Here is a 230,686-nt window from a genome sequence, read left to right on the forward strand (position 1 = left end):
GCTCTGACGTTAGTAATCTACGGGTTGGTAATAATGTACTATTTAGTACTACAACTGATCTTGTTCTGAAAAGTGGAAATAGTCTTTACCTTCAAGGAAGCTCTCCTGAAATAGGCGGATTTGTGTCTTTTAGATCGGTTTTGTTAGATCGTCCGGTCGCAACACGGCCTCCGATGCCTTCAGACACTGGTTACGAATCCAGTGCGACTGGTTCAACTCACTCCCAAGTGCTCAATTTGAATTTAGTATCGAACTTCTTTACCTGGGAGCATGGCCAACCCCTTGAATTTCAAGGAGGGAACATTGAAATTAAAATCTATGACCACCATGTGAATGCTGGCACTACAGACGATCCCGTCCAGATTATACAATTCAACATGCTAGATGGTCAGTTTCCTGCACCGGATTTGGTGGTGGTGGGCACGTCCGGGATGGACTTGGTCGACAAAAGTGGAAAACAGTATACTCATCCCGTGATCCAAGCACCTCATTGGTGGGCATTTCATAAGGATGGAGTTTTCCGCACCAAAGACGGTGAACTCCGTGGTAAAGAACTTCGAGGGCGTTTATTTAAATATACATCGCCTGACCCCAATGGTGGAAGTGTGGCGAAAGTGCCAGACATTGATAAATTTGACATATATCATCAATGCATGCCAGGAGCGCATGCTTTAATTTATTCCGGTGACTTAGATAATTTTAAAGACGTTGTGATACAGCCCAAGGAAAAGCTTTACGAGGACAAAATGCTACGTATTGCCTACGGGCCAAATGAGACATTGGTGCCTGCACGTGCTACAGTTGATGACCAAAGTTGGAACCGCCCTTGGCATTTTGGTACTGATACAGTTCGTGCTTTGCAACCCCCTTATGGTGATGCTCGTCTAATTGCTGGCAAGTACAAGGTGGAACCTTCAGATTGGCGTCCTCATCGTTTTTGGAACGACCAAAATGAGTACATGGCTCATAACTTTTCTGGATACAATGCGGGTGGTGAACCTGGGTTTGACCGAGGAATATCTAATATGGCTCTGGTATCTACAGCGAACAATCAATCGCGCGGCCTGCCTGTGAATGTTACGGCTAAGCCTGAACGCACTCCAGATGCTCCTCATGGTACCAGCAATCCAAACTCAGGGCATCTTAAAATGCAGAGATATTACGATTTTGACGATTCGAATCCCGGGGGGCGGGTTGGACCCTTCATCAATAAAGTGGATGAGGGCAATTACGCCGTATATACAGAGAAGTTATCAACATGGACGCAAGCGATGAAATGGCGGTTCACGTACTTTAAAGGTGCGGATACAAATGCAGCTTATGCCAACTCGACAGGAAGCTATTTCAGTCCGAACCGTATGGTCTCTTCCCCCGTTGTGATGGGTTCACTTCCTTCTCGTCTTTGGGATGCCAATGGGGAGGGGGCATGGACGAATCTTTTGTTCCGGCCTTATGTCCCTGTTGATGCTGGGGAGTCAGGAAGTCTCGTAACGCCCGCTACCTCTCACCCTGGACAGGCATCTCCGCCTGATCATTACCTGCTGGATCTCTTCTGGATGCCCGTGGTAGAACCCTATGCCATCAGCGAGCCTTTATCCACAGCGGGCAAGATTAATCTAAATTATCAAATCATGCCGTTTACTCACATTCGTCGCGCTACCGCAGTGCATGCGGCGATGAAAGGCGAACTGATGGCAGCATTGCCCAATGCAAGTTATGAGATGTCGAAAGATGTTTCGAACAGTTGGAGTAGGGATGGCCAGACTGAACCTAGATTCCGTAGTGAGACAAACGGCAACCATTACTGGCACCGGGAGATCGTAATCGACCGCTTTTATCCTGAAACACAATTATGGTGGGAACAGGGCCTAGCGGAACGCGTGCAGGGGACTCTGCGCCAGTTCGAAGAGCGCTTTAACTTCGGGCGGGGTGAAATGCTGGGTGCCACCGGAAACACGACTGCTGATGCCAGCTTCAGAGGTGGGCTGTTCCGTACGACCTCCCAACTTTGTGAAATGCACCTCATCCCAGGCAAAGTAGATACAGGTGCAAATGTGACTGCTACAGAAATGAGCGGTACCAAATCAACCAGAGATAATGCGTTGAGTAAATTCTGGGGTAAACATGCAGCGACTGGAGACAACACGCGCGAAAGGCCCTACTCAAATCTTTACGCCAAGTTCACGACTCGGTCGAATACCTTCAAGGTCCATGTAAGGTCTCAGGCGATACGCAAAGCGTTGCGCTCTGTGGACCACGATAAGTTTGACCCGGATAAAGACTTGGTGAGCGGAGAATTCCGCGGGTCCTTCCTGCTGGAGCGCTACATTGATCAGGCGGATCTCTCGAATCCACAAAACAATGTGGATTATGCCGCTGCTTCAAACCCTTTCGCGCTAAAACCTCTGGAAAGCTACTATCGCTTCCGTGTTCTTGAATCGAAGCGCTTCGCCCCGTAACGCTAAATTTCTCAGACGACCATGATGAGTCCTCAACATTCTTTTGCCCCTGGGCGCAAAGCTTTCACGCTAGTGGAAGTGCTGGTTTCTATGACGGTCTTGCTCATCCTGCTGCTCATCAGCGCCCAGGTGATCGGGACTGTACAGAGCACATGGACCTCCTCCAATGCACGGGTTAGCCAATTCCGAGAGGCGCGAACGGCTTTTGACATCATCACCCGTAATCTCAGCCAAGCCACGCTGAATACTTATGTGGATTATGATGACAGCTATTTGAAGGACGGTGTCTCTAATGCAAACATCAGCACAAGAGCTCCCACTAAATATCTACGTAAATCGGATCTGCGCTTTATTTGCGGACCTTCCGTCGCGGCTGAAGGTTCGCCGATGGATGGGCTGCTGGCCCAGGCGGGTGGGCGCGCTTATTCACCCGGGCATGCAGTGTTCTTTCAAGCTCCGTTGGGTGTGTCCCATGATCCGGCTTATGTCGGACTGGACCGGCTGCTTTGCGGCAGGGGCTATTTTGTCCAATACACCTCGGATGAATTCTTCCGTCCAGATGTGCTGCCAGTTGGGGTGCCAAATTATCGTTATCGTTTGATGGAGTTTTCGCCTCCGGCGGAGAAAAATCTCATCTATGATGAAAACGACAAGTTGAAATGGTTTCAACAGGCTGGAGCGCCCATTCCAAATGAAGAGACACCTATTGAACGTGGCTTTACCCGGCCCATCGCGGACAATATTGTGGCGTTGATTATTTCTCCTCAGGTTGAGACTGCTGCTGCCCTTGCGGGCACGGCGGACGGTACGGCCGCTGCTACATATCAGTCTGTTTACAGCTATGACTCTGCCGGGGAACTGATCCCCTTGCCTGAAGATGATCGCCATCGCCTTCCGCCCTTGGTCAAAGTGGTGCTTGTGGCCATTGATGAGCGGACTGCGGACCGGCTCAGCCAGGAAGGCACCCCAGGTACACCCCCTTTTGGCAATGACATCGCTGACCTGATTGGTGGCGATGACAATGAAGTAGATGTAAACGAAACTGTGGAAGCGATCGCCGCTAAACTTCGGGAACGGCGCATCAATTACCGCATTTTTTCATCTACCGTGTCACTCCGTGGTGCCAAATGGAGTCGTTAGTTCACCCTATAGTTTTGTGCCATGAGAACTTCGTTTTCTAACCGCCGCTCAGCCGCAGCCTTCACTTTGGTGGAGATGCTCACCGTGGTGGGTATTATCTCCCTTTTAATTGCCTTAGTGACGCCCACTTTGCTGGATGTGGTGCGCTCCACCCGGCTCAGTTCTGCGGGGGATGCTCTGGTAAACCGGATTAGCCTTGCCCAGCAGAGTGCCGTCTCCATGAGTGCGGAAGTGGAAATGCGTTTTTATCGCTATGCAGACACCACGGCTGATCGTCCAGAAGACAGGTCCTTCTATGCATATCAAGTCGTGCAGACATTGCCCAACGGGCTAGAAAAACCCCTTTCAGACCCTTATTTTATGGAGTCTGGGGTGATCGTTTCTGCTCAGGAACAGCTTTCTCCTCTTCTCCAAACCACAGTGCCGCAGGCGGAAACTGTGAATGGGAATTACCTTTTTACACCCCCAGGAAGTGCCAGCGGTGGAGATGTGGAATATGCATCGCTGAGATTTTATCCAGATGGGGGCATGCGTGTGCTCACCGAGGCGGCAGTCGATAATCAGGATGCAGAAGAAGTGGCCAATGCATTCACTATTCCTGCATTTGATCTTAGCTTCCTCATCATTGTGGAATCCAGTGAGTCCCAGAAGACCGAGCCGCCAAAGAATTATTACTGCATTCAGATTGACTCGTACACAGGCAGAACCCGTGTTTACCGGCCATGATTTGTGTGCTGGCGTCACTTTCCGCGTGACACTTGTCTGAGTGCCGCTTAGATGGCACATGGGCGATATTCCTTCCCTTGCATTGAGTTTTGATGACGTATTGGTCCTGCCAGGACTGAGCCAGGTGCTGCCTGGTGAGGTAAATCTGGGCACGGTTTTCGGCAACAGCATCCAGCTGAACATTCCTGTGCTGTCTTCAGCCATGGATACCGTCACGGAGGCAGAACTGGCCATTGCGCTGGCTCGCGAAGGTGGCCTTGGGGTGATCCACAGAAACATCCCGATTGATTATCAGGCGGAGCAGGTGGCCAAGGTGAAGCGGTCTGAAAACACCGTTATTCAGAATCCCCACTGTGTGCGCCTGGAGACTACCCTGGGTGAGCTCCAGCGCCTCATGCATGAAAAAGGTGTCAGCGGTTTCCCTGTCGTAGATCCAGATGGCAAGCTCGTCGGCATGGTGACCAGCCGTGATATGTGGTATACCGAAGACGAAAACACCCCCGTCTCTGCCATCATGACCCCCCGTGAGCGTCTGGCTGTGGGCACCCCGCAGACCAGTTTTGATGAGGCCCTTAAAATCCTCTACACTCATCGCATTGAAAAACTCCCCTTGGTGGATTCCAATGGCAAGCTGGCTGGCCTCATCACCAAGCAGGATGTGGTGAAGCGCCAGATGTTTACCAGTGCCGCCAAAGATGCCAATGGCCAGCTCCGCGTGGGCGCTGCCGTAGGTGTGGGCGATGATTGTGCAGACCGTGGGGCAGCCCTCGTCGCCGCAGGCGCGGATGCTCTCTTCATTGATGCCGCTACCGGGCATACCACCCGTGTCGCCGATGTCATTGCCAAACTGCGCGCCCGTCTTGGCGGCAGCATCCCCATCGTGGCGGGGAATGTCGTCACACAGGATGGCGCTCTGCATTTGGTGGAGGCAGGAGCCTCGGCCATCAAGGTGGGCGTGGGTCCAGGTTCCATTTGCACCACCCGCATCATTTCCGGGGTCGGTATGGCCCAGTTTACGGCGGTTCAGGAGGTCGCGGAAGTCTGCCGCCCACGTGGCGTCACCGTCATTGCGGATGGCGGCATCCGTTATTCAGGAGACATTGTCAAAGCCCTCGCTGGCGGTGCCGATTGTGTCATGCTGGGTTCTCTTCTCGCTGGCACGGCAGAAAGCCCAGGCAATATGGTCAAATGGCAGGGACGCACCTTTAAAGAATACCGTGGCATGGGCAGCCTGAAAGCCATGCGCAAAGGGGCAGGGGACCGTTATGGCCAGAATAGCTCGGGCAAACTGGTGCCTGAGGGCGTCGAAGCCCGTGTTCCCTTCAAAGGCCCCCTTGCCGATGTCGTCTTCCAGCTTATGGGCGGCCTCCGTTCCGGTATGGGATACGTCGGGGCAGACAATCTCGACGAACTCCGCGCCAAGGCCCGATTCGTTCGCATCACCGCCGGCGGCCTCAAAGAAAGCCATCCCCACGATGTCGTCATTACTGAGGAACCCGTGAACTACGAGCCGTCTTAAGCCACTCCTTAATTGGGAAGTGACCGTCGCTTTCCCTCGCCTTCATTTCTTTCGTCTTACATTCCATGACCGACCACGAAGTTGCCGTACTCGATTACGGTTCCCAGTACAGCCAGCTCATCGTCCGCCGCGTCCGCGAGCTGGGCTTTGTCTCCCATCTTTATCCGCCGGCTGAGCTGTCTAACCTGAAGAACCCAGGGGCCATCATCCTTTCTGGCGGTCCTCGCAGCACTTCTGAGGTGGATGCCCCCGATGTGGATTTTGAAAAGCTTCTTGCCTTTGGTGTGCCGGTGCTCGGCGTCTGCTACGGCATGCAGCTTCTCAATATCAAACACGGAGGCACAGTGAAACCCGGTGTCACCCGTGAATACGGTCCGGCCAAGCTCGTCGTCACCAGCCATACCGATCTCTTCAAAGGCATCTCCCATGAGTCCCAGGTCTGGATGAGCCACAGCGATACCTGCGCAAACCTGGCCACCACCACCCAGGTCATCGCCACCAATGAAGACGCCGTGCCCGTCGCCCTGAAATGGAGCGACCGCTGCTGGGGGATCCAGTTTCACCCTGAGGTCACTCATTCTCATGAGGGCACCGCTATCCTCAAAAACTTTCTCACTGAAAGCGGAGCTACTCTGGCCAAATTCGACATCCTCGAATTCAAGGATCAGATGATCGCCCGGATCAAGGAAGAGGTCGGTAATCGTGAGGTCATCTGCGGTGTCTCCGGCGGTGTGGATAGCACCGTACTCGCCGTCCTGCTCGCTCGCGCCGGTGTGAAAGTGCGCTGCATCTTTATTGATACCGGGCTCATGCGCCTGAATGAATCCGCTGAGGTGAAAGTGCTGTTTGAGGAAGTCGGCGTGCCGATTGAGCAGATTGATGCCAGCGAAACCTTCCTCGGGGCCCTCAAAGGCATCACCGATCCCGAACAGAAACGCCGCATCATTGGCACCCTCTTTGTCGAAGAATTCTGGAAATTGGCCGACGACGTTGAGCTCCTCGCCCAAGGTACCCTCTATCCCGACGTCATCGAAAGCGCCACCAGCGGCTCCATCGCCAGCAAGATCAAGACTCACCACAACCGTGTGGACCGAATCATGGAGCTCAAAGCCCAGGGCAAAGTGCTTGAGCCCCTCGCGGAGCTCTTCAAGGACGAAGTCCGCGCCCTCGGTGCCAGCCTCGGCATTCCTCACCGCGCCCTCTGGCGTCACCCGTTCCCAGGCCCCGGTCTGGCCGTACGCATTCCAGGAGAGATCACCCCAGAGCGTATCCTCTCTACCCAGCAGGCAGATGCCATTTTCATCGCCGAGCTTCACCGCTCCGGCTGGTATCAGCACGTCTGGCAGGCCTACGCCGCCCTTCTGCCGGTGAAAACCGTCGGTGTTAAAGGCGATGAACGCAGCTACGAGCAGGCCATCTCCCTCCGCGCCGTCATCAGCGAGGACGCCATGACCGCCGACTGGGTTGAGCTGCCTTACGAGGTCCTGCGCAACACGTCTAACAAGATTTTAAACAGCGTCAAAGGCGTCAACCGCGTCCTTTACGACATCAGCACCAAGCCCCCCGCGAGCATCGAATGGGAATGATGCCCCCCGTTGGGGACATCTTCCGGACTCCCTGAAGGCACCTGAGGCCTTTGGGGACTTTCTCACTGGATCTTGAAACAGCTTTCGCTTCCGGATTCATCCGTGTAAAAGCTGCATGACCTCCTGACTGCGCAGCCTGTCATATCCATGTCTGCTGTCTCCATAGAGCAAGAAGCTGCCATTGCCGAAATGCGGCAAGTGGTGGCGGGTCTTGTTTATCTGGGGGTCGGAGCCCGCACTCAGGAATATGACACCGCCCTGCATTTTGTCGCATTCCGCCACAACCTCAGTGCGGATGAATTGCGCAGGCTGTTGCAGGGGTTTGCCACTCAGGCACTTGACGATCCGGCACTGAACCTCCGGGAAAAACTCAGTGCTTTGCGTGAGGCTGGACAGTTCATTGCCGCGCGTGATTTTGCTCTGGAGGCAGCCACACGCTTAGCCCTGGAGTTTCAGGATTCCTCTTCACGCCATGATGAGATGGAAATGCTGCTGGAGGCCGCAAAGGCCGCATACTCTCTGCACGACTTTGATCAGGCCCGTGCCCTGGCAGAAAAGGCCGCGTCTCTGGCCGATCAGGGAAAAAACTTCGCCCTATGGGCCAGTGCTCGGCATGAGGCAGGCCTCGCCATGTCGAGCATGGAGGGCGAAGAAGAAGCGGCCCTCTCCATCTATGAGGAACTGGTGACCCGAAGTATAGAGACACTGGGCGCAGAGCATCGTGATACTCTCGCCCGGCGCCATGCTCTGGCACTGGTTTTAAAAGACCAATACCAGATCGATGATGCAGTAAAGGAACACCGGGCGGTCGCGGCCATTCAGGAACGTGTGCTGGGCATGGAGCATCCAGATACCTTGAAAAGCAGAGTGAGCCTGGGCATCGCTTTGAAAGAGCAAGGCCAATACTCACTGGCAGAGCAAGAGCATAGGGCCATACTTGCCATCCAGGAGAAGGTTCTCGGTCCGGCGCACCCTGACACCCTGGCCAGCCGGTACAATCTAGCTGCTGCCTTGCAAGAACAAGGACGGCACATCACCGCACACGACGAGTATGAAACAATCCTAGCCTTGCGTCTGCAGGTGCTGGGAGAGGAGCACCCGGATACGTTAAACAGCCGGCTCCAATGGGTGCACCGGCTCAGGGACCAGGGCAGATACCTGGAGGCAGAGGCACAGATCCGTGTCATGCTGGCCACTTACGAGCGTGTGCTGGGCGCGGATCACCAGGAGACCTTAAACTATCGCTCCTTGCTTGCTCTACTGCTCGACGACCAAGGAAAGGATGAGGAAGCCAACAAGGAGCATCGGACGATCCTGGCCGCTAGGGAGCAGGAACTTGGTGCGGAGCATCCCACCGTTTTAAACAGCCGTAGCCGTCTGGCCTTTGCCCTTGTTGCGACCTCTCAACAGGAGGCGGCCGAGGAGGGCGAGGCTGAATTGCGGACAGTGCTGGCTGTTCAGGAACGTGTCCTCGGCCGGGAGCATGCGGAGACTGTGTTTAGCCGTTACAATCTCGGACTTGCCCTGCTATCCCGGCAAAAATACGCCGAGGCGGAGGCCGAACTCCGGGCCACGGTGGTTATTAAACAGCGGGTACAGGGTACCACGCATCCTGATACCCTGAACAGCAGGGCGCGCGTGGCCCTCGCCCTCGTGTGCCAGCAGAAGTTCGCAGAGGCTGAGGCCGAATATCGCGCCATATGGACCCTCCAGGAACGCTCGCAGGGTGCGGAGCATCCAGACACCCTGCATACCCGGTTGATGCTGGCTTTGATGCTCAAATGCCTGCTTCGGTACCAGGAATCTGAGGCAGAGTATGAGGCACTGTTGGGCATTTGGGAACGCCTGCTGGAGCCCGACCATCCAGATATCCTGAAAGGCCGCTACCAGCTGGCTCATCTTCTCGAAGATCAAGACAGGCATGCCGAGGCCGAGGCGGTCCACCGTGGGCTGCTCGCCAGCAGGGAGCGCACTCAGGGAACTGAGCATCCGGAGGTACTTCAGAGCTGCTTCGATCTGGCTTTAGTCTTAGAAAAACAGGGTCGGCTGGATGAAGCATTACTTTTCATGCGGCGCTCAGCGAACGGGCGTTCAGACTTCTTGGGAGCAGACCACCCGGACACCGTTTCAGCCGTCGGCGGCTGCCAGCATCTCCAGCGGAAGCTGGAATGGGAGCGAGAACAGGCCTCCGCGTTATAATCTTCGAATACGGGAGTGCGTAAGCTACACATTAGAGCTTATCCAGATCTTGCTCGGATTCCAAGCGGCTTGATTTGACGGAGTCCAGAACCTCTCAAAACTTCTTCATGTTGGCCTCCACGCCTTCCATGCTTTTTTGGCGGATTTCGCTTTGGCGTTGGATGCCACGGTCCAGCTCATCCATGAGCTGGTTGAAGCGGTCCACATCCGCCTGTTCTTGAAACATGTACTGTCCATTTTGAAGCGTCCAGCTTTTACGCTTGGCATGCAGATGATCAAGAATATCGCTCATAAGCTCCACGCTGCTGACTTCGATGTCCCAAGTTTCCCGGAACAGAGGCATGGATTTGGCCAAGCCCTGCTGGTATCCTCTCACCATTCCAGCTTTGGTTTTTTGATCAAAATCTGAGGATTCGATCTTTTGGGGAAAATTGACCATCAGAGCATCGGCCTTCGCTTTGTAATCCTGCACAATGGCACGAATTTGGACCAGCATGGTGGGTGTCTGCTTAAAATCCGCGTCGCTGACCACCCGGTCAGGAGCCAGCAGGGTGGAGATGCCAGCTTCCTCCAGCTCTTTTAGATAGCTGTTTTGCAGTGTGACCATGTCCGCGAAAAAGGACTGCATGAAGACACGCAGCTTTTCTGCCTCGTTGGTAGGAGGCGGGCCGACTGGAAACTGGACATCCACATGTTGAGGCAGCCCATTTTCATCCACCATGGAGGAAAGCAGCTTGCGGGCATCCTCCTTCATGCCTGCAGTAGCGGCTTCGACTTCAGCTCGAGTAGGTTCCGGTTTGGGCAGCAGGGGCCGGATGGTCTTGTTAAAGTAGCCGTTCACTCGTTGCTGGATACCCTGGGTCTTATCCTGCAAGACCTGTGTCATCTGAAGCATTTTCACACGGCTCTGTCCTGGGATCAGCAGCACTAGTAGAGTAAGGGGCAGCAAAAGCACTGAATAAGTGAGTCCGGCGCTGCGCCCAAAAGACCGGCGGATGAGAAGTGCCCCACTTCCTACCAGAAGTGCAAGAAGCAGCGCGGGAACTGCTGCGATGATGAAGGGACTCAGAGTGCCCGCTACAATATCTCCCCCTGCTGCCTCTGCGGGAGGGCGCATCATGTGCGCAGCGGCGGCCACCGCCAGTGCAAGAAGCGTGACCAGGAAAACCCATGGCCAAGTGCGGCCCCCTGATTTTGGAGCAACGGGTATGCCTGGGACCAGGGTGGACCGGGCACAGCCAGGGCAACTCACGGCTCTGCCTGCTGACTGGTCGGGGGCGCTCATGGGCTGGCCGCAATGGGTACAGTAAAAAGAAGGCATGGTGAGAGGGATTTGGTTAAGTGTAGCACTTATGGGGCCAGGGGCACCACTGCGTCAATGGTGGAATCCACTGCGCGATGCGTGCTGCTATAGCTTTCGTTTGTACCCGTCACAGCGGTTGTGCCAGCCAGCCAGCCAGCGCTGCTCTTTGCGTGCAGCAGGGGCGTTTTGCACCCGGCGGGAAAGGACAGCTTTCGCGGCATCGGCAAAAGCGGCAGGGGTAGGCTGCTTCATGCCTTCCAGCACTTGGAGCAAGCCCCAGCCCTGGCCATTGTAGCGCTCCGTGGGGGCGGTACCTTCACCCTTGAAATTCACATAATCAATAAGGCAGAAAGCGCCCTCAGGGGTGGCTAGAAGCATATCAAAATGGGCTTGCACCAGACTGGGTTTCTTTGAGCTGGCTTTCATCTTCGGCAGTGCACGCTGGAGCCGGGCGATGATGAATTCTGTCTGCAAGGCAACGGTTTTTGATAAAGTGGTGCGCAGTGCAGTCTGGCGCGGACCATTTTTATCCCCCTCAAAAGAAGCCTTGCTTCCCCAGGGGCAGGGTCCCTTTGCCCAAGCTGGCATTTTGACCCCTCGTGCCTCCATGAAGGAGACGAGTGGAGGGAAACTTTCCTCAAACGGTCCTTTCTTGCCTGTAGAATACCAGATAAAATGGCCGATTCCCAAGGATGCAAAATCTTCTCCAGTATTCCAGCTCGTCAGACCCGCCACTGTGCCTGCGCATTCGTTTTGCCAGATGCGCTGTCCCACACGCTGAAGTTGTGAAGGGCTGAGCTGAGGGCTGGCGCTGGGGGCAGATCCAGGCACGGTGCAGGCTGCAAGAAGCGAGCTGGACACCAAAAGTTTTAAAATTCCGCGTAAACTCATATTTTGGTTAGGTTAAATTTGTCTGGCAGTTCTGGAAGGCTGCTAAAATGATGGCTCCAGGGCACTGTTGAACATGCCATCTTATTTTATTAAGATTGATTCAGTGATTTTCCAAAATTAATCTCCACTCTCGACCCGCGACGCCCCATTCATGCCTTATTTGGCCTTCAACCTCAATGACGGAAACGAATTCGTCTTCGATATCCTCGAAGAGCGTCTCTCCATCGGCAGAGACGCAAAAAACGATATCGTCATTGATAATACCTACATCTCTGGCTTCCACGCGGAGTTCATCCGTCAGGCTGACGGTGGGTATGAGTTGATGGACTTGAAGTCCTCCAATGGCACTTTTCTGAATGGCAAACGCATTGAGCGCGCCCAGGTAAAGGGAGGGGACAAGATCCGCTTCGGACAGTTGGATTCAAGATTTCGCGAGCGTACGCCCAAGGGCACCGCTCCTTCGGCAGAGACCAAACCTCCCGCTGTGGGAAAAGGCCAGCCTGCCAGATCTGACGGACGACGTGGTGATACGGAATCTGTGCCCGTGCGCGAAAGCGCTGAGAAGCCCCTAACGAACCTGCTCGAGCCGACCAAAGCCCCGCTAGCACGTCCGGACATGGGCAGCAAGGGACCTTCTTTTGCTCCTCCGCAAAACACTCCGATCCAACGTCCGCAAGCACTCGATGCCGCTCTTCAAAAACAGGCAGAGGAACTACGTGAGGAAGTGGCCAAGCTGAAGCAGGAACGTGATCTGCTACGGCAGGAAAACGAAAAGGAATCCCTTCGCCGCAACGAAATGCGGGCTTTGGAAAAGCAGATTGAGGAACGCCAGAAAGCCGCCTCTGAAGCTGAGACAAAATTAAATTCTCTCAAAGCCACACTGGCGACATCCGAAGCGGACGTTTCTAAATGGGAGGCCAAAAGGCGCGAGACGGCCAATCTGGACAGCCAGCTAGAGTCCACCCGCAGCGAGCTGGTGAAGGTGCAGGAAGACGTGACCATGGCCCGCAAAAGCCTGCAATCCGTGCATGACGAGGCCGAAAAAGCGAGCGCCGCACGAAACTCTCTGCTCAAGGACAAAGACTTGGCCGTCGAGGAGCTGGCCATTCTGCGGAAGCAGATCAGCGAAGCAGGTGCCGCGTCTGTCGAGACTGCCCAACTCCAGGAAACCTCCCTCAAATCCGAAGCCGAAATCCAGTCGCTAACTGAGCAAATATCCGCTCGCACCAACGATCTGGGGCAACTTCAGCAAAAGGTCGAAGCTCTGCGCCAGGAAGAATCCCAGCTCAGTACCAAGGTCCAGTCGCTGACCAGTCAGCAGAGCGCCCTGGCCTCCATCGACGAGAAAGTCCGTACCAAGTCGGAAGAACTCAAAATCCTGGAGAGCCGCGCCGCAGATCTCACCAACAAACTGGATGACCTCGCCGCCACCGATACCCATCTGAGTAGCGCCACCGAATCGCTGAAAGCGGTCGAATCCCACAAATCTGAACTCACCGCTGCCATCTCCGCCATGGGCCAGGAGAGGGATAGCCTGACTCGGGATCTCCTGGCCGTGACGGAAAAGGGCAAGGCCCAGCACACACTCACGCTGGCTTTGACCACCCGCCGCCAGACTCTGGAAAAAGAGATCCATGAGGCAGAGGAACAAAAAAGTTCCCTCACCGCTGAGCTAGCGAAGGTGAGAGAAGACCTCAGCCGAGCAAAAACGGCACTGTCGGAGCACCAGCAAGAGGCTGAGGCCGCTGAAGCAAAAAGCCAGGAATTCACAACACGAGCGGCTGAGCAGGATAGGCAGCATGCAAGTGTGCAGAAAGACCTGGCTGCCCTCCAGAGCCAGATCAGCACTGCAAAAACGGAGCTGGAAAAAATCACCGCAGAAACGACGGCTCAAAAGCAGGCATGTGAAACCGCTGCCTCCGCAGAAAAATCACATCGTGCCCAGGCCAGCGAGCTTCAGGGGAAAATCACCACCCTTGAGGCCCTTTTGGCCACCCTTGTCGCGACCCAGACAGAGCGTCAGCACGGGGTTTCCACCGCTGAGCAAAAAGCCTCCGCCCTACAGACCCAGACCACGGAGGTGACCCGCCGACTAGCGACCTTGGAAACGGAACTGACCCAGAAACGCCAGGAACTGGCGACTCAGGAAGCGCGTCTCGGGGAGCTGACCCAGACAGAAAAAAAACTCGCGGAGGCTCAGTCCGCCCTGACCGCCGCCACTCAAAATCTGGAAAAAGCCCAGAGCGACACGGCCCATCTCAAGTCGGAGCAGGCCGATCTTGAAAAACGCCTTATCCCTCTCCGCACGGATGCCGCGAGTCTGCAAACCGAGCTGACCGCCAAACTCAAAGAGCTCTCCGAAAGCGAAGCCCGCGTGGCTGCCCTCACCCAGAAGGCCGCAGACTTGGAAGCCAAGACCAAGGATCTCACATCCACTCAAGAGCAATTGGCCAAAGCCCGCGCCGCCCTGGCTCAAACCATGGGTGAGCAGGAGAAAGTGACGGCCCTCCTTCTGCCTTTAACCGCCCAGCGGGAAGATCACGAAAAAGTCCTGCCTGGGCTCAAGTCAGAAATTGAGAGCTTGCGCGCTGAGCTGGGTAACCTCATGCGTGACAAGCAGACCACCGCTGCCGCTTTGGAAAAAAACCAGACCGACCGCAAAGCTGCCTTCGACCAGGTCGAAATCCTGCGTGCCGAATCCGCCAATCTGGAAAAACTGCTCAATGATAAACGCAGTAATCTGGAAGTCGAAACCCAGGCCAAACTCGCTGAAGCAAGTGCCGCCGAGACTCGCTTGCGTGAATTGCAGACGCAAATCACCGCTGCCGAAAAACGCACCGAAGGCCTCGCTGAAGCGGAGCAAAAGCTCACCCATGCCCTGGCAGGTCTGAAGGAGGCGGAGAAACAGCGCCTTATCGAAGAGAAGCAGCTCGCTGAACTCGCCGGGCAGCAAGAGTCCATGCGCAAGGACATTGCGAAATCTGAGGCCGAATCAAAGAATCTCACCGCGCAGATAGCAGACCTCGCCAAAAAAGCCAAGGTGGAAGAAGCCCGCGCAACAGAGACCGAAAGCCGCCTTCAAAAAGCCAGCGCTGCCGCGCAAGTCGCCGAGACCAAACGCATTGAGGCCGAAGCCGCCATTGCCAAAGCTCGGGACGAGGAGAAGGCCCTGCGCAAGCAAATCCCCACGCTGAATACAGAGCTGGCCGGTCTTCAGGCCATGCTTGTGAGCCTGACAAAGGAGCGGGAAGAGGCCTCCCAGTTCGTGACCCGTTTGAACGTCACCACAGAAAACTCCAACAAGAGGCTCTCCGAGGTTCAGCAGCAAATTTCCCAGCTCGAAGATGCGCATAAAGTCCGCGAAGAGCGCCTGATGAAAGCCCAGGAGGAAGTGGACAAAGAGGCCGCCCGTCTCAAAGCCGCTCAGGAAGCCTCCCGCGCCGCTGAGCAAACTCTCCAAGACCTGGAAAAAGAAGTCCGGGAATCCCGCCAAAGGACCGATGCCGCCCGCACCCAGGCCACCGGTTTGGAAACCGAGCTCAACACCCGCATGGACCGCGTGGAAAAATTAAAGCTCGAAGAAACCCGCCTCATCAAAGAGGTGGAGGCTCAAAAGCTGGAAGTCCAGGGTACCGGAGCCGTCCTGGCCGAGCTTCACGATAAAATCCGCCACGAAGAAAGCCGCCTGGGCGAATTCACAAATACGGGAGGCAAGATCATTACACTCGGAGCCGCCCTGGCTGGCCTAGAGGCCCGTCAGAATGAGGCCGGGAAATCCCTGCGCGATGCGGCTGAGCGGGAGCTCTCCCTCCAGGTCAAAATCAACGCACTCCAGGAATCACTCAACCGGGAAGCCGCCCGTGTCGAGCACGTCAAAAAAGAACGCGCCTCCGTAGAGGCGGATCTCGTCAGCTTCACGGAGCTTGCGGAAAAACAAGCCGCCTCCATCAGGGCCCAGGAGATCGAGCAGCGTCGGCAGCTTACCGACCTGGAAAGCCAGATCCGCGATCAAGCCGCCATGGTGGACCGCATCAAGACAGAGCTCAGCACCCTCAATGACCGCCGGGCCGAATTTGCCCAGGCTGAGGCCCAGCTCCACCATTGGAAAGAAATCGAAGCCCGTCTTCGCGGCCAGCTTCTGGAGCTGGAGGAAAAGCACGAAATCCTGCGCCGTGGCCTCCCCACCGAGGAATCTACCGTCGTCATGTTCGCCAATGACATCATCAAGCGCGTTGACCTCATTGATGCCCTCAGCTCCCGCTACGCCGGGCACAATGGGGGAGATGTCGTGGCCCAGCTCCGCACTCTGCGCCATTCCTTTGAGGACATCCTGCTTCAGCACGGCATCAGCGAGTTCGATATCGGCTCCGGCACAGAGGTGGATGTGGAACTGCGCAAACGCATCACCGTGGTCGAGTCCGTCCCTGGTAAAAATAAACCACGCGTGGTGGAAACCTGCCGTTCCGGGTTTATCTACTCCCGTGAGGAAGGCCATGAGCTCATCCTCCGCAAGGTGGAGGTCAAAACCTCCAGCCAGTAGTTTAAAGTTCTTGTTTCAGAACATGCAACCTGTCGCCCAGCAAATTTTCAGGACTATCGCCTTTTTGATGGTGGTCATGTCCCTGCCAATGCTTCTGGTCTCCCCAGGATTTGTGAGTGGGCTCACCCTGCTGGCCGGGGTGATGCTTTTTGGCGTCGCTCATCAAATTGGTCCTTCATCCGTTCTCAAAAGCGTCCGCGCCCCTAACCTCATTTGATTTTTCCACTCACCGATTATGGCAGAATACGTTGGCATTGATCTTGGCACCACGCTCTCGGGCCTGGCTTATTTGAAACCTGATGGCAATCCGGAGATCGTCCCCAATTCCGATGGCGAGCGCCTCACTCCCTCCGTTGTCTTTTTTGAAGGGCATGAGGATGTGAAACTCGTCGGCAGTCCCGCCCGCGACGGGGGAGATCCAGACCGCACCATCTTTCAGATCAAGCGCCACATGGACGATCCCGAGTACCTCGTCGAGATCGATGGCAAAAAATGGACCCCCGCTGAGATTTCCGCCCTTATCCTCTCCAAGCTGAAACGGGACTGCTCCAAGATCATCGGAGACATCGAAGAGGTGGTCATCACCGTCCCGGCTAACTTTAACGAACTCGCCCGCAAAAGCACCATCGCCGCTGCTGAGATGGCTGGCATGAAGGTCAAGCGCCTTGTCAATGAACCGACCGCCGCCGCTGTTTATTATGCCCACAATCAGGGCGTGCAGGGACGTATCCTCGTCTATGACCTTGGTGGGGGCACGCTGGATGTCACCATCCTGAATGTGGAAAAGGACACCATCCGCATCCTCACCAGCGAAGGCGCCCGCCACCTGGGCGGCAGCAATTTTGACGACATGCTCCTGGCCGCCTATGCAGAGCAATACACCAAGCAGACTGGCGCCCCGCTCTACAGTGACGAGCGCCACCGCCGCCGCGTCCTCCTGGCTACGGAAGACGCCAAGAAAATGCTCTCCAAACTCCAGCGTGTGAATGATACCGTCGCTAATGACAAAAACGACGGCCTCGCTCGCATTGACCTCACTCGCGAAACTTTTGAGAAACTCATCCGCCACATGCTCACCCGCACCGTCATGCTGGTGGAGCAGGCACTCGATTCTGCCAATCTCAAGGTTGCGGATATCGACCACGTCGTCCTCGTCGGTGGCTCCACCCGCATCCCCAAGGTGAAAACCGTACTGGAAAAGATGTTTTCCAAAACGCCCAAATCCTGTGGAAATGTGGATGAATGCGTCGCCCTCGGAGCCGCTCTTTTCGCCAAAAAATCCTCTCGCATCCAGGAAGTGTGCAACGCCAGCTACGGCACCGTCGCCATGGTTTACAATGCCAAGACCGGTGAGGAGAAGCTGATGAACTCCGTCGTCATTCCCAAAAACACCCCCATCCCATGTTCCCGCACCCAGGTTTACCAAACCAGTGAGGACAACGAGCGGGTCATCGAGGTGGACATCACCCAGGGGGAGGATGAAGACGCCAAGTTTGTGGACATCATAGGTCGCATCACCCTGGAGGTGCCACCAAACCGGCCCAAAGGCTGTGAGGTGGCCGTCACCTTCAGTTATGATGAAAACCAGCGTGTGCGCGCACTCGTTGTGGATAAGCAATCAGGCCGCAGCCGCGAAGTCGCCGTCAGCTATAAAGGTGCCGGCGTACTTTCCGATGAAGACCTCAAGCGTAAAAGCGCCCACCTGCGCACCATGCGCATCGAATAGCAGCCTTCTGGAATCGCCATCGTCACCCTCCGGCAGATCACCCACCCGCCCCTTTCATCCGCCATGTTTAAAAAGATCCTCCAATCGCTCTCCAAGTCCCAGGCTGCCAAACCGGCTGCTGCTGCTGCACCTGTGAGCAAGCCCGCCGAAACCGCCAAGCCTGCAGGGCCGGTGCCGAAGGCTGGCAAGGCCGCAGCTATCGCGACCCCAGCCGTGGCTAAGACGCCTGAGGAGCTGTGTGAAATCGGTCCCAAGATGCCCAAGGACCAGATTCATTCCCGGCTGAAGCTACTGTATCGCCGTTACAACCGCAGTGCTTCCAGCCTGGATCCAAAGATCCGGGGTGAAGCCGATTCCATGTTGGACGCCATCGTCCGCGTTCGCGAAAAACACTTCGGCGAAATCTAAGCACGCCCATACCCGCGCCCGCCAGGGCGTGGGGGTTTGCGCCCCGTAGCTGCGCCCGCCAGGGCGTTGGGCTTTGCGTCCCGTGGCTGCGCCCGCCAGGGCGTGGGGGTTTCGCCCCGTAGCTGCGCCCGCCAGGGCGTGGGGGGATTGCGTCTCGTAGCTGCGCCCGCCAGGGCGTGGGGGTCGGAGGCCTCGAAACCAAAGCCACCTCCCTCCACCCATAGGCGGCTAGGCCAACCCTCAGCTCACCGCGCGGTCCGTCTGGAAAATGCCCGCATTGGCCAGGAACATTTCCCAATCACGCACCTGGTAAGTATTGCGGATGAGCTGGGTCACCGGGATTTCACGCGGGGCCGCAGGGCGGCGCAGAAGCTTCAGGCCAGCTTCCTCAGGCAGCTTGCTACCCTTCTTGCTGTTCACCTTTTTATCAGCCAGCACACAGTTGTCCCACGTGCTTTTGCCCCCTCGGGACACCGGCACAATATGGTCGATGTTTCCTTCGTTAGGCTTCAGCTTGCGGCCAGTGTACTGGCACACGCCTCCGTCACGTTCCCAGATGGCCTTGGCGCAGAATTTCGGACGACGCTTCGGCACCCGGTCAAAGCGGGCCAGCACCAGCACCGTCGGCACCCGCACAGGACCGTGCACCGTGCCGATGGAGTTGTCCCCTTCGTTCACAGGTAGCTTCATCCAGTCCTCCCAGGTCACCGGCGTCATGTCATCATCGGCTGAAATCTTCAGCGCTGTGGCATTCCCCGCAGCCATCATGCTGAAGGCATCCGCAGGGGACTTCACTCCGATGGCCTGCCAGTTTCGATTGAGAACCAGGACCGTAGTTTTGTTCAACACATCATTCATGCTTTGTCTCCTTAAAAACGGGAATTGACGGCACGAAGGAACGGACGCGGTGTTCGTTCCTCTATGTTGGGCACTAATCGTGCCTCAACATCTGGCTTTGCCAAGTGGCAATTTTGTCAGCTTTCTGGTTACGCCTGAGGAGGAGTCCAGGTTAAAAGACCTTTTGATAAAGGATTCTCATCGTTGGGTCGGTCCACAGGGACATGCACCCTGCTATGCCGGTTAAAAGCCGACTGCTTCGCTGTCTAAGCTTTGGACCGCTGAATGAAAAATGGCCACCCTGACGGGAATCGAACCCGTATTATCCGATAGAAAGTCGGATGTCCTGAGCCGTTAGACGACAGGGTGTTTTGAAAAAGTGGGGCGATGCAGAGTGCATGTACAGTACTCCTCACTCTCCGAGTGAGGCATTCCGAAGTACCATAGACACCTTGGCCCATCGCTCCCGCAGTCTATGAAAGGGTCGGATACCCCGGTGCTGCCCCGGGCTTTTCTTGTTCCCAAAACAAGTGAGTACGCTGGCTCTCTCGTATCCGAATGAAAATGGACGCGTGCCCCAGACTCGCACTGGGTAACGCGGCTTTGCAGACCGCTGACTCGTCTCTTTGCCTTGCACGCGTAAAATTAAAGAAAGTTCCCTCAGCCGGACCTGCCCCGGCACCGTCTCCGTCACAGGGAGGAATGCTGCTGTTACACCATGAAGGGAATGAAATAAGAAAGGACATCCCCCGGTGAGATAGACACTCTACACGGCCGGTGTTTTTCTCAGGCGGCCACGGGGGAGGAAAGGAGTTTAGTCTCCGCCTTTCAGGAGGAAGCGATTGCTGATGACTTTGAATGACAGTCTGCCGCCTAGTGTCGGGCTTTGGTACTCCGTCTTGGGGCGGATGACCAAACCTTCACGTTCGTTTTGCGTTCCAGGGTAATATCCTTCAGCCAGCGCCAGGAGGGATTCCATGTCATGATCAAAAGAGAGGCCTTCCTCAATGACATCCACCATCGGAACTTTGATTTCGTTGAGAAAGGCAACAGCTTCATCATGGCCGAGAAAACAGCACGTCTGCTGGTCATAGACATTGAAGACCCGAAATTGAGGACAGTTCAGCCCCAGGCGGTTCTTCTGGATGCCGGGTCCCACCAGTTCTCCCTGAATCGCCAAGTGAGGATGAGCCTGGAGGGACTTTTCAAGATGGTAAGTCTCGGCGACCCTCCAATAAGTGTTGCTGCCCCGTTTGATACTCCAGTTTCGACCGCAGGCAGTAAACTCACCTGTGTCCTGATGGATGCCGAAGGTGGCCGATGTTCCATCGCATTTCAGGGTCATGACATAAGCCCGTCCAGCGAGCTCATCCAGAACACTCGGCACGCTCTGCACCCGCATTTCGTCTGTTTTCGGTACTCCTGGCAAAAAGGGCCCTGCGATATCTTCCATCTCAGGGAGGGGTGGTTCCCATTTCGTCACGCCCAGGATTTCTGTGACGTCTGTCCCAGTGACGAAAGGACGGATGAGCTCAGGAAACTGCTGAATTGGCAGCAGAAGCCCTTGAGACAGCATCCCTCGTAGGCGGACGGTTTTAAGCCGGAACGCGGCGGGCCGTTCAGTCGATTCAACATCCTTTTTGTTATGCCAAAGGAAGGTAAACCTTGGGTCGTCGGGCGGGATGGAGTCAATTTCCAGGAAAACGCCCAGATCACCGGCTCGCAATTCACCTTTTTTGATGACGCACTGCCAGCCCTGAATGCGGGCCAGTTCGATGGCGTCTGCATTCGGGATGGGTTCAATAGCGATGACAGATTGAATGGAGGCCAGTTTACGTTTCATAAGACAGTGCAGGGTTTGGAATAAATGGAAAGAGTGCGGCCTGCCGGTGCTGCCCCGGCGCGCTCTGTTTGGAAGACAGACATGCTGGCTGTTACATCAAGGCCGCGTGAAATAAGGTCGCTGGAGTTGGTAGCGCGCCAACCTGTGCGGAGCTTCAGTCCGCCGCTCATCTGTCTGAGCCATCCAGCGTGGAGTGATTAAAGTCCCTCTGCGTGGTGACGCTCCACGGTCTTCCGGTTATCAACCGGGTGCTCTGCTGTTGAGCTACAGAGGGTAAAAGTGAGGCAGGCACTCCAGCCTGCAAATTCTGGGAAAAGCACGTCAGGCCGCTGATCGTGCGTTTTGAGAAAAGAGCCCGCACCAGGATTTGCACCTGGAACCTCAGCCGTTAGAAGCGGCGCATGCAAGTCTGTTACACCTTGTGGGCATGGGTAAAGGGTGCGGCGTCACGGTAATGCTCCGTGCCGGTCAGGGAGCTCCTGGGTTACAGCCAGGTTCGTGTCTTTAACGAGCTACCGCCGCGTGAACTGGATGCAGGGACCGTAGTTGCACCGGCCGGGCCAGGCTTATGAGACCTGGCGGAGCACTGGCTCGCCCTGCGTTTGGAAAGGGTGGACTTGGACGGTAACGCTCCGTCACTTGCTGGGTGCAGCGCTATCCGCGAAAGCGGATGATCATTGTGGCGCGGAGCCGTGACTGCCCAGCCGCCGGAGCGGCAATCCAGCCGTGCAATCTTCTACACTACGAGCCCAGAGGCCATGGTGCGCGGGGAGGGACAGCCTACCCGGGCCTAGCTTCCCGGTGGCAATCCTGTGTCCTCGGGAGAGTGGCGGGTGCTCCTCTGCTGCGAGGCCCCGCGCTCCATGATGAATGGCACGGCGGGTGGGTACTGCCACCACATCACCAGGATTTGGAATCCTGTGCATGGCGCAGTCTGCCACCGCCGTTTCTTGATTTAGAATGGCCGCAGAAGTCCACTGTGAATGAACTTGTGCGGCCATTCATGCGTGACGTAAATGCGCATCGGCGCATTCTACGTCACGTATAAATAGAACGAACACCGCTGCCACGCACGGGATGGGGGTTAGCCCATCGCTGGCGTCGCACCCGCAGGGTATTTCACGGCGGATGTTTCGGTGTTTATGGCACACCTTCCGGAAAGCCTCTTCGTGATGTCAAAAAATGGGCGCGATTCTTCTATACTCTCGCATCTATGCTTAGGAATACTTACGCGCTTAAGGTTTGCCAAAAATGGCATTCATTAGGCAGAAAAGTTGCTGCTGCTAGGCCGCGTCGGCGCAGTCAGCAGCGACCCGAAAGGGGACCTTTTTCAGGACCTCGCTCCAGCGTCCTTGTGGAGGACGCTGGAGCCCTGCCTAGTGTCGGGACCCCGTCCCAATGACGGGGGCACGTATGTGTGGGTCTGTGTGGAAAAATTAGGGGTGAAACCTCCTGGGTTCGGGTTGGTTGAAATCTTGAAAACGAAAAAGCCCTGCTGCCTTTCAGAGGGCGAGCAGGGCTTGAAAATGCCTGGTTCTGTAAAAACCTGCGGTGATTATCCGCGCTGCTCGTTGACCTCCTCGGCTGGAATGCCCAGATCCTTCTCCTCATGGCCCAGGGCCGCAAAGTCTGCGCCGGGTCTGGCACAATAACTCCCCAACTGACACCCGGTGAGGGGCCAAAAGTTTGAAGAGGTTATAGATGTCCGTTTCATGGAAGGTCGTGATGAATGTGGAGAGATTCTGCCACACCTCGTGGAAGGCGTCAAATCTAAATAATAACTTTTTTTATCAAGCAAATGCCAGAAGTCACATTTCCCTCCTAGGCTTACCTATCCTTATGGAAATGCCTTTTCCAGAGCCTCAATATTGGTCTTCATGACACTGATGAAATCACCATTTTCAGGCACATTCCCACAGGGATCCACGACCACACTCTTCAGGCCGATGGCAGCCAGCTTTTCTACGCTTTGCGCAGTCGGTTCACCTTCCCAGATCATCCATTGTGCAGGATGCTTCGATAGAACATTCTGTAGCTCAGTCATCGCCTTTTCATCCGGAACGGTCTCCGGCTCCCATAGCACGGCTTCGAGATTCAAGTCGTACCGCCGTGCCATGTAATGATAGACCGGATGCGAAGCCACCAAAGGTGCCCTGGCGATTTTTTTACCCACGTCTAACAAACGTTGATCCAAAGACTCGAGTTCCTTCTTCAGTTCTTCAAAGTGCTTTTTGACACCCTCCTTCTCCTCCGCCGGAACCAGCCCTTCAAGGGCGGTGGAGACTTCCTTCGCCTGGAGAATAGCCTGCTGAAAATCCATCCAGGTGGTGAAGGCCGTGCCGCTATGGCTGTGCTCTCCCCCAGGACCATGACTGTGAGTCGTGGCATCTTTGATTTCGATGAAGTCCTTGGAAAAGGCGCTGGAGGTGTTGACGACTTTGTCATCAGGCAGCGTGGTGTTGTCCACCCATTTGGAATAGCTGGCCCCATTCATGAGAATGAGATCGGCGGCTTGATAACTGGCGATGCTGTCATCATCCGGGCTCCAGAAAGCAGGGTCTTCATCAGCCGGGGCCGGGAAGTGCACATCCACCGCACTGCCCCCCAGGCGCTGGGCGAAGTACTTCAGCGGATAGTTGGCCACATAGATCTGCGGCTTGCCTTTTTCTTCAGCACTCACTGCCGTGCTTTTATCAGAGGGCAGGCAACCGGAGAGCAAAACAAAGAGAGGGAGGGCAAGAATGGGTTTCAGAGTGAAGTGCATAAAATAGGATGGTGATTTGAATGAGGGATATACGGACTGGCAGCAGGGGGTTTACATTCTCTTCAATGTTGCCAGATCACTTCACGCTGGATCTCGGCCACAGTCGCACATCCTGTTAGGCCCATGGCTACCTCAAATTCCGCTTTTAGAATGTTCAGCACATGAGCCACCCCGACTGCTCCGGCGACCGAAAGACCAAAGATATACGGCCTGCCCACAAGCACAGCGCTGGCGCCCAGCGCGATCGCCTTGAGCACATCCGTGCCACGCCGGATGCCTCCGTCCACAAGCACCGGCACCCGTCCTGCAACGACGGCGGTAATCTGCGGCAGTACATCAATACTCGCAGGCACCGTATCTAAAATGCGTCCGCCATGGTTGGAAACAATGAGTCCGGCAAAGCCAAGTTGGATAGCCAGCTCTGCATCCTCAGGTGATAGGATGCCTTTGAGGATCACGGGTAGCCGTGTTTGTGACAGCAACCACTCAATGTCCTTCCAAGTAGGCGCATCATCCAGCAGAGCCCCAAAGGCCACCTTTTCACCTGCCAGACGTGGCCGGGTGTCAGGCTGTGCCATCCCTCGCAGATTCACCGCTTCTACTCCGGGCGGAAGGCGAAACTGTACCCGTTGCAGCCCGTTACGAATGCCATTTAAAGGCGCATCCACCGTCAGGACCAATGCTTGGTAGCCCGCCTCTTCGGCACGGCGCACAAGATCGCGGGTGAACTCGCGGTCCGGCTGCATGTATAGCTGGAACCACAGGCGCGTCTGGGCGGCAGCAGCGATGTCTTCGATCCTGACTGAGGCCCGTGTACTAACCACCACGCCTGCCTTCATCGCGGATGCACCGAGAACAGTGGCCAGTTCGCCATCCTTGTGGGCCATGCGTTGATAGGCGATGGGTGCCAGCATAATGGGGTACTCCAGCGTTTCCCCCAGCAGGGTAACCTGGGTGTTCCCCCCTTTCATATCCCGCAGCACTCTCGGCAGCAGTTTCAGGCGGTCATAAGCTTCGCGATTGTCCCTCAGTGTGACTTCATCGGCCGCACCACTTGTGAAGTAAGCCCATGCCTGCTCTCCTAAATGCTCCCGCGCCAGCGGCTCATAATCGGTCAGTGCGACAATCTCAGGCGGAATGCGGGGCAGCGAGGGCAGGGGATAAGACATGGTCAGGGAACGGCCTTGTGAAAACCGGGCTGTGTGGCCCTGGACGATGTCAAGCTGTTGAGGCAACCCGGCAAGTGGGATGTTCACCTCACTTTGCCCTGCCTTGGACGCCCCTAGTTATAAAAGACCCGCACCAGAAACTTCCGGCGCGGGTCCTTTTAATTTTTAGTCGGCGATCTATTCAGCCTTCTTCTTTTTGGCTTCGCCCTTTTTGCCCTTCCCTTTTCCTTTGCCTTTCGGGGTTGCGGCAGGTGCCACTTTTTCACCCGGCTTCGGCAGGGTTGCTTTCACGGTTTCCCACTCTGGACTCAGCGTCGCGGCACGGATGGTCAGGTTACGGAAGTCCACGGACTGCCCGCTGACGGTGAAGCCTGGACTCATCTTGTCGGTCTTGAAGAGAGCATCACTGCCCCAGGCGGTAAGGTCGCCCACCTTCCCCAGCATGGTATCTCCCACCATTTCCAGGCGCACTTTGTGCCAGGTGCCAGCGGTCAGTTCCGCAGGAAAACGGGCGAAGATGACGGACTTGTCTGGCCCCTCATGATCGTTGTCGTCCTTCTGGATGGTCACGCTTTTCGGCGTGATGTTGATGCGCGCCATGTGGTCTTTGACTGCGTTGATGGAAAGGCTCGTCGTGCGGGCACCTTCAAACTTAAATTCATATTCGATGATGAAATCATTCAATTTGTTAGGCAGGCGGGTGACCGCACCATGTTTGTCCGCCTCCAGCTCAGATCCCCGCATGACGCCGTCCTTGAGCTCCCACTGGCCTTTGGCCGCCTTCCATGGGGCGGCGGGTGCCGTGTCCAGCTTGCTTTCATAAATGACCTCACCGGGAATGGCGAGCAGGGGTTTGTCGGCAGCACTGGCTAGGGAGGCCAAGGCGAGAAAAAGAAGGGTTGTGACTTTCATGGGCCGCTGAAAACGTGAATCGGCACACCATATTGCTTTGATTTGCATCTCTTGCGCCCAAGGCCAGTCCGATGCAGCTTATCACGATGAGATATTTCGTCCGTATGCTGTCCTCTGCGGCTTTTCTGTTTTGCCTCGGTGCCTGCGCACCGGAGCGGGAACGTGCTGACCTGGTCTTCATTCAGAGCGCCGAACCCGAAACACTGGATCCCGTCCTGGCAACAGACCAAGTTTCCATGCGCATCGCCACTTCCCTGTTTGAAGGTCTCTGCCGCATCAATCAGCAGGGGCGCGCTGAGCCGGGGATGGCTGAACGCTGGGACATCTCCGAAGACCGCAAAACCTATACTTTCCACCTTCGTGCCGGGACCTTCTGGACGGACGGTATGCCTGTCATCGCCCAAAATTTTGTCGAGTCCTGGAGACGTGCCCTGGATCCTGCAACCGGGGCGGACTATGCCAGCTTGCTGCATGTGATACGTAACGCCAAAGCCTATTCGGAGGGCACGGAAAAAGACTTTTTCAAAGTGGGTGTCCGCGCTTCCGGTGAAAAAACACTCATTGTCGAACTGGAAAATCCCACCCCTTATTTCGTGGATCTCTCTTCTTTCGTTACCCTGGCCCCGGTGCCTCTCGCCACCATCAACAAGCATGGCACGAGCTGGATCAAGCCTGCAAACATTATTAACAACGGGGCCTATCTCTTGGAGGAATGGCTTCTCGATGACCGTATCCGCCTGCGAAAGAATCCTCGCTACTGGGATGCCGCCAATGTCAAAATGACGACTATCGAAGTCAAGCCGGTGCAGGATGCTAATACTGCGCTCAGCTACTTTCATACTGGCCAGTGTGATCTGATGATGGACAAAGGTATGGTCCCTCCCACGCTGACCCAAAAGCTGAAGCAGCAGCCCTGGTTTCACACCGGACCCTTTCTGGGCACTTGGTTCATCCGCACGAATGTCACCCGACCTCCCTTCAACGATCCGCGTGTGCGGCAGGCGTTTGCCTTGGCGGTGGATAAAAAGCGCATCGTGGAAAAGATCACTCAGCTTGGTGAGACCCCCGCCTGGGGCATCACCCCTCCGGGCACCGGGCAGGATTATCAGGCACCACCGGGTCTTGATCTGAATGTGGCAGAGGCCCGTCGCCTGCTCGCCGAAGCTGGCTTTCCAGATGGCAAAGGCTTCCCTCGGGTCGAGTATCTTTACATCCCGCTGCCGGTGGAGCGGAACATCGCCATCGAACTCCAGGCCATGTGGCAGGACACTTTGGGCGTGACGGTTAACCTGACCAAGCAAGAACAAAAGGTATGGCTGAAATCCATGCGCGAGCTGGATTACCACCTCTGCCGCTCCAGTTGGGTGGGTGATTACAATGATCCCAGCACCTTTCTGGACATGTTCACCACGGGCAATGGCAATAACCGAACCGGCTGGGCTAACAAAAAGTATGACGGACTGATTGCGGATGCGGCGAGGGAGCCTGACATCGCCAGACGGAACATGGTCTTCCAAGAGGCCGAGCAGACCTTGATCCGTGATGAGGCTGCGGTGATCCCGGTTTATTATTATGTGGGCGTGCAGTTCTACCATGGAGAGCGCTTGAAGGGAGTGCAGGCGAACCTCATAGATGACCATCCATTCCGCTGCATGAGCTGGTCCAGATGATGGCTGCCTAACAAAAAAGCCCTGCTGAGCGGAAAGCGTCAGCAGGGCCATGGTTCAGTGCAGATTAATTACTGGGGGCGGTTGCCGGTGCCGGAGGTAGCACTGCCGCTAGGGCCGCTGCCGCTGGCACTGCTGCCTGTGGCGCCGGTTGTTCCCGTGGTGCCGGTTGCAGGTGCGCCGGAGGTGCCCGCAGGATCCTTGATTTCGGTGCCTGTGCGGTTGGTGTCAGAACGGCTGCCACTGGAGCTGGCGTCCTTCGCGGCATCGCCATCTGTCGTGCTGCGATTGGCATCCGTGGCCTTCTGTTCTTCACGGTTTTTGTTGTTGCGGTTCGCATCGGTAGCATTCCGTTCTTCACGGTCCTTCCGGTTCCGCATCGCTTCGTCGCGGTTTCTCTGGACACCTGCTTTGGCGAATTCTTCACGGCTGATGCTGCCGTTGGAATCTGCGTCGAGTTTGGTGAACCAGTCCTTGTTGGCGCGGGTTCCCTTGTCCTTGGTGGATTCGTCATTGGCTTCACCGAGCTTGCCGCCAGGCTGTGGCTGGCCGGCGACGCCGGGGACGGTTTCTGTGGAGCCTTTCCCCTGAGCGGAAAGCATCATGGGGCTAAGGGTAATTCCGGCGATAACGATAGTTTTAACAAATGAATTTTTCATGTGAATATTACAATAGTGGTTAGGTGGTCCCTTCCTGGCATGGTTGTGGTTATACCGTGGGGACAGTCAAAGTTCGCAAGCCTCTGAAAAAGCGGATGTATTTGCCGAGTAAAAATGAATCGAGGCGTGAGGCCATGAGGCCTGGGCTGGGTTCAGACCGTTTGTTGATTGGCCAAAAGGGAACCATCTCCGCTCCTCCGTGCGAATGATTTTGAAACCGTGCTGCGGTGAGCTTGCCGCAGCCATTCCCATTCCACACCCCTTTTACAGCTATGAAACTTTCCTTCCCCGGCCAAACCTGTGCCCTCGCTCTGCTGGCGATGCCCCTTTCTGTCATCGCCCAAGACCGTGAACCAGAGACCAATAAGACAGACTCCAACCGCCCCCTGGCTGAGGGCGAGCGTGGGAATGATACTGCGCTCAAGGTGGGCATCAATCAGGCGATCACGGATCTCCTCCACAATCCAGAAGGTCTTTTTAAGCGTCTGGATACTGACAATAACAGTACTCTGAGCCTGGATGAGTTTAAACGGATGTCCTCCGTGGGTTCGCAAGGAACCGCCAGCAACACAGGCACGGTTGGCGTCACCGGGGCTGCGGGAGCGACAGGTACCACAGGCCAGACCACCGTCACTGGCATCGCTGGAGATCCCGCGACTGCTCCTGCCACCCCCAGTGCAACGGGCAGTTCCGGTAGTCCCAATACGCCCGGGGAAACCACCGCGCCGACCAATCCTACCAAACCCGCAACTCCGGCCAATCCCAACAATCCTTCCTCTCCCGATACCCCAAAACTGCCTGCCAGCCCTACCAACCCTGCCAATCAACTGCCTGAGGGTGCCCCGGTTCCAAAGAATTGAGTTAACACCCGGCAATCTTAAACTTTTCATCCTTATGTCTCCCATCGTTCTTATCCCTCCCACTCATGAGCAATCCATCTTCGCCTTTCACGTCGAAGAACCCCTGGTGCGCCGTTTTCTCGAATACTTGGAACAAAAAGGTCTCACCCCTTGGCGTCCACCCGCCCCCCTGGAAAAAACGGCTGAAGATGGTGCTGACATGATCCAGATCGAAGTCGAAACCAAATCCACCGAGGGCATGCTGCAGGACCTCATCAATGAGTTCCTCCATGAGGAAGAATAGCGGCAAGGCGAAAAATGCGTCATGGGGAAAGTTTTCATTTTTTCCCCATCTGGGGAAATTTCCCCCTAAATCATTGATAACCAATGTTTTAGGATGGGGATTTTCTTCCCCATGGAATCCCCACACGGGGACCCATGGGGAAATTTTGGGAAGATTCTTGAGCCTTGGGAAGCGCATCCCGACAATATCCACGAACCCCTCCCTACCGTGCAAGAGACTAGCATGCCGACTTGGGAGAAGTCGGCAATAATTTCCAATGGGTAGTCCCCTCGGTGTTGTAATAACAGACCGGCCTTCCTGGGACTGGCCGCATCTAAGTTCCAGGTCCAAACGGCATTAGTGACGTCGCCCCTCGGCTTGCGACCGCAACAAAGCTGGCACTTATTTTATGGAAAGGCACCCGTGACTCAGCAATGGATCGCTAAAATCTGGCGATGAAGATGGTAGCTAATCTCAGCCAGCAATTGAGACGACTGGATGAAAAGAAAACGCTGGAGAAACTGCCCGCCAGATTGCAGGAGTTTATAAAAAGAGAAATGAGCGCTCAATATTTTGTCAATTATTTGCACCCTTACCCCAATTTCCTCTGGCAGAGGCAATACCAGCGCTGTCATTCGCTGCAGGCAGTAATCCAATTGCGGGTTTTTGTAGGAAGAAATAGAGACTTAATGGAATTGCAGGATGAATGGCCGTCAACACGACCGGAAATGGGTGAAGGTGATACAAGAAGGAGATGGCATCATAGCGATACAAAGGATGTTGCTTTCCGATATAATCACCGTCTTTTCGAAGACTGGATAGCGCAAGGACAACTTAAAGGAGACACTAATGAAAATAATTAAAATTATCGTATCCATCTTTATATGTGGCATTACTTGCGCCTCTTGTCAGGACCGATCAGCACTCAAAATTACTCTGGAAGTTGCCGATGACGTGGGCATACCAGTTGATGTAGCGACTATTGAGACAGATTTGTTTGACCGGTGGCAACCGGGTGAGGGTTTTGGGAAAGACCTCTACAAGAAACTTCAAGCGATCACAGCCGACTCTGGATTGGCTGTTTTAGAAGCCGAATCCAGTCGCTGTGCGTTGGTCCTTCGCGCCAAAAAATCAGGTTATTATTGGGCAGGAGCGGAATTTAAAAGCATCAATACTAGCAAGGGGCAATGGCAGCCTTGGAATCCCACAATAAAGATGGAATTAAAGCGGGTATTAAATCCTATTCCACTCATTGCTAAAAAAGTCATCCGAAATTATGCTGATTATGTTCAGCTTCCTGGGACTGGAATAGACGTGGGATTTGATCTTGAACGGGGTGACTGGGTGACTCCACATGGAGCTGGAACCACGGCAGACATTTTATTTCGGATGGAGGGTAAAACTGAAGATGCTTTTGCTCTCTATGATACGCGACTACACATCACTTTTAGCCATCCACAGGACGGCTTGGTCCTCCACGAAACAAAACCCGTCAAGGGCAGTGGTCTGCGTCTACCTTACTTGGCCCCAGAAGCCGGATATGCGTCGGAGTGGCTTCAACGTAAGGCGCGTGTCCCAGGAGCTACAACGGGAGTTCTGGCCGGCATTCCCCAGGTCATTGATGAAGCAAAACCCACCGAGAATTATTTCCTCCGACTGCGCACGAAAGTGGATGGAGATGGAAAAGTCATCTCGGCTCATTACGCCAAGGTGCAAGGCGGGTTTTTGTGGTACCCCAGTGGCCTTGTGAAATTCCAATATTGCTTTAACCCAACAGCCAACGATCGTAATCTCGAATTCGACACCACTCGGAATCTTCTTCGGGTCCTGCCAGGCCAGGAAGTCAAAGATCCTTGATATAGAAAAGGAAACAGGGCAGGATTTCATGTCGCCTGCCCCCGTTTCCCACGAGTGCAAAACCAAGAAATGGAAAAACACCTATTCGAGAGGATCAACCGATGCCTAAAATATTTTATCTTATTACTCTAATTGCACTTGTCTTCACGTCACTTGCGCGAGGACAATCGGCGCAAGAATCAGATGAAGGCGCATTAGTGACCGCAGTGGAGCATTACCCTCTCTACACCAGCAATGAATCTGCCCAGCGTGAAAACGCTTCAGATACCCATGAAGTCGAAATTTTAGTTGTGTTCTTGCGTCATATTGATGGAGCAAAGTCCATGAAACTAAAGTCCGCGCCAGACTTGCAGCGTATCTTTAAAAAAGCCAGGCAGATGAGTGAGTCAGGTCAATCGCAGCCGTTCACTGGGCCTGGACGTTGGTATGTCTGCACCCAGAAGGGAGAGCATTTTCTTCTGTTCATTGATGATCATAAAATGTCGGCTCGTATCGTGCCTGCCAACGCTGTTTCAGAAAAAGTATTTCTGCCAAGGTGGATGATAGAAACCACAGAGGATAAAGAACTAATAGACTGGTGTGAGAGTGAGCTAAAAAAGTCAGCTTTCAAAGCGTAGCTTTGTGCGGAGTTTTCGTATCCGTCAAACATAGCACCATTGCGGGGACCTTGACAAGGTGGAGTGCTACAGTGAGGCCACGCAGTTCTTTGCCTGCGCTTGGTGTAGAGATTTTTGTTCGGCTGCCCAAGCTTTCGGGGAAACGGGGTCAGGGTGCAAATAATTGGCAGAATGGGCGGAGGCTTTAGATTGGGGTGATGGCTCGGAGCTTACGCATTCAATATCCCGGTGCTTATTACCATGTGATGGCGCGAGGTAACCGGAGGGAGGTCACCTTTCATGATGAGGATGACCGGCGCTTCTTCCTCCAGGCGCTCAGAAAAACGGGGTCAGGATGCAAATAATTGACTGAATGGGCGGAGGCTTTAGATTGAGAGCATGGCGCGGAGCTTACGCATTCAATATCCGGGGGCTTATTACCATGTGATGGCTCGGGGTAACCGTAGGGAGGTAATCTTTCTTTTCCCATCGAAATGAAAAACCTATTTTATTTCTCAACTTTCGTTGTTGGTGCTGCACAGTCGTTATTGGGATTCTATGTTAAAAGGCTCGTAATATACGGGATGGAAATACCTTTTGCCAATGCTCTAGACCTTAGTATCGACCAGACTAACTTGATGTTTCGATACAGTAAGAAAATAAAAGATGAATTTACCATTTTTGGATGGCTGGGCATTCTTATCTGACTGCTATCTGCAGGAGCTTATTTGTATTCACGTCATTACCCCGAGATTAGCAAAGAGTAATATCTGGCGATGAAGACAGTAGCCAACGTGAGCCAGCAATTGAGACGACTGGATGAAAAGAAACCCTGGATAAACTGCCCGCCAGAATGAAGGAGTTTATAAAGGAGAAATTAACGCTCAATATTTTGTCAATTATTTTCACCCTGACCTCGTTTTCCTGATTCTCAATGCCCGAGGTATCAATCAGGCAACTCATCAATCGGAATACATGTCTCGGGCCCGAGAACACTTGTTCATGAACGGGGTGCGCCCTGATGCTGCGGCCAGAGCGCAAATCCGAATTGAGGTTGGCCGCTTGTATTTTGATCTGCCTAAACGATAAATCTGCTATGCTTGAACTCGATTATCAGTCTGGAACTGCTTTCCTGAAACGGGTTTGGAACCTTGATGAAGCCGAGGTTCTGATTCGCTGCCCAATCTGTAAAGCCAAGGTTATCTTCGCACCCTCTTGGGAAACTGCCCACAAATACAAGGTGCATCCTGGAGCTTATTGCTCGGTGGATCGAAAGCACCTCACAGTGATGTTCGAACTCACTCCCCCCCCCCTGACCCCAGTTCCCCCCAGAAACGATACTAGCATTTTCGGAAACAATGAGGGGCTTCTTCCGGCTAAGCCAAGAGGCTATTATCGAGAATATGTAGTTCCGACTCCAGGAATTAACCACGCCGGGAAGCGAAGGATCGTTGAAGGGCTGGATGGCGAATTGTATTACAGCCACCAACATTATGCAGATTTTGTATTGCTCAATTAGTATGACTGAACCCAAGAAACATCATTTCATCTTCTGCATAACCCAGACCCCGCTAAGACACGAGTACTTCCAATAGGCGAAGACGTCCGCGGAAAGTCCGAATTAATTCAGCTAGTAACACACGCGCTTGATTTTCCTTACAGATCGCCCATTCCAAATTGGGATTCTTTCTCCGACGCGATGCGTGATTTGGCCTGGATCAAGACCCCAAAGATTCATATCCACCACTTCTCAATGCCCATGAGTGAAGCGCCTGGAGATCAACAAATTTATCTCGAAATCTTAAATGACGCAATCGTAGCAAGCCTCGAACACCGCTCTCCAGTGCTAACCGTTTCATTTAATCCTGAGCTCCGACAAAACATCGAAGCACTGCTAGGAGAGCATGTTAATGACCCCTCCTGACCCCGTTTTCGACGAGCTTCAAAAGATAGCTTCTGACATTGTTGAAGGTAATTTCACGCCAAATTCAACATTAACATGAAACGCCTATTTCGTATCCAAGTCAACGATGATGCTCCAAAGCTGGAAGTCAATCCAGTCGCCCTCTACTCCTCGGAATTTACAGCGCTCGACGGCTCACCGTAATCTCAACTTTCCCCTGACAAAGCATTTGCTGCGAGGCCGGATTCGATCTGCCCATGGCAGCAAATCTACGCAGTAGCTCCCGGCTGCTTTGCCCTCTCCGAGAGTGCTTGGAAAGAGTGTGAAGACATGTATTATGTTCTGAGCATGGGGAATGAGTTGCTTGCCGCAGGAGACTCGGAATTTTACTTTCGGATCATCAATCCTTTAGACTTTGCTCCGGCGTCAGATGATCCAAATCACTCTTTTGATTTAGACACTTTTAATTCACCGATCTTCCGCCTGAGAGATCGCGAATCGACTGATCTTTTTTGCCTGTCTGGAACGGAGGTTCCAGGTGATGAGTTCAAACACAATTACGAGCAATTCGGCTTTACCGGATTGAGCTTCGAAGAAGTTTGGAGCAGTGAATAATCGTTTTTGTGTGAGGCTTGTTGGTGTAGTTAGAAGCTAGCTGGATCGTGCCGCAATCAGTCGTTTCAAGCAGGATTTTAAATGTTTGCAAAGGGCCGCACACGATAGAAGTACAAACAGGACTTCTTGGGGCACCTCGCTTGCTCCGATCTTTAGGTGAATTAACTTCTGGTGGCATTCCAGACGACTGAATAGCATGAGTACAGAAATCATAGTGGCGTGGGAAAATTCACATGAAACGGCGTTCCCGACTTCAAAGAGCGTGTTTAATTTGGTTTGCGACAGCGTCGGAGAATCTGCAGACCGACTCGGACATCAAGAGGTTGGGAAGCTTTGCAAGTGGGCAAAGCAAGATGGAAATTTGTTGCTTGTAGATGCTACATCAGAGGCCAAGGCAGTTTTTAGAGATTTATTGAGAGAAGCGCTCAATGATGGGACGATCATCAAAGAAATACTCTCATGGCCGACGCCGCATTTTGATGCATCAACGCTCTTGCCGGAGAATAGAACACCTGAAGTGATTTCCTTTATCTGTAATGCTGCCGCAATCGGAACCTTGCGGCGTCTAACTTTTTATTTAGATCGTGTATAAACTTATTGGGACTTAAAATAGAATGGCCTGTGGTCCGGCCTGGATTAGTAATAGTCCAGAAACTCCGAGTTGGATACTGACAGGTTGGCCCCGAAGACTCTGGAAATATTGCCGTCGATTGGCTAGAAAGGCAGCTTTAAAATGATTGATCCTGATGCAGTTGAAGAAGCAGACATCGAACTATGCGCGTCTGGGTTCGATACTCTGCTCATGGAAGAAGGGCAGGAAGAGCTTCGCTCTTATCAAAAAATGCTCGTCGAAATGCGTGCCACAAAGTGTGCACAGGTCGTGAAGGACCTTTTAGACTGGATCGACACAACACCGGATGCATATGCACTCGATGTGGTCGGACAAGATAAGGGTCGTTACAACGATCTTTGGCGGAAATATGATGCAGCTTCATGTGAAGAGCTGGCCAAATCCATTCGCTGATCCTGGGGTGGGCTCTCCAATGTATTGAAAATTTATAGAATAGTTCGCGATCCCAATGCGTCCGGGGCAGCTAGCTCTTGATCGAAGGCGGTGACGACACAAAAATTGAAATATGGAATGGTTCTGCTTGGATAGATGGGCCATTTCTTTCTCGAATAATATTCGATATGAATTTGCTAGAAGAAACTGCCAGCCAGATTGTTTTAACATTTAATTTGTTATTTGGAGGTTATCGTCATTCAGGGATGGGCGATGTGGAGTTCAAGGCACGAATGTTGTATGAACGCCGCCGTGCTAATGGGATTCCATATTTGATTGAAGATCGTACAGAGGAAGAGGTGGTTGCAGTCATTGAAGCTGTGGATCGGGTGAACCAGCGATGGCCGGGTTCATTTATTCCAGTTCATCCCCCCAGACCGAGACCTGCGGACCGTAATCAGGTGATATGGATCATGGATTTTCGTGCCTTCTGGCCGGGGCGGCTCGACAATCCATTGCACCCTTCTTCTGGCGATATTACCCGAGTTGCGTTAGGGGGCGCATGGGAAACTGACGGTAAATGATAATCACATTGAGAATTCAGCCTCAACGCCGCGATCTGGATCACTCTCAATTTTCCACACCTTAGAGATTAACTACTTATGACACAAATCATCATTTTAATGGCGGCTCTATTTCTCATGATAGAGCCATGTCAATCATGGTCGATTGAACCTGTGAAAAATCCATATCAAGTTCGTTTTGGTACTTTGGAATTAACTTCCGATATCAAGCGTCGGTATGTATTCAAATATGGATCCATGGAAGAGGCGTTTGATTTAACAGATATCGTCGCCAGATCAGGACGAGATTTTCCTGGATTGCCAAATCTCAAGGAAATAGGGTTTAGGACAGAGGGGGGCGAAGTTTATAAATACGGAAACCTCTCCAAACAATTATACTTGGAAAAGTTCATCAAGGACAATCCCGGAGGAAATAATAAACCTAAATCATGGATTTTTTCAGGCCTTCTGGATGAAGACTTGGAAATCCGACTTGAAGGTCAAACCCCTGTGTGTCGTGTAGATATACAGAATGGTGGCGGAATAATTACCCTGTGGGAAAATTTGCCTAACCAGCCAGTGGTGCCTCAAAAAGCGAAATGAATATAAGGTGACAAGCCGTGGCAGGCAAGTGTCTGTGAACTGGGGTTCAAGCTTTCATGTCGCTTGACCCCATTTTCCCGTTTTCCCAATGGAAACTATTAATACATTTTTTGAAATTACAGACAAATCCTTGCATAATCATGGTTATGCGTGGGCCAGTGGATATGGACCTCTTGAGGAAAATTCCATGAAGTTTCTCCATCCATCTCAACTTGAGCGCAATCGAGAATACTGGAAAATCAACAACGAAGTGCCTGAAAACGGGGTCAGGGTGCAAATTATTGACAGAATGGGCGGAGCCTTTAGATTGGGGTTATGGCGCGGAGCTTACGCATTCAATATCCGGGGGCTTATTATCATGTGATGGCGCGAGGTAACCGGAGGGAGGTCATCTTTCATGATGAGGATGACCGGCGCTTCTTCCTCCAGGCGCTCAGTGAGGCCTGTGAAAGGACAGGCTGGCGGGTTCATGCGTGGGTGCTTTTGGGCAATCATTATCATCTGTTTGTCCAGACGCCGGAGGCCAATCTGGTAGCGGGCATGGCCTGGCTGCAGAATGCTTACACACGCCGTTACAACGTGCAGCACCGGGCCTGGGGCCGGGTGTTTGGTGACCGTTATAAGGCGGTGTTGGTGGAGGGGGACGACCGGTATCATTACCAGACGTTGATGGATTACATCCATCTCAATCCGGTGCGTGCGGGCCTGGTAAGGCCGAAGGCGGGCCAGAGCCTGCTGGACTATCCCTGGAGCAGCCTGGCGGGAGGTTACGCCCTGGTGCCTTCCCGCCGAGCCAAATGGCTGGCGGCGGAGGCTGGGCTGAAGGCGTTTGAACTGGATGATACGACGCGGGGCCGCCGCCGGATGGTGGAGCGGCTGGACCGGCGTGGGATGTCCGAGGCGATGAAAGCCTGCGGTGTCCCGGCGCTACCGGACGAGGTGGACGCCCGGTGCAGCCATCTGCGCCGGGGCTGGTATTGGGGGCAGCAGGCTTTCGGGGAAAAACTGCGTGAACTCGCCAGGAAGCTGGTCGCAACCCGGCCCCCGGTGTCCAGAGGCTACAAAAATCAACCCGCCGTGCGAATGCACTCGCTGGAACAGGCTCAGCAATGGCTGAAGGGAGGTCTGAAAGCCGCCGGGTTGAAGCCTGGAGATCTGGAGAGACTGAAAGGCTCCGACCCCAGGAAGCTGATGCTGGCGCACCTGCTGTGGAAAAAGACGACTGTGACGCAGCAGTGGATTGCAGAAAATCTGGCGATGAAGACTGCAGCCAACGTAAGCCAGCAATTGAGACGACTGGATGAAAAGAAAACCCTGGAGAAACTGCCAGCCAGATTACAGGAGTTTATCAAAGAGAAATGAGAACTCAATATTTTGTCAATTATTTGCACCCTGACCCCAGTTCCCCCGCAACCAGTTTGGCGATAACTCAGATTGGCTGGATGGTCTCGGGCCAAATCATCAAAACCATCCTGCGTCTAGCCCATACATCACTCGGCTCCAAGATGATTTAGCGGAATTTAACGACCTTGATCCAACCCCGGCAAATGTGGATGCGCTCAAGAACGAACTTCAAAAAATCGCAAAGAAGCTCACTGACGATGATTATCCTTGGCCATGATTAAAAAAATCTTTCTTATATCGCACACAATCGAAGCTGGGCATGTTGCTGCGACGCCTGATCCAGATATCTTTTTCAGGACTGTCATGCGTGATATTCCTGCTCTGGATGAGAATGCACCAATACCCTCATTCCAATTGCTTGATCCATCGAAAAGAGGGGATGGCTTTTTTAGCGTGAGCAACCAAGTTTTATTGTTCGATAAAGCCATTTATTTAAGTGATTTAGGGGTGCCTCTAGGATTAAGCGGAAATGTTCATCCCACAATCTTGAATGATACTAAGGAGGAAATTTTCTTTCTCAATGTAACAGCTACTTATAATTGCTTGAACCTAGCAGAGACGGTCTTTAAAAGTCCCAATGGAGAAGAAAAGGGAGTCGATCATGGAATGGGGATCAAAAAGTTAATTTTTTTTCCCAAGTTGATCGGCGATTCATATATCTTCCGTATCCCTCAAAGGAAGTCTGCAATTTTCATAGCAACCGATGAGTCAGGCACGCAGGAAGATTTTTACACGCTTTATAAAGTCTCAGGAATGAGGGGCCTGTCTTTCGCTGAAGTATGGAGCAGCGAGTGAGGGCCGTGGAAAACAGAGAGCAGCATATAATTGACCACGACTTGATGAAAGCGGCACCAGCAATAAGCAATACGGAGGGCATCGGCTCAACCAAAAAACTTTATCGCTGGCAGGAAAAAATGATCTACAATGAAGACGGCCAATGAGAACTCTACTTTACTTCCAAGGGTGGTGGCTAATCGCTGCAATCTTATCAACCAACATTGTCCTTGGCCAGTCAACGGTTGACCCGAATGATCAAACAGTCGAGCGCCTGATTGAACCGCTTTTTGACTCAAACTTTCAGATGAGGAAAGCTGATGAGGCGTTACGAGAACTCGCCTCTTTACCAGGCATTACGGAAACACTGTAGGCCAAGCTTAAACGTGAATTGGCAAACCAAAACGCAGAAAGCTATCGACTGCGGGCATTGATGCAGGCTTTAGCAGTAAGATCTGACTATACGCCAAGGTTGATGAGTGACATTTAAGCTCAAACAAAGTGGACTCTCCATACTGTCCACACAGGAGCTGATAGATCGCATTTTTTGCGGAAGGCTATTTGCGTATTTTTGGAAGCAACCCGAGCAGTCAAAATGAAGAAATCTTGATCTCGGCGCTATCTCCAGATCTAGACACGATCCCCAGCATGCAGGAGACCGCTGTTTACTCTCTGTAGAAGTCCGGGACAGCAAGAGCCAAAGTTGCCTTGGATGCCCTAGCAGCCCGCCTACAACCGAAGCCGAATAGCAAAAACCGTCTCTACGACCTCACGGTGGAGACTGCCAACTTACTCAGCAGACGAACCGAATTGCCTGTGCACTTGGCCATGCCGCAACCCACCGCGCAAGCAAAAGTACTAAAGAAGACCCATAAAATAAAACCACCGTCCAAATCAAGTGAGGGACCGGCATCCTTAGCGCCGTGGAGACTTACCGTTGTATTGATCTTCGCGACGATTGGGCTGCTGTGGTTGCTGCTAAAGGGGAGGAAGTAGATGTGGCAGGCAAATACGAAGATTGGTGTTGAAGTCAGCGACCACCTTAGCCTGCCTCCAAAAAGTTGAAGCGGTATGGAGAGTCTGCCTCATCCCGCCGGCATAACATTCCTCCGAGCAAATCCTCAAAATGGGACGCTGCTCGATTGGGCGCGACAGCGGGGGTATACTGGACCAGCATTTTAAACAATGATTCTCAAAGCTAAAGCAATTGAGCTCGATGGATTCGAGCTAGGAAAGATATACTTGAATCCTGATGATCAGGCGGAGTCGGCTTGTCCTGTATGCGGCTATCTAGTCCAATGGGATCGGCCACCGGTCGCGAACTCGGAGGGGGGCTGGCGTTCTCGTGGAACATCTGTCCATGCTGTAACACACAATATGGATTAGACGATGAGTTTAAAACGGAACACGGAGGCTTGGAAAAAGCTTGGCAGTCTCTCCGGGCGTCCTGGCTGAAGAGTGTTGGTCGAACGCCTGACGTTAAAAAGCAGCTTCAAAACATTGGAATAGAGATGAGCGGCTAAGGAATGAAAAATTTGCGGGTGAGATCTGTTTATGAAATATGCGACCACCCGTCTGTGTGCTGGTGACGGGCGAAACATCAACATGGTGATGAGTTTGATGCAGGGAGCGCCTCACCGGATTTTCGCGTCCGGAAGCTCGGACTTTACGCCTTCGTCGAGGGGCATTTTGTCAGTCCCTGGGGTTAGGCCGGTGGCGGACATGAGTTTGGAGAGTTCGGCCTGGAGTTCGGAGACTTTGCTGACGAACTCGGGTTTGCTGATGAGGTTTTTGGTTTCATCGGGATCGTCCTTCAGGTTGTACAGCTCGGCCAGGTGGCGGTCGGGGCTGCCATTGCCGTGGGGGTAATGGATGTACTTCCATTCATCGGTGCGGATGGCGCGGACGTTGGGGGTATAAGGGAACTGTTTTTCGTAGTTGTAGTGGTAGAACCAGCTTTTGCGCCAGTCGGCATCGCCCTCTCTGACAAGTTTGGTCCAGGATTGACCATGGATTTTGGGCAGGGCGGGTGCTCCGCAGAGATCCAGAATGCTGGGGGCCATGTCCACGGTGAGGACCTGTTGGGGGATCTTTTTGCCTTCTGTGCTAAGGCCTGGGAAGCGGGCGACGATGGGGATGCGGAGGCTGGCTTCGTGCCCGGTGCGCTTGTCCACCATGCCGTGCTCTCCCTCCAGGAGGCCGTTGTCTCCCATGAAGACGATGAGGGTGTTATCGAGTTGGCCGGTTTCCTCCAGGTAAGCGCGGAGGCGGCCCATGCTGTCATCCACGCTGAGGACGGTGCCCCAGTATCCATGAACCATGTTTTCGAAATCCTTGACGGCCTCGGGACGGTCATCGGGGAATTTTTTCCGCCATTCGAAGAGGGGGCCATAAATGCCGTGCCAGGTGTAGAGGCGCTCCTTGATCCACTGGGGTTTGTCATTGAGCTGAAAAGCAGTGGCGGGGTAGGGCACGCGGACGTCGTCAAAGGTATGTTCGTACTTAGGCTCGGGGGTATAAAAACTGTGGGGGGCCTTGTGCCCCAGGAACATGCACCAGGGCTTATCCGCACTTTGTTTCTTGAGCCAGTCGAGGGTCATGTCGGTGACGACGGTGGTGTAGTAACCTTTGACGACTTCCCGCTTTTGGCCGTGGAAGTTGAACTCGGTATCGAAGTATTTGCCCTGGCCTTTGTGGGTAACGAAATAATCGTATCCGGGGCGGGGTTCATCGTTCTCCTCACCCATGTGATATTTGCCGATGTAGGCAGTGGCGTAACCTGCCTTCTGCAATACCTGGGGGAAGCTTTCCATGGCAGCCGGGTATTCGGTGAAGTTGTTGGTCACGCCATGCGTGTGGGCATAGAGGCCGCTGAGGATGGAGGCGCGGCTGGGGGAGCAGAGGGAGGTGGTGCAAAAGGCATTCTGGAAAAGGACGCCTTCACCGGCCAAGCGGTCGATGTTTGGAGTCTTGACGTGCTTGGATCCGTAACAGCCGAGGGCATCCGGGCGGAGGTCATCGCAAAGTACGAACAAGACGTTAGGCCGGGTGGCGGCCTGGGATGCAACCGTCAGGAAAAGGGAAAGGAGAAAGAGGCAGGGTCGGAACATGAGAAGCAGGTAACGACCGCATGAGGGGAGCTTTGTCAAAAAGGATGCGGGATTCCTGGGTGGGGCAAAGGGCAACCTGTGACAGCAGGAGTTCGCGCGCGGTTCTGCTTCCGCATGAGCTTTGTTTTTTTCCTTCTAAACCCTCATAGGGTAGGCACTTTTTTGTGCCTGATTGTGCGAAAATGGATCTTCGGCATAATGGTGCGGCAGTCAGGAAAATAAATTATCTGATCATAACCTATGAGCCATTATCACCAACTCTATACGGCTGAAGACACTGCCGTGGTATTCATTGACCACCAACCGCAGATGACTTTTGGCGTCGCCAATATTGACCGGGCTACGCTGATCAACAATGTGACGCTACTGGCCAAGGTGGCGAAGGAATTCAATGTGCCAGCCGTGCTGACGGCGGTGGAGACGGAATCCTTTAGCGGCTACATTTGGCCTCAGTTGCTGGATGTGTTTCCTGGTCAGCCGATTGTGGAGCGTACCTCCATGAATTCTTGGGATGATGCGGGATTCCGCGCGGCCATTGAGGCCACTGGCAAGAAGAACATCCTCATGACCGGCCTATGGACAGAAGTGTGTGTGACCTGGCCGACGATCGAGATGATCGGTGCAGGGTATAATATCTATGTGGTGGAGGACTGCTGCGGGGCTACCTCGCCTGCGGCCCATGAGGCGGCGATGAGCCGGATGGTACAGGCGGGTGCCACGCGCGTGACGACGATCCCGGCTTTACTGGAGTGGCAGCGTGACTGGAAGAACCGTGATCATTATAACAACCTGATGGGCATCCTGAAAGAGCAGGGCGGTGCCTATGGTGTGGGCGTGGAGTATGCCTATACGATGGTGCACAAGGCAGCACAGTCTGCCCAGGTGCCGCAAGTGGTGACCGGTGGCCTGAAACACTAACAACCCTCTGGCAGCGCGTGGACCGCCCCTCGCGCTGCCGGATTCACCTGTGCCTATTCTTTTATGAGCATCCATGTCGCCATCACCCGCCGTGTCCGCCCTGGGAAGGAGGCGGAGTTCGAAGAAAGACTGAACCGCTTTGCGCAGCGCTCTCTGGCTGTAGAAGGTACACGCGGGGTGCAGATGCTGCATCCTGCCCCGGGATCTGATAATCCTGAGTATGGGATCATGCGCACCTTTGCCAGCCCGCAGGATCGCGATGCATTTTATACCTCGGACCTGTATCTGGACTGGGAAAAGGAGATCGCCCATCTGGCGGACGGAACGCCAAAATTTCGGGATTTGCATGGACTGGAAGCGTGGTTTCGCCAGCCGGATGTGCCACGGCCCCCGCGATGGAAGATGGCGCTGGCGACCTGGATCGGCGTTTATCCGACCAGCCTGATGCTGGGGCTTCTACTGGCCCCGCACCTGCATGCCATGCCGAAGCCTCTCTCCGCCCTGATCATCTCCGGCTGCATGGTGGTGTGCCTGACATGGCTGGTCATGCCGACCGTGACGAAGCTGATGCATGCCTGGCTGCATCCCCGTGCATGACGTTTTCCGCGATGACGTGGCGCTGATTTATAACCAACCTTTTTTACCTCACTTAAAGTTATGTCCCTCGATACGACGACCCCGGCTGACCTTATTCTGTATAACGGACGCATCACCACGCTGGACCCGGATTATCCGGAAGCGAGTAACATGGCCATCGGCGGAGGGCGGATTCTCGGGGTGGATGAAGGGGAGGAATATGCGGACATTTCTACGCCGCAGACGCGCCGTATCGACCTGAAGGGAAGGCGGGTGGTCCCTGGGCTGTATGATAGCCATCTGCACGTCATCCGGGGTGGCTTGAACTACAATCTGGAACTGCGTTGGGACGGGGTGACGTCTCTGTCTGATGCGCTGTCTTTGCTGAAGATCCAGGCAGATCGTACTCCCGCTCCGCAGTGGGTGAGAGTCGTCGGAGGATGGAGCGAGTTTCAATTTGCTGAGAAGCGCATGCCGACTCTGGAGGAGATCAACAAGGCGGCGCCGGACACGCCGGTTTTCATCCTGCATCTCTACTGTCATGCGATGCTGAATCGTGCGGCTTTGAAAGCAGTGGGGTATGACAATAATTCGCCCAATCCACCCGGAGGCGAAATCCAGCGGGACAAGAATGGAGATCCGACGGGGCTGCTCATCGCGCGGCCCAATGCGATGATTCTGTATGCGACTCTGGCGAAGGGGCCCAAGCTACCGATAGAGTATCAGTATAATTCAACACGCCATTTCATGCGGGAGTTGAACCGCCTCGGCCTAACCAGTGTGTGTGATGCAGGCGGTGGTTTTCAAAACTACCCGGATGACTATGAGGTGGTGGCGGAGCTGCACAAACGCGGTGAGCTGACGCTGCGGATTGCGTATAATTTGTTCACGCAAAACAAGGGGCAGGAGAAGGATGATTTCGCCCGCTGGATCGGTATGACCCAACCGGATTCGGGGGATGATTATTACCGGGTGAACGGGGCAGGGGAGATGCTGGTCTTTAGCGCTGCGGACTTTGAGGACTTCCTGGAACCGCGCCCTGACCTGCCGCCAACACTGGAGACAGAACTGAAGGAGGTGGTGTCGTTACTGGCGAAGAACCGCTGGCCTTTCCGTCTGCATGCGACGTATGAGGAAAGCATCACCCGTTTCCTGAATGTGTTTGAAGAGGTGAACCAGGAGGTGCCGCTAGAGGGCCTGCACTGGTTCTTTGACCATTGCGAGACGATCAGTGACAAGAACATCGAGCGGGTGAAGACACTGGGCGGAGGGATTGCCATCCAGCATCGCATGGCCTTTCAGGGGGAATACTTTGTGGACCGTTACGGTGCGGCTGCGGCGGAGCGGACACCCCCGGTGAGGCGCATGCTGGAAATGGGAGTGCCGGTGGGTGCGGGTACGGATGCCACGCGTGTGGCCAACTACAATCCCTGGAACTCCCTTTACTGGCTGGTCACGGGCAGGACAGTGGGCGGGCTCGGATTGTATCCTGAAAAGAACTGCCTGAGCCGTGAAGAGGCCTTGCGCCTTTATACCCAAGGAAGTGCCTGGTTCAGCCGAGATGAGGAAAAGAAGGGTGTTTTGAAGCCCGGGCAACTGGCGGATTTGATCGTGCTCAGTGGGGATTATTTCAGCGTGCCGGAGGAGGAGATTAAAGGACTTCACAGCGTGCTTACCCTCCTAGGTGGTCAGCCTGTGTGGGGGGAGGCGGAGTTTAAAGATCTCGCGCCGCCGGAATTGCCAGTGACGCCGGACTGGTCACCTGTGGCGAAGTTTGGCGGATATGGGGCACCTGGATTTATCCGCAGTGAACGTGCGATCTCTTTTGCCCCGTGGGCTGCGCCGAGAGTGATGCGACGCAGTGGGCCTGAGAGTGGGCCCAAGGTATTGGGGCAGCTATGGGGATCCGGCTGTGATTGCTTCGCTTTTTAAAAGGGACGCTGATCACATACCCAGGACGAGAATGCGGAAGGTGATGACCTTTGTGACGGGATACCCCCCAAAACAAAACCCCGCCTGGCTCACACCAGGGCGGGGTTTTCACAACGAACGGGAGATTCAGACTACTGTGGCGGCACGCGGAAAAGCTTGCCTGTGTAAGGGCACTTCACTTCCATACCGGTAGGAAGGCCGGTGACGTCCACGAGCTGATGCTTGGCAGCGTAAGGGCTGTTCACAAATCCGGCGCGTCCTGGGATGGCGGAGCCATAAGGGAGATCTGAGGCTGGAGCAGGAGCCGTCGCGGGTGCTGGTGTATCCTGAGCAGGAGCTGGCTCAAGCTTAGGCTCTGGAGCAGGTGTGATGGCCGCCACTTTGCTTGGAGTGGAGGATGGCACCGGGACCGTCACGGAAGTGCGCGGTTTTGGCTGGCTTTCAGTCGTCTGGACTTTGGGTGCAGGCGTGGAAGCAGCGACACGGGGTGTGCTGTCAATGCCACCAGGGACAATGAAAGGCTTCTGGGTATATGGGCAGACGACTTTGGAGCCAGCGCTCATCCCGCGAACGTCAACAAGGCGTCCTGGGCTGGTATAAGGAGTGCGGACGTAGCCAGGAAGATCGCTCACGGCACGGGCCACAGGCAGATTACTGTTATCGACTGGAGTTGGAGCTTGGCGTTTTGGAGCTTCCACAGGTGCTTTGTTCTGGGCCACCACGCGGGAGGTGGAGGACAACGGCGCACCTGAAGGCTTGCTAATATAATAGGAAATCAGGCCTTCGTTTTGAATCTGGTTCCAGGCTTCACGGGGAGGCATGGAGCAAGAGGCGAGAGCCACTGCGGTGATACCCATTAAGGGAAGACGGAGCCGGGGGAGCATCTGGGAGTGAAGCATGGCGTAAGTGCGTTTTTTTGAATTCGCTCGGTCATTTTAGGGTTTTTTTAAGATTACGCAACTGCAATGGTTAACCCAGACAGTAATAATCGCTTTAATTTCTGGCTTTATTTAGATTTTCCATAAGTTGGCAGTGATTCATTTTTATCCGATAAGATACACATGCACTGGAAACTCATCACTGTCGGGAAACCGGCACTCACCTGGGCACGGCTCGGAGCGGAGGATTATCTGCACCGGTTGAGGCGGGTAGCGAAGGTGGAGCACGTGGTCATTAAAGAGGGGCCTCGGGACCTCGTGGAAGGGCAGCTTTTACAGGCCAGTTCCGATAGCCTCCGCCTGATCCTGGATGAGCGTGGGAAGGCCTATCGCAGCTTGGAGCTGGCGCGTTGGATCGAACAAAAAGACCTTCACGGCACCAAGCGCGCCAGCCTTATCATTGGTGGTGCCGACGGGCACAGTGAATCCTTCCGCAAGCAGGCTGATGAATGCTGGACCTTATCCTCGTTTACTTTGCAGCATGAAATAGCTCTCGTTGTCCTGGCTGAGCAGCTCTATCGCGCGTATAGTATTCTTCGAAATGAACCCTATCACAGGGAGTGACATAAGCCCTTACTTTTTGCTGAAATGAGACTCAATTCACCCAGGATTCGCCTTGTTGAGAAGTTGACCTGCGCTTATATTTAAAAAAAACCGACTTTCAGCCTTTAGGCTTACTCAATGTCCTCATCCGTCCTCCGAAACGTGATTCACCCCAAGCATTCTCCCTCCTCTGCACTGAGGACTGGGATGGAAGATGCTGGGGAAGGCATCCGCCCCGCTGAGGACATGGAAGTGGTTCTGGGAGTGCTGATTGAAAACGCGCCTGTAGCCATGGCCATGTTTGACGACCAGATGCACTACATGCTGGCCAACCGCTCCTGGATAGAAGAGTTTTCACTTCAGGGCGTGCATCCATTGATCGGGCGGAGTCAGTACGATGTCTTTCCTGTCATGCATCCAGGATGGAGGCAGGTCTATGACCGTGCGCTCCAGGGGCACGTTGTCCGCAGTGAGCATGATGCCCTCTCGGGTCCGGATGGACGGCGGGTCGTTTACCGCTGGGAAGTCCGGCCGTGGCGGAGGAAGAAAGACGCCAGTGTGGGCGGTCTGATGGTGACTTGTGAAAAGTTCGGCAATGCCGCGGCCCTCCAGGCCCTGGTGCCGGAGGGGGAGCCACCTGTAGAATCCAAGGAAGAAAAGGCCCCTCATCTCCAACTGGTCAATACCAACCTGCCGATGGTCATGCTGGATGAAATGGGAATCGTGCAGCAGACGAATACCGCTGCTGCAGAGATGGGACTCTCCCGTGGTATCCAGGAAGGTGCCTCCGCATTTTGGGAAGTTTTTGCAGATCCTCGGGAAGCCTCACGCCTGCAATTGTCATGGGGTGGCGTTTTGGAAAAGCTGGCTGGTGAGGCGCGCTCCACGGGCTGGGTGATGGAAATGCCTGCCATGCAGCGCCAAATTTTTACGGATGCGGAGAAGGCACCCCCACAGCGCTGGTTGATCACGCATTGTGAGGGTGGTGAGGCCAAGCGCTATTTGGCGATGCTGCTGCCAGCCATGGCTGCACCGCCAGCGCCCCCGCGCGTGAATTTTACCGCCCCCCCGAATTTGCCCGCTATTGCCAATGCGGTGGCCAGTATATCCCAGCCGCAGGCGGAGAGTTCAAGCCAGGCTCTGGAAATGCGCCGCTTGCAGGATGAGCTGGCGCGGGCACGCCAGGAACTGCGCACCCTTCACGAGGCAGAGCGTGTTTTTACCCAGAGAGATTCCCGTGTGCGGCAGTATCTGGATGCCCTGCCTTGTGGTGTCCTGGTCCTGGATGACTTGGGCACACCGCTGTATCAAAATGAGCCGTTGACGAAACTGCTCGGTCGCCCTCTGCGCAGGGAGGAGACGGTGGAAAATTGGCTCAGTGCGGCCTGCCCTAACGACGAACATCGTACAGAGGTGACGTTGCTTTGGCGAGATGACGTCTGGCGTCGTCAGCTCACGCGCATCTTTTCCCTGGCCACGGCTGATGGTCTGCTGAAGGAGCTGGAGTTTCAGCCTTCGGGGCTGCCAGGAGGGGGGCTTCTTGTGTGCATCCAGGATGCCACGGAGCATTGCCGCCATGAGGAGCAGTTGCGTGCCACGGAGGCCAAATTCCGCACCTTGCTGCATGAGTGCCCTGTTCCTGTGGTCTTGATGGACAAAGCCGGATCCGTCTTTGAGGTCAATCATTTGGCGGAAATTTTGTTAGGCCATCCGAAGACCGAACTCCGCCGTTATCCTCTTGATGCCTGGCTGGATCCGCAGGATGCGCGTGCACGCCGCGAGACGGTGCGCCAGATGCAGGAAAGCGGAGAACGTAGTACCTCGCTTGAGGTTAAGGTACTTCAACCTGGGCGGGAGTCTGTGCCCGCTCTGCTTACCTTGGCGCAGGTTTTGGATTCCTCGGGAGAGCCCCACTGCACGGTACATTTCTTCCAGAAAAAGGAAGCCGTTAAGGCGGTCCCGTCCGGCATCGCTTCGGCCCCAGGGCCTGTGTCTGCCGGACTGTCTTCGAAGCGCATGGGGACATCCACAGAAAGACTGCTGCGCACCAATGTGAATGGAAGGATCAAAGAGATCTCTCCCCGTGGAATGGAATTGCTCGGCCTTACAGAAAGCGATGCGAAAGGCCGCGCACTGCATCTGCATTTCCGCCCTTCTGACCCCACGGGTTTTTACACGGAACTGACGAGACTGGCCCAGAGTTCAGACCCGGTTTCGACACTGGATTGCTTCACACGCGATGGAACGCGGCAGTCCTGTCATTTGCGAGTGGTTGCCTCAGGTGGTGGTGGTTTTGATTTCGACCTCTATGATGCGTCCATCGCTGGAATCCCCACGGAAAATTCCTTCGGCCCTGCTTTCACGGGCATGGACCCCAATTCGCAGCCGCTTTTTCAGACGTTGCTGACTTCGGCTTGGCCTGTCGCAGATCTTTCCCGGGAAAAATTGCTGCTGAGCGAAACGCATCACCGGATCAAGAACCACCTGCAGATTATTTCCAGCCTGCTCAATCTGGAATCGAATACCATCACGGACAGCACCGCCCGCACCGCTTTGCGCTCTAGCCAGAACCGTGTGCGCGCCATCGCTGAACTGCACCAGCACCTCTATCAGATCGCTCTGGGTACCGCAGAAAACTTCAGCGTCTTTGCCAGTGGGCTCGTCCAGCGCCTGCGTGATTGTTATGATATTTCTCCAGAGCGGGTGGCCGTAAGGTTGGATTTGGAGGAAGGGAACATTCAGCAAGAATGGCTGATGCCGCTGGCCCTCACGCTCAACGAAACGCTCTCAAACAGTTTTGAGCATGGCTTTCCTGGCGACCGATCGGGCGCGGTGAAAGTAAACCTTACTTTCGGCTCCCAAGGAGGCCGCTTGGTCGTATCTGATGACGGGGCAGGGTTTCCGCCCGATTTTTCGGCGGCGGCTTCTCCAGGTCTCGGTTTGAAAATATTGGCCGTGTTTGCCGAGCAGATGCGTGGTCAGCTCAATGTGGGAGCCAGCAATTCTGGTGGCACTGAAATTCAATTGCGATTTCCTATAGCATATGCTGATATTTAGAGTTAGCGTGGTATCGTTAATTCAAAATGAATGGTTCTGACCGCATCCGTATTCTAATCGTCGAGAACGAAGGGCTCGTCGGCTGTGACATGGCCGCGTGTCTGACCGGCCTCGGCTATCGCGTCGTTGGCACTTGTCCCACTGGCGAAGAGGCGCTGCGGTTATATGACGAGCTGAGGCCTGAGCTGGTACTCATGGATGTGCATCTGGACGGTGCCCTGGACGGGATCGAGACGACCAAACGCTTGCAGCAGAAAGGCGATGTCGCCGTGGTCTATGTGACTGCGTGTGCCGATCAGGAAACTGTACAGAGAGCCCGTGAGACCCAGCCCCATGGTTATCTTTTAAAGCCATTCAATCAGGATGAGCTGCGCCTGGCGGTGGAAGTGGCGGCCACACGGCATCTCAATGATCTCGCTCGCGTACGCCGTGAGCAGAGTTATTTCGAAGCCTTTCAAAGTCTGGCGGATGGTGTCATCGCCGCCGATTTGGCCGGGGTGATTGTGTTCATGAATCCGGCCGCAGCCCGGATCACAGGCTGGGAGCAGCAGCAAGTGGTCGGCAGATCACTGCATGAAGTTTTCCGCATCTATCATGCGAGCGGTGAACCTGCGGCTGTGGAATTGAGTTCAGCTACCCAGCCAGCCGCAGAGCGCACCGTCTGGCTGACCACTCTCAATGGCAACCGGGTGGCTGTGCAGGATCGCTCCACTCCGCTTCGTGATCAGGCGGGTCAATTGACCGGTGTGGTGATTCTTTTCCGCGGATTGTCTGTGACTGTATCGGAGGAGCCTCCATCCCCGTCCCCGGCGGAGCGCGCTGCCCAGGCACCTCTGGTGGATGTGGTTGAAAGCATCTCGGATCCCCTCATCGCTTTGGATAGCCGCTGGCAGCTCATCTATGCCAATGCCAGTGCGCAGAAGCTCTTTGAACGTGGGCCTGAAAAACTTTTGGGCGCAAATCTCTGGGACCTGTTGCCCACAGCCACGCGTGAATCTCATTATGAAGCGCTGGCCCATGCGCTGCTCCATCGGGAGTCAGTCACTCGAGAACTTTACTTTGAAGAAAAGCAGACCTGGCTGGAGGTTCGCGGTCATCCTTTTGCGGAGGGCCTGCTCGTCCTCATGCAGGACATCACCAGCCGACGTGAAGAGGCTGAGCGACGCAACCGCATGGACCGGCTCGAATCACTCGGCCTTTTGGCCCGAGGGTTTGCTCATGAATTTAATAACCTGCTGACCGTCCTGCTGGGGAATATTTCCCTGGCCGAGATGCGGCTGCGTAGCGCCGTGCAATTGCCTGAACTGCACACTGCCAAGCATGCCACTCTGCAGGCCCAGGGTTTGGTGCAGCAATTGCTGACCTTTGCGCGCGGAGGTGCCCCCATCAAACGGCCAACCCAGCTCGGGGATTTGGTGGAGCAGTTCTTTCTTCATCACAGCCGTGCCACGCGCATCGAATACCGGCTGGAGCTGGCCCCTCACTTGCCAAATCTGGCCGTGGATCCCGCGCAGATACGTCGTTTGTTAGGCAATCTCATCCGCAATGCCGAGCAGGCTCAGCCAGAAGGCGGCGTCATCACTGTCCGCTGCTTGGCTGCAGATCCTGGGGAAATGTTTCCTCATGACATGCTGAGCGACCTGCCCTCACTTCCCACAGGCGTGGTCATTGAAGTGAATGACCGAGGTGAAGGCATCTCCACAGAAAATCTGGCCCATATCTTTGAGCCTTATTTCAGCACACGAAAGGCGGAAAATGCCACCGGTCTGGGCCTAACCGTTTGTGAATCCATCGCCAAAGCACATGGCGGCTCCATCGCAGTGCGCAGTGAAGCGGCGAATGGTACCACCGTACGGTTTTACCTGCCCGTGGATGCTGAGGGTGAAGAAGTGGATGCCATGGGCATCAGCTCCGCCTTTGAAAGCGCCCCTCAATCCTCCGTGCCGCGCATTCTGGTACTTGAGGATGATCCATTGGTGCGCAGCCTGATTGTCCGCAATCTGAGCAGCCAAAATTACGAAATCGCCGAAAGCGCTGAAGGCAGTGAGACTGTGCGCCTTTATCAAGAGTCCCTTGTCGAAGGCCGCCCTTATGACCTCGTCATTCTGGACCTTTCCATTCCGAACGGAATGGGGGGCGTCCGTGCCATGGAGCGCCTGCGGCAGCTTGATCCTGAGGTGTTGGCCATCGTTTCCAGCGGTTATTCGGATGACCCCGTCATGGCCAAACCCGCCGCGTATGGCTTTGCTGCAGTGCTGCCGAAACCTTATGAACCTGCGGACATGATCCGCCTGGTGAAGACCGTTCTCGCTCAACGTACGGTGCGGAAATAAAAAAACGCCGTCTGTTTCCAGACGACGTCTCTACAAGAGAGGTTTCCCCAACAGTTATTTGGCTGCGAGCACGCGCTTGATATCAGCAGCCTGCTCACTGGTGGAGGCCTTCGTGTCTTTCCAAACGATCTTGCCGTCCTTGACCAGGAAGGCCTGCCGGCTGGCCAGGTTCATGGTGCCTTTGACAATGCGTTCCACCTTGAAGGCATCCACGATTTTACCTTCAGGATCGGCGATCAGGTCATAGGGAAGGGTAAAGTCATCTTTGAATTTTTTCTGCGCTTCCGGTTTGTCGAAGGACACTCCCAGCACCTGGACGCCTTCTTTGGTCAGGTCGGCAAATGCATCACGGAGAGAGCAGGCCTGCTTGGTGCAGCCGGGAGTGTTAGCTTTCGGGTAAAAGAAGACCACCGTTGGGCCTTTGGCATACACATCGGCAAAGTTCACGGTGGCTCCGTCCTGGTTGATCCCCGTGACCATAGGGGCGGGAAGGTCCACTTTTTCTCCCTCGCCTGCATAGGCGCTGGTGAATAGGCTGGCGGCAAGGGCTAGGATTGTCAGGGTGTGTTTCATGGGTTTGAATGGGGAAGGCTATCAGCCGGTTGCTGAAGACGCTCCATAAAACGCACGAGACCGCCCATTTATTCCCCAGACTCGCATGCTCTACGATGCCCATAATCACCTTCAAGATGAGCGCCTGGACCCCTGGCGGCCTCAGGTGATGGCAGAGCTCGCCACCTCCGGCCTCACGGAGGCCGTAGTCAATGGAACCTCCGAAGAGGATTGGCAGGCCGTTGCCTCCCTGGCCCGGCAGCATTCATGGGTGAGGCCCTCCTTCGGCCTGCATCCATGGTATGTGAGGGAGCGCAGCCATGCATGGAGTGAGCGTTTGGCAGACCTCCTGCGCCAGTTTCCACAGTCCGCTGTGGGGGAAATCGGCCTGGACCGCTGGATCGAAAACCCAGACGTCGAAGCTCAGCTTCACTGCTTTCGTACCCAGCTAGCCCTGGCTCGGGAAATGGACCGCCCCGTCACCATCCATTGCCTGCGCGCCTGGGGCATGCTGGAGGAGGAACTGCGCACGCAGCCGTTGCCCACTCGTGGATTTCTCCTGCATTCCTATGGTGGCCCTGTGGAAATGATTCCTGGGTTTGTGAAACACGGGGCCTATTTTTCACTTTCCCCCTACTTTGGGCATCCGCGTAAAGCCGCGCAATTGGAGACCTTCAAGTCGGTCCCCATTGACCGCCTCCTGGCTGAAACCGATGCACCGGACATGCGCCCGCCAGATTTTTTGAATGATCACCCCTTAGTCCAGGGTGATCAGTCTCTGAATCATCCCGCCAACCTTCGAGTCAGCTATGAGCTGCTGGCAAAGCTGCGAGGCATTCCGATGGAGGAGCTGGCCGATCAGATGGCCGAAAATTATCGCCGTCTTTTTATAGGCTGAGAGTGCCTGGACGGATTTGTAAATGAGTACCTGACCAGCTATCGGTAAATGAATTTCTTATCGAGGTGCCGTTTTTAAGTGTGAAGAAATAAGAGGTGCTTAATGTGCTCTTTTTATAAACCTGAACGCATTGTTCGGCACTCCACCAGTTTTGTATTTTTTTTACAACATTGAGACAGTGCAATACATTGCTTGTTGATCAACTCTCGGTTAGGATGAGCGAAATTGTATGCAAAAGGCTCCTGCTTTGATTTTCAGCGTTGTCCTGGCCCTCTCCGCCTTCGCTCAAGCCCAGACGGGTGTGCTGAGGGAGGTGTGGACAAACCTGGATGGCGGGGCCGTGGCCGATCTCACCCTTTCTCCAGATTATCCTGCGAATCCGGTGCTGCGTGTGGTGGATGCCACTTTCGCCAGCCCGGTCAATTGGTCAGACCGATACGGCCTCCGCATGCGGGCCTACTTGACCCCGGCAGTTTCAGGCAACTATACCTTTTGGGTAAGTGGAGATGATTATTGCGAGTTGTGGCTGAGTACCAATGACTCGGCTGCAAATAAAACTCGTATCGCTCATGTCCCTGGTTGGACTGACGCTAAACAGTGGACCAAATTTACAGAGCAGCGCTCCTCCCCGGTCTCGCTGGTGGCAGGTACACGCTATTACATTGAAGCCCTCATGAAGGAAGGCTCTGGCGGGGACGGCCTCGCAGTTGCCTGGGCCACATCGCCGAGTGCCACACCTCAAGTCATTCCCGGTGCGGTGCTCACCCCCGTGGAGGTTCCGGCAACTATCCCGGTGGGACTCATTGTTGAAGCTGGAAAAACCATTACTCAATACGCGCCTAACTACACGGTCGAACTCGTTGCACAGGCCCTGAATGTGGCGGATGCAAACATTGCCGCGACCGTGCAGTGGTCACAGGTTAGCGGTCCGGCGGCTACCCTTGCCACACCGGCGCTACCCACCACTCAGCTTACCGTTAGCCGTGCGGGTACGTATGTCTTTCGGGCCACCGCCACACACTCGGAGCTGACTGCAACGGATGATGTGACCGTGGTCATTGCCCCCCCGCTGGCACCCGATGCGGGCAAGGCGCTGGCAGAATACTGGTTCGGTGTGGATGGCAATACAGTGGCTTCTTTATCGCGTAGCCTGGATTACCCAAATTTCCCTCACGCCCACCGGTTGGTCACCACGCTGACCCAGACCCAAAACTTAGGCGAGCTTTATGGCCAGCGTGTGCGCGGTTTTATTCTTGTGCCCACGACCGGCAGTTACCGCTTTTACATGGCAGCCAATGAAAAGGCGGAGTTCTTACTGAGCACGGATGATTCCACCGCCAATCTGCAATCACGTGCGTCGGTGACCACGGCCGTGGGTGTTACCACTTTCTCCAATCACGCTTCTCAGGCTTCTCCCTTGATCTCCCTTGTTGCTGGCAGGAAGTATGCCTTTGAAATTCGCCACAAAGAAGAATGGAGCACCGATCACCTCACCCTCATGTGGCAGCAGCCCGGGCAGGACTTCCTGAGCGAGATCGTCGGAGAATATCTGGCCCCTCCTGCGGATTCCGCAGCCGTAGTCGCAGCGACGCAGGAGTTTGACCTCGCGCATGACTATATCCTCAATGCCGGGCGCGATGCCGTCCTGCACATGCCTCGGAATTCTATATCCTTCAGCGCCTATGAATCCCGCCGCAATTGGGGAGAGGATACCCCCGTCAGAGCCTGGTCTCAGGTCAGCGGTCCCAGTGGAGCTTTGTTTTCCGCTGCCTCTGCCGCGCAGACCCTTGTCACCTTACCCAAGGCAGGCATTTACGTGCTCCGTTACAGCGTCACCACACTGAATAACACCAGTACGGATGAAGTGACCGTGGAGGTGAAGGCACCCATCAATGCTCAGGTTGGCAGCCTCACTCGCCAGGTTTGGTGGGAGCGCAATTTTGCCAATCTGGATGCACTGCGCGCGGACCCTGCTTATCCGAATCATCCAGACATCGTAGATACCATCCCGGATCTCAAGCAGGCTAACAACTGGGCAGACCGTTATGCCACTCGTGTGAGCGGCATCCTGAATGTCCCAGCGGGCGGCAAGGATCCGGTGAACTACCTTTTTTATGTCGCCGGTGATGATGCGGTGGAATTTTCCATTAGCACAGATACTAGCCCTGCCAATTTGCGTAAAGTTTGTTACGCCACCACCGCCAGCGGACGTGAAGTATGGACGAACGAGGCCTCACAAACCTCCGCTCCCATCGCCTTGAAACCCGGTGGCCGTTATTATGTGGAGTTGCTGCATAAGGAAACTTGGAGCAGTGATTACTTTGCCGTTGCCTGGAGCCCGGAAAGTGACCGCAGACCGAAGGTGATTGAGGGCAGCTACCTGGAGCCCAGCCAGAAAGCCCCCGCCTTTGATCCCACGCTCACCTTTTATGCCCGCGCTGGAAAAGACCGCACCTTCTGGTGGCCCCATGACCGCACGCGTCTGGCCGGTTCCTGGGTCAAGGCCATCAGTTCAGACAAAACTCCCACGGTGCTTTGGAAGCAGGTCTCCGGGCCTAAGTCCACGTTGGTGGAGCCTTCCAGCCTAACCAGTGAAGTGATCTTCTCCGCTGCTGGTATTTACACTTATGAGCTCGCCGTTACAGAAGGCAGCTACACCCATCGGGATACAGTCATCATTACGGTGACCAAACCTCTGCTGGCCAATGCCGGGTCTCTGACACGCTCTGTCTGGCTGGACGTGGCCGGTGCCACCCTGGCGGACCTGCTGGCCTATGATCCCACACTTTCTTATCCGCACATTGAAGACCTGCTCCCAGGCGCGGAACCTCCAGCAAGCTGGGCGGACTATCACGGCACCCGCTTGAAGGGCAGCCTCGTTGTGCCAGTCGCCGGTGCCTATACCTTCTGGATCGCCTCGGATGATGCTTCAGAGATGAAATTCGATTTGAAGGACGGGCAGGGGCTTCGCCGCATCGCCTACCTGGACACTGCCGTAAACAACTCGCGAGACTGGGACCGCCGTGCCTCGCAAAAATCCGTGACGTTTAACCTCCTGGCCGGCGTGCTGTATCCTTTGGAAATCCTCCACAAGGAAAACAATTCGTCGGATTATTTGGCCGTGGCCATGGACGGCCCGGCGACCAATGGCCGCGAAGTCATCTCCCGAGGATTTTTGGTTCCTGAAAAGGCTGCTCCGGCTTTCAATCCCGAGATCACAGTCGCCCTGGGAACGGATCGCACCATCCTCTGGCCTCAGAACCAGCTTGCTCTGGCCGCACTGGTTTATGATTTGAAGCAAGGGCCGCAGCCGATCACCTATCAGTGGTCGTCGAAATCAGCGAAAGTGACTTTTGACAGCAAGACTGGCCCTGTGGCCATGGTGACGTTTGGTGGCCCAGGCGTTTATGAAATCAAGATGACCGCCAGCGATGGCGTCAGCACGGCCAGCGATATCATGTTGGTGACGGTCCAAAATCCGCTCACTGCCAAGTCAGGTGGTTTGCTGCGTGAAACATGGACTGGAGTTAGCGGTTACCAGCTTGTTAATCTGACCAATTCTGCAGCTTACAAGGGACCTCCTAGCTTCACGGACATCATTCCAAATCTGGAGACTCCCAGCAATTGGGGGGACAACTACGGCCAGCGCCTCACCGGTTTTCTTCAGGTGCCTGTGGAGGGAGATTATGTGTTCCTTCTGGCCAGTGATGAAGAGAGTGCCTTTTGGCTGAACCCGACGGGTCCTGCCGCTGCCGGTGCGCAGAAGATCTGCTCCACCCCTTATTCTACGGGCTGGCATAACTGGACACGCTATCCCTCGCAAAAATCCGCCGTCATCCATCTGGTTCCCGGCATCCGTTACTATGTCCAGGCCCTGCATAAGGAGAGCGGCAGTGACGATTACTTTGCGATGGCCTACCGCCTCTCAACGCAAACAGATGCTGAAGCCCAGATCATTCCCGGCACACTTTTGAGCCCGCCCGATGGTGTAACCGCATCCGCTTTTGATGGAGAAATGAACATTCGTGCAGGTGAAGACCAGACCAGTTTCTGGCCACGCAAGCGCTTTACTCTTCGTGGTTCCGCCGTGGATTATGTCCCCGGTCCGCAGGCGCTGGCCTACCGCTGGTCTGTTCTGAAAGGTCCAAAAGGCGCAGTCTTTGATTCCCCCACTGCCCTGACTACCGCTGTGGAACTGCCTGCGGCGGGCACCTATCAGTTGCAGCTTACGGCGACGGATGGTGTGAATACCCGCTCTGCCACCATGGGCATCATCATTTCGCCTCAACTGGCGGCTGGCACCGGTTCCATTTTGGCTGAAACCTTCAATGGCATCACGGGCGGGTGGGTCACGGATCTCGTGGCGTCTTCCAAATTCCCTAACAGCCCGGATTCACGCGTGCAGCTCTCCGGCACTGAAATCGTATCCAATAAAGGTGACAATTATGGGATGCTTCTGCGGGGCTACCTGCACCCCCCCGCCTCTGGCATCTATCGATTTAATCTCGCCTCCGATGACTGGAGTGAAGTCCATATCAGCCCAGACCGCACTCCTGAAAACAAGGAACTGGCGTGCTTTGTTCCAGCCGGGACTGATTACTATGAATGGCGCAAGTTCCCAGATTATCAGCTTTCCCGCCCCATCTCACTAGCCAAGGGGAAAAGCTATTATATCGAAATCCGATATAAAGAATCTGGCTGGCGTGATCATCTGGCCCTGGCATGGCTTCGCCCAGGAAATGCGGCTTTTGAGGTGATTGACGGCCCCTTCTTGTCTCCCTTCCAATTGGCAGACAAACAGCCTCCCACCATCACCCTTACGGGTGGTTCCAATGTGACTGTCAATGTCGGTTCCTCGTATGTGGACCCAGGCTTTAGCGCCCAGGACCTTGAAGATGGTAATCTGACTGGCTCAGTAACCACCCAAGGCACCGTGGATACCACCAAGCCGGGCACCTATGTCATTCGTTACGTCGTCACAGACTCCTCAGGTAACCAGTCCGTGGTTGCAACACGCCAGGTGACCGTGGCAGTTGCAGAAGGCACTGACCCTATTTATCCGCCGGATAGCAGCGGCAGTCATGCCACAACAGCTTGGTCTGCCCCAGCCACGGTTACGGACATCGAGGCCGCACGATTCCTGAAGCAGGCCACCTTTGGGCCTTCTGAGGCAGACATTGCCCGGGTGAAACAGCTTGGCTTTTCCAAATGGATTGATGAGCAACTGGCCCTGCCGGTCACTTCCCATCTCTCGCATATGGATCAAATGGCCCTGTTTGAAGGTGCCCAGGAAAAGTTGATCGAGCTAAGCCGCACGGCAAATACTTTGGGCCTGCCTGGCAAGGTGATGCCGATGACCAGCACCCCGCTGGAAACGGAGGACCGCTTGTATAGCTGGTGGACTCTTGCCGCTACCTCCCCTGACCAGTTGCGCCAGCGTGTGGCCCTGGCTCTGAGTGAAATTTTAGTGATCTCAGACCGCAACGGATCCCTGCGCAACTACCCTCGCGGGTGTACCAATTATTATGATCTGCTGGTGCGTAGCGTCGCTCCCGGAGTCACCTATCGGAAGTTGCTGGAGGATATCACCTTCAATCCCATGATGGGCACCTGGCTCACGATGGTGCGCAGCTCCAAAGCCCAGCCTGATGAAAACTATCCGCGTGAGATCATGCAGCTTTTCAGCATCGGTCTTGATCATCTGAATAAAGATGGAACGCTGAAGCGCAATGGCTCCGGCAATGCCATCCCGACCTATACCCAGGAAGAAATCTTGGAACTCTCACGGGCCTTTACAGGCTGGACCTTTAACAATTCCCGCAGTTTCACCTGGAGTGGAAATGCCACTGATGAAATCAATCCCATGATGTCTTTTGAAGACTATCATGACCGGGGTCAGAAAGTCATCGTGGGTGGTGCCACCATTCCAGCCGGACAGACCGCTGTAGAAGATGTCCGCAGTTGCCTGGACATCCTCGCCGCTCATCCCAATGTCGGCCCCTTCATCAGCAAGCGGCTTATTCAAAGGCTGGTCACCAGCAACCCTAGCCCGGCTTATATTTTCCGCGTCTCCAAGACCTGGGACAATAATGGCAAAGGCGTGCGTGGTGATATAGGTGCGGTGGTCAAGGCCATCCTGATGGACCGGGAGGCTCGTACCCTGGGCACCACCGCCAGCGCTGGCAAAATGAGCGAGCCAATGGTCCGCCTTGCCCGCATGCTTCGCGCCTTCCCCAAGCCTCCTAGCAGTAATCCGCCAGTGCTCGGACGTTACATCATGTGGAATGCCACGGATGAACTCGGCCAATGGCCTATGCAGGCCCCTACTGTCTTTAACTTCTTCAATCCCTCCTACTCCCCTCCAGGAGCCATCCTGGATGCTGGGATTGTCTCCCCCGAGTATGAGATCACCACAGAACTCACCGTCACAGACACTGCCAACTATTTCTATGAAGGCGTGACCAACGGGTTTTACACCAACCAGGGTGGTCGTGTAGGCCTGGACATCACCCCCTTGACCGCGCTCTGGAGCACGCCGGATGCTCTCTTGGCCAAATTGGAAACCCTTTTGTTAGGCCGGACGATGTCCGCTGGATTGCGGGATTCACTCGTGAGCCTTCATACGCTTCATGCTGCCAATTCCACCAATGGTGTGAAAGCCATGTTGCAGCTCATCACCGCTTCGCCGGAATTCGTTACCGAGCGCTGATTCTGCCTTCTTATACACCCTCTTTTTCGCGCCTCATGACACCGAATGAAATGCCCCGACTGCTCACCCGGCGAAATTTCCTGGGCTCCAGCGCATGTTCGGCCATGTCCACGACCTGCCTGCTGAATACCATCCTGACTCTGCGCCATATGAATGCGCAGGCGGCGGATGTGCTCGAGCCGGGGGCCCCGTATAAGGCCATCGTCTGCGTATTTTTATACGGTGGCAATGACTCGAATAACGTGCTCATGCCCCGTGAGACATCGGCCCACGCCAAGTATGCCGCCAGCCGCACGGTCCTTACCATTCCTCAGGCCAATATCCTCGCGCTGAATACCCTCAATGATAATGGACTGAATCTGGGTCTTCACCCGTCCATGACCGGTTGCCGGGATTTATACAATCAGGGAAAACTCGCCCTGCTTTCCAATGTTGGTACCCTCATCGCACCGGCCACGCTTCAGGACTATTACAACCACACTGCAGCTGTTCCGGAGAATCTTTTTTCCCACAGCGACCAGCAGGTACAGTGGCAGACCTCGGCCAGCACGATGAATGCTGCCTATACGCAAACCGGGTGGGGTGCTCGCATGGCTGAGGCACTGGTCGGCACTCAGGAGCGCACCTCCGTCTCCATGCTGGTTTCCCTCAGCGGCACCAATTTTTTCCAGGTGGGGAAAACGATGCTGCCTTTCCGTCCCGGTCCGGGTGGCACCCCTGTATTCCGCCTTGGACAGGGCAGCAGTTCCCAGGATGTGTCCCGTTATACCGCCTTCCGTAACATCCTCAGCAACGAGTATGCAAACCTGATGGAAGACGCTTTTGCCGACCTTTCCAGCAAGTCCATCATTGAGGCCGATACCATCAATGCCGCCCTTCAGGGAACATCGAATTTCCCCACCATCCCGGCGAATAATGACCTGGGTGAACAACTCCGCACCGTGGCCAAGATGATCCAGGCTCAGGGTCCGCTGGGCATCACACGCCAGATTTTCTTCGTCTCCACCGGCGGTTTTGACACACACGGTCCTCAGCTTGATGACCATGCAGGTTTGTTAGGCCGCGTTAGCGCCGCCATGAAAGGCTTCCAGGATGGACTTGAAAGCATCGGCATGGGAGACTCAGTGACCAGCTTCACCGCTTCGGATTTTAACCGCACCTACGATTCAAATGGTCGCGGCTCTGACCACGGCTGGGGCGGGCATCATCTTGTCATGGGCGGCGGGGTGAATGGTCAGAAAGTCTATGGCACTTATCCAGATCCTGACATCACTGTCGCGGGTAATCCCCTAGATACCGGTCGTGGTCGTTGGGTGCCCACCACCAGTGTGGATCAATACGCCGCCACCATGGCGAAATGGTTCGGCCTATCCGATTCCCAGATCCGGGAAGTATTCCCCAACATCATCAACTTTGATGCCAACGTCGGCTTCATGAAGGCGGCTTGAGGCTCTTCCGTTGATGTAGTGCTAATGAAACGTTTTCTCCGCCCCGCGGCCTTTGGCCTTCTGCTGGTGCTATCCGTATTGTTTGGGCTGATGTTGGGAAAAGGCAATGGCCTGTCAGGTCTGTGGGCGGATGTCCAAAGCCTGTTTCGCGAAAAACAGCCAAGCCTGGACCCCAATGACCCCGCCTTGAAAGCAGCCCTCCCGCAGCCGGATCCTGCAGCGGGTCTCCCGCCTGGACCTCTCAATGATTTGCTTGATCCCAGCCTGACTCCCGAGCAGCAGACCACCATCGTCGGGCAGATGCTTCTGGATTACTGGACCACCGTTCGTTCTCTGCCGAATGGCACCTGGCAGGAAATCTGTGACCAGCTCGCCGGAGCCAACGGGAAAAAGCTGGCGCTCGTCCCCAAGGAGCACCCGGCCCTACAGGACGAAGCCTTTCGCGCCTCCCCAGAATCGCCCGGCATTCGTCTCCATGTCCTTTCCAGCAGCGGCTGCGCTTTCCAGTTGATCTACGATGGCCCGGATGGCCAGCCCTATACCGACGATGATCTGGTGCGCAATTTCCCGCCGGACGTGAAATTCAAATAAGCGTCTTGTGCCGGATCGCAGTCACTTCTTACGCGTTTGGAACGTACGCGAATGCATCTGCGACGGCACCTTGACTGTGTAGCTTTTTGCATCCGTGCTGACAGTGCACTGGATGGGATGTCCCGTGCAGGCATCTCCGAGGTCCCCATGATTGGCGATCATGCTTTTGTCCTCCGTATTCTCACTGTCCTCACGCACGTTCTCGTGCATTTGATACATCGCCACGATTGAGGGCGTGGAAGTCAGCGCATCCATGGCGGATTTGCTTGTGCCCTTTTTGGGTCCGTTGTTCATGACGGAAACCGTCGGCTCCAGGCTCTGGATGAGCACCGGATTGTTACTGCTTTCCAGGCCATGATGATTCACCTGATACAGGTCCACCTTGCCTGCGAGATTAACCGGCGTGACCAGTTTCTCCTCCACATTCCAGGTCAGATCCCCACCGTCAAAAAAACGAAAATCGCCGAACTCCAGCAGTAGCACCACACTGTTGGCATTGTCACTCGGGTCCTCAGCCTTCGGTGGTACAGAGCCCGTCAGCGGATTGTGAGGCGCATCAGCAGGAGCGTTGATGAACTTTTGGTTCGCGCCCAGGCAGCGGAGTTTCAGCCTGGGGCTGTCAGTCGCCTGTTTCAGCGGCACCGCATCCCCCGCCGCCAGCGTTACCCGCTTCTCCACCTTCGCATTCAGGTAAGGGCGGCTTAGCAGGGTCCAGCGCATGTCCTGCGGCTTGCCATCCGGGCTTCTTTCCGGCACCCCCTTGTCATACAGCGTCCCGATGGGCATCAGTTCCGCCAGCTCAGAAAGCCCGCCAAAATGGTCTCCATGAAAGTGGGTGATGATCACGTGATCAATCCTCTTCAGCCCCGCTGTCTCCATCGCGATCTTCCGGATACGCTCTGGATCGCGCCCGCCCGGGTTACCCGTATCCACCAGTATCGATTCACCTTCCGGCGTGATGATCAATGTTGATCCGCCGCCTTCGGAGTCGATCCAGTAAATGTCCAGCGTCTTGGCCCGTGCATGCGCCCAGGTGATGGAAATGAACAGGCAGCAGAGGGCGAAAAAAACTTTCATGGTGAACTGCTTACCAAAGCCAGATCAACAGCGAAATGACAAGCCTAAAACTCCCTTGAGGATGCTTCCCTCCGCTGGTTTTGGTAACCTGTATTAACTTGGCAATGAACTGCGTCTGCTTACATGTCCTTTGGCTCCAACCAAACGCCCCAGTTCATGAATATCCAGCCACTCCACTTCAGCCGCCGCCAGTGTTTGAAAACGCTCAGTCACGTAAGTTTGTTAGGCCTGGGTTCGCGGCTTGGCTTTTCGGTGGAAAATAGCCCCGCAGCCCAGCACATCGCACTGTCATTGGGTGAAAGTCCTGACGTGGCTCCAGAGGTACCCTTGGTCCCCGGATTTCTCCGCTTCGGCTGGAAGTCTTTTGCCGTGGGCAATGTCGGCAGCGCACCCACCACGCTTCACGGCCTGGGTGAAGCGGCCCCCGCAGTGCCGGACAATGCCGAATGCCGCTTGCGCCTGACCAATGCAGTCGATGTCCGCAATGATTACGCCATTGAAGTCAGCACGCCAGATGGCGAAGTCATCGGCACGCTGCCAGTTCGTTTTGCCGCCTTGTATCAGGTGCAGGAGATGGTCCTCACTCCTGCTCAGGCCAGACAGGTATTGAAAAAAGGCGCCGTTTTAAAACTCGTGAATGGTCCCGCGCCCCTCTGGTTCTTCGCTCCTTCACCGGAGGCCTCACCGACGCCTGATGTGCTGCAACTCCCACACGTTCTCATCGCCCCGCCTGGAGATCCAATGACTGAGTTTGAGCATCGCCTGCGCGGACTCGTGATGCTCCAAGGGTTCGGCTGGCAGAGCGGTTGTGCTTCAGAAGGTCTTCTGGATCTGGCCGAAGCCCGCAAGGACGATGCCCTGCTCGCCCTCGTGGATCGTTACCTCTCCATGTATTTCACGGCCGACGGCGTGGCCTTCGAAAGCCCTCGCAGTCATCCGGTCAAAGACCGCGTCGGCGGCATTGAGGAACCTCTGCCCTGGGCCACCCTGGCACGTCGTCAGCCGGATCATCCCGCTTTGGAAATTGGCCGCAAATTCCTATCGTCAGACAAGATCAGCAAGCACAACGTCTCCCTGGGCCAATCCCTCACCACGGAGGGAAACTACACCGCCGCTTATCCCACCGCCGTGCTTTCACGCGTATTAAAAAGTGAGGAGCTCGCCACCATCGCCCTTCGTCAGCTCGAGGCCCGTCGCCTCACCAATATCCATGATGGTGATGTCTATCAGTCCGCCAGCATGGCTGGGGGCAAACATTTGCGAAACTGGTGCCGGGGCGTCTGCTGGTATTATCTCGGCCTCGTTCGCACCATCCAGGCCCTGGATGATGAGCGCGCCACTCAATCCTGGCTGCCGGAGATCAAACGCGTCGCCGCTTTCCTCCTCCATCATCAGCGCGAAGACGGCCTCTGGGGAAATTTCATTCACGATCCCCAGTCCGTCACGGATACCTCCGGCTCCGCAGGTCTCGCCACCGCTCTTGCCCGTGCCCATGCCTCAGGCTGGCTCAAGGACGATTCACATAAGGCTGCACAAAAGACGCTCGCTGGATTGGCGAAGCATCTCACCCCGGATGGCCTTCTCGGCGGGGCTGCCCAGAGCAACAAAGGCGGCACCGCTTTGCAGGAAGGCAGCTACCGCGTCATTTACCAGATGGGCATGGGACTCCAGGCCCAGCTCATCGCTGCATTAAAATAAAAAAGGCAGCGGAACCCATTTCCGCTGCCCTATCAGTCGTGGCTTCAGGCACCCTTGTTCAGCTCATCCAGCTGATCATTCAGCGTGCAGAAGTCATAGATGACCCCGATCAGGAATCCACCACCTGTAAGGAGATAAAGCAGCCCCGTTAGCCACTTGCCCTGGTAAAACCGGTGGATACCGAAGATGCCCAGGAAGGTCAGCAAGATCCAGGCGACAGAGTACTCATACGGCCCTTGGGCAAAGCGCGCATCCGCTTGGCGGTCCATCGAGGGGATGAGGAAAAGGTCCACAATCCATCCGATGAGGAACAGTCCCCCCGTCAAAAACCAGATCACTCCAGTGACGGGTTTGCCAAAGTAAAACCGGTGAGCACCTGTGAAGCCAAAGATCCAGAGGACGTAGCCAAGTGCCTTATTGTGAGTGGAGATGGGAGCGTTATTCATAGCGCCCCCATCATGAAGCCTGCGCAGCGATCATCCACTGTAATTTGCCAACAGATTTGGAACGCTATCAGTCTCAAAACTCCAGCGGAATTTTGAAGCCGTATGTTAGCCGATGTGCACCTGATAAGCCGCCGCATCCATCAGGGCAGCGGCATCATCGGCACTCGTCAGCTTCATTTTAAAAATCCAGCCTGCACCGTAGGGATCAGTATTGATCAGGCCCGGCTCCGCATTCAGGGCTTCATTCACCTCCACAATTTCACCGCTCACCGGCGCGTAAATATCACTCGCCGCTTTGACGGATTCCACCACGCACACCTGCTGGCCTGCGGTGACCGCGCCCAGTTTCGGCAGGTCCACAAAGACCACATCCGTCAGCTCTGCCTGCGCGTGATCCGTGATGCCCACAGGAGAAATCGCCTGCGTAGGGTCCACCCACTCATGCGAATCACGATAACGGAGCTGGTCGGGAATGGTGCTCATGGTGGGTGGTGTTGAAAGTGGGAAAAAAGAACGAATAGTTAGACCCAGCCCATCTGTGTCATTCGGCTATGGATCACTTCTTTGGATTCCAGCAGTTCAGCGATGGGGTCCCATTTGCCGCTCGTCAGCGCTTCATGAGCCGTGGAGGGAAGGGTCACACTGAAGCTGTCATCACCAAAGACGACCCGCTTGTTTTCCACATCCACCGTCACCTGGATCGCCGGATTCACTTCCACCGCAGCCGCCACTTTGGCGATGTCCTCAGCGGAGGCCATCACGCAGGGGATTCCCAGGGTGGTGCAGTTGCCAAAAAAGATTTCCGCAAAGCTTTGCGCAATCACCGCCCGGAAGCCGAAGCGATACAGTGCCTGCGGGGCGTGCTCACGGGAGCTGCCGCAGCCAAAGTTTGTGCCGGAAAGCAGAATAGAGGCGTTTTTAAAGCGCGGATCATCCAGCGGATGGCCTGTCAGATTGCCATCTTTGTCATAGCGCACGTCATAAAAGGCGAACTCACCCAGACCGTCAAAAGTGACGCACTTCATGAAGCGGGCAGGAATGATGCGGTCCGTATCGATGTCGGAACCTGGAACGTGGACGGCAGTGCCGGAAACTTGGGTGATCTTTGCGAGGGCCATGGTGGTCCTGAAAGTCATAGCATGGAACCGACCCGGCTCAAGCCCCAACCCGCGCCCGGTTAAACACCCACCCGATCCCCGCCCCGAACCCCAGCCCGTAGAAAAGTCCCCAGGACAATTTCCCATACAGGATCAACTGCGCCCGGTCCACTTTTCCCAGGTCCCCCGCCTTTGCCAGCGGCACCCAGTAGTCATACATCGCCGAATCTCCGGCGAAATAGCCCGCCGTATGCAGGGCAAAGAGAGCCATCGCCGCCGCCATCCATCCCCGCGTGCTGCCCAGCATCTTCATGCCCACCCAGGTGAAAACGAGGCACCCCGCTGCCGCCCCCACCCATTCCCCCACGCGTCCCTTCAGTCCAAACCACGCCACACACCACACGACCGCATACAGCAAAAAAGCAGGCAAAAACGCTTTGTAAAATCGCCCCATGCCCGGTGCCAGCGGACTCAGCAGCACTCCAGATAGCGCCAAAAACACCCCCGCAATCGCCGCATACATCCCCAGTTCGCCTCCAAAATCGCGAAACGCCCCCGCCGCAAACCCCCACACGGAAAACGCCGCCACACTCACGATCGCAAAACCGATCGCCCCGTGGAGCACATCAAAAACTAGAGGGCGGCTGGAGGGTATAGGCATCTACTTCCAACGCTAGGGTGCCACGGATGTTTGCAATCTTTCCTATGACCTCAAGGCCCGGCTTCCCTGCGTCATCTTCATGGCATGCAGGGTGGTGGAGTCCGAATCCTGCGGGCGTAGCCAGGCTTCGCTACAAACTTAGTTAGGCTCATGCAACGGTTTGCATGAATCTCGCGCCTTCCTCCAGAACTTGGCACGGGCCATGGCACCCCCAGTGCTTAAAAAGCTCTCATGCACCGGCTTCTGCTGGCTGCCATTCACCTCGTCTTAACATCCATCAAAACACGACTATGCCTGAAGTAACCCACCCCGCACACAAGGACGGCGACATCCTCGTCAACTATGAAGAGAAAGTCTTCGAAGACGTGAAGGCCAATCCGGGGGAAAAAGCCCTGGTCACCTTCCACGGTGTCGCCCATGAAGGCTCCATCGGCCTCGTCAATACCCTCGTCGCCACACGCCTCCTGCGTAAAGGTTACGAGACCTCCATCCTGCTCTATGGCCCGGGCGTCACCATGGGTTTCCAAAAAGGTTTCCCCACCTTGGGTGACGAGGCCTTCCCCGGTCACCTCCTGGTGAACAAGCGCCTTGCCCAGTTCATGGCTGAGGGTGGCAAGATCTACGCCTGCCGTTTCTCCACCCAGGCACTCTATGGACAGACGGAAAAGGCCTTCATCCCCGGCATCATCCCCATCAATCCTCTGGACGTTCTGGACATCAATCTCATCCACGGCCGCGCCGGTGCCGTGGTCATCCATTCCTGGAATCTCTAACCGCCCCTTATTTATGGCGACGATCCGAGCAGCCGCGGTGCAGATTGCACCGGACCTGACAAGTGCCGAAGGCACGGTGGACCGCATCTGCCGGGCAGTGGCTGATGCCGCCGCCAAGGGCGTGGAGATCGCCGTCTTCCCGGAGACCTTTGTCCCCTACTACCCCTACTTCAGTTTCGTGGAGCCGCCGGTCAGCGCCGGTCGCGAGCACCTGCGGCTCTACGAAAATGCGGTGGAGATCCCCGGCTGGATTCCTGAGGTATTCAGCCAGCAGGCGTTGAAGCACAGCATGGTCTTGGTGATCGGGGTGAACGAGCGCGAGCACGGTTCCCTCTACAATACCCAGCTCATCTTCGATGCCGATGGCACCCTGGCGCTGAAGCGGCGTAAAATCACACCTACCTATCACGAGCGCATGATCTGGGGTCAGGGGGATGGCTCAGGACTCAAAGTGGTGGAGACGGAGGTCGGGCGCGTCGGTGCCCTCGCCTGCTGGGAGCATTACAATCCGCTCGCCCGCTTCAGCCTCATGGCCCAGCACGAGCAGATTCACTGCGCCCAGTTTCCCGGCAGCATGGTCGGCCCCATTTTCCGGGACCAGATTGAGGTCACCATTAAACATCACGCCCTGGAGTCCGGCTGTTTTGTCGTCAACTCCACCGGCTGGCTTACCGATGAGCAGATCGTCTCCATCACGGGTGATCCGAAGATGCAGAAGGCCCTGCGCGGTGGCTGCTACACGGCCATTATTTCTCCCGAAGGTGTGCCACTATGTGAACCCATCACGGAGGGTGAAGGCATGGCCATTGCCGACCTCGACTTCGCCCTCATCACCAAACGCAAACGCATGATGGACAGCGTCGGCCATTACTCCCGGCCGGACATTTTCACCCTGCATCAAAACTTGGAGGCCAACCAGCAAACCTCATCCAACGGAGCCGCCATGGATTCCGAAATCATTTGGCCTAACACTCAATTCAACAACGCTCATGATCACTCTCGAGACCGCCTTGGTCAGCCGGAAGCAATGGCTGCTGTCTGAACTGCAATCCCTCGGCCTGCGCATGCTGGATGAGGCCTCATCTGCCTCCAGTCGGCGTGGCGGCGCAGGCCCCAGCGACCACAAGGCCGTGGCCGTCATGGGTACCACCATCATGGTGCCTGTGCATACCCGGCCCGCCCATCACTCACCTTTCACCGCCTCGGTTCCCGGCACAGATGGCCGGGCCATGCTATATCGGGATGGCGAGCCGGAATCCCCCATCGTCTTTCCGCGTCAGCCGCACTTTTATTCCATGTCCACGGCGGATGACATTCCGTATTGGAAGATCGCGCAGTTGCACTCTCACAACGTGCTGGCCACCACCGTTCTGCAGACCTGCATCCGTTATGGCAATAGCGCCACCAAATGCCAGTTCTGCGCCATTGGCGAATCTCTGAAAGGGGATCGCACCATTGCCCGCAAGACTCCTGAGCAGCTTGCCGAAGTCGCCGCCGCCGCGCAGCGTTATGATGGTATTGAGCAGGTCGTCCTCACCACCGGCACTCCGCCCACGGAAGACCGGGGCGCGGCTGTCCTCGTGGATGTCGCCCGCGCCATCAAGCTCCGCACGGGCCTGGCCATTCAGGCGCAGTGTGAGCCACCTGCTGATTTCATCTGGTTTAAGCATCTGCATGAAGCCGGCGTGGATTCCCTGGGCATGCACCTGGAGGCTTGGGATGAGGACGTCCGCGCTCGCATCATGCCGGGCAAGGCCCAGGTACCCGTGTCTTATTATCTCAAAGCCTTCAAGGCTGCCGTCGCCATCTTTGGCCGCGCCCAGGTCAGCACTTATCTTCTGGCTGGCCTTGGCGATACTCGCGAAGGTTTACTGGATGCCTGCCATCAGCTCATCCAGCTCGGGGTCTATCCCTTTGTTGTGCCCTTTGTGCCTATTGGCGGTACTCAGCTTGAAGGGCGGCAACCACCCTCGTCAGACTTCATGCGCTCCATCCTTCAGCCACTGGGGGATATGCTCACCACGGCGGGAATGACCTCCGATACTGTCAAGGCTGGCTGCGCCAAATGCGGTGCCTGCTCCTCCCTTTCCTCCTTCGAAAAACAATCCCCCTGCGCCGCCTGACCATGCCCGCCGTCCATTACATCGTTGAACTTCCCGATGGCGAAAAACGCCAATGCTACTCACCCTCCACCGTCATTCATGAGCACTTCAAATCCGGTGATGCCATGCCCATGAGCGAGTTCATCCAGCGCAGCCGCACTGCCTTGAATGCTGCCAGTGACCGTGTCCGTCAGCGTTTCGGTTTCGCCTGCTCCTCCGCCATGGATCAGCTTAGCGAAATCGAAAGCTGGGGCCGCTCTTATCCTGCCGATCAAACCGTCCGCATCCTTAAACTTTAGCATCTCTTCATGGAAACACATTATCCAGTCATCATCATTGGCGGCGGCCAGGCCGGACTCTCCATGAGTTTTTGCCTCAAGGAAAAAGGCATCGCCCATCTCGTCTTCGAAAAAAACCGTCTCGCGGAATCCTGGCGCAGTAAGCGCTGGGACTCCTTCTGCCTCGTCACGCCTAACTGGCAGTGTGCTCTCCCTGGTTTTGACTACGCCGGTGATGATCCCAAAGGCTTCATGGTTAAGGACCAGATCGTCGAATACATCGAGTCCTACGCTCGCTCCTTTGATCCGCCTTTGAAAGAGGGTGTCAATGTCTGGCGCATGCGCCGCAACAGCAGCGGCGTGTTTGAGATCACCACCGACATCGGTGATTTCACCGCAGATCAGGTGGTCGTCGCAACGGGCGGTTATCAGACCTCGCACCTGCCTCGCATGGCGGAACGCTTCCCCTCCAGCATCACGCAACTGCACTCCTCAAACTATAAAAATGCAGCAGCCCTTCCCCCTGGCGAAGTGCTTGTCGTCGGCACCGGCCAGTCCGGTTGCCAGATCGCCGAAGACCTGCACCTGGCAGGCCGACGCGTCCACCTCTGCGTCGGTGGTGCGCCGCGCACCGCTCGTCGCTATCGTGGCAAGGACGTCGTCGAATGGCTGGCCGACATGGGCTATTATGACATGCCCATCCATGAGCATCCCAAAAAGGACATGGTCCGCTCCAAGGCCAATCATTATGTTACGGGTCGGGATGGTGGCCGCGATATTGACCTCCGCCGCTTCGCCCTGGAAGGCATGCAGCTTTACGGCCGCCTGAAGGAGGTTACCGGCAGCACTCTCTCCTTTGCCGATGACCTGAAGCAGAACCTGGATCAGGCCGACAATGTGTCCGAAAGCATCAAGACAACGATAGATAAATTCATCGCCTCAAAAGGCATCGAGGCCCCTCAGGAAGATCGTTACATTCCTCTCTGGCAGCCTGAAGACCGGCCAGCCACGTTGGATTATTCTCAGTCTGGCATCACCAGCATCACCAGCATCATCTGGAGCATGGGCTACGGCACGGACTACCGCTGGATCGAAATTCCCATCTTCGATGGTAAAGGTTATCCCAACCATGATCGCGGTGTCACTAGTGTGCCCGGAGTCTATTTCATCGGCTTGCCCTGGCAATACACCTGGGGCAGCGGCCGCTTCTCCGGCGTCGCTCAAGATGCCCGTTTCCTCGCCAACTGCATCGAGTCGCGGCACGCCACTCCTAAGGTCGCCGCTGGCCAGATTTTAAACATGTGGGCACTCGGCTCATAGCTCTCTTGGCACGTCTTCTGCAACCCGTCATCCTCATCATGCTTTTTGAAACTTACCCTCCTTTCCGTCAGCGTGACTTCGTCTTTAAGATCGCCACCACCCCGAGCGAACTCGCTGGTTACTGGGCTTTGCGCAAAGCTGTATTTTGTGAGGAGCAACATGTCTTCCATGATGGCGATGACCGCGATGCACTCGATGAACACGGCATCCCCATCATCTGTGCCACTCTCGTGGCTGGTATGGTGGATGAGGTCATCGGCACCGTCCGCATTGATGAACGTGAGCCTCGTCTTTGGTATGGCAGCCGCCTCTGTGTGGATCGCGAATACCGCCGCCTCACTGAAATGAGCACCAGTGTCAGCGTCCGCAGCCACCAGCCTGTTTATCGCGGTTTCGGTGCCATCGGCGCAGGCCTCATCTACAAGGCCGTATCCACGGCCAACAAAATAGGCTGTGATAAATTTCTGGCCGATGTTCAGGAACAAAACGCCAGATTCTTCCAGCGCCTCCACTGGCAGCGCCTCGGCGAGCGCCAACTCCACGGACGTCTCCACGTCCACATGCAAGCCGAAATGGCCCACTACCCACCCGCCGCCATGGTCGCCTGATCGGCCATCATCAAAGTCGCAGTGCAAAGTAGCCCGCACAGTCCCTGTGCGGATAGCAGCATCGCAATCACATACCACGTCCCCCCATCCCTCACCCCTTTTTTCCAGGTTCCTCCCCAACGCCGCTAAAAACCGCGCATCGCCCCCCGCCTTAGAGTCACAAAGTAGCCCGCACAGTCCCCTGTGGGATAGCCACCTCGAATCTGATAACACGCTCCCCCTTACTCTCAACCTCCCTTCACCAGACCTCCCCACCCCCACATGCCTGCCCTCTCCCCGCTGCTGCAGGAACTCCGCGACCACCCCAACATCGCTGAAAAACTTCGGATCGCCGCCGCCTACAGCCCTGCCTTAGAGGTCGCAGGCGGCATCGAAATCGGTGACGACGCCGCAGCCATTCCCGATGGCGATGGTTTCCTCCTCTTCGCCGCCGAAGGCATGATGGAAGGTTTCATCGAGATGGACCCCTGGTTCGCCGGATACTGCGCCGTCATGGTGAATCTCAGCGACATCGCCGCCATGGGCGGAGCACCCGTCGCCATTGTTGATGTGCTGTGGGCGCATCCAGATTCGACGATGGCCACCGAGATTTGGTCCGGTATGCGCGCCGCTTCCACAGCTTACGGTGTGCCCATTGTCGGCGGCCACACCACCCGCTTCCCCATTGAGCGCACGCCCTTGCTTGCCGCCGCCGTCATGGGAAAAGCCACACGGTTGATCACCAGCTTTGATGCCCAGCCTGGGGATACCCTCCTCATGGCCGTGGACCTGCGCGGTGCTTATCGGGGCGAAGGCACCTTCTTTTGGAATGCCAGTGTGGGTTCTCCACCCGATCGCTTGCGCAGTGACCTCTTACTGCTCAAAGAACTCGCCGATGCCAGCCTCGTCACCTCGGGGAAAGACATCAGCAATGGCGGCCTTTTCGGTACCCTCGCCATGCTTTTGGCCACCTCCGGTTGTGGTGCTCAGGTGGACCTGGACTCCCTTCCCATGCCGCCGGATGTGGACTTGAAACGGTGGCTCCTTTCTTTCCCCAGTTATGGTTATGTCCTGACAGCCACGCCGGAAAAAGCCGACGACGTCATGACCCTGTTCTCGCATCACGGCATCACCTGCGCGGCCATCGGCAGCATCACCGGGACACACGCTTTGGAGATTTCTTCCCAGGACGGGCGGGAGGTGTTTGCGCAGATCGCACCGGCAGCGACGGCCCGTCCTTCCAGGAGCCAGTGATCAAAACATCACGCGGATGTTCCGGGATGCCCCGGTCATGCATGTGCATTTTCTGCACCAGCAAATCCACCGCCGCAGCCCCCACCCGGTCCAGATTCCCGTCAATGCCGGCCATCTTTTTCCTCTCGGCTTCCGTGCCAAAGAGATAGGCCACTCCAATATCCTTCGGCACCTTCAGTCTGAGCCGCCCCAGCAGTTCCAGAATGTCGATTTTATACACCAGCAGGGCGTCAGGTTCATGCTGTTCCATCCATTCACGGAATTCAGCCATATTCACCCCATCAGCTTCCGTCATCAGGGGCGGGCATTGTTCCTCAGGCGGGCGCTGCCACTGTTCATTCAGAGCTGCCGCCGACCATTGCCCCCCCACAATGGTATTGTTCCGCACGGGGGCGATCAACGCAGGCCGTCGGTACCCTAAAGAGCGCATTTTTTCAAAGGCCAGATTCACATTGAAAAAGCCATGCAATTGCACCCGGTCCACCGGTAATTGACGAAAGTAGGTGCTCAAACCAACCACACAAAAGTCCCCCACATCGAGGGTTGTGGGCTGGTCATCCCGTTCGGAAAATCCCAGGATGAGTCCCCGTATACCCCGCGTGATCAGCACCCGCCGCAGGTGTTCCGCATCCCCTTTGGCCGGGCCGAGGGAGAATACCTCAATCTGATACCCAAGCTGCTGCGCACGTCTTTGCAGTCCTTTTAGATACCAGAGGCAGACATCTTTTTTCTTCCAGGCTTCATCCGCCACATTCGTGATCAGGGCCAGCGTCTCTCCATGCGGATCCAGCTTCCGCCGTTTTTGGGTCATCAACGCCTGCACCAATGGATTCGGTGCATACCTCAGCTTAGCCGCGGCAGCTTTGACACGCTCGATAACCGGTGGTGAAATCCGCGGATCATCCCTCAGCGCCCGCGAAACCGTCGCCCCGGATACCCCGGCCGCCTTTGCCACATCTTGGAGGGTTACGGATCGGTCCATCTAGACCGTGCAAATACGCAGAAATCGTCCTTTTACAAGCCCTGGACGTATCTGGTTTGTCAAACTTGGTCATCGGCTTTAGTCTTCGATACCAGCATCTATTCGTTTTAAATCTCCGTGTCTTCCCCCTTCCAACTCAATCGCGAATATGAACCCAAAGGCGACCAGGCTCAGGCGATAGCCAAGCTGGTGAAGTCCGTCAGTGCTGGGAATAGACATCAAACCTTGTTAGGCGTCACTGGCTCGGGTAAGACTTATACGATGGCCAACATCATTGCCGATATCGGCAAACCGGCCCTCGTCTTCTCCCACAACAAGACGCTTGCCGCTCAGCTTTATTCAGAGTTTCGAAACTTCTTCCCCAACAACGCCGTCGAATATTTCGTCAGCTATTTCGATTATTATCAGCCCGAAGCCTACATCCCGCGCACCGATACCTACATCGAAAAAGACAGCAGCATCAATGACGAGATTGAGCGGTTGCGCCTCTCCACCATGGGGGCGCTGATCACTCGAAAGGACGTCGTTGTCATCGCCAGTGTGTCATGCATCTACGGCTTGGGTTCGCCCGAAGATTATGAAGGCATGATGGTGCCTATTCACGTCGGCCAGCAGATGACGCGCGAGACCTTCCTCACCAAGCTGGTGGACATGCTCTACGAGCGCAATGACATCCAGCTCAAGCGCGGCAGCTTCCGTGCCCGTGGGGATGTGGTGGAGGTCATCCCTGCCTACCTGGACAATGAGGCCATCCGCATTGAGTTCTTCGGGGATGAGATCGACCGCATCAGTGCAGTAGATCCGCTCACCGGCACGGTGACGCTGAAAATGAACAGCTACACCATCTTTCCTGCCAAACAGTTTGTTACGCCGGGTGATAAACTTAAAAAGGCCGTGGTCAAAATTCGCGAGGAAATGGAAGGCTGCGTGGCCGCATTTGAAAAGGAAGGCAAGCTCCTGGAAGCCCAGCGCCTGAAAATGCGCACCGAGCATGACATCGAAATGATGCAGGAGATGGGCTTTTGCCAGGGCATCGAAAACTACAGCCGCCACCTCACCGGTCGCGTGCCTGGAGCCACACCGGGAACACTGCTGGATTTCTTCCCGGATGACTTCCTCTGCCTCGTCGATGAAAGCCATGCCACCATCCCACAGATCGGCGGCATGTATGAGGGGGATCGTTCCCGCAAGACCACGCTTGTAGAGCATGGTTTCCGTCTACCCAGTGCACTAGATAACCGGCCCCTGAAGTTTCCTGAGTTCATGGATGCCGTGGGCCAGCTTGTCTATGTCAGTGCTACTCCTGCACGCTTTGAGATCGAAAACAGCGTTGTTGGAAATGCCACTTACATCCCGCATAAACGTGAACGCATCGGCCAGGAAGAAGGCACACCCGCTGCTTTGCCAGGCGTCGCGGTGAGAGTCAGTGGCAATGCGCAACCGGTGGAAAAGTTTGATGTCCTCACCAAGGGCAAGCCACTGGTGGTCGAGCAGATCATCCGCCCCACAGGCCTGCTGGATCCCATCATCACCATCAAGCCACTCAAAGGCCAGATTGACGAGACCATCGAACTCTGCCGCCAGCGCATCGAAAAGGGCGAGCGTGTCCTCGTCACCACCCTCACCAAACGCACCGCTGAAGACCTCACCGACTACCTGCGGAATCTGGACATGAAAGTCCGCTACTTGCACAGTGACATTGATGCCATTGAGCGTGTGGAAATCCTCCGCAGCTTGCGCAAAGGCGACTGCGATGTCCTTGTCGGCATCAACCTTCTGCGTGAGGGGCTGGACCTGCCGGAGGTCAGTCTTGTGTGCATCCTGGATGCCGATAAAGAAGGGTTCCTTCGCAGCGAGACCTCCCTCATCCAGACCGCCGGTCGCGCGGCCCGCCATGTGGCTGGGGAGGTCGTACTGTTTGCGGATATCGAGACCCAAAGCATCCGCTCACTTCTCAGTATCAGCGGCTACCGTCGTCAAGTGCAGCTGGACCATAACGAAAAGTATGGCATCACTCCACAAACCGTCCGCCGTGCCGTGCAGGAATCCCTGCAAACCTTGGGTAAAGCCAAGGAGATGGAAGAAAACGTCCTTCGCGAAGGGGGCGGTGCCGACTATGCCGTAACCGAAGTCATCCGCGAACTCGAAGGCGAAATGGCCGAAGCCGCAACCAAGCTGGAATTCGAACGCGCCGCCCTCCTGCGCGACCAGATCCGCGAACTAAAGAAACAAGCCGGCCTGAATGCCGATGACGGTGGCGTCCTGCCCAAGCCGAAAAAGGTCATGTATGGCAAACCCAAACGCGGAGCGAAGAAAGGCAAATGATGGCGCTGAGTACCTTCGCATGAAGATTGCTTGTCTTTAAAAGAGAAGTATTCTTATCCCATGGAGCCGCGTCCCGTCATCAACCTGGAGGAAACCATCGGTAAAACGGTGGGACGTCGCGTGGCACCAAAGAATGGAACAGGTTTGCAAGTGACACTCAACGAAGTACTAGCCAGCCAGCGTAGGGGTATCTGCCCCAAAGGTGTTTACCGTTTTAACTCACACGAGGAAGCTGATCAATGGATGTGGAAAATGATGAACCGCAAGAAGGCGACTTAGTCTCAAGGGCCCCTACCGAGAGTGATCTTGCCTCCATGTGCAGCAAGCTCAATGAGGCCAGTGCGCGATATGTAATTGTCGGGGGATTTGCGATCATTTATGCCGGATATGGGAGGACAACGGGGGACGTAGATTTGTTAATGGCCACGGATCTGGAGAATGAAGCAAGCATCTATCGAGTCCTTGAGTTCCTCCCTGACAAAGCCGTGCTCGAACTTGAACCCGGCGAAGTGGAAAAATACACGGTCGTTCGGGTCGCGGATGAGATCATTGTGGATCTAATGAAGTCGGCCTCGGGCATTGATTATGAGGAAGCATCCAAAGATGTGGTGATCCGCTACGTGCAGGGAGTACCTATCCCTTTTGCATCTCCTCGTCTGTTGTGGAGAATGAAAAAGAATACGCATCGCGAGAAGGACGCACCGGATTTGTTGTTTCTACGCACCCAATATCCTGAGGTTACTCAGGATTAAAAATACCTCAGACTGTGTAAAAGGGGGGCGAAATTTATAGCCCGCTGCCGTCGAGATAAGCCTTCAAGTCTAGACGAAATTCTTCCACACAGGCCTGGATGAGTCGTGTTTTTTCCGCAGAAGTGTAATCGTTGAAATTGTCGAGGGCGGGAACTTTTATCGTTTGTCCGCCGTACATCCTGGTCGAGAAGGCTAGCCGATTACCTGTTACGGCATCCATCAGAGAGATGTATGTATAATTTTCGACCACGGCATTATCGCCGATGTGCCAGATTCCCATGCCTTCCGCTGTCATGTAGGAAGGTGCGGCATAAGGATAGCCATAAATACCTGTAATCAGCAAAACCGCATCAGCTTGATATTTGGCCGCTAAATTCTTGGCCCAAGTCTTGTAGTCTGGATATTTTCCAAACATGGATTTTGGATTAGGCGGTGGTTGCTCCGAGGCGAAAACTGTTGTGGGAAAACGGGAGCTGATTTCCGCTTTTAGCATCTTCTGTACTTCGCTCCGCAGTTCGGGTGTTTCGATACTCGAGATCGCTGAATTGCCAAATGCCGTGAACCCAACTTTTTGCCGAGTCACTTTGTGACCTACATTGGTCGCGACGACTACCTTTTTAATATTCGCCTTCGCCTCTGGAGATATGGTGGTGCATTGGCAGAGCATGAGGCTGCACAGCATCAATAAAAACATCAGGGGTCTCATCGGCGTTTTCATAATCAAATATCCTTTTACCAGTCAAATTCCGGTGTCAAGTTAGGGCTATCCTAACAGAAAACTAAAATCATTGAGGGTGAGGCCTTGGGTGAAGCTTTCTTCGCCGAGGATGTCGTTGGCGAGGTCACCTTTTTGCTTTTGCAGGATGCGGATTTTTTCTTCGATACTGCCTTTGATGAGCAGGCGGTAGGCGAAGACGGTCTGCTTCTGGCCGATGCGGTGGGTGCGGTCGATGGCTTGGGCTTCGACGGCAGGATTCCACCAGGGATCATAGAGGACCACGTAGCTGGCGGCGGTGAGGTTGAGACCAAAGCCGCCGGCTTTAAGGCTGATGAGGAAAACGGCCGGTCCGTCGTGTTCCTGAAAGGCGGTGACCAGGGCACCTCGGTCTTCCGTGTCTCCTGTGAGAATGAAGGTGGTCCATCCTTGCTTGGTCGTTTCCTCCTGGATGATTTCGAGCATCTGCACGAACTGTGAAAAGACGAGCACCTTCTGTCCTTCTTCGATGATCGGTTCCAGTTGCTCCACCAGCGCCAGCAGCTTGGCGCTTTCCACCTGGGATTCTCCCTTGGCTTTTTTCTTGCCCTTGGAGGGTAGGGTTTCCTGGTCCAGGCCGACGAGGCGTGGATCGCAGCAGATCTGGCGCAGCCGCAGGAGGCTGGTCAGAATGTTGAAGCGGAATTTGTCAAGCTGACGGCTGGTTTCCACCTTCAGGAGCTGGGCGCGTGCGCGTTTGATTTCAGCCTGATACAGGGTGGCCTGAAGGCCTTCCATTTCGACAATGAGGTCTTCTTCCACACGGTCGGGCAGATCGGTGGCGACTTCTTTTTTCGTGCGGCGCAGGAGGAATGGTTTGGTCCGGGCGGCTAGGCGACGGCGGGCCAGGGGATCCTCGTTGGCGTCAAAAATCCGGTTAAAACTGGCACGGCTGCCGAGGATGCCGGGCATGGCAAAAGCGAAGATGGCCCAGAGGTCCAGCAGGCGGTTTTCGATGGGAGTGCCTGTAAGGGCCAGGCGATGACGGGCCTCCAGTGCACACGCAGCCTTGGCGCTTTGTGAGGTGGGATTCTTGATGGCCTGAGCCTCATCCAGAATGATGGCGCCCCACTTAACATCACGGAGTTTTTCTTCATGAATACGGAGCTGTGGGTAATGAATGACGAGGAGGTCCGTTTGACCATCCATTCCGGTTTTGCCTGCATTCGCACGGTTCCATACTTCAACCCGCAGATCCGGGCTGAAGCGGGCTGCCTCAGCGCGCCAGTTGTCCTGGACGGATTTCGGGCAGATAACGAGAATGGTTTCCTGCACTTTTTGTTCGGCACGCAGCCAGGCGATCCAGGTGATGGCCTGGAGGGTCTTGCCCAGGCCCATGTCATCCGCCAGCACTCCGCCGAAGCCATTGGTGGAAAGGTAGGCCAGGAAGTGAAAACCTTCCGTTTGATAAGGCCGTAGCGTCGCGCTGATGGCAGCGGGTTGGGCCGGAGTGACCCGCGTTTCGATTTCTTCCAGGCGGCGGCGGATCTGTCGTACATGGTCAGCCGGAAGAAGAGAACTATCCCCTTTGGCAACACTGCCGAGTTGAAGCGCATGGAGGCGTTGTTTCTCCCCAGTGAATTGATTGGCTGAAAGACCCAGTTCAGCGAGGTCCTGCTCCTGCTGGTCGGAGAGGTTAAATTCAAGTTTCCGCCAGCCTTTGCCTGCCAGTTTCACCCACTTGCCCTTGGCTTTGAGGAGGAGGTTGATTTCTTCTTGAGTGAGCGTGTGGTCGCTGACGTCCAGGGCGACGCTGAGGTCGAACCAGTCCACGCCGTTCTTGGATTCTTCAATCTCCAGGCGCACTTGACCCGCCACACTGCCGTCACGCAGGGTGGCCAGTTCCGCATCCAGATGCACGGAGATTTCATCGGGTCGGCGGGCCAGCCATTGCAGGAAGAGTTCTGGCCAGTCTTTTCCGACGATGCGTTGTTCCACCTGTTCCTCTCCATTGCTGGCGGGCCGCATAGGCATCTGGCGCAGCCAGGCTCCAGCGGCAGGCACGGCTGATTTGTCGAGTTGGATGAGCTGTGTAGAATCCGGCGGGGATACTGCGGAGCGGTAGCTGGCGATCCAGTGGCTGCCGTTCCAGATGCTGGGGGATTCCAGGCCGCCGTATTGGGCTTTGGCGGCTAGCCGGAAATACTCGCTCGGGGAATTGGGATGCCGGTGTACCTCGCAACGTACGGTGATCTCCGCTTTGACGAGCTTGATCTTACCCGCCAGCCGTGGTGGGGCTTCCAGCCCCAGTTTGGCCAGTGCATTGACACCTTCACGAGTTTCTAATGCCTGTGCTGGGATGATGACAGGCCAGAACTGCCGCTCCTTTTTAAAGGGCCAATAGGAGAGGGGGTAGATCACCTCACTGGTGACATAATGCATAGGGCTGCCAGGAAGGATGGCCAAAGGCGGAGGCGGTACTTTTCCTTCAGCCGTGCAAAGGCTTAGCTTATAGTTTCCTGTCGGCTCTGCTGGGTGCATCAGCACCCATTTCAAAGGCTCTTCGGCAATCTGAACAGGCTCGCCGCTGGCGGAGGCGACGTGCTGGTAGAGCAGTTCAGGGCTGCCGATCAACCGTGCCAGGCTGCGGTTCAACTCATCGGCCATGGGGGGGATTTCAGAGCCTGCCACATGGCGATAGGCATCCTGGCAGGCTTCCAGCACAATGCTGGAACCTGCGCTGAGCTGTGGTACCACCGCACCGTAAACAGGATTTTGACTGAGCTCCTTGAGAAGCTTTTGTGTCACCTTGCTAAAGTCCGCATCTCCAGGGTGGCGTACCTGGATGATGGCCGCCGTGGCATGCAGCACGAGCCTGAGCTCCGGTGCCAGTGCTCCGCTCTCCTGGTCTGGCTCCTGCCAGCGTCCCAGGTCGGCCTTCCATTGGGCAATCTCCTTCAGCCGTTCCCATTTTTTCAGCAGCTCTTTTTGGAGCTTCAAATCCACAACCTCAGACAACGGTGCGGGCATTTCCAGGCTCGCTTTTTTCATGGCTGCAGCCAGGTAGGCCAAAAACTCCCAAATGTCGGCTGGGGGGAGTTCATCTGGCCACAAGATGGCCTGCCGGTAGCCCCAGTAATTGCTGCGCCCACAAAGCTGTTGAAGAACCAACTGTTCAACAACGGCGACTTTATTGAGCCACCAGGGCTCGACGGCGTTTAGGAATTGAAGAGCTGGTTTGGGCAGAGGCTTACCGATTTTGGCCTGGACCTGACCAGCCAGTGAATCCGGTGGAAGAAGATCAGCTTTCTTTTCTGCGGCAGGGAGCGTCAATTTTCCTTCAGTCAAAGGAAGGGGGCGGACTTCTGTGCCTGCATGCTTGTTCAGTTCAAGGACCACGGCCACTGCGTGTTTGCAACCACGCGCAAAGGGGCAGGTGCAATGAGTGGAGGCTTCCTCGCCATCGAAAAAAATCGTGGTCGTGTAGAGCTTGCCACCCTGAACCTTTGCCTCGAGCCCGAGTCCATCTTCCACCCAACGCAGGCTGCGCACGGCCCTCTCCCTCATCAATGCTGCCCCACGACTGACGATATGGGATTCAAATATCCTGAGAGCTGCGGCGAGAGAATCGCGCTGTTCGCGAGTAAGTTTGATGGAGGCTGCGGCGGACATGGAGATGGGAACGATGCCTGAAACGAGTCTGGCTAAAATCGGGACTGGGGATGGAATGCGTTTTTTCCCCATTCGGGGACTTAGCTGCTAAATGTGTTGATGATGAAAGGATTGCGAGGGGATGGCCTCCCCAAGTGGGGATTTTTCTTCCCCACGCGGAGAGTGGGGCGGGGAATTGGACAAGTGAATTAGCGCATAGGTTTGGCAAAGCTGCATAGGAACCTCGGCATCTGCATTCAGCGCAATAACCAGAAGGATCATGGGCTGCGCAAGCAGGTAGCCCCCAGAGTTGTGACAAGTCGTGAAAATAGTGAGGCTAGTATGCCGGGTTCAATCCGGTTGCCAGCAGGTATCCGCTATCGCAGGATGTTGAATGATCCCTCCCGTCATCGTTACTCACCCGCTGGCCCAGATTCATCTCACGACGATCCGCAGTACGGATACGCCCTGTGGTCAGTTCCGCTGGCATCTGCACCGGTTGGCGGAGATCTTGTTTATGGAAGCGACGCGGGGTCTGGGAACAGAGACGGTACGCATTCAGACGCCTTTGACGGAGACAGAAGGAGTGGCTCTGGCGCGGCCCATCGTGCTGGTTCCGATTTTGCGAGCAGGTCTAGGTTTGCAGGAGGCTATTTTACCCCTGGTGCCGGAAGCGACGGTGGCGCACGTGGGCATAGCACGGGATGAGGAGACGGCGCTGCCGGTGCCTTATTATGCAAAGCTGCCAGCTATCCTGCCGGAGGCGGATGTTTTTCTGCTGGACCCGATGCTGGCCACCGGTGGCAGTGCCTGCAGTGCGGTCACGCAATTAAAGGCAGCAGGGGCTACGCGCATCACCCTGATCTGTGTGGTGAGTTGTCCGCCTGGATTGCAGGCCTTCGCCGACCAACATCCAGATGTGCCTGTGGTGACGGCGGCGGTGGATGAGGGTCTGAATGAGCGCTGCTACATTGTGCCGGGACTGGGGGACGCTGGTGACCGCTGTTTCGGTACCTAAGTACATCCCCTGACCGGGGGATAAAAAAGTTGGCTTTGCATGGGGATTGCTCTGTTCATCATCGCGGAGACGTGAAATAGTGAGCCGCATTCCATGAAAGAGTATGCTTACATTCACGAGGAAGGGCAATTGCCTGCACCGCTAAGTGCGGTGCCTTTCCTCAACAGCTTCACGGAGGACCAGCTTGACGAAGTGCTGAACTCTTCCAGCCTGCTCCAGTGTGACGCAGGAGATACAATCATTCGCGAAGGATCCATTGATTCGCGCATTTACATCCTCCTCAGCGGTGAGCTGGATGTGAAGGTGGCCGGGAAAAAAGTGGCCACGATCGCCCGTGTGGGTGATGTTTTCGGTGAACTGGCCCTGGTGAATCAGGACAAGCGTGCCGCCTCTGTCATCGCGGGCAGCCGTGCTCTCTGTCTGGCAGTGGACCAAAAATTCCTTCAGGACATTCATCCTCGTGAGGAAGACCCTGCGTTTCATGCCGCACTTTTTGAATTCGTGGCCCGGCTGGTAGCCAGGAAACTGGACGCTACATCCCGGCGTTTGGCGGAACTCGAAAAAGAACTGCGCTTGTTGAAGGAAGCCCATGCTTCCACAGAGGAGCCAGTCGCCGCTCCGGTGACCAAAGCCCCTGTCAAAAGCAAGAAGGCACCCGCCAAAGCAATGGCACGCCGTTGAGGCGTGCCATGCGGGGTGGTTAAAATGATTCCCAGGACCGACCTGGGATCTGACGTTAAAGTTAGGCCAGCCGTGGCTTCACCAAAGTCTCCAGGCGGCTGACGCCGCGCCGGATACGTGCTTTGATGGTGCCCAAGGGTTCGTTGAGCCGCTCCGCCACTTCCGCCTGGGTGAGACCGGTGAAGTAAGCCAAATGAATGGCCTGCCGCTGGTCGTCATTCAGTTTGGAAACAGCACGCTGGACGATGGTGTCGCGCTCCTTCTCCTCCAGGATTTCATGTCCTGATTCCTGGAATTCAAACTCGAGTTTTTTATTCTCGGATTCGAAATCATCGTTGAGGCGGGAACGCCGTTGCTTGGACCGGATGCGGTCAATGGCACGGTTACGCGCCATGGTCGTCAACCAGGTCAGGGGCTTGCCTTTACGGGGTTCGTAAAGGTGGGCTTTGTTCCAAAGTTGGACCAGTACTTCCTGCATCACGTCTTCTGTGTCGTGGTGATCATTCAGTACGTTGGAAATGGCGGCGAAAATCAGGCCGGAGTATTTGCGATAAAAGGTCTGGAAGGCAGCGGAGTCGCGTTCGGCAATCCGTTGAATCAACTGCACGTCTTCCTTTATCTGACGCTCTAATTCAGGATCAATGGCTTCAGTCATGGCAATAAGGGGGGTAAAAGTGAGACGCCTATGGGACAGTGTTATTCCAGACATCGACAAAAAGACCTTTGTTCAAACAATTGTCAATAATCTGTCGAATAATTATTGTCTAATATGCACGAATTGTCGAAGTTCGGTCAAGATGTCTAACCGGTAGAATGAGACAGATGGAACAGGTCTACGTTAAAAATTCGCGCCCGGTGCGGGAAATGGGTCGTACAAAAGGAGCTTTTGCCCTTTGCCGGTTCTGTAAAGCTGCTCAGCTCTTGGGCGCGGGAGCTTCCGGGATCAGCCATGCATCCGGGGTGCCTGCTTTTCGCAGTACCTCGCGGACATTGACTGGCTTGCCCCCCTGGCGCTGGCTTTGCTCAGCAGCCTCCATGAAACCGTATATTTCCAAGGTCTGTGACGGAGTGACGGGGGGCAGCCCCGTTTGGAAAAATTTGACGATCTCCCTCAGCATGGGCGTGTAGTCACCCTGATTTTTTTGTTCGACCACGCCCTTTTGCCCGAAACGGGTCAGCTTGTAATTCGCTGACCCCATGGGCAGCGCGTGGATGGCGTGCAGTGTGCCGATGCGGTCTCCCTGCCAGATGGCGGTGACGACAGAGGCTGTCTTTGTGGAAGTGCGGCGAACTTCGACACAGCCAGTGCCCATCACCGTAAACAAGGCCTCTGTGGCATGAATGCCGTAAAAAAACAGGTCAGGATGATGGGGCAGGATGGGAGCCGGCCCATAGGATATGGCCGCAATGGCAGGTGTGGCCTCTGCGGTGGCCACCTCCACCACCCCCGGATACCAGCGCATGGCGGAGGCGCTGAACATAGGGATCTTGGCCTCGGCAGCCAGACGGTAAATTTCGACAACGTCCTTGAGCGAAGCGGCCACCGGTTTATCCAGAAAGAAGGGCTTTTTGGAGAGGATGACTTCGCGCACCTGCTCCAGGTGGGGGCGGCCGTCCACACTCAGGATCATGACGGCATCCACAGCGGCACACACCTCGGTGATGCTGCTTTTGATCTGGACACCGTACTTGTCTTTCAGCGTCGCAGTGAAACCGGCGACGCGGGCTGCGCTTTCTGGAAGGTCCGGACTGCCGCCAGGAAAAGCGGCCACGACACGTGCGCCGGGGATGTGGCTGGGATTGGCGGGATCATTCAACCGCAGGGTAAACTGCTCGCAGTGGGAGGAATCCAGTCCGACGAGGCCGATGCGCAAATTTTCAGCCATGACGAGACGAGGAGACAGCATGGCCGCAAGGAAAGCCATGAGGAGCGCGGACAGGAACCGTGGGTACCGGGCGACCATGCTTTAAAGTCGCACGGGAGGGGCGGGGTATGCAAGCTGGGAAACGGTACGCCAGAGATGAAAGTGAATCAATCTGGAGGAGGGAGTGGGATGGGGTCCCGCATGTTCGCCTGTAGGGTCTCGGCGCTAAGCTCTCCCTCCCAGCGGCTGATGACGACCGTGGCAACGCCATTGCCCACTAGATTGGTGAGGGAGCGGCACTCGCTCATGAAGCGGTCGATGCCCAGGATGAGGGCCATGGCCTCGACCGGGATGCTAGGGACGGCGGAAAGGGTGGCGGCCAGGGTGATGAACCCCGCCCCGGTGACACCGCTGGCTCCTTTGGACGTGACCATGGCGACGAGGAGGAGGCTGATCTGCTGGCTGAGGTCCAGCGGGGTATTCGTCGCCTGCGCCAGGAAGACGGCTCCCATGACCATGTAGATATTGGTGCCGTCCAGGTTAAAGCTATAGCCCGTGGGGATGACGAGGCCGACGGTGGAGGGGGCGCAGCCCAGGCCACGCAGCTTCTGGATCATCTGCGGCAGCACGGTCTCGGAGGAACTGGTGCCCAGCACAATGAGCAGTTCATCTTTGATGTAAGCCAGGAAACGAAAAATGGAGAAGCCTGCCATGCGGGCGATGAGCCCCAGCACCACAATCACAAACAGCGCGGAGGTCATGTAAAAGCCTAGCATGAGGGCCAGCAGCCGCTGGAGGGAGCCGATGCCGTAGCTGCCGATGGTGTAGGCCATGGCACCCAGCGCACCCAGGGGAGCGACCTTGATGACGATGCGCATGATGCCGAAGAACAACTCGCCGACGCGGTCCACCACATGAAGGATGGGCTTGCCTCTCTCTCCCAGGCCGGAGATAGCAAAGGCAGTGAGCAGGGCCACAAAGACGACCTGAAGCAGGTTGCCCTCCGTAAAGGCTCCCACAAAGGCATTGGGGATGATGTTGAGAAGGAAGTCTGTGGTGCTCAGGGACTTGCTCTTGCTGGCGTATTCATGGACCGTGGCTACAGACTGGGCATCCAGGGTGGATATGTCCGCATTGAACCCGACGCCGGGTTTCAGCGTATTCACCACGATGAGGCCGATGATGAGGGCCAGGGTGGAGACGACCTCAAAATAAAGCAGGGTCTTTCCACCTACGCGGCCCAGCTTTTTCAGATCGCCAATGGAGGCGATGCCGTGGACGACGGTGCAGAAGATGATGGGGGCGATCATCATCTTGATCAGCTTGATGAAGCCCTTGCTCAGCGGTTCCAGGGTCTTGCCTGTCTCCGGATAAAAATGACCAATGGCAATGCCGATGGCCACCGCAATGAGCACCTGGATGTACAGGACGCGGTACCAGGGAGTGCGGGCGGGAGAGGTATGCATGGCAGGAGTCCGGTGATTCAAGCCCGAAATCCTGGTGGAATGCAAGCGGCGTCTCTATTTCTCGGCCTTTGGTGCCACGGGGTAACTGGCTGGGCTTTTTTGATAAGTGTCCAGGCAGGTGGCGCAGCAAAAGATGATGGTGCCTTTTTCTGAAAAGACCCGGTAAATGACGCGACCAGCTTTTCCATCCACCGGGCAGAGTTCATTGATAGGCGGGCCACCTTTCGCCAAGACGGCAGTGATGCTGATGAAGGTCAGGAGCAGGGCAGGGATAAGGGCTTTCATGGATGTGCGGCTGGTTGCTGCCGCACCCATGACAAAACTGAGTGCGGTCACAGCGTGAACGCACGAAGCCGACGAATCCTAGAGAACTGCCAAGTGAGGTGTAGTAATGCGCAAACGCGGCGCACCCAGGCATCAAAACGGGATGTCGTCATCTTCCATGCCTTCGGTGATTGGGCCTTCGCCGAAGTCATCCTGCTGCGCAGGTGCCTGGCGCTGGGCAGGACGCTGCTGCTGTGCCGGGCGCTGGTAACCACCAACGCCGCCGCCTGAATTTCCGCCGCCACCATACCCTCCTCCCCCCCCGCCGCCACCGGCTGCTGGACGGCGCTGCTGCTGGGGTGCGGGGGCACTATATCCTTCGTCATCACCGGCATAATTGCCACCACCGCCGCCGCCACCTCCGGGAGGGGCACCGCCTTTGCTATCCAGAAACTGCATGTTTTCCGCCACGATCTTGATCTTGCTGCGCTTTTGACCGGTGGCTTTGTCCTCCCAGGTATCCATTTGCAGACGGCCTTCGATGAAGATGGAGCGGCCTTTGGCCAGGTATTGCCCGGCCAGCTCGGCCTGCTTGCCCCAGAGCACGATGTCCAGATACGTCACCTCCTCCTGGCGCTCACCGCTTTCGGTGAGGTAACGCCGGTTGACGGCAATGGCCATGTCGCACACCGCACTTCCTTTGGGCGTATAACGCACCTCCGGATCGCGGGTGAGATTGCCGATGAGCATGACTTTATTGAGCGAGGCCATAATCCCTCACCTTATCCACCCGGCAGACACTGCGACAACTTTTTTGTGGGGAATAAGGAGGGGCGAAAGAGCAAAACGGGGTGTTGAAAACGCCGCCCAACTGTCCCTTGCCGCCCCTGGCTGCTGTGATAGCATGAGAATGCAATGACTTATGAGCAACTGCCGGACGAATGGAAGGAGTGGGTGGACCTCACCCCTCTGGAGCGTTTCCGGCGCAGCGAGCAGCTCTTCGCCCAATACTTAGCCATGGGAGGCAGCCTTGATCCCGACCCCGATCCGACAAGTCCTTTTGATGATCCAGAAGCATGGCGTCCAGGCGCTGCTCATGGGAGGGCAGGCCTGCGTCTTTTACGGCGCGGCGCAAGTTAGCAAGGACATTGATTTTGCCCTGTGCGCAGATGATGAAAACTATGAGAGGTTGCACAGCGCCCTGGCCGAACTGAAGGCGGAGCGCATTGCCATTCCACGTTTTGATCCTGCCATTCTGGAGCGCGGTCATGCCATCCACTTCCGCTGCCAGGCACCCGGAGTCGAGGGGCTGAGGGTGGACGTCATGACTCAGATGCGCGGAGTCCCCCCTTTCGCCACCCTCTGGGCGCGCCGTACAACCTATGGTGATGACGCAGGGGCTGAATATCACCTCCTGAGCGTGCCGGATCTCGTCAAGGCGAAGAAAACTCAGCGCAGCAAAGACTGGCCCATGATTGAACTCCTGGTCGCCATTCACTATCGTGAGAATAGTGAACACGCCAATGCGGAGTGGATCCATTTCTGGCTGACGGAGGCAAGAACCCCCGAATTGGTTCAAGAGCTCTGCCACCGTTATCCCACCGAAGCCGCTGCCCTGGAGTCCCAGCGGCCATTGCTCGCCCTCGCCCGTAACCCCGACATGGATGCCCTTCGCGCTGCGTTGGACGCCGAAGTCAGTGCAGAGAAGGCTCTGGATCGCGCTTACTGGGAACCGCTCCGCCAGGAACTGGAGCAGTTCCGGCGGGAGGAGAGAAACGCATAGAAGGCCCTTCAGCCTTCACTCCATCTCCAGCACTTGATGCAGAAACGCCCATTCGTCGGCCGTCTCTTCGATCACCTTTTTCAGGGCCGTACCCGCACCATGACCGGCGCTGGTTTCGATACGGATGAGGACAGGCGGGCCGTCCTTGGCCTGGCATTCCTGGAGGCGCGCGGCGAATTTAAAGCTGTGGGCGGGGACGACGCGGTCATCGTGGTCTGCGGTGGTGACCATCGTGGCTGGGTAGCGGGTGCCGGGTTTTAAATTGTGCAGTGGGGAGTAGGCATGCAGGGCCTGAAACTCGTCCGCCTTTTCACTGCTGCCATAGTCGCTCTTCCAGGCCCAGCCGATGGTGAAGTTGTGAAAGCGCAGCATGTCCATCACGCCCACGGCTGGCAAAGCAGCGCCGAAGAGCTCGGGCCGTTGGGTCATGCAGGCACCGACGAGGAGACCACCATTGCTGCCGCCCATGATGGCCAGCTTTTTCGGTGAGGTATAACCTTCTTTTTGTAAATGCTCCGCGCAGGCGATGAAGTCATCAAAGACGTTCTGCTTGGTCAGCTTGGTGCCGGCGCGGTGCCAGTCGGCACCGTATTCGCCCCCGCCGCGCAGGTTGGCCATGGCATAAACGCCGCCCATTTCCAGCCAGACGGTGCGGCCGATGGAGAAGCTGGGGGTGAGGCTGATGTTAAAGCCGCCGTACCCGTAGAGCAGGGTCGCATTATTACCGTCCAGTTTCAGCCCTTTTTTGTGGACGATGAACATGGGCACGCGGGTGCCGTCCTTGCTGGTGGCAAAGATCTGTTTCGTTTCGTAAAGGCTGCCGTCGAAGTCCACCTTTGGCTGGCGGTAAAGGGTGCTTTTGCCGGTGGCGATGTCGTAACGATAAATAGCTCCGGGCGTGGTGAAACTGGTGAAGGAGTAAAAGGTCTCCAGGTCGCGGCGGCGACCTCCAAATCCGCCGATGGTGCCGATGCCGGGCAGCTCCACCTGACGGATGAGCTTGCCCTCAAGATCAAAGGCGCGCACGTTTGAGCGGGCGTCCTTGAGGTATTCGCACAGGAGTTGATCACCGACGATGGAGACGCCATCCAGTTTGTCCGCCGTATGTGGCAGGATTTCGCGCCAGTTTTCACGAGCGGGTTGGGTCACATCAATGGCGATGACGCGGTAGCGGGGGGCATCCAGATCCGTGCGGAAATAAAAGAGGCTGCCGACGTTATCGATGAAACCGTAGGAAGCATCGAAGTCATTGAGCAGTTCGATGACCTTGCCATCAGGTGCGTCCAGGTCCTGGTAAAAGATGCGCTTCTTCGGGTCCGTGCCTTCGGTGACGGTGAAGGTGAGGTAACGCCCGTCGTCGGTGACGTAGGCGTGCAGGCCCCAGTCCGGCTGGTCCGGGCGTTCATAGACCAGGCGGTCCTCGCTTTGCGGGGTGCCCAGCTTGTGGAAATACACCTTCTGGTTTTTGTTCGCCTCGGTCAGGGCCGCACCCTCTTTCGGCTGCGGGTAGCGGCTGTAATAAAATCCGCTGCTGTCCTTGGCCCAGGAGGCACCGCTGAATTTGATCCACTCCAGTACGTCCTCGCGGTCCTCGCCGGTATCGATGTCCTTCACGCGAAATTCCTGCCAGTCGCTGCCTGCCTTGGACAGGCCATAGACGAGCAGTTTTCCATTCGGACTCGGAGCCGTTTCCGTCAGGGAAGTGGTGCCATCTTTAGATAGCGTGTTCGGGTCTAACAAAATGCGTGGTTCCGAATCCAGGGATTCGGTCACGTAAAAAACGCTCTGGTTTTGCAGTCCTGAATTGCGGTTGAAGAACCAGCGGCCGCCTTCCTCGAAGGGGGCTCCCACGCGCTCGTAGTTCCACAGTTTTTCCAGACGGGAGCGCAGTTCGTCGCGTTTTGGTAGCTTGTTGAGATAACCAAAAGTCACTTCATTCTGGGCTTTGACCCAGGCCTTGGTTTCCTCGCTGTTGTCATCTTCCAGCCAGCGGTAGGGATCAGCGATCCGGGTGCCATGGTAGTCGTCAAAGACGGATGCATCCTGGCGGGTGTCGGGATATTTCAAAGGCTGGGCAAAGGCGGTGGCAGACATCAGGCAGAAAAAGAGCGTTTTCATGACTACGAACACAGGGGCTAAAAGGATAAACGCACGAAGCGGGCTTCCACTTCGTGCGTTTCCTAAAGTCAAACAGGGCTTACCAGACGGGCTTCAAATATCCCAGGTAACCCATCGTGGCACCGATGAATGCGGCCAGGACGACCACCACCACAGGCTTCACCACGCGGCGTTTCGCCAGCACTGGTAGAGCGCCGAGCACCAGCCACAGGGCCAGCTTGATGTAAACCCAGACGGGCAGGGCGCTGAACAGGCCCATTTTAGCCAGCATTCCGAATCCGGAGACCAAGCTGATGAGCAGGCCTGTGCCGTGCCATTTCATGGAGGACTTGGCACCTTCCGTGGAAAGCAGGGCTCCAAAACCGATGAAGACTAGAATAAGACCGACAAGATGAAGAATGTGATAAACTGCGAGTGGCATGGTGGTGAGTGAATCTTGCCACGTTACATGCGTTGCGACAACCTTGGTTTGGTTATTCGGCATTTTCTGAGCACTTAGCGCCCAGGCCAACCCAGTTTTTGAGACAGGCTATCAGCATGCCGCTGAACAATACAGCCGTACTTGGCTAGGGAATGGATGGGCAGGCGGTCCACGGGTCCTGAAATCCATAGCGCCGCCACGGGCTGACCGTGATGATCAAAAACAGGGGCTGCTGCACAGGTGAAGCTCTCGCTCTCCTCCGCCTGATCCAGGGCGAAACCCTGGGTTTTGACGCGGCTTAGCTCTGCGCGAAATGCGCGGGCGGAGGTAAGGGTGCGAGGCGTTTTTTTCTGAAAGCGAATCTGCTGGATGAGCAGGTCGCAGGCGGGTTTTTCCAAAAAGGCGAGCATTGCCTTCGCTGGGGCGGCTGTGTGCAGGGGAAAGGCATGGCCCACCTCCACCACGACCTTGACCGGATGAAGCGAAACAGACTGATCGAGGACCACACCCTGGTGACCGGACAGGCTGCCGATGAGTGCTGTTTCTCCCGTCTCATCCCGCAGCGCCGTGAGCACGGGCCACGCCGCTTGCAGTAGGCTCTCACCGCCCATGGCCGCATGGCCCAGGCTCAGCAGCTTGCGGCTGGCGCGGTAGCTCTTGGTCCTCACATCCCTCATGGCATACCCGCGCAGCGTCAGCGTGGTGGCAATGCGGAAGACAGAGTTTTTAGGCATTTTGAGCTTCTCCGTCATCGCCGTGAGAGTGAGCCCGCCCGGCTCTTGCACCAGTAGCTCCAGCAAGTCCAAAGTCCGGTCCAGGATGGGCACCCGATAGCGCTCTAGGGAGGGCGTGTCTGGGGTGGGTTTTTTATATTTCATCGTTGTTTGTTATTTCAACACAGGTTTGATATTGCAAACAGAAAGAAAGATGACTGATCTTCTGTGCGATTCATTCTTTCAAACATGAGTTCAATGAACAACAGAACAGTCATCGTCACAGGCGGCTCTCGCGGTTACGGAGCCGGCATTGCAGAGGCATTTATAAAAGCAGGTGCAAGTGTGTGGATCACTGGACGCAATGAACAGGTGCTCAATGCAACGGCCCAGCGCATCGGCGCGCATGCCTTCGTCGCTGATGTGGCGGATGGCGCAGCCTGGGACCGTCTTATGGAAACGGTGATGAAGGAGACAGGTCGGCTGGATGTATTGGTGAACAACGCCGGGGAAGGGGTGAAGATCGGACCGGTGAGTGCTTTGCAGGATGCGCACCTCGTTCAATCCATCGCCAGCAATCTCACCGGGGCCATGCTGGGCTGTGCGCGGGCGGCGGGCATCATGCAGAGGCAGGGTAGCGGGCTGATCGTGAATATCGGCAGCGCCTGCTCGAAACATGCCTGGCCAGGATGGAGTGTGTATTCGGCAGCCAAGGCAGGATTGCTCATGTTTAGCAAATGCTTGCTGACCGAATTGCGCCCTCATGGGATCCGGGTGACCAGCGTACTGCCTTCCTGGGGGCAGACGGATTTCACGGATGCCGCAGGTCTGCCTCCCCGGGATGCGGACATTCTTTCACGCTGCATTTCCCCAGCAGATTTGGGGCACGTCCTTGTTGGTTTGGCTGAGGCTCCCGCGCACCTGGTCACTGAAGAACTCACCCTCTGGCCCATGGTGCAGCCCATGACACAACTATGAAATCTTTCCTTTTTACTCTTCTGCTGCTTTCCGGTGTGGCCCGCTCGGAGGTCATCCAAACGGATCTGCTCATCGTCGGTGGCAATGAATCTGCCTGTGCAGCGGCTGTGCAGGCAGCTCGGCTGGGGGTGAAGAAGATCGTGTTAGTGAATGACATCCAGTGGCTGGGCGGGCAGTTCAGTGCCGAGGGAGTAGGCTGTCTGGATGAATGGACCACCGTGGGCGGCAAGCGCGTGAATTTTCCCCGCAGTGGCCTGTTCGCTGAAGTGGTGCAGCGCATCCGGGCACACAATTCCGCCACCTATGGCAAGGCCACCCCCGGCAATGCCTACTGCGGTACGGACACGATTGAACCTGCGGCGGCGGCTGGAATTTTTGAGGATCTGTTGAGGCCGTATGTGGAGAGCGGAGTATTGCGGATCGAGCGCGACTGGGAGCCGGTGAAGGTGAGTGTCATCGACGGAAAGGTGACGGGTGTGGACTTTCAGCATACCCAGGGCAAGCCGGAATCCCTGACCGTGAACGCACGCCTAACCATGGATGCTTCTGACTGGGGCGATGTCATCCGCCTCAGCGGAGCGCGTTACGGGGCCGGGCCGGACCTCCGATCACGTTTTCATGAACCTAGCGCACCGGAGGCTTATGATGAAGCCGGCCGACAAGAGATGAATCCGCTCTCCTGGTGCGTGGTTTTGCGAGAGGCAGGCAAGGCCAGTGTCATCCCACCCCCTGCCACTTATGATGCGCGTTCGTTCGCCGCCGTGGACAAAACACGTCCCTGGGTGGATAGCGACATGAGCGCAGGCATTTACGCCAGCAGCGGCTGGAGCATTTATACCCATCGCAGGTTGGTGGACCGCTGGCACAACGGTTTCGCCCCCGGAACGGAGGCCACGTTTTTAAACTGGCCGGTACAAGACTATCCGTTATGCCAGCTTCCGCAGCCCGTGGTGGAGGCGCTGGAAAAGACCGAAGTCGGTGCATCGAAGAAAAACATCGTGGACCTCACACCTGCACAACGGCGGATCATCTTCACTGATGCCAAAGCCCATGCGCTTAGCTTTCTGCATCATCTGCAGACGAAGGTGCATGAGCGTGTGGGGGATTTTCCCCAGTCTTTCCGCTACATGGAGCTGACGGATGAATTTGGCACCCCCGACCGGCTGCCGCCGAAACCCTACATCCGCGAGGGGTTGCGACTGGAAGCCCTGGCAATGCTGAACGAAAACCACATCCGCGCCGATTCGAAAGAGCCCAAATGGGCCAATGTGCTGGCAGTAGATTCCATCCTGGGTTTTCAGTTCAACATTGATTTCCACCCCACCCGCCGGAAGTTTCTCACAGAAGACCGCAACGGTCCCTGGCAGTATGTGCACACGGAGTCCCGTGGCTGGCACACGGATACGGACCGGGCCACCTTTCCGCTGCGCGGCCTGGTGCCGGTGGAGATGAATGGTTTGTTAGGCGCAGGGAAAAACATCGGCGTCAGCAGCGTGGTGCAGTCGGCCCTGCGCCTGCATAACCAGATGATGCTTATCGGCCAGGCCAGCGCCACCCTGGCCTGGATGTCCCTGCGGGAGGAAAGCCAGCCACGCCAGGTGGTAGCCTCCATGCCGCTGGTGCGTGAGCTTCAGCAAAAACTGGTACGCGGTCACGGTGGGCCAGGTGTGCTCATATTCCCGTGGCAGGATGTACTGCCGGAGGATGCCCATTTTGAAGCGGCCAACTTGCTCGCCGTGCGGCTCATCTGGTTGCCGGAGACGGACAGCGTGTTTTTTCAGCCCACGAAAATTGTCACCCGTCGTGAACTGGCCGGCATTCTGGCCCGGCTGTATCGGGCCACACGGCAGCCGAAAGACCAGTTTCAAAGAAAAGATGCAAATTTCCTCGATGTGCCAGCCGCTGACACGGACCGCGCTGATATCAAGGCACTTGTATCCTTAGATGAGGGTGGTCCTCAAAAGGCCTCCTTGGATCCTGACGGAAAGGTCACCTGGAGCACGCTGCATCGCTGGCTCACCGCGCTGGGGCTGCCTGCATCGCCAGGACTGCTGGACAAAGATCGCGGGGCCCACCTGCTGACGCGTGCGGAATGTGCCCAGCATCTCTGGCGCGCGCTTTCTCTCAGTGAAGAATGGTTTCCTGATACCAGTCCCGCAGCCGATCCTGAGGACATGCTGCCCTTTGATCAGGAGAATGACAATGTCCCCGACCGCCTACAGCCTCCGCGTTAAAAGCTTTGCCGCCCGGTACCTCATCAGCCGCGTAAAGGTGACATGCATCTCCGCGAATTCCGCCAGTCTCAGGTTCTGCCCATCCCGCTGGAGCAGGCCTGGGCTTTCTTTTCCAATCCAGCCAATCTCAATGACATCACCCCGCCGGACATGCGCTTCCAGACACTGGGCGGGGATGTCTCACCCGTGCATCCTGGGCAGCTCATCTGGTACCGTCTGCAACTGGCCCCCTTCATTTACCGCACCTGGGTGACGGAGATCAAGCACGTGGTCCCCGGCTCCTATTTCCTGGATGAGCAGCGCTTCGGTCCCTACAAGCTCTGGCATCATCGCCACAGTTTCCGCGCCCTTTCGGACACCAGCACGGAAATGACGGATCATGTGGTGTATGCGCTGCCCTTTTGGCCATTCAGTGAAATCGTCCATGCCCTTTATGTGCAGCCGATGCATGAAAAAGTGTTTCACTACCGCCAGCAGGAACTGGTAAAACGTTTTGGTTCCTGATCCATGAATACTGTTCCTGTCACCTGCCCCTCCTGCTTTGAGGAGTTCGAAGTCCCCGCCCCCTTCGTCACGGAGACGCCTTGCGATGTGGACTATGATTGCGAAGTCTGCTGCCGCCCCATGCGCATTTCCTTTGATGATGAGGATGGGGAAGTAGTGGGCCTGGCATACGGCCTTAACGATTGAGCTCCTTTACGGATGCAGCTCAAAGATACCTTCGATCTCCACTGCAATCTGCCCCGGCAATGACCCCATGCCGACAGCACTGCGCGCACCGATGCCATTTTCTTCACCCCAGATCTGCGCAAAAAGTTCGCTGCATCCATTGATCACCTTGGGATGGTCCGAAAATTCGGGTGTCGAATTCACCATGCCCAGCAGTTTCACCACACGTTTGACACGGTCCAGGCTGCCCAGCTCCTTCTTCAGGGTCGCCAGCATGGCCAGTCCCGTTTGCCTGGCGGCTTCATGTGCCTCGGCCAGATCCAGGTCTTCACCCACCCGGCCTCGCGTCATTCCTCCATCCGCCAGGTAAGGGCCGTGGCCAGAAACGTACGCCACGTTTCCCACGATGACGACCGGCTTGTAAATACCTCCCTTGGGCGGGGCAGGAGGCAGCGTGAGATCCAGGGCTAATAGTTGGGCTTCGGCGGACATGTTCCGAAAATAACGAACTCCCTCGGCAATCTCAAGACCACAATCCAAGCCGCCGCTGAATCTGTGAACTGTCGCCATTTAGAAACGCGATCGCATGTACCACAATCCGTCGTCCTTCAACGGCATAAAACAGCCCAATATCTCGCTTACCGATCAGCAAGCGTCTGAATGGCGGTTCATACATTGGAGCCATTTCTGGGAAAGAGCGGAGCAATTCAAGTGCGCTATCTACCACCACAATAAAATGGTCCCCAGCTTGTTCTGAATGTTCCTCCATCCAATTATAGAGCTTTCGAAGATCCGCCTCACCATCAGCCGTCCAAATCAGCTCTGGACGCTTCATCGGGCGGTAAGCCGGGCTTTAACGTCATCCCAGGTGGAAACAGCCTCTGGCTGTGTCTGGTATTTTTCAAGGCGCTCGCGAAGCATCTGCACCATTTCAGGGTCCGTATCGCCTTCTTCATTGACAATGTTTTCGCGCCATAGCTCCGCCGCGAGGATGAGGCGTTCATCCGAAGTCAATTTTGTCAGAGCTGGGATGGATTCCAGGACCATGCGTGAATTAGTAGCACATCCTCGTCCTACTGTCACGCATCGTTAAACAAGTGCCGGTTTTTCCAAAAGTAACTGAAGCCGGAGACCAGGGTCAGCGCGGTCGTGAAATAGATGATGAATCCTCCCACCCACACGTGGAGAGTAGAGGGCGCAAACACGGGTTTTAGGAAGCCAAAAAGTGGCTCATTCGAGGCCGCACTCAGCATGAAATAAAGCACAGTGATGATCTGCCAGACCATCTTGTGTTTACCCAGCTTTTCCGCCGCCAGCACAGCTCCCTGGCCAGCAGCGATCTGGCGGATGCCCGTCACAAAAAACTCACGGGACAGGATGGCGATAGTGATCCAGGAGGGGATCGTTTTATCCACGGAGAGGAGGATGAAGGCGGCAGCGATGAGGATCTTGTCCGCCAGCGGATCAAACAGCTTGCCAAAATTTGTCACCAAATTCCGGTCCCGGGCGATTTTGCCATCCAGGTAATCCGTGTAGCTGGCGATGCCAAAGATGATGACGGCGATGGAATACGAACTCGCCCAGGGAAGGTAAAAACAGGCCACAAAAAACCCGGTAAGCACCAGACGTGCGAGGGTGAGTTGATTGGGCAAGTTCATCGTGGGGGTAAGATGTCTCCTTGTGTTACCGGGAAAAGCCCCCTCCTGTCAATGGAAGGCTTCGGTTTGTGACGGAATCGTCAGTCTACTCATACATTTTTCAGCCAGGGTTGCAGGAGTTCCTTCAATTGCTTCCTTGCCCGGTAGAGCCGCATTTCCACCACCTTTTCTGACGTCTCCATAATGGTGGCGATCTCCGAATGGGTCATACCTTCGTAGGTGGACAGGATTAGCGTTTCCTTTTGTTCCGGGGGCAGTTTTAAAATGGCCGCGCGCACGGCCTCCGCACGTTCCTCCTGTTCCATATGGCCGCTCGGGCAGGGCTGTCCACATGGTAGTGGCAAGTCAGAGACCTGCTCAGGCTCCAGGAGGGTCACCGGATGGCGCTTTTGCCAGCGTGCGTGGTTTCGGGCCAGATTCGTGGCGATGGCGAAGAGCCACGTGGAAAATTTTTGGGCCGTGCGGAAGCGGTGCCGGTGTTTATAAACGCGCACAAAAGTCTCCTGCGCCAGATCACACGCCGTCGCATGACTGCCGCATAGACGATCCAGATAACTGGTCAGGCGCACGTTCCACCGCCGCATCAGGACGTTTAGCGCCGGGTCGTTCCCCCCGGCCAGCGCGATCATGAGATGTCTGTCCTCGTCGTCCTCGGGGGCAGTCATTGAAGAGGGGTCACCTGAGAGCGCAGTTTTTGCAGCTCAGGAGGGTTGATGACTTCAGGAAGGATATCCGCAAGGAAGCGTTCTCCCTCGGCAGGCGGCATCAGGGCAGCGACTGTCCTGAGGTGCTGCACCATATTATCCAGGCAGTTTTCACAAACTGCCTTTTCACGGCTCAGAGCAGCGGATTTCTGTTCGCGGGACGTTGGATTTCTGCTCCGTTGGATCAATGGCCGGTGGGCGCGCTTCATCGTCGCACACATCTCATCACAGCGGAGAAAGTAATCCTGGTGCAGTCTGGCGATCTTTCCATAGGCCTCGTCCGGGATCTTGTATTCCTGCCTCAGCCACTCCAGGCCGATCTCCTGGGGGGAAGGTGGCTTCGGCCGCAGATGGATCACCAGCTCATGTGCCGAATAGGCCAGGATGATCACTGCCAGGGCCATGAAGAACAGTTTTTCGCGGACGTTCATGCCTCAGTGCGATGCCAGGTGCTGGGAGGCGAATGGGCTGATGGAGTGTACATAAGCCTCATGAGGATTGAGCCGGCTTGGCCGTGTCTCCATCCATGCCATGCCGGCCCCGATGAAAATCGAAGTCACGGCTGCTACCATCCAGCCGCGGGGTTGGATGAGAAAGCTGGATAGTTTTTCCCATAAACCCGGGTCCGCCTCATCTGCAGCGATGCGTGCCCACACCTCCCTTTGAAAGGAAGGCGGGGCCTCCCCAGGCACCTGCCATTGGGACAGCAGCTCGTCGAGAGGATCGTCGGGTGTGTTCATGGCAGGTGTGGGGTGTGTTGGCATCAGGCAAGCCAGTTCGGCGATCCATGCAAGAGCCTAGCGCACCTGGGCGATTTGCAGCCCGGTTTTGCTGGCCATGGGGGTTGTGGAGTGATGGTAGCGCACTGCACCGTTGCCGCTGGCTGGCCTTTGGGTGCGGGTGTCTGTCCAGCTGATGCCGGTCCGGCCCTGGACTGGATTTGGGGAGGAATGATAACGACGGCCGGCTGAGTCCGTGTTCGGGGTGGAGCAGCTCACGCCGGTCATCATCAGGGCAGCCGCAGCAAAGGAGAGGGTCAGTTTCTTCATGGTCGTAGTTAGGTGGTTAGGTTGGTTGGATGAAGACGCTTGGTTGGTTCGTCTTCATCGGGTGCTACCCCGCCGCTCCACTGACCCCTCAAACTTTTTTCACTTTTTCCCCACCACCCGCTGAAACCACACCCGCGCCATTCGCCTTTCCGCGATGTCACGCAGCACCCAGGCATCGCTGTGATTGCGGTAGTAAAGGGGGACAAAAGTCCAGTCGCCAGCCACCCCGGTATTATTCAGCCATTCCTCAGTAGCGGCCGTGGACATTTCCTGGCTGATGAACTGCGGCCGCCCATTCAGACGCTTTAGCCGCGTCAGAGCGGAGGCCCGGTCCGCATGGGCATACGGCCAGCCGACGTTCACCCCATCATAGTGACTGTGGCAGATGAAGCCGCACCACAACCGGGCAATTTCATCGTCATGCAGGCCGATGTAATTGCACCCGATGCTGCCGCGCGAAAAGCCCGCCAGGACCACCCGTGCTGGGTCCCCGCCGTATTTCAGGCACACGTCTTTCACCGTCGCCAGACAGTAGCGTTTGGTCTCCTCCACATCGCCCCACCACTGGGTGGCGTTGCGCATCGTGCCTTCGGCTTTTTCCACATAGGGCAGGCACAGCCATAGACAGCCCTGGCCACTGGTGATGCCGTAGCCCAGGCGGCTGCCCTCCACTGTGCCATCGCAGGTATCGCCGAATTTACCCCTGTACCCGCCATTGCCCGCGTATTCCACGATCACCGGCAGGCTCTTCCCTGCCTCCCAGTCGGTCGGCAGGTATAGCGCATGATGCACCTTCGTCCCCTCCCAGCCGACGGTCGTCTGAATCACTCGTTTGCCAGCCCCCGCCGCTCCTTCGCTGATGGCAGGAATGACCAGATCCACAGACACATTGGCCAGATCTGGAAGCGTGATGTCTGCTCTGGATAAATGCGGGCAGAACAGGAGGATAGCAAAAGTCACTCCGAGCCGGGCTTGATGGATCATTCCTTTACAACGTTGGCGCCGCCGCCAGCTATGCGGCTTTCGTTCGCTTTTATTTAAGCCCCCTGTCTTTTCCACACCCGCCTAAAATCATCCGCATACGTATCCATAAGCCTATGCCCCCGCTTCTCACGGTCACTCATCCCAAAGGTATTTACCTGCCTGAGGCGGACCTGTGGCTGGACCCGCACTTCGGCGTGGAGCGGGCCTTTATCTCCCATGCCCATAGCGACCACGTTGCGCGGCATCAGCTCACCTTTTCCTCGGAGCTTACCTTGGAGCTGATGCGTGCGCGATACGGGGTCAAAGAAAGCAGCTCCTTTCAGGCCCTGCCCATGCGCCAGGTGTTTGAGTGGGAGGGCTGGAAGTTGCGGCTTTTCCCTGCCGGTCACATCGTCGGCTCCGCCATGCTGCATCTCACCCGCATTGCGGATGGTGCCACCCTGCTTTACACCGGGGATTATAAGCTGCGGCAGGGACTCAGTTCGGAGCGTTGTGAGCTTCTGCATGCGGATACACTCATCATGGAGACCACCTTTGGCCTGCCGCAGTTCCGCTTTCCGCCCACGGGTGAAATTGTCGCCTCCATGTTAAAATGGGTGCGTGAAACTTTGGATGATGGCGGCATCCCTGTATTGTTAGGTTATTCGTTAGGCAAGGCTCAGGAGATCCTCTGCGCCCTGGGTGATGCCGGGCTGCCGGTCATGGTGCACAAGTCCATCCTGGAAATGACCGAAGTCGTCGCCCCGCTGCTGGGAAAGCTGCCCGCCTACCGTCCCTTCGTTGCTGCCGAAGCCAAAGGCCATGTGCTTCTTTTCCCTCCCAGCGGCGCACGCAGCCTGGCCATCCGCAAGCTCAAGACCTGCCGCACCGCCATGCTCAGTGGCTGGGCCATGCAGCCAGGGGCCAAATATCGCTATCAGGTGGATGAGGTGTTTCCGCTCAGTGATCATGCCGATTATCCTGAGTTATTGGAAACTGTCGAAACCGTCTCCCCACGCCGAGTTTATCTGGTGCATGGTTATACCCAGGAATTCGCCGCCGACCTCCGCGCTCGCGGTTATGAAGCCTGGACCCTGGAACGTGCCGACCAGTTGGAAATCCAGTTAGGCCAACCCAAACGCAAAATCATGGAGGCAGGCGCGCCCGCAGTTTTGCCCGAGTCCGCCGAAGGCAAGCCGGAAAGCTTTGCTCAATGGGCCTATGTCTGCGCCCAAGCAGCCGCCGAATCTTCCCGTCTAAAAAAGGTGTCTTTACTCGCCGATTACCTGCGTGCTCTGGAGCAGGAAACGGATCTGGAACTGGCCGTACGTTACTGCTCCGGTCTTCTCTTTGATCCCGCAGGCGGCGAAGGCCCGCTGAATACCGGCTGGGCCGTCATCCGCCGTTCTCTTCAGGAGCTTTCCGGCCTCAGCGATGCGGAGTATCGCACGCTTTCACGCAGCCAGGCAGATGCAGGCCGCACCGCTTACCTCGTCCTCAGCCGTTGCCCACTCGTGGTGGCAGACATGGATCTTCAGGAAACCGCGCATTTTTTCCGAGAACTGCGGGAGGCACGTGGGCCGCTGCCCAAAACAAAACTCCTTCGTGAAAGGCTGGCTCACCTGTCCGCCCACACCGGCTCCTGGCTCGTGCGGCTCATGACGGGTGAACTGCGCATGGGCTCCAAAGAAGGCCTCATCGAAGAAGCCATCGCCACCGCTTTCCAGCAACCTGCCGATGCCGTGCGTGAGGCCGCCATGCTCAGCGGGGACATTGGCCGCGCAGCCGTTCTGGCCCGTCAGGCGCGGCTGCATGAGGCCGTGCCGCGCCCCATGGTGCCCATCAAAATCATGCTGGCTACTCCTGAAGAAACCGCCGCAGACATCTGGCAGCGCATGCTGGGCGCAGAGCCAGACGGGGCAGGGGAGGTGTGGCTGGAGGACAAGTATGACGGCATCCGTGCCCAGTTGCATCGCAGCACCGGCAAGGTGGAAATTTATACCCGCGATTTAAAACCCATCGGCGTCCAGTTTCCCGAGATCACCCAGGCAGCAGTCGGCCTGCATGATGAAGTCATCATGGATGGTGAAATCATCGCCTATGCAGAAGACAAAAAGCTCTCCTTCTTTGATTTGCAAAAAAGGTTAGGCCGTCGGGATCAGGCGGATCTTTTTCTACCCAGTGACATCAGTGTCAGGTACGTCGTCTTTGACCTGCTCTGGAAAAACGGCAGCTCCCTGCTCAGCCAGCCTCTGGCGCAAAGGCGGCTTGCCCTGGAGTCCGTGACCATGCCCCCAGGCATGACCTTGATCGATGTTCACCATGTCCGTTCAGAGGTAGAAATTGAGGCCGCATTCATGGCGGCCCGCCGTCGGAATAACGAAGGCCTCATCGCCAAAGACCCCGCTACTGCCTACACTCCCGGGCGACGCGGAAAGGCCTGGCTAAAGCTGAAAAAAGCCTTCGCCACTCTGGACGTCGTCGTCGTCAAAGCCGAGCAGGGCCATGGCAAACGCAGCCATGTGCTCAGTGATTACACCTTTGCCGTGCGGGATGAGCATGGTGCCCTGCGGGTCATCGGTAAAGCATACTCAGGCCTCACCGATGCCGAGATCGAAACGCTCACGGAACACTTCACCAGCACCACCTTGCAGCAAAAAGGCAGCGTGCGCACCGTCATCCCGGACACCGTTTTGGAGATCGCTTTTGATTCCATCCAGGCCAGCACCCGCCATGACAGCGGCCTCTCACTTCGCTTTCCTCGCATCAAGGCCATCCGCACGGATAAGACGCCTGAAGACATCGATACCCTCGCCTATGCCCGCAAGCTGGCTGGCGTCACCGTCTCATAAAAAAGTTCACAAGAGCATGATCCGTTTCCTCCTGCCGCCCCGCATGAGCAGATATGAAACCGGAATCACTCACCGCACCATCCGTCCATCTGGCTCAGGATCTTCTCACCAGTCTGCTCCTCCTCACGCTCTCCCTCGCGGGCGGCTGGCTGGCCAGTCAGTCGCTTTCTCCACGGGGCATGGATTCCGTCCACCAGCGCCTGCTCATGATTCTTTTGGTGCAGCCCTTCGCCCTGGCGGCCTGGTTTTTCTGCGGCCTTCCCGGTCTCGGCCTCGCCTTGCAGAGCCTCTTCACCGCCATCACTCAACGGCGCGTGACCGTCACCCTCCTCAGTGCCGGATTGCTGGCATTGGCCCTGGTATCCGCCACGCTTTGGATATGATAGCCCCTGCCATGAACCAGATCACGCTCCTCCTCCAGTCCTGCCAGCAGGGAAACGCGGATGCGCCTAACCAACTATTGGCCGAAGTGTATGCCGAGCTCCGCCGCGTCGCCTCCGCCAAAATGGCCCGCGAGCTGCCCGGGCAGACACTTCAGGCCACTGCCCTCGTCCATGAGGCCTGGCTGCGCCTGGGAGATGCCAGTTTTCAAAACCGGTCGCATTTCTTCGCCGCTGCGGCGGAGGCCATGCGCCGCATTCTCATTGATCGCGCCCGCAGGAGAAAAGCCGTCCGCCACGGCTCCGGGCAGGAGCATGTGGAGCTGGAAGATGGACTGCAAATCGCCGCCCCCGCCGTCCAGGATGATGAACTCCTGGCCGTGCATGAAGCCCTGGATAAACTCGCCGTAGAGGACGCCCGCAAGGCCGAGCTGGTGAAGCTGCATTATTTCGTCGGCCTCACCTTTGCAGAGGCGGCGGAGGTACTCGGCGTCTCTGAGCCCACCGCCAAGCGGGATTGGGCCTATGCACGCGCCTGGCTGCACCGGGAAATCACCGCCGCACGTTGACTTCCGCGCGTTCTTTCTCCGCCAGTGGAAATTCTGCTGGGGATTCCGGTTGCCATTTTTACGAAAGCACCGCACTATCCGCGCTCTTTTCCGCCCCTTCATCTGTCGGGCGGAAGTCCAGCGAACCAACGCCCCAACCTCACGAGCCATGCCTGCCCAAAAGAAGCCAGCGCCCAAAGCTCCGGCCCCACCTGCGAAAAAAGCCCCAGCCAAGCCTGCCCCAAAACAGGCCAAAGCGGCCACCCCCGCATCTAAATCCCCGGCTAAGCCCGTGAAGAATGAGGCGGCGAAACCCGCGCCCAAGAAATCTCCCCCTGTGAAGAAAGCCCCAGCCAAACCTGCCACGAAACCCGCTGCCAAAAAGGCCGCGACGACGCCTGCCGCTCCAGCTAAAAAAGCCGCAGTAAAAGCCGCCCCGGCCAAAAAAGCCGCCGCTGCTAAAAAAGAGGCACCAGTCAAGGCTGTAGCCCCTGCCCCTGCCCCTGAGCCAAAGCCAGCCCCAGCCAAAAAAGCCGCCCCGGCCCCCAAGGCTGAAAAAGCACCTGCGGCACCTGCCAAGACCAAGGCCGCACCCCCCGCTCCAAAGATCACCAACGTGCGCCGCACCGGTCGTGTGGAGGATGAAGGCATCACCATGGATTCCCCTCCAAAGAAGCCTGTCCTTCCTGCCGCTTTCCTGAAAAAGCAGCGCCAGCGCCTCGCGGAGCTTCGGGACGCATATCTGAATTCGGCTGAAGGCGTCACCAACGAAAACCTTCGTGGCGGTGAAGGCGGCGATTCCTCCGCCTTCGGCATGCACCAGGCCGATGCCGGCAGCGATGCCTATGACCGCGATTTCGCCCTCAGCCTTCTCGCCAAAGAGCAGGACGCCATCTATGAAATCAATGAAGCCCTCAAGCGCATTGACTCAGGAATGTACGGCATTTGCGAAATGTCCGGCGATACCATTTCCGAAGAGCGCCTTGAGGCCCTCCCCTTCACCCGCTTCACCGTCGTCTGCCAGGAGCGCCTTGAGCGTGAACAGCGTAGCGGCCGTTGGAACCGTCCCGTGCGCTCCCTTTTCGGTCTCGATGAGACCGCCGATGACGCCGATGACGACCGTGATGAAGAAGAGACCACCACCTCTTCTAGCAGCAATAGCAATGAGTCGCTTGACTTCAGCAAAGAGTAGTCTAGTCTCCTGCCCCCAATTTTATGGCACGCGAAATCATCATCCTCGAATGCACGGAAGCTAAGGCGGAGGGCAAGCCCACGTCCCGTTACGTCAGCACTCGCAACAAAAAAAGCCCGCGCACACCGGGCCGTCTTGAGAAAGTGAAATTCAACCACTTCCTCAAGCGCCGCACCCTGCACCGGGAGATCCGCTAATCCGCTGCCTTCACTGTCATGCAACCCAAGACTACCGAACGCCTCATCTCCCTCCGCAAGAACAACCGCCGGATGCCCCGCCGTCGGATGGACATCCCGGTTGAGAAGCTTATTTACACCAACCCTGAGTTGCTGTCCCGTTTCCTCACAGAGACTGGCAAGCTGATCCCTCGCCGCACCACCGGTCTGCCAGCATGGCTGCACCGCAAAGTGACTCGCGAAGTCAAGCGTGCCCGTGCGGTGAACCTTCTGCCTTGATCCGCCCCCCAGCGGCTTAAAATCTTTTTCCCACTGTTGCTTGCTGCGGCAGTGGGAAATTTTGTTTCGTTTATTCTCGGATGCCCAATCTCAAAGACACCCAAAACGAGCGCGATGATCGCAAGATCGCCATTGATCGCGTCGGCGTAAAAAATCTGCGTTTCCCCCTGCGCATACGTGACCGCGACCAGGCTCAGCAGCACACGGTCGCCACCGTCACCATGGCCGTGGACCTCCCACACCATTACAAGGGCACCCACATGAGCCGTTTTGTGGAGATCCTCCACGCCCATGGCCGTGAGCTCACCGTCGCCAGCATCGCCGCCATGCCCAAGGAGCTCCTCTCCCGGCTCAATGCTCGCAAGGCCCATGTCGAAATGCGCTTCCCATACTTCCGGGCCAAGCGCGCACCCGTCACCAAGGCCGAAGGCCTCCTGGATTACGGCGTCATTTTCGCCGTCGATGCCGAAGGTGATGAAATCGATTACGTCGTCACCGTCGAGGTCCCCGTCACCACCCTTTGCCCCTGCTCCAAGGCCATCAGCGAGCGCGGTGCCCACAACCAGCGCGGCACCGTCACCCTTTCCGTTCGCTTTCGCCAGCCCGTTTGGATTGAGGACCTCATCGAACTCGTCGAAGCCAGCGCCAGCAGCCAGCTTTACAGCATCCTCAAGCGCCCCGACGAAAAATTCGTCACCGAAGCCGCCTACGACAATCCCGTCTTTGTCGAGGACCTCGTCCGCAGCGTCGCCCAGAAAGCCTCCGCCCATAAAAAGATCAAATGGTTCCGGGTGGAAGCCGAAAACTTCGAGTCCATTCATAACCACAACGCCTGGGCCGTCATCGAAAGCCACAACGAGGCCGAAAGTTAAACCCTCCCCATCTCCGGATGGGTCCAGCTGACCTGCCATCCCCAGGTAAACTCCGCGCGAAACCGCGCCCATACCCACCTGCATCACCAGCAGGTGGTCGTTCAGGTGTCGTAGCCGCCTGCACCAGCAGGTGGACGTCCGCCCCCTCAAGTACCGTGGGCACTCCTGCCCGCGCCGTCCGCCCCAAAAAGCCCGTCCGCCCACACCTGTAGCCGCCTGCACCAGCAGGTGGGCGTCCGCCTCCTCAAGTACCGTGGGCACTCTTGCCCGCGCCGTCCGCCCCAAAAAGCCCCCGTCCACCCCATCAAGTGACGCTGGCACTCCTGCCTCCCCGGTGCCGTAGCCGTCTGCACCAGCAGGTGGGCGTCCGCCCCCCTCAATTACCGTGGGCACTCCTGCCCGCGCCGTCCCCTCCAAAAAGCCCCCGTCCGCCCCATCAAGTGAAGCTGGCACTCCTGCCTCCCCGATGCCGTAGCCGCCTGCACCAGCAGGTGGGCGTCCGCCCCCCTCAAGTACCGTAGGCACTCCTGCCCGCGCCGTCCCCTCCAAAAAGCCACCGTCCGCCCCATCAAGTGCGCCTGGCATTCCTGCCTGCCCGGTGCCGTAGCCGCCTGCACCAGCAGGTGGGCGTCCGCCCCCTCAAGTACCGTGGGCACTCCTGCCCGCGCCGTCCGCCCCAAAAAGCCCCCGTCCGCCCCATCAAGTGCGCCTGGCACTCCTGCCTTCCCCAATACCGCACCGTCCGCTAACCCACCCCCCCACCCCCAAAAAATCTTTCTACCCAAAATCTTTCTACCCTCTGCCCAATCCCCCACCAAAACTCCACCACTCCACCTCTCCCCGCATCACCTCACCACATGCGGCACAAACGCACTGTCACCCGTGATGATCAGCCGCTCACTCTCACGCATGCCCAGCGCCACCGGTTCACCTCCCACCATCCACACCCCCAGTTGAGCCTGCCGCCCTGTATACCCACCATTCACCACCCGCGCTTGATACACCTGCTGCTGGTCCCCACATTCCCCGGTTAGCTCCTCCGCCACCTCCCCGTTCTCCACCACACAGACATTGTTTCCCTCTCTGCCGAAAAAAGGCTTCCTAACAAACGATGCTCCCAGGCGGTCCGCATCAGCATAGGCAGGCAGCAGCGCCGGATGATCGGAAAACAGTTCCCACAGCAGCGCCAGCATTCCCTTGCTGCTCAGCATCAGTCTCCACGCCGGTTCCACAAACACCGTCTGACTGTCCATCAGGCACCGCGCAAACGGCTCCCTCAGCATCCAGTCCCAGGGATAGAGTTTGTAGCAGCAGTCCACAGGCTCGCCGTCGCAGTCCACAAAACTCCCCCGCCCAGCATCCCACCCCAGGCTGTGCATCGCCATCACCGTTGCCCGCAGGCCCGCCTCCCGCACCAGCCCGGCTAGGTAGCGCAGCGTTCCTGCCGTCTCTGGGTGCCGGGGTCGCCAGGCACAGTGCACATGCTGCCTCCCGCACCGCCGCCATGCAGCCACCAGGCTCTTCTCCAGCTCATTGAACTGCCCATACCCCGGCATCACCTCCTGCTGCCATTTTCGCTGTACAGGACCTGTCTCGATCACCGAAAGCGCCGTCTCCGCATTGAATTCGATCAGCTTCGCCTGCCCCTGTTCATCCAGTAAAAAATCAAACCGGCCCATCAGGCTCCAATCCTGCCTTTCCCAGGATGCCTTCAGGATCGGCACATCCGCCTCATGCACCCCCAGCCTGCTCCACAGCCCATGACGTACCACATGGGCCGCCGCTAGAAGGTGCAGTTCATACACCTCCCGTGCCGTTGTCCGGATACGGCCCAGCTCCGCCTCCGTAAATTCATAAAACGCACCCTCATTCCAGCACCCTCCGCCCTCTCCGTGCCAGGTTAGCCCGCCTGCCTCCACACGCGCCTGCCAGTCGCCTCGTGGGTGGATCACACGCCGGATCATGACCCTTCCCGGCGTTCCACCGCCGTGCCAAAACCGCCCCTCTCCACCCGTCCCCAAAATTGGGCCATCCGGTCAGGGTCTGCCTTTCGCCAGGCCGCATTAGCCCGCTCCACTTCCCCCGCAGCGGGCAGGGATGGCAAGACCTGCCGTAGATCAGGTTCTGGATGCCACTCCCCCTCCCAAAAAAAGCCCAGGCCCTCTCGAAACTCATTCCACGGATGCACAAACCACACACCCGCCGCCGCGTGGAAATACCCCACACCCAGAAGATGATGATTATTCGGATATTCCGTTCCCTCCCTCACGCCCATCTGGTTGGCATACTTCCAACGCCGCCGGTACACCTCGGTCAGCCAGACCGAGACCGGAATGAGAATCATGATCACAACAACAATCAAAGCTTCCATCACTCCATCACCCTCACCCCACATCCCCCTCCACGCAAAATCAATTTCCCCCAAGGTACCATAGACACTCCTGCCTTCCCCAATACCTCACCGTCCGCCCCAACCCACCCCCAAACACCCTCTCTCCCCCTCCTGTTAATCCTGAAATCTTGTTAATCCTGTAAAAAAACCACCCAAAAAAGCAGGCACCCCCGTTCGCTCACTCCCCTGTCCCCCTAAAAGAAATCTTTCTACCCAAAATCTTTCTACCCTCTGCCCAATCCCCCCCAAAACTCCACCACTCCACCACTCCACCACTCCCATCTTTTTTCCCCACTTAGCCCAAGTCACCCCCGTACCCCCTTGCATCCTCCTCTCCACCTCCCCGATGTTACCCCATTCTCACCCCACCCCGTCCTCTTCTTCACATCCTCATACATCATTAAACACCATTCATCGTCATGATCCCGCCCCTCACCCTCAAAGAGCCCCGCCACGAATCCTTCGCCTTCCACCTCGCCTCCGGTCTCGAGCCTAAAAACGCCTACCACTTCGCCGGCTTCAGTCCCAACAACGCCAAAGCCCGCGCCGAAGAACTCGCCCAGGACCCTGACATCCAGGACCGCGTCAACCACCTCAAATCCACTCTCCCCCACACCGCCCATCTACGGGATCGCTTCGCTCCCTCCCTCCTCCTCATGCCCGAGACCCAGGACCAGATGCTCGCCTGGCTTTGGCAGGTCATGAACGGCACCCGCAAAGTCCTCCCCCTCCAGCTCCGCGCCGCCACCCTCTTCTGTCGCCTCAAAGGCTGGCACCTCCTCAAGCCCATCCCCGCAGAGCAACAGCCCGCGCCCATTCCCCTCATGGAAGAGGAGCGCCACATCCTCGCCACCTTCAACCAGCACACCCTCACCCAGGACCTCTCCGCGCGCCCCAGCGATCCCAGCAGCCTCATCACCTACCACGCCCACATGGCCGATACCGCCCTGCTCGCCTGCGTCCACTTCCCCAAAGAGCGCCCCCTGCTGCACCCCTCGCCCTTGGCCAAGCCGAAAAACTCAGTGGCACCGCCAGCCCCGACTGCGCCTGAATCCACCCCGGAAACCCTCCCTCCAGAAGTCGCCACCTCCCCAGATGAGGAAGCCGCATCCCCCCATGGGGAAACTCCATCCCCATCCCAACCCGTTGAACCTCAAGCTAAAACACCCCCAAATCCCCAAATGGGGAAAAATGCGGGCTTTACCCCATCCCTCCTTCCCCCTGGCAATACTCACCCCAGCCTTCCAGCGGGCGGCCCACGCATTCCTCTTTCGCAACCCTTTCCCACCCCCATTCAAACCCCTCGTGTCCTAATCCGCAAAACAAGTTAAACCACCGCCTTGCCCCCAGCCAGTTTCCCCCATGAAGACCCGCCTGCAGAGTCGGATTCTAACTACATTCGTTCCAGGGTTGTCAAAAGGGCCAAGATGCTCTAGCCTGCGCGCCCCTCCGGCCTGGGCGCTGTGCCAGCCGCCATGCCGGACGGAATTTTTAGCCCGTTTCAAGCCATGAACATCAACGTCGAACACCAGCCTAACTGCCGCGCCATCGCACACATCCGCGTTCCTGCAGAAGAAGTCGCCAAGCAGCGTAACACCATCACCGCTTACTTTGCCAGCCAGGTCCGCCTGCCCGGCTTTCGCCCCGGCAAGGCCCCTGCCGCCGCAGTACAGAAGCGTTTCGGCGATGACATCCGTAGCGAGCTTGAAAAGCAGCTCATCAACGACGGCCTGCGCACCGCCATCAAAAATGAAGGCCTCGAAGTCCTCAACATTCTCTCCGTCACCGACAAGATCCTGCACGAGACCGACAAGAGCTTCAGCTTCAGCGCTGAGATGAGCCTGGCACCCAAGTTTGAGCTTCCTGAATACAAAGGCATCCCCGTGAAGCTCCCCCGCATCGAAGTCACCGATGCCGATGTGGACCACGACATCCTGCATCTGCGTGAGCGTTACGCCTCCTTTGATGACATCGATACCCCGGCTGCCAATGGCAATGCCGTCGTCCTCGGTTTCACTGGCAGCCTCGACGGCCAGCCCCTGGCTGAAGCCATGCCTGACGCTCCGGAACATCTCAAGAAGATCGAAGAAAACTGGTTCCTTCTCGACGCTGAAGAAGACTTCCTCCCTGGCTTCTACGCAGGCCTCGTCGGCATCACCAAGGATGAGCAGCGCACCCTTTCCATCACCCTTGCGGATGACTTCGCCTTCGAAGGCCTTCGTGGCAAGACCATCGAACTCGCCGTCACCTGCAAAGGCGTGAAGGACAAAGTCGTCCCCGCCTTGGATGAAGAGTTCATCAAGAAAATCGGCGGTGGTGAAATGACCGAAGAAACCCTCCGCTCCGAGATCAAGGAAGCCATCCGCCGCCGCAAAGAGCAGTCCCGCGAAACCGCCAAGAGCAATCAGGTCATCGCTCACATCTTTGAGAAAGTGGAATTCGACCTGCCGCAGGAAATCGTCAATCGTGAGGCCCAGCGCCGCACCAATGACATCGCCAGCCGCGCCATGCAGCAGGGCATCTCCCAGGAAGACCTCCTGAAGCAGCAGGATGAAATCCTCAACAGCGCCACCAACCAGGCTCGCATGAGCGTGAAATCCGAATTCATCCTCGGGCAGATCGCCAAAAAAGAAGGCCTGACCGTCACCGAGCAGCAGCTCACTTACGCCCTGGCTAACATGGCCGCTCGCCAGAACAAGCCGGTCAAAAAGTTCATGGCCGAAGCCCAGAAGTCCGGCACGATCGATCACATGCGCGATAACCTCCTCCTGGAAAGCGCCCTTCAGTTCCTGAAGGATAACGCCCAGGTGGAAGAAACCGAGCCTGAGGCTGAGCATTGCGACACGCATTCTCCTGCCGCCGCCTAGTTTTATGCAGCCGAACAGTTGACCAAACTCGAACAGCGTCGGTACTCCGGCGCTGTTTTTGTATCTCCCGCCCATTCCATGTCAGATCCCCGTCGCATTCTCATCACCGGAGCCAATGGCACCCTCGGTCATGCGACCGCCCGTTACTTCCTGGAAAAAGCCCCCGACTGCCAGGTCTTCCTCGGCGTGCGGGAGCGCCGGGAAAAGGCAGAATCCCTCGCCGCATCCCACCCTGGTCGCGCCTTTCTCTGTCCTCTGGAAATAACCCAACCGGATTCCTGGACCACTGCCCTTTCCCAGATCGAAACGGAAAGCGGCCCCCTTTCCGTTCTCATCAACAATGCCGGCTATCACGATGATGCCCTGCTTGCCACCATGACCCTACCCCAATGGTCCGGTGTCCTGGATGCCAACCTCAATGCTGTCTTCCTTGGCTGTCAGGCCGCCATTCAGCCCATGATGCGCCAGCGCTGGGGCCGCATCATCAACATCGCCTCCCTCAGTGCCCTGCATTCCCCGGCTGGCCAAACCAATTATGCCGCCGCCAAGGCTGGCGTCATCGGCCTAACTCAAAGCTTGGCTAAGGAAACCGCCCGTCTCGGCATCACGGTCAATGCCGTCTGCCCCGGCCACATTGAAGGTGCCCTCCCCACAGGTTGGAGCGATGAGCAGATCAAGGCCGTGAAACGCGAGACCCCCATGCGGCGATTTGCACGACCCGAGGAAATCGCCGCTGTTGTTTTCTTTCTTGCCAGTCCTGAGGCTAGCTATATGACTGGCGCTTCTTTAAAACTAGACGGCGCTCTTGTCTGAAACCTGCTTATACTTCTTATTTTTTCCCACCCACGAATGAACCTACGCCAACGCATCAAAGAAGTCATGGCCAGCGAACTCATGCTGGAAGTCAGTGTGGACGAAATCGCTGACGAAGCCCCCCTCTTTGGTCCCGATGGCATCGGCCTGGACAGTGTGGATGCCCTGCAACTCGTCGTGGCCATTGAAAAGCACTTCAAACTGAAGATCAGTGATCAAAACAAAGCCCGCGAAATCCTCCACAGTGTGGATAGCATCGCCAAGGCCATTGAAGAGGCGGGCCTGGCCTGAGCCACCTTGGGCGCATGAAAAAGGCCCTGCTCATCCTGCTGAAGATCGGCATCACCACAGCACTGCTGTGGATGATTTTCCGTGAGCACCGTTTCACCGTTTCCATCTTGCCTCATCTTCAGGCCTTGAAGACGAATTGGGAATGGACCCTGGGCGGCTTTGCCTTGGTCGGTCTTTCCTGCTGGTTTCATGCCCTCCGCTGGCAGGTTCTCCTCATCGGCCAGGAGCATCCCGTTCCCAGCGCCACCATTCTCCGTCTGACCTTTGTTAGCAATTTTTTCAACATCACCTCCCTGGGTGCCGTGGGTGGGGATGCCTACAAAGTGCTGGCTCTGCTGAAACGCCCCGGTGCACGCAAGCTGCCCATCATGGTGTCAGTGATGCTCGACCACATGCTCGGCATCTTCGGCCTCGCCATCCTTTTCATCGGTTTCGGTTATCCCTTTCGTCACCAACTCGAAAGTTACGGACCTGAAGTCCATGCCATCGTAAAAGGCTTTTCCTGGTTCCTCGCTGGCTCAGTCATTGGCATCACACTCTCTGCCATTTCCTTCACTCCGCGCCTTTACAGCTGGGGGGAGAAACAGTGGCCCTGGATCCTCGGCTGGCCGCCTCTGAAAAGCTTTGCCCAAGCCTGTGATGCCATCCGCCGTGCCTGGGGCTGCTCCCTTCTCGCCATCATCCTTTCCGCTCTCATCTTTGCCGCCCACTTTCTTTCCTTCTTCTGTGCCATCTTTGCCGTGGGGGGCCAGGCTCCACTGTGGGAGGTGATGGCCGCCATGCCCATTGTGGATACCGCCGCTGGCCTCCCTCTTTCCGTCTCCGGCTTGGGTGTCCGTGAAAAGACTTTCGAAACGCTTGTCCATGCCATGACCGGCCTTCCCGAAGCCACGGCCGTCTCCGCCTCCCTTGCCGGGTGGCTCATGATGGTGGCCTGGGGCCTGATCGGCGGACTGATGTTTATTTGCGGCCCGCGCCCTGCTGTATCTCCCATCCCTCTTTCCACTTCCGAAGCTTGAAAAACCGCATCGCCATCTCCCTCGGCTCCTCCTTTCTTGGCTTCGCCACCCATGCGGGTTTTATGGCCCGCCTGCATTCACTGGGAGTGCGACCCGTCGCTGTCGGCGGTTCTTCCGCAGGGGCCATCGCCGCCGGGTTGTATGCTTCCGGACTGCCTCAGGAAGAGATCCGCAAAACCGTCCTCGCGCATCGCTTTCGCCGTTCCTTCGTCCGCCGCACCCCGTGGCTTACCCATTATCTCCGCAATACCTTCAATGGCCAGGGCGTGGGTGCTTTTAAGACGGATGGTGCCATTGCTTACCTGGAAAACGTCTTGGGTAAACGCGATATCGAGTCCCTGCCCGGACCCCGTTTCATGGCTGCCGTCAGCAATCTCGAAACCTGCAGCACTCATTTCATCACCAGCGGACCCCTGGCCCCGGCTATGATTGCGAGTTGTTGCATCCCCACCGTCTTTGCCCCAGTGACCCACCAGGGCATGGTCTGCTTTGATGGGGGTGTGGCTCATGAGGCCCCGATTGATCCCTGGCTGGATGATGATGACATCGACCTCATCGTCATGCATCGCGTCACCCATACCGAAGCACCAGCCCCGAGGCTCTTTCCCTTCAACTTCTTCCACCTCGCCTCGAAGGCCCATGAATGTGCCAGCGAGCAGCTCCAGGAATACCGTATCCGCCTCGCCGCCCATCATGGCAAGAAGGTCCTCGTCACCCGCACGGTCCATTCACGCCCCGTCACCTTCTCAGGCCGGGAGATGCCCAACTACTATGCCGCCGGGGAAGCCCAGGCCCAGAATCTATACGACACCCAGTTGAAGGATCTGCTATGAAGCCCCGCCGTATACCTCGGCCAGGGAGCGCAGCAGCTTCTCCAGCTCGGTATAGTATAAGTCTTCCCCGAACTCACCTCGTTTACCTTTCAGTACATCCAGTTCACGCTCCAGCGCATCACGCTTCTGGCGCTGCTCATCCGTGAGCTTTGTTTCCTCTTCACTCAGCACCAGGGCTATCTGCCCGGCACGAGCCCCGTCTGCCTTCGTATCCTTCGCCTTCACCCCTTCAAAGACCTCCGCCCGTGTCCCGGTTCCATCGCCATTGTCCTCCAGCAGGGCATGCTCCGTGGCCAGCCGACCTTCCTTTTCATAGAACTCCGCAGTCATCTTGCTGGCGTATAAGAATGCCTCCAGCAAAGATACTTGTCTGTCCTGATCCAGATCCGCCTCCGGCAACCCGCCGATGGCCGGGGCGAAGTATTCGCCAAACCTTGTATAGTAGATCTCATCGGCCCCTTTCGTCGCGCTGACAATGACCCGGTTCTTCCCTGATACCGGCGGTATAAACCCCGCCCCCGCTGAAGCTGTCTGAATGAATACCACTTCCCTGAGTATCGGCTTCAGCCATTCACCAAGCTGCCGCGCTGTAAGGTCTGGTCCCCGCAGGTTAAACTTGGCCTCGCGCCCGTCAAAGGTTCCATGGCCGATCATGACCAGCCAGAGCTGGCCTTCTTGTGTGCTGACTGCTTTCTTCAAACCAGACTCCAGCTTCTTCAGATCATCCTCGCCTCCGTCTTGGCCGATAACACTGACCTGCACTGAGGCTTTGGTGCAGGCTTCCTTCCATGCAGTGACCTGGGCATCGAACAGCTTGCCATACTGCTCCTCACCCGCAGCCCCAACAATGAGCATGACCTCCAGGTCACGTGCACGCGTCGGCTGCGGCATACCTAACAATAAGTATAATAATACACAGAGGGCCGTTCGAAGATTGTTCACGCCATGCCTCCTTTCCTTCTGAGAAACCATTCCGCACTCAGCAGTGCCAGCACCAAGGCAAACACCCACGGGGTATGCCAGAGCGGTGCTGTCACCGTTTCCTCCACAGGGACACGAATGTTTTTCAAAAGCTCCGGCAACTTGCCTAGCTCATCCAGCCTCAGCATCTGGCCGCCGGATTCTTTGGCCATTCGTTCCATCCATTCAGTGCCAGGCTTAACGGAGGCGAACTCGGCGGCGAGTGGATCATGAACCCAGCCTGTTGCCTTGGTTCCCAGGATTTTCTCGGCAGGTGCCGTGCTGTCAGCGGTGGACTCAACGGTTGCCGCAGCGCGATAGGGACCGGAGTCACGAGGGAAGAACTCGGCTTCAAAGAGGCCGGCTTCTTTGAGGCTGGGCTCGGCAAAGAGGGTGGAGGGTTTACCATCGGGACCGGTGACTTCGATCTTCACCATGGCATCATCTTCAGCACGGAAAGCGCGGTCACGGACGCGGACTTCGATCTTCATGCGACCATCCTCAGGAGTGCTGACGATCTGAATGCGGTCTGGTACATCCACAACGAGCCAGCGCATCATCTGACGCCAGGCGCGTTCGAGGTCCTTGGCGGTGGCTTCGTCACGCATGCCCCAGCGCCACATGTCAGCGATCATGAGGGAGGCAACACGTCCTTCACCGAAACGCTGGGCTGCGAGGGCAGGGAGGGAGTCCTGTTCATCGCCGCTGACGGTGGCCAGGACACTGGCACCGGGCTTGATGGAGAAGGTTTGGTTGACGGACTGGAAGCCGGGCATCTGGGCGAGGCGCTGCTCATCTTCCTCGCGGGCGGTGCGCAGACGAGTCCAGGGTTCCAACCAGCCTTCGCGAGTGAGGTTGAGCCGACCATTGGCGACGGCGGGAGCCTGGCTGATACGGTCAAGATAGACGGGCAGCATGCGACCGACGGGCGTGTGGTCATAACCTCCCGCCTGATAGTTTTCCTGACCTCCAAGCATCAGGAGTGCCCCACCGCGTTCACTGACAAAACGCTCCATGAGATTCATCTGCTCCTGGGTGAAAAAGGCGGCCTCAAGGTCATCAATAATGATGGCTCGGTATTCGCCAAACAGCTCTTCGGGGGATTTGGGAAATCCGTCGCTGAGTTCCTTGGAATCGCGGGTACCGAGGCGGATGAGGACGGGCTGGTCATATCGCTGGGCTTCACCTTGCTGGCCGAAGCCGCGGAAAAGGGGGTTGCTTGTTTCGCCGGTGCGGCCGCGCCATTCGAATTTGGGCTCGCGTTTGGCGATGCGGATCAGGGAGGGCATCTGGATTTCTTCGTCGCCCATCAAAGCGCGACGGAGGAATTTATACTCCCAGTTAGGCCGTCCGGACACGTAGAGGACACGATAGGGACCTGCCCCGCGATCAATAGCAATATGCCGGACGTTGTTGGCAAGGGTGGCTTCTTTCGAAAGGGACTTCCATTCGTCTTTGGTGACTTTGGTCACGAGTTCCGCCTCCATGACGGCGAGGCGGTAAAAGGAGACACCCGGTTTCAAGGCAGGAACCCGGAGGCGGACTGCCTGTGTTGCGTCATCTTTGGTTAGGCGAAGTTTTTCAGTTACAATGGCGCGGCCCTCTTCATCCAGAACACAAATGGCGATGTCTTTTCCCGTGAATCCATGTCCTGCAATCTGGGCCGTGATGGTGACCGGAGTATCTTCAAAGGAGGTCTGGGTGATGCTGTGGCCAACGATGTGGAGATCGGGGGCAGGTGAGTTCTGGCCCACGAGGACAGGAAAGACCGGGATGGTGGAAGTGGAAGCCTCGGGGGCAGCGACGTCGGTCGGGGAGCCGTCCGTGATGAGGACGACGGCGGCAACGCGGCTGGCCGTGCCGCCACTGCGGACCGTGCTGAGGGCGCGGTTGAGTTCGGATTTGGTACCGGTGAAGTTGAGTTTGGAGAAGTCGGCAACACTTTGCAGACGTTCGTCGGCGAGCTGGGTCTTGACGCGGAACATGAGGCCGAGTTCATCAAGCCAGGGCGGAGGGGTGGTGTCGTCTGCCCCGAGTGCCTTGCGCATTTGTGCGGCGCGGGTGGGGGTGCCTTGCTTTTCGGTGATGTCCAAGGAAGTGCTGTTATCGGCAATGATGATGACTTCGTTCTCGCCAGTCTTGGGTTGCTTGCGTGACCAGACAGGGTCTGTGAGGCAAAGGGCGAGGATGGCCCAGGCGGAGGCTTTGCAAGCGAGGGCGGCCCAGCGGGTAAAGCCGCGAAGAGGGGAACGACGGTAGCCGATGTAGAGCAGGACCAGCACCACGGCCATGAGGCCGAGTGAGAGCCAGAGGCGCTCGGGGTGCTGGAAGGTGAGGGTGGGCATGGAGGACGGGAGAAAGATTTGGGAGAAGAAGATTTTTTTGGCGGGGGATCTTTGGTGTGAACGTGGGTTCGGGGAAAGGCGGGTAATCCGGCGAGAGGGGTGGAGAGCGAAAGGGACTGTTAGGTGCCGGACACACCCGCCCTACGGGTTGGCGGGCGCAGCAGGTTGTTAATTGCCATTGCCGAGTTCTTTGTAGTAGCGTTTCACGAGGTCGCGGAAGGCGGGGGGGACGGGGTCGCGGTCAACGGGGACCATGGGGTTGTCGGTGTCGCGTTTGGCGAGTTCTTCGGCGACGCGATTGCGGAGCTCGACGAGGGGCTGGGTGATGCGCATGGAGAGGTGGTCGGACTGGGGAGCCTGGTTGTTGCGTTTGTGGTCGATGCGCATGGCGCGGGCGTTGTCGAGGACCTTGGCGGCTTCGTTGCGGAGGTCGGGTTGGTTGAGGAGTTCTTCGACATTGCGGAGGCGGTCGGCCCATTGGTCGTAACCTTCGCCGGTGAGGGGGCTGCGGTCGGGATGCTCGGCGGTTTCGTCGAAGAAGAAGGCACCGCCGCCGTCGGCTCCACCGCCGCTGGCATTGGGCTGGAGGGTGCGACGGCGGTCATCGCTGCCGGTATTTGAGTTGCTCCGGTTGGCGGTGGAAGGGGAGTTGGGTTGGTCTTGACCTTGGCCTTGGCCGGGCTGGCGTTGGGATTGGTTTGAGGACTTGCCTTGGCCGGGTTGCTGGCCTTCTTCATTTTGGGCTGTTTGGCCAGGCTGCTGGCCCTGTCCTTGACCCTTGCTCTTACTCTGGCCTGGCTTTGCACCTTCGCCTTCGGCACCTTGTTCGATGGACTGCTGTGATTCTGGGTTGCGGGCGAGGGTGCCCGCGCTCCGCTCGGAGTCTGCGCCGGGCTGCGGGCTTTGGCCGGGTTGGCCTTCTTTGTTGGGCTCGCTGGTGGAAGCTTGGTTTTGCTGGGAGTTGGAGGGTGAGGGAGTGGATCCGGGGGCTTCGTTGCGGACAGGAGTGTCCACGCTCCCTTCGGAGCTTTGGGTTTCTTGGTTGCGGACGGGGGCGTCCGCGCTCCGGGCTGAAGGGGTATCGGCGCTCTTTTCGGGGCTTTGGGTTTGTTCGTTGCGGACGAGGGCGTCCGCGCTCCGGGCTGAGGGGGTGTCGGCGCTCTGGTCTGTTTGTTCGGATTCGATGTCTTGGATGAGTTTGTCGAGCTCGGAGCGGGCGAGGCGGAGGGCTTCGGTTTCGCTGCCGAGGACGCTTTCGGCGGCTTTGTCGACGTTCTTTTGGAGTTGCTCGACGGAGGTGGTGGCTTGGCGTTCGGCCTCCTGGGCGTCTAGGCGGTTGCCATAGCGGGACTGGAGGCGGGCTTTTTCGAGGTTTTCTTCGAGGCCGCTGGTCTGGGCATCGCGAACGGCTTCGTAGAGGCGGCGATGAAGAAGGGGGTTGTTGCCTTCGGCCTGCTCGCTGATGCGGCGCATGTTTTCGAGGAGGTCATTGACCTGGGTGGTTTGCTCCTCGATCTGGCGGGCGACCTGGCTGCCATCGAGCATTTTTTCCAGGGCGTTGCTGGTGTCGCTACTGGCATCGGGGGTCTTTTGATTTTCGAGGGAATCGCTGATTTGCTTTTGGTTTTCGGCGACTTCTTGGGCCTGCTGGCGGACTTGCTTCATTTCATCGCTGAAGCGTTTGGCGGTCTTCTGCTTGAAGTCTTCCTGCATCTGCTCGAGGTCACGCTGGGCGCGGGTGGCGGCATTGGCGGCATCGGCAAGCTTCTCCTCCTGGAGCTTTTCTGCGGCTTCCATGACTTGCTCGCGAGTTTGCTCAAGCTGGTCTTTGGCCTCGGCCATGTTGGTGGCGTTTTCGGAGGTTTCCATGCGCTCCTTGAGATCATCCACATCGCGGAGGAGCTGTTCCTGCTCGTCTTGAAGACGCTGAAGCTGGTTGGCGAGCTGTTCTTTTTCCTGCTCGGTTTCAGCTTTTTCGATCTGCTTTTGAAGCTCCTTCATTTTTTCGGCGAGGGCTTCCTGGCGGCGGGCGAGTTCCTTGAGGCGGTTGAGGACCTGGAGGTTTTCCTGTTGCTCGGCGGTCTGCTCAGGGGTGGCTTGTTTTTCTTGTTCGTAGCGTTGCTCCTCCTGTTTGAGCTCGAGATTCATGAGCTGGTTCTGCTTCGCCTGTTGGGAGGCGCTGCCGGGAGGGCTGGGCTGCTTTTGGCGCATGACGCTGTGCTCGCGGCTCTGGGCGCGGTGGAGCCATTCGAGGGCGCTTTGTTCAAAGGTGAGGGCCTGGTTCAGAGGCGTACGCTTCTTTTCGGAGGAGGCTTGATCCAGAGGATCCAGCGCGTCCTTCATGCTCTTCCAGGCTTCGGTGAGGGCGGTTCTGATTTCGACATCTTCGACCTTTTCCATGACTTCTTTGGTCTGGTCCAGGGCGAGGGCCTGGGATTCGTGAACGACCTCCACATCGGGGGCGGCGGTTTCCATGGTGCGACCGGCACTGGTTTCGCGGACAATGCGCCAGGTGGCATTGACGATCTGTTTTTGGAGTTCGACGAGTTTGTCAGTATCGGTTTTTTTCTCCGACATGCCGGGTTCTGGAGGCGGGGCTTCGGCTTCGCGGAAGATGTCTTCAAAGTGGCGGACGTCGGCAAAGAACATGTCGCTCATGGAGCGACGGACCTCGCCCTGGGGGCCGGTATCCTCAGCCCAGAAATGGTAGCTGACGAGCTGGCGCGGCTCGGCACTTTCATGCTCGAGGGCGAGGAGTTCTTTTACGTCCTGCTTTTTGGCGGGCTGGGTAATGCCGTGCTTGAAAGTGATTTCCTTGCTCTTGCCAGCGAGGCTGAAGCTGACACCACTTTTGGTTACGCCGAGGTCGTCCCAGACTTTGGCTTCGACAGGCAGCTCCTGGATGGAGGAGACCTGGATGTCACGCTTGGGGAAAACGATTTCGATTTTTGCGAGCTGGTTGGACTGGACTTTGAGGCTGAGCCAGGGCGGGTTTTTATTGGCGCGCTCTTTGTCATCAACGAGGTGGAGACGCCACTTTTGGGATTTGTCCACCTTCATGCGGGCGGTGAGGACGGTGGGGTCTGTGGGAGAAGGAACGAGGGGGATGATGGTTCTGTCCTCGCCGAAGAGTTCGGCTTCCTTGACGGGTTTGTTGATCTTGAAAGTGAAGTCGAGGGCGCTGCCTTCCAGGGCGGTGACCTTGAGGGTGTTCTTGATTTCTTTGGAGGGGAGGCCGGTGTATTCGGGCGGGGTGATCTTGACATCGGCACGTTCGAGAGCGGGATAGACGAAGGTGGTGATGGTGTGTTGCTGGGATTTCTCTGAGGCAAATTCGACGTGGTAGCGGGCGTCTTTGTCCACGCGAGTAATGAGGGCACCAAAGACCTGGCCATCAATGGTTAGGCGCATGGGGATACGTTCACGGACGGAGGCGTCGGCATCGGGTTCAGTGACGACGAGGGTGGCCTCGGCGGGGACATCTTGGGCGAAGGTGGCCTCAATGATGAGGCGAGAGCCGCGCTCGATCTCGGTATCACCGGGAGTGAGGGTGACGGACAGGGCGGATGGAGACGGGGAGGGGGTGGCGTTTTCTTTGACGGCTATTTGGTTAGGCTGGGAGGGGTTGTGGGCCTGGTTCCAGCGATGGTTCATGAAGAGGAAGGCATTCACCCAAAGGAGGAGGCCGAAGTACATGAGCCAGCGAAGAGGGCGTGACTGAGAGCGGGTGAGGGTGGCGGTCCAGTCGTGACTGGCGGCGTGGTCGGTGGCGGCGGAGATGACGCGCTGTTCGAGGATGTTGAGATCGGGCTTGTCCAGCAGGCCCTCGGCGGTAAGGAGGAGGCCGTTGAGGTCGGGGAGCCGGGTCTCCAGGGTGCGGGCGACAGAGCGTCGCTGGCGGATGCGGCGGGTCAGGGCGAAGGCCAGGATGGCGGCGATGGGGATGGGGGCGAGGAGCAGCCACCATGGGGCGGTGCCGGTCATCCAAGAGAGGGCCTGGACCTTCCAACCGATGAGGATGCAGGTGGCTGCGGCGGCGAGATAGATGAGGAAGTAACTGAACGAGGTGTGCGCGCCCTGCCAGCCGCGGTGGGCGGCCTGGAATTTTTCTTTGAGGATCTGTTGTTCGATCATGGCGGTGGCGGGGTGAGAGAGATGGGGGAGGGGGGCAGGGGGGGGAGTGCTCAGTGCTCAGTGCTCAGTGCTCAGTGCTCAGTTTTGGGGGCGGGGAGAGGGTAGAAAGCTTTTGGGTAGAAATATTTTTTTGGGGATGGGGGAGGTTTGGGGGGACGGGGCTCGAGGGTGGAAAGGGGGAGTTTTTACAGGATTTGGAGAGGGGAGGGACGTGGGAGGTTTGGATTATTGGAGGTTAACGGTGGACAGTCGTGGTTTTGAGAACGGTGTTCCGCGGGACGCGAAACACGGCACGCGAGACGCGTGCGCTCCATGGGACTGGCGTGCGGGCTCCATTTATGAATACGTGGGCTGGGGGGTGGGGTGGCGGATTCTTCCGGAGAGCCAGGTTTCGAGGGCTAGGAGGAGGAGGAGGGCGGTGAGGAGCCAGAGCCAGGCGCGTTGGCGGCCTTCTTGCTCGGTGGTGGCGAGGCGCTCGCGGTCTTCAGGAGGGGAGGGGGTGAGGTCTGTGGAAGGGGAGTCGAGGGGGAGTCCGAATTCGAGGAGTTTGTTAGGCTCTAATGGGGTGATGCGGGTTTCTTCGGGGGGGAGATTGACGGCGATGAGGCGGGGGGTTTGGGCGGACGGGGAGGGGTTTTGTGTTTGGGATGCGGACGAGGGCGTCCGCGCTCCGGGGGACGAGGGGGCGGACGGGGAGGGTGTTTGAGTTGCGGACGGGGGCGTCCGCGCTCCGGGGGAGATGGGGGCGGACGGGGAAGGGCTTTGTGTTTGGGATGCGGACGAGGGCGTCCGCGCTCCGGTTATCGTGTAGAGGCCGGGGGTAAGGGCGGTGGATTGGGAGAGGGGGTGGCCGTCGGGGGTGAGGATTTGGGTGTTGGCTTCTTGGGGGAAGGCATCTCCTACTAAGAGGGAGGAGGCGGGTTCGTTGTGGAATCCGGCGGCTTCGAGCCAGCCGTAGAGGAGGGGGACAAACTTGGTGGAGAGGGCGAGCTGGCTGTCGGCGGGGTGCCAGCCGCTGGTGAGGAGGATGAGGGTGCCTTTTCCGGGGGAGGAGGTGAGGATGGCGGGGGTGCGGTCATCAAACGAGGCGATGACCTTGAGGAAGGGGGTGGCGGCCTCCGATAGGGACAGAGAGCGGTGTTTCCAAAAGCGGAGTTTGGTGAAGTCCCGGAGGCGCTCGTCGGCAAAGGGGCGGAGGAGGGGGTGGGCTATATCTACCTGGGCCAGCATGAGGTAATCCTGTGAAGGGGCGGCTGGACTGAGGGCGATGGCGGCGGCCGGGGCACTGGAGAGGGTGCTGAGGATGGCGGGGGTGGTGGTATCCTCCACGACGGTGACGACCATGCCGCCGTTTTCCATGAAGGTGTGGAGGGCCTGGGCCAGTGGGAGCTGGAGTGGGGTGCCGGAGGTGAAGACGATGTCGGTTTCCGCCGGGATGCTGGTGGCGGAGGACGAGGGTATAACCTGAAGTGTGGGAAGGAGAGTGGGGGTCTGCTGAAGTGCGCGGCTGAGGTAGAAGAGGGGGGAGGCGGCTTCGTTGCGGGTGGATTCATCTCCGATGAAGAGAATGTGGACGGGGCGGGGCTGTGGGGGGGCGATGAAGACGCGATTGTCAAAATCCCAGGCATCTCCGGTGAGGAGGAGTGTGCGGGCCTGGGATTCATCCGCGATGGGAGGGGCGGTGAGGACGCGGGTGGCACCGGGTGGGAGGTAACCGGTGATGGCTTCTGCGCCGCCTTTTTCCCAAGCAAGGGTGAAATTCGCCGCTTTGGAATCGCGGGTATTGGAAAGGCGAAGGCGGGCGGTGGGGCGGCGGGGTGAGGAGGTTGGCAGTGAGGCGGTGTTGTCATCCTCATTGTTATCCTCCGTGGTGGTGGCGGCGAGGGACAGGGAAAGATTGTCCGAATCTGGGGCGTCCAGGCGGTGGAGGGAGACGGCGATGGTCTCTGGCCAGACTTGGCTGCGGAGGGCATCGAGGCGGGTGCCTTCCTGGAAATCGGTGAGGACGATGATGCGTTTTTTGAGTCCTGTGAGGCCGGGCTGGCTGGTGAAAAGGGTGGTGGCCTGGACGAGGGCGAGACCGAGATCTGTGGAGGCCCAGCCGGGGCGGGTTTGCTGAAGGCGCTGATTTGCCGTGGCGGTGCGGGTGCTGGCGGAGGAGGCGTCCTCGGAGAAGGTCCAGAGTGGGGTGAAGTCGCGGTCAAAGGTGGCGAGGGCGAGGCGGTCCGCCGGGGTGGCGGCGGCGAGTAGGCGCGCGGCTTCGGCCTGGGCGCGGGGCCAGAGGTCTGCGCGCTGCATGGAGGCGCTGCGGTCCACCAGGATGAGGGTGGCGTGGTTTTGACTGAGGGCGGCGGTTTCCTCTCCGCGCCAGAGCGGGCGGGCGAACATGAGGGCGAGGAGAATGAGGGCGAGGCAGCGGAGAAGGAGGAGGAGCCAGTGCTCCAGGCGGCGCTTGCTGACGGGCATGGGGGGCTGCGCGTCCAGGAACATGAGGGAGCTGAACTCCACCCGGTCCTGCGGCGGGCGGCGGCGCAGGTGCATGAGGATGGGGCCGATGATGGCGGCGGCTCCGAGGAGGTAGAGGGGGAAGAGCCAGGTCATGTGGGGTTAATGGGGGAGGGGGACTGAGTGCTCGGTGCTCGGTGCTCAGTGCTCAGTGCTCAGTGCTCAGTGCTCAGTTCGCGGGGATCGGGCGGGGATAGGGTAGAAAGGTTTTGGGTAGAAAGATTTTTTGGGGTTGGGGGCGGGGGCTTTGGGAGGATGAGAGTGTTTAGGACGGGGGGATCTCCATTGAGGACAAGTCGGACGCGGCGCAGCGCGTCCCTACCAAGGGGGTTATCGGCGGGGGCCTCCTTTTTTGCGGGCGCGGGCGGAGAGGAAATCGAAGAGGACGGATTCGAGGGGGGTGTCGGTGGGGGTCCAGTGGTATTCGATGGCCTGGCGCTCGCAGGCGCGGCGAATGAAGTCGCGGTGGACGGTGAGGCGGTTGAGGTAGGTATCGCGGGCGGTGGCGGGGTCGATGAAGCGCTCGGTGCCGGTTTCGGCATCGCGGAAGTGGGCGGACTTTTCGAAGGTGAAGTCGATTTCGGCACGGTCCATGACGTGGAAGAGGACGACGTCGTGGCCCATGGCGCCTAACCAGCCGAGTTGTTTTTCGAGCTTGTCCACGGGGGCGAGGAGGTCTGAGACGAGGCAGATGAGGCCGCGTTTGCGGACAAGATCGGCGAGCTGTTTGACACTGAGATCCAGGGAGGTGGCACCAGCAGGGGCTGGCTTTTCAAGCTCCAGCATGAGGCGGCGGAGGTGACCGGGGCGGTTGCGGGCGGGGATGTGCTCTTGAAGAGTCTGGCCGAAGGTGGTGACGCCGACGGCATCCCCCTGCTGCATGAGGAAGAGGGCCATGGTGGCGGCGAGGGTGGCGGCGTAGGCGGCCTTGGTCATGGGGCCGGAGCCGAACTGCATGGAGCGACTGTGGTCCACGACGAGCTGGCAGCGGAGGTTGGTCTCGTCCTCGAATTTTTTGATGAAGGTGCGGTCGCTACGGGCGAGGACTTTCCAGTCAATGGAGCGGGGGTCGTCGCCCTGGACATAGGCGCGGTATTCGCTGAACTCGACAGAGAAGCCGTGATAAGGGCTGCGGTGCATGCCTTTCCAGAGGCCCTCGACGATGACCTTGGCCCGCAGCTCGAGGGAGCGGATGCGGGCGAGGGCGGCGGTATCGAGGTGGGAGGGCATGGGAGAAAGTGCTCAGTATGCAGTGCGCAGTGCGCAGTTCGGAGAGGGTAGAAAGATTTTGGGTAGAAAGATTTTTTTGGGGGACGGGGAGGGGCTTTGGGGTGTGGCTGAGTCTGAGCACTGCGGACTGAGAACTGAGCACTTGCTCGTTTTTACTTTAAGGTTTCGAGGAGGCGGTCGATGACTTTGCTGACGGTGACGCCTTCGGCTTCGGCGCGGTAGTTGATGAGGATGCGGTGGCGGAGGACGGGGTGGGCCATGGCGCGGATGTCGTCGAGGGTGACGTGGGCGCGGCCGTGGAGGAGGGCGCGGGTTTTTCCGCCTAACACGAGGCATTGAGAGGCGCGGGTGCCTGCTCCCCAGGAGACCCATTCATTGACAAAATCTGGGACGCCGGGACGGCCGGGCCGTGAGGCGGCGGAGAGGCGGACGGCGAAGCGGGCGACGTCTTCGGCAATGGGGACTTTTTTGACGACGCCGTGGAAGGCCTGGAGCTGGGGGCCGTGGAAGAGGCGCTGGACGGGTTGGGGCTTGCCGCCGGTGGTGCGGGTGACGACGGAGACTTCATCATCCTCGCTGAGGTAATCGATGACGATGTTGAGCATGAAGCGGTCGAGCTGGGCTTCAGGGAGAGGGTAGGTGCCCTCCATCTCGATGGGGTTTTGGGTGGCGAGGACGAAGAAGGGTTCCGGGAGGTGGAGGGTGTTGCCAGCGACGGTGACCTGGTGCTCCTGCATGGCCTCCAGCAGGGAGGCCTGGGTCTTGGGCGGGGTGCGGTTGATCTCGTCGGCGAGGATCATGTTGGCGAAGACGGGGCCGGGCTTGAAGACGAGCTTGCGGCCGGTGGGGGTGTCTTCGAGGATCTCGGTGCCGGTGATGTCCGAGGGCATGAGGTCCGGGGTGAACTGGATGCGGTGGAAGCTGAGATCGAAGACATCAGCGACGGTTTTAACCAAAAGTGTTTTCGCGAGGCCGGGTGCACCGGTGATGAGGCAATGGCCGCCGGAGAGGAGGGCGATGAGCATTTCATCGATGACCTGGGTCTGGCCGACGATGACTTTGCCGACCTCAGCGATGATGCGCTCCCTGGCCCCGGCGAGGGTTTCGATGACTTCCTTTTCTGTGAGGGCGGGGGCGGCAGGAGAGGAGTCGGTGAGGTCAGACATAAGCGCTGTTTAACAAACAGCCTCAGATGTGCCAAGCTATCGCCTGCTTTGGGTGATTTATTTTGGGGGCGGGGGGACGGGGAGTGGGAAACTGCTGATGCTCAGCTATTTGCAGGGATGGTCTGAAGATTTTTGCGGACGAGGGCGTCCGCGCTCCGGGGGCGTGAGGGTTGTTGCTTTGCGGACGGGGGCGTCCGCGCTCCGGGGGGACGGCGATGGGTTGTTGCTTTGCGGACGGGGGCGTCCGCGCTCCGGGGGGTTAGCAATGGGCGTTGGCGAGGGCGGGGCCGCGTTTGAGGCGGAGGCAGGCGATGGAGCTGGCTTTGATCTGGAAGGAGACGCTGCCTTCGATGAGGCGTGAATCTGGGGGAAGGAAGCCGGTGACGAGGCTGGTATCAAAGATAAGGCTCCAGACGGTGGCATTGGTGCCGGGGAGCTCGAAGGTCTGAGGGAGATCCCCGCGATTGAAGAGGAGGAGTACGGGAGGCTGGCCATCCAAGAGTGCACCGAAGAAGGAGCGCTTGGGGTCGTGCCATTCTTCATGGCAGAGGAGGCTGGCATCTCCCTCCAGCCAGGTGACATCGGCGATGCCAGTGGCTGGATCTGTCTGGCCGGAGAAGAACTGGGTGCGGCGGAGATTGGCCATGCTTTTCCGCAAGGCGATGATGCGGCGGGTGAAATCCAGCATCTCTTCATCGCACTGGCTCCAGTCGATCCAGCTAAGCTCGTTGTCCTGGCAGTAGGCGTTGTTATTGCCTTTCTGGGTGCGGCCTCGCTCATCCCCGGCATTGATGAAGGGGACGCCGACGGAGGTCATGAGGGTGGCGAGGAGACTGCGGCGTAGGCGGGCGCGGAGATTGAGCACACGGGGGTCCTGGGTGGGGCCTTCGACGCCGCAACTGACGCTGTGGTTGGCATTGTCGCCATCGCGGTTGTCCTCGCCATTGGCTTCGTTGTGCTTGCTGGCATAACTGACGAGGTCCAGGAGGGTAAAACCATCGTGACTGGTGAGGAAATTGATGGTGCTGAGGGCGGGGCGCTGATTCCAGCCGAAGACGTCCTGGCTGCCGCAGATGCGCTTGGCGAATTCGGCAGTCGAGCCTTCATCCCCAGCCCAGAAGCGGCGAACGGAATCGCGATATTTGCCATTGAGCTCACGCCATGGCTCGGGGAATCCGCCGACTTGGTAGCTATCCATGCGGAAGATGTCCCAGGGCTCGGCGATGAGCTTTACCTGAGACAGGACGGGATCCTGGGCGACGGCGGCGAGGAACTGGGAATTGGCATCGTAATTGTCATGATGATCCCGGGCGACGGTGACGGCGAGGTCAAAACGGAAGCCGTCCACATGCATCTCTGTGACCCAATAGCGGAGGCTATCGAGGATGAGGCGGAGGGTGGGGGGCGTGGCGGAATCCACGGCATTGCCGCAGCCGGTGATGTTGATGTAATTGGAGCCGTGCTCGTCAAAGGTATGACGGTAGTACATGCGGTCATCCAGGCCACGAAAGAGGAGGGTGGGGCCGCGTTCATCGCCTTCGGCGGTGTGGTTATAAACGACGTCCAGAATGACCTCGAGCCCGGCGGCGTGGAGGCCTTTGACCATGTCTTTGAACTCGCGCACCTGTACGGTGGGGTCTGCGTTGGAGGCGTATTCGTTGTGGGGGGCGAAGAAGCCGATGGTGTTGTAGCCCCAGTAATTGGTGAGGCCTTTTTCCAGGAGGAACTGGTCATCCAGATGCTGGTGGACGGGGAGGAGCTGAAGGCTGGTGACGCCGAGTTTTTTCAGATACGAGGTGACGGCGGGATGGGCGAGACCGGCGTAGGTGCCCCGGAGTTTTTTGGGTACGTCTGGGTGGTTTTGTGTGAAGCCTTTGACGTGCAGTTCATAGAGCACGGTGTCCTGCCATGGGATGCGTGGGGGGGCGTCTTTGCGCCAGTTGTAGTAGGTATCGACAACGGCGGATTTGAGGGCTTCGGCCCCGTTGTCAAAGGCACCGGGAAAGTGGGTGGTGCCGCCGGTGCCGAGCATGCCAGTGCTGCCATCCGGCTTGCCGACGATGGCGAGGGCGTAAGGGTCCAGCAGGAGTTTATTGGGATTGTAACGCAGGGCGCTGCCGGGCATCCAGGGACCATGGGCGCGATAGCCGTAAAGCTGGCCTGCGCGGGCCTTGGGCACAAAGGCCTGCCAGAGGTCGCTCTCCCCGCGGGTCATGCGGATGCGGGCGGTTTCGCGGGAGGGGTCCGAAGGAGCGTAGAGGCAGAGATCTACGTGGGTGGCATGGCGTGAAAAGACCGTGAAATGCGTGCCCTCGCGAGTGAGGGTGACACCGGGACGGTTGGGGTCAGAAGGCATGGTTCCAACTTCATGGAGCAAGGGCCGGGCCGCTGCATGAGGTATTTGTGGAATGTGCGCTTTCCTTTACCGAGATCAGGCTGCGAGGGGAGCCTCAAACCAGCGGCCATGCTCCTTGATGAGGTCCACGAGTCGCTCGACGGCCTCTTCTTCCGGGATGTTAAATTTGACGGCCGTTTTGCCGACATAAAGATTGATCTTACCCGGAGCGCCGCCCACGTAGCCAAAATCTGCATCGGCCATTTCGCCGGGACCATTCACAATGCAACCCATGACGGCGATGCGCACGCCTTTGAGATGGCCGGTGGAGGAGCGGATTTTTTGGGTGGTGCTCTGGAGATTGAAGAGGGTGCGGCCGCAGCTCGGGCAGGCGACGTAGTCGGTCTTAAAGATGCGGACGCCTGCGGCCTGGAGGATGTTGTAGCTGAGGCGGAGGGACTGGCCGGGGGCTTCTTCGCCATTGACCAGAACGGCATCGCCTATGCCATCGCAGAGGAGGGAGCCGATGTTGGTGGCGGCGGTGAGGAGATTGCTGGTGAAGTCCTGGGGTGTTTCCGGGGTGGCTGCGGCCTCGCCCAGGAGGGTGTCTTTGAGGAGGATGGAGTGGCGGGCATCCAGCTTAGCCGCGAGGAGGCGGAAAGCGTGGATGGGAGCGAGATCGAGGCCATCGGCGACGGTGACGAGCCGGGCATCGACAGAGGAGTTGAGGTCGTGCAGGGAAGTGTCTTCGCGGGGGTCGATGGCGATGACGCCGCTGTCTTCGACGACGATCTCAGGCTTGAAGTCGCCAAGCTTGTCGAACTTGTGGGAAACGGCATCCCATTTACGGCGGGAGGTGAAAACGGCAACGGTGGCTCCACCGCCGACTTCGATACCATTAATGGTTAGGCGGTCCGTGGCGCGACGGCTGTAGGTGAAGGGATCGTAGCTGATGGGCAGGGTGCTGCTGGTGGCCCCGCAGTGGCCGTCGCGGACGCCAGCCTGAACGGATTTTACCAGGGCCTGGGCGACGGGAATTTCATAAATGGCATCCTCCGTGAGGGAGACGCGGATGGTATCGCCAATGCCATCGGAAAGGAGGGAGCCGATGCCGATGGCGCTTTTGATGCGGCCGTCTTCGCCATCGCCGGCCTCGGTGACGCCGAGATGAATGGGGTAGTTCCAATCACTGCCGAGGGAATTGAGATGGGCGACGAGCAAGCGATAGGCCTCGATCATGACCTTGGGATTGCTGGCCTTCATCGAGAAGAGGAAGTTGTGGAAGTCGTTGGCGCGGGCGATGCGGGCGAATTCGAGGGCGCTTTCCACCATGCCATGGGGGGTATCGCCATGGCGGTTCATGATGCGGTCGCTAAGGCTGCCGTGGTTGGTGCCGATGCGCATAGCGCGGCCGAGTTTTTTACACTCCTGAACCAGCGGTACAAACTGGGCCTCCATGTAGGCGACTTCTTCGGCGTATTGCTCGTCCGTGTACTCCTTGACGGCGAACTTCTTTTTGTCGGCGTAGTTGCCGGGATTGACGCGGACTTTTTCCACCCACTTGACGGCCTCCATGGCGGCATCGGGCTTGAAGTGGATATCGGCAACGAGGGGGACATCACAACCGGCGGCGCGGATGCCATCGCGGATGTGCTGGAGGTTTTCCGCGATGACGCGTGTCTGGGCGGTGACGCGGACGATTTCACAACCTGCGGCGGCGAGATCCAGGGACTGGCGGATGCAGGCTTCGGCATCGCGGGTATCGCTGGTGATCATGGACTGCACACGGATGGGATTGCCGCCCCCAATGCCGACATTGCCCACAGTCACCAGGCGCGTCTCGCGGCGCTGGTAATGGTAGAGGTCAGGGCAGTAACGGAGCAGGCTGGTGGCAGTCATGGGGTGGGGTGTATCAAACTCCAAGGTGGCGGGTGTGCAATGGCGGAGTGGAGGGGGGACGGATTGGGGGAACGATGGGGAACGGGTTACTGGATGGGGATTTGTGGCGTGATGGCTATGGGGCGGACTTGGGGGGAATCGCATCACTCGGAGAGTGATGAATACTGTACGGCTTGCGGGATTGGTGAGAAGGGGTAATTTAGGGGTATGATTGACCTGCTGACTAAGCCCGCTTTTCAAAAGCGTGCCCTGCCATTATCGGTGGCGGCGTGGCATGAGATGATCGCCAAGAACATGGTGCCGAAGAGGTCGGAACTCATCCGGGGAGTGATTGTTGAGAAGATGCCTAAATCCATTCTGCATGTGAAACTGGTGGGGCGGCTGTTGCAGTTGCTGCAAACGTGGGTCGGTAGTACGCATTGGGTGCGTAAGGAAGACCCCCTCACTTTGGCTGACTCGGAACCGGAACCGGATGTTTCAGTGGTGTCAGGGAGTGAAAGTGATTATGTGGCTCATCCTGTCACCGCACTTCTGACGGTGGAGGTCTCGGTATCTACGCTGGAGGAGGACCGGGAGATGGCGGCTATTTATGCTGAGGCCGGGGTGGTTGAATTTTGGATCGTCAATGCGCGGCAACAGTCCATTGAAGTTTATCGGGAACCGACGCCAGCGGGCTATGCTCGTGTGGAGAGCGTTTCGCTGGAGGGAACGCTTGTTTGCGGGAGCCTGCCAGGGGTGACGGTGGCGGTGAGGGAGCTTTTCGACGGGTTGGTACCTGGAGAACAGGTGGATGGGGCAGTCCAGGAGAGCTGATTGAGGGATGTGGGGGAGAGCTCTTACTATGGCTGAACTTTCAGCCCTTGAGATTCTGCGAGCATACGCTGGTTTTTATCAAAGGTTAGCAGGCCATCGGCTTTGAAGATTAAGGCAGCAGAGATGTGCAGGATGTCCAATGCGCGGCCTATGGAAGATGTTCCCGAATGAGCGCTGATGCGATGGGCCTGGGGAAACCATTGATGTTGAGGTGCGTCTTTTCGATGCAGGTAACCCTCCAAAGTGGCTCGATGAACCCCAGCGATGGCCAGGGTCATTTGTTGCTCGGAAAGCCGTTTCCCCGCAACGGCAGCACGCAAAGCCGTTTCGGCTTCCAAAACAGACAACCTCGTGATCAGTAATGGAAAATCAGTGCATTTTCGCAGCCAAGCTTTGGCTTCGGCGGTGTTGGTATCTTCGCCAAAGGCGGACACCAGAAAGCTGGCATCAGCATACCAGATCACGAGCGTCGGAGAACAAGCACCGGATTTTCAGGAAGCTGTTCCTGCGCAGGCAGTTCCCGGTTCAAGAGCCAGGACAAGCCAGAAGCGTCGAGTTTTGAATTTTTGAGAACCTTACGAGAGGCAGTCTTCGACTTGCGAGGAAATGAAGATACCGATTTCATAAACTAAATTACGCGCAGCAACCTTGGTGCGTCAAATGTTCAGTTCGTGTCGGGCCGTTGATCCTTGGGCAGCCATTTGAGTTCTTCGGAGGGGTTGGGTTTTTTGTTGCCGCCGCCGATGAAGATGTCTCCGAGGTCTTTGAAGGTGACGAAGAAGATGAAGCCGAAGAGGGTGAGGGCGCAGGCGGTCTGGATCCATTCGAGGGCGCGGGAGTGGAGGGGCTTGCGGCGGATGGCTTCGGCGATGGCCATGGTGATGTGGCCGCCATCGAGCACGGGGAAGGGCAGCATGTTCATGATGGCGAGGTTGATGTTCAGCACGACGCTGAACCAGAGGATCTGGAGGAGTGCAGCAGGGTCCTGGAGGAGGTTGTAATACACACGGCCAATGCCGACGGGGCCGCTCATGTGGGCAGGGCTGATGTCGGAATTGCCAGAGACCAGTTTGCTGATCATGCTGAACATGCTACGGGCAGCGTCGGAGATCTGCTCGGACACGGGAGGGTAGGCGAGCTTGCGCTCTCCTGTGGCGTGCCATTCGATGCCGACCATGGGGCGGTCATATTCCGGCGGGGCTTTGTCGGGAATACGAGGGGTCAGGGAGACGGTCAGCTCAACCGATTGGGCGGTTGTTGCTTTTTTGTCTGTGCGGCGAACGAGGACCTGGACGGATTTGCCACCTTTGTCTTCGAGGTATTCGCGCAACTGAACGGGGCTGAGCAGGGGAATGCCATCAACGCTGAGGATCTCGTCATTGGGCTGCAGGCCTGCATCGGCGGCGGGGCTGTTTTCCTGGACGGCACCGACCATGGGGGTGGATTTGCCCATGATGCCGACTTCACGGAGGACGGGGCGTTCGAAGATGCTTTTCCACCAGGAGCTGGGCTTTTTGTCCACATCCGGCCACAGGGCGGAGACGGGGATTTTTTTGATGCCTTCACCGGGACGGTCCACTTCAAAAAGGATTTCGGTGCCCTCGCTGGCGATGACGCCCCAGCGGACGCTGTCCACAAACCCTTCAAAGCGGCGGATGGGGAGGCCATCGATGCTCTTGATGACGTCACCGGCCTTGAGACCGGCTTTGGCGGAAGGGCTGTCTTCAACAACGTAGCCGATGGTGGTGGTGACGAAGGCTTCGGACTGGGGTTTGCCCAGCCAGCTAACGAGGAGGGCGAAGACGCAGGCGAGGCCGAAGCTGAAGAGGGGACCGGCGAAGGCGACGATCATCTTGTCCAGCGGCTTGATGGGCGGAAGAGGCTCTTCGGAGGTGGATTCCCCTTCAATGGTGCCCATGGGGGCCATCTGGGGGAGTTTGACGAAACCGCCGGCGGGGATACTGCCAAGGCCGTATTCGACGCCGTTGATGGTCTTTTTCCACAGGGGCTTGCCAAACCAGATGTAGAAGGCTTCCACCTTGAGTCCACGCCAGCGGGCGGCGAGGAAATGGCCCCATTCGTGGACGAGAATCATCAGGTTGAAGACGAGAAGGACTTCAAAAATGAGGATGATGATGCGGAGCACTTCACCAACAGTGCCGAGAGAGGAAAGCCATTGCATAGGAATGAAAGTCTATACGCACCACTGCGGTGCGCGGATGGGAAGCTAACATCCCACATCACAAGGGCAATCAGCCAATGGTGATTTTATAGATTTTCCAGATGGAGTCTTTTGCCGCGGAGCAGGGTATTCCTGCCATTAGCGCCGCCGGGCGACCATGAGGCTGGTGGTGGAGCGGTTATATAGGTAACCGAAGCCAAAATCCACGGGCTGTACCCGGTGCTGTCCGCTGTAATAGGCTGCGGTCAGATCCGGCTGCTGCTGGCTGAAGATGCCCAGGGTGCCCTGGTAGTTGCCGTATAGATCCACAGTGAGGCCGGCATTGACAAGATCCCGGTAAGGTACGCCGGAGGGATCCTGGACAATGCCGGGGGTGAAGCGGGTGAGATAGGTGCGGATATTGGAAAAGCCGCTGTCATGCATGAGGTAGGAGGCGCTTTTCACCAGGGCGGGTGGATAGCCCTGCTTGGCCACAAAGGTAAGGAAGGCCCCGCCCGGCCGGGTGCTGCCATTGGACAGGTCCTGGCGGAAATAGAAGAGGCGCTTCATGCTGCCCATGCTGGAGCGGAAGCGGATCATGAGACCGGGAGCTGCACCACCCGTGACACCAGCCAGGACGGGGGTGCCTGTGCCGTCTAGTTGCACAATGTCCACACTTTCCACCGTGGCTCCGGTGCGGGCGAGGAAGGCCAGAAGGACGGGCAAGGTGCCACGGAAGCGGGTGGACTGGAGGTCATTGCGCATGTCCTTGGTGACGAAGTATCCGGCATCGGTGATGCTGCTGAGGGAGTTTCGCAGTCCGTCGAGGCCCAGGGCGACTTCACCGGGACTGAGGGTACGCAGGTCTGGCAGAGGTTCCGCAGGCTCCAGACCGCAGAGGATGTAGGTTTCCGCCAAGGGGAAGATTTCATTGGCGAAGAGGAAGTCCGGGCCGCTGAAAGGATAAAACAGGGCACGGTGACGTTGGAGATCGCCGATTTCCAGGGCAGCCCAGGCGCGGATTCTTTCCCCGCGTCCTCGTTCGTGACGGCTCCACATGGCATTCATCTGCTGCTGGTGATAGGGCCAGGCGGAGGAATCCCGGACGGCGGCAAAGGCAGTCTGCCCTGCATAGGCCTCCATGCCGGCGAGCATGCGAGCGACGTCGTTGATGGCGGAGGCACGGATGGGGACATTCAATTCGGCAGCCCCGGTATAGAGAGGGCCCTGACCAACGGATTCAGCCCGTTTCACAGTGGCTGACACGCCCTCCTCAGGAAGTTGACAGCCCGTGAGCAAGAAGCTGAGGGCGGCTAAGCAGGAAATCGCGCGTTTGGAGAAAGCGGGAGGCATAGGAGCCTGAATGTATCAAGAGCCGTGCCTTCTCAAAGTTCCCATTGAAGCAGGTGCCTGCGTTTATTTCGACTCCGTTTAAAGGTTATGAAAATTCAGCAAAACATTTTTAGTCAGGTTGATCATCAGCCTCGGTGATCTTTGGCGGTGGGCTAAAAACGGGTTTTTTCCAAATCGGGACTTGGGTTTTGATTTCCTTCAAATACCAGCGGCAAAGGTCAAAGGCTTCCGCGCTGTGCTTGGTGCGGACGAAAATGAGGATGGAGGGTTCTGCGGCTGCTACGAAGCCGAGGCGGTGCTGAATGAAGACCTGATGCGGGCCGAAATCCTGGCCACCCTGGGCGATGAGCTGCTCCAGCATGCGGGAGGCCATGGGTAGATAGGCGGAGTAATCGATGCCGGAGATGTCGCGGTCGGTTTCCAACTCGCGGACGATGCCGAGGAAACGCACCTCAGCCCCCTGCCCAGGGCCAAAAGGGGAGGTGGCATCGGGGATGGGGTCTGAAGAAAGGACGAAGGGGGGCATGGGCAGAGGGATTCTCTACACTTGGCTTGCGCAAAATCTATCCTGGGCTGGAAATGACCGTGAGTCTGGCCATGAGTCTGCCCCATGGATTCTGTGGGCAATCTTTATCATGAAGTGGGCGAGGAACGCCTGCGTAAGCTGGTGACGGCTTTCTATGCACGCGTGCGTGGCGATGACCTGATCGGCGCGATGTATCCGCCGGGAGACTGGGAAGGGGCGGAAAAACGGTTGTCGGATTTTCTGATCTACCGTTTTGGCGGTCCCCAGACTTATATCCAGGAGCGTGGGCATCCACGGTTACGGGGACGCCACATGCCCTTTGCCATCGGAGTGGCGGAGCGGGACCGCTGGCTGGACCTGATGGGGGCAGCGATGCGGGAGGTGGAATTTCCGGTGGAGCATGTGCCTGCCATTGGGGCCTTTTTTGCACAGACGGCGGATTTCATGCGCAACCGGGAGGAACCTGCATGAAACCCGCTGCCCTCCTCCTGGCCCCGGTGCCTGATTTTTTGACAGATCCTCTAAGTGAAGTGTGCCAGGTGCATGACTATTACCATACGGAGGACAAGCAGGAGTTGCTGAATGCGGTGGGGCCACAGATCCGTGCGGTCATCATGTACGGTGCCAGCATGGCCTCGGACAAACTGCTGGACCGGCTGCCAGCGCTGGAGATCATCAGTGTCTATGGAGTGGGCTATGATGGCGTGCCGCTGGACTATTGCCGGAGACGCGGCATCCATGTGACGAACACCCCGGATGTGCTGACGGATGATGTGGCAGACATTGCCATGGGGCTGGTGCTGATGACGAGCCGACGGCTCGCGGTGGCGGAGCGGTTTGTGCGGGCAGGGCAGTGGCTGGAGGGGACCTTTCCCCTTGCGCATGCACTGAGGGGGAAGACGGCGGGCATCGTGGGGCTGGGGCGCATCGGCAAGGCCATTGGCGAGCGGCTGAGTGCGCATGGAATGAAGGTGGCGTATCATGGCCGGACGCCGCAGGCAGTGGATTACCCATACTGTGAAAGTGTGACCGGCCTGGCTGAGATGGCTGATTTTCTCATCGTGGCATGTCCAGGGGGGCCGGGAACGAGGCACTTGATCAATGCGGAGGTGCTGGCAGCCCTGGGGCCTGAGGGGACGCTCATCAACATTGCACGTGGGAGCGTGGTGGATGAGCAGGCTCTGGTGGAAGCTCTGGAGACGGGGGCCATCCGAGGGGCGGGGCTGGATGTCTTTGAAAAGGAGCCGGAGATACCGGCAGCGCTGCTGGGGAGTGACCGGGTGGTCCTGCTGCCACATGTGGGCAGTGGCACTCACGAAACACGACGGGCAATGGCGATGCTGTGTGTGGCGAATGTGGCAGCACATTTTGCAAATGAGCCGCTGCTGACGCCGGTGAGTTAAAAAGGCGGGTTGTCAGATCTGCAGGCGGGCTGCAAACTGGAGGGGATGAAATTCTTACTCGCCGCACTGCTCGCTGCCATCATCTCCTTTGCCTGGGGATTTGTGTCCTGGATGGTGATGAGCTGGCATGACCAGGGCATGCATGATTTCAAAGATGAAGCCGCCGTGAGCGAGGTCATCAAGGAAAACTCGACGCATGGTACCGGACTTTATGTGCTGCCGTATCCCAGAAAAGCGGTGTCCTATGCAGATCCAGCAGAGCAGAAAAGACTGGAGGCAGGCCATCGAAAAGCGAATGATGAAGGGCCGTATATGTATGCGATCGTGCGGCCGGGCCGGCATGACTGGAACATGAATGCAAACCTGGGGTGGAGCTTTGGTAGGTCCCTTCTGGCGGCGCTGATCCTGGGTGCCCTGCTGCACCAGACGGTGCTGGCTTTTCCTGCCAGGCTGACGTTTTGCGCAGCGGCGGGGCTTTTCGCGGGTGTGGTTTGCATCCTGCCGCAGATGGTGTGGTTCGAGCTGCCTCAGCGGGATGTCATCGTGGGGGTGGCAGACTACGTCATCGAGTGGACTCTGGCTGGCGTCGTGCTGGCGCTTTTTCTGGGAAAAGAGCCGACCGACCGGGACCTGAACTGAGGGGTTTTACAGGTTCAATTTTCCCCAAAAATCACGCCGCTTGCATCCAGGCGGCTTGGCTTTATTCTGACGACCCCAATTAAGAAAGTATGAATCAGCTCGATCAGCTCAAGCAGCACACCACCGTCGTGGCAGACACTGGCGACTTCGAGGCCATGAAGGCCTATAAGCCCCAGGACGCCACCACCAACCCTTCTCTCATTCTCCAGGCTTCGCAGAAAGCTGAGTATAAATCGCTGGTGGACCAGGCCATCGCTGAGCACAAAGGCAGCTCCCTGTCTGGCGCAGCCAAGGTGGAATCCATCATGGACCGCATCCTGATCCTCTTTGGGGTGGAGATTTTGAAAATCGTGCCAGGACGCGTTTCCACAGAAGTGGACGCCCGTCTTTCCTTCGATACCCAGGGGAATGTGGACAAGGCCCGTCACCTGATCAGCATGTATGAGAAGGAAGGCATCGGCCGTGAGCGCGTGCTGATCAAGATCGCCTCCACCTGGGAAGGCATCAAGGCTGCAGAAATCCTTCAGAAAGAAGGCATCAACTGCAATCTCACGCTCCTTTTCAGCCTGGCTCAGGCCGTGGCTTGTGCGGAAGGCGGCATCAAGCTGATCTCTCCTTTTGTCGGCCGTATTCTGGACTGGCACAAGAAGAGCACGGGCAAGGACTACGGTCCGACGGAAGATCCCGGCGTGGAATCTGTGACGCAGATCTACAACTACTACAAGCACTTCGGCTACAAGACGGAAGTGATGGGCGCAAGCTTCCGTAACAAGGGCGAGATCACTGAGCTGGCCGGTTGCGACCTGCTGACCATCAGCCCAGGACTGCTGGGTGAACTGGCTGCCTCCGACGAAGCCATCACCGCCAAGCTGAACACGGAAAACGCGAAGTCCCTGAAGATCGACCGCATCGGCAGCGATGAGAAGACCTTCCGCTGGCTCTTCAACGAAGATGCGATGGCCACTGAAAAGACGGCTGAAGGCATCCGCAACTTCGGCAAGGACATCGTGAAGCTGGAGAAGCTGATCGAGGCCGGTCTGTAAGACGGAAGCGGGTTTCGACCCGGTTCTACAGGCGATAAAATTTGAGCGCGATCCCGCAAGGGATCGCGCTTATTTTTGATCATGGGGGAGGATGCAGATTCTCTCCAAAAGGCGGGTTATTCGTCGAGGCCGTATTGGAGGATGAAGCTGAGCATTTTCTCAGATTCGAAGAAGCCGGGGTCGTATTCGTGGCCTTTGCCAGGGATGGTGATGAGTTCCATCTGGCCGCCGAGGGCTTTGTATTTTTCAGCTAGGGCGGCGCTGTTGGCTTCGATAGGGACGACGACATCGGAGTCGCCATGGATATGCAGGATGGGGATTTTAGCGGCGGCGATGGGGGCGAGGCGCTCCACTGGGGTATGAAGGGAGATTTGCCTACCGAGCTGGTCCGGGGTGAGTCCATAAGCGGGGGCGGCACGCTCAAGTCCGGGGTAGCTGCGGAGGTCGCACACGGTGTAGATGCCAGCGATGCACTCGATCCATTGGGGGTGATCTGCGGCGAAGTTGTAATGATTGAGACCTCCGCGACTCTGGGCGATGAGGGTGACCTTGGGGGCGAGCTGATAGTGTTGACGAAGGTGATGGTAGAAGGTGGTGAATTGCTCGCGGCTTTTCGGGTTGGCGAAGGTTTCACCCACGTAAAGACCGACGACGTAGAAGCCTTTATCGAGAAGGCGCTGAATGAGCCAGGTATTGCCCGTGCCTGGGTTATTACCAATGGTGGGGGCATACCAGGCCCAGGGGCGGGTGCCGTTGGCGGCAGGTTTGGTGGGATGAAGGACAAAACCTTCGACCCCGGCGACATCGAAGTCATCACGTTGGGTGCCGAAATCGATTTTGCCATTGAGGGGACCTTTGAGGGAGTCCTTGCCATTGCTGACCCATTCGAGATTAAACCGGGCGATGGTGAGGTGGGTATAGTAGGTGGATTTTTTCTGTTCGATGCCGGATTCAAGTCCGCGCTCATAGAGGCAGAGGGCATCTCCGCTGGGGAGGACGGCAAGGTCGCTGTAACCGCCGTAAGTGGCCTCGAGGGTTTGGTTAAACTTCCAGGTTTTTCCTTCGTCCTGGCTGAGCTTGATGGAGAGGTTGCGGCGGTCGCGGGGCTTGCCTTCGGCTGCTTTGCCATCCAGGCGATCGAGGTTATGGGGATTGGCAAAGAGGATGCGGTTTTTATCTGCCGCAGGGCGCATGGAATAACGAACGATGCTGCCCATGCAGATAGGCTCCAGGAGCTTTTCATCAAAGCGGGGCTTGGCCCAGGATTCGCCACCATCGCGGCTGAGATTGATGAGGCGGCGATGATTTTTGGATTCGGTCCGGGCATTGATCATGACGGTGCCGACGAGGGTCTCGACAATGCAGGTTTCATTGGGATAAACCCACTCTGGGGTGTCTGGAATGGCGACGGCCCCGCGCTGCCAGGTGGTGCCGTGGTCGTCGCTATAAATGGTGGCGGTGATGGAGGGGCGATGGGCATGACCGCCGGTGCCGAGTGAGAGCCAGACGGGGACGATGAGGCGCCCGGTGCGAAGCTGGATGCCATGTGCAGGGCCGGTGGCGAGGATCTTCCAATCGTAATCTGGAAGGAATTTTTCGAAGGTGGCGGTGATATCCACGGGCTCTGTCCAGGTGACGCCTTCATCATCGCTGCGGATGTAATAACAACGGGCGTATTCGAGGCAGTACAGGAGATGGACGGAGCCGTTGCGGTCGGCGAAGGCGACGGGGTTGTTGGCGGTGTTGTCCCCAGGTTTGTCCAGGTTTTGGGCGGCGGCGAGGGGATTGACGGGCAGCTCTCCTTTAACCTGGACGATGGTCTGGCGGGGGAGCCAGGTCTTGCCGCCATCGGTGCTGCGGCGCATGACGATATCAATGGGACCCCAGTCGCCTTTGCCTTCCTTGCGGGCTTCGCAGTAGGCGAGGGCGGTGCCTTTTTTGGTGACGATGATGCCGGGGATGCGGTACAGGGCGTAACCGTCTTTGCCAGCTTCGAAGAGATCCGTTTTCTCAAGGAAGGGCTCGGCAGCCGGGGCGGTGCTGGCGATAAGGGCGGCGAGCAGGGACAGGAAGTGGCGTTTCATGGCAGGGTGGGGTCTGGAGAGGAAACGGCAGATGCAAAGAGGTGTGGCTGGTTAGAGTAAATAACCAGCATGCAAAACCGGTGGTCGGAGCGAGGGAGATTTTTTACAGGATGGACAAGATGGCAGGATTAACAGGATTTGAAGATGAATGGGAAGGATATATTTTATTTAATGATGTTTATGGATATTTGTGAAGCGGTCAAATGAGAGGCGGGAAGCTTACAGGACGGGGATGAAGAGGCGGGCGAAGCCGTTGCGGAGACGGTGGGGGAGGGGCAGGGCTTCGAGAAGGGCAGGGGTGACTTCGGTGCACTCCTGGAGACGGACATCGAAGATGGACTGGAGGCGGGCGCTGAGCTGGGTGGAGCGGCAGGCGAGGTTGAACTCAAAGTTAAGCCGCAGGCTGCGGGGATCCCAGTTGGTGGAGCCGATGCAGCTCCAGGTGTTGTCGATGAGGAGGAGCTTGGAGTGATCAAAGGGGGCCTGGGATTCGTAGATGCGGCAGCCTGCTTCGAGCAGTTCCGGATAAAGGGTGCGGGCGGCCCATGCGACGAAGGGGATGTTGTTTTTGGCAGGGGTGATGATGGTCACGGCAATGCCACGGCTGGCGCAGAGCTTCAGCGCGGCCATGAGGATGGTGGTGGGCAAGAAATAGGGGGTCATGATGCAGACGCGATCATGGGCTGCATTGAGCGCGGCAAAGAGGGCGACAGGCATGACCTCCAGGTCCTCATCTGGACCGTCCACGATGCCGAGGGCGTGGGTTTCACCGGTGGGGGTGATCTGGGGGAACCAAGCGGGGCCTTCGATCAATTCCCCTGAGCAAAAATGCCAGTCCTCTGCAAAGACACGCTGCATCTGGCCAACGACGGGGCCGGTGATGCGAAAATGGAGGTCGCGCACGGGGTGGGAGGGGCTGCGGGAGATCATGTTTCCCTCGCGGATATTCATGCCGCCTGTGAAGCCGATGTGGCCGTCCACGATGAGGATTTTTTTATGGTTGCGGAGGTTCATGCTGAGCAACCGGAGGATGAAGTGGTTGGGCATGAAGCGGCGGACGGGGACGCCTTTTTTCCGCAGGATGCGGGTGACGGGGGGCCAAGAATAACGGGTGCCTGCATCATCCACGATGACGCGCACCTGGACGCCGCGGTCATGAGCAGCGGCGAGGGCGGTGACAAAATCTGCGCCGATGTGATGGGCCTCAAAAATGTAGCTAGAAAGGGAGACGCTGGTCTGGGCACTGTGGATGGCCTGAAGCATGGCGGGCATGGCTTCATCCCCATTGATGAGGGGCCCTACCGCATTGCCAGCGGCAAAGTGAAAACGGGAGATGCGGTCCAGGGTGATGGCCAGGGAGCAATCGCGGTCAGCCAGGACGGGGTCGGTCTCGTTAAAGGCGGGACTGGTGGGGAGAGGATCCCGGTAGGCAGGGCCGATACTGCCACGGTAGTCGCGACCTTTCCGGCGGACAAAGTTGATGCCCAAGACGCCATAAAGGCAGGCACCGACGAGGGGGGAGAGGAGGATGAGGGCAAACCAGAAGGCAGCGGAGCGGTGGTCCCGGTGATGGGTGAGCAGATGCAGCAGAGCCGTCAGGCTGAGAGCGAGGGTCAGAATGGCGAGGGAGATGGTCCCCCAATGCCATTCAAGGATCACGTAAGACAACATGGCTGCATCATGTGGGGGAAAAGCGGGGTGTGCAGCAATAAAAAAACGCCGCCAGGAGAAGCTCCTGGCGGCGTTGTGATTTAACCGGGCCTTTTTATGCCCAGGTATGGACTACTGTGGAGGGGCAGGCAGAGCGCCTGGGGCCGCAGGGGCCACGGGGGCACCTGGGAGACCGCCAGCAGGTGGCAGACCGCCAGCAGGTGGCAGACCAGTAGGCAGGCCACCAGGCTGGGCACCGTATCCTGGGGCAGCGGGCAGGCCGCCCGGGGCACCCGGGGCACCTGGGAAGGTGTTGGGGTCGTTGGTGTAGCTACCGCCACCTTTAGGGACGATGTTCAGGATCTGCTGCGGGGCATTGGGGCTGGCCATGGTGAACATGTCAAAACCACCGCCGAGAAGGCGAGGACCGACGGAGGCACCCGTGCGGGACATGAGCTTGACGGTTTCCACACTGGCGTCGTTTTTGCCAATGAGGATGGTGCCACCCTGCCAAGCGCGACCGGCGACAGGCTTGCCAGCGGCGTCACAATTCCACTGTGGAGGCCAGCCTGCGGCGGCTGGATTCTCAAACACGATGGGCATGATGCTGGAGCTGGTATTGGACTGGCCCTGGGTGAGCGCCCAGTGGTTTTCACCGGCGACGAGCGCCTGGTCATAGGTGGGAGCGATGCCGATGTTTTTATCTGGCATGAACATGCTGCCTGGGCAGCCGAAGATGGTTTCATCCTGGACAAGGCCTTCCTGGACAAGGGCGCGGAAAGCGTCATTGGAGGTCAGGGGCACGCTGCCTGTGACTGGATTGGTCACGGAATCTGGATAGAGACCGTTGTTGTCCGAGGCATAGGAAAGCATCAGACCGATGATCTGACGGCAGTTGCTGCCGCCTTTCATCTGGTTGGCCTTGACGGTGATCAAGTTATAAGTAGGGACCGCCAAGCTCGCGATGATCGCGATAATGGTGATCACCACCAGGAGTTCAATGAGGGTGAAACCTCGTTGGAGTGCTCTTTTCATAGTAGTAGTGCGTTTATGGGTTGGATTATGATGTTATGTGTCACCCCATCCGAAGACAGGCTAACAGTCTGATTATGACAAACTTGAGGGCCTAAAGGCGAGAAAAATCTTTTTGGGAGCGGTTTGCCGTCGCCAGGGAAGCGCGGCTGTCTGTTGGAGGAAACTGGGATGCCTTTTTCAGGAAAGCCGGGGGGGCGTACTGGGAGATGATGCGGGGCAAAAGGCATAATGTGAGCTGAGCCCAGGGCGCTGAGGCAGTTTGCATGTGAATGCCGGTGCGACCCGATCAGTTACGCTTCTTGAGCGTCAGCCATAGCAGGGCAGTTGCTGCAAGGCTTGTCACAAGGACGATGCTCCATGGCATGGGGTCGTGCTGTTCTCTGGCTTGTGGCTCGAACTGAGGTGTTCCTGGTATGGAAGAGTGCTGGGGCTGCGCTATGCTGCTAACGGATGGAGCGGAGGAATATGACGCCGCAGCAATACGAGCCTCAATCTGTGCAAGTGCCGTCACGGCGGTTTCGTAAAAGCGGCTTTTGGTTCCTGGTAGAGGCTTGCGCGTTTTGGCATATTCTCGCAGTAACTCAATACTTGAGGAGTCACCGATCCTCCCAAGACTTGCAGCCGCTTCCTCAGTGAGATCGGCATGCAATGGCCCACCGTTGGTATCGGAGAGGTAGAGCGATAATAGCTGTTGATTCTCATTTGAAGGATAGTGTCCAAGAAACGTTAATCCTAATCTTTTGAAGGTTGAGCCACCTGGGTCGGCATTACGATTCAACAGCATCTCCAGTTTCTTGCGGACAAAACCCTGCTCGCTAATGGATGCATCCGTTCTTTGGGAGAGTATTCCCCAAGTACGAGTGTAGCCATCCCATTCCTGCTCAGTTTCAAGGTGATTGGCTAATTCAAGCAATGCTGGTGTCAAGCCGGGTGTGGTGGTCAGAAGCTTAAAGCCCTTTTCATTGTCTGTAAACAAAGCTTCATAGCTACCCGAGCAAAGATTGGCGAAATACAGCCTCACTTGCGGCGGCACTGATGCGAAGTGTTGGAGCCTCTGAGGCTCCACTCCGCTCAAATTCAGCCCTGTCATAATGAGAGCCATTAAAGTGAGGGATTTCATGGTCGGTAAGATTCAGGATACGATGCCGTACCGTAGCCCATATTGGTCATGAGATGAGGAATGGACTCCGGCTCGGGAGGAGCACCAGGTCCGTCTTATTCATTATCATGTTCATTGAAAGCTGGAACTGAAGAATACTTTTGAGGTGTCAAAACTTGGCTGGAGTAATTCTATTAAGGTAATCATCCCGGCGCGGGGTACAGTGTGTGAAGGAATGTTTGCCGCAGACAAAAAATTCATAAAGACGGACTTGTTGCCTATTTGCTCAGCAGAGAACTCTCCTCCTGCTGAGATGAATATGACGGCAGAGCCTAATGAATCATTAAGCTGTTGAGTAAAGGCTAAACGACTTATTAGGCTAAGAGCGTCAGGTTTGTAAATTAGCGAAGAGGCTTTTGGCAATGATTTTGAAAATGCAGCCTCCATGACCTTGTTTTCGGGTATGTTCATCTGCAATAGAGTAAGCACCAATGAACTCTCAATTTTTTTGGATGTGTAATAACAATGCCATCGAGACTCATGTCTTCATTTTTGATTTCTATAAGCATATCAAAAATGTCTCGCTTCAGAGGAGGAATAGATTGAAGCAATTGATTTAATTTATGGTGATTTTTTTGATTTGATTCAAGTGTTCGCGCAATGCGATATAATAAAACTCTTCGGATAGCATCACCAAGAAGATAGTTTATGTAGCAGCCTTCAGCTTCGATTTTTATCAATGCGGCCGTGGCATTGCGAGTCCATATATCGAGTTCTCATCCTGGTCGGAGGCTTTGTAGGCCCCTGCACAGGCAGTCAGGACAATATTTGCCAAAGATAGGACGTTATCTCGATCTGACTGTGCTGCAATATTTAGGTCTCGGCTATCTGGAAAATGAATCCATCGCGGTTGCTCTATTTGTCCAATCCATTAAAGTGCACTAATAGATTGATTTTGTTTAAACTGATCGTTCCGCCATCTCAGTTTATTGGTCGAATCTTGTGCGCTAACAATAATTGGCAGCAGCATATATGTTAAATAAACGATAGTTTTTGTCATGTTAGTCAGTGTAATAAAAAGGATGCCCCCCTGCCACCCGCAAATGAAGAATGGGGCCACCCACCCCACTGTGGCAGCTAGTAGGAAAAGCCAGCGGGCTAGGATGGTCCAGGTGGTAAGTTTCAATGCCATAAGGGCGCAGTAGGGTTGGTTTGTGTCTCGCTGCGATTATGGGGAGCGAAGCTGGGAGACTTTTAGAAGCAATAAAAGGGTGTTCAGGAAGGTGTGAGAGTGGGGCTGATCACTTGCGCTTCTTGACCGTCAGCCATAGCAGGGCAGTTGCTGCAAGGATTGTCACAAGGACGATGCTCCATGGCATGGGGTCGTGCTGTTCTCTGGCTTGTGGCCCGTGCTGCTGTGTTCCTGGTGCGGAAGAGTGCTGGGGCTGCGCTGTGCTGCTAGCAGATGGAGCGGAGGAATATGACGCCGCAGCAATACGAGCCTCAATCTGAGCAAGTGCCGTCACGGCGGTTTCGTAGTAGCGGCTCTTGCCTCCCGGCGCTGGCTTGTGTTTCTCAGCATACGCTCGTAATGCTGCAATGCTGGATGCTGTGCCGATTCGGCCAAGGCTTTCGGCGGCTTCTCTCGTTGTATTGCCTCGTAATGGACCGCCGTTGGTATCGGAGAGATACATTTTCAAAATCCGCTCATTCTCGGGCGATGAGTAGTGGCCGAGAAGAGTTAAAGCGCAATCTTTGAATGTTGTCCCTCCGGGGTCAGCGTTTCGATTGACCAAACCTTCCAGCTTTGACCTTACAAACAGTTGCTCACTTTCGGTCGCATCGGTGCGCTGAGCCAGTAGACCCCAAGCCCTCGTGTAGCCGTCCCATTCCTGCTCAGCTTCGAGACGATTAGCCAGTTCGAGCAGTACTGGGGTCAATCCAGGCGTGCTAGCAAGCTGGGTGAAGCCAAGCTCATTGTTGGCCCACAATGTCTCATACTGCCCCAAGCAAAAGTTGGTGAAATGAAGCCTTACTTGCGGCGGGACTGCTGGAAAATGATTAAGGCTCTGAGGCTCAATCGCATGCAGGTTTAGCCCCAGGAAGATAACAGCTATTGTAAAAACGGAATTCATAGCGGGGTTTAGCTGGTTGTGGATAGCATAGTTTCCTAAATCATATAGAGCCTGCTTGGTGTCATTAACTTCCTCGGGTGGTGTCTTGGAATACCGCATCAGATGATGGCTGAATTGGAATGGTAAGAGGATAAGCTGTCAGGGGTGCGATCTACCTGATGCTGGTATGATCCGACAAAGAATGCACGATTCATGGCAGTGGTGAGGATTCCTTGATGCCCTCCCAGTGAACAGGTGAACGAAAGTCGCGTTGAAAAACAAGGTGAAGGGTTTTCCTTCGTGGATCAAGACGGGAATAAAGAGTTGTCTATGTCCATCTTGACGCGTGCCTTCAAAAGGATCCTGCCAATGATCCGCGCGTATCCCCGACAGGAATCGAACCTGTATTTAGAGTTTAGGAAACCCTCGTTCTATCCATTGAACTACGGAGACGCATGCGCTATGCGCAGGGGTTAACATTCAGAGGCTTCGGGTCATGCTCAAGTGTGAACTTGGCCTTTTTTCACCATGGTTTCAGGCATTTCATCAGGTGCGCAGGCGGTGCCGCTCTATCAGGAGGTGGCGGATAAGATCGTGCGCCTGATTGAGGAGGGGGTATTGAGGCCGGGGGAGAGGGTGTCTTCGCTGCGGAAGGTGAGTGAGCAGTATGGGGTGAGCGTGACGACGGCGATCCAAGCTTTCATTTTGCTGGAGGACCGGGGGCTGGTGGAGGCGCGGCCAAAGTCGGGCTTTTTCGTGCGGGTGCCGCGTCCTGTCTTGAGGGAGCCTGCGATGGCGAAGACGCCGCGCGCGATCACGGCGGTGACGGTGGGGGCCTTGCAGTCGCGGTTGTTTGAGGCGGCGATGATGCCTCACATCCTGCCATTGGGCGGGGCGGTGCCCAGCCCTGAGCTGCTGCCGACGGTGAAACTGAACCGTATTTTGGCATCGGTGGCGCGGCGGGCGGGGAAAAGTGGCATTTCCTATGACATGCCGCCGGGGTCTGAGGCTTTGCGACGGGAGATCGCCAAACGGACGATGAATGCAGGTGCAACCATTCTGCCGCAGGAGATCATCACTACCTCGGGAGCGACGGAGGCGCTGATGCTGTGCCTGCGGGCGGTGACAGTACCCGGCAATGTGGTGGCGGTGGAATCGCCGACTTATTTTGGCGTTCTGCATGCGCTGGAGGAGCTGGGTTTAAAGGCCATCGAAGTACCTACTCACCCACGCGATGGCATGGACCTGGATGCTTTGGAGCGGATGCTGAAAACACGCAACCTCGCCGCGTGTCTGGCGGTGCCGACATTCAGCAATCCGCTGGGTGCGCTGATGCCGGATGAGGGTAAGGAGAGGCTGGTCAGGATGCTGGAGGAGCGGCAGGTGCCTTTGATTGAGGACGATGTTTTCGGTGAGCTGCACCATGGGCCGCATCGTCCCCGTCTGGCGAAGGGGTATGATCAAACGGGGAATGTGCTGCTATGCAGTTCTTTTTCCAAATCGCTGGCTCCGGGGTATCGGGTGGGGTGGGTGGCACCGGGGCGTTTTTATGAGCGGATCAAAACGCTGAAGCTGACCAGCACCCTGGCCACGGCGACCCTGCCGGAGCTGGCCATTGCGGAGTTCCTGGCCAATGGCGGATACGATCACTATCTGCGATCGGCGCGATCGTTTTATGCGGCGAATGTGCAGCGGGTGGGGCAGGCGGTGGCGGCGGCATTTCCTGAGGGGACGAAAGTCACGCAGCCTCAGGGCGGGTTCGTTATTTGGGTGGAGATGCCTGCCGGAGTGGATGCGTTGCGCCTACAGGATGATGCACTGGCTCACGAGATCAACATCGCACCGGGACCTATGTTTTCGCCCACGCAGGGGTATAAAAACTGCATCCGCCTTTCCTGTGGTGTGCCCTGGACACCGCGGCTCCAGCAGGCCATCCAGACCTTGGGCAAGCTGGCGCAGCGGCAGTTATAAAAGCGTCTGTATATGAGGGGATAAGCACCATCTGTATCTGGTGGAGCTGTGTGGGTGTGGAAGGGTGGGAGCATGAACCTAGAACTGCTCGCCACGCTGAATCGCGAAGACCTGTATCCGTTTAAAATGCTCGCCTTTGTGGGTATCGCCGCCACTCTGGCGCTGGGGGTTTACTTCTTCAAACACCAGACACGCCTGTTCGGATTCGATGACGAAATCCCCAGTGATACCAGCGGCGGACGTGATTACGGCCGCATGCAGACCTGGGTTCTCTGGTGGGGGATGCTGGCTGTGTTTACCTTCTTTGGCTTTGCTTTGTGAAGGTGATGGAGAGCTGTTGACAGGAAGGCGGTCACTCTCTAGCCTCGCCGCCGTGTCCAGCCAACGAGTCTTCACCTCCCCGCTTCCGCGCTTCGCGCGCTGGATGGTGGTGGGCGTGTTATGCATTTCGTTAGGCCTGCAATGGGCGGTGCTGCAAGGGGTGGCCTGGACGGGGATGTTGATCAGCTATGCGCGTGATGGGTCGCTGATCGAGGCGGTGAGCAAAACTTTTGACGGGGAGCATCCATGTCCGCTTTGCAAAGCGGTGGAGAATGGCCAGAAGCAGGACCAGGAAAAGTCGGCGAATACGCCGATCAAGAAACTGGACGCCGTATTGGTGGAGGTGTTCCACATCGTGGCTCCGGTGCCGCAGGTGATGATTTTTGCCAGATTGAACCAGCAGGGGGAGCGGCGGGCGGATGCCCCGCTGAGAATGCCGCCAAGAACGGGGGCGGCTTAAAGTCACAGCCACCCCAGAGGTGGCCCTTGGTTTCTTTTACCCCGGTGCGGTGAATCGCGTCTGCCATGTGCGGCGTGTTCATGCCCATTCTCCCTTTTCAATCTTTGTGAAACATTCTCTTTCTCTGACCCTGCTTGTCGCGGGTGCCTTGTGGTGCCCCATTGCCTATTCTCAAACAACCGCCCCTTCCGCCACCCTGCCTGAAGTGGTGGTGACGGCGGATGCCAGACCTCAGTCCCTGACCGTTCCTAGTGTGGCGACGGTGAAAAAAGAACTCTCCAAGATCCCCGGCGGGGTCAATGTGGTAGATGCGGAGGATTACAAGCGTGGCCGTGCCACGACGCTGAAGGATGCCCTGGATTATTCCCCGGGTGTGTTTGTTCAGCCGCGTTTCGGTGCGGAGGAATCCCGTATCTCCATTCGTGGTTCCGGTATTCAGCGTACCTTCCACGGGCGCGGACTGAAACTGATGCAAGACGGCTCCCCGCTGAACTTGGCGGATGGTGGATTTGACATGCAGGCCATCGAGCCTCTTTCCGCCCAGTATGTGGAGGTCTTTCGTGGGGCGAATGCTCTGCAATATGGCTCCACCACACTTGGCGGCGCCATCAACTTTGTCTCCATGACAGGTTACAGTGCTTCGCCTGCGCAGATGCGTTTTGAAGCTGGCAGCTTCGATTCCTTCCGTGCACAGATCAGCTCCGGTATGGTGCTGGGGGATGCGGATTATTATGCCAGCTTCACGCACTCTTCTTCAGATGGTTACCGGGACTGGAGCCGCCAGAGCAACCAGCGTTTCTTTGGCAACGTGGGCTACCAGTTGAATGACGAAGTGGAGACCCGCTTTTATGTGACGTATGCGAAAACGGATTCCCAACTGCCAGGCGCGTTGACGCGGGATCAATTGGAGAGCCGTCCTGACCAGGCAAATGCGGGCAGTGTGGCCCTGGAACAAAAGCGGGATTTTGAGCTTCTGCGCATCGCCAACAAGACGACTTTTGGTACGGGTGACAATAAACTGACGGTGAGCAGTTTCTGGTCCTGGAAGGATCTGGACCACCCTATCTTTCAGGTGATTGACCAGCTTTCCAACGACTTCGGTGTGGACGTGCGTTATGACTCGCTGGCGGATCTGGCGGGGCATCGAAACCTCTTCACCCTGGGACTGGGTGCGATGTATGGCCTCACTCAAGACAATCGTTTTGTAAACCTTGGGGGTGAGCGTGGGCTGCGTACGGCTGAAAACCAGCATCAGTCCACGAATGTGGACCTGTATCTGCAAGACACGTTTTATGTGACAGACTCCGTGGCCCTGATCCTGGGTGCACAGGGCAGCTATGCCAAGCGTGATTTTAAAGAGCAACGCATCTTTGGTGCCGACAATACGGATGTGCAGGAATACTGGGGCTTCAGTCCCAAGCTGGGTGTGTTGTGGGAGGTGAATCCGGAGACGCAGGTCTTCTTTAATGTCAGCCGCAGCTTTGAGCCGCCATCCTTCGGTGAGCTCTCCAGTGTGGGGGCAGCCCCTGGGCTGGTGCAGTTGGATGCGCAACGCGGCACGACGATTGAACTGGGCACCCGTGGCCGTGCGGACCGGGTGAGCTGGGATCTGGCTTGGTACTATTCCTGGTTGGACAATGAACTGCTTTCTCTTGGCATTCCCGGGGTGAGCGATACGCAAACGGTGAATGCAGGGCGGACGATCCATCACGGTATTGAAGCGCTGGTGGACATCGATATTCTGCGCGGAATCGTGGCCCCCTGGCAGGATGCAAGCCTGGGCAGTGGCAAGCAGGCAGGGACTGAAGCTGTGAAAGGCGACCGCCTTTTCCTGCGGCAGGTTTATCTGTTCAGTGATTTCCGCTTCGATGGCGACGGCGATTTCGGCAACAATGAGCTTCCCGGCATGCCCCGTCATTATTATCGTGCGGAGCTTCTGTATGAGCATCCTTGCGGTTTCTATGCGGGGCCGAATGTGGAATGGGTCCCACAGGCTTATTTTGTGGATCTGGCAAACAGCCAGAAGGCTGGCAGCTACGCGCTGCTGGGCTTTAAGCTAGGCTACCGGACACCCAAAGGCCTCTCTTTCTTCATCGAAGGCAAGAACCTGACGGACGAGACCTATGCTGCCACCACCGGCGTGCTGAAAACGGCGAATGCCGGCAGCGCTGCTTATTTCCCTGGCGATGGCCGTGCTGTGTATGCCGGCATCGAGTGGAAGTGGTAATCCAGTTTGAAACCGGGGCAGGAGACATGTCTTTGTCTCCTGCCCTCATTTTTTAACCGCCCCTATGAATAAAAATTTCGTTCGTAAAGCTCATCGTTGGTTAGGCCTGATTTTCAGCCTCACCATTCTCATGTCCGCCGGGAGTGGTGTGATCCACAATGTGATGACCCGCACGCAGGCTCCGCCACCATCCGCCAGGCCGAGCGGGCAGGGGCTGAATGTGAGCCAGATCCAAATGGGAGTGGCTGAAGCGACAGCCAAACTGCCGGAGGCGGCTCAAGGCGTGAGCGCGGTGAATGTGCGCAGCATCGGTGGCCAGCCCTGGTACCAGGTGTATCTGAATGCCTCCCGCTCCGCCCAGTATGTAAGCGCGGTGGATGGTCGGGTGGATGCGGCCCAGGATGAAGCTTATGCCAAGGAGATCGCCAGTGCTTTTTTAGGCGGGGCGCAGGTGGAGAAGACGGATTTTCTAACGGCGTTTAACAATGAGTATATCAATATTTTTCGCATTCTGCCGGTCTATCGTTTCGACCTGAAGGACGAGCTGAATACCCGGGTCTATGTCTCCACCATGACCGGCAGTGTGACCCGGCATACGGATGATGGACGCCAGTTCGAGGCGCGAATCTTTACCAACTTTCACAAGTTTGGCTTTATCCCGAACAAGGATGTGCGGGATTTTGTGCTGACCACGCTGACCTTCGCCACCTGTGTGGTGTCACTGTCGGGCATCGTTCTGTTTTTTATGACGAGGCCGAAGAAACGTCAGATGCCTTGATGCGGTAGCTGGTTAGACGGGTTTTATCCGGCGGGGATCCAGCTGATAGCTTGTTTATCCCCGCCGGACAAACCTGCCCCATGTTTACCAATGGCGATGGTAATGCCCGCGATGACCGTAACGGGGACCGTATGGGTACCCGGTGCGGTAATAGCTGCTGCGATAGGGGTAATAGCGAGGGCCTGTGCGGTAATAGACTGGACGGCCGTAGCCATAATAACTTTGGTCACGGCTGGCACCGATGGAGGAGCCTGCGAGAGCACCAATGGCACCGCCGATGGCGGCACCCTCCAGGGGGCGTCCGCTTTGACTGCCAATGATGGCACCGAGGGTTCCGCCGCCGACGGCACCGATAACCGCGCCGTCACGCTCGTAGGGACCGGCATAAGGACTCACGCAAGAGGTGAGAGCCATCGCCAGACCCACGGCACCGACGGATAGCAGATGACGAAATTTCGTTTTCATAAGGGTGGAGAATGGAGTTTTTTCGCGCTCCGGGAAACCGGAGCACAAGAGTTAGACCTTCTGACTCACCAAACTATTCGAAAGAAGCTGCATGAGGGCGTGTAACGAAAAGTGACAGCCCTGTCATTAGCAGACGGGGTTACTTTTTCTCAAAGTAAGGGATGCCCAGGCGTTTGGCCACGCGGAGGGGGCGGCGCATGGCCTCTTCCATCCGCAGGGCTTCGTCGGCACCACGAAGATCTTTGCAGTCTGGGTGGGATTCGGGGGCATCAATGAGGCCGAGGTGATGAAGCACATGGGCGGTGCTGTGCTTATACGGGGCGGCGCTCATGCGGTCATCCAGACGGAAGACGAGGTCTTCGAAGGACTGGAAGGCCTCGAAGAGTTTATAAACCCGGGTATCGAAACGGCCGCTGCCGGTCTTGAATTTTTTATCGGCCACGCTGTCCAGCAGCCACATGTCACGGGCCGCGCAGATGAGCGGGCAGGCGCTGACGCCGGCACCGATGAGGAGTGGCAGGCCCAGGCGGATGGCAGTGGGGATGCCGTAGTCGTCACCGCTATGGGGGGCGAAGGGCAGATTGAGGTCCTTGCACATGGCGGCCCAGTAGAGGAAGTGCGGCTCGTCCAGGGTGCTGATCTTGCCGCCGACGTATTTTGGATGATTGGCGATTTCGTTCAGCAGCCACGGTTCATAAGGACTGGCCCAGGGGACAAAGGATGGCTCCAGGGCGTGAGCGATGGCCGGGTGGGTGATGTGCTCGGCGATCTCGAAATAGGCATCGCGGCGGGCTTCGGGTTCCAGGATGTTCAGGAGCCGTGAGGTCATGATCATCATCTCGCCATTGTCATGGCTCTGGGCGATGTCCAGTAGGGGCCAATAGCGCTCGGCCTTGAAGACCTCGTCCTTTTCAGCGCCGCGTGCGGTGACGCCGGCGATGAATTTCTGCGTGGGAAACTCAGCGCGGAATCGCTTCAGCACCTCAGCATAAAGCTCGTTGCTGAGGTCAAAGATGTAACCGGTATCCGCATTCAGGACGAAGACCATTTCTACGCCATAGTACTCCCCGCATTGCTGCATCCAGCGGACGCTTTTGGAGAAACCGTCCCAGTCCGGTTTTTGATCCTTGAAGGGCAGCAGGGTCGCCACGCAAAGGCGGGCCTTGGTGGTGTGATCCACCAGGGATTCTTCCGGGGTATAAGCCCAGACGGTTTCTTGCCAAGTGGTGGTGGGCTTGAGATCGGCGGCGGAGGAGATCAGGTCTGACATGGGACGGGAAAAGAAAGAGCGATGGAGCGGAACTTACTTGCTGAGGCGGTGGATGGCACCATTCCAGTCCAGGACCAGCAATTCGCCATTGGCATCTGCGCAGAAGGCGGTGGGCTTCATGTGCACACTGGGCTTCTTTTTGGCATCTGTGGCCACGGTCTGCGGGCTTGTGTAGAGGAGGGTGTTGCTTTCGACCTTGCCTTCGTCGCTGACTTTGAGTGCCCAGATTTTGCCCAGGACGAAGTCGCCATAGATGTAGGCATCCTTGAGCTCAGGCAGAGCAGTGCCGGTATAGACAATGCCGCCGGTGATGCTCAGGCCATCGCCATGATGGTATTCGTGGATGGGGTCGATGAGCTTGGCTTCTGCTGGCGCGGGATCCAAGCGCAGCGGGAATGGACGGGAACCTTCGCGGAAACTCCAGCCATAGTTGCCGCCTTTGACGATCCAGTTGATCTCCTCCCAAAGGTCCTGGCCCACATCGGCCAGCCAGAGGCGGTCTTTGGCATCGAAGTACATGCCCCAGGGATTGCGAATGCCGTAAGCATAGATCTGCGGCAGTGCATTGACGCCGTCGGCAAAGGGGTTGTCCGCTGGGATGCCATAAGCGTTTTTGTATTCGCGGCTGTCCACGTCGATGCGCAGGACCTTGCCCACAAGCACGGCGTTGAGCTGGGCCATGCGCTGCTCATCGTTGCGCTTGGAGGTATCTCCCACGCCCATGTAAAGGTAGCCGTCAGGTCCGAAGAGGATGTTGCCGCCATGGTGGTTCCAATTGATGAGCGGGATCTCCAGGAGGGTGCGCTCCGTGCTTTCATCGGCCTTATCAGCATCGGCGCTGACCTTCATTTCGGTCACCACCAGGCGCTTGGGCTTCTGTAAGGTGTAGCAGAGGTAAAAGAGGCCGTTTTCCTTGTATTTTGGGTGAAAGGCCAGGCCGTTGAGGCCTTCTTCAAATTTGCCGTTGTCTGCCTCCATGGCGCGGGTGCTCAGGTCCAGAAAAGTTTTCGCTTCGGCGGCCTGTTCGTCCTTCGGCAGAATGAGGATCTGCCCGCGCTGCAGGGCCAGAAACTGGCGCTGGCTGCCATCCGGTGGGATGACCACCGCGATGGGGAACTTGGTGTCCAGCTTCTCATAGATGCGTGCGAGCTTGACGGTGTCCTGCGCTAAGGCGCTGCTGGCCAGGAGAAGACCGGTGGTGAGAAGGGAGGCGAGTTTCATGCGATGACAGATTGGTGAGGTGACCCACTTTGGGAAAGGAGAAAACGCAGTGAGGACGGGATTTATCCGGGTGGATTGAGGATTTTGTGGGAGGAACGTGGAAATTAGAAAGAGCGAAAGCGTGAGTATCCTACTCGCTGGGCTTTCTTAGTGTGTTGGAGGCCGGAAAAGTGTGGGCGCAGGGGGTGATCTCGCCGGAGGCTTGGCCGACGGGTATTCTTGAGGCTCAGGCATCTTCGTCATCCATAAGAGGCGAGTAGTCTCGCTTCGCTCAACATACACGCGCTCCTCGGAAAGGGGACGTTGAGGCGGGAGCGCGAGTATCCTACTCGCCTAGCTTTCTAACGGCGCTACTTAACGATCCCAGGCGCTGGCAGCCAGCCTTTGTCTTTCAAGGTGCGGGCGATGGCTTCGGCGATAAGGCGGTGACCTTCGGGGCGGACGTGGTTGGAGTCGGTATAAAGAGCGGTGACTTGAGTGGGAGGAATGACGCTTTTCATGGTCACGCGGGCCACAAGGTCGCTGGTGAGGGGGGCGGTCCAAGAGTCGGTGACGCGGTCATCCAGGAGGATGCCACCTTGGCCATCCTCCTTTTTGGTGTTGCTGGCCTGCACGACGAGAAGGGTAGGGATGCGGGCGGCTTGCAGACGCTGGAGGCCGTCCTGGGTGACTTTTTGGAGCCTTTCCAGCCATTCGCGCTGGGTGTTTTCATCACTGGTGGCGAGGAGTTCCACATTGGCATCGGAGACGCCGGACTGGTTGCGGACGGTGTTGGGCAGCCATTGCCAGTAGATTTTTTCGGTCTTCATCTCGTAGAGCTGACGCAGCACGAGGGAGCGCATGAGCCAGTTTTTAGGATGCGGGCTGTTGAAGTCATCGCGGCGGCGCGATTCACGTTCGTCCTCGTATTCATTGGACATGCCGACGTGCAGGATGACGAGGCTGGGCTGGTACTTCATCACCTGGCGGAGGACGATGTCTTTACGCCGGGCACCATAGCCAGGCAGGCCCAGGTTCAGGCACTCCGCCTGGATGCCCTGGGCGCGGAGCTGTTTTTCGAGCTGGCCTGCGTAGGATTCTTTGACGCTTTTTCCACGGGCCACGGAATCGCCAATGACCATGATCCGGTAGGTGCCTTCCGGGCGCTGCTGGGCGAAGGTCTGGGGAAAGAAGCGGCGGCCACCGGCGCGTTGCAACTCCACCTTTCCATCGGGTTTTTCGACAAAGCCGACGGTAGGGTGGTAGCCATAGTCAAACCGGCCCTCCATGGTGCGGACGAAGGCGAAACGGGTGAGAAGCTCTGCGCCGATGAGCAGGGCGGCGAAGAGGAGGAAGCTGCGGGTGATGGCACGCATCAGAACTGGAAATAGATGAACTCCTGCTCCGTGGCGACGGAGCTGACAAAGGCGGCGAAGAGAAGGAAAAAGACGAGGCCACGGGCCACCCAGGGAAGGCGGGTCAGCTCGGCCTCGTCGCGGGGTTTCAGCGTGAGGAGCTGGAGGAGGATGAGAGGTACGATGTGAAAGAGAAGCCAGAGGGCCGGTTTGGTCCAGTCTTCACCGCGTGTCCAGTCCGTCAGGGCGTGCAGCCAGACACCGAGCTGGGGCATGGTCTGGGCGCGGAAGATGGCCCAACCGAAAAGAGTGAGAATGAACATGAGGCAGACTGCCAGCACGGGCTTGCCACCGGAGGTGGCCTTTTCCAGGGAGGCGAGGCCGGGGATGAGGCGGTAAGCCGTCTGCATGGCGGCATGATAGCCACCCCAGAGGACAAAGGTCCAACTGGCCCCGTGCCAGAGACCGGCCAGGAGCATCGTGATCCAAAGATTGATGATCGTACGCGCAAGCCCGGACCGGTTTCCGCCTAACGGAATGTAAACATAATCGCGGAACCAACTGGAAAGGGTGATATGCCAGCGCTGCCAGAAATCTGAGGGGCCCGTGGCCAGATAAGGGAAGCGGAAATTCATGCTCAGGTGAATGCCGAGGAGGCGGGCGGAGCCGCGAGCTAGGTCGGTATAACCGGAGAAGTCACCATAGATCTGGAAGGCAAAGGCGATGATGCCGAGGAGGGCCCAGGGAGCATTGGGGGTGGCACCGGGATTGAAGACGTAATTGGCGACGATGGCGCAATTGTCCGCCACGAATACCTTTTTGAAGGCACCGATGAGGAGCAGGCGCAGACCCGCATGCAGATGATCCCACTCCCACACGGCCGCCCGGGTGAACTGCGGCATGAAGTGGGCGGGGCGCTCGATGGGACCGGCGACGAGCTGAGGGAAAAAGGCGAGGTAGGCGGAAAAGGTGAGGAGGTCCGGTGCGGGCTGTACCTTGCCCTTATACACATCCACCGCATAGGCGACGGACTGGAAGGTATAAAAGGAAATGGCGACGGGCAGGATGATGTTTGGCAGCGTCCAGCCAGGGTCAATTCCAGCGGCACCGAGCAGGGAGACGAGGCTGTCTGCAAAAAAGCCGAAGTATTTAAAGAAGCCCAGCACGGCTAGGTTCGTCAGGATGCTGAGCCACATGAAACTGCGGCGGCGGCTCTCCTCCGGCCGGGTCCAGATCCACTCATGCACGGGGACGAAGAGGAGGGGAAAGACCGCGGCGACGATGAGGCTGGTCTGGCTGATGCTGACGTGATCCTTCCCAAAAAGGGCGCATCCACCCAGCCAGAGGAATGGGGTGAGGGTGGTGGCGATGATCTTTAACCGGCTCTCCCGTGCGCCGACCAGGGAGCGTGCGCAGAAATAATCAATGCCCGTGGAGGCCATGAGCAGCGCCAGGAAGCGCAAGTCCCACATGCCGTAAAAGAAGTAACTGGCGATGAGCAGCAGCCCCATCCGGCCTAAGCGTGGAAGCGGCCAGTAGAGGAGAACTACGAGCGGGAGAAAAAGGGCGTATTGCCAGGACGTGAAGGTCATGTGTCAGCACCGGCGGAAGTCTGACGGGAGGCCAGATCTGAGCTGGGCGCACCGCCTCTCAAGTGGCGGACGCTTTGGTGACAGATCCGACGGATTCTTCCGACGGCGCCCGATCATGGGACGCCACTAGGCATAAGTCAAAGACATGATCAGCGGGGATGCCGACTTCATCAGAGGAATGGAGGGTCTTGCGGAAACGCGCTTCACCATCGTGATCTCTCTCCCGGAGGCGCTGGGCCCGGATCTCCTCCGGAAGGCGCAGGCGCAGGGCCACATCACAGCGCTCCAGGCGTCGCTCCGGTTTGCTGTTCACATACACCACCAGCTTTTTGCGCCTGAGGAAGTGGAGAAAGGGGGCCAAGTTGTCACGCTCCTGACTGCGGCTTTTGATGCGGCGGGTGAAGATTCCCAAAAGAGGGACGGCCAGGACGCCATCGTCGATGACGCCAATTTTCCGGGGGGAGATGCCTGGGAGGCCTTTTTTGCGGAGGAGCTTTCCGAGGGTGGATTTTCCAGCCCCTGACTTGCCCGTGATGCACAAAATGATCTGCCTTTTCTGCTGGAGCATCTGGGTGCACGTTTCGGCCAGCCTGCCATGCCAGGCATCAGGCGTGAGGGCTACGGGCTCTGGGGCAAAGGATGACATGTGTCAATTTTGACGCAAAGGAAACGGGCGCAAGTTTGAATATGCCAACTAGGTAGATGCAGGAAAAAGGAGGAGACGCAGGCAGGGACACACACTTTTCGTTCGCACCTGCGGCGGAGACCGCTATCCTCGCCACCCTTATGCTCCAAGCTGGAATCGTCGGCCTGCCCAATGTAGGCAAATCCACTCTCTTCAATGCAGTCACCCGCACCCGCAAAGCGGAGGCTGCGAACTATCCCTTTTGTACCATTGAGCCCAACCAGGGCGTGGTCGTCGTTCCAGATGAGCGCCTGGCGGTGCTTTCCAAGATCAGCGGCTCGCAGAAGCTGGTGCCAGCGGCCATTGAATTCGTGGACATCGCCGGTCTGGTGAAAGGAGCCAGCCAGGGTGAAGGCCTGGGCAATAAGTTCCTGAGCCACATCCGCGAAGTGGATGCCATCGTGCACGTCGTGCGCTGTTTTGAAGGCGGGGACATCACCCATGTGGACGGCAGTGTGGACCCCATCCGCGACATCGAGGTCATCAACACGGAGCTGATCCTGGCGGACATGGACAGTGTGTCCAAGCGCAAGAGCCGCTCTGAAAAGGATGCCAAGCGCGGCGTCAAGGAAGCGCAGGCCGAGTTTTCCCTCTGTGAAAAACTGCTGCCGCACCTGGACGCCATGAAACCTGCGGTCACGCTGGAACTCAATGACGAAGAGAAGAAGGTGCTGAAGTCCTTCTTCCTTTTGAGTGGAAAGCCCTGCATCTACGCCTGCAACGTGGGCGAAGACGAATTAGCTCAGGCCTCCAAGGAGCCGGACAAACATCCGCAGGTGGCCAAGGTGCGTGAATACGTGAAACATGCCCATGCTGCCAGCGCCTGTGTTGTCAGCGCCGCCATCGAGAGCGAACTGAGCGAGCTGCCGGAAGAAGATGCCAAGGCCTATCTCGCCGATCTGGGCGTGGAAGATAGCGGTGTGAACCTGCTCATCAAGAGCGTCTATGCGTTGCTGGGTCTGCAAACCTACCTGACCACCGGTGAGAAAGAAACGCGTGCCTGGACCATCACGAAAGGCATGAAGGCCCCCCAGGCTGCCGGCGTGATCCATGGTGACTTCGAGCGCGGTTTCATCGCTGCACAGATCGTTCATTATGACGACCTCGTCGCACTCGGCTCCGAGGCCAAGGCCCGCGAGGCCGGCAAGCTGCGCATCGAAGGCAAAGAATACGTCATGCGCGACGGCGACGTCGTCGAGTGGCGGTTTAACGTTTGATCCGTTCTCTACGTTTGATCCAGGTCTAAATCAGCTTGGATCAAACCTCTGTTTACAGTCCGGCCTAACTTTGAGTAAGGTCGATTTTTGTCATTCCTGCACCGGTTTGAAAACCGTCTGGCAAGCGCCGCAACGCCATTGCTTGCGGCCGATAAGGATCGGAAAATTGAGGAGAATCAGGCTGAGGAAGGACATTTGGCGGGGGAATTCGTCAGGTGCTGTTTCTGCGGATCCACATGAGGGACAATGAACCTCCACCGCATCTGGACTGGACTGCGGGGTGTCCGCCGCCAGGAATTCCTGGGCCGCCTCCAGATCTTCCCCGGCAATTTGAACCCTCACTCCGCCGATGGCATTGGAGTAAAGCCAGTACATCTGCACAGTATTTTCATCCTGGACGAATGCGGGGATGCCTGCTGCCTCCAGCCTCATGCGTAGCAGATGCGCCTCCTCAGGTTTGCTGAATGTGGCGAAGGTGATCATAAGCGATGCTGGAAGCATGGTGGGATTTGAAGGAATGAAGATCAATTCCAATTCCTTGCTCTTTATCAGATTTCCTAAATCTGAGGCCTGCCGATGACGGAGGCTTGCTTCCAAAATTCCTTATGGTTAAAACAGGGAAATGAAACCGCTCTTGGCTGTCCTTTTTGTCATTGCATTGACCCCCGCCGCATTCTGCCAGGAAGTGCGTGTTTTCACCAATGCCCAAGGGGTGGCCATCAGGGCAGCGCTCATCTCAGTCGCCAACGGACAGGCGACGATCAAGCGTGAGGACGGTGCCCAGTTTGCTGTGCCAGTGACGGCCTTCAGTGCGGTGGATCAAGAATACATCCGCCAGTGGTCGGCAAAGCCTGCCCCAACGAGTGCCGCCGCTGGCCCGAATGCCAGTCTGGACGCAGCCACTTTAAACGCGCTGGCCGGGCAGAGCATCTTTGATGAACTGTCTCTCTGGGAAAGTCCAGGCGAAGGCGTGGCGGAGCGCCTGCAACTGCGTCGTGAATCCCAGACCTCCAATCAGAGCAGCTTCCGCTCATACCCGAAGGAAGACTTCCGTGTATTCGGCGCGCGGCCTTTCTCCGTGGCGCTATATGCGGATGAGGGAAAGACGACCAGCCTTTCTCTGGTCTTTGCCAACAAGGGCGATCTCTTTGGCTCGAAAGGAAGCGCGGAATTGCACTTCGATAAAGACACCCCTCCCGCTGAGGCTGAGAAGATTGTCAAAAAAGCCATGGATGCCGATTTGAAGGCCATCTCTGAAACGATCACGGCTAAACTGGGTGCGCCCAAGAGGGAACGTTTTGGCGAAGGCAAGACCGGGCGCATGAACATGCAGCGCTGGGACTGGCGCGGTCATTCCATCCTGCTGGCGGAAGCGGAGGGTGAATATGTGGGGCTACAAATTGTGCCAACCGCCTTTGCCGATGCTGGTGGAAAATCCACCCGCGTGCCGGATGCTGTCATTCGAGAGCGCTCCAGCAAAAACGTGCTGAAGCGCCCGAATGGTGATGTGGTTATCCAAGACATCCCCATGGTGGACCAGGGGCCAAAGGGCTACTGCGTACCCGCCACGGCTGAGCGCGCCATGCGTTACCTCGGTGTTTCGGCCGATATGTACATTCTAGCCAATGCAGGTGGGACTGGATATGGCGGCGGCACCAGTGTTTCCAAACTGCTGGAGGGAGTTGGCCGTTACATCCGCGCCAAGGGACGTTCCTTTGATACCTGGGAAGGCGCCATGTCCGTGCGAGATCTGGCCAAGCACATCGACAAAGGCATCCCCGTCATTTGGGCACTCAGCAGCACGAAGGCCTTCAATGAAACCGCCAACCGCCGGACCGATGAGCGCAAGACCGTCACCGAATGGAGCGAATGGAAGAAAAAGCTGGCCGTGGACACAGCGGATAACGTCCTCATGCCTGATAGTGAATCCGGCCACGTGGTGCTCATTATCGGCTACAACAAAGAAACGGGCGAAATCGCCTTCAGCGACAGTTGGGGCGAACGCTTCATGGAGCGCTGGATCACCATCAAAGAGGCCGACCTCGTCTCGCAGAGATACTACTACGTTGTTGGGTTTTGAGCGGGAAGGGGAGGTTTAACGGTCCGCCCAGCCAATATGCGTGATTTTTAGATCTCCATCCGCAATATCCTCCCAATATTCAATGGCAAACCGGCCCATCACGCAGCCAGCAATTCTGCGGTCAGTGGCGTCGCGTCTCTCGTATTCTGCATGATATGAGGGGAACTCACGGATGGCTTCTAATTTCCTGCGGAGGAGTTGCCTGTCAGCGGCACGCAAATTCAGCAAAAACTCTATTGCCTCATCCAGCAGAAAAAGACGGTACCTCATGGTGCTTCTTCAGCGTCTTTGGCATCGAGTTTTGTCTCGACTTCTTCCCACGGAATCCAACGTGAGGGCGATTTATCATTCAGTGCTGCGGCAGTCCGTGTAGCCCAATGAGGATCGGACTCCCGCGCCCGCAAATCGATCAAATAGCCCATAAGCTGGTTGCGACCTTCCGGAGGGAGGCTGGCAATCTCCTGTTTTAAGGATTCTAAGCTCATGAAAGAATAATCCTCTAAATCAGCCAACAATCAAGGCAAGGGAATAGCCTTGCCCACCCAAAGGCGCGCTGAGGTCTCACTTCGTCCTGAAATAAGCATGCCCCGGATCACCCTTGCTCAGCAGGTAGGCGAGGAGGTCAAGGATGTCGTCTTCGCTGAGCATGTTCACAAGACCGGCGGGCATCATGGAGGTTTTGCTGGGCTCGATGCTGGCGATGTCGCCGCGTTTCAGGCTCTGATTGGCGTTGGGGTCCATCATGTTGATGTTCACCATCAGGGTGTCTTCCTTCAGGTTCATGATGCGGCCGACGACGAGGCTGCCGTCCTTCATTTTGAAGTCCATGCTGCCATACTGATCGCTGATTTCCTTGCTCGGTTCGATGATGGATTCCAGGAGGTCTTTGGGGCCAAACTTCCCACTCACACTCGTCAGGTCAGGGCCCACAGCACCGCCTTCAAAGTTGAAACGGTGGCAGGCATAACAACCGATGGCACCAAAACTGTTGCGGCCATTTTCAAAATTGCGGCCACCCTCGAGCCCGACGTTGAGCACCTTTTCCAGATCCGCGACGGTCCAGTTTTTGACGTAGCTCAAAGGCTTTGCAGCAAAGGTAGGTCCTTTGGCTTCGGGTTTCGCTTCCAGGATGGGTTTAAGCGCAGCCTTTTCCTCCTCAGTCAGGCTGGCGAGGCTGTCGCGTTTAATGTCCTCAATGAACAGACCGAAGCTGGCCCCGCCTGTATAGGTAGCGGCGCGCTGGAACCACTTGAAGAACTCCTCGCGCAGGGCGGGTGTCCAGCCTGCTTTGGCCAGGCGCAGAGTTTTGGCATAACCGATCTGCTCTTCCTGGGTCGGGGCGCTGTTCACCAGCGGTACGGCTTTGGCGACGACGCTTCCATCTCCCAAATAGACCAGCATTTCACACAGATCCTGGCTGAAGCCGATATCCTTGTGTGGGAAGAGCGGGGCAAAGCGGGCAATGGTGTTTTTCTTTTGTTCCATCGTTGGTTCGCCGAGGCGCAGGAATGCCAGTGTGTAATTGCGCAGCAGCGTCGTCTGGCCGAGTAGGTCCAGCCCTTCGAGCGGGATCTTGTCCAGCGCGGTGATCACGGCTCCTTGATCTTCCTTGGCTCCATGCCGGATCAGCCCCATGAGTGCGGTGAGGGCAGCGCGAGGCTCTTTTTCGCCCAGAGCCTGGTCTTTCCAGGAGGCGACGGGCTGATGCTCAATGGCGATACGAGCTGCATTGCGGATCAGGCGGTCACCGTGTCCCAGATATGGCCACGCGGTCGCAAGCGCCTGCGGGTCCTGCTTGCCGTGGAACTGCTCCAGGCTCCGGCGCAGTTCATGCAGAGTCTTCACTTCACCTTCCAGTTTCATCGGCTGCGGAGCGGTGGATTCGCTGCCAGCATAGGTCACTCGATAAAGGGCCGATTGAGTCTTGCGTCCGCCGATGGCGAAGTACATGGCACCGTCTTTCGGGTTGATGAGCAGGTCCGTCAGCGGCAGCGGCTGGGCGCTGATGAACTCTTCAAAATCCGCTGCATACCCGGCTCCGTCTGGCCGCAGATGCACGGCGTACATCTTGCCATAGCTCCAGTCATTGATGAAAAAAGCCTCCTGATATTTGGCAGGAAATTTGGCTCCGTAACCGAACTGCGTACCGGTAGGTGAGCCCGGGCCAATGTCCTTCACCGGAGGCACACTGTCCTCCCAGCGCACCGGCCATTTGGCTGATCCGTTGCGCCAGCCAAACTCACTGCCGCTCAGCACCTGGCAGACACGCGTGGGGCGATACCATGGCAGGCTCATGTCCCATTCCATGTCCGCATCGAAGGTGAAGAGGTCCCCCTCATGGTTGAAGGCCGCACCGTATTCATTGCGGAAACCGGTGGTGATCAGCTCCCACTCCTTGCCATCCAGGCTGACCTTCGCTACCCACCCGCGTGGGGCCAGGGCATCCTTCATGAAACCACGGCCATAGATGCGCGGCAGCAGGATGTCTTCCTGCCACACTGCCGGTACGCGGTTCTTGGTGTATTCCGTCAGCGGCGTCTGGTTTCCCACGATGACGTAGATGCTCTCGCCATCCGGCCCCGGCACCACATAGTGGGGGCCATGCTCACCCGCCCGTTCGGTATACCCACGCAGCAGTTCTACCTTATCGAAAAGATCGTCGCCATTGCTGTCGCTGACTTTGTATAAACCGCGCCCCTGGTATTCATCCCCGTTTACTTGGAGATAAATCGCCCCCTTCACAAAAGCCATTCCCTGCGCCGCGCCGATGGGCAGATCCATTTTCTCGATCTTCGTCTCCGATGAGCTGCCGCCCAAAGCAGGCGGGGTGATGCGATAAAGCGGCCCGTATTGGTCCGAGGCGATCAGCCGCCCCTTATCATCCAGGCACATGCTCACCCAGGACCCCTGCTCCGCCTTCGGCACCGTATAAAGCAACTCCACCTGGAAGTCCTTTTTGACCTTGATCTGCGCCACCGGTGTAGCGGCTTCATCAGCCATTAAACTGGAGGTTAAAAAAGCGAGCGGGAGAAGATAACGGATCATGGGACGGTTGGATGAACGAGCAGACAAAACGAAAAACGCTGGCACCTGAAGCCAGATCAAAGCGGGACGCACAAAAACGCGCCCCAGTTGAGCTGGCTTGCATTTGTCGAAGATTCAAAGACGGCTGGCGAGAAAAAACTCACTCCGTCATCGGATCCGCTTTCCTCACGCCGCGTTCCGCTCAATCCGCTTCCGCAGAATCGGCGGCCGCTCGCCCTTCACCACCGCTTCATTGATGGCGACGGAACGCACATCCACGCGGCTAGGCACATCATACATCACATCCAGCATGATGCGCTCGAAGATGCTACGCAGTCCGCGTGCACCGGTGCCGCGTTTCACGGCCTCGCGCGCCATGGCCAGCAGGCCTTCTTTGTTGATGGTCAGGTCCACCCCGTCCATGTTCATCAGCTTGGCATACTGCTTCAGCAGAGCGTTCTTCGGCTCCGTCAGCACACGCACCAGTTCCTGCTCCGTCAGTGCTTCCAGCGAGCAAATCACCGGCAGGCGACCCACAAATTCCGGGATCAGGCCATAGCCTAGCAGGTCCTCAGGCTCCACCAGCAGCGGGCCTTTTTTCTCCTCTTCCTGCACTGGGGCAGGCATGTTGAAACCCATCGTCTGCTTGCCCTTGCGGCGTTTGATGATCTCCTCCAGCCCCACAAAGGCACCACCGCAGATGAACAGGATGTTCTCCGTGTTCACCTGGATGTACTCCTGCTGCGGATGTTTGCGGCCACCCTGCGGTGGCACGTTGCAGACCGTGCCTTCGATGATCTTCAGCAGCGCCTGCTGCACTCCTTCACCAGACACATCCCGGGTGATGCTCACGTTGCCCGTAGTCCGGCCGATCTTGTCGATTTCATCAATGTAAATGATGCCGATCTCCGCCTTCGCAATGTCATAGTCCGCCGCCTGGAGCAGACGCAAAATGATGTTTTCCACATCCTCCCCCACATACCCCGCCTCCGTCAGCGTGGTCGCATCGGCGATGCTGAAGGGCACATTGAGGATCTTCGCCAGCGTCTTGGCCAGCAGTGTCTTGCCACAGCCTGTGGGCCCCAGCAGCAGCACGTTGCTTTTTTCCAGCTCCACATCATTCGGGTCCGGCATCTTACGCGGGCTGCTGTCCTTTCGGGCTTCCTGCTGCTGGCTGTGCAGGATGCGCTTGTAGTGATTGTGCACCGCCACGCTGAGCACCTTCTTGGCATGAAACTGGCCGATGACGTGCTGGTCCAGAATTGCCGAAATATCCGCCGGGCGCGGCACCGTCAGCGCCGGAGTCGTTTCAGATTCCTGCGCGGCCTCCTTATCCAGGATGGCTTTGCATACGCCGATGCAGTTATCACAGATATAGACCCCGGGTCCGGCGATGAGCTTCCGTACCTCCGCATGGCTTTTGCCGCAGAAGGAGCACAAGGTTACTGTGGAAGCACGAGGCATGGCTTTAGTGTCGCATGAAGAGGGGGGAGCAGTCAAGCGGCCAAGGCAGGGTCAAAGGAGTCAAAATTGAACTCCTCCTCGCCTGACTTGCTCTTGCATTTGGACAGCCGGACCGGCCTCCACGCTCATTCCTTTATGCTGTTGTGATCGGGGGCAGCTCGCGATTGCTCTGCAGCACCTTGTCCACCAGGCCGTAAGCAGCCGCTTCTTCGGCGCTCATATAATTGTCACGGTCAGCATCACGCTCGATCACTTCAGGCGTTTTGCCACAGTGGTGAGCCAGGATGCGGTTAAGCCGGCGCTTCAGTTTGTACATGAAGTCCACCGTACGTTCCACATCGCTCGCCGTGCCCCGGGCACCGCCGGACACCTGGTGGATCATGATGTCGCTGTTCGGCAGGGCAAAGCGCTTGCCCTTCGTGCCAGAGGCCAGCAGCACCGCACCCATGCTGGCGCAGATGCCGATGCAGTAGGTATTCACATCGCAGGTCACGAACTGCATCGTGTCATAGATGGCCAGTCCGGCTGTCACAGAGCCGCCAGGGCTGTTGATGTAAAAATGAATGTCCTTTTTAGGGTCACTCATCTGCAGGAAAAGGAACTGGGCGATGATGACATTGGCCACCTGGTCGTTCACCTCGCTGCCGAGGAAGATGATGCGGTCCTTCAGCAGGCGGGAGAAAATGTCGTATTGCCGCTCATTTCGACCCTCTGTTTCAATGACGGTCGGATAGATGTAGTTGCTGGGAGACGGCGGGGCGATGGAGCCGGGAAAGTCGGTTGGGGAGTGGGACATAAGGTATGTATCTGTAATCAAGGGGTGGCGACCCGGCTTGTCAAACAAGGCCATCACTTCCGGCCAAACATTACGCTCCTTTTGGTCGCCGGGATGTAAGTGTGAATTCCGTGGCACGAAAAAGCACTTGCCGAATGGCCGTCTGCCCCTACTTTTGCCGCCCTTTTGCCGGGCACCGTTGTCAGGCAAAGGGAAAGACAACCTTAAACCGCCTCCCCTTTCGGATCTGTGCCTCCTGGCATTGAGCGTCCGCTCCCTGAGCGAAACGTGCGAAAGACCGGCACCTTACACTACCTCATGTCCCAAGCACTCGCAGAACTCGTCGAAGCCGGAGTCCATTTCGGTCACCAAACCAAGCGTTGGAACCCGAAGATGAAGCCTTTCATCCTGGATTCCCGCAATCAGATCCACATCCTCAACATCGAGGAGACCCTCAAGCAGATCGACACGGCTGCTGAATTCCTTTCCGAACTCGCCCGCAAAAACAAGCGCATCCTCTTCGTCGGCTGCAAACGTCAGGCCCAGGAAGCCATCCGCGAAGCTGCTGAAGCCTGCGGCCAGTTCTACGTCAACCATCGCTGGCTCGGCGGTACTCTCACGAACCTCGAAACCATCCGCAAGAGCGTCGCCCGCCTCGCTTATCTGGAAGAGATCGAGAAGAAGCCTGAGTTCAAGCTCATGTCCAAAAAGGAGCTCGCCAGCCTTAACCGCGAGCGTATCAAGCTGGAGCGCAACCTTCGTGGCGTTCGCGGCATGGACAAGTATCCTGATGCCGTCGTCATCGTGGACTCCGCTCGTGAGCACATCGCCGTTCATGAAGCCCGCCGCCTCGGCATCCCGATCGTCGCCCTCGTGGACACCAATGCCGACCCGGACAAAGTGGACTACCCCATCGCCGCCAACGACGATGCCATCCGCTCCATCCGCATCATCCTGCAGAAGCTGATCGACCCCGTCATCACCGCCACTGCTGAGCTCAAGAAGTAAGAGCCCCAAACTCCCAACCCCACTCCCCTTTAAAGACACATGGCTGAAATCTCCGCTAAAGTTGTCATGGCCCTTCGTGAAAAAACGAATGCCGCCATGATGGAATGCAAAGCTGCCCTCAAGGAAGCCGATGGCGACCTGGAAAAGGCAGAAGTCATCCTTCGCAAGAAGGGCACCATCAAGGCCGAGAAAAAGGCCGACCGCCAGACCAAGGAAGGCATCATCGCCTCTTACATCCACATGGCAGGCCGCATCGGCGTGCTCATTGAGGTGAACTGCGAAACTGACTTCGTGGCCCGCAACGAAATCTTCCAGGCCTTCGTGAAGGACATCTCCCTCCACATCGCCGCTGCGAACCCTAAGTTCCTGGCTCGTGAAGAAATCTCCGAGGCCCTCATCGCCAAGGAACGCGAAATCGCTGCCGACCAGGTCAAGGGCAAGCCCGAAGCCATCGCTGAAAAGATCATTCAGGGTAAGATCGACAAAATCTTCTCTGAGCAGTGCCTCCTGGAGCAGGCCTTCATCAAGAACCCCGACCAGACCATCGGCGACTTCGTGAAGAGCAAGATCTCCGAGCTGGGTGAAAACCTCGTCGTTCGTCGCTTCGTGCGCTTCGCCGTGGGTGAAGACCTCTCCGCGTAAAACCGGCCAGTCGCTTTTAAAGCTTCAAAACCTCTCAGAGGGCGGGATGCGAATCCCGCCCTTTTTTATGCGAATCACCGGCTAAAGTATTCCTGCATTTGTAAAGGACAGCCGCGGCCGCATTTACAAGTCTTCAAAGCCGCGCATTGTACACGCAAAACCATAGCAGCAACGAATGGCAATAGCTCCGCAGGTGGCCCGTTGACACTTTTTTCGCTGACCGGCCAGAATCCGGCTCCTCTGACCTCCCGACACTATTCTATGACTTCGAAGCTCGTCTCCTCCGGAAACAACCGGCACGCCTCGGCCGGCATCTCATTATTCATTGGCCTGGCTTTGGTTTTAGTCTTTTTCGGCACCAGCGCGACGATCGCGTTCTTCAATATCAGCACCCTGCAAAAGGTAACCAACGATGTCTCCCACACTCATGAGGTGACCATAGCCCTCGAAGATCTCGTTTCGTTTGTGAAAGACGCCGAGACAGGGCAGAGAGGCTACGTCATCACCGGTGAAGAAAGGTATCTTGAACCTTATACATTCGCCCTTGCCCATATTGAGGAACGGGTGGAGGACGTCAGAAAACTGACCGCTGATAACCCGGACCATCAGGCCCAGCTTCCGGAGATCCAGGCCCAGATTGACCTCAAGCTGAAGGAGCTGGCCGAATCCATCACCGTGCGGCGTGCAGAGGGTTTTGAAGCTGCGCGTGCTATCGTGGTGTCGGATCGTGGCAAGGCCTCAATGGACAGGCTGCGGGATCGCATTGTGACCATGCAGCAGGACGAGCGCAAGCTGCGGAAACAACGCCTCGAAGAGAGGGATATCGCCTTTCGGGCGGCGGTGCAAAGCGGGCTGGTGTCAGCTCTCGTGGGGGGGCTCCTCGCCGTGGTCGTCAGTGTCCTGCTGCGCCGGACGGATCAGGCACGGTGGAGGCAGGAGTGGCTGCAGACCGGGCAGGCAGGTCTGAGCGCCAAGCTCATTGGCGAACAGCGTCTGGATGTGCTTGGGGACAATGCTTTGCAATTTCTGTGCGAATATCTCGGGGCCCAGGCTGGGGCCATTTTCATTGAAGATGGCAGTAAGTTTCGCCGCTGCGCGACCTATGCGGTGCCTTCATCGGCCAGCTTGCCGGAGAGCTTTGCACCGGGTGACGGCCTGCTTGGCCAAGCCGTCAAGGATGCACGTCCTTTCCTCGTTCGGGACGTTCCAATGGGGTATCTTAAAATTGGTTCGGCACTTGGGAAAAATCCACCGCGCCACATGCTCATTGCTCCTGCTCTCATCGATGGCGGAGTCAATGCGGTTGTGGAACTGGGCTTCTTCGAGCCCGTGCCCGAGGCTTCCATTGAACTGCTGATTCGCACCGCAGAATCCATTGGCGTGGCGGTCAATTCCGCCAAGTCCAGAGCCCGCATTTTGGAGTTGCTGGAAGAAACCCAGCGCCAGTCTGAGGAGGTGCAGGCGCAGAGCGAGGAACTGCGCGTCTCCAACGAGGAATTGGAGGAGCAGAGCCAGGCCCTTCAGAAAACGCAGTCACAACTGGAAAACCAACAGGCCGAACTGGAGCAGACCAACCTGCATCTCGAAGCGCAGGCGCGGCTGCTCGAAGCGCAAAAAGACGATCTCGTGGTGGCCAAGCTGGACCTGGAAAGCCAGGCGCGCGTGGTTGAACAGGCCAGCCAGTACAAGTCAGCCTTCCTTGCCAACATGTCCCACGAGCTGCGCACGCCGCTCAATTCTTCGCTCATCCTCTCCCAGCTTCTGGCAGAAAATCGCCACGGCAATCTCACGGAAGAACAGATCAAATACGCGCGCACCATCCAGAGCTCCGGCAATGACCTGCTCGCCCTGATCAATGATGTTCTCGACCTTTCGAAGATCGAAGCAGGCCGCATGGACCTGACGCCGCAGCGCATCAACATCACTCAGTTGCTGGAAACCTTGCGCAGCCAGTTTGAACCGGTCGCGTCCAATCGAGGTCTGGCCCTTCAGCTGACCATCGCACCTAAAGCTCCGCAAAGCATAGAAACGGATCCGCATCGCCTGGAGCAGGTGCTTCGCAATCTTTTGTCCAATGCGCTGAAGTTTACTGAGAAGGGCGAAGTGGCGATGGAAGTTGCCGCCGCCGCCCAGGGTCGTGTATCGTTTGCTGTCCGGGATACCGGCATCGGTATTGAGGCCGAGCAGCAGCGCCTCATTTTTGAACCGTTTTGCCAGGCGGACGGAACGACCAGCCGCAAATATGGCGGCACCGGTCTTGGCCTGTCCATCTCACGGGAGCTGGCACGGCTGCTTGGGGGCGAAATAGTGCTCACGAGCCAGATCGGTCGTGGCAGCGTATTCACCGTCATTCTGCCCCAGACCCTCAAAGCCGCTGCTCCTGAGGCTGAACCCGCGCCTGTCACCTACGAGCCAGCGTCCACACCTTCCCCTGCTTCTCTTCGGCCGTCTGCGCCATCCGCCCCCTCCAAGCCAGTCACGTTGCAGCAAATCGTGGCCGATGATCGGGAAAAGCTCAGCAGTTCCAAGCAAATGATTCTGGTGATCGAGGATGATGCTAGCTTTGCGGAGATCCTCACCCACCTAGCCCATGAGCAGAATTTCCAGTGTCTCGTGACGTCCAGTGCCCACGAGGCACTGGAACTGGCCCGGGAGCACCTGCCTAGCGCCGTGGTGCTGGATGTCGGGCTTCCCGATGGCTCGGGTCTTTTTGTGCTCGACCGGCTCAAGCACGATGCGCGCACGCGACACATCCCGGTGCATGTTGTGTCAGGCAGCGACTATGCGGAGAAGGCGCTTGCGATGGGAGCGGCCGGCTACATGCTCAAGCCGGTCCCGCGTGAGAAACTCGCCGATGCCTTTCAGGCGCTGGAAAAACGGCTTACACATCGGCTGCGGCGGGTGTTGGTGGTAGAGGATGATCCCATCCAGCTCGGCGCGCTTTGCTCCCTTCTTTCTTCCCGCGAGGTCGAGGCCATTGGCGCGCAGGATGCCGCAGGCTGCTTGGAGCAACTTCAGGGGGATACCTTTGACTGCATGGTGCTGGATCTTAGCCTGCCAGATGCCAGCGGTTTTGCGCTCTTGGAAAAAATCAGTGCTGACGAGTCTTATCCTTTCCCGCCTGTGATCATCTACACCGGCCGAGAACTGAGCGCCGATGAAGAACAGCGCCTGCGTCGTTACTCCAAATCCATCATTGTCAAAGGGGCCAAATCGCCGGAACGGCTGCTTGATGAAGTTGCTCTTTTCCTTCACCAAGTCGTTTCCGAACTGCCTGCCGAGCAGCAGCGGATGATCGAAAAAGCGCGAAGCCGCGAAGCCGCGTTGGAAGGTCGGCGTGTGCTTCTGGCCGAAGACGATGTACGCAATATCTTCGCCCTCACCAGCCTGCTGGAGCCGTTGGGCCTGATTCTTGAGATCGCCCGGAATGGCCGCGAGGCGCTGGAAGCACTAGAGCGCACACGCGATTCGCAGACGCCAATCGATCTCGTATTGATGGATATTATGATGCCTGAAATGGACGGCCTGACCGCGATGCGCGCCATCCGGGAGAAACCGGAGTGGAAGAAGCTGCCAATCATTGCACTAACGGCCAAAGCCATGCCGGCTGATCAGCAACAATGCCTGGCTGCAGGTGCCAACGATTACCTGGCCAAACCTCTCAATGTGGAAAAACTGCTCTCCCTCGTGCGGGTGTGGATGCCAAGATGAAAACGGATACCGCCGAGACCGAAAGCATCGAATTGAGCCTGCTTGTGGAAGCCATCTTCCAAAAGTATCATTACGACTTTCGTGACTATTCGGAGGCGTCTCTCAAGCGCCGTCTCGTGCATGCGCGCGAACGCTTTGCTTGTAAAACTTTCTCGGCTCTCCAGGAGCGCGTTCTGCACGACAGTGAAGTGCTGCCGGAAATGCTCAATTATCTCACTGTCCAGGTCAGCGAAATGTTCCGTGACCCGGACTATTTTAAGGCCCTCCGGGAGCAGGTGGTGCCGCATCTCCGCACGTATCCATCGCTGAAGGTCTGGATCGCGGGCTGCAGTTCAGGCGAGGAGCTTTATTCGATGGTCATTCTTTTTCGAGAAGAAGGACTCGAGGAACGGACCATTTTTTATGCAACTGATATCAACACAGATGCGCTGAAAAAAGCTGAGGCAGGAGTGTATGATCTGGAGCGGATTCCGCTCTTCACTTCCAATCATCAGCGTGGAGGGGGGAAGTCATCGCTTTCTGATTATTACACCACCGCCTACGGTGCCGCTGTCTTTGATAAATCGCTGCGCAAACGCACCGTCTTTTCGGATCACAGCCTGGTGTCCGATGCTGTCTTTGCCGAGGCGCAGCTCGTCTCCTGCCGTAACGTACTAATCTATTTCAACCGAGAGCTGCAGGATCGTGCGGTGGGGCTTTTTAAGGACTCGCTCGTGCGCAAAGGTTTCCTCGGCTTGGGCTCCAAAGAAAGTCTGCACTTCTCGGCTCACGCGGAGGATTTTCAGGAATTTGCCCGCAACGAACGCATTTATCAAAAACGCGGATGAACCACGAACTTGCCAGCGGAAAGATCAAGGCGCTCGTCATAGGCGGCTCGGCAGGTGCGGTGGGCGCGCTGCTGGCAATCTTGCCTCCATTGCCGCGCGATTATCCGCTGGCGGTGATGGTCGTCGTTCATCTCCCGCCCGACCCCAACAGCATCCTCGCCACGTTACTGCATGGTCGTTGTCAGATCCCGGTTAAAGAAGCTGAAGACAAGGAGCCCATCTGTGCTGGAACAGTCTATCTGGCACCTCCGAACTATCATCTGCAGGTCGAACCTGATTTTCATCTTTCGCTCTCGCAGGATGAGCCGGTGCATTTTTCCCGGCCTTCGATTGATGTCCTTTTTGAAACAGCCGCCGATGCCTATGGCGATTCACTTGCAGGTGTCGTGCTTACGGGGGCCAGTCGTGATGGCGCCCGGGGTTTGCGTGCGATTGGCGAAGCTGGTGGAGTGGTCATTGTACAGACGCCCGCAAGTGCTGAAGCTGCCACGATGCCGCAAGCGGCGCTTGACGCCTGCCCTGCGGCACGGACCCTTGATCTCCCCGAGCTCGCCGCTGCCTTGCAAACCGATCTCGTCTCCGCCCCGACATGACCCCCCCGACGATCAAGTTTCTGCTTGTGGATGATCTGGACGCCAACCTCCTGGCCCTGGAAGGTCTGCTGCGCCGGGATGGGTTGGAGCTTCTCAAGGCGCGCTCTGGGCCTGAGGCGTTGGAACTGCTGCTCGTTCACGATGTGGCGCTCGCCTTGCTGGATGTGCAGATGGCGGGTATGGATGGCTTTGAGCTGGCTGAACTGATGCGCGGCACCGAGCGCACCCGGCGCGTGCCGATCATCTTCCTCACCGCTGGCGCGGTGGATCAGCAGCGGCGCTTTCGCGGGTATGAAGCCGGTGCGGTGGATTTTATCTTCAAACCCATCGAAGCCCATATTTTGCAGAGCAAGGCCGGCATCTTTTTTGAACTGGCCAAGCAGCGCGAGGCTCTCCGCCAAAATGCCGAGGAAGCCCATGCCGCCAGCCGTGCGAAGGATGATTTTCTCGCTGCCCTGAGCCACGAACTGCGCACCCCGCTGACGCCTGTTTTGATGAGCGCGGCCTCCCTTCAGGACGATCAGCGGCTTCCTGCCGACGTGCGTGAACAGCTCGCCATGATGCGGCGTAACATTGAGCTGGAAGCGCGCCTCATCGACGATCTCCTTGACGTCACCCGCATCAGCCGTGGCAAGCTCACCATTGCCCCGATCCCCGCCGATATTCACGAACTCCTGCGGCACAGCGACGACATCATCCGCAGCGACGGACAGGATAAAAACGTGCAGGTGGACTTTGAACTCACAGCCGTGCGGCATCATGCGCTGGCCGATCCCACCCGTCTGCATCAAGTCTTCTGGAACCTGCTGAAAAACGCGCTCAAGTTTTCACCTGCCGGAGGGACCGTGACTGTGCGTACGCGTAACGATGCGGAGGACAGGCTGGTCTTGACGGTGGAAGACCACGGCGTCGGCATCAGCCCGGAGGCGCTGCCGCACATCTTCCGCGCCTTTGAGCAGGGGGATGTGGTCGGGCAGCACCGCTTTGGCGGACTTGGCCTGGGACTTGCCATTTCGCAGGCCATTGTGGAGGCTCACAGTGGGGAGATCCATGCCGACAGCCCCGGCGTTGGCCAGGGGGCCACCTTCATGGTTGCTCTGGCCACGGTGGAGGCGCCTGCAGTCGCGGCAGACACGCCGGCAGAACCCGCTTCATTGGCCCCGGCATTGCGCTTGCTCATTGTTGAGGACCATGAAGCGACTCGTACCATGCTCGCGCGCCTGCTTTCCAAAAGTGGCCATCGCGTCACACTTGCCAGTTCCATCGCCGAAGGTCTTGCCGCGGTTGCCCTGGATCATTTCGATGCTGTCATCAGCGACCTTGGCCTGCCGGATGGCAGCGGTCTGGACCTCATGCGGGAGATCCGCCGTCAGCGTCCCGTCCACGGCATCGCCCTCAGCGGGTATGGCATGGAAGAAGACGTCCGCCAGACCCGCGAGGCCGGCTTCTTCGCCCACCTCGTCAAGCCTGTCAGCATTGATCAACTCCGCCAGCTCCTCGCTCACATTCCTCAGGCGGTTAAGTGAATCTGTACAGCAGATAATATTGCAGGGAATCCTTATGCCGAGCCGTTATCACCACGCCAACGAGATAGTATAAGTGGTCTGTTCATTTGAGAATGGCTGGCCATCGTCCTGCTAATACTGCCCAACATGTTTCGCAGCAAAGTCTTCACTTTATGGTTCATCGGCATGCTCATCATTTGGGCAGGGCTGTTTTATTCCTTCTCGGATCTGTCGTTTCTGTTTTCTCATCTGCATTATCCGGTCATCATGGTCCTGGGGGCCTTTGTCGCGGGATTGACTCCTGAAGGAGGTGGGGCGGTGGCATTCCCGGTGCTCAGCGTATTCTTCAATATCGACCGCGTCATCGCCCGTGATTTCAGTCTGATGATTCAAAGCGTCGGCATGACCAGCGCCAGCATCTTCATCCTCAGTCATCGGGATAGTGTGCTGCGGGCTTACAAGCCCATGCTGTATTTTATTCCTGTGGCCTTTGTAGGTTTTGTCATTGGCATGATGACCTTGCAGACGATGCCGGTTTATATCATCCAGGCATTGTTCCTCAGCCTCATCACCACATTCGCGATCGCATACATTTATAGCAGCCATCGAGGCACCAGGACTTCGTTGGAGTTCAAAGGCGGTTGGGATACCTTTTATCTCGGAGTTATTCTGCTGGTTGCAGGCATGTGCGCCAGCCTCTTCGGGACCGGTGCAGACATCATTCTCTATACTTTGTTAGTCACGCGTTTCAGCATGAATGAAAAGGTGGCCACCCACCTCAGCATCATGATCATGGCTGCGATGAGTGTCCTGGGATATGCCTACCGTCACTTTGTGGATGCAGGACTCACCAGTGACCAGATCGGAACTTGGTTGTGCGCCTATCCCGTGGTTCTCTTCATGGCACCTTTTGGGTCCTACATTCTCCACAAGATGAACGTGGAATGGATGCTGCGTGGAGTTGTCCTTCTCAATGTCGGTCAGTTGCTCTACTTTAACATCAACAAGCCCTCTGTGGAGAAGTTCATCGCCTCCGGCATCTTCTGCATCGTCCTCATGTTCGTCTTTGCCGTGACTCTCTCCCGCCTGGCCAAAAAGAGCCGACTTGAGGATGCCTCGTTGCCCCAGCCCGAGGAGGCTTGAATCCCGCGCTCATTGGAGCACACCTAAAACGAGCTGATCCCCATCAGCCCCAAAGGGGCGCGCCAATAAACCCAGGGCAAGCGAGCTTCAGCGCGCACAGCCCTGGGGTAAGTCGGCACCAAGGACATGCTGCGAGTAAAGCCAATCAGCGGCGCTAAATCCGCTAAACTCCCGCATCAGCCCCAAAGGGACGTGACAATAAACCCAGGGCAAGCTGCGCACAAAGCCAGAGGAGCGAAATCGCCTGCCCCCGCATCAGCCCCAAAGGGGCGTGACAACAAAGCCCAGGGCAAGCGAGCCTCAGCGAGCACCGCCCTGGGTAGGCCACACATCACACACATCTGCCCTAGAGCCCTGAAAGGGCGGGACACTGCACCCACGTTCCCCCTACCACGCCCCAAATTCCAGACCGCACGCCATTCAACCGTCGCCATCCGCCATTCAACCTTCACGATGAACCGTGCCGAATCCATGATGGGTGCCTCTCTATTCCCCCGGAATATTTTTGCCACTTGGCCCAACTCAGGGGCCTACTCCCTTGTGATCCCCCGGTCAGTGGCCGGATATTGCCCGCGTGCCTGATGCCTCCGCAGTCGCCGCAAAGATGCTGGTAGCCAAAAACCTGCCTGTCCACGGTCCGGTTCGACCACTCAGGCTTCCCCAGCTTCCGCATCATCCCCACAAAACGCCCCCCATGGGGAAAAGAATCCCCACGGAAAAATGCACATTCTCAACGGATTACGCGGCGAAATCCCCAAATGGGGGAAAATTGAAATTTCTCCCCATCGTCCCAAAGGTCCGCCGCGCCCCCGGTCACCGCGTCTCAATCATCCCGCTCCTGCCGTGCATAAAAACGCTGATACAGAAACGAAGCTCCCAGCGCAATGATGGCCACCACGATCAGTGCCCCGATGCGGTAGATGCTTTCGATGTTGGCCAGATCGTGGAAAAACAGCTTCATCAGCGTGACGCCCATCAGCGCGATTCCCGCATACCGCGCACCTTTGGCATCCACACGGAAACCGATCACCAGCAGCCCCAGGGCAAACAGCGCCCAGGCGATGCTGAAAGTCATGCTGCGGGCGAAGTCACCTCCCCATTGGGTCGAGATAAAGGCCTCACCTGCCGGGGTGAAATAATCGGCGATTTGAATATTCACGAGCAGGAACAGCAGGATGCCGCCATAGCTCCACAGCAGACCGCGCAGGTTCACCTCGCCCATCCGGTCCCTGGGAGGAGCCAGCCACCAGGCCGCGGCAAACATCGCCAAGGCCGCAGTGCCATAGGCATAGAGAAACCAGTTCCAGATAGGTGTCTCGCTACGCTCCTGGTAGCTCAGCACCGCCGGATTCAGCGCCAGCCGGATAAAGGTGGCGGTCAGCAGGCCCACACCCACTCGCCGCAGGCCATCGTGCGGTACGCGTGTATAGAGCCAGCACAGGGCCGCACCCTCCATGGCCCAGCCCAGCGTGATCCATTGTTCATTGAACTGGATCGGAAAGATGAGCGTGATGAAGGCCAGCGCCACCCCGCCAAACCAGGCCAGTTGCGTATTTCGCACCAGCCGATGAATGGCGTTTTCACCAGCCAGCGGCATCTTCAATACCACAGACAGGGAAACCAGAGGCGGCAGAGCCAGCAAAGCAGGCACCCACCCCATCTGCTCCTTCATTCGAGGCAGACTGTCACACACCTTATAGATCAGGAATCCCTGAAGCAGCCAAGTGATGGCCGAAATGACCCAGGGCAGCGCCACCTCCTGAAAGCGCGATCTCCAAAGGAACGGATAACCAGCGAAAAGCGAGGCCACTCCCAGAAACCAGCCCAGGGCCACCCACGGCTGCTCGGCGGTGTAGTGCAGGTCCATCCACACATACTCCAGCAGCCACATGCAGACCAGGGCCGCCATACCCAGGGCAGGCAGGCGGGACAGTCGCATCAGCACCAGCAGTCCCAGACACAGCAGAAGACCGAGCGAGAAAACCGGCGTCGGATTCACCAGATTCAGCCGATAGGTGGCGATGATCAGCAGGATGAAAGGCAGGCTGGCGGAGGCCATCGGCAACTGCCCCTCCAGACTTGTCAGCCACTCACTGCCTCGCGGTTTTTCGCCGCCTTTACGCAGCCGTACCCGAGCCGAAAGTACGGCCCCCGCCGCCGCAAATACCAAGGCGAAGCCTCCCAGGGTAAGCAGGAAACTCCAGGGCCCGGCCAGCGGATCCAGGCGGAAGAGCCAAAAGCCCACCGCCAGCAGCGTCACACACAGCGCCAGCAGTACCGGTGCCAGTGCCAGCGTCACGCCGGCCACCGCGATGGTCATCAGATTCAGCAGCAGCACCGTTGGCCAGATCAGCCAGGGCACTTCAGGCAGGGCAAACATCGGCCCCAGCACCAGCAACACCGCCACCGGTCCCAGCCAGATGCCATGCTGCTGCGCCTGCATCGTTTCCGGGCGTTTCCGCATCGCCAGCAGCGCAAAGCCCGTGTGCATCAGGCCGAAGACCAGATAGCTCAACAAGGCCGCCATCAAAGTGGCTTCTGTCAATCGAAGGGAACTCCAGACCGCCAGATGTACAAAGCTCAGGAGGGCGGCCAGCCATTGCGCCATCGCCACACGTGGCTGCACCCAGATTTGCAGCAGCACCGCCGCATTCAGTGCAAAAAGAAACCCGTTCAGCACCACCGGCCGCGACGTGATGTAATCATGCTCCAGAAACAAGAAGGCCACGATGAAACTCCACGCCGCCAGGGCCAGTCCTCCATAGGCCGGATACAGAGAAAAGGACTCTGTCTTGGCCGAACTAACAGTATCGCGAGACCGCGCCTGCAACCACCACGTAGCCCCGGCGAACAGCGCCGGGAAAAACACATGCACCGTGACCGGGATCCAGATTTTCGCGCTCAGATGGTATTCGCCTTTCCAGAACCATTCCATGAACCAGCCCGCCTCCAGCAGCAGGGTGCCCGCCGCTCCGCAGGCGATGAGATAATACCAGCCACGCTTCTTGGCCACGGCCATCAGCCCCAGATCAATCAGCAGCAAATAGCCAAAAAGCCCCAGCGGGTTATCCACACCCGTATTGACAAAGATGGGAGTCAGGAATCCGCCCGCCATCCCCAGCACAGCGATCACGGGTGCCTCCATCCGCACCGACAGCACAAAGGCCCCGGTGGTGATCAGCGACATATAAACAAAGGTGCTCAGGGTGCCAAACGCCGGGAAATGGTACAGCGCATGGGCCGCATACGTCACCCCATACAGAATCAATACACCCGTGGCAGCCAGGGTCTGCGCCAGCACCGCATAGTCCTTGCTGCGCCTCATGATGATACCCGTGACCACCAGTCCTCCCCCAATAAGAAATCCGATGCCGGTCCGCAGAGCCGGGGAGATCAGATTTCGCTCAAAGGCATATTTCACAAAAAACACGATGCCCAAAAACAGCGCCAGTCCACCGATCCAGGCGAACAGTTTGACTCCCAGAAACTGCTCCAAAGAGATCTCTGGCCGGGCTGCCTTGACAGGTCGGCGCATAGGCTTTGGAGCAGGAATCTTGGGGGGACCTGCTGCTTCGAGTGGGGGAAGTACAGGGGTCTCTGCGATCCTTTCAAAGACCGGCGGTGGCAGGGCTGGCGGGAGAATGGTCGGCTCCTGATGAATGACGGGTGGCTCATCCCTGACTGTGGCTTGAGTCACCACCTGCGGAGGAGGAGGAGCGATAAACACCTCTTCCTGTATCGGCGGCAGAGAGGAACGAGATGGCAGGTCAGCCTTCAGTCGCTCCACCTCAGCGCGCAACTGGTTCACTTTTTCCTTCAGCCCTTGGCTTTCCTTCCTGGCCTCAGACGCCAGATACCAAGCGATTCCGGGTCCTGCCAAAAGGTAAAACAGCAATCCAAGCCCAAGGAGTATGCCCAAAATTTCCATGGCCCATCTTCAACCAAGCCAGAGCCAATGCGATGAAGAAATGCGAACCAATAAAAAGCCTGGCCGCCTCAATGATTGAGACGGCCAGGCGGGCAATGTGGTTTTTCAGGTCAGGCTTAGAAGCTGATCCGCACACCCACTGTTACGTTATGGGAGTCATAATTTGTCCGGCCAAGCTGGCCGGTGTAAAACGCATACGCAGCGACGGAAGGATTGAATTGAACCGTCACCCCGGCGGTCACCAGTGCGCTGTCGCGGCCCATTTCAGGGCCATCCACGGTGAACACTGGACCTGGGCCCGAGGCAAAGGAGGAATCAATGGACTGGGTAGCGTCCATGAACTCATGCTGCCAGGTCACCCGTGCCTGGGGTGTGATGCGCACGCGGCCGGCTGGAATGACATAGCTGATCTTGGCACCCAGGTTGGTGCGCAGGGATTCCTGCTCCTGGTCTCGATAGCTCAGTGGTGTCAGGGAACCGGATTCGTTAAAGCCATCGATACCCACCCGAGTATAGGCGACGGAGGCGACCGGACCGAAAGTCAGATTGCCCGCACGGAAGTCATACCCTGCATTCAGCATGCTGGTGAATTCCAGTCCATCGGTATCCCCTGTGGCACGGCCCAGAAGAGCCAGGCGGTCGGTGTCATACGAGTTATAAGCCAGACCGACCAGACCGTCGAGGTAGAAGCCGCCTTTGAAGAATGTACCATACAGTGCAGCGCGAAAGCTGTCTGTTTCGATGCTGCCACCATTGATCAGGCTGGCCTCACTCTGGGCGTATCCGCCCATGATGCCCAGTGCCAGAGTTTCGTTAACCAGATAGTCGGCACCCATCATGGCACCATACATGGTGAAATCAAAACCCTCTGCATTGGAGGTGCTGCCGACATTGGCATTGCCGCCGAGGCCTTCCACAAAGATGTTCCAGCGACCTTCAGGCGTTTCCACGGCTGCTGTTTCTTCAACGTGTTTGCCATCCGCAGATGCGGTGATGGTGTGGCTTTCTTTGTCACCCATCGGACGTCGGGCTCCCTGGCGCACAAACTCCAGATGCTGGGTGATGCTGGCCGCCTGCATTTCAGAAGCATGGAAGCCCATTTGGAAAATGGCGGTCATTTCTTCTGGAGCAATCAGGTCATAAAGGCCTGGCAGACTGGCGAGGGGCTGGGCATTCAGAAACGCAAGAGCACCGCTGGTGCCTGGATTCAGAAAGGCGAAACCATTGAGGCCACCGGCTACCGAGCGCTGATTGCGGGTAAGGCCAGGAATGGAGGTATACGGATCGCGGACCCAGACCACATTGACATCGTTCACGTAAGTCAGCGTTGGATACAGCAGAGTCTCGCCCTGCTCATACACGAACGTCTGTTCAAACTCCTGGTTATACATCGTAGCCACCGGGAAATCGGAAGCAAACGTGCCGATGACGCCGGTCGTGGTGTCGATGATGGTCTGGATGTCCCCGGTCGGATTGCCCGCCCAAGCACCATTGGGGACATAGCTGCCTGTATCGTCCTGATAAAGGTACACGATGCCACCGCCGAGGTTGGCTCCACCAGTCACATCGTAGTGAGTATAATTCGCTGGAGTAGTGCCCTGCAAATGGAAGCCTGTCTCTCCTCCGGTCTGTGTATAACCGCCAACACTGATCTCAAGGATCGCATTGTCGAAGGTATCCACGGTGCCATTCACAATCGTCAGTGTGCCTGCACCATAAGCATCGGCAGTGCCTGCCAGGACGGTGCCTGGGGTATTGATGGTGGTTCCACCCAGCATAAGGCTGTTATCGCCGTTCAGGACTGTGGTGCCAATGCTCGTGATGAGCATGCTGCCGGTCCCGCTGATGATGCTGGTTCCTGCCTGAGTATTGTCACCACCGGAGATCCACTGGATCTGTCCATTGTTGACGATGTCATTGCCCCAACTGCCTGCATCCGCCAGATTGATCTGCAGCACTGCTCCCAAAGCGATGGTGACATCCGAAAGCACATTGATGGACCCTGTCGAGCCATTCCCCACCTGGAGAGTGCCGTCGGCGATGGCCGTATCACCCGTGTAAGTGTTCGTATTGGTGAGCGTGAGCACACCGTCGCCATCTTTGGTAAGTCCGATCGTGCCACTTACGACTCCAGAGAGCGTCAGCTCCCCGCCGTTAACCGTGATCAGATTGGCCGCGCCAGCCAGAGCCACATTGCTGCTGATGGTGACCGGCCCTGCTCCCGCACCCACCGTGATGGCCGAAGGAAGCAGCCCTGAGATAGTGAGTGTGGAACCTGAGATGGATTGCACGGCACTATCATTAATAGTTAGGCTGGATATGGTCTGGTTGGCACCCAGCGTGGTATTGGCGCTGTTTGCTGGAGAGTTGCTTGAGAATACAACATCGGCATTCGGTCCCAGAAGCGTGTTTGCGGCCACTCCTGTAATATCCAACGTCCAGTTGGCATCAGACCAGGAATTGCTCGTCTGTCCGTCCCAATAAGTTTGTCCATGTGCGGGATTGATGAAGAGGGCAACACCTGCTGCGCTGAGAAAAAGGCCGTGGAAGGCGGTTCTAAATGAAAACCGTCTTGGTTTGGGCGGCGTATATTTAGGGTCAAGGGCATAACCTTGAGTTCCATTCTCCGGTGTTGCTGTGTGTTTCATAATCATGGGATGTCGGTTTGAATGCCGCATGTGCGGCCTGGCAATTGCATGCCAACATGACCCCCTGAAGAGAGACCCATTCGGATCGCCGCTGTCTAAGAAGGGTCATGCTTGCCCGTTCATTCGGGAGGCTGAGGAGTTCCGGTTGTGTTTAAATCGGAGGGATTTTATGTGATTATGGTAGTATAACTCGAATTTCCATTATTAAGGCGGCTTACAACAACGGTTGATCCATCAATGCACAGCCACCCATAAAGGTTATACATAGCATCGCTAAAGCGCCCAATCCTTTGGATTAACAAAAGGGATCGTACCAATTCCCAAATAAAAAGCCCTGCCAGACCAGAGATCATAACAGGGCGTGATAGACAAGGTCGCAGGTTTCTATGACCCTCCGCCACCACTGGTGCCTGAGCTGCCTCCACCGCTGCCGCCCGAGCTACCACCACCGCTGGAGCCCGAACTTCCGCCGCCACTGGTGCCTGAGCTACCGCTTCCGCTAGTGCCCGAACTGCCGCTTCCGCTAGTGCCCGAACTGCCGCTTCCGCTAGTGCCTGAGCTGCCGCTTCCGCTGGTGCCTGAGCTGCCGCTTCCGCTGGTGCCTGAGCTGCCGCTTCCGCTAGTGCCTGAGCTGCCGCTTCCGCTAGTGCCTGAGTTAGAGTTGGTGCCGGTGGAATTAGGATTGCTGCTATTGCTATTAGCATTGCTCCTTGTTCCTGTGGCATTGGGGTTGGTGGTATTGCTATTGGCGTTGCTACCATTGGCGTTGTTGCCGTTGGCGTTTGTGCCTCGATTGAAGCCGTTGGCGTTGACGCCCGTATTGGCATTTACACCTGTGTTGTTAGGGGTGTTGGTGCCCATGGCAGGATTGGTGGTCGTTCCTGTGGCTGGGTTTGTGTTATTTACGGAGCCATTGCCGCTAGCGGGGCTCTGCATGGAAGCGTTACCGCCTGACATTTGGCTGGAGGCTTGGGCAAACTCACTCTGGTCCAGTGTGCCGTCGCCGTTAGTATCAAACTGACGGAAACTGTCCTGTGAAGCAGTCTGTGTATTGGTTGTCTCTCTGCTGGGCAGGACGTTTTGGCCAGCCGTGCTACCTGTGCCGACGGGTCCTTCCGAAGGAATGACGGGTGCGCCGGTTGCGGTGGTGCCCTGGCTTTGGGCATAGATCATCACAGGTGCAAAAGTGATGCCCGTGATCAACAATGTTCTAACAAATGAAGTTTTCATGTGGGTTGGAATGGGGTGAATGCATGGCCCCCATAGAGTCGGAAAAGTTCTTTCCAGCCCGGAGGTTGCAAAGGGGTTCGCAACAGCCAAACGGACCGGATGTCTGTTCCCGTTATTCCCCACTCACCATCGTCCGCGTGATCACGGATTCTTTTCCACGTATAACTTTACGCCATCGGCGCACATACGTGTGGAGTTAGTCATTTGGTGCAAGTCCCAGCCTGCTGGCGAAATACCTGCGGCGGTGGCCAGGGCGTGTTCGGTTTCCTCGTATCGCTGCTGGATTGCTTCGGTCGTGAGTCCTTCCGCCAGCCACTGGCGCACATTCTGGTTCACTTCTTCGATACGCTGGCGGTAGCGGGTCAGGTGAGAGCGCACATCTGTGATCCCGCCAAAGTGGGTGAGGAAGAGGCGCTTGAAATCAGCGGACAAGAGGCGGTCCACTGAGCCGATATAAGCAGGTGGGTCAAACTGAGGCGGGGCTGCGGTGACGGAAAGATAAGGACTGTTTCCCAAACGCAGTCCGGCCACATCACCGGTGAAGCAGGCATCCTCAATGATGAAGGCGTGATGATGGCGGGCATGGCCTGGTGTATCCCAGGCGGTGAATTTCATGGAGCCGACGGTGACGCTCTCTGCGTCCATGAGCGGAGTCACGCGTTCTTCCGGGGCGGGCAGCATATCTCCCCACAGGGTATCCATCTCGTCAGCATACACGCGCCGGGCACTGTCGATCAGGCGACTAGGATCCACCAGGTGGCGGGCAGCACTGGGATGGCAGAAGACCTGGGCACCCTGCTGGGCCCACCAGCCTGCGGCTCCGGCATGGTCCAGATGAATGTGGGTGACGAAGACGTGGCGGATGTCATTGACCGCGAAGCCTGCCTCCATGACCGCTTGACGGAGGGCAGGAAGGGTGGAGCCGGGGCCGGTTTCGATCAGGGCCAGGCTGCCTTCACTTTCGACCACATAGGCCGCGATGAGGCCGGGGGTGTTTTGGAATTTGAGGTCGAGGGTGTGAACGCGCATGCTGGGAAAGAAATCCGGGGGAAGGGAGAATGCCATCAGCGGCGGAAATTCCAAGGACGTTTCCATTCTTGATCACGGCGCTGGTTTCGCGCACAGAGCGGGATGCGAATAGCCATTTACTGCGGGTCCAGCGGCGGCCATGAGTCTTTATACCGGAATGCGGCAGAGGCGGTAGCCAGTTTTTTGGCCCGCGAAGGGATAGGACTGGTGTATGGCGGCGGCAATGTGGGGCTGATGGGAATCATCGCCAATGCTGCGCTCAAAGAGGGTGGCGAAGTTATCGGAGTGATCCCCCAGGCACTCATGGACAAGGAACTGGGTCACGGTGGAGTGACGGAACTGCATGTGGTGCGCTCCATGCACGAGCGCAAACAGCTCATGGTGGACCTCAGCGATGGTTTCATCGCACTTCCGGGTGGGTTTGGCACACTGGATGAACTGTTCGAGACGCTCACTTGGCTGCAACTCAGCTTTCATGAAAAGCCGGTCGGGCTGCTGAATGTGAACGGCTTTTTTGATGGTTTGCTGACTTTCCTGGATCACATGACGGCCCAGGGTTTTCTGAAACAAGAGCATCGGGACTGCCTGCTGGTATCTGATGATCCTGCGGAACTGCTATCCAAGATGCGTCAGTTTCGTCCGCCGGAATTGGGTAAATGGATCGAGACGATGGTGCTGGCGGAGAGATGAGGTTTCAGGATTCAGTCCTGACTTCCTGCATGATCCACTGGGCATAAGCTGCACTGGCCTGTGCAGCAGGCAGGGCGATGATTTCCGGCACCTCGTAGGGATGCAGTTCCCGCAGACGTTGCTCAAGGGCGGGATAGGTCTGGACGGTGGTTTTAAAGATGGCTAGCACCTCATTGCTGGTTTCTACGGCCCCCTTCCAGCGGTAGATGGATTCCAGGTTAGGACACAAATTGACACATGCGGCCAGTTGCGATTCGACAATCAATGTGCCAGTATGTCTCGCTTTATCGAGGTCGGGAAACGTTGAGAAAACAAGCAGTATGTCCGTCATGTTCGCCATTGTATGAGATCTGCCTTCATAGACAAGCTTCTGAAACGCATGGACCGCCTGGAACCGGCGGAGGTCCAGGGCGTGATTTTGGAGCTGATGAAGGAAAAAGGTTTCTTAGAGAAGACCTTTCAGGCGCTGCAGGAGGGCGTCATTCTGCTGGATACGGAAAGCCGTGTCACCTACGTCAACAGTGCGGCCTGTCAGCTTTTTGGTCTGAAGGAGGAGCAGGTGAAAGGGCAGAAGCTGACCCAGGGCATGCGCGGGCTGGACTGGGGAGAACTCCTGAAACCAGGCACGGTCGTGAGCCGGGATATCGAGACTTTCTATCCCGAAAATCGGTATCTCAATTTCTACATCACCAGCATTGATGATGACCAGCCGATGGGTTTTGTGATGCTGATCCGCGATGTGACGGAAACGCGGAAACGCACGGAGGAACAGATCGAGAGTGAGCGGCTGAATGCCTTTACCCTGTTGGCTGCCGGGGTGGCGCATGAACTGGGAAATCCGCTCAATTCGCTGACCATTCATCTGCAATTGCTGGAGAGAAGACTGAAGAAAATGGGCAAGCCTGGGGAGCCTTTACGCGAGCACCTGGACGTGGCTACGGGGGAGATCAAGCGCATGGACGGCATCATCAGCCAGTTCCTCGCCGCCATCCGGCCGACGAAGCCGCAGTTTCAGCGTATTCACATCGCCGACCTGCTTCAGGAAAGCCTACGTTTTTTAAAACCGGACCTGGACCAGGCCAAGGTGAAGGTGCGCCTGGACTTGCGGGCGGACATGCCCTCCATGCCACTGGACGCGGACCAGATGAAACAGGCTATCTACAATCTCATCCGCAATGCCTGCCAGGCCATGCCCAAGGGTGGCAGCCTGACCATTCACGGCAGCTTCACGGACTTCGAAGTGAGACTGAGTTTTGAAGACAGCGGCAAGGGCATCAGCCCGGAGCAGATGGGGAAATTATTCCAGCCTTTTTCCACCACCCGCAGTACCGGTACCGGCCTGGGCCTGCTGATCGTGCGCCGCATCATTCGTGAGCACGGTGGCGAAATTGACATCGAAAGCCGTGCAGGCAAAGGCACCCGCGTCAGTCTGTGGCTACCGCTGGTGGAGCGGAAAGTGCGGCTGCTAGAGGCAGGCAATCCGGACTTGGCAGGCAATGCTTGATCCTTTGAAATTCATCATGACTCCTTACTACGATCCTACTGGCGACGAGATTGAGTACAGATACTTTTGCTACTTGGCGAACTTTGGATCGGGGGAAAAGGATTTGAAGTTGTTGTCAGTTCTGTTGGCAACGGACCGGCTGGATGAAGCCAAGGTCAGACAACTAGCGTGGTCAGTGGAAATGGAAGAAAATGGATTGTCAAAACCCAGCGATGTCTTGATGAGGTGGGGGTGGTAACACGTAGCCTGGAATATTCGAAACCCGATTTGAAGAATACTTGGAGAAACGTATGACCGATCCAGCCACCATTCTCATCGTTGATGACGAAAAACATACTCGGGACGGGTTGCGCCTGTCGCTGGAGGATGACTTTGACTGCTACGTGGCCTCCAATGCGGCGGAGGCGATGGAGCATCTGAAAAATGATCAGGTGGATGTGATGCTGACAGACCTTCGGTTAGGCGAAGACAATGGCATGAAGCTGCTGGAGGAGGCGCTGCATCTGCCGCACCCGCCGGTGTGCATCATGATGACGGCTTATGGCAGCGTGGATACAGCCGTGGAGGCGATGCGGCGTGGGGCTTATCACTTTGTCACAAAACCGCTGAACCTGGATGAGGTGGAACTGCTGGTGAAGCGGGCGCTGCGCAGCCGCAGTCTGGAGCGTGAGAACAAGGCACTGAAGCAGCAGGTGGAGCAGAAGTACTCCATCGAGGGGATCCTAGGCAAGGCGGATACGCTGAAGCCTATCCTGGAAACCATTCAGCAGGTGGCACCGACCCGTGCCACGGTTTTGATTGAAGGCGAAAGCGGCACGGGCAAGGAATTGGTGGCGCGGGCTGTACACAATCTCAGCGGGCGACCCAAGGCGAAACTGGTGACGGTGCATTGCGCAGCGTTGTCCCCACAGATTTTGGAGAGTGAGCTCTTCGGTCACGAAAAGGGCTCATTCACTGGAGCGCAGGAACGGCGGATTGGCCGTTTCGAAATGGCGGACGGAGGCACTCTTTTCCTGGATGAAATTGGCGAGATCGATGCCAGCACCCAGGTGAAACTGCTGCGAGCTTTGGGGGAGCAGGTCATCGAGCGTGTGGGTGGCAGCAAACCCATCAAGGTGGATGTGCGTGTGGTCGCAGCGACGAACAAGAACCTGGCCAAGCTGGTGGAAGAGGGAAAATTCCGTGAGGACTTGTACTGGAGGTTGCGGGTGGTGACCATCCTGATGCCGCCGCTGCGTACGCGCAAAGGTGATATCCCCCTGCTGGCAGATCACTTTCTCAAAGACCTAGCCACTGCGAATGGCAAAAGCTACAAGCCGCTTGGAGAAGATGCACTGCCGCTGCTGATGACCTATGACTGGCCAGGCAACGTGCGTGAATTGCGGGCGGCCATTGAGCACGGAGTGGTGATGAGCAACAGCACACGCGTGATGGCCAAGCACCTGCCCGCTTACCTGTCCCAGCCCGGTGGGCTGGGCTGGCGTGTGCCCGTGGCCCCTGCAAAGAGTACCAACGAGACTGCGATAGATGAGCCGCCGAAGGCTGAACTGGACATCCATGAGATGGAAAAGCATCTCATTGTCGAGGCCCTGGAACGTGCCGGGAACAATCGCAGTGAAGCTGCGGATCTTCTCAACATGAGCCGGCGCACTCTCCAGCGGAAACTCAAAGAAATGGGCATGGTGCGGAAGCACCGCAAGCGGGTGAAGTGATGTAGAATGTTACTTCTTCAGCACGGGCAGCAGGGCGCGGACGGTAGTGCCCTGGTTGGGGGCGCTCTGGATTTTGAGGGCACCGTGGTGGCTTTTGATGATGCCGAGGGTGGCGGCCATGCCGAGACCACGGCCGGTGAATTTGGTGGAAAAGAAGGGGTCGAAGACCATTTGGAGGACTTCGGGACTCATGCCTTTGCCGGTATCAATGATGTCCAGGTAGAGATACTCACCTGGATCAGGCGCGGGATCGATCTGGCTATCCTGGAGATAGGCGGCATCGCATAAAAGGGTGCCGGTGCGCAGATAGACGGTGCCGCTTCCTTCGGTGGCTTCGGAGGCATTGGTGAGGAGGTTGATGAGGAGATGGCGCAGGCTTTCGCGGTCAGCATGAATGATGACTTCTGGGCCGTCATGCTGCCATTCAAGCTCATGCGTGGAGGGCAGGCAGCATTTGAGAGTGGGCAGGGATTCGTCCATGAAGGCACGCAAGCGGGTCTCCTCAAACTGGTGCAGCCCGTGGCCGGTGCAGGTGAGGAGGACACGGTTGAGCGCGGCGACGCGCTGGCTCTCCCGCAATACGCCGTCCATGAATTCACGTGTCTGCCCTGGGGGCGTTTGCAGGCGCGCTAGCTCGGCATAGCTGGTCAGTGCCTGAAGGATGTTGTTGGAATGATGACAGACGCCGTTGGCCAGGCGGTGAAGGCTTTCGTATTTTTGGGACTGGAGCAGGCGGTCTTTGAGCCGGGTCTGATGTTCCTCTGCGGCTTTGAGGGAAGTGATGTCCTCAATGACGCTGAGAAGACCGATGATGTCCCCAAGCTCGTTTTTCAGGGGCACTTTACTCTGATAAAAATGACGGGTGCTGCCGGAGGGGGAGGTGAGGCTTTTTTCACTGAGCAGGATGGAGCGGCCCTGCTGGATGACTTGCTCCTCAGTGACTTCATCTTGGGCATCATCCTTCCAAGGCAGACGGTCTGCTGTCAGGCCTTGTGCCTGCTGCGGGGAACCCAGGCCGGCGTAACCGGCGAAGACCTGATTGCAACCGAGGATGCGGGAGTCACGGTCTTTCCAGAAGACGCCGACGGGGATGGTATTGATGACGGTCTGCAGCATGGCCTGGGATTCGCGGGCCTGGCGCTCGGCATTGGTGATGCGGTTGTTTACCCGGATGAGGCCGAGGACGATGCCGCCGAGGAGAAGGGTGCTGCCAATGGTGCCGCCTAGCGTCCAGAGGAGCCAGGCGAGGTCGGTCTTGGGCTCCCGGTCATAAAGGAAACCGTCCAGGCTGTAACCGGGGGCCAGCATGCCGAGGCGGACATAGGTATCCCCGATGTGACGCCAGCGGCCTTCATTCATGTGGCCGATGTCGATGAGCTCGGAGAACATGAGGAGGGCCATTTGATCCGCCTCATCATTCAGGGCTTCACGGCTGAGCGGGCAATGGTAGCGGCCTTTGAGAAGATCGATGATCTCCACACGGTGGCTCATGGCGTACTGCCAGCCTTTGAGGGTGGCTTCGAGAAAGGCGCGGACGCGTTTGGGATGCCGGGCGATTTCATCCTCGGTGGTGAAAAGGCAGTCTCCGTAAAAATCCACACCGTAATCGCGGGGCTGGATGAGCCGGTAGGGGATGCCGAGCTTTTGGAGCTGGAAGGGTTCGTTGATGCTGTAAGCGCCCATGCCGGCGATTTCACCGGACAGCATTTTTTCCGGGCTGAATTCATAAGGGATGGTCTTGACGGCATCGGCAGCCAGACCCTCATTTTTGAACATGGCCAGCAGGGCAGGGGTATCCTCCGGCGAGGCAGCGACGGTGCGTCCGGCCATCTGGTGCGGGGTATTGATACCACTGGAGCCAGGTACGAGGAGCACCTCCGGAGAGTGCTGGAGGATGGCCGCCAGTGCGACGAGGGGCTTGCCCTCATTGCGATGAATCAGCATGGAGGAAAGAGCCACAGCATAGTGGCATTTTCCGGTGATAAGCTCATGGGCGAAATTGGTCTCAGGACCGCCTTCGACGAGGGTCACCTCCAGCCCCGCCTCCTTATAAAAACCTCTTTCCACGGCGGCATAATGGCCGGCGAACTGGAAGGCATGCTTCCATTTAAGCTGGACCGTGATGCTGTCTTGGGCGGAGATGGCCAGACCGGGCAGCAGGATGAAAAGCCAGAGCAAGAACTGCTGTAGCGTGCTTCGAAGGTTGGTGATGGACAACGTCACGTTCATTCTAGTTATCCACTTTCCCCCGCATGAATCCAGCAAGATTTGTCTTTGTACCTGGGCACTTTGGCGGATCGTGTCTGCGACATGATTCCACGATTTCTCATCATTGGCCAGGGGCTGGCGGGCACTGCGCTGGCCTGGAGTCTGCATCAATGTGGGGTGGGTTTTCTCATCGTGGACAGGGATGAAGAGTTGACCTCATCCAAAGTGGCGGCGGGGTTGGTGACGCCAATCACGGGAATGCGCCTAAATTTGAACTGGCGCTATGACACATTATATCCTGAAGCGATATATTTTTATCGCGGGATCGAGCAACGGCTGCAGGCGCGGTTTTATCATGAGGTGCCCATCATACGTCTGCTACGGGATGAGAAGGCGGCGGCACTGTGGGAAAAGCGGCGCATGCAGCCGGAAGTGCAGCCTTACCTCTGCAAAGTGGAAGGGCCGCTGGTAGATGACGCGGTATTTGACAATCCGCAGGGCGGCTTCCAGCAGCAGCACAGCGGCTGGCTGGATACAGCGGCTTTTTTGAAGGCGAGCCGGGATTACTTCGAAAAACTCGGCTGCTGGCAGGCTGGGGAGGTGTCCTGGCAGGACCTGGAATTGAAGGATGGGGGTGTGTGTTGGCAGGGCACGTTTTATACCAGCGCCCTTTTTTGCACAGGCTGGGAGGCGGCACGGCATCCATGGTTCGACTGGGTGCCCTTCCGCAGTGCACGGGGAACGGTGCTGAATGTGGAGGCGGATACTGGGGGCGAGAGCCGCATCATCAATCGCGGCTGCTGGCTGCTGCCGCGTGCGGATGGCAGTCTGCGGGTAGGGCCGACATATGAACTGGATTTTGAAGATCCGCATGTGCCTTCCCCCGTGGCCCTGGCTGGGCTGGAGCAAAAGCTGCGTGCTCTGCTGAAGCGGGACTTTTTAGTGAAAGGAAGCCAGACCGGAGTGCGACCGATCATCCAGGGTCATCAAGCCCTCATTGGCCGACATCCAGCGCGTCCGCAGATTGGATTTATGAACGGTCTCGGCTCCAAAGGAGTACTGCGTGCCCCCTGGGTGGCCCGACAACTGGTGGCGCATCTGCTGGAGGGTGCGGAGATCGAAGCGGGGCTGGACCTAGCGGGAAATTGAGAGACGCTTTGAGCAGGTGCGGGTGTGCAGCTTATTTTTTGTACGATTATACAAGTTTATACCGGCGGCATTACCCACAGCATCTTGTATAAAAACGCTCCCACGATGCCCCCGGCGACCGGTCCCAGGACAGGGATCCACGCATACCCCCAATCGGACCCACCTTTGCCGGGGATAGGCAGAATGGCATGGGCGATGCGGGGGCCGAGATCGCGGGCCGGGTTGATGGCATAACCGGTAGGGCCGCCCAGGGAAAGGCCGATGGACCACACCAGGATACCCACCAGGGCAGGGGAAAATGCTTTATCAAAACCCGTGCCAGGGACCAGATTTTCCGGGGTGAGGATGGCCAGAAGACCGATGACCAGCATGGCAGTACCGATAGCCTCGCAGATAAAGTTCGATGCCGGATGGCGGATGGCCGGCGCAGTGCAAAAGGTGCCCAGCTTGGCTCCCTGATTCTCTGTTTCCTTCCAGTGTGGCAGATAGCTCAGCCAGACGAGCACCGCGCCCAAGAAGGCCCCGATCACCTGCGCCGCGATGTAACCGGGCACCAGAGCCCATTCAAATTTTCCAATGCTGGCCATCGCCAAAGTCACAGCGGGGTTCAAATGCGCCCCGCTGATGGCACTGGTGCAATAAACCGCGATGGTGACGGCAAATGCCCAGCCTGCCGTGATGACGATCCAGCCGGAGCTGTTGCCTTTGGTTTTACCGAGCACGACATTGGCGACGACCCCGTCACCGAGCAGAACAAGGATGAGCGTGCCGATAACTTCAGCGAGAAAGGGAGACATGGCGGTTAGTGGTTGGGAATTTCCACCGCCTTTCTATCGGGATGCGATACGCACGACAAGACTGCTCTTGGGTCCGCTCAAAAAAGCCACTACTCCGTATAACGGCCTTGGCGCGGCCCCGTCATCCATTTCCAGGCGCTTTCGATGTGCTCCTGCGGATCCTTATGCAGTGCCTCCCAGCCCAGTACAGCCTTGGCTTTGGCAGGCTGGCAGATCAGTTCAGGCGGGTCACCCGCACGTCGCGGACCATAGAGCACAGGAATACTTTTACCGGTGACGGCCTCAGCCGTTTTGATGATTTCATTGACGCTGAAACCCCGTCCGGTGCCCAGGTTGACGGGAGTGGTTAGGCCTCCTGCCCGCAAGTAATCGAGTGCCAAGGCATGAGCACTGGCCAAGTCATTCACATGGATATAGTCGCGGATGCAGGTGCCATCCGGCGTGGGGTAGTCAGTGCCAAAGACCGTGATGTTTTCGATTTCACCCGTGGCTGCCATGAGAATGCGCGGGATGAGGTGGGTCTCCGGATCGTGGTCTTCGCCGATCTCACCTGCCGGATCGCAGCCGCTGGCATTGAAATAACGCAGGAAAACGGCCTTCAGTCCCCAGGCATGGTCGCAATCCTTCAGCACCCGCTCCAGCATCCATTTGCTGGCTCCATAAGGATTCACCGGCGCTTGGGGATGATCTTCATCCATGGGCACATAGACGGGATTGCCATACGTGGCGCAGGTGGAGGAAAAGATGAAGTGCTTGCAGTTATGGCGCTGCATGGTTTCCAGCAGTACCAGCGGAGCGGCCAAATTGTTGCGGTAATATTTCAGCGGATCCGTTACCGATTCTCCCACATAGGCGTAAGCCGCAAAGTGGAGCACCGCTTCCGGTTGGTGATCCGTGAAAAGATCTTCCAATAGAGCGGCATCGCTCATGTCGCCATGGACAAAGGTCACCTTGTCCATCGGCAGGGCCTCCCGGTGACCGAAAACCAGATTGTCCAAAACGACGATTTTTTCTCCCAAGGCCAGCAAATGTCTGACCGTATGCGAGCCGATATAACCCGCGCCACCTGTGACTAATAGTGTGCCCTTGGATGCCATGCTGTGCCCTTAGCCATCGCCAGACGGGTCCGCAATACCAAATCCGGTGACTTTATCGGTGTTGACCGGCGCTTTCTGCCTCGCTAGCCTGAACGTCTCTATGGAAACCGTCAGACTCGGCATCGTTGGACTTGGCAACATGGGCAAGGCCCATCTCGCAAACATTCGCGCGGGCAAAGTGCCCGGACTGCGCGTCACCGCCATGTGTGAAAGCGTGGGCACGCTCCCCGCCGCTCAGGAAGGTGAGAAACAGTTCACCGATGTGAGTCTGATGATCAAATCCGGCGAAATTGACGCCATCCTGATCTGCACCCCTCACTTCAGCCACACCACCATCGGTATCGAGGCCCTCCAGGCTGGCCTGCATGTCCTCGTTGAAAAGCCCATCTCCGTTCATAAAGCCGACTGCGAGCGCCTCATCGCCGCCCACACGGACAAGAGCAAAATCTTCGCCGCCATGTTTAACATGCGCACGAATGCCTGCTTCAAGAAGGTCAAGGACCTCATCGACAGCGGCGAACTGGGCGAAATCCGCCGCGTGCATTGGGAGGTCACCAATTGGTTCCGCACCAACTATTATTATGCCACCGGCGGCTGGCGCGGCACCTGGAAAGGTGAAGGCGGCGGCGTGTTGATGAACCAGTGCCCACACAATCTGGACCTCTTCCAGTGGATGTTCGGTGTGCCAAAAACCGTGCGCGGTTTCTGCCAGTTCGGCCGCTTCCATGAAATCGAAGTCGAGGACGATGTGACCGCTGTCCTGCAATACGAAAACGGCACCACCGCCACTTTTGTTACCTCCACCGGTGAAGCCCCAGGCGTGAACAAGCTGGAAATCTCTGCTGAAATGGGCCGCCTCACGGTCACCGATGGCAGCAAGATCCACTTCCAGCGCAATCGCCAGGCCATGAGCAAATTTTGCATGGAAGCGGAAGCTGCCTTTGCCATGCCCGAAAGCTGGCACATGGAAATCCCCGTCGCCGAAAGCGGTGGCCAGCACGTGGAGATCCTGCAAAACTTCACCAATGCCATCCTCAAAGGTGAAAAACTCCTCAGCCCCGCTGAGCAGGGCATTCACAGCGTGGAGCTGGCCAATGCCATCCTCCTCAGCACCTGGCAGGACAAAGCCATCGAGCTGCCCATGAGCGCTGCCGACTACGAACGCATCCTCATCGAAAAAGGCGAAAAAAGCACCTTCCAGAAGACCAAAGTGGTGGCCAAAGCCAGCGCCGACGACTTCGCTAAGAGCTTCCGTTAATAGAGGGAGGATACCCTCATCCGCATCTCATAGCCAGCACCAACGAAGGCCCGTCCTTTGTTGGTGCTTGCCTGCTTATTTTGGGAGGTTAAATCCAGGTCATGATCTCGGAAACGCAGCCCATGCCCAGGGAGCCGCCCTCCTGGCTTGTCTCCAGAAGGGAATATCATGTCATGGCTGAGGCTGGTGTCTTCAAGCCCGACGACAAGGTGGAACTCATCAATGGGAGAATCGTCACTAGGGAGACGTTGGACCCATGGCATGTATCCAGCACAGACATACTCAGAGAGTTGCTGGCTAGCCTCTACGGAATGAAGTGTCATGTACGCTCTCCTGCCGTTTTAGGATTGGGCGATCATTCAGAACCAGAACCCGATATCCTCGTACTTCGGCGCAGAGAAGACCATTATCGCAACAGCCATCCCGAGCCTTCTGATGCCTGGATCATGATTGAGGTTTCCAATACCTCACGCGTTTATGACCTTGGCAGCAAGCATGATCTCTATGCACGACATGGCGTGCCGGAATACTGGGTGGTGGATGGAAAGCATCGCTGCGTTCACGTCTTTCGGAATCCCCTGGAAGGTATGTTTCGCGAAAGCCGCATTTATCAGGCAGGAGAATCCATTCCCTTGCCAAATGCAGAAGGAGCGAGCCTGAGAGTGGATGCTGGTTGGTTTTAAAGCTGAGCCATAGATTCTATTAAAGACCCTTTGTGCCTCACGGCTGAAACAAAAACTCACTCGTATTCAGCAGGGCCCAGGCGATGTCCTGCGGGGCAGATTCTGGATGTTCGGCCAGGTGTCGCAAGGCGGCTGATTCCTCCCGACCCTCAGGAAAGCGGCCCAGGGTTGAAAGGAAAAGATGCTCCACCTTGGAGGTTGGTGATTCGTGTTTTGAAACGCTCCGAGCTTTCACTTTCGCGGCCTGTTCGACCAAGGAGCTGGTGATGATGAAGCGTGTCAGCGCATGGGAAATCACGGGCGCACTTTCATCCGACCACTCCCGCGTCCCCCGGCCTAACAAACGAAGTGGATGACCCTCAGGTGGCACTTGTCCGATGTCGGCACCGGTTGAAGATGCCGCGCCCTCGCTGCCTGCCTCCACGCTCCATGCAGTCCAGGTCACCTCAGGCGGCAGCCTCTTCAAAAACGGCCCGTCAGTCAGGCTGGGTTGCCCAGGCTGGACCCGGCGGACCGCTTCACTCTGATAAGCCATCGTGCGGGCCAGGATGCGCATGAATTCTTTTTGCCGGTACCCACAGCGCATGAATTCCTCTCCTAGAGATCGCACCGGACCTGCGGAATCATTGTCCGGGTCCAGCAGATCTTCTGGCCACGCTCCCTTCCACGCAGGCGGCATCTCACAGTTATTTTCTGTGAAGGCTGTATGATAAGGCATGGCCTGCACGGCACCTTCCCAATATTGCCCTGAGCGGTTGATCCGGCCGAACAAACGATGCCACAAACGCAGGGCACCGACTTCCGCAAACCGGTTGTTAGTGGGCCCGGTGAACCACAAGGCCAGCTCCTCCCTCGGCACCTTTCCAGGCGTGGGCAGGGCAGCCAGCGCCACACTGGCTTCATCCCCGGGGTCAGCTGAAAGTGGCAGATAGCGGGGGGCGATCCAGTCTCCCGGTTTGCCATCCCGGTAAGCATAACGGGATGGCAGGCGGGGACCGTTTTTAAACGAGTCAGCAAAACAGCCCGCAAACTCAAAGGTCTGCCGCTGGGTAAACTCCGCGTAGGGGTGGTCGTGGCATTGGGCACAATAAAGACGGGCCCCCAGAAAAGCCTCCGCCGTTTCCGTACTGGTGTGCAGGAGGTCTCCTCCATCGCGGGTATAAAAACCGGAGGCAGGATGCGCCTCCATGTCCTCATTGGGGGACCTCAGCAGGGTAGCCATCAACTTATCATAGGGCATATCATCAGCCATCGCCTTGTGCAGCCAGGCGATGAAAGGTGCCTGGGACTGGTTGCCGAGGGTATCCTTCACCCGCAGGCTTTCTGCCAGCAGTTGAAAACGGACCTCTGCGGCACCGGGTTCTTCTAGCAAACGATCCACCAAAGCGCCGCGTTTTGCAGGTGCCGGATCCTCCAGGAACTGCCGCACCTCCGCCGCCTTCGGCAACCGCCCCGCCAGATCAATGCAGGCTCTCCTCAGGAAAACGGCATCATCAGCTTGCCGAAGGCGATCTGGGGCCGGCTGTTCGGTGATTGCACCCCCCTCCTGCTTCCGCGCATTCAGCAGTGCCAAGTCCACGCGCGCAGCAGCAGCCTGAACTTCGCTCTCTGACAAGGGCTGTGCACAAAGGAATCCACAGGCAAACAAAACGAAGCCCGCCAAAAACACAGGCAAATAGAGTTTCATGCCGTTGAAACGGCCAGCCACTTCATCAATTAGAGGTTCATCCGCTTTGAGGCTATGGCCGCCGCTCACCGCAAAGCCATATGCGCCCTCGCGTTGCTTTTCCATGTCGCCACCGAATCCGATGAAACCGCCGTCTCTCTGGCTTGTTTGATGCGCGCCCTCGCCATGCTGGTGGATCACGGCTGGCTCTCAGAATCGGAGATCGAGACAGGCGGAAGCCCCGGCCTGGACTACCTCACCCATCCCAAACTTTTTACCGAATGAGGGAAAGCGAACTGTCAAAACTGCTAAAAGCTCCCTTTTGACAGTTTTAGCAGTGACCAACTCACAAAACCGCAGCCAACCTGTCATCCTTAACCGCCTTTTGATCATGGCCCATATAGGAGAACCATGCCCTCAATTCTCAGACCCGCAGAGGTCACTGGAATTTGCTTGCAATCCACTATGGATAGGAATATCCATAAGCATATGGTAGTAAGATTAATTTGCACAACGATCATTTGCTTTATTTCGTCATGTTCCATTGCGGTAACTGCGGTGCCCGTATCAGGCCCCGCGATGGGCACAGGATCGATGGTTGCTAAATTCACGTGGTCCAATTCAAATAGCGGCAAAGTTACGGCCACTATGCCGTGGGGGGAGAAATGCGCAGGACGCTACTCCACAGGCGGAGCTGATGGAGGAATGGCATGGAATTCTGGCGTGATGCAATTCCATAAGTCGTCCCAATCATCGTTTGGGGAATTCGAGTCAAGGGCGGCTTCGATGGGAAGCGTCCATGTAGGCAAAGCCCTTTTGGTAGGGGACCAAGGAACCGTCATAGATGTAATTTACGCAGCTACGTCGCCAACCCACGGCTTCGGTGAGGCCAAGGATTCAAAAGGCAATTTTTACAAGATTGTTTTTTAAAGGCCAACTGGCCATGTCGGAACGTTTTTCAACGGAACAACAAACGTTAAGCGCATCTTTACGACACTGAACGAACGCGCCGCCTTGATTGGTCCCAAGGTTCTATTGAGCCAGTAAGCCAATCACAGATTTACCCTGTTTTACCATGCCCCTCTGCCGCGAACTTTCAGCGCCATCGTGCAGTGCCTCAGAGAGGTGAGGCGCTAGAGCGTCATGGCTTAAACCCTGAGCACAGCCTGAACCCTTTGGGTAAACTTTGTGGAAACCTTGACGCAACCTTGCCGCCCGCGAGCGTCTCAGGGAACCGGGGAACCGGAGGGTAAGGGCCTAGTTCAGCTTCACAATCCTCGTCCTGAAAAAGCGCCTCGGAGTGCTGCCGCCATAAGTGCCCGGATTCGCTACCGCCCAGTTCAGTAAATCGGTGCTCGATTCGAGAATGACCTGATACTGTCCGCCTGCATCCTCTGGAATAACGACGGCATTAGCGGGAATCACATTCGCCGCCAAATTGGCGCGGGGGATGGCAATTACGGTAAGGCTGGCGAAAGAACGAATTGATTTCGCATCGCTCGAAAAACCGCAGGACCAGCAATCTTGGGTTGTGGATTTTGATTTGTCCTTTGGGGCTGTAACTGAAATGTGTCTGTGCCGATCTGAACTTCTAGCGGGTCTGCACTATACGAAAAGACAGTTTCCGCCGTATCACCTGCCGCCAGTGTAATTGTCTGGCTATACATCAGAAGCGGCCCTTCACCCGGATACGGCGGAATAATCAGATTCACATACTCCGCCGCGTTGCATGGCGAACAGGGCATAGATGAGGCAGGCGGCAGATAGTATTTTCATAGGAGGTAAGTGAGCCACAAATTGCCTCAGAATGCCCGTGATCTATTCTGAAATAGACTGGCACACGTTGTCACCTGAGCCATTTCACCACTTTAATCAGGCGTAATTCATTGATTTTCAACGCATTGGAGGCGAGGGCGGGAATTGAACCCGCGCATACCGGTTTTGCAGACCAGTGCATTACCACTTTGCTACCTCGCCATTGCTCCGTGAGCAGAGGAGTCTATAAGTCGGGTCTGGGGAGGTGTCAACCTTTTGGCGAAGGACATCGCAAGACCTGACTGGCACAGGAGCAAACAAAAGGGGCCGTGGCATGACCACGACCCCTTGAGGAATGGATAGCTGATCTCGCTCAGTTGACGAAGCTGATCTTGCCCACCTGGCCAGCGGCCATGGCGGCGTGCTGGGCATCGGTGCAGGCGGAATCAATCGGCGCATCTGGAGGAGTGTCGTTCTGCTCCAGGAGGTTGTTGGCCAGCATCCAGCGCTCCACTTCCTCACCGCTGATATCGGCGAGCATGGTGTCGTTGATCTCCACACAGGGGCTGAGGGGCTGGCCGCTTTTTTGTTCCATCTCCCAGCGGAAAGCCGGGTTTTTGATGATGTCCTTTTCCTCGAAGTCGAGGTTGTATTTGCGGAAGATGGCGCGCACGCCTTCGCTCCAGCCGCAGTAGGTCTTCAGGTAAGCGGTAATTTTGGGTTGGCACATGGGAATTGGCGAGGTTTAGGGGTTCAATGACGGGTTACGTTCGAAAGACTGGCTTATTTAAAGAACTTCTTGGCCTTTTCGAAGAAGCTTTCTTCCATGGCGGAGGAGGGCGTCTCACCAAAGGATTCAGAAAAGGCCACAAGGTGGGCTCTCTGCTCAGCACTGAGTTTGGTCGGCACGGCGATCTGGACGTGTACGTACAGGTCTCCGTGACGCTCTTCACCCAGGGTTTTGATGCCCTTGCCGCGAAGGCGGAAAGTGGTGCCGTTCTGAGTCCCAGCGGGGACTTTTAGATTGGCCTTGCCTTCCAGCGTGGGGACAGTCGTCTCTCCGCCCAGGGCGGCGGTGGCAAAGCTCAGCGGCATCTGGCAATGGAGGTCATCCCCCTCACGCTCGAAAATGTCGTGCTGGCGGATTTGCACCACGATGTAGAGATCGCCGGCGGGTCCGCCTTTGCTGCCATAGTCACCATTGCCACCGGAGCGCAGCCGGGAGCCGTCTTCGATGCCAGCGGGGATCTTGACGCGGATTTTGGTGCGTTCTTTGGACCTTCCCGTGCCGGAGCAGACCTTGCAGGGATCGCTGATCACTTCGCCTGCGCCATTGCAATCAGGGCAGGTCTGCTGGATCTGGAAAAAGCCACGTGAAGAGATCACCTGGCCCACACCGCCACAGGTGCGGCAGGTCTTTTTGCCTCCGCCACTGGTGGAGCCGCTGCCGGTACAGGTTTTGCAACTGTTGAGCCGTTCATACTCGATCTCACGCTCGCAACCCCGCGCAGCGTCTTCGAGAGGAATTTCCAGACCGTAGCGGAGATCGCTCCCGCGCTGGGGACCGTCGCGGCGCTGCTGGCGGCCTCCACCGCCACCGCCGCCACCAAAAAAGCTTTCGAAGATGCCACCACCGCCGCCACCTGCACCGCTGAAGACCTCGCGGAAGATGTCAAAGGGGTCGTGGAAACCGCCACCACCACCGCTAGGGCCGCCCATGCCACCGGCAAAGGCTGCGTGTCCATAGCGGTCATAGGCCGCACGTTTTTGGTCGTCGCTCAGGATGTCGTAGGCTTCGCCCACTTCCTTGAATTTATCTTCAGCCGTTTTGTCCCCAGGATTTTTATCCGGGTGGAATTTCACGGCCAGCTTGCGGTAGGCTTTTTTCAGGTCATCGGCAGAGACGTCTCTGGAGACGCCCAATACCTCATAATAATCGCGTTTTTCTGCCATGATGGGGAGTCGGGAGGGAAATGTTAGGCCTCAGGGATGGCGGTGCCAGCCACGATGACGCTGGCCGCACGCAGGAGACGGTCCTTCAGTTTATACCCTCTGCGGGTGACGCGCAGGACCGTGCCTTCGGCCACTGTGTCGCTGACTTCCTGGGAGACGGCATCGTGTAAATTCGGGTCAAAAGGTTTGCCCAGAGCTTCCACTTCTTGGACACCCTGCTCACGCAGGAAATCCGTGATCTGGCGCTGCACCATGCTCATGCCCATGAAGATCATGGATTTCTCAGACTCCACGCGGGCAGCCTCCAGGCCCATTTCGAAATTGTCCAGGATCGGGAAAAGGGAGCGCAGCAGGTCCGCATTGGCAAAGGCGCGTGTGTCTTGCGCTTCACGGGCCGCACGTTTGCGGAAGTTATCCAGCTCCGCCGCGTTGCGGTAGGCCAGGTCTTTCCACTGGGCCACTTCAGCCTGGGCGGCTTCCAGGGGATCCGTGGGCGTGGCAGGTTGCTCGGCGGCCTCAGCTTCCGGGGTAGTTTCCACGGTCACGGGGGATTCATCAATTTCTGGCTGGGTCTCGGGGGAGGGACTCGGCTCGGACATATCAGGGTTGGATTTCAGAGGTTAAAGATTAGACGAAGGTCGGTCCAGACATCGCTGAGGCGTGCATCACGGTAATTCCTCAGCTCAGCCTGGGGGCAGGGACTATGCCGCCTTTTGGAGCGCAATCAAGGTGATGTCGTCATGGGAGCGCTTGCCGCCCAAAAACTTGTCCACATCAGCGATGATGCCGTCCACGACTCCTTGGGAGCCATGCGAGGCCAGCGTGGCCAGATTGGTATGGATGCGTTCTTCTCCAAATTCCAAGCCCTTGGCATCCAAAGCTTCATTCACGCCATCGGTGTAAAGCAGCAGGCAGTCTCCCGGATGCATCTGGAAGGTGAGATCCTTGGTCACGCGTTCAAACACGTCCCCTTTGTCGATCCCCACCGCCAAGCCCCCACTGTGCAGGCTCTCCACCTTCCCGCTCGCCTTGCGCCATAGAAGCGGCAGCGTATGCCCGGCACGCGCCAGGGTGATGGTGTCGGTCGCCTGGTCAAAAACCAGGTAAATCATGCTGATGAACATGTCCTCCCGGATGTCCGGGGCCAGTTGCCGGTTGACCGCTGCCAAGACTGCGGCCGGGGATAGACTGCTGGCCGAATTGCTGCGCAGGATACTCCGGCACATGGCCGTGATGATGGCTGCCGCCGTCCCTTTGCCTGAAACATCGGCGATGACCACTCCCTGCCTTTGATCGCAAAGGGGGATGTAGTCATAATAATCCCCGCTCAGCACCTTCGCCGGAATATTGCGTCCCGCGATGGTATAACCCTGCAATACCGGATCACGCTCTGGGAGTAAGATGCGCTGGATGTCGCTGGCGGCCCGTAGCTCCGCCTCGATCTGTTTCTTCTCCGCCGCAGCTTGGTGCGCCATCGCATTCGCCAGGGCAAAGGCCGACTGCTCCACGATGGATTTAAACACCTCAAAGTCGTTCGCTTTGTAATTACGTGCCCCTTTGGCCGAGGTAACCGCCAGCACCCCCAGCTTTTTCGGGCCGAAGCTCAGCGGCCCAACCAAGACCGTCACGTTGTTTTGAAACGCGTTTCCATGTTTCAGTCGCGCATCCTTGCGCAGGTCTTCGATAATCTCCGGGCGCTGGGAGGTGAAAACACCGCCGATGACGCTTTCATCCACACGCAGGGAATGCAGCCGCAGGAAACTGAGCAGTGCGGAGGCATTCGTTTTGCCCATCGCGGCAATGCGTTCCGGCAGGTCAATGAGAGGAGCGCAATGGTCAGAGTGGAAACGTGGCACCAGCGACTTGCCCGTGTGATCTAGCAGATAAAGAGCACCCCCATTGCTCTGCAAAACTCGCATGGCACCTTCCACGATCAGCCGGTACATCGCTGAATGGCTGTCTTCACGGGTGATGGCCTCCCCGAGATCATGCAGGAAGCCAAACATCCGCCTCTCTTCCTCCACAATATCCTGCTCCTCCTTCAGAAGGTCAGAAATGGCCTGATTTTTCTTTTTGGAAACTAGCACCAGCGCCACTCCAGCTCCTGCCAATAGCAGGCTCAGCACAATGATGATGATGATGCTCATGGTTCCGGGGATAGCAGGCAGCGAGCCGAGTCACTCACTCAGTCGTCTCAGTTTGCCGTGCTTGCAGCATTCAGGAGGTGGCCAGTTCTGGCTGCTCCTCAAGCTCCTTCTCTAAAAAATAAATCACATCCCTGAACCGGCCTTCATTCATATTGCTCATATCCGCCAGGGTCTGATGCGCCTTGAGGATGTGCTGAGTATGCTCCAGTTTGTTGCTCGCACCCTTTTCCCCGCAGGTGGCCAGTTGGGCGCAGGCCATTTCTCGTTCTTGAGGCCAGGCATTTCCTGCGCTGTCCACTTCCATGATATGATCCAGCCCCAGGTCGGATAGCAATTGCAGATTGCGGGGATTCGCATTCAGCACGCTCAAGGATCCGCCATTTTTTTCCCGCAAATGCAGGGCGGCACCCGTCAGCGTGCCCAAAAAGGTGGAATCCATCATCGGACATCGTTCCAGATCCACCACCAGATTGTGAGTCCCGTTCGCCACCACCGCTTGCAGGGCTTTCTTTACCTGGACGGAGTTTTGGAACGTTCCGCGACCTTCTACACGAAGCCAAAAAACTTTGCCTATCCGGCCTACGAGAATGGTAGAAGGTGCAGTCACGGCGAAGTTAGCAGGGGTCTTTAAATATCAATTCGCTTGAAACCGCCTGCCAGATGCAACCGCACTGGCGCAATGTCGGCTGACATAACGCCAGAGGGCGGATTTGGGCGAAGGTCTCATTAAATTGGGGGGAGGAGCAGGATCAGTTCCAGAGATAAGACTGTTGGCTGGCGAGCTCTTCTTGCCCGCGCAGGAGAGTCACCTTCCAAGCTGTGACGCGTCCGGAAGTATTATATTCACTGCCACTGACCTGAAATTTGGAACTGTTGACGCGTTTCACGTCCACCACTTCTTCCGTTACCACCTTGGCATCCAGCCCTGTATTGGCCTGGCGATACTCAAAACGCACCGTCACGGGCTGCGTGCGGTCAGTGGCTTTCCAGAAAATTGTATAGTAATGACCAAAGCGGTCAGAGACTTCCTCACGGGTGATGGCCCCGTAAAGCAGGTAATCCCGTTCAAATTGCACGGCTGGATCTACGGTGTTGACCGGGCTGCCAGGATGCAAATGATAATACTTCACCTTGGAAATCTGCCCTCCAGGACCCACGCTGACGGAGGAACAGGAAATGGGAAGCGTCACTAGCAACGCCAGGGCGAGGAATTGACAGAGAGATGAGCGTAACTCAGAGGCCATGAAGTGGCGTGTACTATCCGGGATCACAGACCGATGTCAATGCTTCCCGAGGCTTTTCCGACAGGTATATTATAGAGCATCGAAAAAACACGAACTGGCGGAAAGCTCAAAAATTCGGTTGCCCACCGTCTGACTTGTGGCATGATCGTCGCCCCCGATGCCGGATCGCTTGATCTCTTGTGATCACATCCGCACGGTAGAGATAAACTTCAGCAGACAACGTTATGGCATACGCAATCTTCAAAACAGGCGGCAAACAGTACAGAGCTTCCGTGGGTGAATACCTCGACGTGGAGAAGCTGGAAGTTGCTGAAGGTGAAACCGCTTCTTTCGACCAGGTTCTTGCCGCAGGCGAAGGTGCAGACATCAAAATTGGCGCACCAACCCTCTCGGGTGCCACAGTTGATTTCAAGGTCCTGAAGCAGTTCAAGGCTCCTAAAGTCACCGCATTCAAATTCAAAAAGCGCAAAGGCTATCACCTTACCAAAGGTCATCGCCAGCCCCTGACCCGCGTGCAGGTCGTCTCCATCAACGCGTAATCTCAAACATCCCACCCCCAAGAGGATCAAGTTATGGCTCATAAGAAAGGTCAAGGAAGCGTCAAAAACGGTCGCGACAGCAACAGCAAGCGTCTCGGCGTGAAAAAATACGGTGGTGAGAGCGTCATCTCCGGCAACATCATCATTCGCCAGCGCGGTACCCGCTGGGTCCCAGGGGCGAATGTCGGCATCGGCCGTGACCACACCCTTTTCGCCCTCGTCGCTGGGCGTGTTCGTTTCGACAAAGATGGTCGTCGGGTCAACATTGATGAGGCTGCTCTTCAGGCCTGATCAATACCGCATTTCTATTGTTGATCTTGGGCGGGCTCCATCGTGAGCCCGCCTTTTTTTTGCCCCTGTCTCTCCGTTAAAGGCATTCTCTTCAGCTACCCCGTTGGAAATATGTCACGCACAGGCCTCGCCCGCGCCCTTTCCAAACTGGGTCACTGCTCCCGCAGCCAGGGTTTTGCCCTCGTTCGTGCCGGTCAGGTCACCCTGAATGGCCGCATCTGCCGGGATCCCGAGCATCCAGTCCTTCTCGATCACGACATCGTCCAGGTCAGTGGCACATCCCTCGCGGCAGCGAAGCCTGTTTACATCATGCTCAATAAGCCCCGTGGACTCGTCACCACCGCCAGTGATGAGGAAGGCCGCGCCACGGTTTATGAATGTTTCCAAGGTGCGGATCTGCCACATCTCCCTCCCGTAGGGCGGTTGGACAAAGCCAGTGAAGGCCTCCTCCTCTTTACCAATGACAATGCCTGGGCCCATCGCATCACCGCCCCGGAAACACATCTCGAAAAAAATTACCACGTCCAGGTTTCCTCCCTCGTGGATGACGCCTTCCTCACCCGCCTCCGTGCAGGAGTGGAGGATAAAGGTGAAAAACTGCGCTTGCGTCGGGTGGCCATACTCCGGGCTGGATTGAAGAATACCTGGTTAGACATCACCCTGGATGAAGGCCGCAACCGCCACATCCGCCGTGTCCTTTCAGCCCATCAGCTTGAAGTGCTCCGCCTCGTTCGCATCTCCATCGGTCAGCTCCGTTTGGGAGACCTCGCCAAAGGCAACTGGCGCCACTTGCAGCCTCATGAAGTGGCCGCTCTAGGAGGCATTTCAGCGTAAGTGCCAAAGAGAAACAGCCACTAAATCCTGGCTCTTCGTATCCGCCATGTCTCGTGGATGTCTGGTCTATTCCTCATCATGGCCTAACAAAAAGCATATTCAGTCAGAAGTTGTTTTCGGATAAAAGCCCGCTCAAAAAAAGAGCAGGCTCCGAATACCCGTTGTTATGAATACAACTACCCAACCTGACGTTAAGAATAAGGAAGAAAATCGCGATCCCATCAGCGGAGCCCCCGGTGCTCACCCAGTCGGCGTCGGTGTCGGCGCAGCCACAGCAGGAGCTACAGGTGCCGCCATCGGCATGGCTGCAGGGCCTGTCGGTGCCGTCGTCGGTGCAGCTGTAGGCGCAGTGGCTGGTGGTCTCATCGGCAAAGGCGTTGCTGAGGCCATCGATCCCACCGCTGAAGAAGCCTACTGGCGTGACCGCTATCAGAATGAGGAATACTACAACAAAGACCTCACCTATGACGACTATGCGCCCGCCTATAAGACCGGCTATGTCGGCTACGACACCTACGGTCGCTCCGGGCGTGATTTTGACAGCGCCCAGGGAGATCTCGAGCGTGACTACAATGAAGAACGCGGCGGCTCCCGCCTAGAGTGGGAAAAGGCCCAGGCTGCCTCCCGCGCCGCTTGGGACCGCGCCGGACGTAAACCCGATGATCGCCAGGAGGAGCCCATCGTCTATCCTCTGGTTTAAATCCTATCGCAAACCCACGGCATGGTCCCGTCCCAGGGACCATGCCTGTCACGTTACGGACGTTAATTGTCCTTAGATGAGCATTCCAAAATGCTCAGCCTAGCACATACAACCACTTCCTTCGTGGGTCACGAATTTGATTTAATCCTTTAATCCTCAACTTTTTACATCATGGAAACCATCGAAAAATCAATTGAAGTCGAGCAGCCCATCCGCTCCGTTTACAACCAATGGACCCAGTTTGAAAGCTTTCCCCTGTTCATGGAAGGTGTGAAATCCGTCCGTCAGGTCACGGATAAGCGCCTCCAGTGGCATGTCGAAATCGCCGGCATCACCAAAATCTGGGAGGCTGATATCGTCGAGCAGATTCCAGACAGCCGCATCGCCTGGCACAGCACCAGTGGGGCCGTAAACAATGGCCAGGTCCTCTTTGAATCCCTCGCCCCAGATCGCACTTTGGTCACCCTCATCCTCAATTACGAAACGGAGGGTGCCCTTGAAAAAGTGGGTGATGCCCTCGGCCTCGTCTCTCTACGCATTCAGGGCGACCTCCGGCGCTTCAAGGATACCATCGAAAAACGTACTACCCCTGCTCAAGGTTGGCGCGGAGAAATCGAAGACGGCCAGATCAACCCTCCAGACTGATTTTGGCGTAAGCGCTCGCTGCGGGATTCACTTCACTAATGTGCTAGTGCAGCTTCCAACTGCGTAAACTGCACAGGCTTAGTGAGGTGATGTAGGTAGCCACTATCCAGGGATCTTTGCACATCCTCTTTCATGCCAAATCCGCTCAGGGCGATGGCGTGCACCTTCTGGATCTTCATCACCTCACGCAGGACATCCATCCCGTCACCGTCAGGCAGTCCCACATCACTGATGAGGATCTGCAGCCCGGTCACCTCTGCCGCTTGAGCAGCCGCCTCCGCCACACTCGTCGCCACATGCACCTCATGTCCCCTGCGGCGCAGCAGCCTCGCCAGGGAGTCGCGGGTATCTTCATGATCTTCCACCAGCAGGATGCGCCATTGTGCCCGCGTCGGCTTATGGCTTTCTGTTGCTCCGCTGACATCGTCAGATTGACCGTCCGCAGCATCCACGGGCTTGATCTTGGGGATAAGCTCCAGTTGCATCGGCAGCGCCAGCCGGAAGGTGGAGCCCTGGTTGGCTCCTGCACTGGTGGCACTGAGCCGCCCGTGATGTCGTTCTACGATGGCTTTGCTAATCGCCAGCCCCAGGCCCAGGCCACCATGCTGTCGGTTAGGCTGCCGTCTTTCCTGCTGAAACGCTTCAAAAATTCGTTCCAGCATTTCCGGCTCGATGCCTGCACCGCTGTCGGTGACTTCCAGCACCATGAAAGGTTGGCCCGTGCGCGATTCACTCTTGAGGCTTACTTCAATGCTGCCGTGATTTGGAGTAAACTTGATGGCGTTTTGCAGCAGATTCCAGACAACTTGTGTCAACCGGACTGAGTCTCCCATCAGGCAGGCATCCTGGATCTCCGTGTGAATATGGATGGTAGGCTGCTCTCGGTCCCCGGTCTTGCACATCTCCACCACTTCCCGGATGATGCGGGCCATATCCACCGGCTGGAAGCTGAACTCCATCTTGTCCTGCGTGATGCGTGTCAGGTCCAGCAGGTCATTGATCAGGTGCGCCTCCAGCTGCACATTGCGGCGGATCATTTGAAAATCCCGTCGCACATCCTCAGGCAGGGAGGCATCCTGGCTGCGTTCCTCCACCACAGCCATCACCGGTGTCAGCGGAGTGCGCAGCTCATGGCTTAGCATCGCCATGAACTGGTCCTTGGCCGCGCTTGCCCGTTTCAGCTCTTCTTGGGATCGCTTCAGTTCCTCCACCAGCTCAGCCCGCGCCTCAGCTGCTTCTTTCGCCGCCCGTTCCCTCAGCGCCTCCAGCTCCTTCTGGCGGAATTCTTGTAAAATTCGGTTGTTCTCCTCAGCGAAAAACTTCCGCCTGAGCAGCGCGCGGATACGCCCTTTCAGGATGGAATAGTCATTCGATTTGCCCACAAAATCATCCGCCCCCGCCTCCAGCGCTCTGGATAAATTATCTGTGGAATCTGCCCCGGTTAACAAAATGGTGATCAACGGCAGATGCAGGCTTTTACGCAAAGCGTTCACGTGTTTGCACACCTCAAACCCGTCCATCCTAGGCATCACCAGGTCGATGATCACACCGTCAAATTTTCTTTCCCCCAGTCGCTTGATGCCTTCTTCTCCATCGGTGCAGGTCTCCAGTTTGTAGCCTTCCTTGGAGAGTTCATGTTTCAGGCGGTCCAAAAAGATCGCGCTGTCATCAATGGCCAGTAGGTGGACGTCTTGAAATGAGGAATCCTCAGAGCCATGAATGATGCGTTCATTCAGGCCGGATTTTTGCAGCAGCGTCCGCAGTCTCAGCAGCAGCACCTCTGGATTCGTAGATTTGGCCACGAAGTCATCCGCGCCGCTGTCCAGCCCCTGCACCTGCTGCCCTTCTTGGGAGGTCAGCATCACGATCGGCAGGCTGCGGGTATCCACATTCATGCGGATGCGGCGGCAGACCTCATCCCCACGGATGCCAGGCAGATGGTAGTCCAGCAGGATCAGGTCCGGCAGGGTTTCCCGGAGTGTGGAGAAAGCCTTCTCTGCGCTCGAAACCCAGGTGACCCTCCAGCCCTCTTGCTCCAACAGCGCGGTTAGGCTGATGGCTTGGGTAGTGGAATCCTCCACCAGCATGACATGATAGCTCCGTTCATTCATGAGCTCGCTGAGGGTGGGTTAAAGAGCAGGGCCAGGCGTGCGCCGATTTCTTCCAGGGGTAGGGTGGCTGTTGCCGCCCCCAGTTTCACCGCCGCCGCCGGCATTCCATAGACGACGGAAGTCGCTTCATCTTGGGCGATGGTATATGCCCCCGCTTGGTGCATGTCACGCATCCCCAGGGCTCCGTCCTCTCCCATACCCGTGAGCAAGACCGCCGCAGCCCCTGTGCCGAGAGGAGTCAGCGACTTTAACAGCACCGTTCCTGATGGCTTCTGGGTATTCACCGGAGGCGTGTTGAGCAATTGGATTTGGAAAGGTTCCGCATAGGCCATGTGCACATCCGCCGGTGCCACATAGACGGTCCCTGCCTGCAAAGGCATACAGTGCTGCGCCTCCACCACTTTGAGGCCTGGCACCACACCGCCGAGCCAGGTCACAAACCCACGCACAAATCCGGGTGTGATATGCTGGACTAAAAGGATGGGTGCGGGGAAATCCGCAGGCAGTGAATTGAGCACTTGTACGATGGCATTGGGTCCGCCTGTGGACGCCACCATGCCCAATACCCGCGGGCACGGACATTTCTCTGCTGGCAGCGTGGACCGCTGCCGGGCAGGCACGACTTCGGGCTTCGGGATATACGTCCGGTAACGCTGCCGGATCACCCTCACCTCGCTCATGATCGCCAGCTTCGTACACAGTTCCGAAGACAGCCTTTCATAATCTGCGTGGCGCAGACCCACCGGCTTTTGCACCACAGAAAGTGCACCTGCCCGGAGGGCATTCATCGAGATCTTTAATTCATCATCCTCAACATCAGACGACACCACCACGATGGGGGTGGGGAATTCGTTCATGATGCGTTGTGTCACTTCCAGTCCGTTCATTCCTGGCAGCCGGATGTCCAGGGAGATGATGTCCGGCCGGGTATTGGCCAGGGTTTTCAGCGCCTCTTCACCGCTTCGGACACTTGCAATGACCTGCAACCGTGGATCACGGTTGATGATGTGATGCAGGAACTCGCTCACTACCTGGGAGTCCTCCACAATCATGACTGAAACTTTTTTCATGCGGCTTTTATCAATCAAAGGACCCCTCGCCCAAGAGGTAACACAACCGCCTGACTTTTTGCCTTCATCGTGAATCGTAATTGGGGTTCAGGTTGGATGTCTGTATCTATACCAATTGCCGTACAACGCTCAACAGTTCCTGGTGGTCGAAGCGTTCCTTCACAATGTAGGCATCCGCCCCGAGGGCAAGCCCGCGTTCCTGGTCCTCCTGGCTGCTGAGGGAGGTGACCAATATCAGCGGTATATCTGCCAGTGCAGGCTGGCTCTTCATCGTGGACAAAAGGCCGAATCCATCCAGGTGAGGCATTTGGATGTCACTCACCACCAGGGCTACCGTTTCAGCATGCAGGATCTTCAGTGCCGCCCTGCCATCTTCGGCGATGCGCACATGATATCCCGCTGTTTCCAGGATGCTCTTTTGCAGTGTCCTGGCGGTGAAGGAATCGTCCACCACCAGCACCGTTGCCTGTCGCGGTTTTTCCACAGCCTTCTGACGATTTTCCGGCACGGGTGTAGCCCGGCTGCGGTCAGCCAGGGTCAGGGTATTGAGCACCAGCACTACTTGGCCTTCCTCGGTCACGATCGCACCGGAGAAATGCGGTGAACGCGATGCCGGATAGGGCAGGGGACGGATCAGTGCATGAAATTCGCCGATCACCGCCTCCACATGCAGCGCCAGGGGCTTTTCTCCCTGGAGCACTGCGACTTGCACCTTGCCGTCCTCATCCCGGGTGATGAGTGGCTGCGTCCCCGCTGCCTCCGCAGCGGTGATGACCTGGACCGCTCCACCGTCGATGAAGACCATGCTACGGCCGTCTGCCACATGCAGATCATCTACCCGGCGCAGATATTTGATCGAATTCAACGGCAGGGCAAAAAGACGTCCCGCTGCACGCAGCAATAGCAGCCGACGTGCAGAAATGCTCACCGGCACTCGGATCTCCAGGCTGCTGCCCAGTCCGTGCCGGGAAGTCATCTTTACCTGGCCCTGAAATTGGCTCACTCTTTCCCTGACGACGGACAACCCCACGCCCCTTCCGGATACGGTGGTCAGTTCCGCTGCGGTTGAAAGTCCGGCGTGAAAGATCAGGTCAGTGATCGCTTCCGCTGTTTGCTGCTCCGCTTCAGTCACTGTTAGAAGTCCAGCGCGGATCGCTTTTTGCTTCACCTGCTCCACATCCACCCCGCCTCCATCATCACTGATGGTTAGGCGTAGAAAGTGCCCGTCGATGTCCATGTGCATGCGCACATCACCAGCCTCAGGCTTGCCAGCAGCCCGTCGCCGGGCTGGGCCTTCGATGCCGTGAGAGATGGCATTCCTCAGCGCATGCATCACCGGGTCCTTCAGTGCCTGGAGCACCGCCCTGTCCGCACGGTTTTCCGTCCCGGTCATGGTAAACCGTGCGGGCTTGCCAGTTTCACCTGACAGGTCCCGCATCATTTTTGGAAAACCCTCACACATGCTGCTGATGGGCACCATGCAGATATGCCCCACATTCTCTTGCACCCGGCTGCTGAGCACGCGGAGGCTGCGGCTGCCCTGCTGCTGGCGCGTGCGGATCTGCTGCAAATGCTTCCCGGCCTCCCTCACCTGAAAACGCAGGTCGCCTTCGTCAAGCCGGTCCTGATGGCTCAGGCTGCGCAACTGCTCCAGTTCGCGAGCGAGCAGGCTCATCTCCCGCTCCAGGGACTCCTGCCGTGCCGCTTCGGTGAGAAGCTGGCCTGTGGATAAAAGCAAAGCTTCCAGCAGCACCGATTCGATGCGCAGCGTGTCATGCCCGCCCATGGGGGCGGGGCTTGCTTCGGTCTCAACACTATAGGTGGCCAGCTCCCTCTCCATGGCCAGGGCCATCGCATCCTCTGCCGCATCCGCATGGGAACTGATCCTCTCCTTGACCTCAGGCGTAGCGGAGATCTCCCCCTTGGTCAGTTGGGAAAGCGTATGCTCCAGCTGGTGCGCAATGTCTTCGACCTCATTGAGATCACAAACACGGGCGCTGCCCTTCATGCTGTGGGCCATCCGAAAGGCCTCGTCCAGCAGCATGCCGGAGTAGTATGGCCAGGCAGCCAGCATCGCCCGGATGGCCTGCATCTGCTCTTTGAATTCCGTCTGAAACGCGGCCAGCACTCGCTGATGGAGATCAGAGTCTGACATGATTATTGGTTAGGGGCAAGAGTCGGTGGACGAGGGCTGGATGACAGGCGCGGTAAGCCTAAATTATATCTGGTAGCGGCTCACGGCTGTGCGCAGTTCCAGGCTCAGTTCGTTCAGATTCGACAGCGCCTGCTCAAGCTGGGACGTGCCGACCGCAGTTTGTTCTGTTGCCTGGCGGATGTCCCGCATGCCCTGGGTTACTTGGTCAAAGCCGATCTGCTGCTGGCTGGTGGAGCCAATGATCTGCTGGAAAGCATGCACACTCTCCACCGTTGTGCGTGTCATTTGGTGGATGGTCTGCTCAGTGATCTCTGCTTGTTGTTTGCCGGAGTCGGACCTCTTCACCGCCTCTTCGGTCATCATCACGGTGCCATTGATCCCACGCTGAATCTCACCCAGGATAGTCCCCACCTGTACGGTGCTTTCTTTGGCACGCTGTGCTAGGTTGCGCATCTCTCCTGCCACCACGGCGAATCGGCTGCCTTGCTCTCCGGCGGAAGCCGCTTCGATACTCGCATTCAGGGCCAGCAGATTGGACTGCTCGGCGATTTCATTCACCGTGCTCACGATCTCGCCAATAGCCTGCGTGCGTTCGCTCAGCGCCACAATCTTCACCGCCACATCCTCCACCTGCTGGCGGACAGATTCCATTAACCGGCTCGTCGTCTTCACCGCATTGAGACCGGATTCTCCGGCGGCGGAGGTCGCCTCGGCTGAGGCTGCTACTTGCTTGGCCTTCTCCGTGATTTCATTTCCGGACTGGCTGATCTCCTGCATGGTGGCCGAAATTTCCTGCACAGTCGCCGCCTGCTCTTTGGTGCTGGAAGCCTGCTGCTGGGTGGAAGCCAGGATTTCTGCGGCAGCGGAATTGATGTTTCCCGTCACCTTCAAAATCTGACTGCTTAGCTCTCTCAAATTGTCCAACATGTTGTTAAACGCGCTGCCCAGTTTGCCGATCTCGTCTCGTCTTCCCACGGCCATCTTCTCGATGCGGAGATTTCCCGTGGCAATGCTGTCTGCGGAAAAGACCACTCGTTGGAGAGGTGTGGTGATGCTCCGGGCGATGGACCAGCTAAACAAAAAGCTCAGCAATCCGGCTCCAACGGCGACTGCAATCTGCGTCTTAACCAGTTCATCCACCTCACCTTCCATATGCTGGGTAAAGCCCCTGGCGATTTCCATCCCCAGGTCCTGGATTTGCTCTTCATAGCGCAGAAGGCTCGACAGCAACTCTGCATACTCGGGGGCGTCGATGCTGGTGGCCAGCAGTTTGTCGATCTCTTGGATGGACTGGTTGATGAGCTGAGTTTGGTTCTGCAAAAGCTCCCTCAGATAAGCTGAAGGTGCAGGCTTTATTTCGAAGGTTTCGGGGCGGTTCATCCGCACAAGGATCGGACCGCCATATGTCAGTGCCTTTTGACCATCCAGCCAGGCTTTGCGGATGTACTGCAGATTTTCCAGGGTGCTTTTCTTTTGAATCACCAGGAGTGCTGTGGCGAAGTGGCGCTGTTGCAGCATGCGCTGACGCCCCACCTTTTCCACGATTTCAATGTTCCCCTGCTGTTCTTTGGAAGTCGTGACCGCCGAATAAAGAACCACCCCCAGGATGAACAGGAAAAATATCGGGATGAGAGTCAGTTTGGAGCCCACGCTAAAGTCGCTCCAGGAGGAAGGTGATGTCTTGTTCATTTCAGTCAAAGTATTGCAAAAGTGTTATCTTTATTAAAAGGGCCTGCCTGGATCTTTCTCCCAAACGGAAAGCAGAGAATGGATGTCCAGCAGCACTCCCGGAGGCTGGTTCGGGGCATGAAGGAACAGACGCTCATCCTGCCAGGCATTTTCAGGCAGATCGGTGAGTCCTATGATCCCATTGCAGGCGACAGCCACTTTGAGCTGTCCATGCCTTATCAGCACCGCGTGGGAGCAGGCAGTTTCCTCCTGGGGAGTTTCATGGAGGAGGGGCCAGGGATTGATCAGGTTTACCAGTTCAGCCTGCACATTGATGATGCCCAGGAGCAGTTCATGCGCATCAGGTACCGGTGCGGCCTCCTGATTCATCCGGATCACCCCCTTCAGCCAGCGCACCTCAATGCCTGCGGTATGCGGCCCGATCTGGAGCAGAAGAATGGGGCGATGTGAAACCGCTGTTTGCTGGGTGCGGTTTCTTTGGGCCAGTATTTCTGCCCGTTTGATCAAGATCTCCTCCACCTGCTCTGACGGCTGCGTGAATGCCCTTTCCACCCGGAGGCTGCTCTCCAGCAGTTGCTGCTGCGCAGTCTGCCAGTCTATGTTGCGGGTTTCACTCATGATTGATAAGAGGGCGCTTCGGCCGAAAGGCCGGGCATCATGAGCAGAGAGCGGAATTCACGCACGGTCAAGCCCTGCCCCAGCGGCACTGGGGAGTCATCCGGTCGATCTGCCAGCAGCTTTAAAGCATTGCCGAAATGTCGTTTTGGAGAATGCCCCAGCCTCTCCTGCACCAGCCCCATGTAATAATGCGCCAATACCAGATGGCGGGAGAGATACAGGCAGCGATGCAGCGATCTCTCTGCGGCCTGCCATTCCCCAAACTGGTATAGAATCATGCCGTGATAATAATAAGCTCCCGCACTGAGGGGTGAATGCAGGATCACAGAATCACACGCCTGGAGCGCCTGCTTCAAATCTCCAGCGTCAGCATAACGTGTGATTTCGCATAGCTTTTCATCCTCAGTCTCCAGCCCCGGCGTTGCCAAAGGGCTGTCATTGGCAGCTGCGCTTGTCGTCGGCTTGGGGATCGGGAATAGCTCCGGCATGGGCATCACCGGCGGTGGTGGTGCTTCCATCCCAGTCTGCCGCAGTGGCGGCACATAAGGCATCACCGGTGGGGTATAAGGTGTCTTGATGGCGTCCACCGATTCTCCTTGTAGGCCGCGCTGGTATAGAACCGCCCCAGGGGTATTCACCGTCCTGAATTTACGGAAGGTTTCAGTATGCGGCTCTGCATGCCCCACCGCCAACCATCCTCCTGGATTCAGCGTCTCATAAAACTGGTGGGACAGCCGCTGGATAAAGGGCTGGTCAAAATAGATCATCACATTCCGGCAGACGATCAGGTCATAACCAGCTAGGTCTAGAGTCACGTCTGGAAACGGCTGTAACGCCAGATTGTGACTCTGAAACCGCACCGCCTTGCGGCAGGTTTCTTTGAGTCTCCACCGTTTCTCTTCTTTGATGAAGTTTTGATGCAGGATACCGGGAGGTACGCCGCGCAGACTCCAGGGTTCATAGCTGCCAGCCTCCGCCATGCGTAGGAATTTGCGGTTGATATCGGTGCCCAGGATATGGACGGACCAATCCTCATACGCACTGCCCAGGAAATCCCTCAGCAGGATGGCGATGGAATACGGCTCTGCCCCGATGGAGCATCCGGCACACCAGATACGCAGGCTGCGTGTATGCGCCTTTCGCCGTAGCAGATCTGGGAATACGACATCCCGCATGGCATGAAACATCTCCAGGTGACGGAAGAAAAAAGTCTCTCCAATCGTCAGTTGTTCCACCAGCGCATCCAGAACGCTTTGATCGCTACGCAGCCGTTGAAGCAGTACGGTTGCAGGCGGCATTGAACCTCCCTGGGCGAATACACGCTCCAGGGCCAGGATCAGGTCCTCATTCTTGTCTTTATAATAGGACAGCCCTGTCCGCTGGATGATCCAGTCCTTGAGTGGATGGAAGGAGGCATCCACCAGCAGTGCATGAGGCATTTCGGAAAGGGTGGTCACAGCGTCTCATCGGAAGTTTCAACCATCAGCAACCGTTCCCGATCCTCTGCCCGCTGTCGCAGTTGTTCGAGGCGGAGAGTCTCTCCCATGAGCAAAATTCGGTCGGGTTCCAGCAGGATCAACGGCGGCGTTAGCGGCAGTACACGCTCAGCGCAGTTGTTCAGCACATGGTCCTCTGGCAGCGGCACCGTATCGCGTGTCCGGTAAGATATTGGCTCCATGGCCGCACTGGCCACCCAACTTACCTCCACTCCTCCCAGCTTGGCGATTACCAGCCGGTCACTGAGTTTCATTTCTGCAGTCACAGTGCCTGCGCCATTCAGCAATTTTTCCAGATGGATCACGGGGATCATGCCACCATTGATGGCGATGAACCCGCGCAATAAGGGAGGCATTTCCGGTGGAGTCACCAGTTTGACCGTGGGGATCACTTCCACCACTGCACTCGCATCCAATCCCAGACGGACATCCCCCATCGAAAAAGCGAGAACGGTTTTAGTCATGGGATAGGGAGCAATTAAATTCGAAACACATCGCGAAGTTGGCTGCTAGTATTTTTATACCTCAACTCAAAAAGCGGTGTCTCCATTCTGGGCGGGGTAGAGCGCAGGCATCCTTTTGACCAAACCACCGGTAGCGGTTGCTGGCGACAAAGAGATAAGCTTGGTCCCTCAATGCCCGTGGGATGAATTTAAAGATCTTCAGCAGCGACCACAAGCCACCGAGGTGGCCGGCGATCTCCAGGGCCGCATCACTTTCCTTGAATACCCCCTTGGGACTGATGAAAAGCATGCTGTGTGGGTGCTCTGGGTCTAGGCCATGCTGGCGATAGAGTCTGCTGCCAACTTCAGACTGGATGGAGGCAAAATGGATGATTCCCTTGCGGTCGTGTTTCAGAACAAACTGGACGGAGCTGTCGCATAGATTGCAGACGCCATCAAAGAGCAGCAGATGGGAAGGGGGGCTGGTGACGTCTGACATGAGAGAAGCGGGTCCATGCAAGGTATACGAAATCCCGGTATTCTCAAGCCCTCCCACAAAGGGGGGAGTATGCGCAGAAAGACGTGAAGATTGGGCGTATCTTTGCTGTTCTATCTGGGTATACCGGATTCGTCGTGAGACCCTCAAGCCATGAAACTCCTGCCTGCCCTTTTCGTTCTTGGTATCCTTGGGTATAGCCTGGCGGACGAAGACGTCTCGCCGACCAACTTTGGAATCAAGGATGGCTCCGTGCCGGAAGACCCGCGCGAAGCAGGCCGGGGAGGCCAGTTCATGGACTTCCCCACCTGGCCAGTCAGCAAAGAGCTGCCGAATGACGTCTTCACCTTCGCCCGGCTGAGGTATAACTCAGAGAGCCATGGCTGGGGCAGGCGGGGTGGCGGCAAATGGACCACGGATTATCCGGATGCGGACCTGAACTTCAGCTATCGCCTCCAGCAACTCACCTCTCTACAGGTGAGTCCGAAAGGGGCGATCGTGGATATCGAGGCCGAGCAGATGCGGCATTACCCGTTCATCTACATGATCGAGCCGGGGCACATCAGCCTAACAGATGTGGATGCAAAGGTAATGCGTGATTACATGCTCAACGGCGGGTTCATCATGGTGGATGACTTCTGGGGAGAGGAGGAGTGGGATACCTTCTATATCGCCCTGAAACAGATCTTCCCTGACCGTGAACCTGAAGAACTGCCCCTGGAGCATGAGATCTTTCACATGGTCTTCCCTTTGAAAGTGAAGCCACAGATCCCTAGTGTGGGCCATGCCATGGCAGGCAGGTCAGAGGGGATCACCGCAGAGAGGTTCGATGCAGAGACCCCGCACTACCGGGCTATCTTCGATGACAAGAAGCGCATCGTCATGATGATCTGCCACAACACCGACCTGGGGGATGGCTGGGAGGAAGAGGGTACCGACCCGTGGTACTTCCGGGAGTTCTCCGAGAAGTATGCGTATCCGCTCGGCATCAACATTGTCTTCTATGCGCTGACGCATTGATCCGAATAAAACAAAAAACCCGTCCTCCTGCGAAGGCAAGAGGACGGGTGAATAGGTTAATCCGAAGGGCGCTTTAGGCGGCTTTTACCAGGGGTGGCTCAGGCTCGATGGTGGCGTTGTCTTCTTCCGTCGGGACCATGACGGGCTCGGCTTTGCTGACGACCTTGACGAACTTAGGCAGGTAGGCGTCCCAGTTATCCATGATGTCTTTGGCGCGCAGGCTTTCGGTCTTTTCCAAGTGGTCAGCGATCAGCTTCTGGAGCTGGTTGATGTCCTCGGGGTCGGTGACTTTGTCGCCCTTGATCATCTCTGGATTGTGGAGCTGGCCAAAGGTATCGGCTTCATCGAGGAGGTAGGCGATGCCACCGCTCATGCCGGCACCGAAGTTTTTACCAAAGGTGCCCAGGACGGTGACGACACCGCCAGTCATGTATTCGCAACCGTGGTCGCCGATGCCTTCGACAACAGCGGTCGCACCGGAGTTGCGGACGCAGAAGCGTTCACCAGCACGACCGGCGGCGAAGAGGTGACCGCTGGTGGCACCATACATCACGGTATTGCCCATGATGCTGTTCTCCCAGGTATTGCATACCGGGTTAAGCTTCGGACTTGGGCGGATGATGATTTCACCGCCGCAGAGGCCCTTGCCTACATAGTCGTTGGCTTCACCGATGAGGGTCAGCTTCACGCCGCCGCAAAGGAAGGTGCCGAAGCTCTGGCCGGCGCTGCCTTCGCATGTGACGTCCACACTGCCCGCAGGCAGACCGTGGTTGCCATGATGGAAGGCGATCTCGCCGCTGAGCTTGGTGCCGATGTTGCGGAAGGTGTTCTTGATCTTGTAGCGGACTGGCTTGACCTTGCGCTTGTCGCTGATGGCGAACTGGGCGTCCTGGATGAGGCGGTCGTCCAGCGGATGCTGGTCCAGGCCGTCATTCTGGTTCATCTGGCAGGTGCGTGGCACGTCCTGTTTGATCTCCTTGCCGACGTCTTTGAGGACACGGCTGAGGTCGATCATATTGGCCTTTTTGTGGCCCGGCACCTGACGCTGACGCAGGAACTCAGGGCGGCCAATCATGTCGTTCATCTTGGCGACGCCAAGCTGGGCCATGATCTCACGGACTTCGTGGGCGACGCTGTTGAAGAAGTTCACCACATGCTCCGGCTTGCCTTTGAACCTGGAGCGGAACTTCGGATCCGTGGTGGCGACGCCGACCGGGCAGTTGTTCAGGTGGCACTGGCGCACATAAACACAGCCGAGGGCGATGAGGGCGATGGTGCCGAAGTTGAACTCTTCCGCGCCGAGCATGGCGGCGATGGCGATGTCGCGTCCATTACGGAGACCACCGTCGGTGCGCAGGGTGACGCGCTCGCGGAGACCGTTGAGCATGAGGACCTGCTGGGTTTCAGCCAGGCCGAGTTCCCATGGAAGACCTGCGTGCTTGATGGAGCTGAGCGGGCTGGCACCGGTGCCGCCATCATGGCCGGAGACCAGGATGATATCGGCATTGGCCTTGGCCACACCGGCGGCGATGGTGCCGACGCCGGATTCGGCGACGAGCTTCACGCAAACGCGAGCGCGGGGATTGGCTTCCTTCAAATCGTGAATGAGCTGGGCCAGATCCTCGATGGAGTAGATGTCATGATGCGGCGGTGGGCTGATGAGCATGACGCCGGGCGTGGTATTGCGCAGCCGGGCGATCATGCGATTCACCTTCATGGCGGGGAGCTGTCCGCCTTCACCAGGCTTGGCACCCTGGGCCATTTTGATTTCCAGTTCCCAGGCATTGGCCAGGTATTCGGCAGTGACGCCGAAACGGCCAGAGGCCACTTGCTTGATCTTGGAGTTGGCCCAATCGCCGTTGTCGTAGGGCTTGAAGCGTTTTGGATCTTCGCCGCCTTCACCGCTGTCGGACTTGCCGCCGATGCGGTTCATGGCGATGGCGAGGGCTTCGTGAGCCTCCGGGCTGATGGCACCGAGGGACATGGCAGCCGTGGTGAAACGGACGCGGATGTCCTCAATGGACTCGACTTCGTCAATCGGGATCGGACCATCGCTGCTAGGAACAAACTCCATGAGGTCCTTGAGGGCCACGGGGGTGTTTTCGAGCTGAGTCGCGACGTACTTCTGGTAATCCTCAGGAGCGCCGGATTTGACGAATGTATGGAAGTTTTTGATGACCGGGCCGGTGACGGCGTGCATCTCACCCTTCTGACGGGGGCGATAATACCCTGGGTCGCCGAGGTCCACCTTGGAGGCAGCCGCCGTACCATCATCGGGAACAGGCTGACCGTAACCGAGAGCATGGCGAGCCAGAGCTTCTTCAGCGATTTCAGTATAGCCAATGCCAGCGATCTGTGACGGAGTGCCGGTGAAGCAGTAGTCCATGACTTCCTTGCCGATGCCGACGGCTTCGAAGATCTGTGCCCCGGTATAGCTGCTGAGCACGGAGATGCCCATCTTGCTCATGATTTTGAGCACGCCTTTTTCCAGACCCTTGCGATAGTTCGTGAGGACCTTGTTATAGTCGTAGCCTTCCAGGGCGGGCTTGCGGGCGGTTTTGTCCGCTTCCAGCACTTCCTGAATGGTTTCGAAGGCGAGGTATGGGCAGACGGCGGAGGCACCGAAGCCGAACAGGGTGGCCATCTGGTGGGTATCCCGGGCTTCAGCCGTATCCACCACGATGCTGAGGCGCATACGCACCTGCTTGCGGTTCAAGTGCTGATGCACAGCACCGGTAGCCAGCAGGGCAGGGATAGGGGCGCGCTCTTCGCTGACATTGCGGTCGCTCAAGATGAGGATCTGAATGTCATCATAGACTGCCTTGGTGGCCTCATGGGAGAGATTGACCAGGGCTGACTTGAGTCCGGCAGGTCCTTCTTTGACGGGCCATGTGATGTCCAGGACGCGGCAGGGGAAGTCAGGAAGTTTTTTGAGCATCTCCAGCTCGTTCTCAAAGAGAAACGGAGAGTTCAGATGCACCACCTTGGCGTGTTCAGGCGTCTCATCCAAAAAGTTCCGCTGCTGACCGAGGACGACGTCCAGGCTCATGACAGCGCGCTCGCGGATAGGATCGATCGGCGGATTGGTCACCTGCGCGAAGAGCTGCTTGAAGTAGGACGAAAGCAGACGTGGGCGGGTGGAGAGGATGGAAAGAGAGGCGTCGTCGCCCATCGAATAGACGCTTTCCTCACCTTTCTGAAGCAGAGGAATGAGGGAGAAATCTAGCTCTTCCTTCGTCCAGCCAAAGGCGGCCTGCTTTTGGGAAAGGCCGAGGATGTCCAGCTCCTCTTTGGGCGCGCCAGGGGACTGGGCGGTGAGGTGTGTGCGGTTCTTCAGCCAGTCGCCATAAGGCTGACGGGAGGCGAGCTCCTGCTTGATCTCGTCATTGAAGCGCAGCTTGCCACGCTGGAGGTCCACTTCCAGCATTTCGCCTGGGGCCAAACGGCCTTTTTTGATGACCTTGGCATCGTCGATGTGGATGATGCCGACTTCGGAACCGAGGGCAAAGATGCCATCTTCCGTGAGTTTCCAGCGGCTGGGGCGCAGACCGTTGCGGTCCAGGCCGGCAGCGACGCTGAGACCGTCGGTAAAGACCAGGGCCGCAGGGCCGTCCCATGGCTCACTAAAGCACTCATGGTATTCGTAGAAGGCCTTGAGTTCAGGGGAGGTGGTCGGGTCGATGCCGTAGGCGCTGGGGACCAGCATGGCCATGGCGTGAGTGAGGCTGCGACCACTGAGAACGAGGAGTTCCAGGGCTTGGTCCAGACTAGCGGAGTCTGAGCTGTTAGCATCCACCAGCTTTTTGAGCAGATGCTCTTCATGAGCCCAAAATTCGTGTTCGAAATCACTCGTGCGGCTGCTCAACCAATTACGGTTGCCGCGCACGGTGTTGATTTCACCGTTATGAGCGAGGGTGCGAAACGGATGGCTCAGCGCCCAGGTCGGGAAGGTGTTGGTGGAGAAACGCTGATGGAAGAGGGCCAGTGAGGTATCGTAATGGTCGCTCTGGAGATCGGTATAAAACTTCTCCAGGGAGGAAGGCAGCAGCAGCGCTTTGTAAACGATGGTGCGGTGGGAGAGGGAGGCCACGTAGAAATTCGTGATCTTCTGCTCCTTCGCCTTGATGGTCAGCTCCCGGCGCACCAGGTAAAGCTGGCGTTCAAAAGTGTTGTCATCCATTTCCTCCGGGCGCTCCAGGAAGAGATGCTGGATGAGTGGCATGGTGCGGCGGGCTTTTTCACCCAGCTCATTGGGGTTCACCGGCACATCGCGCCAGCCGAGCACGCGGATTTTGCGATTGCGGATGATGGCTTCAGTCAGGAGCTGGATGCGCAGTTGCTCACCCGGATCATGGGGAAGGAAAAAGACGCCCACGGCGAGATCCATGGGATGGTCCAGGGCATGGCCAAGTTTTTCGACCTCTGGAAGAAGGACATCGTAGGGGATCTGGGTGAGTACGCCAGCGCCATCGCCAGTGACCCGGTCAGCATCCACAGCACCGCGATGCTGCACGCTGCAGACGCCGCAAATGGCCATGTCCAAAATGTCACGACTACGTTTACCATGGATGTTCGCAACAAAGCCGACGCCGCAGGCATCGCGTTCCATGTCCATGAGGTGGAGCGAGCCTTCGTTGGGGATATCCTGGTCGTAGAATGGGTATTTCATGGGGCAGAAAACCCCTCCGCCAGACGACTGCCGCTTGGTCGGAGGGGCGGGTAGTTTGTACCTTCAAAATGAATTGGCAAGCAAGGAGAATGCCAGGAAGATAAACTGGCTTTAAAGCCTGCTCGAGATTTTGACGGCAAAGCGGAAGAATTTGGCAACTTTGGTAAGCAAGAGGCGCGGGATGGGGATGGTGGGATTTTTCCCCATTTGGGGAAAGAAGTCCATAACTTGTTATCAATCAATGGATTGAGGTGGGGATTCGATGGGGAAATGGCATTCTGAATGGGATGTCAGGGGATGGCGCGGAAGAATTCTGGATGCGACGAAGGCTTCATGAGGGAAACCTGAAAAAAAGACGGTGGGGAGAGTTTTGATTTTTTCCCCATTTGGGGATTTGGGTGGCAAAGCCATTGAAAACCAACGAATTTGGATGGGGAATCGTTCCCCCTGGATTCCCCATCGGGGGATGCGATGGGGAAAAGGGGGAGCCTGCTGGGGACCGGTGCCGCGTTGGTGTGGAAGGTTCATCTTTTCCTGGATACAACCCGCTGATTGTCTGCGGATGTATAATACCATCTAATAATATTCAGGCCAAGGTCAAAAAGCCGGAGACAGGTATCGGTAGGGTTATAATGCCCTGGGTTTGACGACAATATCGGCATTGATCCGACGGCCGGTCAGGATTTGACGGTAAACGTGCTGTGCTGGCTGGATCATGCCATGGGTAAGACCACATTTGGCAAAGCTGACGGCCTGTCTGGGGGATTCCTCCCAGCGGGAGAGATCTTGCCCGTTTGCCTGACAGTAGAGAGTGTGGTCGAAAAGCTCTTTTTCGTGAATTTTCCCGTCGTGGATGTGCAGCGTGGGAAAGAAGATGTCCTTGGGCCGTGCACTGGGAAAAGAGAACGCCATGGGCTGGATCTTCGAGTGGCCAGGTTTCAGTTTAAAAACGGCGAAACCAAAGTGGTGATAACCGGGCAGGCTGGGCCAGACATCGGCTGGCAGGCGGAAGCGTTCGTCAAGGCGGGAGAAATCCGCGATGCTGGGCACGTAGCTGGCAACGAATGCGCCGACGGAGATGACTGCAAGGGTGCCTGGCAGTGATCTGGGGGCGCTACCAAACGGACCCGCGCCATAGGTGATGGCGGGAAAGCCTTTGTCGAGGTCTTCAAAGAGGGAGGGATAACCCTGGAGATCAAAGAAGGAGACGGCATTTTCTCCCTGGCCGGACTTTACGGGAATGGGCAAGACCATGGCGACTTCCTGGTCAGCGTGGATGGCCATCTGGTAGATGAGCACTTGGTTTCCCTGGGGCCCAACACGGCCGAAGATGCGTGTGTTTTTGACCTCTCTGACTTCTTTGGAAAAGCAGCACATGCATGAAGTGTAAGGGGGCCTGCGGTTTTTTGTCACTCAGAAATCGCGGCGTAGAACGCAACCCGCGTTGCCTCATAAATAAAGAAACCGAAGCGGAAATTGAAAAAGTAGGGGGAGAGGGGCTTCGGGCCTCAAAGAAAGGAGGACATTCCGGCTCTGTGTGGGTGGTCTTGGTTATGAGCAACGCGCAATGGAGATATCTTGTGGGACGATCTTGCGAAAATTGGGTTTGAGCCTAAACTCGAAGTATGACACTGACCTTGGATATTCCAGATGTGCTTACGGCATCGTTAGGGAAAGACGTCCCGCGAGTGGTTCTCGAGGGTTTTGCGATCCAGGCCTACAGATCGGGAACTCTTTCCAGTGCGGAGATACGCCAACTGCTGGGGCATGAGTCACGATGGGACACTGAGGCTTTTTTGTCTGCTCACAATGTCTGGCCAGATCCGGCAGCAGAGGAGGTTGAGGGTGAACTGGAACGCCTGATTTCGTTGCGTGCGTCGTGATCGTTGTCAGTGATACATCTCCGCTGCATTACTTGATCGTAATCGGGCAGGTGGGAATTTTGTCCCAGCTTTATGGACGTGTTTTGTGTCCGCCTGAGGTCATTGAGGAATGCCAGCATGCACATGCACCAGATGCAGTCAAAGTGTGGGCTGCGGATTTGCCTGAATGGTTGGAGATAAGCAGTACGGAACCTTGGGAGCATCCTCAGCTCTCGCGTTTGGATGCAGGGGAGGCCGCCGCTATCAGGCTAGCCCGCGCGAGAGGAGCGGATGTCTTGCTAATGGACGAAAGAAAGGGGCGACAGGTAGCTGCGCGGTTGGGTTTACCTGTTGCCGGGGTGATTGCAGTGCTGGCTGATGCCGCGATTGCAGGATTGTTAGATTTCGAAAAAGCGGTTCTGGAACTTACATTAAAGACGAATTTCAGAATTTCGCCACAGGTGCTGGCGGTCATTAGGAGGCGGCTTTGACAGGAAAGTGATGAAGCGGGGGCATGCGGTATTTAGTCATTCAAAATTCGCGGTGTAGAACGCATCCAACGCGTAGTGGTTGGAAAGTGTAAGCGCAGAGGATGGGGTGGGGACGATTGATCTGAAACCCGTAGCATCGGAGTGAGCGGGCATGGAAAGTCCCGTGCGCGAATGCTCTGCCAGATGTTGTTAAAGATTACGTTATTCTCTTTATGATGCTTGCCCGCCAGCCTTTCCATTTTCTGGACTATACGTTAGGCGGCACGGCGGCACTGGGGCTGCGGTACCTTTTGTTTGCGGGTATCGCGTGGCTGCTGGGATACGTGCTGTTTAAGCGCCAGTGGTTTCACCGGAAGATTGTTGCCAAGTTTCCGAAGTCTTCGGAAGTGTGGCGGGAGATCGGATATTCGGCGCTGTCCATGCTGATCTTCGGGCTGGTGGGGGCGGCAACTTTCTATGCTTATCGGCAGGGCTGGACGCAGATGTATGGAAAGGTGGGCAAATACGGGATGGTGTGGTTTTGGGCTAGCATCGGCTGTGCGATTGTGATTCACGATGCCTGGTTTTACTGGACGCATCGGCTGATGCATCACCGGCGGCTGTTCCGCTGGTTTCACCGGGTGCATCATCTGTCTCACAATCCAACGCCCTGGGCGGCGTATGCTTTTTCACCGCTGGAAGCACTGGTGCAGGCGCTGATCTTTCCTCTCCTGACGGTGATCATGCCGATCCATGGTCTAGCCTTTGGGCTGTTCATGATGTGGCAGATCTCCTTCAACATCGTCGGGCATATGGGGTATGAATTTCATCCAAGGTGGCTGATGCAGTCTCCGCTGCGCTACATCATCAACACGCCGACAAACCACATCATGCATCATGAAAAGATGCGCGGTAATTATGGGCTGTATTTTAACTGGTGGGACCGGCTCATGGGCACGAACCACGAGGAGTATGAGAGACGCTTCTCTGAGGTGACGACGCGTGAGAAAGTGCTGGTGAAAAAGTGAGACTCTAGGAGAGAGCTGCCGATGAGCCGGGTCTATACCAGGGACAGATTCGGGTCCACATCGGCTTCCAGGGGGGAGGTGTGGCCTAACTGGAAGCGTTGGGCAGCGGCGAAGGCGATCATGCCGGCGTTGTCGGTGCAGAGGTCGGGGCGGGCGAGCAGGAGGGTGAGGCCTTCTTTTTCACAGCGGGTGGTGAGTTTTTCCCGCAGGCCTCGGTTGCAACTGACGCCGCCACTGACGGTGAGCAGGGTTTCCCCTGTCTGGTGGGCGGCGAGGATGAGCTTTTCCACCAGGACTCCGGTGATGGCCTCCTGCACGCTGGCGCAGACATTGGCAAGGACGACGGGGTTTTCGAGATCCAGCTTGGGCAGCTCATAGAGCACGGCGGTCTTGAGGCCGCTGAAGCTAAACTCAAGGCTTTGCCCGTCCATGAAACTGCGCGGGAAGGTATAGGCGTGCGGGTCACCCAGGCGGGCCTGTTTATCGATCTCCGGCCCACCGGGATAGGGCAGGCCGATCATTTTCGCTACCTTGTCAAAAGCCTCGCCAGCGGCATCATCGCGGGTGCGGCCTAACAAGATGTAATCACCCACCGCACGGACCTGGACGAGCATGGTGTGGCCACCGCTAACGATGAGGGCGATGCTGGGGCGCACGGGGCCGTTGCCCGCCATGAAGGGGGAAAGGAGATGGCCTTCCATGTGGTTGACGGCGAGGAAAGGCTTATTTTCGGCCACGGCCAGGGCCTTGGCCATGCTGGTACCGATGAGTAATGAGCTAACGAGTCCGGGGCCGCTGGTGGCGGCGAAGGCAGCTATTTCTGACAGGCGCAGACCGGCCTCTGCCAGGACTTCTTCGACCAAGGGGCGGACGTGCAGGATGTGGTTGCGCGAAGCGACCTCAGGAACCACGCCGCCGTACAGCCTGTGGATGTCCGCCTGGGAGGAGATGCGCGAGGCCAGGAGGGTGCCGTCCGGAGTGCAGATGGCTGCGGCGGTTTCGTCGCAGGAGGACTCAAGGGCGAGGATGGGCATGAGGCGGGACGGCAGGCTTCAATAAGGGCGCACGGAGGCGCGCCGCAGTTTGTCCATCATGGCGACGCCCATGCCGTGCTCCAGCATCGGCTCGGCGATGATTTCATCCACGCCGAGTTTATCCAGCTCGCGCATGACATAAAAGAAGCGCACGGCGGCTTCGGGCAGCTTGCCGTTGCCGGGGCTGAGGATCATGATCTGCTCCCAGTCGGTGAGGTCGGTGTAGCCGTCTTTTTCCTCGCCACGATAGCTCATGAGGGCGTAACGTTTGCCCTCCTCTGGGGTGAAGTCGGAGGGTTTGCTGAGCAGGCGCAAAGGGGTGCGAGGGGCGTAATGAGAGGCTAATTGGCCGGGGGCCTCGCTGGCGCCGTCCACGACCGAGCGTGTCATTCTTTCCAGGCGGCCGTAGAGCTTGAGCTCCTCCGGGGTGATGGGGCCTGGCCGGACGATGGTGATGATGTTTTTGGGGCTGCCGGGGCTGACTTTGATGATGGTGGACTCCAGGCCGTGGAGGCAAGCGCCTCCATCCAGGATGAGGGGGATGCGGCCATCAAGCTCGGCCAAGACGGCATTGGCGGAGGTGGGGCTGATGGCTCCAAAGCGGTTGGCACTGGGGGCAGCGATGGGTTTGTTCAGCGCGGTGGCAACGCGTTTGAAGATGGGATGACTGCTAATGCGGACGGCGACGGTGGGCAGGCCGGCGGTGACGAGGTCCGGCACACAGGCTTTTTTTGGAAGCAGCAGGGTGAGGGGGCCGGGCCAGTAGCGCTCGATGAGGCGCATGACGGTTTTATGGATGTCCTCGGGGATGTCGGCCACGGTT

198 protein-coding genes and 3 tRNA genes (2 of these 201 running past the window's edge) are annotated in these 230,686 nt (G+C 57.1%); 102 read left to right on the top strand and 99 right to left on the bottom strand.

The genetic code is table 11. From position 1 onward, the window contains the following. The 6 genes from vccA to EI77_RS11125 form a co-directional block, all read left to right on the top strand. Positions 1-2,459: the 3' end of a Verru_Chthon cassette protein A gene (gene vccA / locus EI77_RS11100; RefSeq protein ID WP_133795330.1), read on the top strand. It extends 2,857 nt beyond the left edge of the window; 2,459 of the gene's 5,316 nt are visible here — the last part of the coding sequence; its start codon lies off the left edge, out of view; the stop codon is at positions 2,457-2,459. A gap of 21 nt (positions 2,460-2,480) precedes the next feature. Continuing rightward, the gene (gene vccC / locus EI77_RS11105) at positions 2,481-3,599 is read left to right on the top strand and encodes a Verru_Chthon cassette protein C (RefSeq protein WP_133795331.1); all 1,119 of its coding nucleotides are present in this window, start codon (positions 2,481-2,483) and stop codon (positions 3,597-3,599) included. A gap of 21 nt (positions 3,600-3,620) precedes the next feature. Next, a complete protein-coding gene (gene vccD / locus EI77_RS11110; RefSeq protein WP_133795332.1) occupies positions 3,621-4,325 on the top strand; it encodes a Verru_Chthon cassette protein D in 705 nt (234 codons plus the stop codon). Between the two features lie 58 nt (positions 4,326-4,383). Then, positions 4,384-5,844 carry an IMP dehydrogenase gene (gene guaB / locus EI77_RS11115; RefSeq protein WP_133795333.1) on the top strand — a complete coding sequence of 487 codons (1,461 nt, stop codon included), beginning with the start codon at positions 4,384-4,386 and terminating at the stop codon, positions 5,842-5,844. 65 nt (positions 5,845-5,909) lie between these two features. Further along, positions 5,910-7,430 (top strand): glutamine-hydrolyzing GMP synthase, encoded by a 1,521-nt coding sequence (guaA, locus tag EI77_RS11120; RefSeq protein WP_133795334.1) that lies wholly within the window; start codon positions 5,910-5,912, stop codon positions 7,428-7,430. 147 nt (positions 7,431-7,577) lie between these two features. After that, positions 7,578-9,629 carry a tetratricopeptide repeat-containing protein gene (locus tag EI77_RS11125; protein WP_133795335.1) on the top strand — a complete coding sequence of 684 codons (2,052 nt, stop codon included), beginning with the start codon at positions 7,578-7,580 and terminating at the stop codon, positions 9,627-9,629. Between the two features lie 94 nt (positions 9,630-9,723). On the opposite strand, the gene EI77_RS11130 is transcribed toward EI77_RS11125, so the two are convergent. Then, positions 9,724-10,749 carry a hypothetical protein gene (locus EI77_RS11130; protein WP_133795336.1) on the bottom strand — a complete coding sequence of 342 codons (1,026 nt, stop codon included), beginning with the start codon at positions 10,747-10,749 and terminating at the stop codon, positions 9,724-9,726. Between the two features lie 288 nt (positions 10,750-11,037). Then, positions 11,038-11,763, bottom strand: a complete 726-nt coding sequence (locus EI77_RS11135; RefSeq protein ID WP_133795337.1) for a hypothetical protein — start codon at positions 11,761-11,763, stop codon at positions 11,038-11,040. 211 nt (positions 11,764-11,974) lie between these two features. Here EI77_RS11135 and EI77_RS11140 point away from each other — a divergent pair, with 211 nt between their 5' ends. The 4 genes from EI77_RS11140 (at position 11,975) to EI77_RS11155 (ending at position 18,497) form a co-directional block, all read left to right on the top strand. Continuing rightward, positions 11,975-16,363 carry an FHA domain-containing protein gene (locus EI77_RS11140; RefSeq protein ID WP_133795338.1) on the top strand — a complete coding sequence of 1,463 codons (4,389 nt, stop codon included), beginning with the start codon at positions 11,975-11,977 and terminating at the stop codon, positions 16,361-16,363. Positions 16,364-16,385: 22 nt separating this feature from the next. Next, positions 16,386-16,580: a hypothetical protein gene (locus tag EI77_RS11145; protein WP_133795339.1), complete on the top strand. Its 195-nt coding sequence runs from the start codon at positions 16,386-16,388 to the stop codon at positions 16,578-16,580. An 18-nt stretch (positions 16,581-16,598) separates the two neighbouring features. Next, a complete protein-coding gene (locus EI77_RS11150; RefSeq protein WP_133795340.1) occupies positions 16,599-18,089 on the top strand; it encodes an Hsp70 family protein in 1,491 nt (496 codons plus the stop codon). Between the two features lie 63 nt (positions 18,090-18,152). Next, the gene (locus EI77_RS11155) at positions 18,153-18,497 is read left to right on the top strand and encodes a hypothetical protein (protein ID WP_133795341.1); all 345 of its coding nucleotides are present in this window, start codon (positions 18,153-18,155) and stop codon (positions 18,495-18,497) included. 240 nt (positions 18,498-18,737) lie between these two features. Here the strand turns inward: EI77_RS11155 and EI77_RS11160 are convergent, their stop codons facing one another. The 6 genes from EI77_RS11160 to EI77_RS11185 all read right to left on the bottom strand — a co-directional run bounded on the left by EI77_RS11160 (position 18,738) and on the right by EI77_RS11185 (position 26,022). After that, positions 18,738-19,355 carry an HNH endonuclease gene (locus tag EI77_RS11160; RefSeq protein WP_133795342.1) on the bottom strand — a complete coding sequence of 206 codons (618 nt, stop codon included), beginning with the start codon at positions 19,353-19,355 and terminating at the stop codon, positions 18,738-18,740. 272 nt (positions 19,356-19,627) lie between these two features. Then, positions 19,628-19,703: transfer RNA gene (locus EI77_RS11165), tRNA-Glu, on the bottom strand. A gap of 445 nt (positions 19,704-20,148) precedes the next feature. Continuing rightward, positions 20,149-21,177, bottom strand: a complete 1,029-nt coding sequence (locus EI77_RS11170) for an RNA ligase (ATP) (protein WP_133795343.1) — start codon at positions 21,175-21,177, stop codon at positions 20,149-20,151. A gap of 1,837 nt (positions 21,178-23,014) precedes the next feature. Continuing rightward, positions 23,015-23,941, bottom strand: a complete 927-nt coding sequence (locus tag EI77_RS11175; protein ID WP_133795344.1) for a metal ABC transporter substrate-binding protein — start codon at positions 23,939-23,941, stop codon at positions 23,015-23,017. A gap of 62 nt (positions 23,942-24,003) precedes the next feature. Continuing rightward, entirely contained in the window at positions 24,004-25,110 is a 1,107-nt protein-coding gene (locus EI77_RS11180) for an alpha-hydroxy acid oxidase (RefSeq protein WP_133795345.1), read from the bottom strand. 177 nt (positions 25,111-25,287) lie between these two features. Further along, positions 25,288-26,022: a 3-keto-alpha-glucoside-1,2-lyase-like domain-containing protein gene (locus EI77_RS11185; protein WP_133795346.1), complete on the bottom strand. Its 735-nt coding sequence runs from the start codon at positions 26,020-26,022 to the stop codon at positions 25,288-25,290. Between the two features lie 104 nt (positions 26,023-26,126). Here EI77_RS11185 and EI77_RS11190 point away from each other — a divergent pair, with 104 nt between their 5' ends. Further along, entirely contained in the window at positions 26,127-27,692 is a 1,566-nt protein-coding gene (locus EI77_RS11190; protein WP_243838796.1) for a peptide ABC transporter substrate-binding protein, read from the top strand. Positions 27,693-27,760: 68 nt separating this feature from the next. Here the strand turns inward: EI77_RS11190 and EI77_RS11195 are convergent, their stop codons facing one another. Continuing rightward, on the bottom strand, positions 27,761-28,348 hold the full coding sequence (locus EI77_RS11195) for a hypothetical protein (RefSeq protein WP_133795348.1): 588 nt from the start codon (positions 28,346-28,348) through the stop codon (positions 27,761-27,763). Positions 28,349-28,620: 272 nt separating this feature from the next. Between EI77_RS11195 and EI77_RS11200 the strand changes: the two genes are divergently transcribed. From EI77_RS11200 to EI77_RS11280, 15 genes are all read left to right on the top strand, one after another. Further along, positions 28,621-29,208 (top strand): hypothetical protein, encoded by a 588-nt coding sequence (locus EI77_RS11200; RefSeq protein ID WP_133795349.1) that lies wholly within the window; start codon positions 28,621-28,623, stop codon positions 29,206-29,208. 34 nt (positions 29,209-29,242) lie between these two features. After that, the gene (locus EI77_RS11205; protein WP_133795350.1) at positions 29,243-29,491 is read left to right on the top strand and encodes a hypothetical protein; all 249 of its coding nucleotides are present in this window, start codon (positions 29,243-29,245) and stop codon (positions 29,489-29,491) included. Between the two features lie 440 nt (positions 29,492-29,931). Then, on the top strand, positions 29,932-30,333 hold the full coding sequence (locus tag EI77_RS11210) for a hypothetical protein (RefSeq protein ID WP_133795351.1): 402 nt from the start codon (positions 29,932-29,934) through the stop codon (positions 30,331-30,333). Further along, complete coding sequence (locus EI77_RS11215; RefSeq protein WP_133795352.1) at positions 30,320-31,327, top strand: hypothetical protein; 1,008 nt, start codon at positions 30,320-30,322, stop codon at positions 31,325-31,327. Before EI77_RS11210 ends, EI77_RS11215 begins: the two co-directional genes overlap by 14 nt. A gap of 101 nt (positions 31,328-31,428) precedes the next feature. Beyond that, positions 31,429-31,944 carry a hypothetical protein gene (locus tag EI77_RS11220; protein ID WP_133795353.1) on the top strand — a complete coding sequence of 172 codons (516 nt, stop codon included), beginning with the start codon at positions 31,429-31,431 and terminating at the stop codon, positions 31,942-31,944. A gap of 1,075 nt (positions 31,945-33,019) precedes the next feature. Then, positions 33,020-33,442: a guanyl-specific ribonuclease gene (locus EI77_RS11235; RefSeq protein WP_133795354.1), complete on the top strand. Its 423-nt coding sequence runs from the start codon at positions 33,020-33,022 to the stop codon at positions 33,440-33,442. 72 nt (positions 33,443-33,514) lie between these two features. After that, positions 33,515-33,847: a barstar family protein gene (locus tag EI77_RS24205; protein WP_425606536.1), complete on the top strand. Its 333-nt coding sequence runs from the start codon at positions 33,515-33,517 to the stop codon at positions 33,845-33,847. 309 nt (positions 33,848-34,156) lie between these two features. Continuing rightward, a complete protein-coding gene (locus tag EI77_RS11245) occupies positions 34,157-34,441 on the top strand; it encodes a hypothetical protein (RefSeq protein ID WP_133795355.1) in 285 nt (94 codons plus the stop codon). Positions 34,442-34,637: 196 nt separating this feature from the next. After that, positions 34,638-35,033 carry a hypothetical protein gene (locus EI77_RS11250; RefSeq protein WP_133795356.1) on the top strand — a complete coding sequence of 132 codons (396 nt, stop codon included), beginning with the start codon at positions 34,638-34,640 and terminating at the stop codon, positions 35,031-35,033. A 141-nt stretch (positions 35,034-35,174) separates the two neighbouring features. After that, positions 35,175-35,465 (top strand): hypothetical protein, encoded by a 291-nt coding sequence (locus EI77_RS11255; RefSeq protein WP_133795357.1) that lies wholly within the window; start codon positions 35,175-35,177, stop codon positions 35,463-35,465. 167 nt (positions 35,466-35,632) lie between these two features. Then, entirely contained in the window at positions 35,633-36,028 is a 396-nt protein-coding gene (locus tag EI77_RS11260) for a hypothetical protein (RefSeq protein ID WP_166647190.1), read from the top strand. A gap of 78 nt (positions 36,029-36,106) precedes the next feature. Continuing rightward, a complete protein-coding gene (locus EI77_RS11265; RefSeq protein ID WP_133795359.1) occupies positions 36,107-36,610 on the top strand; it encodes a hypothetical protein in 504 nt (167 codons plus the stop codon). An 88-nt stretch (positions 36,611-36,698) separates the two neighbouring features. Further along, positions 36,699-36,974, top strand: a complete 276-nt coding sequence (locus tag EI77_RS23585) for a hypothetical protein (protein ID WP_133795360.1) — start codon at positions 36,699-36,701, stop codon at positions 36,972-36,974. After that, positions 36,926-37,972 carry a transposase gene (locus tag EI77_RS11275; RefSeq protein WP_133795361.1) on the top strand — a complete coding sequence of 349 codons (1,047 nt, stop codon included), beginning with the start codon at positions 36,926-36,928 and terminating at the stop codon, positions 37,970-37,972. The genes EI77_RS23585 and EI77_RS11275 overlap by 49 nt, the downstream gene beginning before the upstream one ends. Before the next feature lie 255 nt (positions 37,973-38,227). Next, positions 38,228-38,809, top strand: a complete 582-nt coding sequence (locus EI77_RS11280) for a hypothetical protein (protein WP_133795362.1) — start codon at positions 38,228-38,230, stop codon at positions 38,807-38,809. A gap of 1,613 nt (positions 38,810-40,422) precedes the next feature. On the opposite strand, the gene EI77_RS11285 is transcribed toward EI77_RS11280, so the two are convergent. Continuing rightward, positions 40,423-41,898: a sulfatase family protein gene (locus EI77_RS11285; protein ID WP_133795363.1), complete on the bottom strand. Its 1,476-nt coding sequence runs from the start codon at positions 41,896-41,898 to the stop codon at positions 40,423-40,425. Between the two features lie 240 nt (positions 41,899-42,138). Here EI77_RS11285 and EI77_RS11290 point away from each other — a divergent pair, with 240 nt between their 5' ends. The 3 genes from EI77_RS11290 (at position 42,139) to EI77_RS11300 (ending at position 45,324) form a co-directional block, all read left to right on the top strand. Then, positions 42,139-42,816 carry a hydrolase gene (locus EI77_RS11290; protein WP_133795364.1) on the top strand — a complete coding sequence of 226 codons (678 nt, stop codon included), beginning with the start codon at positions 42,139-42,141 and terminating at the stop codon, positions 42,814-42,816. Positions 42,817-42,879: 63 nt separating this feature from the next. Beyond that, positions 42,880-43,413, top strand: coding sequence for an antibiotic biosynthesis monooxygenase (locus EI77_RS11295; protein ID WP_133795365.1), 534 nt, complete (start codon positions 42,880-42,882; stop codon positions 43,411-43,413). 60 nt (positions 43,414-43,473) lie between these two features. After that, entirely contained in the window at positions 43,474-45,324 is a 1,851-nt protein-coding gene (locus tag EI77_RS11300) for an amidohydrolase (protein ID WP_133795366.1), read from the top strand. Positions 45,325-45,455: 131 nt separating this feature from the next. On the opposite strand, the gene EI77_RS11305 is transcribed toward EI77_RS11300, so the two are convergent. Beyond that, complete coding sequence (locus EI77_RS11305) at positions 45,456-46,145, bottom strand: hypothetical protein (protein ID WP_133795367.1); 690 nt, start codon at positions 46,143-46,145, stop codon at positions 45,456-45,458. A 240-nt stretch (positions 46,146-46,385) separates the two neighbouring features. Between EI77_RS11305 and EI77_RS11310 the strand changes: the two genes are divergently transcribed. The 3 genes from EI77_RS11310 to EI77_RS11320 all read left to right on the top strand — a co-directional run bounded on the left by EI77_RS11310 (position 46,386) and on the right by EI77_RS11320 (position 52,195). After that, positions 46,386-46,826, top strand: coding sequence for a 23S rRNA (pseudouridine(1915)-N(3))-methyltransferase RlmH (locus tag EI77_RS11310; protein ID WP_133795368.1), 441 nt, complete (start codon positions 46,386-46,388; stop codon positions 46,824-46,826). A gap of 186 nt (positions 46,827-47,012) precedes the next feature. Beyond that, positions 47,013-49,862, top strand: a complete 2,850-nt coding sequence (locus EI77_RS11315) for a PAS domain-containing protein (RefSeq protein ID WP_166647192.1) — start codon at positions 47,013-47,015, stop codon at positions 49,860-49,862. 26 nt (positions 49,863-49,888) lie between these two features. Then, positions 49,889-52,195 carry a hybrid sensor histidine kinase/response regulator gene (locus tag EI77_RS11320; protein WP_133795370.1) on the top strand — a complete coding sequence of 769 codons (2,307 nt, stop codon included), beginning with the start codon at positions 49,889-49,891 and terminating at the stop codon, positions 52,193-52,195. Between the two features lie 54 nt (positions 52,196-52,249). Here EI77_RS11320 and EI77_RS11325 read toward each other — a convergent pair whose 3' ends face one another. After that, positions 52,250-52,768: a peroxiredoxin gene (locus EI77_RS11325; protein ID WP_133795371.1), complete on the bottom strand. Its 519-nt coding sequence runs from the start codon at positions 52,766-52,768 to the stop codon at positions 52,250-52,252. A gap of 85 nt (positions 52,769-52,853) precedes the next feature. Here EI77_RS11325 and EI77_RS11330 point away from each other — a divergent pair, with 85 nt between their 5' ends. From EI77_RS11330 to EI77_RS11345, 4 genes are all read left to right on the top strand, one after another. Further along, positions 52,854-53,645, top strand: coding sequence for a TatD family hydrolase (locus EI77_RS11330; RefSeq protein WP_133795372.1), 792 nt, complete (start codon positions 52,854-52,856; stop codon positions 53,643-53,645). 229 nt (positions 53,646-53,874) lie between these two features. After that, positions 53,875-60,354 carry a DUF1800 family protein gene (locus tag EI77_RS11335; RefSeq protein ID WP_133795373.1) on the top strand — a complete coding sequence of 2,160 codons (6,480 nt, stop codon included), beginning with the start codon at positions 53,875-53,877 and terminating at the stop codon, positions 60,352-60,354. A 35-nt stretch (positions 60,355-60,389) separates the two neighbouring features. Next, positions 60,390-61,802: a DUF1501 domain-containing protein gene (locus tag EI77_RS11340; RefSeq protein ID WP_133795374.1), complete on the top strand. Its 1,413-nt coding sequence runs from the start codon at positions 60,390-60,392 to the stop codon at positions 61,800-61,802. A 24-nt stretch (positions 61,803-61,826) separates the two neighbouring features. Next, the gene (locus EI77_RS11345; RefSeq protein ID WP_133795375.1) at positions 61,827-62,393 is read left to right on the top strand and encodes a hypothetical protein; all 567 of its coding nucleotides are present in this window, start codon (positions 61,827-61,829) and stop codon (positions 62,391-62,393) included. Between the two features lie 21 nt (positions 62,394-62,414). Here EI77_RS11345 and EI77_RS11350 read toward each other — a convergent pair whose 3' ends face one another. Beyond that, positions 62,415-63,470, bottom strand: a complete 1,056-nt coding sequence (locus EI77_RS11350) for a ComEC/Rec2 family competence protein (protein ID WP_133795376.1) — start codon at positions 63,468-63,470, stop codon at positions 62,415-62,417. 156 nt (positions 63,471-63,626) lie between these two features. Here EI77_RS11350 and EI77_RS11355 point away from each other — a divergent pair, with 156 nt between their 5' ends. After that, positions 63,627-65,168, top strand: coding sequence for a glycoside hydrolase family 88 protein (locus EI77_RS11355; RefSeq protein ID WP_166647193.1), 1,542 nt, complete (start codon positions 63,627-63,629; stop codon positions 65,166-65,168). A 44-nt stretch (positions 65,169-65,212) separates the two neighbouring features. Here EI77_RS11355 and EI77_RS11360 read toward each other — a convergent pair whose 3' ends face one another. From EI77_RS11360 to EI77_RS11375, 4 genes are all read right to left on the bottom strand, one after another. Further along, the gene (locus tag EI77_RS11360) at positions 65,213-65,614 is read right to left on the bottom strand and encodes an NINE protein (RefSeq protein WP_133795378.1); all 402 of its coding nucleotides are present in this window, start codon (positions 65,612-65,614) and stop codon (positions 65,213-65,215) included. Between the two features lie 105 nt (positions 65,615-65,719). Continuing rightward, complete coding sequence (gene gcvH, locus EI77_RS11365; RefSeq protein ID WP_133795379.1) at positions 65,720-66,097, bottom strand: glycine cleavage system protein GcvH; 378 nt, start codon at positions 66,095-66,097, stop codon at positions 65,720-65,722. A 38-nt stretch (positions 66,098-66,135) separates the two neighbouring features. Beyond that, on the bottom strand, positions 66,136-66,732 hold the full coding sequence (gene leuD, locus EI77_RS11370; RefSeq protein WP_133795651.1) for a 3-isopropylmalate dehydratase small subunit: 597 nt from the start codon (positions 66,730-66,732) through the stop codon (positions 66,136-66,138). Positions 66,733-66,769: 37 nt separating this feature from the next. Continuing rightward, a complete protein-coding gene (locus tag EI77_RS11375) occupies positions 66,770-67,372 on the bottom strand; it encodes an LptF/LptG permease family protein (RefSeq protein WP_133795380.1) in 603 nt (200 codons plus the stop codon). 290 nt (positions 67,373-67,662) lie between these two features. Here EI77_RS11375 and EI77_RS11380 point away from each other — a divergent pair, with 290 nt between their 5' ends. The 7 genes from EI77_RS11380 to EI77_RS11410 all read left to right on the top strand — a co-directional run bounded on the left by EI77_RS11380 (position 67,663) and on the right by EI77_RS11410 (position 73,686). Then, positions 67,663-68,145, top strand: coding sequence for an MSMEG_0572/Sll0783 family nitrogen starvation response protein (locus EI77_RS11380; protein WP_078811746.1), 483 nt, complete (start codon positions 67,663-67,665; stop codon positions 68,143-68,145). Positions 68,146-68,158: 13 nt separating this feature from the next. Continuing rightward, on the top strand, positions 68,159-69,187 hold the full coding sequence (locus tag EI77_RS11385) for a Nit6803 family nitrilase (protein WP_133795381.1): 1,029 nt from the start codon (positions 68,159-68,161) through the stop codon (positions 69,185-69,187). After that, positions 69,135-70,268, top strand: a complete 1,134-nt coding sequence (locus EI77_RS11390; protein WP_133795382.1) for an MSMEG_0568 family radical SAM protein — start codon at positions 69,135-69,137, stop codon at positions 70,266-70,268. Before EI77_RS11385 ends, EI77_RS11390 begins: the two co-directional genes overlap by 53 nt. Before the next feature lie 2 nt (positions 70,269-70,270). After that, positions 70,271-70,546: an MSMEG_0570 family nitrogen starvation response protein gene (locus tag EI77_RS11395; RefSeq protein ID WP_133795383.1), complete on the top strand. Its 276-nt coding sequence runs from the start codon at positions 70,271-70,273 to the stop codon at positions 70,544-70,546. Positions 70,547-70,555: 9 nt separating this feature from the next. Then, complete coding sequence (locus EI77_RS11400; protein WP_133795384.1) at positions 70,556-71,845, top strand: MSMEG_0569 family flavin-dependent oxidoreductase; 1,290 nt, start codon at positions 70,556-70,558, stop codon at positions 71,843-71,845. Positions 71,846-71,850: 5 nt separating this feature from the next. Then, complete coding sequence (locus EI77_RS11405; protein ID WP_243838802.1) at positions 71,851-72,453, top strand: MSMEG_0567/Sll0786 family nitrogen starvation N-acetyltransferase; 603 nt, start codon at positions 71,851-71,853, stop codon at positions 72,451-72,453. 261 nt (positions 72,454-72,714) lie between these two features. Then, the gene (locus EI77_RS11410; RefSeq protein ID WP_133795385.1) at positions 72,715-73,686 is read left to right on the top strand and encodes a sll0787 family AIR synthase-like protein; all 972 of its coding nucleotides are present in this window, start codon (positions 72,715-72,717) and stop codon (positions 73,684-73,686) included. On the opposite strand, the gene EI77_RS11415 is transcribed toward EI77_RS11410, so the two are convergent. Then, positions 73,586-74,668, bottom strand: coding sequence for a LacI family DNA-binding transcriptional regulator (locus tag EI77_RS11415; RefSeq protein WP_133795386.1), 1,083 nt, complete (start codon positions 74,666-74,668; stop codon positions 73,586-73,588). The genes EI77_RS11410 and EI77_RS11415 overlap by 101 nt on opposite strands. 117 nt (positions 74,669-74,785) lie before the next feature. Here EI77_RS11415 and EI77_RS11420 point away from each other — a divergent pair, with 117 nt between their 5' ends. From EI77_RS11420 to EI77_RS11430, 3 genes are read left to right on the top strand one after another with little or no spacing between them, the layout of a single operon-like run. Next, positions 74,786-76,993: an excinuclease ABC subunit UvrB gene (locus tag EI77_RS11420; RefSeq protein ID WP_133795387.1), complete on the top strand. Its 2,208-nt coding sequence runs from the start codon at positions 74,786-74,788 to the stop codon at positions 76,991-76,993. Between the two features lie 60 nt (positions 76,994-77,053). Then, positions 77,054-77,272, top strand: coding sequence for a hypothetical protein (locus tag EI77_RS11425; protein WP_133795388.1), 219 nt, complete (start codon positions 77,054-77,056; stop codon positions 77,270-77,272). A gap of 35 nt (positions 77,273-77,307) precedes the next feature. Then, entirely contained in the window at positions 77,308-77,745 is a 438-nt protein-coding gene (locus EI77_RS11430) for a hypothetical protein (RefSeq protein ID WP_133795389.1), read from the top strand. Positions 77,746-77,779: 34 nt separating this feature from the next. Here EI77_RS11430 and EI77_RS11435 read toward each other — a convergent pair whose 3' ends face one another. Together EI77_RS11435 and EI77_RS11440 are read right to left on the bottom strand one after the other, a co-directional pair. Beyond that, positions 77,780-78,463: a hypothetical protein gene (locus tag EI77_RS11435; protein ID WP_133795390.1), complete on the bottom strand. Its 684-nt coding sequence runs from the start codon at positions 78,461-78,463 to the stop codon at positions 77,780-77,782. 45 nt (positions 78,464-78,508) lie between these two features. Continuing rightward, a complete protein-coding gene (locus EI77_RS11440) occupies positions 78,509-82,111 on the bottom strand; it encodes a DEAD/DEAH box helicase (RefSeq protein ID WP_166647195.1) in 3,603 nt (1,200 codons plus the stop codon). 373 nt (positions 82,112-82,484) lie between these two features. On the opposite strand from EI77_RS11440, the gene upp reads away from it, so the two are divergent. Next, entirely contained in the window at positions 82,485-83,108 is a 624-nt protein-coding gene (upp, locus tag EI77_RS11445) for a uracil phosphoribosyltransferase (RefSeq protein ID WP_208300336.1), read from the top strand. A gap of 93 nt (positions 83,109-83,201) precedes the next feature. Next, entirely contained in the window at positions 83,202-83,789 is a 588-nt protein-coding gene (locus EI77_RS11450) for a Crp/Fnr family transcriptional regulator (protein ID WP_133795392.1), read from the top strand. Positions 83,790-83,850: 61 nt separating this feature from the next. Here EI77_RS11450 and EI77_RS11455 read toward each other — a convergent pair whose 3' ends face one another. From EI77_RS11455 to EI77_RS11475, 5 genes are all read right to left on the bottom strand, one after another. After that, positions 83,851-84,444, bottom strand: a complete 594-nt coding sequence (locus EI77_RS11455) for a sigma-70 family RNA polymerase sigma factor (protein ID WP_166647196.1) — start codon at positions 84,442-84,444, stop codon at positions 83,851-83,853. 259 nt (positions 84,445-84,703) lie between these two features. Then, on the bottom strand, positions 84,704-85,696 hold the full coding sequence (locus tag EI77_RS11460) for a Gfo/Idh/MocA family protein (RefSeq protein WP_166647197.1): 993 nt from the start codon (positions 85,694-85,696) through the stop codon (positions 84,704-84,706). A gap of 125 nt (positions 85,697-85,821) precedes the next feature. Then, the gene (locus EI77_RS11465; protein ID WP_133795395.1) at positions 85,822-87,120 is read right to left on the bottom strand and encodes a dicarboxylate/amino acid:cation symporter; all 1,299 of its coding nucleotides are present in this window, start codon (positions 87,118-87,120) and stop codon (positions 85,822-85,824) included. A gap of 54 nt (positions 87,121-87,174) precedes the next feature. After that, a complete protein-coding gene (locus tag EI77_RS11470; protein ID WP_133795396.1) occupies positions 87,175-87,405 on the bottom strand; it encodes a hypothetical protein in 231 nt (76 codons plus the stop codon). Positions 87,406-87,537: 132 nt separating this feature from the next. Further along, on the bottom strand, positions 87,538-88,155 hold the full coding sequence (locus tag EI77_RS11475) for a single-stranded DNA-binding protein (RefSeq protein WP_133795397.1): 618 nt from the start codon (positions 88,153-88,155) through the stop codon (positions 87,538-87,540). 292 nt (positions 88,156-88,447) lie between these two features. Here EI77_RS11475 and EI77_RS11480 point away from each other — a divergent pair, with 292 nt between their 5' ends. After that, positions 88,448-89,167: a hypothetical protein gene (locus EI77_RS11480; protein ID WP_133795398.1), complete on the top strand. Its 720-nt coding sequence runs from the start codon at positions 88,448-88,450 to the stop codon at positions 89,165-89,167. 15 nt (positions 89,168-89,182) lie between these two features. Here the strand turns inward: EI77_RS11480 and EI77_RS11485 are convergent, their stop codons facing one another. The 3 genes from EI77_RS11485 to EI77_RS11495 all read right to left on the bottom strand — a co-directional run bounded on the left by EI77_RS11485 (position 89,183) and on the right by EI77_RS11495 (position 92,584). Further along, positions 89,183-91,285: a prolyl oligopeptidase family serine peptidase gene (locus EI77_RS11485; protein WP_208300337.1), complete on the bottom strand. Its 2,103-nt coding sequence runs from the start codon at positions 91,283-91,285 to the stop codon at positions 89,183-89,185. Between the two features lie 79 nt (positions 91,286-91,364). Continuing rightward, positions 91,365-91,706 carry a hypothetical protein gene (locus EI77_RS11490; RefSeq protein ID WP_133795399.1) on the bottom strand — a complete coding sequence of 114 codons (342 nt, stop codon included), beginning with the start codon at positions 91,704-91,706 and terminating at the stop codon, positions 91,365-91,367. 74 nt (positions 91,707-91,780) lie between these two features. Further along, positions 91,781-92,584, bottom strand: coding sequence for an IclR family transcriptional regulator (locus tag EI77_RS11495; RefSeq protein ID WP_133795400.1), 804 nt, complete (start codon positions 92,582-92,584; stop codon positions 91,781-91,783). A gap of 93 nt (positions 92,585-92,677) precedes the next feature. On the opposite strand from EI77_RS11495, the gene EI77_RS11500 reads away from it, so the two are divergent. The 4 genes from EI77_RS11500 to EI77_RS11515 are packed head-to-tail and all read left to right on the top strand — an operon-like array spanning position 92,678 to position 96,321. Beyond that, complete coding sequence (locus EI77_RS11500) at positions 92,678-93,397, top strand: SDR family oxidoreductase (protein WP_166647198.1); 720 nt, start codon at positions 92,678-92,680, stop codon at positions 93,395-93,397. Then, complete coding sequence (locus tag EI77_RS11505; protein WP_133795402.1) at positions 93,394-95,631, top strand: FAD-dependent oxidoreductase; 2,238 nt, start codon at positions 93,394-93,396, stop codon at positions 95,629-95,631. Before EI77_RS11500 ends, EI77_RS11505 begins: the two co-directional genes overlap by 4 nt. Positions 95,632-95,673: 42 nt before the next feature. After that, complete coding sequence (locus EI77_RS11510; RefSeq protein WP_133795403.1) at positions 95,674-96,135, top strand: SRPBCC family protein; 462 nt, start codon at positions 95,674-95,676, stop codon at positions 96,133-96,135. 3 nt (positions 96,136-96,138) lie between these two features. Beyond that, positions 96,139-96,321, top strand: a complete 183-nt coding sequence (locus tag EI77_RS11515) for a zinc ribbon domain-containing protein (protein WP_133795404.1) — start codon at positions 96,139-96,141, stop codon at positions 96,319-96,321. Between the two features lie 6 nt (positions 96,322-96,327). Here EI77_RS11515 and EI77_RS11520 read toward each other — a convergent pair whose 3' ends face one another. The 9 genes from EI77_RS11520 to EI77_RS11560 form a co-directional block, all read right to left on the bottom strand. Continuing rightward, positions 96,328-96,792: a RidA family protein gene (locus EI77_RS11520; protein ID WP_133795405.1), complete on the bottom strand. Its 465-nt coding sequence runs from the start codon at positions 96,790-96,792 to the stop codon at positions 96,328-96,330. A gap of 31 nt (positions 96,793-96,823) precedes the next feature. Continuing rightward, positions 96,824-97,135: a type II toxin-antitoxin system RelE/ParE family toxin gene (locus EI77_RS11525; protein ID WP_133795406.1), complete on the bottom strand. Its 312-nt coding sequence runs from the start codon at positions 97,133-97,135 to the stop codon at positions 96,824-96,826. Next, the gene (locus EI77_RS11530) at positions 97,132-97,347 is read right to left on the bottom strand and encodes an addiction module protein (protein ID WP_133795407.1); all 216 of its coding nucleotides are present in this window, start codon (positions 97,345-97,347) and stop codon (positions 97,132-97,134) included. The genes EI77_RS11525 and EI77_RS11530 overlap by 4 nt, the downstream gene beginning before the upstream one ends. A gap of 32 nt (positions 97,348-97,379) precedes the next feature. Beyond that, positions 97,380-97,958 carry a CDP-diacylglycerol--glycerol-3-phosphate 3-phosphatidyltransferase gene (gene pgsA / locus EI77_RS11535; protein ID WP_133795408.1) on the bottom strand — a complete coding sequence of 193 codons (579 nt, stop codon included), beginning with the start codon at positions 97,956-97,958 and terminating at the stop codon, positions 97,380-97,382. Between the two features lie 89 nt (positions 97,959-98,047). Then, complete coding sequence (locus EI77_RS11540; RefSeq protein ID WP_133795409.1) at positions 98,048-98,623, bottom strand: RNA polymerase sigma factor; 576 nt, start codon at positions 98,621-98,623, stop codon at positions 98,048-98,050. Further along, positions 98,620-99,093: a hypothetical protein gene (locus EI77_RS11545; protein WP_133795410.1), complete on the bottom strand. Its 474-nt coding sequence runs from the start codon at positions 99,091-99,093 to the stop codon at positions 98,620-98,622. The genes EI77_RS11540 and EI77_RS11545 overlap by 4 nt, the downstream gene beginning before the upstream one ends. A gap of 3 nt (positions 99,094-99,096) precedes the next feature. Beyond that, positions 99,097-99,402 (bottom strand): hypothetical protein, encoded by a 306-nt coding sequence (locus EI77_RS11550; RefSeq protein WP_133795411.1) that lies wholly within the window; start codon positions 99,400-99,402, stop codon positions 99,097-99,099. A gap of 57 nt (positions 99,403-99,459) precedes the next feature. After that, positions 99,460-99,711 carry a hypothetical protein gene (locus tag EI77_RS11555; RefSeq protein WP_133795412.1) on the bottom strand — a complete coding sequence of 84 codons (252 nt, stop codon included), beginning with the start codon at positions 99,709-99,711 and terminating at the stop codon, positions 99,460-99,462. Between the two features lie 99 nt (positions 99,712-99,810). Further along, a complete protein-coding gene (locus EI77_RS11560) occupies positions 99,811-100,695 on the bottom strand; it encodes an alpha/beta hydrolase (RefSeq protein ID WP_208300339.1) in 885 nt (294 codons plus the stop codon). A gap of 113 nt (positions 100,696-100,808) precedes the next feature. On the opposite strand from EI77_RS11560, the gene EI77_RS11565 reads away from it, so the two are divergent. The 7 genes from EI77_RS11565 to folE2 all read left to right on the top strand — a co-directional run bounded on the left by EI77_RS11565 (position 100,809) and on the right by folE2 (position 106,973). Then, the gene (locus tag EI77_RS11565) at positions 100,809-103,526 is read left to right on the top strand and encodes an ATP-dependent DNA ligase (RefSeq protein ID WP_133795413.1); all 2,718 of its coding nucleotides are present in this window, start codon (positions 100,809-100,811) and stop codon (positions 103,524-103,526) included. A gap of 53 nt (positions 103,527-103,579) precedes the next feature. Further along, on the top strand, positions 103,580-103,909 hold the full coding sequence (locus EI77_RS11570; protein ID WP_133795414.1) for a hypothetical protein: 330 nt from the start codon (positions 103,580-103,582) through the stop codon (positions 103,907-103,909). A gap of 11 nt (positions 103,910-103,920) precedes the next feature. Continuing rightward, positions 103,921-104,475, top strand: coding sequence for a sigma-70 family RNA polymerase sigma factor (locus tag EI77_RS11575; RefSeq protein WP_133795656.1), 555 nt, complete (start codon positions 103,921-103,923; stop codon positions 104,473-104,475). Between the two features lie 148 nt (positions 104,476-104,623). Further along, positions 104,624-105,646 carry a TraR/DksA family transcriptional regulator gene (locus tag EI77_RS11580; protein WP_133795415.1) on the top strand — a complete coding sequence of 341 codons (1,023 nt, stop codon included), beginning with the start codon at positions 104,624-104,626 and terminating at the stop codon, positions 105,644-105,646. A gap of 23 nt (positions 105,647-105,669) precedes the next feature. Then, a complete protein-coding gene (gene rpmG, locus EI77_RS11585; RefSeq protein WP_133795416.1) occupies positions 105,670-105,843 on the top strand; it encodes a 50S ribosomal protein L33 in 174 nt (57 codons plus the stop codon). Positions 105,844-105,861: 18 nt separating this feature from the next. After that, positions 105,862-106,101 (top strand): 30S ribosomal protein S18, encoded by a 240-nt coding sequence (gene rpsR, locus EI77_RS11590; protein ID WP_133795417.1) that lies wholly within the window; start codon positions 105,862-105,864, stop codon positions 106,099-106,101. 80 nt (positions 106,102-106,181) lie between these two features. Then, a complete protein-coding gene (gene folE2 / locus EI77_RS11595; RefSeq protein WP_133795418.1) occupies positions 106,182-106,973 on the top strand; it encodes a GTP cyclohydrolase FolE2 in 792 nt (263 codons plus the stop codon). An 845-nt stretch (positions 106,974-107,818) separates the two neighbouring features. Here the strand turns inward: folE2 and EI77_RS11600 are convergent. Next, positions 107,819-108,925 (bottom strand): glutathionylspermidine synthase family protein, encoded by a 1,107-nt coding sequence (locus EI77_RS11600; protein WP_166647199.1) that lies wholly within the window; start codon positions 108,923-108,925, stop codon positions 107,819-107,821. A gap of 8 nt (positions 108,926-108,933) precedes the next feature. After that, a complete protein-coding gene (locus EI77_RS11605) occupies positions 108,934-109,317 on the bottom strand; it encodes a hypothetical protein (protein WP_133795420.1) in 384 nt (127 codons plus the stop codon). A 467-nt stretch (positions 109,318-109,784) separates the two neighbouring features. Between EI77_RS11605 and EI77_RS11610 the strand changes: the two genes are divergently transcribed. From EI77_RS11610 to EI77_RS11635, 6 genes are all read left to right on the top strand, one after another. Then, entirely contained in the window at positions 109,785-110,696 is a 912-nt protein-coding gene (locus tag EI77_RS11610) for a hypothetical protein (protein WP_133795421.1), read from the top strand. Between the two features lie 177 nt (positions 110,697-110,873). Next, positions 110,874-112,232 carry a trigger factor gene (gene tig / locus EI77_RS11615; protein ID WP_166647200.1) on the top strand — a complete coding sequence of 453 codons (1,359 nt, stop codon included), beginning with the start codon at positions 110,874-110,876 and terminating at the stop codon, positions 112,230-112,232. A 78-nt stretch (positions 112,233-112,310) separates the two neighbouring features. After that, positions 112,311-113,045 carry an SDR family oxidoreductase gene (locus EI77_RS11620; RefSeq protein WP_133795423.1) on the top strand — a complete coding sequence of 245 codons (735 nt, stop codon included), beginning with the start codon at positions 112,311-112,313 and terminating at the stop codon, positions 113,043-113,045. Positions 113,046-113,081: 36 nt separating this feature from the next. Further along, entirely contained in the window at positions 113,082-113,336 is a 255-nt protein-coding gene (locus tag EI77_RS11625) for a phosphopantetheine-binding protein (RefSeq protein WP_133795424.1), read from the top strand. 14 nt (positions 113,337-113,350) lie between these two features. Beyond that, positions 113,351-114,355 carry a lysylphosphatidylglycerol synthase transmembrane domain-containing protein gene (locus EI77_RS11630; RefSeq protein ID WP_133795425.1) on the top strand — a complete coding sequence of 335 codons (1,005 nt, stop codon included), beginning with the start codon at positions 113,351-113,353 and terminating at the stop codon, positions 114,353-114,355. Further along, entirely contained in the window at positions 114,352-115,188 is an 837-nt protein-coding gene (locus EI77_RS11635; RefSeq protein ID WP_133795426.1) for a patatin-like phospholipase family protein, read from the top strand. The genes EI77_RS11630 and EI77_RS11635 overlap by 4 nt, the downstream gene beginning before the upstream one ends. Here the strand turns inward: EI77_RS11635 and EI77_RS11640 are convergent. From EI77_RS11640 to ispG, 8 genes are all read right to left on the bottom strand, one after another. Next, on the bottom strand, positions 115,183-116,130 hold the full coding sequence (locus EI77_RS11640; RefSeq protein WP_133795427.1) for a hypothetical protein: 948 nt from the start codon (positions 116,128-116,130) through the stop codon (positions 115,183-115,185). The two genes, EI77_RS11635 and EI77_RS11640, sit on opposite strands and share 6 nt — an antisense overlap. Beyond that, a complete protein-coding gene (locus EI77_RS11645) occupies positions 116,127-118,493 on the bottom strand; it encodes a glutamine amidotransferase (protein ID WP_133795428.1) in 2,367 nt (788 codons plus the stop codon). Before EI77_RS11645 ends, EI77_RS11640 begins: the two co-directional genes overlap by 4 nt. A 168-nt stretch (positions 118,494-118,661) precedes the next feature. Further along, positions 118,662-122,627, bottom strand: a complete 3,966-nt coding sequence (locus EI77_RS11650) for a hypothetical protein (RefSeq protein ID WP_133795429.1) — start codon at positions 122,625-122,627, stop codon at positions 118,662-118,664. A 336-nt stretch (positions 122,628-122,963) separates the two neighbouring features. Next, positions 122,964-125,228 carry a BatA domain-containing protein gene (locus tag EI77_RS23985; protein ID WP_133795430.1) on the bottom strand — a complete coding sequence of 755 codons (2,265 nt, stop codon included), beginning with the start codon at positions 125,226-125,228 and terminating at the stop codon, positions 122,964-122,966. Positions 125,229-125,462: 234 nt separating this feature from the next. Beyond that, positions 125,463-126,362, bottom strand: coding sequence for a DUF58 domain-containing protein (locus tag EI77_RS11660; RefSeq protein ID WP_133795431.1), 900 nt, complete (start codon positions 126,360-126,362; stop codon positions 125,463-125,465). A gap of 152 nt (positions 126,363-126,514) precedes the next feature. Next, positions 126,515-127,528, bottom strand: coding sequence for an AAA family ATPase (locus EI77_RS11665; protein ID WP_133795432.1), 1,014 nt, complete (start codon positions 127,526-127,528; stop codon positions 126,515-126,517). 259 nt (positions 127,529-127,787) lie between these two features. Next, a complete protein-coding gene (glgX, locus tag EI77_RS11670; protein WP_133795433.1) occupies positions 127,788-129,884 on the bottom strand; it encodes a glycogen debranching protein GlgX in 2,097 nt (698 codons plus the stop codon). A 75-nt stretch (positions 129,885-129,959) separates the two neighbouring features. Beyond that, the gene (gene ispG, locus EI77_RS11675; RefSeq protein WP_133795434.1) at positions 129,960-131,762 is read right to left on the bottom strand and encodes a (E)-4-hydroxy-3-methylbut-2-enyl-diphosphate synthase; all 1,803 of its coding nucleotides are present in this window, start codon (positions 131,760-131,762) and stop codon (positions 129,960-129,962) included. A gap of 207 nt (positions 131,763-131,969) precedes the next feature. Between ispG and EI77_RS11680 the strand changes: the two genes are divergently transcribed. Continuing rightward, positions 131,970-132,575, top strand: a complete 606-nt coding sequence (locus EI77_RS11680) for a Uma2 family endonuclease (protein WP_133795435.1) — start codon at positions 131,970-131,972, stop codon at positions 132,573-132,575. A 26-nt stretch (positions 132,576-132,601) separates the two neighbouring features. On the opposite strand, the gene EI77_RS11685 is transcribed toward EI77_RS11680, so the two are convergent. The 4 genes from EI77_RS11685 to EI77_RS11700 form a co-directional block, all read right to left on the bottom strand. After that, complete coding sequence (locus EI77_RS11685; protein WP_133795436.1) at positions 132,602-133,039, bottom strand: PIN domain-containing protein; 438 nt, start codon at positions 133,037-133,039, stop codon at positions 132,602-132,604. A gap of 200 nt (positions 133,040-133,239) precedes the next feature. After that, positions 133,240-134,757 (bottom strand): RIP metalloprotease RseP, encoded by a 1,518-nt coding sequence (rseP, locus tag EI77_RS11690; RefSeq protein ID WP_133795437.1) that lies wholly within the window; start codon positions 134,755-134,757, stop codon positions 133,240-133,242. A gap of 138 nt (positions 134,758-134,895) precedes the next feature. Then, positions 134,896-136,002: a hypothetical protein gene (locus EI77_RS11695; RefSeq protein ID WP_133795438.1), complete on the bottom strand. Its 1,107-nt coding sequence runs from the start codon at positions 136,000-136,002 to the stop codon at positions 134,896-134,898. A gap of 196 nt (positions 136,003-136,198) precedes the next feature. Next, positions 136,199-136,615 carry a molybdenum cofactor biosynthesis protein MoaE gene (locus EI77_RS11700; protein WP_133795439.1) on the bottom strand — a complete coding sequence of 139 codons (417 nt, stop codon included), beginning with the start codon at positions 136,613-136,615 and terminating at the stop codon, positions 136,199-136,201. An 84-nt stretch (positions 136,616-136,699) separates the two neighbouring features. Here EI77_RS11700 and EI77_RS11705 point away from each other — a divergent pair, with 84 nt between their 5' ends. The 4 genes from EI77_RS11705 to tal all read left to right on the top strand — a co-directional run bounded on the left by EI77_RS11705 (position 136,700) and on the right by tal (position 139,700). Continuing rightward, entirely contained in the window at positions 136,700-137,086 is a 387-nt protein-coding gene (locus tag EI77_RS11705) for a globin domain-containing protein (RefSeq protein ID WP_133795440.1), read from the top strand. After that, entirely contained in the window at positions 137,083-138,018 is a 936-nt protein-coding gene (locus tag EI77_RS11710) for a 2-hydroxyacid dehydrogenase (RefSeq protein WP_133795441.1), read from the top strand. The genes EI77_RS11705 and EI77_RS11710 overlap by 4 nt, the downstream gene beginning before the upstream one ends. A gap of 45 nt (positions 138,019-138,063) precedes the next feature. After that, positions 138,064-138,657: a hypothetical protein gene (locus tag EI77_RS11715; RefSeq protein WP_133795442.1), complete on the top strand. Its 594-nt coding sequence runs from the start codon at positions 138,064-138,066 to the stop codon at positions 138,655-138,657. A gap of 89 nt (positions 138,658-138,746) precedes the next feature. Further along, positions 138,747-139,700 (top strand): transaldolase, encoded by a 954-nt coding sequence (gene tal, locus EI77_RS11720; RefSeq protein WP_133795443.1) that lies wholly within the window; start codon positions 138,747-138,749, stop codon positions 139,698-139,700. A gap of 116 nt (positions 139,701-139,816) precedes the next feature. Here tal and EI77_RS11725 read toward each other — a convergent pair whose 3' ends face one another. The 7 genes from EI77_RS11725 to EI77_RS11755 form a co-directional block, all read right to left on the bottom strand. Next, positions 139,817-141,784, bottom strand: a complete 1,968-nt coding sequence (locus EI77_RS11725) for an exo-alpha-sialidase (protein ID WP_133795444.1) — start codon at positions 141,782-141,784, stop codon at positions 139,817-139,819. A gap of 219 nt (positions 141,785-142,003) precedes the next feature. Further along, positions 142,004-143,455 (bottom strand): phospholipase D-like domain-containing protein, encoded by a 1,452-nt coding sequence (locus tag EI77_RS11730; protein WP_133795445.1) that lies wholly within the window; start codon positions 143,453-143,455, stop codon positions 142,004-142,006. Positions 143,456-143,566: 111 nt separating this feature from the next. Further along, positions 143,567-144,469, bottom strand: a complete 903-nt coding sequence (locus EI77_RS11735) for a prepilin-type N-terminal cleavage/methylation domain-containing protein (RefSeq protein ID WP_133795446.1) — start codon at positions 144,467-144,469, stop codon at positions 143,567-143,569. Positions 144,470-144,755: 286 nt separating this feature from the next. Then, positions 144,756-145,589 (bottom strand): hypothetical protein, encoded by an 834-nt coding sequence (locus tag EI77_RS11740; protein WP_133795447.1) that lies wholly within the window; start codon positions 145,587-145,589, stop codon positions 144,756-144,758. A gap of 111 nt (positions 145,590-145,700) precedes the next feature. Further along, a complete protein-coding gene (locus EI77_RS11745; RefSeq protein ID WP_133795448.1) occupies positions 145,701-146,039 on the bottom strand; it encodes a hypothetical protein in 339 nt (112 codons plus the stop codon). Positions 146,040-146,869: 830 nt separating this feature from the next. Then, complete coding sequence (locus EI77_RS11750; protein WP_133795449.1) at positions 146,870-147,703, bottom strand: HEAT repeat domain-containing protein; 834 nt, start codon at positions 147,701-147,703, stop codon at positions 146,870-146,872. Positions 147,704-148,063: 360 nt separating this feature from the next. After that, positions 148,064-148,135, bottom strand: a tRNA-Arg gene (locus tag EI77_RS11755). Between the two features lie 75 nt (positions 148,136-148,210). Between EI77_RS11755 and EI77_RS11760 the strand changes: the two genes are divergently transcribed. From EI77_RS11760 to EI77_RS11780, 5 genes are all read left to right on the top strand, one after another. Then, positions 148,211-149,653 (top strand): aminotransferase-like domain-containing protein, encoded by a 1,443-nt coding sequence (locus EI77_RS11760; protein WP_133795450.1) that lies wholly within the window; start codon positions 148,211-148,213, stop codon positions 149,651-149,653. Positions 149,654-149,725: 72 nt separating this feature from the next. Then, complete coding sequence (locus EI77_RS11765) at positions 149,726-149,974, top strand: hypothetical protein (protein WP_133795451.1); 249 nt, start codon at positions 149,726-149,728, stop codon at positions 149,972-149,974. Positions 149,975-150,026: 52 nt separating this feature from the next. After that, complete coding sequence (locus EI77_RS11770) at positions 150,027-150,434, top strand: hypothetical protein (RefSeq protein ID WP_133795452.1); 408 nt, start codon at positions 150,027-150,029, stop codon at positions 150,432-150,434. A gap of 106 nt (positions 150,435-150,540) precedes the next feature. Beyond that, positions 150,541-152,661 carry a TonB-dependent receptor family protein gene (locus tag EI77_RS11775; protein WP_166647201.1) on the top strand — a complete coding sequence of 707 codons (2,121 nt, stop codon included), beginning with the start codon at positions 150,541-150,543 and terminating at the stop codon, positions 152,659-152,661. A 64-nt stretch (positions 152,662-152,725) separates the two neighbouring features. Beyond that, the gene (locus EI77_RS11780) at positions 152,726-153,439 is read left to right on the top strand and encodes a PepSY domain-containing protein (RefSeq protein ID WP_133795454.1); all 714 of its coding nucleotides are present in this window, start codon (positions 152,726-152,728) and stop codon (positions 153,437-153,439) included. A gap of 84 nt (positions 153,440-153,523) precedes the next feature. Here the strand turns inward: EI77_RS11780 and EI77_RS11785 are convergent, their stop codons facing one another. The 6 genes from EI77_RS11785 to EI77_RS11810 form a co-directional block, all read right to left on the bottom strand. Continuing rightward, complete coding sequence (locus EI77_RS11785) at positions 153,524-153,904, bottom strand: glycine zipper domain-containing protein (protein ID WP_133795455.1); 381 nt, start codon at positions 153,902-153,904, stop codon at positions 153,524-153,526. Positions 153,905-154,043: 139 nt separating this feature from the next. Next, positions 154,044-155,174 (bottom strand): beta/alpha barrel domain-containing protein, encoded by a 1,131-nt coding sequence (locus EI77_RS11790; RefSeq protein WP_133795456.1) that lies wholly within the window; start codon positions 155,172-155,174, stop codon positions 154,044-154,046. A gap of 33 nt (positions 155,175-155,207) precedes the next feature. Next, positions 155,208-156,395 carry a PQQ-dependent sugar dehydrogenase gene (locus EI77_RS11795; protein ID WP_243838805.1) on the bottom strand — a complete coding sequence of 396 codons (1,188 nt, stop codon included), beginning with the start codon at positions 156,393-156,395 and terminating at the stop codon, positions 155,208-155,210. Positions 156,396-156,745: 350 nt separating this feature from the next. Further along, on the bottom strand, positions 156,746-157,750 hold the full coding sequence (locus tag EI77_RS11800; RefSeq protein ID WP_133795458.1) for an SGNH/GDSL hydrolase family protein: 1,005 nt from the start codon (positions 157,748-157,750) through the stop codon (positions 156,746-156,748). Beyond that, positions 157,750-159,321 (bottom strand): MBOAT family O-acyltransferase, encoded by a 1,572-nt coding sequence (locus EI77_RS11805; RefSeq protein WP_133795459.1) that lies wholly within the window; start codon positions 159,319-159,321, stop codon positions 157,750-157,752. The genes EI77_RS11800 and EI77_RS11805 overlap by 1 nt, the downstream gene beginning before the upstream one ends. A 58-nt stretch (positions 159,322-159,379) precedes the next feature. Then, complete coding sequence (locus tag EI77_RS11810) at positions 159,380-159,967, bottom strand: nucleoside/nucleotide kinase family protein (protein WP_133795460.1); 588 nt, start codon at positions 159,965-159,967, stop codon at positions 159,380-159,382. Between the two features lie 140 nt (positions 159,968-160,107). Between EI77_RS11810 and ychF the strand changes: the two genes are divergently transcribed. Further along, on the top strand, positions 160,108-161,223 hold the full coding sequence (gene ychF, locus EI77_RS11815; protein ID WP_133795461.1) for a redox-regulated ATPase YchF: 1,116 nt from the start codon (positions 160,108-160,110) through the stop codon (positions 161,221-161,223). Positions 161,224-161,313: 90 nt separating this feature from the next. On the opposite strand, the gene EI77_RS11820 is transcribed toward ychF, so the two are convergent. After that, complete coding sequence (locus EI77_RS11820) at positions 161,314-161,706, bottom strand: putative signal transducing protein (protein WP_166647202.1); 393 nt, start codon at positions 161,704-161,706, stop codon at positions 161,314-161,316. A 139-nt stretch (positions 161,707-161,845) separates the two neighbouring features. On the opposite strand from EI77_RS11820, the gene EI77_RS11825 reads away from it, so the two are divergent. Then, positions 161,846-163,303: a C39 family peptidase gene (locus tag EI77_RS11825; RefSeq protein WP_133795463.1), complete on the top strand. Its 1,458-nt coding sequence runs from the start codon at positions 161,846-161,848 to the stop codon at positions 163,301-163,303. 15 nt (positions 163,304-163,318) lie between these two features. Here EI77_RS11825 and EI77_RS11830 read toward each other — a convergent pair whose 3' ends face one another. The 5 genes from EI77_RS11830 to EI77_RS11850 all read right to left on the bottom strand — a co-directional run bounded on the left by EI77_RS11830 (position 163,319) and on the right by EI77_RS11850 (position 168,587). After that, the gene (locus EI77_RS11830) at positions 163,319-163,573 is read right to left on the bottom strand and encodes a hypothetical protein (protein ID WP_133795464.1); all 255 of its coding nucleotides are present in this window, start codon (positions 163,571-163,573) and stop codon (positions 163,319-163,321) included. Then, on the bottom strand, positions 163,570-163,788 hold the full coding sequence (locus EI77_RS11835) for a hypothetical protein (protein ID WP_133795465.1): 219 nt from the start codon (positions 163,786-163,788) through the stop codon (positions 163,570-163,572). Before EI77_RS11835 ends, EI77_RS11830 begins: the two co-directional genes overlap by 4 nt. Positions 163,789-163,864: 76 nt before the next feature. Then, positions 163,865-166,303 (bottom strand): c-type cytochrome, encoded by a 2,439-nt coding sequence (locus EI77_RS11840; protein ID WP_243838808.1) that lies wholly within the window; start codon positions 166,301-166,303, stop codon positions 163,865-163,867. Between the two features lie 210 nt (positions 166,304-166,513). Then, entirely contained in the window at positions 166,514-167,791 is a 1,278-nt protein-coding gene (gene clpX / locus EI77_RS11845; RefSeq protein WP_133795467.1) for an ATP-dependent Clp protease ATP-binding subunit ClpX, read from the bottom strand. A gap of 133 nt (positions 167,792-167,924) precedes the next feature. Next, positions 167,925-168,587, bottom strand: coding sequence for an ATP-dependent Clp protease proteolytic subunit (locus EI77_RS11850; protein WP_133795468.1), 663 nt, complete (start codon positions 168,585-168,587; stop codon positions 167,925-167,927). A gap of 297 nt (positions 168,588-168,884) precedes the next feature. Between EI77_RS11850 and rpsB the strand changes: the two genes are divergently transcribed. From rpsB to EI77_RS11885, 7 genes are all read left to right on the top strand, one after another. Then, entirely contained in the window at positions 168,885-169,574 is a 690-nt protein-coding gene (gene rpsB, locus EI77_RS11855) for a 30S ribosomal protein S2 (protein ID WP_133795469.1), read from the top strand. 39 nt (positions 169,575-169,613) lie between these two features. After that, on the top strand, positions 169,614-170,216 hold the full coding sequence (tsf, locus tag EI77_RS11860; RefSeq protein WP_133795470.1) for a translation elongation factor Ts: 603 nt from the start codon (positions 169,614-169,616) through the stop codon (positions 170,214-170,216). A gap of 261 nt (positions 170,217-170,477) precedes the next feature. Next, complete coding sequence (locus EI77_RS11865; protein WP_133795471.1) at positions 170,478-173,927, top strand: response regulator; 3,450 nt, start codon at positions 170,478-170,480, stop codon at positions 173,925-173,927. Further along, complete coding sequence (locus EI77_RS11870; RefSeq protein ID WP_133795472.1) at positions 173,924-174,754, top strand: CheR family methyltransferase; 831 nt, start codon at positions 173,924-173,926, stop codon at positions 174,752-174,754. Before EI77_RS11865 ends, EI77_RS11870 begins: the two co-directional genes overlap by 4 nt. Further along, complete coding sequence (locus EI77_RS11875) at positions 174,751-175,347, top strand: chemotaxis protein CheB (RefSeq protein ID WP_133795473.1); 597 nt, start codon at positions 174,751-174,753, stop codon at positions 175,345-175,347. The genes EI77_RS11870 and EI77_RS11875 overlap by 4 nt, the downstream gene beginning before the upstream one ends. After that, complete coding sequence (locus EI77_RS11880; RefSeq protein WP_133795474.1) at positions 175,344-176,873, top strand: ATP-binding response regulator; 1,530 nt, start codon at positions 175,344-175,346, stop codon at positions 176,871-176,873. The genes EI77_RS11875 and EI77_RS11880 overlap by 4 nt, the downstream gene beginning before the upstream one ends. Positions 176,874-176,999: 126 nt before the next feature. Beyond that, entirely contained in the window at positions 177,000-177,995 is a 996-nt protein-coding gene (locus EI77_RS11885) for a sulfite exporter TauE/SafE family protein (protein WP_133795475.1), read from the top strand. 823 nt (positions 177,996-178,818) lie between these two features. On the opposite strand, the gene EI77_RS11890 is transcribed toward EI77_RS11885, so the two are convergent. The 4 genes from EI77_RS11890 to EI77_RS11905 form a co-directional block, all read right to left on the bottom strand. Continuing rightward, positions 178,819-181,875 carry a DUF2339 domain-containing protein gene (locus tag EI77_RS11890; protein WP_166647203.1) on the bottom strand — a complete coding sequence of 1,019 codons (3,057 nt, stop codon included), beginning with the start codon at positions 181,873-181,875 and terminating at the stop codon, positions 178,819-178,821. 164 nt (positions 181,876-182,039) lie between these two features. Beyond that, positions 182,040-184,571, bottom strand: coding sequence for an autotransporter outer membrane beta-barrel domain-containing protein (locus EI77_RS11895; RefSeq protein ID WP_166647204.1), 2,532 nt, complete (start codon positions 184,569-184,571; stop codon positions 182,040-182,042). 384 nt (positions 184,572-184,955) lie between these two features. Continuing rightward, positions 184,956-185,801 (bottom strand): hypothetical protein, encoded by an 846-nt coding sequence (locus EI77_RS11900; RefSeq protein ID WP_133795478.1) that lies wholly within the window; start codon positions 185,799-185,801, stop codon positions 184,956-184,958. Between the two features lie 141 nt (positions 185,802-185,942). Beyond that, positions 185,943-186,830, bottom strand: coding sequence for an MBL fold metallo-hydrolase (locus tag EI77_RS11905; RefSeq protein WP_166647205.1), 888 nt, complete (start codon positions 186,828-186,830; stop codon positions 185,943-185,945). Positions 186,831-186,932: 102 nt separating this feature from the next. Between EI77_RS11905 and EI77_RS11910 the strand changes: the two genes are divergently transcribed. Continuing rightward, complete coding sequence (locus EI77_RS11910) at positions 186,933-187,520, top strand: LOG family protein (protein ID WP_133795480.1); 588 nt, start codon at positions 186,933-186,935, stop codon at positions 187,518-187,520. Positions 187,521-187,524: 4 nt separating this feature from the next. Here EI77_RS11910 and cutA read toward each other — a convergent pair whose 3' ends face one another. Beyond that, the gene (cutA, locus tag EI77_RS11915; protein WP_243838810.1) at positions 187,525-187,851 is read right to left on the bottom strand and encodes a divalent-cation tolerance protein CutA; all 327 of its coding nucleotides are present in this window, start codon (positions 187,849-187,851) and stop codon (positions 187,525-187,527) included. Between the two features lie 12 nt (positions 187,852-187,863). On the opposite strand from cutA, the gene EI77_RS11920 reads away from it, so the two are divergent. Continuing rightward, positions 187,864-189,024 (top strand): two-component system sensor histidine kinase NtrB, encoded by a 1,161-nt coding sequence (locus EI77_RS11920; RefSeq protein WP_133795482.1) that lies wholly within the window; start codon positions 187,864-187,866, stop codon positions 189,022-189,024. 290 nt (positions 189,025-189,314) lie between these two features. After that, positions 189,315-190,736, top strand: coding sequence for a sigma-54-dependent transcriptional regulator (locus tag EI77_RS11925; RefSeq protein ID WP_133795483.1), 1,422 nt, complete (start codon positions 189,315-189,317; stop codon positions 190,734-190,736). Between the two features lie 9 nt (positions 190,737-190,745). Here EI77_RS11925 and EI77_RS11930 read toward each other — a convergent pair whose 3' ends face one another. Continuing rightward, positions 190,746-192,965, bottom strand: a complete 2,220-nt coding sequence (locus EI77_RS11930; RefSeq protein WP_166647206.1) for an ABC transporter substrate-binding protein — start codon at positions 192,963-192,965, stop codon at positions 190,746-190,748. A gap of 81 nt (positions 192,966-193,046) precedes the next feature. On the opposite strand from EI77_RS11930, the gene EI77_RS11935 reads away from it, so the two are divergent. Further along, positions 193,047-194,093, top strand: a complete 1,047-nt coding sequence (locus EI77_RS11935) for an NAD(P)/FAD-dependent oxidoreductase (RefSeq protein WP_133795485.1) — start codon at positions 193,047-193,049, stop codon at positions 194,091-194,093. 56 nt (positions 194,094-194,149) lie between these two features. Here EI77_RS11935 and EI77_RS11940 read toward each other — a convergent pair whose 3' ends face one another. Both EI77_RS11940 and galE read right to left on the bottom strand, forming a co-directional pair. Beyond that, the gene (locus tag EI77_RS11940) at positions 194,150-194,890 is read right to left on the bottom strand and encodes an MIP/aquaporin family protein (protein ID WP_133795486.1); all 741 of its coding nucleotides are present in this window, start codon (positions 194,888-194,890) and stop codon (positions 194,150-194,152) included. Between the two features lie 89 nt (positions 194,891-194,979). Then, positions 194,980-195,987, bottom strand: a complete 1,008-nt coding sequence (gene galE / locus EI77_RS11945) for a UDP-glucose 4-epimerase GalE (protein WP_133795487.1) — start codon at positions 195,985-195,987, stop codon at positions 194,980-194,982. Between the two features lie 100 nt (positions 195,988-196,087). On the opposite strand from galE, the gene EI77_RS11950 reads away from it, so the two are divergent. Beyond that, positions 196,088-197,245 carry a Gfo/Idh/MocA family protein gene (locus EI77_RS11950; RefSeq protein ID WP_133795488.1) on the top strand — a complete coding sequence of 386 codons (1,158 nt, stop codon included), beginning with the start codon at positions 196,088-196,090 and terminating at the stop codon, positions 197,243-197,245. On the opposite strand, the gene EI77_RS23810 is transcribed toward EI77_RS11950, so the two are convergent. After that, the gene (locus EI77_RS23810) at positions 197,242-197,568 is read right to left on the bottom strand and encodes a hypothetical protein (protein WP_243838834.1); all 327 of its coding nucleotides are present in this window, start codon (positions 197,566-197,568) and stop codon (positions 197,242-197,244) included. The two genes, EI77_RS11950 and EI77_RS23810, sit on opposite strands and share 4 nt — an antisense overlap. On the opposite strand from EI77_RS23810, the gene EI77_RS11955 reads away from it, so the two are divergent. Further along, positions 197,455-197,928, top strand: coding sequence for a Uma2 family endonuclease (locus EI77_RS11955; RefSeq protein WP_243838830.1), 474 nt, complete (start codon positions 197,455-197,457; stop codon positions 197,926-197,928). The genes EI77_RS23810 and EI77_RS11955 overlap by 114 nt on opposite strands. Before the next feature lie 37 nt (positions 197,929-197,965). Here the strand turns inward: EI77_RS11955 and EI77_RS11960 are convergent, their stop codons facing one another. Next, complete coding sequence (locus EI77_RS11960; protein ID WP_166647207.1) at positions 197,966-199,615, bottom strand: DUF1549 domain-containing protein; 1,650 nt, start codon at positions 199,613-199,615, stop codon at positions 197,966-197,968. 54 nt (positions 199,616-199,669) lie between these two features. On the opposite strand from EI77_RS11960, the gene EI77_RS23350 reads away from it, so the two are divergent. Further along, positions 199,670-199,879 carry a hypothetical protein gene (locus EI77_RS23350; RefSeq protein ID WP_166647208.1) on the top strand — a complete coding sequence of 70 codons (210 nt, stop codon included), beginning with the start codon at positions 199,670-199,672 and terminating at the stop codon, positions 199,877-199,879. A gap of 1,617 nt (positions 199,880-201,496) precedes the next feature. On the opposite strand, the gene EI77_RS11965 is transcribed toward EI77_RS23350, so the two are convergent. The 7 genes from EI77_RS11965 to EI77_RS11995 all read right to left on the bottom strand — a co-directional run bounded on the left by EI77_RS11965 (position 201,497) and on the right by EI77_RS11995 (position 206,693). Further along, a tRNA-Cys gene (locus EI77_RS11965) sits at positions 201,497-201,571 on the bottom strand. Between the two features lie 151 nt (positions 201,572-201,722). After that, positions 201,723-202,079: a glutaredoxin family protein gene (locus tag EI77_RS11970; RefSeq protein WP_133795491.1), complete on the bottom strand. Its 357-nt coding sequence runs from the start codon at positions 202,077-202,079 to the stop codon at positions 201,723-201,725. Between the two features lie 53 nt (positions 202,080-202,132). Next, a complete protein-coding gene (dnaJ, locus tag EI77_RS11975) occupies positions 202,133-203,302 on the bottom strand; it encodes a molecular chaperone DnaJ (protein ID WP_133795492.1) in 1,170 nt (389 codons plus the stop codon). A 23-nt stretch (positions 203,303-203,325) separates the two neighbouring features. Then, a complete protein-coding gene (locus tag EI77_RS11980; RefSeq protein WP_133795493.1) occupies positions 203,326-203,901 on the bottom strand; it encodes a nucleotide exchange factor GrpE in 576 nt (191 codons plus the stop codon). 102 nt (positions 203,902-204,003) lie between these two features. Continuing rightward, positions 204,004-205,449, bottom strand: a complete 1,446-nt coding sequence (locus tag EI77_RS11985) for a PP2C family protein-serine/threonine phosphatase (protein WP_133795494.1) — start codon at positions 205,447-205,449, stop codon at positions 204,004-204,006. Between the two features lie 70 nt (positions 205,450-205,519). Next, positions 205,520-206,056: an STAS domain-containing protein gene (locus EI77_RS11990; RefSeq protein ID WP_133795495.1), complete on the bottom strand. Its 537-nt coding sequence runs from the start codon at positions 206,054-206,056 to the stop codon at positions 205,520-205,522. Between the two features lie 142 nt (positions 206,057-206,198). Further along, complete coding sequence (locus EI77_RS11995) at positions 206,199-206,693, bottom strand: hypothetical protein (protein ID WP_133795496.1); 495 nt, start codon at positions 206,691-206,693, stop codon at positions 206,199-206,201. 224 nt (positions 206,694-206,917) lie between these two features. On the opposite strand from EI77_RS11995, the gene rplU reads away from it, so the two are divergent. The 5 genes from rplU (at position 206,918) to EI77_RS12020 (ending at position 209,702) form a co-directional block, all read left to right on the top strand. Further along, on the top strand, positions 206,918-207,232 hold the full coding sequence (gene rplU, locus EI77_RS12000; RefSeq protein ID WP_133795497.1) for a 50S ribosomal protein L21: 315 nt from the start codon (positions 206,918-206,920) through the stop codon (positions 207,230-207,232). A gap of 33 nt (positions 207,233-207,265) precedes the next feature. Further along, positions 207,266-207,523 carry a 50S ribosomal protein L27 gene (gene rpmA / locus EI77_RS12005; RefSeq protein ID WP_133795498.1) on the top strand — a complete coding sequence of 86 codons (258 nt, stop codon included), beginning with the start codon at positions 207,266-207,268 and terminating at the stop codon, positions 207,521-207,523. Positions 207,524-207,634: 111 nt separating this feature from the next. After that, a complete protein-coding gene (locus EI77_RS12010; RefSeq protein WP_133795499.1) occupies positions 207,635-208,357 on the top strand; it encodes a pseudouridine synthase in 723 nt (240 codons plus the stop codon). Between the two features lie 166 nt (positions 208,358-208,523). Next, complete coding sequence (locus tag EI77_RS12015) at positions 208,524-209,057, top strand: hypothetical protein (protein WP_133795500.1); 534 nt, start codon at positions 208,524-208,526, stop codon at positions 209,055-209,057. Between the two features lie 171 nt (positions 209,058-209,228). Beyond that, positions 209,229-209,702 (top strand): SRPBCC family protein, encoded by a 474-nt coding sequence (locus EI77_RS12020; protein ID WP_133795501.1) that lies wholly within the window; start codon positions 209,229-209,231, stop codon positions 209,700-209,702. A 35-nt stretch (positions 209,703-209,737) separates the two neighbouring features. On the opposite strand, the gene EI77_RS12025 is transcribed toward EI77_RS12020, so the two are convergent. The 8 genes from EI77_RS12025 to EI77_RS12060 form a co-directional block, all read right to left on the bottom strand. Next, positions 209,738-211,813 (bottom strand): response regulator, encoded by a 2,076-nt coding sequence (locus EI77_RS12025; protein ID WP_133795502.1) that lies wholly within the window; start codon positions 211,811-211,813, stop codon positions 209,738-209,740. Further along, entirely contained in the window at positions 211,810-212,883 is a 1,074-nt protein-coding gene (gene cheB, locus EI77_RS12030; protein WP_243838814.1) for a chemotaxis-specific protein-glutamate methyltransferase CheB, read from the bottom strand. Before cheB ends, EI77_RS12025 begins: the two co-directional genes overlap by 4 nt. A gap of 106 nt (positions 212,884-212,989) precedes the next feature. Then, complete coding sequence (locus tag EI77_RS12035; protein ID WP_133795503.1) at positions 212,990-215,038, bottom strand: hybrid sensor histidine kinase/response regulator; 2,049 nt, start codon at positions 215,036-215,038, stop codon at positions 212,990-212,992. A 63-nt stretch (positions 215,039-215,101) separates the two neighbouring features. Further along, entirely contained in the window at positions 215,102-216,727 is a 1,626-nt protein-coding gene (locus tag EI77_RS12040) for a methyl-accepting chemotaxis protein (protein WP_133795504.1), read from the bottom strand. A 33-nt stretch (positions 216,728-216,760) separates the two neighbouring features. Further along, positions 216,761-217,345, bottom strand: coding sequence for a chemotaxis protein CheW (locus EI77_RS12045; RefSeq protein WP_133795505.1), 585 nt, complete (start codon positions 217,343-217,345; stop codon positions 216,761-216,763). Next, on the bottom strand, positions 217,342-218,802 hold the full coding sequence (locus EI77_RS12050; RefSeq protein ID WP_133795506.1) for a CheR family methyltransferase: 1,461 nt from the start codon (positions 218,800-218,802) through the stop codon (positions 217,342-217,344). Before EI77_RS12050 ends, EI77_RS12045 begins: the two co-directional genes overlap by 4 nt. Next, the gene (locus EI77_RS12055) at positions 218,799-219,305 is read right to left on the bottom strand and encodes a chemotaxis protein CheW (RefSeq protein ID WP_133795507.1); all 507 of its coding nucleotides are present in this window, start codon (positions 219,303-219,305) and stop codon (positions 218,799-218,801) included. The genes EI77_RS12050 and EI77_RS12055 overlap by 4 nt, the downstream gene beginning before the upstream one ends. A 61-nt stretch (positions 219,306-219,366) precedes the next feature. Continuing rightward, a complete protein-coding gene (locus EI77_RS12060; RefSeq protein ID WP_133795508.1) occupies positions 219,367-219,783 on the bottom strand; it encodes a thiol-disulfide oxidoreductase DCC family protein in 417 nt (138 codons plus the stop codon). 150 nt (positions 219,784-219,933) lie between these two features. On the opposite strand from EI77_RS12060, the gene EI77_RS12065 reads away from it, so the two are divergent. Next, positions 219,934-220,800, top strand: a complete 867-nt coding sequence (locus tag EI77_RS12065; protein ID WP_133795509.1) for a DUF4159 domain-containing protein — start codon at positions 219,934-219,936, stop codon at positions 220,798-220,800. Positions 220,801-220,873: 73 nt separating this feature from the next. On the opposite strand, the gene gltB is transcribed toward EI77_RS12065, so the two are convergent. Continuing rightward, the gene (gene gltB, locus EI77_RS12070; RefSeq protein WP_133795510.1) at positions 220,874-225,469 is read right to left on the bottom strand and encodes a glutamate synthase large subunit; all 4,596 of its coding nucleotides are present in this window, start codon (positions 225,467-225,469) and stop codon (positions 220,874-220,876) included. A gap of 627 nt (positions 225,470-226,096) precedes the next feature. Beyond that, a complete protein-coding gene (locus tag EI77_RS12075) occupies positions 226,097-226,846 on the bottom strand; it encodes a hypothetical protein (protein WP_133795511.1) in 750 nt (249 codons plus the stop codon). A gap of 248 nt (positions 226,847-227,094) precedes the next feature. On the opposite strand from EI77_RS12075, the gene EI77_RS12080 reads away from it, so the two are divergent. From EI77_RS12080 to EI77_RS12090, 3 genes are all read left to right on the top strand, one after another. Next, positions 227,095-227,352, top strand: coding sequence for a UPF0175 family protein (locus tag EI77_RS12080; protein WP_133795512.1), 258 nt, complete (start codon positions 227,095-227,097; stop codon positions 227,350-227,352). Further along, complete coding sequence (locus EI77_RS12085) at positions 227,349-227,822, top strand: PIN domain-containing protein (RefSeq protein WP_133795513.1); 474 nt, start codon at positions 227,349-227,351, stop codon at positions 227,820-227,822. The genes EI77_RS12080 and EI77_RS12085 overlap by 4 nt, the downstream gene beginning before the upstream one ends. Before the next feature lie 212 nt (positions 227,823-228,034). After that, complete coding sequence (locus EI77_RS12090; protein WP_243838818.1) at positions 228,035-228,829, top strand: sterol desaturase family protein; 795 nt, start codon at positions 228,035-228,037, stop codon at positions 228,827-228,829. 32 nt (positions 228,830-228,861) lie between these two features. Here EI77_RS12090 and tsaD read toward each other — a convergent pair whose 3' ends face one another. Together tsaD and EI77_RS12100 are read right to left on the bottom strand one after the other, a co-directional pair. Further along, complete coding sequence (gene tsaD / locus EI77_RS12095; RefSeq protein WP_133795514.1) at positions 228,862-229,863, bottom strand: tRNA (adenosine(37)-N6)-threonylcarbamoyltransferase complex transferase subunit TsaD; 1,002 nt, start codon at positions 229,861-229,863, stop codon at positions 228,862-228,864. An 18-nt stretch (positions 229,864-229,881) separates the two neighbouring features. Beyond that, positions 229,882-230,686: the 3' portion of an L-threonylcarbamoyladenylate synthase gene (locus EI77_RS12100; RefSeq protein ID WP_243838820.1), read on the bottom strand. The gene runs 230 nt beyond the window's last position; 805 of the gene's 1,035 nt are visible here — the last part of the coding sequence; the start codon falls outside the window, past its right edge — the gene reads right to left on this strand; the stop codon is at positions 229,882-229,884.

Source organism: Prosthecobacter fusiformis, assembly GCF_004364345.1.
In the GTDB taxonomy this organism is placed as follows: domain Bacteria; phylum Verrucomicrobiota; class Verrucomicrobiia; order Verrucomicrobiales; family Verrucomicrobiaceae; genus Prosthecobacter; species Prosthecobacter fusiformis.

Excerpts from the sequence above, each read along its gene's own strand:
- vccC (WP_133795331.1), top strand. The coding sequence starts at position 2,481 with ATGATGAGTCCTCAACATTCTTTTGCCCCTGGGCGCAAAGCTTTCACG.
- vccD (WP_133795332.1), top strand. The coding sequence starts at position 3,621 with ATGAGAACTTCGTTTTCTAACCGCCGCTCAGCCGCAGCCTTCACTTTG.
- guaB (WP_133795333.1), top strand. The coding sequence starts at position 4,384 with ATGGGCGATATTCCTTCCCTTGCATTGAGTTTTGATGACGTATTGGTC.
- guaA (WP_133795334.1), top strand. The coding sequence starts at position 5,910 with ATGACCGACCACGAAGTTGCCGTACTCGATTACGGTTCCCAGTACAGC.
- EI77_RS11125 (WP_133795335.1), top strand. The coding sequence starts at position 7,578 with ATGTCTGCTGTCTCCATAGAGCAAGAAGCTGCCATTGCCGAAATGCGG.
- EI77_RS11130 (WP_133795336.1), bottom strand. The coding sequence starts at position 10,749 with ATGATGCGCCCTCCCGCAGAGGCAGCAGGGGGAGATATTGTAGCGGGC.
- EI77_RS11140 (WP_133795338.1), top strand. The coding sequence starts at position 11,975 with ATGCCTTATTTGGCCTTCAACCTCAATGACGGAAACGAATTCGTCTTC.
- EI77_RS11145 (WP_133795339.1), top strand. The coding sequence starts at position 16,386 with ATGCAACCTGTCGCCCAGCAAATTTTCAGGACTATCGCCTTTTTGATG.
- EI77_RS11150 (WP_133795340.1), top strand. The coding sequence starts at position 16,599 with ATGGCAGAATACGTTGGCATTGATCTTGGCACCACGCTCTCGGGCCTG.
- EI77_RS11155 (WP_133795341.1), top strand. The coding sequence starts at position 18,153 with ATGTTTAAAAAGATCCTCCAATCGCTCTCCAAGTCCCAGGCTGCCAAA.
- EI77_RS11160 (WP_133795342.1), bottom strand. The coding sequence starts at position 19,355 with ATGAATGATGTGTTGAACAAAACTACGGTCCTGGTTCTCAATCGAAAC.
- EI77_RS11170 (WP_133795343.1), bottom strand. The coding sequence starts at position 21,177 with ATGAAACGTAAACTGGCCTCCATTCAATCTGTCATCGCTATTGAACCC.
- EI77_RS11175 (WP_133795344.1), bottom strand. The coding sequence starts at position 23,941 with ATGCACTTCACTCTGAAACCCATTCTTGCCCTCCCTCTCTTTGTTTTG.
- EI77_RS11180 (WP_133795345.1), bottom strand. The coding sequence starts at position 25,110 with ATGTCTTATCCCCTGCCCTCGCTGCCCCGCATTCCGCCTGAGATTGTC.
- EI77_RS11185 (WP_133795346.1), bottom strand. The coding sequence starts at position 26,022 with ATGAAAGTCACAACCCTTCTTTTTCTCGCCTTGGCCTCCCTAGCCAGT.
- EI77_RS11190 (WP_243838796.1), top strand. The coding sequence starts at position 26,127 with ATGCTGTCCTCTGCGGCTTTTCTGTTTTGCCTCGGTGCCTGCGCACCG.
- EI77_RS11195 (WP_133795348.1), bottom strand. The coding sequence starts at position 28,348 with ATGAAAAATTCATTTGTTAAAACTATCGTTATCGCCGGAATTACCCTT.
- EI77_RS11200 (WP_133795349.1), top strand. The coding sequence starts at position 28,621 with ATGAAACTTTCCTTCCCCGGCCAAACCTGTGCCCTCGCTCTGCTGGCG.
- EI77_RS11205 (WP_133795350.1), top strand. The coding sequence starts at position 29,243 with ATGTCTCCCATCGTTCTTATCCCTCCCACTCATGAGCAATCCATCTTC.
- EI77_RS11210 (WP_133795351.1), top strand. The coding sequence starts at position 29,932 with ATGGTAGCTAATCTCAGCCAGCAATTGAGACGACTGGATGAAAAGAAA.
- EI77_RS11215 (WP_133795352.1), top strand. The coding sequence starts at position 30,320 with ATGAAAATAATTAAAATTATCGTATCCATCTTTATATGTGGCATTACT.
- EI77_RS11220 (WP_133795353.1), top strand. The coding sequence starts at position 31,429 with ATGCCTAAAATATTTTATCTTATTACTCTAATTGCACTTGTCTTCACG.
- EI77_RS11235 (WP_133795354.1), top strand. The coding sequence starts at position 33,020 with ATGCTTGAACTCGATTATCAGTCTGGAACTGCTTTCCTGAAACGGGTT.
- EI77_RS11245 (WP_133795355.1), top strand. The coding sequence starts at position 34,157 with ATGTATTATGTTCTGAGCATGGGGAATGAGTTGCTTGCCGCAGGAGAC.
- EI77_RS11250 (WP_133795356.1), top strand. The coding sequence starts at position 34,638 with ATGAGTACAGAAATCATAGTGGCGTGGGAAAATTCACATGAAACGGCG.
- EI77_RS11255 (WP_133795357.1), top strand. The coding sequence starts at position 35,175 with ATGATTGATCCTGATGCAGTTGAAGAAGCAGACATCGAACTATGCGCG.
- EI77_RS11260 (WP_166647190.1), top strand. The coding sequence starts at position 35,633 with ATGAATTTGCTAGAAGAAACTGCCAGCCAGATTGTTTTAACATTTAAT.
- EI77_RS11265 (WP_133795359.1), top strand. The coding sequence starts at position 36,107 with ATGACACAAATCATCATTTTAATGGCGGCTCTATTTCTCATGATAGAG.
- EI77_RS23585 (WP_133795360.1), top strand. The coding sequence starts at position 36,699 with ATGGAAACTATTAATACATTTTTTGAAATTACAGACAAATCCTTGCAT.
- EI77_RS11275 (WP_133795361.1), top strand. The coding sequence starts at position 36,926 with ATGGCGCGGAGCTTACGCATTCAATATCCGGGGGCTTATTATCATGTG.
- EI77_RS11280 (WP_133795362.1), top strand. The coding sequence starts at position 38,228 with ATGATTAAAAAAATCTTTCTTATATCGCACACAATCGAAGCTGGGCAT.
- EI77_RS11285 (WP_133795363.1), bottom strand. The coding sequence starts at position 41,898 with ATGTTCCGACCCTGCCTCTTTCTCCTTTCCCTTTTCCTGACGGTTGCA.
- EI77_RS11290 (WP_133795364.1), top strand. The coding sequence starts at position 42,139 with ATGAGCCATTATCACCAACTCTATACGGCTGAAGACACTGCCGTGGTA.
- EI77_RS11295 (WP_133795365.1), top strand. The coding sequence starts at position 42,880 with ATGAGCATCCATGTCGCCATCACCCGCCGTGTCCGCCCTGGGAAGGAG.
- EI77_RS11300 (WP_133795366.1), top strand. The coding sequence starts at position 43,474 with ATGTCCCTCGATACGACGACCCCGGCTGACCTTATTCTGTATAACGGA.
- EI77_RS11305 (WP_133795367.1), bottom strand. The coding sequence starts at position 46,145 with ATGCCTCCCCGTGAAGCCTGGAACCAGATTCAAAACGAAGGCCTGATT.
- EI77_RS11310 (WP_133795368.1), top strand. The coding sequence starts at position 46,386 with ATGCACTGGAAACTCATCACTGTCGGGAAACCGGCACTCACCTGGGCA.
- EI77_RS11315 (WP_166647192.1), top strand. The coding sequence starts at position 47,013 with ATGGAAGATGCTGGGGAAGGCATCCGCCCCGCTGAGGACATGGAAGTG.
- EI77_RS11320 (WP_133795370.1), top strand. The coding sequence starts at position 49,889 with ATGAATGGTTCTGACCGCATCCGTATTCTAATCGTCGAGAACGAAGGG.
- EI77_RS11325 (WP_133795371.1), bottom strand. The coding sequence starts at position 52,768 with ATGAAACACACCCTGACAATCCTAGCCCTTGCCGCCAGCCTATTCACC.
- EI77_RS11330 (WP_133795372.1), top strand. The coding sequence starts at position 52,854 with ATGCTCTACGATGCCCATAATCACCTTCAAGATGAGCGCCTGGACCCC.
- EI77_RS11335 (WP_133795373.1), top strand. The coding sequence starts at position 53,875 with ATGCAAAAGGCTCCTGCTTTGATTTTCAGCGTTGTCCTGGCCCTCTCC.
- EI77_RS11340 (WP_133795374.1), top strand. The coding sequence starts at position 60,390 with ATGACACCGAATGAAATGCCCCGACTGCTCACCCGGCGAAATTTCCTG.
- EI77_RS11345 (WP_133795375.1), top strand. The coding sequence starts at position 61,827 with ATGAAACGTTTTCTCCGCCCCGCGGCCTTTGGCCTTCTGCTGGTGCTA.
- EI77_RS11350 (WP_133795376.1), bottom strand. The coding sequence starts at position 63,470 with ATGAAAGTTTTTTTCGCCCTCTGCTGCCTGTTCATTTCCATCACCTGG.
- EI77_RS11355 (WP_166647193.1), top strand. The coding sequence starts at position 63,627 with ATGAATATCCAGCCACTCCACTTCAGCCGCCGCCAGTGTTTGAAAACG.
- EI77_RS11360 (WP_133795378.1), bottom strand. The coding sequence starts at position 65,614 with ATGAATAACGCTCCCATCTCCACTCACAATAAGGCACTTGGCTACGTC.
- gcvH (WP_133795379.1), bottom strand. The coding sequence starts at position 66,097 with ATGAGCACCATTCCCGACCAGCTCCGTTATCGTGATTCGCATGAGTGG.
- leuD (WP_133795651.1), bottom strand. The coding sequence starts at position 66,732 with ATGGCCCTCGCAAAGATCACCCAAGTTTCCGGCACTGCCGTCCACGTT.
- EI77_RS11375 (WP_133795380.1), bottom strand. The coding sequence starts at position 67,372 with ATGCCTATACCCTCCAGCCGCCCTCTAGTTTTTGATGTGCTCCACGGG.
- EI77_RS11380 (WP_078811746.1), top strand. The coding sequence starts at position 67,663 with ATGCCTGAAGTAACCCACCCCGCACACAAGGACGGCGACATCCTCGTC.
- EI77_RS11385 (WP_133795381.1), top strand. The coding sequence starts at position 68,159 with ATGGCGACGATCCGAGCAGCCGCGGTGCAGATTGCACCGGACCTGACA.
- EI77_RS11390 (WP_133795382.1), top strand. The coding sequence starts at position 69,135 with ATGATCACTCTCGAGACCGCCTTGGTCAGCCGGAAGCAATGGCTGCTG.
- EI77_RS11395 (WP_133795383.1), top strand. The coding sequence starts at position 70,271 with ATGCCCGCCGTCCATTACATCGTTGAACTTCCCGATGGCGAAAAACGC.
- EI77_RS11400 (WP_133795384.1), top strand. The coding sequence starts at position 70,556 with ATGGAAACACATTATCCAGTCATCATCATTGGCGGCGGCCAGGCCGGA.
- EI77_RS11410 (WP_133795385.1), top strand. The coding sequence starts at position 72,715 with ATGCCTGCCCTCTCCCCGCTGCTGCAGGAACTCCGCGACCACCCCAAC.
- EI77_RS11415 (WP_133795386.1), bottom strand. The coding sequence starts at position 74,668 with ATGGACCGATCCGTAACCCTCCAAGATGTGGCAAAGGCGGCCGGGGTA.
- EI77_RS11425 (WP_133795388.1), top strand. The coding sequence starts at position 77,054 with ATGGAGCCGCGTCCCGTCATCAACCTGGAGGAAACCATCGGTAAAACG.
- EI77_RS11430 (WP_133795389.1), top strand. The coding sequence starts at position 77,308 with ATGTGCAGCAAGCTCAATGAGGCCAGTGCGCGATATGTAATTGTCGGG.
- EI77_RS11435 (WP_133795390.1), bottom strand. The coding sequence starts at position 78,463 with ATGAAAACGCCGATGAGACCCCTGATGTTTTTATTGATGCTGTGCAGC.
- EI77_RS11440 (WP_166647195.1), bottom strand. The coding sequence starts at position 82,111 with ATGTCCGCCGCAGCCTCCATCAAACTTACTCGCGAACAGCGCGATTCT.
- upp (WP_208300336.1), top strand. The coding sequence starts at position 82,485 with ATGATCCCTCCCGTCATCGTTACTCACCCGCTGGCCCAGATTCATCTC.
- EI77_RS11450 (WP_133795392.1), top strand. The coding sequence starts at position 83,202 with ATGAAAGAGTATGCTTACATTCACGAGGAAGGGCAATTGCCTGCACCG.
- EI77_RS11455 (WP_166647196.1), bottom strand. The coding sequence starts at position 84,444 with ATGACTGAAGCCATTGATCCTGAATTAGAGCGTCAGATAAAGGAAGAC.
- EI77_RS11460 (WP_166647197.1), bottom strand. The coding sequence starts at position 85,696 with ATGCTGTCTCCTCGTCTCGTCATGGCTGAAAATTTGCGCATCGGCCTC.
- EI77_RS11465 (WP_133795395.1), bottom strand. The coding sequence starts at position 87,120 with ATGCATACCTCTCCCGCCCGCACTCCCTGGTACCGCGTCCTGTACATC.
- EI77_RS11470 (WP_133795396.1), bottom strand. The coding sequence starts at position 87,405 with ATGAAAGCCCTTATCCCTGCCCTGCTCCTGACCTTCATCAGCATCACT.
- EI77_RS11475 (WP_133795397.1), bottom strand. The coding sequence starts at position 88,155 with ATGGCCTCGCTCAATAAAGTCATGCTCATCGGCAATCTCACCCGCGAT.
- EI77_RS11480 (WP_133795398.1), top strand. The coding sequence starts at position 88,448 with ATGATCCAGAAGCATGGCGTCCAGGCGCTGCTCATGGGAGGGCAGGCC.
- EI77_RS11485 (WP_208300337.1), bottom strand. The coding sequence starts at position 91,285 with ATGAAAACGCTCTTTTTCTGCCTGATGTCTGCCACCGCCTTTGCCCAG.
- EI77_RS11490 (WP_133795399.1), bottom strand. The coding sequence starts at position 91,706 with ATGCCACTCGCAGTTTATCACATTCTTCATCTTGTCGGTCTTATTCTA.
- EI77_RS11495 (WP_133795400.1), bottom strand. The coding sequence starts at position 92,584 with ATGAAATATAAAAAACCCACCCCAGACACGCCCTCCCTAGAGCGCTAT.
- EI77_RS11500 (WP_166647198.1), top strand. The coding sequence starts at position 92,678 with ATGAACAACAGAACAGTCATCGTCACAGGCGGCTCTCGCGGTTACGGA.
- EI77_RS11505 (WP_133795402.1), top strand. The coding sequence starts at position 93,394 with ATGAAATCTTTCCTTTTTACTCTTCTGCTGCTTTCCGGTGTGGCCCGC.
- EI77_RS11510 (WP_133795403.1), top strand. The coding sequence starts at position 95,674 with ATGCATCTCCGCGAATTCCGCCAGTCTCAGGTTCTGCCCATCCCGCTG.
- EI77_RS11515 (WP_133795404.1), top strand. The coding sequence starts at position 96,139 with ATGAATACTGTTCCTGTCACCTGCCCCTCCTGCTTTGAGGAGTTCGAA.
- EI77_RS11520 (WP_133795405.1), bottom strand. The coding sequence starts at position 96,792 with ATGTCCGCCGAAGCCCAACTATTAGCCCTGGATCTCACGCTGCCTCCT.
- EI77_RS11525 (WP_133795406.1), bottom strand. The coding sequence starts at position 97,135 with ATGAAGCGTCCAGAGCTGATTTGGACGGCTGATGGTGAGGCGGATCTT.
- EI77_RS11530 (WP_133795407.1), bottom strand. The coding sequence starts at position 97,347 with ATGGTCCTGGAATCCATCCCAGCTCTGACAAAATTGACTTCGGATGAA.
- pgsA (WP_133795408.1), bottom strand. The coding sequence starts at position 97,958 with ATGAACTTGCCCAATCAACTCACCCTCGCACGTCTGGTGCTTACCGGG.
- EI77_RS11540 (WP_133795409.1), bottom strand. The coding sequence starts at position 98,623 with ATGACTGCCCCCGAGGACGACGAGGACAGACATCTCATGATCGCGCTG.
- EI77_RS11545 (WP_133795410.1), bottom strand. The coding sequence starts at position 99,093 with ATGAACGTCCGCGAAAAACTGTTCTTCATGGCCCTGGCAGTGATCATC.
- EI77_RS11550 (WP_133795411.1), bottom strand. The coding sequence starts at position 99,402 with ATGAACACACCCGACGATCCTCTCGACGAGCTGCTGTCCCAATGGCAG.
- EI77_RS11555 (WP_133795412.1), bottom strand. The coding sequence starts at position 99,711 with ATGAAGAAACTGACCCTCTCCTTTGCTGCGGCTGCCCTGATGATGACC.
- EI77_RS11560 (WP_208300339.1), bottom strand. The coding sequence starts at position 100,695 with ATGATCCATCAAGCCCGGCTCGGAGTGACTTTTGCTATCCTCCTGTTC.
- EI77_RS11565 (WP_133795413.1), top strand. The coding sequence starts at position 100,809 with ATGCCCCCGCTTCTCACGGTCACTCATCCCAAAGGTATTTACCTGCCT.
- EI77_RS11570 (WP_133795414.1), top strand. The coding sequence starts at position 103,580 with ATGAAACCGGAATCACTCACCGCACCATCCGTCCATCTGGCTCAGGAT.
- EI77_RS11575 (WP_133795656.1), top strand. The coding sequence starts at position 103,921 with ATGAACCAGATCACGCTCCTCCTCCAGTCCTGCCAGCAGGGAAACGCG.
- EI77_RS11580 (WP_133795415.1), top strand. The coding sequence starts at position 104,624 with ATGCCTGCCCAAAAGAAGCCAGCGCCCAAAGCTCCGGCCCCACCTGCG.
- rpmG (WP_133795416.1), top strand. The coding sequence starts at position 105,670 with ATGGCACGCGAAATCATCATCCTCGAATGCACGGAAGCTAAGGCGGAG.
- rpsR (WP_133795417.1), top strand. The coding sequence starts at position 105,862 with ATGCAACCCAAGACTACCGAACGCCTCATCTCCCTCCGCAAGAACAAC.
- folE2 (WP_133795418.1), top strand. The coding sequence starts at position 106,182 with ATGCCCAATCTCAAAGACACCCAAAACGAGCGCGATGATCGCAAGATC.
- EI77_RS11605 (WP_133795420.1), bottom strand. The coding sequence starts at position 109,317 with ATGATTCTCATTCCGGTCTCGGTCTGGCTGACCGAGGTGTACCGGCGG.
- EI77_RS11610 (WP_133795421.1), top strand. The coding sequence starts at position 109,785 with ATGATCCCGCCCCTCACCCTCAAAGAGCCCCGCCACGAATCCTTCGCC.
- tig (WP_166647200.1), top strand. The coding sequence starts at position 110,874 with ATGAACATCAACGTCGAACACCAGCCTAACTGCCGCGCCATCGCACAC.
- EI77_RS11620 (WP_133795423.1), top strand. The coding sequence starts at position 112,311 with ATGTCAGATCCCCGTCGCATTCTCATCACCGGAGCCAATGGCACCCTC.
- EI77_RS11625 (WP_133795424.1), top strand. The coding sequence starts at position 113,082 with ATGAACCTACGCCAACGCATCAAAGAAGTCATGGCCAGCGAACTCATG.
- EI77_RS11630 (WP_133795425.1), top strand. The coding sequence starts at position 113,351 with ATGAAAAAGGCCCTGCTCATCCTGCTGAAGATCGGCATCACCACAGCA.
- EI77_RS11645 (WP_133795428.1), bottom strand. The coding sequence starts at position 118,493 with ATGCCCACCCTCACCTTCCAGCACCCCGAGCGCCTCTGGCTCTCACTC.
- EI77_RS11650 (WP_133795429.1), bottom strand. The coding sequence starts at position 122,627 with ATGATCGAACAACAGATCCTCAAAGAAAAATTCCAGGCCGCCCACCGC.
- EI77_RS23985 (WP_133795430.1), bottom strand. The coding sequence starts at position 125,228 with ATGACCTGGCTCTTCCCCCTCTACCTCCTCGGAGCCGCCGCCATCATC.
- EI77_RS11660 (WP_133795431.1), bottom strand. The coding sequence starts at position 126,362 with ATGCCCTCCCACCTCGATACCGCCGCCCTCGCCCGCATCCGCTCCCTC.
- EI77_RS11665 (WP_133795432.1), bottom strand. The coding sequence starts at position 127,528 with ATGTCTGACCTCACCGACTCCTCTCCTGCCGCCCCCGCCCTCACAGAA.
- glgX (WP_133795433.1), bottom strand. The coding sequence starts at position 129,884 with ATGCCTTCTGACCCCAACCGTCCCGGTGTCACCCTCACTCGCGAGGGC.
- ispG (WP_133795434.1), bottom strand. The coding sequence starts at position 131,762 with ATGACTGCCACCAGCCTGCTCCGTTACTGCCCTGACCTCTACCATTAC.
- EI77_RS11680 (WP_133795435.1), top strand. The coding sequence starts at position 131,970 with ATGATTGACCTGCTGACTAAGCCCGCTTTTCAAAAGCGTGCCCTGCCA.
- rseP (WP_133795437.1), bottom strand. The coding sequence starts at position 134,757 with ATGCAATGGCTTTCCTCTCTCGGCACTGTTGGTGAAGTGCTCCGCATC.
- EI77_RS11700 (WP_133795439.1), bottom strand. The coding sequence starts at position 136,615 with ATGCCCCCCTTCGTCCTTTCTTCAGACCCCATCCCCGATGCCACCTCC.
- EI77_RS11705 (WP_133795440.1), top strand. The coding sequence starts at position 136,700 with ATGGATTCTGTGGGCAATCTTTATCATGAAGTGGGCGAGGAACGCCTG.
- EI77_RS11710 (WP_133795441.1), top strand. The coding sequence starts at position 137,083 with ATGAAACCCGCTGCCCTCCTCCTGGCCCCGGTGCCTGATTTTTTGACA.
- EI77_RS11715 (WP_133795442.1), top strand. The coding sequence starts at position 138,064 with ATGAAATTCTTACTCGCCGCACTGCTCGCTGCCATCATCTCCTTTGCC.
- tal (WP_133795443.1), top strand. The coding sequence starts at position 138,747 with ATGAATCAGCTCGATCAGCTCAAGCAGCACACCACCGTCGTGGCAGAC.
- EI77_RS11725 (WP_133795444.1), bottom strand. The coding sequence starts at position 141,784 with ATGAAACGCCACTTCCTGTCCCTGCTCGCCGCCCTTATCGCCAGCACC.
- EI77_RS11730 (WP_133795445.1), bottom strand. The coding sequence starts at position 143,455 with ATGTTGTCTTACGTGATCCTTGAATGGCATTGGGGGACCATCTCCCTC.
- EI77_RS11735 (WP_133795446.1), bottom strand. The coding sequence starts at position 144,469 with ATGAAAAGAGCACTCCAACGAGGTTTCACCCTCATTGAACTCCTGGTG.
- EI77_RS11740 (WP_133795447.1), bottom strand. The coding sequence starts at position 145,589 with ATGAAATCCCTCACTTTAATGGCTCTCATTATGACAGGGCTGAATTTG.
- EI77_RS11745 (WP_133795448.1), bottom strand. The coding sequence starts at position 146,039 with ATGAACATACCCGAAAACAAGGTCATGGAGGCTGCATTTTCAAAATCA.
- EI77_RS11750 (WP_133795449.1), bottom strand. The coding sequence starts at position 147,703 with ATGAATTCCGTTTTTACAATAGCTGTTATCTTCCTGGGGCTAAACCTG.
- EI77_RS11760 (WP_133795450.1), top strand. The coding sequence starts at position 148,211 with ATGGTTTCAGGCATTTCATCAGGTGCGCAGGCGGTGCCGCTCTATCAG.
- EI77_RS11765 (WP_133795451.1), top strand. The coding sequence starts at position 149,726 with ATGAACCTAGAACTGCTCGCCACGCTGAATCGCGAAGACCTGTATCCG.
- EI77_RS11780 (WP_133795454.1), top strand. The coding sequence starts at position 152,726 with ATGAATAAAAATTTCGTTCGTAAAGCTCATCGTTGGTTAGGCCTGATT.
- EI77_RS11785 (WP_133795455.1), bottom strand. The coding sequence starts at position 153,904 with ATGAAAACGAAATTTCGTCATCTGCTATCCGTCGGTGCCGTGGGTCTG.
- EI77_RS11790 (WP_133795456.1), bottom strand. The coding sequence starts at position 155,174 with ATGTCAGACCTGATCTCCTCCGCCGCCGATCTCAAGCCCACCACCACT.
- EI77_RS11795 (WP_243838805.1), bottom strand. The coding sequence starts at position 156,395 with ATGAAACTCGCCTCCCTTCTCACCACCGGTCTTCTCCTGGCCAGCAGC.
- EI77_RS11800 (WP_133795458.1), bottom strand. The coding sequence starts at position 157,750 with ATGCGTGCCATCACCCGCAGCTTCCTCCTCTTCGCCGCCCTGCTCATC.
- EI77_RS11805 (WP_133795459.1), bottom strand. The coding sequence starts at position 159,321 with ATGACCTTCACGTCCTGGCAATACGCCCTTTTTCTCCCGCTCGTAGTT.
- EI77_RS11810 (WP_133795460.1), bottom strand. The coding sequence starts at position 159,967 with ATGTCATCCTTTGCCCCAGAGCCCGTAGCCCTCACGCCTGATGCCTGG.
- ychF (WP_133795461.1), top strand. The coding sequence starts at position 160,108 with ATGCTCCAAGCTGGAATCGTCGGCCTGCCCAATGTAGGCAAATCCACT.
- EI77_RS11820 (WP_166647202.1), bottom strand. The coding sequence starts at position 161,706 with ATGATCACCTTCGCCACATTCAGCAAACCTGAGGAGGCGCATCTGCTA.
- EI77_RS11825 (WP_133795463.1), top strand. The coding sequence starts at position 161,846 with ATGAAACCGCTCTTGGCTGTCCTTTTTGTCATTGCATTGACCCCCGCC.
- EI77_RS11830 (WP_133795464.1), bottom strand. The coding sequence starts at position 163,573 with ATGAGGTACCGTCTTTTTCTGCTGGATGAGGCAATAGAGTTTTTGCTG.
- EI77_RS11835 (WP_133795465.1), bottom strand. The coding sequence starts at position 163,788 with ATGAGCTTAGAATCCTTAAAACAGGAGATTGCCAGCCTCCCTCCGGAA.
- EI77_RS11840 (WP_243838808.1), bottom strand. The coding sequence starts at position 166,303 with ATGGCTGATGAAGCCGCTACACCGGTGGCGCAGATCAAGGTCAAAAAG.
- clpX (WP_133795467.1), bottom strand. The coding sequence starts at position 167,791 with ATGCCTCGTGCTTCCACAGTAACCTTGTGCTCCTTCTGCGGCAAAAGC.
- EI77_RS11850 (WP_133795468.1), bottom strand. The coding sequence starts at position 168,587 with ATGTCCCACTCCCCAACCGACTTTCCCGGCTCCATCGCCCCGCCGTCT.
- rpsB (WP_133795469.1), top strand. The coding sequence starts at position 168,885 with ATGTCCCAAGCACTCGCAGAACTCGTCGAAGCCGGAGTCCATTTCGGT.
- tsf (WP_133795470.1), top strand. The coding sequence starts at position 169,614 with ATGGCTGAAATCTCCGCTAAAGTTGTCATGGCCCTTCGTGAAAAAACG.
- EI77_RS11865 (WP_133795471.1), top strand. The coding sequence starts at position 170,478 with ATGACTTCGAAGCTCGTCTCCTCCGGAAACAACCGGCACGCCTCGGCC.
- EI77_RS11870 (WP_133795472.1), top strand. The coding sequence starts at position 173,924 with ATGAAAACGGATACCGCCGAGACCGAAAGCATCGAATTGAGCCTGCTT.
- EI77_RS11875 (WP_133795473.1), top strand. The coding sequence starts at position 174,751 with ATGAACCACGAACTTGCCAGCGGAAAGATCAAGGCGCTCGTCATAGGC.
- EI77_RS11880 (WP_133795474.1), top strand. The coding sequence starts at position 175,344 with ATGACCCCCCCGACGATCAAGTTTCTGCTTGTGGATGATCTGGACGCC.
- EI77_RS11885 (WP_133795475.1), top strand. The coding sequence starts at position 177,000 with ATGTTTCGCAGCAAAGTCTTCACTTTATGGTTCATCGGCATGCTCATC.
- EI77_RS11895 (WP_166647204.1), bottom strand. The coding sequence starts at position 184,571 with ATGAAACACACAGCAACACCGGAGAATGGAACTCAAGGTTATGCCCTT.
- EI77_RS11900 (WP_133795478.1), bottom strand. The coding sequence starts at position 185,801 with ATGAAAACTTCATTTGTTAGAACATTGTTGATCACGGGCATCACTTTT.
- EI77_RS11905 (WP_166647205.1), bottom strand. The coding sequence starts at position 186,830 with ATGCGCGTTCACACCCTCGACCTCAAATTCCAAAACACCCCCGGCCTC.
- EI77_RS11910 (WP_133795480.1), top strand. The coding sequence starts at position 186,933 with ATGCGAATAGCCATTTACTGCGGGTCCAGCGGCGGCCATGAGTCTTTA.
- cutA (WP_243838810.1), bottom strand. The coding sequence starts at position 187,851 with ATGACGGACATACTGCTTGTTTTCTCAACGTTTCCCGACCTCGATAAA.
- EI77_RS11920 (WP_133795482.1), top strand. The coding sequence starts at position 187,864 with ATGAGATCTGCCTTCATAGACAAGCTTCTGAAACGCATGGACCGCCTG.
- EI77_RS11925 (WP_133795483.1), top strand. The coding sequence starts at position 189,315 with ATGACCGATCCAGCCACCATTCTCATCGTTGATGACGAAAAACATACT.
- EI77_RS11930 (WP_166647206.1), bottom strand. The coding sequence starts at position 192,965 with ATGAACGTGACGTTGTCCATCACCAACCTTCGAAGCACGCTACAGCAG.
- EI77_RS11935 (WP_133795485.1), top strand. The coding sequence starts at position 193,047 with ATGATTCCACGATTTCTCATCATTGGCCAGGGGCTGGCGGGCACTGCG.
- EI77_RS11940 (WP_133795486.1), bottom strand. The coding sequence starts at position 194,890 with ATGTCTCCCTTTCTCGCTGAAGTTATCGGCACGCTCATCCTTGTTCTG.
- galE (WP_133795487.1), bottom strand. The coding sequence starts at position 195,987 with ATGGCATCCAAGGGCACACTATTAGTCACAGGTGGCGCGGGTTATATC.
- EI77_RS11950 (WP_133795488.1), top strand. The coding sequence starts at position 196,088 with ATGGAAACCGTCAGACTCGGCATCGTTGGACTTGGCAACATGGGCAAG.
- EI77_RS23810 (WP_243838834.1), bottom strand. The coding sequence starts at position 197,568 with ATGACACTTCATTCCGTAGAGGCTAGCCAGCAACTCTCTGAGTATGTC.
- EI77_RS11960 (WP_166647207.1), bottom strand. The coding sequence starts at position 199,615 with ATGAAACTCTATTTGCCTGTGTTTTTGGCGGGCTTCGTTTTGTTTGCC.
- EI77_RS23350 (WP_166647208.1), top strand. The coding sequence starts at position 199,670 with ATGGCCGCCGCTCACCGCAAAGCCATATGCGCCCTCGCGTTGCTTTTC.
- EI77_RS11970 (WP_133795491.1), bottom strand. The coding sequence starts at position 202,079 with ATGTGCCAACCCAAAATTACCGCTTACCTGAAGACCTACTGCGGCTGG.
- dnaJ (WP_133795492.1), bottom strand. The coding sequence starts at position 203,302 with ATGGCAGAAAAACGCGATTATTATGAGGTATTGGGCGTCTCCAGAGAC.
- EI77_RS11980 (WP_133795493.1), bottom strand. The coding sequence starts at position 203,901 with ATGTCCGAGCCGAGTCCCTCCCCCGAGACCCAGCCAGAAATTGATGAA.
- EI77_RS11985 (WP_133795494.1), bottom strand. The coding sequence starts at position 205,449 with ATGAGCATCATCATCATCATTGTGCTGAGCCTGCTATTGGCAGGAGCT.
- EI77_RS11995 (WP_133795496.1), bottom strand. The coding sequence starts at position 206,693 with ATGGCCTCTGAGTTACGCTCATCTCTCTGTCAATTCCTCGCCCTGGCG.
- rplU (WP_133795497.1), top strand. The coding sequence starts at position 206,918 with ATGGCATACGCAATCTTCAAAACAGGCGGCAAACAGTACAGAGCTTCC.
- rpmA (WP_133795498.1), top strand. The coding sequence starts at position 207,266 with ATGGCTCATAAGAAAGGTCAAGGAAGCGTCAAAAACGGTCGCGACAGC.
- EI77_RS12010 (WP_133795499.1), top strand. The coding sequence starts at position 207,635 with ATGTCACGCACAGGCCTCGCCCGCGCCCTTTCCAAACTGGGTCACTGC.
- EI77_RS12015 (WP_133795500.1), top strand. The coding sequence starts at position 208,524 with ATGAATACAACTACCCAACCTGACGTTAAGAATAAGGAAGAAAATCGC.
- EI77_RS12020 (WP_133795501.1), top strand. The coding sequence starts at position 209,229 with ATGGAAACCATCGAAAAATCAATTGAAGTCGAGCAGCCCATCCGCTCC.
- EI77_RS12025 (WP_133795502.1), bottom strand. The coding sequence starts at position 211,813 with ATGAATGAACGGAGCTATCATGTCATGCTGGTGGAGGATTCCACTACC.
- cheB (WP_243838814.1), bottom strand. The coding sequence starts at position 212,883 with ATGAAAAAAGTTTCAGTCATGATTGTGGAGGACTCCCAGGTAGTGAGC.
- EI77_RS12035 (WP_133795503.1), bottom strand. The coding sequence starts at position 215,038 with ATGTCAGACTCTGATCTCCATCAGCGAGTGCTGGCCGCGTTTCAGACG.
- EI77_RS12040 (WP_133795504.1), bottom strand. The coding sequence starts at position 216,727 with ATGAACAAGACATCACCTTCCTCCTGGAGCGACTTTAGCGTGGGCTCC.
- EI77_RS12045 (WP_133795505.1), bottom strand. The coding sequence starts at position 217,345 with ATGAGTGAAACCCGCAACATAGACTGGCAGACTGCGCAGCAGCAACTG.
- EI77_RS12055 (WP_133795507.1), bottom strand. The coding sequence starts at position 219,305 with ATGACTAAAACCGTTCTCGCTTTTTCGATGGGGGATGTCCGTCTGGGA.
- EI77_RS12060 (WP_133795508.1), bottom strand. The coding sequence starts at position 219,783 with ATGTCAGACGTCACCAGCCCCCCTTCCCATCTGCTGCTCTTTGATGGC.
- EI77_RS12065 (WP_133795509.1), top strand. The coding sequence starts at position 219,934 with ATGAAACTCCTGCCTGCCCTTTTCGTTCTTGGTATCCTTGGGTATAGC.
- gltB (WP_133795510.1), bottom strand. The coding sequence starts at position 225,469 with ATGAAATACCCATTCTACGACCAGGATATCCCCAACGAAGGCTCGCTC.
- EI77_RS12075 (WP_133795511.1), bottom strand. The coding sequence starts at position 226,846 with ATGTGCTGCTTTTCCAAAGAAGTCAGAGAGGTCAAAAACACACGCATC.
- EI77_RS12080 (WP_133795512.1), top strand. The coding sequence starts at position 227,095 with ATGACACTGACCTTGGATATTCCAGATGTGCTTACGGCATCGTTAGGG.
- EI77_RS12090 (WP_243838818.1), top strand. The coding sequence starts at position 228,035 with ATGATGCTTGCCCGCCAGCCTTTCCATTTTCTGGACTATACGTTAGGC.
- tsaD (WP_133795514.1), bottom strand. The coding sequence starts at position 229,863 with ATGCCCATCCTCGCCCTTGAGTCCTCCTGCGACGAAACCGCCGCAGCC.